The following is a 191388-nucleotide window of genomic DNA, read 5'->3' as shown; positions in this document are numbered from 1 at the left end:
GGCCCCCTGCCGGCCCGGCCCCCTGCCGGCCCGGCCCCCTGCCGGCCCGGCCCCCTGCCGGCCCGGCCCCCTGCCGGCCCGGCCCCCTGCCGGCCTCCACCCTCACCTGCCCGTGCAGGCCTTCCAGCCCGCCCCGTCGCGCGTGGGCGGTGGTGGTGTTCGGTGATCAAGAGATTTAGGTCAGGAACGGGCGCTGGGATGACGCGAACCTCTTGATCACCGGGGCGAGGGCGAGGGCGAGGGCGAGGGCGGGGTGGGGCGAGGGAGGGGAGGGGGAGGGCGGGACGGGGCGAGGGTGGGGGTGGGGTGGGTGGGTAGGGTTGGTGGGGGAGAAGGGGTGTGGCTGGTGAGGGTTCTGGCGGCGATGTCGGGCGGGGTGGACTCCGCTGTGGCGGCGGCGCGGGCGGTGGACGCCGGGCACGACGTGACCGGGGTGCACCTGGCGTTGTCCCGTAACCCGCAGACCTTCCGGACCGGGGCCCGGGGGTGCTGCACGCTGGAGGACTCCCGGGACGCGCGGCGGGCTGCCGACGTGATCGGCATCCCCTTCTACGTGTGGGACATGGCCGAGCGGTTCCACGCCGACGTGGTGGACGACTTCGTCGCGGAGTACGCGGCCGGGCGTACCCCGAATCCGTGTCTGCGCTGCAACGAGAAGATCAAGTTCGCGGCGGTGCTGGACCGGGCGGTGGCGCTGGGCTTCGACGCGGTGGTCACCGGTCACCATGCCCGGCTCGGCCCGGACGGGCTGCTGCGCCGCAGTGTCGACCTCGCCAAGGACCAGTCGTACGTGCTGGCGGTGTTGACCCGCGCGCAGCTCGACCGGTCGGTGTTCCCGCTCGGTGACGCCACCAAGGCGGAGGTCCGCGCCGAGGCGGCCCGGCGTGACCTGGCGGTCGCCGAGAAGCCCGACTCGCACGACATCTGCTTCATCGCCGACGGCGACACCCGGGGTTTCCTCGCCGGGCGGCTCGGCGAGGCGCCCGGCGAGGTGGTCGACGCGTCCACCGGCGAGGTGGTCGGCAGTCACACCGGCGCGTACGCCTACACGGTGGGCCAGCGGCGCGGCCTGCACCTGGACCGGCCCGCCCCGGACGGGCGGCCGCGTTACGTGCTCTCCATCACCCCCAAGACCAACACGGTCACCGTCGGACCCGCCGAGGCGCTGGAGGTTTCCGTGGTCCGCGCCAGCCGTCCGGTCTGGACCGGTGGTGCGCGGCCGACCGCGCCGATCGAGTGTGAGGTGCAGTTGCGGGCGCACGGCGACGTCGTACCGGCCACGGTGAGCGTGGACGGCGACACGCTCGTCGCCGAGCTGCGCCGTCCCGTGCGCGGGGTGGCCGCCGGGCAGGCCGTCGTGGCGTACCGGCCGGATCCGGCCGGTGACGTGGTGCTCGGCTCCGCCACCATCACCGGCTGATCCGCCCACGACGGGGTGCCGTCGGGCTGACCGTCGGTCGGGTGGGTCGCTGCTGAACTGACCGTCGGTCGGGTGGGTCGGCGGGGGCCGGTTACCCTTCGGCGGTGACTCGACAGCAGCTCTGGCCCTGGCCGGCGGGCGCGGCGACCGGCATCGGTTCGCTGCCCGGCACCGACATCGCCGAGGCGCAACGGATCGTCATCGGTGAACTGCCCGCCCTACCGCACCTGCCCGAGTTGCCCGCCCGGGGGCCGGGCGCCGACCTGATCGGGCGTACCGGCGGGTTGCTCGTGGAATTGCCGGTGGAGCTGTACGCCGCCCGTTGGCGGATCGCCCCCCGCCCCGGTCGGGACCTGCGCCGATCCCGGGACCTGCTGGAACGTGACCTCGACCAGCTCGCCGAGCAGGCCGAGGCGTACGCCGGGCCGGTGAAGGTGCAGGCGGCGGGACCGTTCACCCTGGCCACGGCGGTGGAGTTGCCGATCGGCGGGCGGCTGCTGCGCGACCCGGGTGCGGTGCGGGAGCTGACCGCGTCCCTGGCGGAGGGGCTGCGGCTGCACGTCGAGGCGGTGGCCCGCCGGCTGCCCCGGGCCTCGGTGCTGCTCCAACTCGACGAGCCGTCGCTGCCGGCGGCGCTCGCCGGCCGGGTCCGCACCGAGAGCGGTCTGGGCACCTACCGGCCGGTCGACACCACCGTCGCCCGTTCCCTGCTGAGCGAGGTGATCAAGGCGGCCGGGGTGCCGACGGTGGTGCACTGCTGCGCCCCGGACGTGCCGTTGGAGCTGCTGCGCACCGCCGGGGCGGTCGGGGTGGCGCTGGACCTCGCCCTGCTCACCGACCTGGACCCGTTGGGCGAGGCGATCGACGCCGGTCTCGGCCTGCTGGCCGGGGTGGCGCCGACGCAGCCGCCGTCGGCCGGCCGCGCGCCGACGTCGGCCCAGCTCGCCGATCGGGTACGCGGACTCTGGGACCGCCTCGGCTTTCCGCGCCGTCAGCTCGCCGAGCAGGTGGTGGTCACCCCGGCCTGCGGTCTCGCCGGAGCCGGCCCGGAGTACGCCCGCGCGGTGCTCACCGCCTGCCGGGACGCCGCCCGCCGGCTGCACGAGGAGTGAGGGTTTTCCGTCGTACCGGGTGGGCAGGATGACGGTCATGATTGGAAAACTGCGTACCGTCGCCATCGACTGTCCCGATCCGCGGGCCCTGGCCGGTTTCTACGCCGAGCTGCTCGGTCTGCCCCTGGTCGAGGCGGACTCCGACGGCAACGAGTGGGTCGTGCTGGGCGGTCCGCTCGGGCAGCAGCCCCGGCTCGCCTTCCAACAGGCAACCGACCTGATTCCCCCGGCCTGGCCTGATCCGGCGCGTCCGCAGCAGGTCCACCTCGACGTCACGGTCGACGACATCGAGGTGGCCGAGAAGGCGGCGCTCGCCCTGGGCGCCCGGCGGCTGCCCGGCGAGGGGGAGGGTTTCCGGGTGTACGCCGACCCGGTGGGCCACCCGTTCTGCCTCTGCTGGGACTGATGCCTTCCGCCGCCGGACGGGCAGCGGCGGGTGCCGCCGTGGCGCTGCCCGGCCGGCGGCGTCCGGGGTGCCGGGGTGGCCTGGGCGGGGCATGATCGGGTCGTGATCGACTCCTCGCTCCGTCGCGCCTCCGGTTCGCTGTTCGGGCTCGCCTACGGCGATGCGCTCGGCAAGCCGACCGAGTTCCTGTCCGTGCCCGAGATCCACCGCCGGTACGGCCCGGCGGGGCCACGGGAACTGGTCGGCGATCCGGTGCTGGTCACCGACGACACCCAGATGGCGCTCGCGGTGGCGTGGGCCCTGCACGACGCACCCGGGTACACCCCGGAGGCCGTCGAACCGTTGCTGCGTCGGCGCTTCCTGGACTGGGCCGCCAGCCCGGAGAACAACCGGGCACCGGGGATGACCTGCCTGCGGGCCTGCGGCGAGCTGGGTCGGGGGCTGCCCTGGCAGCAGGCGACGGTGGTCGACTCCAAGGGGTGCGGCGCGAACATGCGGGTCACCCCGGTCGGCCTGCTCGACATCGACCTGGACACCCTCGCCGGGCTGTCCCAGCTCCAGGCCGGCCTCACCCACGGCCACCCCACCGGCCTGGCCGCCAGTGAGCTGACCGCGTACGCGGTGCGGGTGCTGTGCGACGGCGCGGCGCTGACGGAGCTGCCCGGCCTGCTGACCGACCGGGCCCGCGACCAGCGCCACACGTACCGCGACGACTGGTTGGGTGACCTGTGGCGGCGGTGCGGGGCGGACTCCCCGGCGGAGTTCATCGCCACCGGCTGGGACGAGTGCCGGTCGGCGCTGGAGCGGCTCGACGCCGCGCTGCGCCGACCGGACGACGGGGGAGACCCGTGCCGGTACACGGGCGAGGGCTGGATCGCCGAGGAGGCGCTCGCCACCGCGCTGCTCTGCGTCCGGCGGCACCCCGACGACCCGGTGGCCGCGCTCGGCCGGGGCGCGACCACCGCGGGTGACTCGGATTCGATCGCCGCGTTGGCCGGCGCGTTCCTCGGCGCGGCCTACGGGCTGTCCGGCTGGCCGCCTGCCTGGTCCACCCGCATCGAGTACGCCGACCAGCTCGCCACCCTCGGCGCGGCCTGGGACTGACCCGCCCGCCCGGCCAGATGCCGCCAACCCGCCCGCCCGACCGCCGGGCCGGATGCCCGCCCGACCGCCGGGCCGGGATGCCGACCGCCGGGCCGGATGCCCGCCCGACCGCCGGGCCGGGATGCCGACCGCCGGGCCGGATGCCCGCCCGACCGCCGGGCCGGATGCCCGACCGCCCACCTGCCCGGCCGACCGCCCACCTGCCCGGCCGGCTGGATGCCGCGCCGTCGCGGTGTCGGTCACCACGACGGGAGCGCCGGGGGTGGTGCGGTGCTCAGGCCGGGCTGCGTCGCCCGTGCAGTCGCTTCACCCGCCGCCACAGGGCCGGGTCGCAGCTACCGGCCCGGCGGGAGAAGGCGTCGGCGGGGATACGCATCGGCTCGGCCAGATCCAGCCAGCTGTCGTGTTCGGCGTCCGGGTCCCAGTCCCGGGTCGGGATCGACACGTGGTCGTCCCGGTCGCTCTTGTCCTGACTGGTGATCTTGAGGACCTCGATGCCCCGGTCGTCGGCGCGTACCACCAGGCAGGGGCGTACCTTCGAGCCGGTGCCGTCGTGGAACGGTACGTCCGCCCACCAGATGTCACCCGGGCGGGGCGTGCCGGTGGGGGTGCGGGGACGCGGTGGCGCGGTCGGTCGGGCCCGGTCCCGGGGCGGGGTGCCCCGCTCCGGTCGGGTGCGCCCGTCGCCACTCGACGGTCGCCCGCCCCGGCGTCGCCACTCGTTCCAGGCCCAGCCGGCGGCGACCGCCAGGACGATCAGCAGCCCCCACAGCAACCACTCCGGCATCGGTACCCCGCCTTCCTCCGGGCGGCCACCGCGCCGCCGACGTGCGGCGATCGTCGCACGCCCCGGGGCCGGCCGCCCGTCGGGCGGGGTGGGGCAGGCAGGGGGAATGTCCCACCGGCCGGTTACCGTGCTCCAGTAGCGTGATCACGGGGGAGGTTCGCACGGTGTCCGGAGGCGACAGGGTGTCGGAAGAAGAGATTCCCCAGCAGGTCAGCGCGGCCCAGGAGGCGGCGGCCGGCGGTGAGCCCACCCCCGAGGCCCGGGAGCGGCACGCCACGTTGGGTCAGGAGCTGACCGAACACCAGTACCGCTACTACGTCCTCGATGCGCCGACCATCACCGACGCCGAGTTCGACAGGCAGTTGCGCGAGCTGGAGGCGTTGGAGGCGGAGTACCCGGCACTGCGTACCCCCGACTCGCCGACACAGCGGGTCGGCGGCACCTTCTCCACCGATTTCACCCCGGTCACCCACGCCGAGCGGATGCTGTCGCTGGACAACGCCTTCGCCGACGAGGAGCTGGCCGCCTGGGCCGAGCGGGTCGAGCGGGACGCCGGTGGCCCGGTGCCCTACCTGTGCGAGCTGAAGGTCGACGGCCTGGCCATCAACCTGACCTACGAGAAGGGTCGGCTGGTCCGCGCCGCCACCCGGGGCGACGGGCGCACCGGTGAGGACGTCACCGCCAACGTGCGCAGCATCCGCAGCGTGCCGGCCCGGCTCACCCCGTCCGACGAGTTCCCCGACGTTCCGGAGCTGCTGGAGGTGCGGGGCGAGATCTACTTCCCGGTCGCCGGGTTCGCCGACCTCAACGCCAGCCTGGTCGAGCAGGGCAAGGCGCCGTTCGCCAACCCGCGAAACGCCGCCGCCGGCAGCCTGCGCCAGAAGGATCCCCGGATCACCGCGTCCCGGCCGCTGCGGCTGGTGGTGCACGGCACCGGCGCCCGCACCGGCTTCCGGCCGGCCACCCAGTCCGAGTCGTATGCGGCGCTGAAGGCGTGGGGGCTGCCGACCAGTGACCGCTGGCGGGTGGTGCCCGACCTGGCCGGCGTGGCGGAATACATCGCCCACTACGCCGAGCACCGGCACGACGTCGAGCACGAGATCGACGGGGTGGTCGTCAAGGTCGACCCGGTGCCCATCCAGGGTCGGCTCGGCTCGACCAGCCGGGCGCCCCGGTGGGCGATCGCCTTCAAGTATCCGCCGGAGGAGGTCAACACCACGCTGCTCGACATCGAGGTCGGCGTCGGGCGGACCGGCCGGATCACCCCGTACGCGGTGCTGGAGCCGGTGCACGTGGCCGGTTCGACGGTCGCCCAGGCCACCCTGCACAACGCCCGCGAGGTCGAACGCAAGGGGGTGCTGATCGGCGACACGGTGGTGCTGCGCAAGGCCGGCGACGTGATTCCCGAGGTGCTCGGCCCGGTCATCGAGCTGCGACCCGCCGACGCCCGCCCGTTCGTCATGCCCACCCACTGTCCGTCCTGCAACACGCCGCTCGCCCCGGCCAAGGAGAGCGACGTCGACATCCGCTGCCCCAACACCCGCAGCTGCCCGGCGCAGCTGCGGGAACGGGTCTTCCACCTCGCCGGGCGGGGCGGCTTCGACATCGAGGTGCTCGGCTACAAGGGCGCCGCCGCGCTGCTCGACGCCGAGATCATCGGCGACGAGGGTGACCTGTTCGCCCTCGACGCCGCGCAGCTCGCCCGCTCGCCGTTCTTCGTCAACAAGGACGGCAGCCTCGGCACCAACGCGACCAAGCTGCTCGACAACCTCGCCGTGGCCCGGGAACGCGACCTGTGGCGGGTGCTGGTGGCGCTCTCCATCCGGCACGTCGGGCCCACCGCCGCGCAGGCCCTGGCCCGGCACTTCCGTTCGGTGGCGGCGATCGAGGCGGCTGCCGAGGAGGAACTGTCCTCGGTCGACGGGGTCGGTCCGACCATCGCCGCCAGCATCAAGGAGTGGTTCGCCGTCGACTGGCACCGCGACGTGGTCCGCAAGTGGGCCGAGGCCGGGGTCCGGATGGCCGAGGAGGCGGTCGACGAGGGGCCGCGCCCGCTGGAGGGGATCACCGTGGTGGTGACCGGCACGCTCGCCGGGTTCAGCCGGGACCAGGCGGCCGAGGCGATCCAGAGCCGGGGCGGCAAGGTCACCGGTTCGGTCTCCAAGAAGACCGGCTTCGTGGTGGTCGGCGACAACCCCGGGTCCAAGGCCGACAAGGCGGCCGGGTTGAAGGTGCCGGTGCTCGACGAGGACGGCTTCCGGGTGCTGCTCGACGCCGGCCCGGAGGCGGCCCGCGAGGTGGCCCGGGTCGAGGAGAGCTGAGCGTCCGGCCGCTGACCTGACCGTCCGCCCGTCCTGCTCCGCCCATAGGTGAATCTTGGGGTCGTATACCAACTTAGTCACGACTACGACCGATTCGTGGCTGTCGTACGGGTCCACCGGCACCCAGGGCGTTTCATGGTGGCAGGTGTGCGACCGGCGTACACCCTGATGGGGCGTGCCCGGGAGGTGCGATGGAGACCGCCGACCCCCGCAACTCGTTCCCGGGCGGGCAGGAGGGGCCGTTCCTGGGCCTCGTCGTCGGGGTGATCGGCCTGGCCGTGCTGGCCTGCGTCGGGCCGCTGATCGACCTCGTCGGCCGGCTGGACCAGCTCCCGGTGGCGTTCTGGACGATGGCGGTGCTCGCGGTCGGCTGCGACGCCCGACCCTTCATCCCCTCGGGACGCCGGCAGACCTCAGCGGTCTTCCCGTCCACCTGTTTCACCTTCGCCATCCTGCTCGGCTGGGGGCTCGGGCCGGCGGTGCTGGTGCAGGCCGTCGCGGTCGCCGTCTCCGGCGTACGGCTGGGCCACGCCCCATGGCGGACCACCTTCAACGCCGCCCAGTACGCCTGCGCGCTCACCGCCGCCCACCTGGTGCTCCGGCTCGGACCGGGCGGGCTGTTCGACGACGACCGGGTGGGCTGGACCGACGTCCTCACCGCCGGGGGTGCGACCGTCACCTGGTTCGTCGTCAACTACGGGCTGGTCAGCACCGCGTTGCGGCTGCGCTTCGGTGGCCGGTGGTGGCCGGCCGCCCGGCAGGGGCTGCCCTTCGAACTGCTCTCCACCGGTTCGCTGCTGCTGCTCGCCCCGGTCCTGGTCACCGCAGCGCGGGCCAACGCCGCGCTGATCCCGCTGGTGCTGGTGCCCCTGTTCGCGGTCTACCGGATGGCGCACCTCTCCGACGAACAGGTCCAGCTCGCCGCCCTCGACCCGCTCACCGGCCTGCCCAACCGCAAGGCGCTGCTCGCCGAGGTGGCCGAGCAGGTGCACCGGCATGCCGAGCGGGTCGCCCGGGGGGACCGCGGCGCACAGGTGGCGCTCCTGCTCATCGACCTGGACCGGTTCAAGAACGTCAACGACGCGCTCGGCCACGCGGTCGGTGACCGGCTGCTGGTCGAGGTGGGTGCCCGGCTCGCCGAGGTGATCGGGGAGCGCGACCTGCTGGCCCGGCTGGGCGGGGACGAGTTCGCGATCGTGGCCGGTGGGCTCGACGGGGTGGCCGAGGCCCGGGAGTTGGCGGACCGGGTGGTCGCCGCGTTGGCCGAACCGGTGTCGCTGGACGGGCTGCCACTGGACGTCGGCGGTTCGATCGGCATCGCGCTCTTCCCCGACCACGGCGAGGACTACGCCACCCTGATGCGCCACGCCGACGTCGCCATGTACGACGCGAAGCACCGCAACGACACCGTCGCCATGTACGCGGCCGAGTCCGACCACAACTCCGCCGAGCGGTTGGCGCTCCTGGCCGACCTGCGGCGCGTACTGGAGGCGGGGCCGACGGGCGGGCGGGCCGTGCGCGGCGGTGACGGCGCGACACTGCCGTCCCGGCTGGCCCCCGTCGACGGACCCGCCGGTGGCCCGGCCCCCCGCGTCGGCGGACCGGGCCGGTGGTGGCTGCCGCGCCGACGGCAGCGGCCCACACCGGTGCACCCCGACGAGTTGTTGAACCGGATCCTCACCGGTGCCGACCCGGTCCGCCGTCACGGTGGGGTCCCGGAGCACCGGCCGGCCGTGCCGACCCCGGCGGCGCAGGACGTCGCGCCTCCGGCCGGCCCGGCGGAGGTCGGCGAGATCACCATGTACTACCAACCGCAGGTCGCCATCGCCACCGGCGAGGTGGTCGGGGTGGAGGCGTTGCTGCGTTGGCGGCACCCGCGCCGGGGGATGGTCGACCCGGAGGAGCTGATCCGGGTCGCCGAGCAGAGCGCCGTGATGCGCCTGCTCACCTACCGGGTGATCGACGACGTGGTGGCGCAGCTCGCGACGTGGTCGGCGGCCGGGATCACCCTGCGGGCGGCGGTCAACGTCAGCGTGCGGGACCTGCACACCGGGGAGATCGTCGACCGGATCGCCGACCGGCTCGCCGGTGCCGGGGTACGCCCGGAACGGCTGCAGCTGGAGATCACCGAGGGGGCGCTGATGGCCGACCCCCGACGGGTGCTGGCCACCATCACCCGGCTGCACCAGCTGGGGGTCGCCATCTCGCTGGACGACTTCGGCACCGGCTACTCGTCGTTGCAGCACCTGCGCCGGCTGCCGCTGTCCGAGGTGAAGGTGGACCGGTCGTTCGTGCTGGGGATGGCCGAGGACGCCGACGACGCGGCGATCGTCAAGTCGACGATCGAGCTGGCCGGTGCGCTCGGCCTGCGGGTGGTCGCCGAGGGGGTCGAGGACGAACGGACCTGGCGGCTGCTGCACGCGGCCGGTTGCGACGCCGCGCAGGGCTGGTTCTACGCCCGCCCGATGCCCGCCGACGAGTTGACCGCCTGGCTGGCCCGCTACCGCCCGCTGAGCCCCGTCCCCAGCCCGGACGCCGAGATCCCCCGCCGGCACGCCCGCTGACGGTCGCCGGCACATCCACGGGGGTGGGCGGGCGGCCCCCGGACCGGCCGGCGGCCCGGACGCAGGGGGAGTCGGAGGTGTCGGGGTGAGCGCAGGACAATAGACTCGCTCCGGTCACCGCGCGTCAATCCCGTCGACGGCGCGGCCGGCACACCGAGACGCAGCAGCACAGCCACGAAGGGGGCACCGATGGCCGCCATCTCCCGCGAGGAGGTCGCGCACCTCGCGCGACTGTCGCGGCTCGCCGTCACCGAGGAGGAGCTGGACACCTTCGCCGGCCAACTGGACGTGATCCTCCAGTCGGTCGCGCAGGTCGGCGAGGTCACGGCGGCGGACATCCCGCCGACCTCCCACTCGGTGCCGCTGACCAACGTGCTCCGCGACGACGTGGTGGTGCCCGGGTTGACCCCGCAGGAGGCGCTGTCGGGTGCCCCCGACGTCGCCGAGCAGCGGTTCCGCGTCCCGCGCATCCTGGACGAGGACGTGGCGTCGTGAGCGGGTGTGAACGTGACACCGGGTGTGATCCGGTGAGCGGGCGGGGCGAGCGAACCATCGAGCACAGTGCGCCGGGTGTCCGGGGCGCCGGTGAGCGGAGCGAGGCGACGGCATGACCGACCTGACCAGAATGACCGCGACCGACCTGGCCGGCCTGGTGGCCTCGGGGGAGACCTCCGCGGTCGAGGTGACCCGGGCCCACCTGGACCGGATCGCCGCCGTCGACGACCGGGTGCACGCGTTCCTGCACGTCGACACCGAGGGGGCGCTGGCCGCCGCCCGCGCGGTCGACGAGCGGCGGGCCGCCGGTGAGCAGCTCGGACCGCTGGCCGGGGTGCCGGTGGCGGTGAAGGACGTGCTCACCACGAAGGGCGTACCGACCACCGTCGGCTCCAAGATCCTGGAAGGCTGGCGTCCGCCGTACGACGCGACGATCGTGCAGCGGCTGCGCGCGGCCGGCACGGTGATGCTCGGCAAGACCAACATGGACGAGTTCGCGATGGGTTCCTCCACCGAATACTCGGCGTACGGCCCGACGCACAACCCGTGGGACACCGACCGGATCCCGGGCGGCTCCGGCGGGGGCAGCGCCGCCGCGCTGGCCGCGTACGAGGCCCCGCTGGCCATCGGCTCCGACACGGGTGGCTCGATCCGCCAGCCCGGCGCGGTCACCGGCACCGTCGGCGCGAAGCCCACCTACGGCGGCACCTCCCGGTACGGCCTCGTCGCGTTCTCCTCCTCGCTGGACACCCCGGGCCCGTGTGCCCGTACGGTGCTCGACGCGGCGCTGCTGCACCAGGTCATCGGCGGGCACGACCCGCGCGACTCCACCTCCATCCCGCAGCCGGTGCCGGACGTGGTCGCCGCCGCGAAGCTCGGTGCGACGGGCGACCTGACCGGGGTGAAGCTCGGCATCGTCAAGGAGTTCACCGGTGAGGGCGCGGAGCCGGGCGTGATGGCCGCGTTCCGCGAGTCGGTGGACACCCTGGCCAAGCTGGGCGCCGAGATCGTCGAGGTGTCCTGCCCGCACTTCCGGTACGCGCTGCCGGCGTACTACCTGATCGCGCCGAGCGAGTGCTCCTCCAACCTGGCCCGGTTCGACGGGGTCCGGTTCGGGTTGCGGGTCGGTGACGACGGCAACCGGTCGCTGGAGGAGGTCATGTCGCTGACCCGGGAGGCCGGGTTCGGCGCCGAGGTCAAGCGGCGGATCATGGTCGGCACGTACGCGCTGTCGTCGGGCTACTACGACGCCTACTACGGGCAGGCGCAGAAGGTCCGTACCCTGATCACCCGGGACTTCACCTCGGCGTTCGAGCAGGTCGACGCGCTGATCTCGCCCACCACGCCGTTCGTGGCGTTCCCGATCGGGGCGCGCACCGCCGACCCGTACCAGATGTACCTGGCGGACCTGTTCACCATCCCGACGAACCTGTACGGCGGGCCGGGCATCTCGGTGCCGTGCGGCCTGTCCGAGGGGCTGCCCGTCGGTCTGCAGGTGATGGCCCCGACGATGGCCGACGACCGGATGTACCGGGTCGCCGCCGCGCTGGAGTCCGTGGTCGGCACGTTCACCCCACCGGCACTGTGAGGCTGGAGTTCAGATGACGACGACACTGCCCGCGTACGACGAGGTCGTTGCGCGTTACGAGCCGGTGATCGGCCTGGAGACCCACGTCGAGCTGGGCACGAACACCAAGATGTTCTGCGGTTGCCCGACCGACTTCGGTGGGGAGCCCAACACCCGGGTCTGCCCGGTGTGCCTGGGCCTGCCCGGTTCGTTGCCGGTGGCCAACAAGGCGGCCATCGAGGCGACCATCCGGATCGGCCTGGCGCTGAACTGCTCCATCGCCGATTGGTGCCGGTTCGCCCGGAAGAACTACTTCTACCCGGACATGCCGAAGGACTTCCAGATCAGCCAGTACGACGAGCCGCTGTGCTCCGACGGCTACCTGGACGTCGAGGTGAACGGCGAGCTGGTGCGGATCGGCATCGAGCGGGTGCACCTGGAGGAGGACACCGGCAAGACGCTGCACGTCGGTGGGGCCACCGGCCGCATCCACGGGGCGACCGAGTCGCTCGTCGACTACAACCGGGCCGGCATCCCGCTGGTGGAGATCGTCACCAAGCCGGTCCCCGGCACCGGTGCGCTCGCCCCCGAGGTCGCCAAGGCGTACGTGACGGAGCTGCGCGACGTGCTGCGTTCGCTGGGGGTCTCCGACGTGCGGATGGAGGAGGGGTCGCTGCGCTGCGACGTCAACACCTCCCTCAACCTGCCGGGCGAGGAGTGGGGCACCCGCACCGAGACCAAGAACGTCAACTCGTTGCGGTCGGTGGAGCGGGCGGTCCGTTCGGAGATCCTGCGGCAGGCGTCCGTGCTGGACGCGGGCGGCCGGATCACCCAGGAGACCCGGCACTTCCACGAGGACACCGGGGACACCACGCCGGGCCGGTCCAAGGAGACCGCCACCGACTACCGCTACTTCCCGGAGCCGGATCTGGTGCCGCTCGCCCCGGACACCGCCTGGGTGGCCGAGCTGAAGGCGGCCCTGCCGGAGCTGCCCCGGCTGCACCGTCGCCGGCTCCAGGAGCAGTGGGGCCTGTCCGACCTCGACATGCAGTCGGTGCTCAACGCCGGTGCGGTCGAGCTGATCGAGGCGACCGTGGCGGCCGGCACCACCCCGGCGGCGGCCCGCAAGTGGTGGCTGGGTGAGCTGTCCCGCCGGGCCAACGAGACGGGTGTGGAGCTGGCCGACATCGGGGCCACCCCGGCGCAGGTCGCCGAGCTGCAGGGCCTGGTCGACGCGGGCAAGCTCAACGACAAGCTGGCCCGGACGGTGCTGGAGGGCGTGGTCGACGGCGAGGGTTCGCCCACCGAGATCATGACCAACCGGGGTCTGGAGGTGGTCTCCGACACCGGCGCGCTCACCGCCGCCGTGGACGAGGCGATCGCCGCCAACCCGGCCATCGCCGACAAGATCCGCAGCGGCAAGGTCGCCGCCGCCGGTGCGCTGGTCGGCGCGGTGATGAAGGCCACCCGTGGCCAGGCCGACGCCAAGACCCTCCGTGACCTGATCCTGGAGCGCCTCGGCGTCCAGGGCTGACCCGAGCGGGCCGGAGCCGAGGCTTCCCGCCCGCGACCGGCGAGGGCCGCCGTCGTGACCCGACGGTGGCCCTCACCCCTTCCCCCGGGGTACGCGCGCGACCCGCGCGACCCCCCACCGAGGGCGTCAACGGCGACGCCCGGATGGAGTTGCCGTGAACGAGCACGACCTCGACGTCCTCGACGAGATCCAGCGGCGGGTGCTGTGGCTCGCCACCCGGATCGTGGACGCGGCCAACCACGACCGGGACACCGGCGACGGGGTGAAGGTCGGTGGGCACCAGGCGTCGAGCGCCTCCCTGGTCACCGCGATGACCGCGCTGTGGTTCGCCCACCTGGACGCCGAGGACCGGGTGGCGGTCAAGCCGCACGCCTCCCCGGTGTTCCACGCGATTCAATACCTGCTCGGCAACCTGGACCGGTCGTACCTGACGCAGCTGCGGGCGCGGGGCGGGTTGCAGTCGTACCCGTCGCGGACGAAGGACCCGGACGAGGTGGACTTCTCCACCGGTTCGGTCGGGTTGGGCGCGGCGGCCCCACTGTTCGCTGCGGTGACCCGCCGCTACGTCGACGCCCACTTCGGGGCCCGCCCGCACTCCCGGTTCGTCGCGTTGATCGGCGACGCCGAGCTGGACGAGGGCAACATCTGGGAGGCGGTCGCCGACCCGGCCACCACCGGCCTCGGCAACGTGATGTGGCTTGTCGACTTCAACCGGCAGTCGCTGGACCGGGTGGTGCCCGGCATCCGGATCGACCAGTGGCGGGGGCAGTTCGAGGCCGCCGGTTGGCACGTCGTCGAGGTCAAGTACGGCCGCCGGCTGGCGCAGGCGTACGCCCGGCCGGGTGGGGCGGCGCTGCGCGACTGGATCGACCGGATGCCCAACGAGCAGTACCAGTCGCTGTTCGGGTTGGCCGGGCCGGCGCTGCGGCAGCAGTTCCTGGACGGGGCGCCCGACGGTATCGCCGGGTTCATCGCCGATCTGACCGACGAGGAGCTGGCCCCGCTCGTCACCGACCTGGGCGGGCACGACCTGGCGGCGATGCTCGACGCGTACGCGCAGTGCGACGCGGTCACCGACCGGCCCAGCGTCGTCTTCGCGTACACCGTCAAGGGGTGGGGGTTGCCGCTCGCCGGTAATCCGCGCAACCATTCGGCGTTGCTGTCCACCGGGCAGGTCGACGTGTTGCGGGCGGCGCACGGCCTGACCACCGCGACCGAGTGGGACCGGCTCGACCCGGCGAGTCCGGCCGGCATCCGGGCCGGCGCGCGCCGTGAGGCGCTGGCCCGCGCGCCCCGCCACCGCTCGCTGGGGGTCACCGTCCCGGAGTCCACCGGGGTACGCACGCAGAAGCCGATCTCCACCCAGGAGGCGTTCGGGCGGGTGCTGGTGGAGCTGGCCCGGGACCCCCAGGTCGCGCCCTACCTGGTCACCACCGCGCCGGACGTGGCGACCTCCACCAACCTGGCCGGGTTCATCAACCGGACCGGGGTGTTCGCCCCGACCGAGCGGCGGTCCTGGTCGCAGGACCGGATGCTGCGCTGGACGGAGAGCCCCGCCGGGCAGCACATCGAACTGGGCATCTCCGAGATGAACCTGTTCCTGCTGCTGGGTCAGCTCGGCCTGTCCTGGGACCTGTCCGGGCAGCCGCTGCTGCCGGTCGGCACCGTCTACGACCCGTTCGTGCTGCGCGGGCTGGACGCGTTCCTCTACGGCACCTACTCGGGTTCCCGGTTCGTGGTGGCCGGCACCCCGTCGGGCGTCACGCTGGCCCCGGAGGGTGGCGCCCACCAGTCGACCATCACCGCCTCCGTCGGCCTGGAACTGCCCGGGGTCACCTTCTGCGAACCGGCGTACGCGACCAGCCTCGACTGGTTGCTCTGTGACGCGTTCGGGCAGATCGCGCAGGGCGCTGCGCCGGCCGCTACCGCCGCGCCGGCCGAGGACGGGGCGTACTACTTCCGGTTGAGCACCCGCCCGCTGGACCAGACACCGTTCGAGGCGGCCCGGGTCCGCCTCGGCGACGCGGTGCTGCGCCGGCAGGTGGTCGCCGGGGCGTACCGGCTGGTGGACGCGCACCAGGCGTACCCGCAGCTGGCCGACGCGCCGGTGGTGACCCTGGCCGCCTCGGGGGCGGTGCTGCCGGAGGTGCTGGCCGCCGCCGCCGAACTGGCCGACGAGGGCATCGCCGCGCACGTGGTCGACGTGACGAGCCTGGACCGCCTCTACCGGGCGTGGCAGCGCACCCTGCGCCAGGGCGTGCGTACGGCGACCGTGCCGAGCGTGCCGGGCGCGTTGCGGGCCGCCTTCGGGGACCGTACCCCCCTGGTGACCGTGCACGACGCCGCCTCGCACGCGATGGCCTGGCTCGGCTCGGCGCTGGGTGTGCCGGCGGTGCCGCTCGGGGTGGACGAGTTCGGCCAGTCCGGCAGCGTCCGCGAGCTGTACGAGCTGCACGACCTGCTCCCCGGCAGCATCGTCAACGCCGCCCTGGCCGCCCTGTCCCTACGCTGACGGGTCGCGATGGTGCCTCGCGTGGTCCGGGCCATCTCCGGTTCGGGAAACCCACCCCTCAGCGCGGCAGGCCACCTGTCTGATTACCCTCTGTGATTGTTGTGGCTGGTGCCGCTCTGGGTCACTCTGAGTGTTCTTCCTGGCGATCCTCGTGATGTGGGTCTGCATCCTTTGCTCTGCTGCCATAGAGGCGACACGGCTTTGAACAGGGAGAATGTAGAACGCTGCGACTGGGGACGATTGGCAGCTTCCTGACGGAAGGTAACTGTCGCGGTGAGGGCAGCAGAGCAAAGGATGCGGGTGTGCATAGGTGGGTGCGGCCTGGAGGTGACGCTTGGTGACATTGGTGGAGGTGGTGGGTGGGGCGTTCGCGCATCAGAGGCCCTGGCAGTGGGCGTGCAGCCATCGGCAATGCGCCGGCAGCGGCGGTGGCGTGGCGGCGGTCCACCCGCTGACGTCGGCTGTGCGCCGGTCGCCTGGCGGACGTCGGCTGTGCGCCGCCGCCTGCCCCGGCCGCCGGCCCGTGCCCCGGCTGCCGGCTCCTGCCCCAGCCGCCTGCCCCAGCCGCCTGCCTGACCACGGTGTGTCGGCGGTCTGCCTGTCGGGGGTCAGCTGGTCGGGGTGGGGGCCGGCGAGGTGGGGGTCGGGGCGCTCCCGGAGGGGGACGCCGACTCCGACGCGCCCCGGGTCGGGGTCGGGGTGACCGGGACGTCGGCGCCCTTCGCCGGATCGCGGATCACGTGACGTTCCAGGTTCACCTGGGCCTGCCCGGTGCCGCCGACCGTGATGTCGTCGTAGGCCTGGAGCAGCTTCTGCTGGTCGAAGTAGAGCACCGACATCGACAGCGGGGTCGGCTTCTCGCCCTCCAGCCCGCGTAGGCCGGCACCGCCGGTGGAGCCCTCCACCATCAGCTGGGTCGGCTGCTGGCCGTCCACCTGCGGCAACTTCGACATCTGGCGGGCGTGGGTGTGCCCGGCCAGCACCAGGGGGCAGGTGCCGGAGAGCGGCCCGGCCGACGCCGGATCGTGCACCAGGGCGATGTTCACCGGTCGCGGCGAGCTGCGGATCGTGCCGGCGAGCGTCTCGCCGGCCCCGATGACCTGGTCGGCGACCTGGGCGGTGAGGCCGCTGCCGGCCGGCGAGGTCTCCTTGTCCGGGGTGAACCGGGGGTCCCCGATGCCGGCGATGGTCAGCCCGGCGACGGTGGTGGTCGAGTTGTTCAACACCACCGCGTTGGGTTGCCGGGCCACCGCCGCCGCCGTCCTGGGTGAGTCGTGGTTGCCCCGGATGTAGACGTACGGCTTCTTGAGCAGGCCGATCGACCCGACGTACGACGCCTCGGGTTCGCTGCCCCAGTCGGTCAGGTCACCGGTATCGATCACCACGTCGATGCCGAACTGCTCGACCACGGTGCGGATCAACTGCCAGCCGGTCGGGTTGAGGTGCATGTCGGAGACGTGCAGCACCCGGGTGGTGCCCGGTGCCGGCTCGTACACCGGCAGGGCCGAGACCGTGGTGTAGAGCTGGCTGACGTTGCCGACCAACCGTTGCAACTGCTCGGCGTAACGGCTGTAGTCGTTGGCGATCCGCCGGGCGTCACCGACGATCGCCGGGGCGTTGACCAGCAGCCCCTCGTACCGTGGCTCCTCGATGGCCTGCGGGCGCAGGGTGCCCGCCGCGAGCCCGAGGCTGCCGACGGTGACCACCAGGGCCACCCCACCGGCCCAGGCGGTCCGCCGGGTGTCCCGGAAGACCAGAGCCGCCAGGATCAGGGTGACCAGCACCGCCGCGCCGAGGGTACGCAGACCGAGCCGCAGCACCCCGTTACGGACGTCCGTCACCGCCGACTGGCTGGCCCGGCTGATGCTGGCCGGGTCGTCGATCAACGCCTCGGTCTTACGCTGGTCCAGCGCCCCCAGGCCCACCGTCAGGTGGGTCGGACCCTGGTGGCTGTCGAGCTGTAGCGCCCCCAGCGGGGGGATGTCGACGGTGGTGCCGCCCCGCACGGCCGGCGCGAGGGTCAGGTCGGCGCGGAACGGGCCGATGTCGGTGCTGACCCGACCACCGGCGAACACCCCGATGACCGTTCCGGTCAGCGCGACCAGCAGCACCGCCAGCACCACGCCGGCCCGGCGCGTCCCCCTTGACCGGCCGGTGGGCCACCGGGGCGACCAGCGCCGCTCACGCCGGGCGGGGGTGTCGTCGTCCCCGGGCCCGCGCTGCTCGTTCTCCTGACCGTCCATGCTGAGATTCTGACCTGCCCACTGAAAGATCTTGGCAAACCTGGCGGACGGGCAGCCGATCCGCCCGGTACCTGCCCTGCTGTCCGACCGTCGGCGTGTCGTCAGCTCCGGCCGGCACCACCGTCGGCGAAGACCAACCGCAGCAGCCGGTCGTCCTCCGGCACCGGCTGGCCCCGCCCGTCGTGGTTGGAGGTGGAGACCCAGAGCGAACCGTCCGGGGCGGCGGCGACCGCCCGCAGCCGACCGTACTTCCCGGTGAGCAGTTCCCGGGGTGCGCCCAGCACGGTGCCCGTGTCGGTCAACTCCACCAGCCAGAGCCGCTCGCCGCGCAGGCAGGCGGCGGCCAACAGCCGGCCCGTCGCGGCCAGCCCCGAGCAGGACGCCTCGTCGGTGCCCCACTGCACGATCGGGTCGACGAACCTGCCGTCACCCGCCTGACCCTCCACCGTCGGCCAGCCGTAGTTGGCGCCCTTGTCGATCCGGTTGATCTCGTCCCAGGTGTTCTGTCCGAACTCGGTGGCGTACATCCGCTTGCCCGCGTCCCAGGCCAGTCCCTGCACGTTGCGGTGCCCCAGCGACCAGACCGGCGAGCCGGGGAACGGGTTGCCCGGGGCCGGCTTGCCGTCCGGGGTGATCCGCAGGATCTTGCCGGCCAGGGTGGCCCGGTCCTGCGCGGCGGCCCGGTCACCGGCGTCGCCGGTGCTGACGTAGAGCTGCCCGTCCGGGCCGAAGGCGAGCCCACCGCCGTTGTGGTTGCCGGCCTTCGGGATGCCGGTCAGGATCGGCGTGGGTGCGCCACCCAGCGTCAACCGCGCCACCCGGTTGTCCTGCTCGGTGGTGTAGTAGACGAACACCGACCGGTCCTGCGCGTACGCCGGGGAGACGGCGATGCCGAGCAGCCCCGCCTCGCCGGACGCGGCCACCCCCGGCACGGTCTGCGCCGGGGTGACGGTCAACCCCTGCGGCCCCGACTCCGGCCCGACCTTGAGGATCCGGCCGCTGTCCCGTTCGGTGACCAGCGCCGCCCCGTCGGGCAGGAACGCCATCCCCCACGGCACCCGCAACCCCTTGGCCAGCACCGTGGCCACCACCTGCTGCTCGGGGGTGTTCGCCGACGCCGACGGGGTCGGCAGGTTGGGTGGTTCACCGGCCGGATCGGGATCCGGCGGGCCTAGACTGCACCCGGTCAGCAGCAGCGCGACACCGGACGTCGCCAGGGCCGCGCGGACCCGGGCGGTGCGGGGGTACGGGAGACGGGCGCTCACCCGGCCCAGCCTAGCCCGCGAATCGGGGCCCGCCGGGCCACCGGGAACGGCCCACCGGTCGGCGACCGCCTCAGCGGGCCCGTACGGCCAGCAACGCCACGTCGTCCTCACGCCGCTCCTCCGAACCGAGCAGCAGGTCGCACAGGTCGGCGGCGGGTCGGACCCCGGCGGCGGTGACCCGTTCGCACAACTGCGCCATGCCCTCGTCGATCGGCTGGTCCCGCCGCTCCACCAGCCCGTCGGTGTAGAGCAGCAGGGTGTCCCCGGGGGCGAGGAGCACCCGTGCCCCGGTGCGGGGGACCGGCCGGGTCAACCCCAGCAGCGGTTCCCGCCGACCGTCGAGCAGCCGTACCGTGCCGTCGGCGGTGACCAGCAGCGGCGCGGGATGGCCGGCGTTGCACCAGGTGACCGCCACCCCGTCGGGGACCGGCCGCAGTCGGGCCAGCACCGCCGTGGCGGCGGTCGGGATGCGCAGCCCGGAGATGGTGGCGTCCAACCGCCGCATCAGCTCGTCGACCGGATCGGTGCGCCCGTACGCGTTGCCCCGGACGAGGTTGCGCAGCTGACCCATGGTCGCGGCGGCCTCGATGTCGTGGCCGGCGACGTCCCCGATCGCCGCGACCAGATCGCCGTCGGGCTGCACGAAGGCGTCGTACCAGTCGCCGCCCACCTCCACCCGGTCGGCGGCCGGCTGGTAGCGGGCCACCAGCTCGACCCACGGGCTCTGCGGCAACTGCGGGAGCATGCTGTGCTGCAGCACCTCGGCGACGTGCCGTTGCTCGCCGTAGATCCAGCCGTTGCCGACCGCCTGCCCCGCACGCCGGCCGATCTCCAGCGCGGTGCCGAGGTCGTCGTCGTCGAAGGCCCGCCGGTCGGGCCCGGCGACCAGGGTGACCGCGCCCATCGCCGTACCCCGGCCGGGGGCCGGCACCGGCACGGTCAGGTGTGAGGCGAAGCCCAGCCGCTCGGCGAGGGTCACCAGCTCCGGCTCGTCGCTCGCCTGCCGGACGTCGTCCAGGTCGGCGACGTGGCGCAGCACCGGCTGGCCGGTCCGCAGCACCGTCCGGGTGATCGAGGCCGGGCCGAGCCGGCGCAGCGCCAGCTCGCCGAACCGGGCGGCCTCGGCGGCGCGGGCCGGATCGCGGTGCACGGTGTTCACCCACCGGGGGGTGCCAGCCTGGTCGACCAGGGTCACCATGGCCCAGTCGGCCAGCAGCGGCACCACCGCGTCGGCCAGCCGCGCCACGGCCGTCTCGACGTCGAGCGTGCCGGCCAGGGTTTCGCTCAGCGAGGCGAGCAGGTTGAGCCGGTCGTGCGCGTGTTCGACCAGCCGGCGGGCCTGCTGGGCGGCGTCCAGGGCGATCCGCAGCCGCAGCTCCGAGGAGCAGGCCGCCGCCAGGTCGGCAAGCGTCCGCAGCTGCGCCTTCGTCCACGCCCGGGGTTTGCTGTCGATCGCGCACAGCGAGCCGAGCACCCTGCCGTCCAGGTCGGTCAACGGCATCCCGGCGTACGCGACGACACCCAGTTCCGGCACGGCCAGGTTGTCCCGGACCCGGGGGTAGAGCCGGGCGTCCGGCAGCACCAGTGGGATCTCGGTGTCGATCACGTGTTGGCAGAACGAGTGGCTCAACGGGGTCTGCCGGCGGGCGGCCCACGGGTCGGGCAGCCCGACCGCGCCGGGAAAGAACTGCCGGGTCTCGGTGACCAGGGAGACCAGCGCCACCGGCACGTCGAGCAGGTCGCTGACCAGCCGGGCGAACCGGTCGAACGCCTCGTCCGGCGCGGCGTCCAGCCCGGTGTCGGTCAGTGACCGCAGTCGGGCCGGGTCGGCCAGCGCGGCGATCCCGACGGCTGGCCGTTCGCTGCGCTCGGTCATCGACCACCTGTCTGCCTGGATGGGGGACGCCGATCGACGTCCGACCCCCGGTTATACCCGCCCCGACCGTCGCGCGCCCGGGGAGGTGGGCGACATCGCCCGGTGCGGCGTCGGTGGGCCGGCCCCTCGGAACAGCCTGCCGACGGAGGGCTATCGTCGGCACGCGTGAAGGTATGGATTCCGCATCCTGTCGGTGTCGAGCTGCTCGGGGCGGTGCCGGCCGGTGTCACCGTACAGCCGTGGACCGATCCGGAGAATCCGCCCGGCGACCCGACCGGCGTCCGGTTCTGGGTGCCGCCGTTCCTGGCCGGGGTGGACACCACGGCGATGCTGGGCCGGCTGCCGGAGCTGGCGGTGGTGCAGCTGCTCTCCGCCGGGGCGGACGCCTGGTCCGGCCGGGTGCCCCCCGGGGTGACCCTGTGCGACGCCCGGGGGGTGCACGACGCCGGTACCGCCGAGTGGGTGGTCACGGCGATCCTGGCCCAGCTGCGGGGCTTCCCGGAGCTGGCCCGCGCCCAGTCGCGGCGGGAGTGGGCGTACGACCGGGTCGCGCCGACCGACGAGCTGACCGGCAAGCGGGTGCTGATCGTGGGGGCCGGTTCGATCGGTGCGGCGGTCCGGGCCCGGCTGGCCCCGTTCGACGTCACCTTCACCCTGGTCGCCCGGACCGCACGGCCGGCGGAGGGGGTGCACCCGGTGACCGAACTGCCCCGGCTGCTGCCCGAGGCCGACGTGGTGGTGCTGCTGGTGCCGTTGACCGAGGCCACCCGGGGGCTGGTCGACGCGGGTTTCCTGGCCGCCATGCCGGACGGGGCGCTGCTGGTCAACGCCGCCAGGGGCCCGGTGGCGGACACGTCGGCGCTGGTCGCGGAGCTGACCTCCGGCCGGTTGCGGGCGGCGTTGGACGTGACCGACCCGGAGCCGCTGCCCGCTGACCATCCGCTCTGGGAGTTGCCGAACGTGCTGCTCACCCCGCACGTCGCCGGCTCGGTACGGGGGCTGCTGCCCCGGGCGTACCGGCTGGTGGGGGAGCAGTTGCGGCGGTTCGTCGCCGGGGAACCGCTGGTCAACACGGTGGTCGACGGCTACTGACGCCGTCGGTCGCGACGGACCGGTGGTGGTCGCGGACCGGTGGTGGTCGCGGCGGACCGGTGGTGGTCGCGGGCCGGTGGTGGTCGCGGCCCGGTGGTGGTCGCGGCCCGGTGGTGGTCGCGGCCCGGTCGGGACCGGCCGGCCCGGCGTGGACCCCGGGGTCAGTGGGCCTCGGGCAGGGACTGGCCGGTGATCGAGATCAGGCGGGGCAGGTCGACGCCCCGGACCGCAGGCAGGGGCAGGTGCTGCCCGTCGGCGAGCCGGACGACGGCCCGGCCGCGCGGGTCGGCGGCCAGCTCGACGACCTGCTCCCAGGGGATGCGTCGCCCCCCGGCCAGCGCCCGCAGGCGCAGCTCACGCGGGTCGGCGTCGGTGCCGGAACGCCAGGCCCAGATCGCGACGGTCAACGGGATCAGCAGCACCGGCAGCAGGTACCACCGGGCGGCGGCCAGGGGCAGCGCGCCGATGGTGGCGATGACGGCCGCGACCAGGATGGCCTGGTTGTGCCGGAAACGGATGGTGTCGGCGCGACTCACCCCCCGATGATCCCACCCCTGACCGGGCTGGTTCCGGCCGGGCGGTCGACCAGCCGGGGACGACCGCGGCTGGTGACGCGGATCATGGTCGGCGGGCATAACCCGTGTGGTGGCGAATCGTTGAACCGCTAACCCCCGTCATACCGCCCCGTGTTTCCCCCTCACGAAGGCGACCGCCGTGACCGTCGCTCACCTCCTCCGTCGCTTCCCGTCCGCGCCGACCACGCTGTCGGTGCTGGTCGCGCTCCTGGCCGGTGCCAGCCTGGCCGGTCTCCTCCGGCCACTGGCGGCGACCACCATGGCCGGCGCGGTCGGTTGTGCCCTGGCCACCGTCCGGCTGTTCCGGTCGGCCGCCACCTCCCGGCGGTCCCGCCGGGCCGCCGCCCCGCTCAACGTCGCGGTGACGGTGGCCGGGCTGACCGTGGCGGTGTTGCCACTGGTGCCGACGTCCTGGCGGGCCGGGGTCGTGGCGACCGGGTTCGGCGCGGTCGCCCTGGCCGGTGCGATCGGGCTGCTCCTGCTGCCCGGCCATGTCCGGTTGAGCTCCCGGGCCCGGCTGCGCCGTGGGGTGGACGTGCTCGGGTCCGGCACCGCCCTGCTCTTCGCCGGCTGGGTGCTGGTCCCGCCCGGCCCGGTGCCACCGGTGGTCCGGGTGGTCACCGTGGTCGGCGCGGTCGGACTGGCCGGGCTGCTGGTGAGCGCGCTGGCCGACCGCCGTCGTCGCCCGGGGGCGGCCCGCTGCCGGGTCGGGGTGGCGGCCGTCCTGCTCGGGCTGGCCGTCCTGGTGGGGCTGTTCGCCTACCGGGCGTCGGAGGTGTCGCTGCTGACGGTGGTGCCGCTGCTGGTCGGTGGGGCGTTGCTGACCGCGGCGGGGATGGCCCGGGTCGCGGCGGGCGACCCGGCCGACCCGGCGGGTGCGCCGCCGGCCTGGCCCCGGGTGACGGCACCGGCGGTGGTGGCCACCGTGGCGGCGGGCGGGCATCTGGCGTTCGCCGACGGGTTCACCCCGACCGCTGTCCTGCTGGGGCTGGCGGTGATCCCGTCGCTGGTGGCCCGGGAGTTGATCTCCGTGACCGACAACCGCCGGTGGGCCGGGCGGCTGGCCGCCCGGGAGGCGTACTTCCGGACGTTGGTCTCCGGGGGCCGTGACCTGGTGGTGGTCCTCGACGACGGGCTGCGGGTGCAGTGGCTCTCGGCGGCCGGTGAGCGCTGGTTCGGGCTGCGCCAGGACGACGTGTGCGGGCTGCCGCTGGCCGGGTTGCTGCACCCCGACGACGCGCCGGGGGTCCTGGCCCGACTGGCCGCCCGGTCCGACGGCGGTGCGCCGCCGCTGCTGGTGGCCCGGATGCGTACCGGCGACGGCGGCTGGCGGGAGATCGAGTCGACGGTGAGCGACCAGCGTGCGGTGCCGGAGGGGGCCGCGGTGGTGCTGCACGTCCGCGACGTCGGGGACCGTCGCCGACTGGAGCGGGAGCTGCGGCGGGTCGCGGCCACCGACCCGCTCACCGGGTTGGCCGACCGGCAGGAGCTGCTGCGTGTGCTCGGCGCGCGGGGTGGCCCACCCGGTGCCCTGCTGCTGGTCGACGTGCACGTGCCCGTCCCGACGCAGGGTGGTCCGGCGCCGGTGGGCAGCGACGCCCTCCTGGTCACCACCGCCCGCCGGCTGCGCGACGTGGTCGGCCCCCGGGACCTGGTCGCCCGGTTGTCCGCGGAGGAGTTCGCGGTGGTCACCGACGCCGGGTCGGTGCCGGCGTACGCGTTGGGCGAACGGCTGCTGGCCGCATTGACCGAACCGTGCCTGGCACCGACCGGGATGGCCCGGTTGCGGGTCGGCGTGGGCCTGACCGAGCTGACCGGGGCGGCACCGCAGGACGTGCTGCGCCAGGCCGACCTGGCCCGTCGCCGGGCCGTGCAGCTGGGGCGCAACCGGATCGAGTGGTACGACGCCTGCCTGGAGGAACAGCTGGTCCGTCGGCTGGACCTGGAGCGGGAACTGCCCGGTGCGGCGGCCCGGGGTGAGCTGGACCTGGTCTACCAGCCGGTGTTGGCGTTGGCTGATCGGCGGCCGGCCGGCATCGAGGCGTTGCTGCGGTGGCGCAGCCCGGTGCTCGGCACGGTGCTGCCGGCCGAGTTGCTGCCGGTCGCCGAGGATCTGGGTCTGCTCGGTGAGTTGGGGCGGTGGGTGCTGGACCGGGCCTGTCGGCAGCTCGCCGACTGGTCGACCGGGGGGCGGGAGCTGTGGTTGGCGGTCAACCTGACGTTGGCCGAGCTGTTGGCCCCGGATCTGGTGCCCCGGGTGGAGGCGGTCCTGGCCGGGCACGGCTTGCCGGCGGAACGGCTGGTGCTGGAGATCGCCGAGTCGAGGCTGGGCGCGGACCTGCCGACGGTGGTGGCCCGGTTGGCCGGGCTCCGGTCGATGGGGGTGCGTGTCGCGTTGGACAGTTTCCGGGCGGAGCACGCCTCCCTGGCGCAGCTGCGTCGGCTGCCGATCGACCTGCTCAAGGTGCAGCCCCGGCCGGCCGGGCCGGATGCGGAGACCCGCCCGCTGATCGACGTGGTGGTGGGCCTGGGGGAGCGGTTGGGGGTGACCGTGGTGATGGCGGACCTGGAGTCGGAGCCGGAGGTCGACCGGGCGACCCGGGCCGGCTGCCGGTACGGCCAGGGCTTCGCGTTGGCCCGTCCGGCCACCGCCGAGCGGGTCGAGGCGTACTTCGAGGAGTTCCCCACGTCCTCCCGGTGACCTGCGCCGGTACGAGTTGACTTAACCGGTTCACCTGACCTGGGGCGGTGCGGTGCTGCCGCGCGGGGTCAGGTGCGCCGTCTCGTCCTGGAGCCCGCCCACCGACTCCCCGGCGATGACGGCGAGCAGTTGGCGGGCCGCGTGCGCGCCGTAGGCGGGAATGTCCCGGCCGAGCGCGGTCAGCGGCGGGTGCACCAGTTGGCACAGGGGCGAGTCGTCCCAGGCCACGATGGACAGATCGGCGGGTACGCCGAGGCCCATCTCCTGCGCCACGGAGAGCCCGGCGATCGCCATCACGTCGTTGTCGTAGATCACCGCGGTCGGGCGTCGGGCGGAGCTGAGTAGCCGCCGGGTGGCGCGGGCGCCCTCCTCGCCGGTGTAGTCGGACCACACGGTCGCCGCGTCGGTGAGGCCGAGCCGGCCGCACACCTCGGCGAAGGCGTCGGTGCGGATCTCGGTGTGCAGCAGCGAGGGCAGCCCACCGACCCGGGCGATCCGTCGGTGGCCGAGGGCGACCAGGTATTCCACCGCCTCGGCCAGCGCCGCCGCGTCGTCGGCCCAGACGTGGGCCAGGGTGCCGGTGTGCCCCGGCCCGCCGATCACCACGGCGGGTAGTTGCAACTCCTCCAGGGCGGGCACCCGGATGTCGTTGGTCCGCAGGTCGCAGACGAGGACGCCGTCGACGCGCCGCTCGGCCCACCAGCGTCGGTAGACCGCGATCTCCGCCTCCTGGTCGGCGACCACCTGGAGGGTCAGGGCGTACGACCGGGCGGAGAGTTCGGCCTCGACACCGCTGATCAGCTCCATGAAGAACGGTTCGATGCCGAGTATCCGGGCCGGTCGGCACAGGGCCAGGCCGACCGCGTCGGCGGTGGCGCCGGAGAGTGCGCGGGCGGCGCTGCTGGGGCTGAAGCCGATCTCGGCGGCGATCGCCAGGATGCGTTGCCGGGTGGCCTCCGAGACCCCCGGTTGCCCGTTGAGCGCGTACGACACCGCGCCCTTGGACACTCCGGCGCGTCGGGCGACGTCGGCGATGGTCGGCCGCTTCACCGGTGTGTCTCCTCCACTTCTCACGGCCTGGGTGGGCCGTCGACGGGGGCCGGAATCACCGGCGGTGCCCACGCTACCGGTGCCTGGTCCGGTCGACGCTCCCGGCCGGGGTGCTCCGCCATTACCGCTGAGCGGGATTCGCTTGCCCGGTTAAGTGTACGCGGCGGGAGGTGCGTGGTGGCGGTATACCAGCGCGCCGAGCAGGGCGGGGAGGCACTCCGGCCCTGCCCTCGCGGTTCGATGGGCACGCCCAGGTTGCCGGTTCGAGGCGCTGTTGACCGGCCGTTGACACCGTGTGGGGTGGCCCGTACGGTGGCCTCACTTATCCGGTTCAGTCAACGCCTGTCGATGTCATGGGCGTCCCCGATGTGTGCGCGGAGGATGAGATGAGACGGTCCTGGACCCACTGGGCGCGCGCGGCGGCGGTCGGCGTCGTCAGCCTGACGATGATCGCCGCGTGCAGCGGCCGGAGCGCCACCGACTCGGGCGGCGGAGGCGGCCAGGTCACCCTGAAGATCAATTTCTGGGGCGACTTCGGTCTCCAGGACCTCAAGACCCGCTACGAGGCCGACCACCCCAACGTCAAGATCCAACTCAACTCGGGCGAGTACAACGCCCAGCACGAGGATCTCCAGAAGAAGCTCGTCGCCGGTTCCGGCGCGGCCGACATCGCCGCCATCGACGAAGGCTTCATGGTCCAGTTCCGTAGCCAGTCCGACAAGTTCGTCAACCTGCTCGACAAGGGCGCCGGCTCCTACGAGAGCAAGTACCTGCCGTGGAAGTGGAAGCAGTCGTTGTCGGCAGACGGCAAGACCCAGATCGGCCTCGGCACCGACGTCGGCGGCCTGGCCATGTGCTACCGCACCGACCTGTTCGCCGCCGCCGGGCTGCCCACCGGGCGGGACCAGGTCTCCGCCCTCTGGCCCACCTGGGACAGGTTCATCCAGGTCGGCCAGGACTACACCGGCCGGACGAAGAAGAAGTTCCTCGACTCCGGCACCAACCTGTTCAACCCGATCCTGGGGCAGCAGCCCGTCGGCTTCTACGACGAACAGGAACAGCTCCGGATGGAGCAGGGTCCCAAGGTCGCCTTCGACTACACGATCACGGCGGTCCAGGCCGGACTGTCGGCCAACCTGGCCAGCTTCCAGGCCGACTGGGACAAGGGCTTCACCGCCGGCTCGTTCGCCGTCCTCGCCTGCCCGGCGTGGATGCTCGGCCACATCAAGGACACCGCGCCCGGCACCCAGGGCAAGTGGGACATCGCCGCAGTGCCCGGTGGCGGCGGCAACTGGGGTGGCTCGTTCCTCACCATCCCCAAGCAGGGCAGGCACGTCGACGAGGCGTACCAGCTGCTGGAGTGGCTGGTCCAGCCGGAGCAGCAGATCGAGATCTTCAAGAAGGTCGGCAACCTGCCCTCGCAACCCGCGCTCTACGCCGACCCGGCGATCGCCGAGTTCAAGAACCCGTTCTTCAACGACGCGCCGGTCGGGCAGATCTTCCCCAGGATGGCGCAGGGGCTGACCCCGCAGTACCTGGGCAGGAAGAACGGCCCGACCCGGGTGGCCGTGGAGAACGTCATCAACCGCGTGCAGAACAAGACCCTGAAGCCGGATGCCGCCTGGGCCGAGGCGGTCAAGGAGGCCGAGAAGGCCGGCAGGTCCTGACCGTCCGCAGCCCCGTCCCGTCCCGGCCCCGGAGGTGTCCCGTGCCCACCACCCGAGCCGCGCCGCCGTCGAGTCACCGCCCCGGGTCGGCATCCGCCGCCGGGACGGGTCGCCCGTCCGGCTGGCGCGACCGGCTGTACCGCTTCGACATGCGCTACCTGCCGTACCTGATGATCGCGCCGTTCTTCCTGCTCTTCGGGGTGTTCGGGCTGTTCCCGTTGCTGTTCAACGGGGTCGTCGCGCTGCGCAACTACCGGCTCGACGACCCGACCCTGCCCTACTGGGCCGGCGTCGCGAACTTCACCCGGCTGCTCGGCGACGAGGACTTCTGGAACGCGCTCTACAACACCTTCGGCATCTTCCTGCTCTCCTCGGTGCCCCAGTTGCTGCTGGCGCTGGTGGTCGCGTCGCTGCTCAACCGCAAACTGCGGGCGCAGACCTGGTGGCGGGTCGGGGTGCTGCTGCCGTACGTCACCCCGATCGTCGCCTCGACGATGGTGTTCAGCGCGTTCTTCTCCCGCAGTTTCGGGATGGCGAACTGGCTGCTCGCCGAGGTGGGCATCGGCGCCACGGGGGACGCGGCGATCGACTGGCGGGCCGACAAGCCGCACGCCTGGATCGCCATCGCCACCATGGTCAACTGGAAGTGGATCGGCTACAACGCCCTGCTCTACCTGGCCGCCATGCAGTCCATCCCGCGTGACGTCTACGAGGCGTCGGCGATCGACGGGGCCGGCCCGTGGCGGCAGCTGTGGCGGATCACCGTACCGATGATCCAACCGGTGATCGTCTTCACGGTGGTGTTGTCCACCATCGGCGGGCTGCAACTGTTCACCGAGCCGATGCTGTTCGACCTGAACGCGCAGGCCGCCACCGGCGGACCGAACGGCGAGTGGCAGACCATCGCCCAGCTCATCTACAAGGTCGGCTGGAAGGACCTCAACCTCGGCTACGCCGCCGCGATGTCCTGGGCGCTGTTCCTGATCATCCTGCTGGTGACCGGCCTCAACACCCTGCTGACCAACCGCCTGTCGGGCGGTCGCCGGTGAGCGCGAGGAACGCAGCGCAGCGGAGTCCCGCAGTCGCGAGCGGAAGGGGACACCGGTGAGCGCGAGGAACGCAGCGCAGCGGAGTCCCGCAGTCGCGAGCGGAAGGGGATCGGTGAGCGCGAGGAACGCAGTGCGCCGGCCCGCGCTGTCGGGGCGCGCGCCGCAGGACACCCCGGCCGGTCTCGGCACGTACCTGCTGCTGTCGTTGACCTTTCTGTTCGCCGCGTTCCCGCTGTACTGGATGTTCGTGATCGCCACCAGCGACGACGAGGCGCTGGCGAAGCTGCCCCCGGCGGTCGTCCCCGGCAACCGGTTTTTGGCCAACCTGGAGGAGGTCTTCTCGCTCCAGGACGTCTACTTCGCCGCCTCCCTGGTCAACAGCGTCATCGTGTCGACCGTGGTGACCGCCTCGGTGCTGTTCTTCTGCTCGCTGGCCGGGTTCGCCTTCGCCAAGCTGCGGTTCCGGGGCAGCGACACGCTGATGCTCCTGGTGGTGCTCACCCTCACCGTCCCCAACCAGCTCGGCATCGTCGCGCTCTACATCGTGATGGGCCGGCTCGGCTGGAACGGCACCCTGCTGGCGGTGATCGCGCCCGGTCTGGTCACCGCGTTCGGGGTGTTCTACATGCGGCAGTTCATCGTCAACGGCGTCCCGGACGAGCTGGTCGAGTCGGCCCGGGTCGACGGGGCTACCACCATGCGGATCTACCGCAGCATCGTGCTGCCGGCGATCCGCCCGGCCCTGGCCGTGCTGGGCCTGCTCACCTTCGTGGCGACCTGGAACGACTTCCAGTGGCCACTGATCACGCTCAGCGGCACCGACTACCCGACCTCGATGGTGGCCGTCTCCGATCTGGCGAGTGGCAACTACGTCATCTACCGTCGGGTGCTCGCGGGGGCGTTCATCGCCACGGTGCCGCTGCTGGTGATGCTCTTCGTCGGCGGCCGGCAGATCGTCCGGGGAATCATGGAAGGCGCGGTGAAATCGTGAACCGTCTGGCGTTGCACGAGGGTTGGCAGTTGCGCGCGGTGTCCGGGCCGCAGGTGCCCGACGCCGTCGCCGGGCGGTCGATACCCGCCACCGTGCCGGGGTGTGTGCACACCGACCTGCTCGCCGCCGGCCTGATCGACGACCCCTACCTCGACGACAACGAGACGGCGTCGGCCTGGATCGGCCGCACCGACTGGGAGTACGCGGCCACGTTCGTGCACCGGCCCGGCGACGACGACCGGGTCGATCTGGTCTGCGCCGGGTTGGACACGGTCGCCACGATCACCCTCAACGGCGTCGAGGTCGGCCGCACCGCGAACATGCACCGGTCGTACCGGTTCGACGTGGCCTCGGCGTTGCGGCCGGGGGAGAACACCCTCGCTGTCCGGTTCGACTCGGCGTACCGCTATGCCGGGGAGCAGCAGGAACGGCTCGGTGACCGGCCCAACGCCTACCCGGAGCCGTTCGCGTTCATCCGCAAGATGGCCTGCAACTTCGGCTGGGACTGGGGGCCGACGCTGGTGACCGCCGGGATCTGGCAGGAGATCGGGTTGCACGCCTGGTCCACCGCCCGGCTCGGCACCGTCCGTCCACTGGTGACGGTCGTCGACGGCTGGGGCCGGGTCGAGCTGCACGTCGAGGTCGAGCGGGTGGCCGACGTGCCACTGACCGTCCGCGCCGAGGTCGCCGGGGTGACCGGCGAGGCGACCGTCGCGGCCGGGCGGCGTACGGCCGCGCTGACCCTCACCGTCGCCGACCCCGAACTGTGGTGGCCCCGGGGGTACGGCGCACAGCCGCTGCACCCGCTGGTGGTGACCCTGGCGTCGCCCGACGGCACCCCGTTGGACACCTGGTCACAGCGGATCGGGTTCCGTTCGGTACGCCTGGACACCACCCCCGACGCCCACGGCACCCCGTTCACCCTGCACGTCAACGACGTGCCGGTGCTGGTGCGGGGGGTCAACTGGATCCCCGACGACGCGTTTCCCACCCGAGTCACCCGGGACCGGCTGGCGCACCGGTTCACCCAGGCCGCCGACGCCAACGTCAACCTGCTGCGGGTCTGGGGCGGCGGACGTTACGAGTCGGGCGACTTCTATTCCCTCGCCGACGAGCGGGGCCTGCTGGTGCAGCAGGACTTCCTGTTCGCCTGCGCGGCCTACCCGGAGGAGGAGCCGTTCGGCACGGAGGTCGAGGCGGAGGCGCGGGAGCAGGTGACCCGGCTGGCCGGGCACCCGTCGCTGGTGCTGTGGACCGGCAACAACGAGAACATCTGGGGCTGGCACGACTGGGATTGGCAGGAGCCGCTGGCCGGGCGCACCTGGGGGCGGGGCTTCTATCTGGACCTGCTGCCCCGGGTGGTGGGCGAGCTGGACCCGACCCGCCCGTACTGGCCGGGCAGCCCGTGGTCGGGTGTCGAGGACATCCACCCCAACGACCCGGCGCACGGCACCACCCACATCTGGGACGTCTGGAACACCGACGACTACACGAAGTACCGCGAGTACGTCCCCCGGTTCGTCGCCGAGTTCGGCTACCAGGCGCCCCCGGCGTACGCGACGCTGCGCCGGGCGTTGTCCGACGAGCCGCTGGCGCACGACTCGCCGGGGATGGCCCACCACCAGAAGGCGGCCGACGGGGACGCCAAGCTGCGACGGGGTCTCGACGCGCACCTGCCCGCCCCGGCCGACTTCGACGACTGGCACTACCTGACCCAGCTCAACCAGGCGCGGGCCATCCAGCTGGGGGTGGAGCACTTCCGGTCGCACCGGGACGTCTGCTCCGGCACCATCGTCTGGCAGCTCAACGACTGCTGGCCGGTCACCTCGTGGTCGGCGGTCGACGGTGACGGTCGCCGCAAACCCCTGTGGTACGCGCTGCGCCGGGCGTACGCCGACCGGTTGCTCACCGTCCAGCCCCGCGACGGTGGGCTGGCCCTGATCGCGGTGAACGAGACCGGCACCCCGTGGCGGGCCCCGGTGACGGTGACCCGGTCGACGTTGACCGGCGAGCCGAGGGCGAAGACGTCGTACCCGCTCGACGTGCCGGCGTACGCGGCGGTGGCGGTGCCGTTGCCGGCGGACCTGGCGGTGGCGGAGGAGGAGCGCCGGGAACTGCTGGTCGCCGAGGCCGGTGCCAGCGCCGAGCGGGCGTTGTGGTTCTTCGCCGAGGACCGGGACGCGCAGTGGCCGGCGGCCCGTTTCGACGCGACGGTGGAGCCGGTCGTCGGCGGGCAGCGGGTCCGGGTCACCGCGCGGACCGTGCTGCGTGACCTGACGCTCTTCCCGGACCGGCTCGACCCGGCCGCCGAGGTCGACGCGGCGCTGGTCACCCTGCTGCCGGGGGAGTCGGTGACGTTCACGGTGACCTGCGGTGCGCCGCTGGACCCGGCGGCGTTGACCGCCCGGCCGGTGCTGCGCTGCGTCAACGACCTGCTCGACGACGCGGCCCCGGCCCCGGGGGGCTGACGGGACGGCCCGGGGTGCCCGTGCCACGGGTCCGGCCCGGCCGCCCCGACCCACGCCGGTCGGCAGCCCGAGCCCTCCTTCCCGTCGGGTGTGGGGCAGGAGGGGCCCTTGACAGCTCTGACCTGATCAGCGAGGGTCGATGCGTTCCGGGTGCGGCGGCGCGCTCCTCCCCTCGTCTGCGAAGGGCAGCCGTGATGTCGCCTGCGTTCACCCGCCGTCAGCTGATCCGCCTCGGCGGGGCCACCCTCGTCGTCGTCGCCGGCACCGGTAACGGGCTTCCCGCCCTGGCCGCCGGCACTGGCTTCGGCCTGCCGGCCCTGGCCGCCGGCACCGTCACCGCCGACCTGGTGGTCTACGGGGCCACCTCGGCCGGCATCGTCGCCGCCGTGCAGGCACACCGGTTGGGGCGCACCGCCGTGATCGTCGAACCGGGCAGCCACGTCGGCGGGCTCACCACCGGTGGGCTCGGCTACACCGACAGCGGCACCAGCGCCGCCATCGGTGGTCTCGCCGGGGAGTTCTACCGCCGGGTGTACGCCAGGTACCAGGGTGTCCCGGTCACCCCCGATTCGCCGATGCGGCTGGTCTTCGAGCCGCACGTGGCCGCCGGGGTCTTCGACGAGCTGCTCACCGAGCACGGGGTGCCGGTCTACCTGAACGCGCGGCTGACCACCGTGCAGCGCAGTGGGGACCGGATCACCGGCCTGGTCACCGACAACGGGCAGCTCTTCACCGGCCCGATGTTCGTCGACGCGACCTACGAGGGTGACCTGATGGCCGCCGCCGGGGTGGCGTACACGGTCGGGCGGGAGGCCAACACCGCGTACGGCGAGACGATCAACGGGGTGCAGCTGCGCGGGGCACACCAGTTCACCCTGCCGGTCGACCCGTACGTGGTGCCGGGCAGCCCGGCCAGCGGGCTGCTCCCCGGCATCTCCGCCGCCCCGGTCGCGGGCAACGGCACCGGTGACGACCGGATCCAGGCGTACAACTTCCGGATGTGCCTGACCCAGGCCGCCGGTCGGGTCCCGTTCCCGCAGCCGGCCGGCTACGACCCGGCCGACTACGAACTGCTGCTGCGGTACGTGCAGGCCGGGTATACCGGGCCGTTCTTCACCACGCAGAGCGTCGGTGGCGGGAAGACCGACTCGAACAACACCGGGGCGTTCTCCACCGACTTCATCGGCGTGAACTACGCCTACCCGACGGCGACCCGGGCGCAGCGGGACAGCATGGTCGCCGACCACCTGACGTACCAGCAGGGGCTGATGTGGTTCCTGGCCAACGACCCCCGGCTGCCGGCGTCGGTCCGGGCGGGGGTGGCCCGCTGGGGCCTGGCCGCCGACGAGTTCACCGCCACCGGCGGGTGGCCCCCGCAGCTCTACGTCCGCGAGGCCCGCCGGATGGTGTCGGCGTACGTGATGACCGAGCGGGACTGCCGGGGCAGCGTGCGGGCCGCCGACTCGGTCGGGTTGGCCAGCTACACCATGGACTCGCACAACTGCCAGCGGGTGGTGGTCGACGGGTTGGTGAAGAACGAGGGCGACGTGCAGGTCGGGGTGCCCGGCCCGTACCCGATCAGCTACCGGTCGATCGTGCCGACCACCGGGCAGTGCGCCAACCTCCTCGTCCCGGTCTGCCTGTCGGCCAGCCACATCGCCTACGGCTCGATCCGGATGGAACCGGTCTTCATGATCCTCGCCCAGTCCGCGGCGACGGCGGCGCTGCTGGCGGTGGATGCCGGGGCGCCGGTGCAGCAGGTCGACGTCGCCGCCCTCCAGGCCCGGTTGCGCCGGGACGGGCAGATCCTGAGCTGGCCGCCCACCGCCGACGGCGAGATCGTGGTGGACAACCGGGCAGCCGGGGTCACCCGGGCCGGGGTCTGGGTGAGCAGCACCGCCATCGGCGGTTACTGGGGGTCGGACTACGAGCACGACGGCAACACCGGCAAGGGTGTCAACCGGCTGCGGTTCACCCCTGCCCTGCCGACGGCCGGGAGTTGGGCGGTCCAGTTGCGCTGGACGGCGGACCCGAACCGGGCCGGCAACGTCCCGGTCGACGTGGTGCACGGCGGTGGGGTGACCACCCGGGTGGTCGACCAGCGCGCGTCGGGCGGGCAGTGGGTGTCGCTGGGGACGTACCAGTTTCCGGCGGGGACGGCCGGCAGCGTGCTGATCCGCACCGAGGGCACCGACGGGTACGTCGTCGCCGACGCGGTCCGCTTCCTGCCGGCCTGACCCGTGCTCACTTCTCGAAGACGGCGAGGACGTTGAGCCCCGGCCCGGACTTCAGGGTGCCGACGATCCGCAGCCCGTGCTGGTTGCCACGGCGGATCATGGAGTACGCGTAGAGTACGTTTTCGCGGCACGCCGTCGAGCCGGAAGGAGGTCAGAACAATGTCCGATGTTCTGCGCCCCCTCCGCGTCCCGGCGTCCACGCGGATCTGACCGGGGCGTTCGCTTTCCGGAGGATTCCCCATGACCGACCTGGTCATCCGCCCGCTCGTCGCGGGCGAGGAAGATCTGTTCGAGTCCATGCCCGACCCGCTGCCCCAACTGCGCAAGGTCGGTTACGCCGACGGTGTCGCCGGGGGTGGCTACCGGCCCGAGCGCACCTGGATCGCCCTGCGGGGTGGCCGGGTGGTGGGCCGGGCCGCGTGGCTCCTGCCACCCGGAGCTGTCGGTGCGCCCTGGCTGGACCGCTTCGACCTGGCCGCCGGGCCGGAGGTGGGTGCGGCACTGCTGCGCGCGGCCCACGAGGCGCTCGGTGGTCCGCACCGGTACTACGCCGGCTTGCCGGCGCACTGGCGGCGTCGGCCGGAGGTGCTGGCCGTGGTCCGGGCACCGCTGGCGGCGGCCCGGCTCGCCGGGCTGGTCGAGCGGGGTGAGCGACTCCGGTGCTCGTGGGCGGGCACCCCACTGCCGGCGGCCTCGGGCCGTTACGCCTTTCGGCCGGCCACCGACAGCACGGAGATCGACTCCCTCGTCGGCCGGATCGCCGAGCCGGACGTGCTGACCGGCCGCGAGATCGCCCAGGCGGTGGCCGGGGTGGACCTGGCCAGGGATCCACGGGCCTGGCTGGCCGGCCCGGCCACGACCTGGCGGGTCGCCCTGGCCGCCGGGGAGCCGGTGGGGTTGGCCGGGGCGGCCGGGGATGCCTGTTTCCCGATGCTCGGCTACGTCGGCGTGCTCGACCCGTCGGCGCGCGGCGACCTGCTGGCCGACTCGGTCGCGGCGTTGGCGGCCGACGGCGCCCGGGAGGTGGTGGCCGACGTGGACGCCCACCGGGTGGCGGTGGTCGCCGAGCTGGAACGCACCGGTTTCCGGCAGTTGCGCTCCCGGTTGATCTTCGCGCCGGCCGACGGTGCGCTCTCGGCGTCGACCAGCGATCCGGGGCGGCCACGCTGACCACTGCGGCCGTGCTTGGTCGGCAGGGCGTCGACTGACCCTTGCGGTGTGCCCCCGGCAGGTTCGCCGGGGGCACACCGCGCGATCCGCCCCGAAGCGGGAGTCACGAACCACGCGACAGGTGAATTGAAGAATTGTGCAAGTGCTAAAGTCTTCACGTCGTCGAACGGGAAGAAGGTCGCCGGTGTCGGTGCCGCTGTACCAGGCCAAGGCGGAGCTGTTCCGCACCCTCGGTCACCCCGTACGCATCCGGGTGCTCGAACTCCTCCAGGACGGGCCGAAGCCGGTCCGCGACCTGCTCGCCGTCATCGAGGTCGAGCCGTCCAACCTGTCCCAGCAGCTCGCCGTGCTGCGCCGGGCCGGCATGGTCACCTCCTACCGGGACGGCCCGCTGGTCATGTACTCGCTGAGCACCCCCGACGTGGCCGACCTGCTGGCCGCCGGCCGACGCATCCTCGGCACCGTCCTCACCGACCGCGACGCCCTCCTCGACGAACTCCGCGCCGGCACCGCCGACCCGGTCGCCGGCAGCACCGCAGCCGTACCCGCCGCCGGACCGTCCGGTCCCGTCGTGGCCGGCGACGGGCCCCGTACCCCCGTCACGAACGGCCCACCGACCCGGCCCGGCCGGTGAGCGTCGCCGCCGTCGCCGACCGGGTCCTCGGCCTGCTGCCCGACCGCGCCGACTGGCAGGCGGTACGCCGGGCACCCCGCCGGGACCTGGTCGCCGGGCTGACCGTGGCCGTGGTGGCCCTGCCGCTCGCCCTCGCCTTCGGCGTCACCTCCGGGCTGGGGGCGCAGGCCGGGTTGGTCACCGCCGTCGTCGCCGGGGCGGTGGCGGCCGTGTTCGGCGGCTCCCACCTCCAGGTCTCCGGCCCCACCGGGGCGATGACCGTGGTGCTGGTGCCGGTGGTGCAGCAGTTCGGCCCGACCGGGGTGCTGATGGTCGGCGCACTGGCCGGGCTGCTGCTGATCGCCCTCGCCCTGGCCCGCCTCGGGCGGTACGTCCGCTACCTGCCTACCCCCGTCATCGAGGGCTTCACCGCCGGCATCGCCGTGGTCATCGCCCTGCAACAACTCCCCGCCGCGCTCGGGGTGACCGACGCGCACGGCGACCGGGTCTGGGCCGTCGCCGCCGACGCGGTCGCCCGGTTCGTCGTGCACCCCCGGCCGGTGGCGTTGGCCGTCGCGCTCGGGGTGGCGGCGCTGATGCTGCTCGGCGCACGCTTCCGGCCCGGCGTACCCTTCTCGCTGCTCGGGGTGGCCGCCGCCACGGTGTTCGCCGAGACCGCCCCGGTCGAGCTGGTCCGGATCGGTGCGCTGCCGCAGGGGTTGCCCACGCCGTCGCTGGGCTTCCTCGACCCCGGCGCGGTCGGCGTGCTGCTGCCGTCGGCGCTGGCGGTGGCCGCGCTCGCCGCGCTGGAGAGCCTGCTGTCGGCCACCGTCGCCGACGGGATGACCGTCGGGCAACGGCACGACCCGGACCGGGAACTGTTCGGTCAGGGCCTGGCCAACCTCGCCTCGCCGCTGTTCGGCGGCATCCCGGCCACCGCCGCGATCGCCCGCACGGCGGTCAACGTCCGCGCCGGGGCGTCGTCGAAACTGGCCGCGCTCACCCACGCGGTGGCGCTCGCCGCGATCGTCCTCGCCGCCGCCCCGCTGGTCGGCCGGATTCCGCTCGCCGCGCTGGCCGGGGTGCTGCTCGCCACCACGGTACGCATGGTCGAGGCCGGGTCGCTGTGGGCGTTGGCCCGCGCCACCCGGGGCGACGCCCTGGTGCTGGTGCTCACCTTCGTCGTCACGGTCGCCTGGGACCTGGTCACCGCCGTCGCCGTCGGGGTGGCCGTGGCGGTGGTGATCGCGCTGCGCGCGGTGGCCCGCAGCGCCCGGCTGGAACAGGTCCCGCTCGACCGGGGGGAGCACAGCGCCGAGGAGCACGCCCTGCTGGCCGAGCACATCGTGGCCTACCGGCTGGACGGGCCGCTGTTCTTCGCCGCCGCGCACACCTTCCTGCTGGAGCTGTCCGAGGTCGCCGACGTCCGGGTGGTCATCCTGCGGATGTCGCGGGTGTCGGCGCTGGACGCCACCGGCGCGCACGTGCTCGGCGACGCCGTCCGGCGACTGCGGGGCCGGGGGATCACTGTGCTGCTCTCCGGCATCACCCCCGACCACGACCAGGTGTTGGCGACCCTCGGGGTGGCCGACGAGCTGCGCCGCGACGGGCTGGTCTTCGCCGACACCCCGGCGGCCATCGCCCACGCCCGGGACCTGCTGCGGGGCACCGTCACCACCTGACGGTGGTCGGCCGGCTCACGCGGCGGTGGGCGACCACCGTCACCCACCGCCGCCCGGTGGGCGGCGCGCACCTCGCCGCCCCCTCGGCGCCCCGGCCGGCCCGCAGCCTCCCCGGTCAGGCCGGAGCCGTAGCGGTCAGGCGCAGAGCGGCGTGCTGGTGTACGTGGTGCCGTTGTAGACGACCTCGCCGACCGCGCAGATCGTCGAGTTCTGGCCGTCAAGCTGGTCGCCGTAGTACTGGGCACCGGTGCCGCCGTACCACGGCGTCGACTTGCGCGGGCTGTCCCGGTAGGCGGTGACCTGGACCCGGTTCGGGGTCACCCGGTTACTGATCTTGCCCCAGTTGGTGCCGCAGGTGGCGCTGTACCGCAGCTCCACCACGGCCAGCGTGGTCGCGCCCTTCATGATGTACGCCGGCTGGCTGGTCGCGTTGCGGGCGTCGGCCGAGCACTGGGTGTTGATCGGGTCGGTGCCGTCGCAGCCGGTGGTGGGGCAGCCGGCGCTCGCCGGGCTCGCCACGAGCAGGCTCGCGGCGACCAGGGCGCTGGCGGCCAGGGTGGCCAACGTCCGGTGGACAGCCCTCGACGTTCGGGGTGCGGTGGTCATCGTTCCTCCGATGTGGATGGTCGACTTTCGGACCGGGTTGGGTCGACTCCCATCTCTACCTTCCGTCGACAGTCGTCTCTACGCTGTGTGGCGTTGGACAATCAATAGCCGGCGCTGGTCAATCAACCCGAGGAGTCACGGTGGCCCGGACGGAGCGCCCGCTCGATCCCGACGCCGACCCGGTGCAGGCGTTCGCCGCCGAGCTGCGCAGCCTGCGCGACCGGGCCGGCCGGCCGACGTACCAGGCGATGGCCCGCCGGGCCCACCGGTCGTCCAGCTCGCTGTCCGAGGCGGCCGGCGGCCGGAAGCTACCCACCCTGGACACCACCCTGGCGTACGTCCGGGCGCTCGGCGGCGACGAGACGGCCTGGGCCCGGCGCTGGCACCGGGTCGCCGCGAGCACCCCCGATCCGGCGGCCGACGACCGCGCACCCGGCACCGCCGAGTCCCCGCCCGCTGCCGATTCCCTGCCCGCCGTCGAGCCCTCGCCCGTCGCTGGTTCCCCGCCTACCGTCGAGCCTCGGCCCGCCGTCGGGTCCTCGCCTGCTACTGAGCCCCCGCCTGCTGCCGAGTCCTCGCCCGGCGGCCGACCGGCGCTTGCGGCGCCGGCCGGTCGGTCCGATCGTCGGCTGCTGCTCCCCGCTGCCGGGGCGGGCCTGCTCATGGTGCTCGCCGTCGGCCTGGCCTCGATCGGCTGGCGCTCCGTCGACCAACCGCCGGTCACCTCGGCCACGTCCGGCCCACCCGCCGGGGTGCCCGACCCGACACCCACCGGGTCCGCTTCCGCCCTGCGGGTGCACGACGGGGCGGACCCCAAGGACGCCGGGTGTGCCGCCGACCCCGCCGTCACCACCGTCGACAGCGCTGCGGTGCTGATCGACGAGCGGGTGATCGGCCTGGTGGAGCTGAGATACTCACCGGTCTGCGGGGCGAGCTGGCCCCGGTTCATGCCGGCCCCGGCGGGCACCCCGACCGTGCCCCGGCCGGCCCGGGTGGTGCTCGCCGTCACCGACGGGGACACCCCGGCCCGCAGCCACGACTTCACCATCGACTACGCCGGCATCTCCGCCTACGGCAACCTGCTCACCAGCACCCGGACCTGCGTCTGGGCCGAAGTGCGGATCACCGGCGCGGGCTGGACGTCACCGCCGGCCCGGACCGGCTGCTACCGGGGCGCCACCCAGGTCCGCCCGATCCCCTGAACCCGCCCCGGCAGCCGTCCCGGTCATTCCCCCGGCTGGCCGATGATGGGAACGCGGGAGCCGCCTGACAGAACGCAGAACTCGCTCGGGCGGGAACTCTCGCTGTGCATAGTTGCGACTACGGTGGGACCGGCGCGAGCGCCAGCACGCGGCCCGTGAGGAGACACCACCGAGTATGACCGTGAACGGGTACCTGTCATGATCGACCGATTCGCGCGACCCCCCGCGTCCGCCCGGGACACACTGGCCGTCCCGTTGAGCCTGTCTGAGCTGGAGCAATATCTGGCCAGGGCTGCTGATCTGCTGCGCGGCAGCATCGACCAGGCGGACTTCAAGGCGTACATCTTCCCGCTGGTGTTCTTCAAGCGGATCAGCGACGCCTACACCGAGGAGTATGAGCGGGCGCTCGCGGAGTCGGACGGTGACCACGAGTACGCGTCGTTCGCCGAGAACCACCGTTTCGGCATTCCGGAGGGCAGCCTGTGGGAGGACGTGCGTGCCCGCACCCAGAATGTGGGGCAGGCCCTGGTGACCGCCTTCCGGGCGATCGAGAAGGCCAACCCGGACGTGCTGTACGGCATCTTCGGCAGCGCTGCCTGGACGAACAAGGACAAGCTGCCCGACGCCAAGCTGCGTGACCTCATCGAGCACTTCTCGACCAGGACGTTGAGCAATGCGGTCGTCGCACCGGATGTGTTCGGGCAGGCGTACGAATATCTCATCAAGCGGTTCGCGGACCAGTCCAACAAGAAGGCCGGTGAGTACTACACCCCGCGCCCGGTGGTGAAGCTGCTCGTCGACATCCTGGATCCGCAGGAGGGTGAGACGGTCTACGACCCGGCGTGCGGCACGGGCGGCATGCTCATCGAGGTCATCGAGCACGTGAAGCGCCAGGGCGGTCGGCCGCAGACCCTCTGGGGCAGGCTGTTCGGCCAGGAGAAGGTGCTCGCCACCTCCGGCCTCGCCAAGATGAACCTGCTCCTGCACGGCGTCGAGGACTTCAAGATCGCCCAGGAGGACACCCTCCGGTCGCCGGCCTTCTACGACGGCTCGCGCCTCGCCCAGTTCGACTGTGTCATCGCCAACCCGCCGTTCTCCCTCAAGAACTGGGGCGACGTGGCCTGGGGCACCGACCCGTGGGGCCGCAACCGCCTGGGGGGAGTACCGCCCAAGGGTTATGCCGACTGGGCCTGGGTCCAGCACATGATCGACTCGGCATCGCCCGGGACCGGTCGGGTCGCCGTCGTGCTGCCGCAGGGCGCGTTGTTCCGCCAGGGTGCCGAGGGGCGCATCCGTGAGTTCGTCTTGAAGGCGGACCTGGTCGAGGCCGTGATCGGTCTCGCACCGAATCTCTTCTATGGCACCGGCCTCGCCGCCTGCGTGCTCATCCTGCGCCGCCGCAAGGCCGACGAGCGCAAAGGCAGGGTGCTGTTCGTCAACGGCGAGACGCTGTTCAAGCGCGGCCGTAACCAGAACACCCTCGAACCCGAGCACGCCGACGCCCTGCTGCGCGCCTGCCGGGAGTTCGCCGAGGCGCCCGGCCTGGCGGCGGTCGCCACGCTCGACGACATCCGGGGGCACGGCTTCAACCTCAACATCCCGCTGTACGTCGCCCCGGCCGACGGGGGCGACCAGCCGACCCTGGAGCAGGCCCTGACCGACCTCGAAGCGGCCCACGCCGCTGCCCGGGAGACCCGCGCCGCGTTGGAAGCCGAACTCGCCCGGTGGGGCCTCGCCCCGGCGGAGGTGACGGCGTGAACGCCCGCATCACCCAGCGCGAACTGGAGTCGTACCTGTGGGGCGCAGCCGTCGTGCTGCGCGGCCTCATCGATGCCGGCGACTACAAGCAGTACATCTTCCCGCTGGTCTTCCTCAAGCGGCTCTCCGACGTCTACGACGAGGAGCATGCAGCCGCGCTGAAGGTCTACGGTGACGACGAGTTGGCCGACCTGCCGGAGAACCACCGTTTCGCCATCCCCGACGGTGCCCACTGGCAGGACGTCCGCAAGGTCGCGAGCGACGTGGGCACGGCGATCCTCACCGCCATGCGGGCGATCGAGTCGGCCAACCCGGACACCCTGGCCGGTGTCTTCGGCGACGGCGACTGGGGCAACAAGAATCTGCTCCCCGACGCGACCATCAAGCAGCTCGTCGAGCACTTCTCCACCAAGACGCTCACGGTGGCCAACCTGCCCGAGGACGAACTCGGTCAGGGGTACGAGTACCTCATCAAGAAGTTCGCCGACGACTCCGGCCACACCGCGCAGGAGTTCTACACCAACCGCACCCTCGTCCACCTGATGACGATGATGCTCAGGCCCGAGCCGGGGGAGTCGGTCTACGACCCGACCTGCGGCACCGGTGGCATGCTCATCTCCACCGCCGCCGAGCTGCGCCGCCAGGGCAAGGAGTGGCGCAACCTGCGCCTGTACGGGCAGGAACTCAACTACGGCACGTCGGCCATCGCCCGGATGAACCTGTTCCTGCACGGCATCGCCGACGGCCACGTCGCGCACGGCGACACGCTCACCAGGCCCGCCTTCCTCGATCGCGGCGGTCAACTGAGAACCTTCGACGTGGTGCTGGCCAACCCCCCGTACTCCATCAAGGCGTGGAACCGCACCGCGTTCACCAACGACCCGTACGGCCGAAACATGTGGGGCGTTCCGCCGCAGGGCCGCGCCGACTATGCCTTCTTCCAGCACATCGCCGCCAGCCTCGACCAGAGGACCGGCCGCGCCGCGATCCTCTTCCCGCACGGCGTGCTGTTCCGCCGGGAAGAGGCGGCTCTGCGCGAGAAGTTGGTGCGCTCCGACCTGCTGGAAGCCGTCATCGGACTCGGAGCCGGGCTGTTCTACAACTCGCCCATGGAGGCCGTGGTGGTCACGCTGCGCGCCAGTAAGTCCGCCGAGCAACGCGGCAAAGTTCTCTTCATCAACGCGGTCAACGAGGTCGCCCGCGAACGGGCGCAGTCGTTTCTGCGCGTGCAGCATCAGGATAGAATCCTTGCCGCATACGAGGCATTCGTTGGCGACGGAGGCTTTGCGGCTGTCGCGAGTCTCGACCAGATTGCCGACAAGCAGTACAGTCTGGCGATCCCGCTCTACGTTGTTCCCAACGCTACGGCTCATGAGGACGGGCGGACGAGCGTCACTGAGGGAATGACCGTATGGCGAGCCGCTGCCACGGAGGCCGATGTCGCGCTTGACGGCGTACTCGCACTGCTGCGACAGGAGGTAGCCCCGTGACCCTCAACCTCGACAGGAGCAGCTGGAAGCGTGTGGCCTTCGGTGACGTGGTCAGGAACCTGAACGTCACTGTGCGAGACGCCGAAGCTGCTGGGATCGACCGCGTGATTGCCATGGAGCACCTCGACCCCGGTGAGTTGAGGATCAGCCGTTGGGGCACTGTCGAGGACGGCAGCACCTTCACCCGTCGTGTCCGGCCCGGGCAGACCCTGTTCGGCAAGCGCCGTGCCTACCAGCGTAAAGCTGCCTTTGCCGAGTTCGACGCCATCACCTCTGGGGATATTCTCGTCTTTGAGGCGGACGATACCCAGCTCCTGCCCGAACTTCTGCCCTTTCTTGTGCAGAGTGAAGGATTCTATGATCATGCCCTGGGTACGTCGGCCGGCTCGCTGTCGCCGCGCACGAACTGGCGGGACCTGGCCAACTACGAGTTCGAGTTGCCTTCGGTTGACGAGCAGCAGCGCCTTGTGAGGCTTCTCTGGGCCGTTGAACGCCATCTTGGCGCCGTTCGACAGGTCCGGGGGGTCCTCAAGGAGGCATATCTACAGGCGCGTATGGCATTGCTGACTGTTGGGCCGAATGGACCGTGGCGTACGGCTGCCGTTCCCCTCGACGCTGCTGATTTTTGGACTCGGAACGTGCCGAAGGGTTGGACGGCGGCAACGGTCAGCGACGTGAGTACCGTCCGATCCGGTGCTACTCCTAGTCGCTCACAGCAGGCCAGATATTTTGACGGCGGAACTATACCGTGGGTGAAGACCCTCGACCTGAACGAGTCGGTAATATTGGTTACCGACGAGCGGATCACTGATTCGGCGGTGTCGGAAACGTCTGCCATGGTCCTGCCGGAGGGTACCGTTCTCGTTGCAATGTACGGCGGATTCGGTCAGATCGGGCGCACTGCTCGACTGGGTGTCGACGCGGCTACCAATCAGGCAGTGAGCGCCTTGCTTGATCTGCGGAAGGAGGTGCTTCCTCAGTTCATGCACGAGGTCCTCAAGGCTGGCAGATCCAAGTGGCGAAAAGTTGCAGCCAGCTCTCGAAAGGACCCAAATATTACTAAACGGGATGTCGAGAGGTTTGATTTTCCCCTCCCTTCGGTCGGCGAGCAGAAGCAGATACTAGATTTGCTGGCGCTGATTCAGGGAGCAATTCATAAAATCGAAAAAAATAGCGCTTCTCTGACGGTCTTCCGTAGGGCGCTTCTCGCTGACATCTTCCGAGGTGGGCGGTGACGTTCACCGAGGCAAACGCGGTCCGGGACTTTGTGCGGGATCTTGTCGCGTCTACCGACACTCAGTTCGTGGCCGGCAGGGAGTTGCCGCGTCGAGCGGACGAGGTGTTGCTGGAGGGGCCGGTCACGGAGGCGCTGCGGCGGTTGAACCCGGCGATCGAGGCCGACCCCCGACGGGCGGACGAGGTCATCCATCACCTGCGGGCGATCATCCTGGCTGCCCGGCGTACGCCGAATCCGGTGGTGGCGAACGAGGAGTTCGCCGCGTGGCTGACCGGGCAGAAGTCGATGCCGTTCGGCCCGGCCGGGGAGCATGTCACGGTCCGGCTCGTCGACTTCGACAACCCGGAGCCGAGCGCCAACCAGTGGATGATCTCCACGGAGGTGACGTACAAGGTCGGGCGGGTGGAGCGCCGTTTCGACCTGGTGCTGTGGTGCAACGGCTTCCCGTTGGTCGTGGGTGAGGCGAAGTCCCCGGTCCGGCCGGCGTACACGTGGATCGACGCGGCGGCGCAGATCAACGAGGACTACGAGGTCAACGTCCCAGCCTTCTTCGTGCCGAACGTGTTCAACTTCGCCACCGAGGGCAAGGGCTTCCGCTACGGCTCGGTCGGCATGACGGTCGACCTGTGGGGCCCGTGGCGCGAGGAGACCGCCGATGACGCCCCGACGCCGAGCGGCCTGGCGGCGGTGCGCGCGGCCGTCGCGGGCGTGCTGTCACCAGCGGCGGTGCTGGACTTCCTGCGCTTCTTCACGGTCTTTGCCACGGACAAGAAGCATCGCAAGATCAAGATCATTGCCCGCTTCCAGCAGTTCCAGGCGACGAACCTCATCGTGGCGCGGGTGCTGACCGGCGAGATCAAGCAGGGCCTGATCTGGCACTTCCAGGGTTCGGGCAAGTCGCTGCTCATGGTGTTCACCGCGCAGAAGCTGCGTGCCACGGCCGGGCTGACGAACCCCACGGTGATCATCGTGGTCGACCGGATCGACCTGGACACCCAGATCACCGGCACGTTCAACGCCTCGGACGTGCCGAACCTGGTCTCCACCGACAGTCGCCGTGAGCTGCAAGCCCTCCTCGGTACGGGCGCGCGCAAGGTCATCATCACCACGGTGCACAAGTTCGGCGAGGCACCCGGGGTGCTGGACGACCGCGACAACATCATCGTCATGGTCGACGAGGCCCACCGTTCCCAGGAGGGCGACTATGGCCGCAAGATGCGCGAGGCCCTGCCGAACGCGTTCCTGTTCGGTCTGACCGGCACTCCCATCAACAGGCGCGACCGCAACACTTTCATGTGGTTTGGGTCCACTTTGGACGACGGTGGCTACCTGTCGCGGTACTCGTTCCAGGATTCGATCCGGGACGGGGCGACGCTGCCGCTGCACTTCGAGCCGCGCCTGTCGGAGATCCACCTCGACGCGGCGGCGATCGACGCCGCGTTCGCCGAGCTGGCCGAGCAGCATGGGCTGACCGAGGCCGACAAGAGCACGCTGTCACGGCGGGCCGCCTCGTTGGAGTCGCTGATCAAGGCCGACGGGCGGGTTCGCCGGATTGCCGCCGACATCGCCGGGCACTTCCGGGCGAAGGTCGAGCCGCAGGGCTTCAAGGCTCAGGTGGTGGTCTACGACAAGCCGACCTGCGTCGCCTACAAGGCGGAACTCGACAAGCTCCTCGGCCCCGACGCCTGCACCGTCGTCATGAGCCACAGCGCGCGGGACCCGAAGGGATGGAAGGAATACACCCCCGACCGGGTCGAGTTGGAGCGGATCACCGCCCGGTTCAACGACCCGGCCGACCCGCTGAAGATCAGCATCGTGACTGCCAAGCTGCTCACCGGGTTCGACGCGCCGATCCTCTACGCGCAGTACGTCGACAAGCCGCTCAAGGAGCACAACCTGCTCCAGGCGATCACCCGCACCAACCGGGTCTACCCGCCGGCCAAGACACACGGTCTGATCGTCGACTACCTGGGCATCTTCGACGACGTCGCCAAGGCGTTCGCCTTCGACGAGAAGAGCGTCCAGCAGGTCATCAGCAACATCGACGTGCTGCGCGGTCAGCTCGGCCCGGCCATCCAGGCCGCGCTGGCCTTCTTTCCCGGCGTCGACCGGACCGTGGGCGGCTACGAGGGGCTCATCGCCGCGCAGACCGCGATCAGCGGCGACGCGGCCCGCGACGCCTTCGGCCAGGCATTCAGCGTCGTCGCCCAACTCTGGGAGACCCTCAGCCCCGACCCGGTCCTCTCGACCCACCAGGCCGACTACCGGTGGCTCACCGACGTCTACGAGTCGGTGCGGCCGGCGGACGTCGCCGGCCGGCTGGTATGGCACACCCTCGGCGCGAAAACCCTGGAACTCATCAACGCGCACGTCACCGTGGAGGTGCCCCGCACCGACCTCGACACGATCGTCCTGGACGCCCAGGTGATCGAGGACCTGATGTCGGGCCGGCCAACGGACGTCGACCCCATCGAGGTCGAAAAGTGGATTACCGCCCGCATCGCCAGGCACCTGGGTAATCCTGTCTTCATCGAACTCGGCAAGCGGCTCACGGCACTGCGGGAGAAGTACGCGCACTCCCAGCAGGCCAGCCTGGAGTTTCTCAAGGAGCTGTTCCTCCTGGCCAAGGACACCGTGGCCGCAGAGAAGGAAGCCGCCGAGGTCCCCCGCGAGGAGCAGGGCAAGGCGGCCCTGACGGAGCTGTTCCAGTCCCTCAGGGGCAACGGAACCCCGATCATCGCCGAACGGATCGTCGCCGAGGTCGACGAGGTCGTGCGGGCGGTGCGCTTCACGGGCTGGCAGGACACCCGCGACGGCGACCGCCTGGTCCAGCAGGCCCTCCGCAAGACGCTCTACATCAAATTCAAGATCCGTGACCCCGACGTGTACGAGCGGGCCCTCGGCTACATCCGCGAGTACTACTGACGGCGGCCTGCCGGGTGCGGCGGCTCCGGTGCCCGCCGCACCCGGCAGGCCGTCAACGGGTGCGCCCGACCCGGCCGGTGAAGGTGGCCCAGGCGGCCGGGGTGAAGGTGAGGGCAGGGCCGGTCGGGTCCTTGCTGTCCCGCACGGCGACGATGCCGGGCAAATTGTCGGCGACCTCGACGCACTCGCCGCCGTTGCCGCCGCTGCGGGTGCTCTTGCGCCAGCGCGCACCGCTCAGATCAGCCATGATGGACCTCCCCAAGAACCTTGTTGATCTGTTGCCTCGATTGTTCCTCGTCGAGGGCATGTGTGAGCAGGCTCGACCAGACCTTCTCGTAGGCGGCGAACTCGCCCGGCCGGTCGAGGTATAGCGCCCCGGTCCACGACTCGCTGTAGACCACCGATGGATCTGGGGTGCTCCGGTTACCGAGCGGAAAGTCGAGCAGGACGAACTCGCCACCGACCGCGCCCCGGTGGGGGCCGGCGATCAGGGGCATGACGCGGATCGAGACGTTGGGTTGCTCGCTGAGCTGAAGCAGCCGCCGGAGTTGGTCCGCCATCGTGGCCGAGCTGTCGACCGGGCGGAGCAGGACCGACTCGCAGAGCACGACCTCGACCTGCGGGGCCTTCGGCAGACGGCGGGTGAGCAGCGATTGCCGCTGCGACCGCAGCTCGACCGCCAGCTCCCGATCTTCCTGGCTCATCTCCGGCTGGTCGATCCGATAGATGCCCAGCGCATAGTCCCGGCTTTGCAGAATGCCCGGCACGAGACTGTTCTTGTAGAAGCGTAGCCTCGACGCGGCGGATTCGAGGCCGACGTACAGCTCGAACCAGTCGGGAATGGCGTCGCCGTACGCGTGCCACCAGCCTTTCGCCCTCGTCTCGCCGGCCAGTGCGATCAGCGCCCGGGTCAGCTCGTTCTTCGCCCGGTACAGCTCGCACATGGCCCGGACGTCGACGCTGCGTGCCGAGCCGAGCCCGCTCTCGATGCGCCACACCTTCTGCCGGCTGCACTCCAGCGCCTCGGCGGCGGCGTCCAGCGTGATCCCGGCCTCGGTGCGCAGGTCACGCAGGGCCCTGCCGAGTCGGCGACGGGGCACCGTCGATCCCATGTCCTCGGCCATCCGGCCTCCTTGTCCGTTGCATTTTGCAACATCCCGACGCTCCATACTGAAACACCGAATGTTGCCGGAGATTAGCGGAACAGTGCGCGGGGGCATTCATTGAGATAGCGCTTCCGACCCTACAAGATGACGATGTCAAAGGCGATGGTCGTGGAATTTCCACGGTTTGCTAATTGCCGTATCGAATGGTCGTCGAGGAGGTGCGCCGTGTGCGCGATTCCCCATCAGGTCCGCCCCGCCGGCACCCACCCGGCGACCCGCCGGTGAGCGGGCGCTGGGTGGCGCACCTGCCGTTCACCGCCGCAGACCTGCCCGCCGCCCACCGGTTCGCGGCAGCGCTGGCCCGTTCGGTGACGTTCCTGTCCCAGGTGGACGCCGGTGAGGCGACCGTCTCCGCCGAGGACGAGCAGTGCGTACGCCATCGGGTCTTCTGTGACCTGCCGCTGCCCGGCGGGCCACGCTGCGTGCGCCGCGTCGACCACGACGGGCCCTGCACGGCCCGGCCGCCCCGGTGACCGGCGCACCCACCGTCGCCTGCCCGGACTGCGACGGCACCATCCCGGCCGGCTGCCACCGGTGCGCGCGGCGGGGCCTACGGCGGGCCCAACTCGTGCTGACCGTGGCCAACCTCGACACCGGCGCGGTCGCATCCCGCGAGGTGCTGCCGGGCACCCTCGAACCCCGTCCGCAGCCGGCGGGTGGCTGGGTGGTCGACCTGACTCCCCGGGTACGCGAACTGGCCGCCGAAGCCGGCGTCGCCGTCACCGTGGACCCGGTGGTCGTACCGGTGCCGACGGGCTGGCGGCCCGACCTGCCGGCGGCCGAGCGGCAGGAGTGGGCGGCGCGGGCCCTCGCCGGGGCGGCCCGGCCGGCGTGGCGGGTGTGGGTGGGCCGGTCGACCGCCCCGCCCCCGGTCGACCCGGCACAGCGGCTGGTCCGGCTCTGCGCGCTGGCCGACCTGCTCCTGCTCGACCTGGTCGTGGAGGCCCGCCGGCACGGCGACACCCTGCGCTGGGCCGTCCGCTACGAGATGCCCGGCTCCCCGGTGCGCGGCCTGCCGTCGGAGCCGGGCTACGCCGACCTGGCGGCAGCCCTGGTCGGCACCGACGTGGCCGACGCGCTGACCGGGCTCGGCGAGCGCGGCCGGCACGCCCCCGCGCGGCTGCTCCGCCCCGACCCGCTGCGGGCGTCGGCCCCGGCGGCGACCATCAGCGTGGCGCGGGTCGCCCGACGGGTGCGCGCCGACTGCGCCGGCCGGGTGGGCGGCGGCCGGCCGCCCGGCGCGCAGGCCGTGTGGCGGGACGGCCGCTGGTGGCACACCGCCCTGCGCCCCGACGCCCCGGCGCACGACGACCCGGTCGGCAGGCCCACCGGCCTGCGCCGCGACCGGCCGCAGCAGCCCGACGGCCCGGGCCGTGGCACGACGCCCCGGCCCGACGGCGTGAGCAGCGACCGGCCGCGTCGGCCCGACGGCGCGCACCGTGGTGGGACGCCGCTGCACCGGGCCGCCGAACCACCGGACCCGCCGTGGCTCGGCGAGCCGGTGCCGTCGCGGCCCTGCCCGACCTGCCGCCCCGCCCGCCGCCCGGTGGCATCGGTGCTGCCCTGCGCCACCTGCGCCGGCACCGGCCGGGTGCACCGGGCCGCCCTGATCACCCTGACCGACCTACGGTGCCGGGTGGTCCACCTCGCGTGGCGGGCCGGCACACCGGAACCCGTGTCGACGGCCAGCGTGAGACCGGGCGGCCGGTCGGTGGTCCGGCTCCCCGACCGCTACCGGCTGGGTGCCTGGGCGACCGTGTTCGGCGTACGCCCGGAGGATCTCGCCGAGGCCGACGGAGGCCACGCCCTCCCGCCGGACGTGCGCGACGGCTACGTCGCCCTGCCCTGGGCCGGCGCGGACCCGGTGGGGGAGCAGGTGGCCGCCGTCGGCCCGGCGCTGCCCGCCGCGCGACTGCTGGTCACCGCCGTACGCCCCGAAGCGCCGCCGCTGGCCGAACTGCTCCGGCTCGCCTACGGTCTGGACCTGGCCCTGCTCGTGAACGTGCTGGACCTGCGACGGCACCCGGTCGCGCCGCTGCGGACGCACGGGGTGCTCTGGTCGGTCGACCTGCGCCCACCGGCCACCCCGGTACGCCCCGACGACCTGCCCGACCGCCCCAGCCTCGCGGCGGCCGTGGCGCACTGTGTGGAGTGTCTCGACGTCACCCTCCCGCAGACCGTGCCGGCCGACCCCCGGACGCCGGTCCCGGTGCCCCGGTCAACGTCCCGCCCACTGCCGCCCGACCCGGTGCCGGGGCTGCGGCGGCTGGCCGCCCGGCATCACGGCCGCCCGCTCAGCGTCCGCTTCACCCGGGCCGGCCGCACCGTCCATGGTCATGACGACGACGGCCCCTGCCTGATCGCCGAGGACGACGACCTGCGCGTTCCCCGATTGACGTGACCTGCCGGGGAACATATGTTCGACGCGTGCCGGAGGGAGTCGGAGCCGACCGGGCCGCCGCCGCGCCGCTGCCTGCCCAGCAGGCCGCCGGCCCGGTGAAGGCCCCTAGGATCAGGCCCATGGACCGGGCGACGGTGGAGCGGGCGGCGCTGGTCGCGCTGCTGCGTCAGCCCGACCTGAGCTGGGCGGACGCCGCCCACGAGGTCCAGGAAACCGGAACCGCGCTCGGCGTGCTCGCGCGGGTGGTGGGCAGGGCGGACACGCTGTTTCCCGACACCCGCACGGTCGACTCGCTCATCGAGTCGGCGGCGGGAGACCTGATGTCCTGGCAGGCTGAGGGCAGCACCGTCCGCGCCTTCTTCGACGAGGACTACCCCGCTCAGCTCCGCGACATCCGGGAGATGCCGCCGCTGTTGTTCGCCCGGGGAGCACTGCGGCCCGACCCACGTGCGATCGCGGTGGTCGGCAGCCGGGAAGCCAGTCGCCGGGGCCTGGAGGTCGCCGAATCGGTGGCCACCTCGCTGGCCCGGCGGGGCGTCACCGTGGTCAGCGGCCTGGCGAAGGGGATCGACACGGCGGCGCACGAGGCGGCGCTCGCAGCGGGCGGGCGCACGGTCGCGGTCATCGGCACCGGCATCCGCCGCCACTATCCCGCCGCGAACCGGTCGCTCCAGGAGCACATCGCCGAGGTGGGCCTGGTGATCAGCCAGTTCTGGCCAGACGCCGCCCCGACGAGGCAGAGCTTCCCGATGCGCAACGCCGTGATGAGCGGCTACGCCGCCGCGACCGTCGTTGTCGAGGCGGGCGAGCACAGCGGAGCCCGCATCCAGGCGCGGCTGGCTCTCCAGCACGGCCGTCCGGTGGTGCTCACCGGTCAGGTGCTGCGACACGACTGGGCGCGCTCGTTCGCCGCCCGGCCCGGGGTCCACGTCGCACACGGCACGGTGGAGCTGATAGAGGCGGTGGACGCCATCCTCGACCGGGTGCCGACCGCCCCCGAGCTGGAGGGCTTTCCTGAGCTCGCCAGCCTCTGACCCCTGGGCCAGGATCCGGGGGTACGTCGAGACCCAGCGGAACTTTCTGCGCAACCCACTGGCCGCCGGGGAACTGATCTGCCCGACCTGCCGAGGGGTTCGCAGCGCCGGCTACGCGTACTGCTACCCATGCCAGGAGCAGCAGACGGAGTCCGGCGGGCTGCTCGCAGATGTGGTCGTGCCGATTTCGTACTCCCCGCGCAGCGGCCAACACCATCACCACCTACGGTCGTACAAGTCCACCCCGGCCTCCGCACAGGCCAGGTGGAACCTGCTGGCACTGCTGCTGCTGTTCCTGAGGGATCATCTCGACTGTGCGTCCGCCGGGATGGGCGGTGCGCCGACCCACGTCGTCGCCGTGCCCAGCACCCGGGGAAAGTCGGGTCCACACCCTCTTCAGCAGCTGGTCGGCGATCGGCTGGGACTGCCCTGGCTGGCCGCCGTGCCGAATCCCCGCTACGGCCCCGACGTCCGGCGGTTCCAGCGCGACTGGTTCACGGTCCGTCTTCCCCACCTCGTAGGTCCCGTTCGACCCCTGGTCCTCGACGACACCTGGACGACTGGTTCCCGGGCGCAGTCGCTCGCACATGCGCTGAAGATTGCCGGTGCCTCGTCGGTGGGTGTCGTGGTGCTCGGCCGGCACGTCAATCCCGAACACGCAGCGTCCCGGCCCCTGCTCAGGGCCATCGAGGAGCCGGTCTTCGACCTAACGGTGTGCGCGATCGGCGGTTGATCGACTCTTTGAGAGCGGTGTAGCGGTGTTCCCGGGTGGGGATACCGCTACACCGCCGACGTGCAGTCAATCAACTCAGCCCGACGATCATCCCGCCCGGCCGGTCACTCCGGGACGCGGCGGTACGCGCCGTCGCTGGCCGAGGTCGCCATCGAGGCGTACGCGCGCAGGGCGGCGGACACCGGGCGTTGCCGGTCGAGCGTGGTGTAGGGCCGGTCCCGCTTCTCCTGCGCCACCCGGCGGGCCTCCAGCACGTCGTCAGGCACGTTCAGCGCGATCGACCGGGCCGGGATGTCGATGACGATCTCGTCGCCGGGCTCGACAAGCGCGATCAGCCCACCGGAGGCCGCCTCGGGGGAGGCGTGCCCGATGGACAGCCCGGAGGTGCCGCCGGAGAACCGGCCGTCGGTGAGCAGCGCACACGACCGGCCCAGCCCGCGCCCCTTGAGGAACGAGGTGGGGTAGAGCATCTCCTGCATGCCGGGCCCGCCCTTGGGGCCCTCGTAGCGGATCACCACGACGTCCCCGGCGACGATCTCCTTGGCGAGGATCGCCGCGACCGCGTCGTCCTGCGACTCGTAGACCTTGGCCGGGCCCCGGAAGGTCAGGCACTCGTCGGGCACCCCGGCGGTCTTGACCACGCAGCCGTCGGGCGCGAGGTTGCCGTGCAGGATGGCCAGCCCACCGTCGGCGCTGTAGGCGTGCGCCCGGTCCCGCACGCACCCCTGCGCGGCGTCGGTGTCCAGGGTGGACCAGCGGTTGGTGGTGGAGAACGGCTCGACGGTGCGCACCCCGCCGGGCGCGGCGTGGAACAGCTCGACCGCCTCCGGGGTGGGGGAGCCGCTCCGGACGTCCCAGTCGGTGAGCCACTGGGCCAGCGAGGGGGAGTGCACGGCGTGCACGTCGCGGTGCAGCAGGCCGGCGCGGTCCAGCTCACCGAGGATGGCCGGGATGCCGCCCGCCCGGTGCACGTCCTCCATGTGGTAGTTCGGCGAGTTCGGGGCGACCTTGGCCAGGCAGGGCACCCGGCGGGAGACGGCGTCGATGTCGGCGACGGTGAAGTCGAGTTCGGCCTCACGGGCGGCGGCGAGCAGGTGCAGGATCGTGTTGGTCGATCCGCCCATCGCCACGTCGAGGGCGACCGCGTTGTCGAACGCCTTGCGGTTGGCGACGTTGCGGGGCAGCACGGAGGCGTCGTCGTGGTCGTACCACCGCTTGGCGATGTCGACGACGGTGCGGCCGGCCTCGACGAAGAGCGACCGGCGTGCGGCGTGGGTGGCCAGCGTCGAGCCGTTGCCGGGCAGGGCCAGGCCGATCGCCTCGGTGAGGCAGTTCATCGAGTTGGCGGTGAACATGCCGGAGCAGGAGCCGCAGGTCGGGCAGGCGGAGCGCTCGATCTCGCCGAGCTGGTCGTCGGTGACGGCCTCGTTGGAGGAGGCGATCATGGCGTCGATCAGGTCGATCTTGGAGTGCACCACGCCCTCGATCGCGACCGTCTTGCCGGCTTCCATCGGGCCGCCGGAGACGAAGACCGTCGGGATGTTGAGCCGCAGCGCGGCCAGCAGCATCCCCGGGGTGATCTTGTCGCAGTTGGAGATGCAGACCAGGGCGTCGGCGCAGTGCGCGTTGACCATGTATTCGACCGCGTCGGCGATCAGCTCCCGGCTGGGCAGCGAGTAGAGCATCCCGCCGTGGCCCATGGCGATGCCGTCGTCCACGGCGATGGTGTTGAACTCGCGCCCCACCCCGCCGGCCTCGGCCACCGCGTCCGCGACCAGGCCACCCATGTCCTTGAGGTGTACGTGGCCGGGGACGAACTGGGTGAAACTGTTCGCGATGGCGACGATCGGCTTACCGAAGTCGTCGTCGGTCATCCCGGTGGCCCGCCAGAGGGCCCGGGCGCCGGCCATCGTCCGACCGTGGGTGGAGGTCCTCGACCGCAGCTCAGGCATGGGTACCAGTCTTGCACCGTCCGGCGGGCGGCAACCACCGCGCGCGCCGTGTCCCAACAGTTGCACACCCGGTACCCCGTGGCCGACGCCGATCCGGCACAGTTGTGGTCGTGCGTTTACCCCCGGGCATGGTCGCCGTGGCGGTGTTGAGTGGCCTGCTGGCCGCCGCCGCCACCGCACTGCTGGCCGATTCGGCCCGGCGTCGCGGCGGGCCGCACCGCCAGGCCCACCTGCTGTTCGCCCTGGCCGCCGCCGTCGCCCTGGCCACCCTGGTCGCCGGCGGCGTCGCGCTGCTCGGCGCGACCGAGCACGGGGCGCACCAGCGCGGGCGGCACCCGGGCTGGGCGTCGGTGATCGCCGGCGGCACCGCGCTGACCGGGCTGGCGTTCTGCGCCGGGCTGCTCCGGCTGCCCGGCGCGATGGTGGCCCGGGCCGCCGCCGCCCGGCTGCTGCTCGACGGGCTGGTCGTGGCCACCTCGATCTGGTTCGTCGGCTGGGTGCTCCTGTCGGAGCCGACCCGCCTGCTCGGGCCGGCAACGCCGAGCGCCTGCCCGGCGATCCTGCTCGCCTCGGTGACCGCGGCGATCACCGCCGGCCTCACCGGCATGGTGGTGGCCCGCGCCGACGGCCCCCGGACCCGCCTGGCCGTGCTCGGCACCGGCATCACCGCGACCGCCACCGGTGGTCTCGTGGTGGCCGCCGGGGTCTGCCAGGGCGGCTCGGCGATGGCGGTGACCGGGATGGCGCTGCTCGCCGTGGGCCTGCTCGCCGGGGCGTTCGCCGTGCACCGGGTCGACGCCCCCGGCCAGGTCGACATCGACCTGATCCGCCGCGACGGGGAGTACGCCTTCATCCCGATGGTCGCGATGGCCGGCTCGGCGATGTACCACCTGATGCAGGGGGGCCGGTTCGACGCGCTGGGCATCGTCGCCGGCAGCCTGGAGGGGTTCGCGCTGGTCACCCGGCAGTACCTCACCCTCAACGACGTGCGCCGCTATGCCGGCCGGCTGGCCGAACGGGAGGCGCATTTTCGTGAACTGGCCCACACCGACCCACTGACCACCCTCGCCAACCGGCGTGGCCTGCTGCGGGAGATGCAGCGCTGCGCCGCCGAGGGGGGCGACTGCGTGCTGCTCGGGCTCGACCTGGACGGTTTCAAGAACGTCAACGACATGCGCGGCCACGACGTCGGCGACATGGTGCTCGCCGAGGTGGGGCGGCGGCTGCGGAGCAACCTGCGCCCCGGTGACCTGGCCGCCCGGCTCGGTGGGGACGAGTTCGCGGTGCTGATGCGGGGCCGCCCGGCCGACGCGGACGTGGTGGCCGAGCGGTTGCTGGGGGTCCTCGGCCGGCCGTACGACCAGGCGGGCGGGGCGGTCTTCCTCTCGGTCAGCATCGGGGTGGCCGGCCAGGGCGGCGACCCGGACGTGGTCGGCCTGCTGCGCCACGCCGACCTGGCCCTGCGCTACGCCAAGCAACGCGGCAAGAACCGCATCGAGCGCTACGACGGCAGCTACGACCGGCTGCTGACCCGGCGAACCCGGCTGGAGCACGAGATGCGCGGCGCGATCGAGCGCGACGAGTTGCGGCTGGCCTTCCAGCCGGTGGCCTCGCTGCCCTCGGTCCGGCCGGTGGGCGCCGAGGCCCTGCTGCGCTGGCACCACCCCGAGCTGGGCAACATCCGGCCGGACGAGTTCATCCCGCTGGCCGAGGAGTGCGGGATGATCGCCAAGCTGGGAGCCTGGGTGCTGCACCAGGCGTGCTGGCAGCTGTCCCGGTGGCTCGCCGACGGCCACGACGTCTGGGTCTCGGTCAACGTCTCCCCGCGCGAGCTGCACGCCCCGGAGTACGTGGTGCAGGTCGCCGAGGCGCTGCGCGCCCACCACGTACCGCCGCAGCGACTGGTGCTGGAGGTCACCGAGCACGCCGTCGCCACCGACCTCGACGAGCTGATCCGTCGGCTGACCGCGCTGCGGCTGACCGGGGTACGCATCGCGCTGGACGACTTCGGGGCGGGCTACTCGTCGCTGGGGCAGCTACGCCGGTTGCCGATCGACATCCTCAAGATCGACCACAGTCTGGTCGCCGAACACGAGCCGGTCCGTCCGGTGGGGCGGGACGGGCCGGCCTTCGCCCCGATGGTCGACATCGTCATGCGGCTGGGGCACCAGCTGGGCATGGAGGTGATCGCCGAGGGGGTCACCACCCCGACGGAGCTGGCCGCAGTGGTCGCCGCCGGGTGCCGGTTCGGCCAGGGGGCGCTCTTCGGCTGGGGGGTGCCGGCCGAGCACCTGGAGGCGATGCTGGAGGCGGCCACCTCGCCGGGGGCCCGCCCCGCGTCGGCCCCGCCGGCCCCGCCGCCCGCCCCGCGTCGACCCACCCCCTCGCCGCTGCTGCCCCGGCTGCGATCCCACCCACCGGCGACGCCGCCGGTGCCCGCACCACGCCCCGCGTACGAGGAGTCCGCGCAGGCCGGGCCGGTTGACGAGACCCCCACCGGGGACGGCGTCCCCCGTTCGTGAACCAACATGTGGGATCAGTTGACTCATCGCGTGAGATGCGTCAGGCTTGGCCCATGTCGTCGAACCGGTCGCTGCGAGTACTTACCTGAGCGCACTCTCCTGCTGTCGAGAGTGCGCTGGCCCCGTGCATCTGCACGAGGGCCGTTTTTATTGCCGTCGGAACCACCGGGGCGCGTAGTCGCCCCTGTCGCACCTGCCGTAGCAGCTCCACCCAACTCCAGCCGAAGGCCTGAACCGCCATGACGAGACCCACGCCAGAGACCCTCGCCCACTCCGCCCGGCGGGCCCGCACCGTCACCGAGCCGGCCGGCGACGCCGACCCCACCACCACGCCGCGAGGCACCGCCGCCGCGGCCACCCCGGCCGTACGGCCGTCCGGGCCGGTCCCGGTCTCCGGCGCCGGTTCACTGGTGCGGTCGCTGGAGGCCCTCGGCGTCGACGTCGTCTTCGGCATCCCCGGCGGCGCGATCCTGCCCGCCTACGACCCGCTCTACGACTCGTCGGTGCGGCACATCCTGGTCCGGCACGAGCAGGGCGCCGGGCACGCCGCCACCGGCTACGCGCAGGCCACCGGCCGGGTCGGCGTCTGCATCGCCACCTCCGGGCCGGGCGCGACGAACCTGGTCACCCCGATCGCCGACGCCTACATGGACTCCGTCCCGATCGTCGCGATCACCGGCCAGGTGGCCCGGCCGTCGATCGGCACCGACGCCTTCCAGGAGGCGGACATCCAGGGCATCACCCTGCCGATCACCAAGCACAACTTCCTGGTGCAGACCGCCGAGGAGATCCCGCAGGTCCTCGCCGAGGCGTTCCACCTGGCCGCCACCGGGCGTCCGGGGCCGGTGCTGGTGGACATCCCCAAGGACGTCCTCCAGGCGGCGACGACCTTCTCCTGGCCGCCGACGCTGGACCTGCCCGGTTACCGGCCGACCCTGCACCCGCACGGCAAGCAGATCCGCGAGGCGGCCCGGCTGATGAGCGGCGCCCGCCGGCCGGTGCTCTACGTCGGCGGCGGGGTGCTCAAGGCCGGCGCGACCGAGGCGCTGCGCCAGCTCGCCGAGCTGACCGGCATCCCGGTGGTGACCACGCTGATGGCGTTGGGCGCGTTCCCCGACTCGCACCGCCAGCACCTGGGGATGCCCGGCATGCACGGCACCGTCGCCGCGGTCTACGGCCTGCAGAAGGCCGACCTGATCGTGGCGCTGGGGGCCCGGTTCGACGACCGGGTGACCGGCCAGCTCGACTCGTTCGCCCCGGACGCGACGGTGGTGCACGCCGACATCGACCCGGCCGAGATCGGCAAGAACCGGCACGCCGACGTCCCGATCGTGGGCGACGCCAAGCACGTCATCGAGGAGCTGATCGCGGCGGTGACGACCGACCAGAAGGCCGGCCGCCGCACCGACCTCGGCGACTGGTGGCACCAGCTCGACGACCTGCGCGAGCGTTACCCGCTGGGCTACGACGAGCCCGCCGACGGCACCCTGTCCCCGCAGTACGTGATCAAGCGGCTGGGCGAGATCGCCGGTCCGGACGCGATCTACGTGGCGGGGGTCGGCCAGCACCAGATGTGGGCCAGCCAGTTCATCTCGTACGAGAAGCCGGGCACCTGGCTCAACTCCGGCGGCCTCGGCACCATGGGGTACGCCGTCCCGGCGGCGATGGGCGCCAAGGTCGGCCGGCCGGACACGGTGGTCTGGGCGGTGGACGGCGACGGCTGCTTCCAGATGACCAACCAGGAGCTGGCCACCTGTGCCCTGGAGGGCATCCCGGTCAAGATCGCCGTGATCAACAACGGCAACCTGGGCATGGTCCGGCAGTGGCAGACCCTGTTCTACGAGGGGCGCTACTCCAACACGGAGCTGGGCACCCACAAGCACCGCATCCCGGATTTCGTCAAGCTGGCCGAGGCGCTCGGCTGCATCGGCCTACGCTGCGAGAACGCCGCCGACGTCGACAAGACGATCGAGGCGGCGATGGCGATCACCGACGCCCCGGTGGTCATCGACTTCACGGTCGGCAAGGACGCGATGGTCTGGCCGATGGTCGCCGCCGGCACCAGCAACGACGAGATCATGTTCGCCCGGGGTGTCCGCCCGGCGTTCGACGAGGACGACATCTGAGATGAGTGCCCGAATCCCCGGGACCGTGCGGTGGCACGGCCCGACCGAGCGAAGCGAGACGGCGGCATGACCCTGCACACCCTGTCCGTGCTGGTGGAGAACAAGCCCGGTGTCCTGGCCCGGGTCTCCGGCCTGTTCTCCCGGCGCGGGTTCAACATCGACAGCCTGGCCGTCGGTGAGACCGAGAACCCCGACGTCTCCCGGATCACCATCGTGGTCAACGCCGACTCGTCGCCGCTGGAGCAGGTCACCAAGCAGCTCAACAAGCTGGTCAACGTACTCAAGATCGTCGAGTTGGACCCGCAGGTCTCGGTGGCCCGGGAACTGCTGCTGGTCAAGGTGCGCGCGGACCGCGCGGCCCGCGCGCAGGTGCTGGAGACGGTTGCCCTGTTCCGGGCCCGGGTGGTCGACGTGGCACCGGACACCCTCACCGTCGAGGCCACCGGCACCCCCGACAAGCTCGACGCGCTGCTGCGCGACCTGGAGCCGTTCGGGATCAAGGAGATGGTCCAGTCGGGCACGGTGGCGATCGGGCGCGGCTCGCGGTCGATCACCGCCGGCCCCTCGTTGCGCGCGGCCTGACCGCGCGCCCACCCGCCACCGCACACAGTCCACGACGGTCCGACGAGACCGCCGTACGAAAGGGAAGTCAATGAGCGTTGAGGTGTACTACGACGACGACGCCGACCTGGGCCTGATCCAGGGCCGCAAGGTCGCCGTGATCGGGTACGGCAGCCAGGGCCACGCCCACGCGTTGTCGCTGCGCGACTCCGGTGTCGACGTGGTGATCGGCCTGCCGGCGGGCTCCAAGAGCCGGCCCAAGGCCGAGGAGCAGGGCCTGCGGGTGCTCACCCCGGCCGAGGCGTCGGCCGAGGCCGACGTGATCATGATTCTGGCGCCGGACACCGCCCAGCGGTCCATCTACGCCGAGTCGATCGCCCCCAACCTCGCCCCCGGCAAGGCCGTCTTCTTCGGTCACGGCTTCAACATCCGCTACGGCCTGATCACCCCGCCGGCCGACGTGGACGTGGCGATGGTCGCCCCGAAGGGCCCCGGCCACCTGGTCCGCCGCCAGTACGTCGACGGCAAGGGCGTGCCCTGCCTGGTCGCCGTCGAGCAGGACGCCAGCGGCAACGCCTTCCCGCTCGCCCTGGCGTACGCCAAGGGCATCGGCGGCACCCGGGCCGGCGCCATCAAGACCACCTTCACCGAGGAGACCGAGACCGACCTCTTCGGCGAGCAGGCGGTCCTCTGCGGCGGCGCGGCGGCCCTGGTGCAGACCGGTTTCGAGGTGCTCACCGAGGCCGGCTACGCCCCCGAGGTGGCCTACTTCGAGTGCCTGCACGAGCTGAAGCTCATCGTCGACCTCATGTACGAGGGCGGCATCGCCCGGATGCGCTACAGCATCTCCGACACCGCCGAGTACGGCGACCTCTCCCGGGGCCCGCGTGTCGTCGACTCCCGGGTCAAGGAGGAGATGCGCAAGATCCTCGGCGAGATCCAGTCCGGCGAGTTCGCCCGCGAGTGGGTGGCCGAGGACGAGGCCGGCCGGCCGAACTTCGCCAAGTGGCGTGCCGAGGGCGCGGCGCACCCGATCGAGGAGACCGGTCAGAAGCTGCGTTCGATGATGAGCTGGGTGGACCGCCCGCTCACCGAGACCGCCTGACCCGCACCCGCCCCGCACCGGGGATCGTCCGGTCTCCGGGTGGTCCCCGGGCGGTCTCCGGGTGGTCCCGGGTGTCGCTGGCCGTCTCTGGCCGTCCCCGGCGGGCCGGCCGGCTGGGGTCGTCCCGGTCGCCGATCCGGCCGGTGCGGCCAGGGCCTCCAGCGGCGCTGAGCGGCCGGTGGGCTGAGGTGCCGTGGCTGAGGCTCCGACGGTGCGGGGTTTCCGGTGGGCTGAGCCTTCGACGGCGTCGAACTTGCGGTGGGGCCGCTGGGGGCCGTCGACTCCGCCGGGTGTGTCGCAGGCTGGCTATGTTGTCGAGTGAAGCGTTATGACTGGGTGGCATATTTATGCCGCCCAGTCATAACGCTTTCTGGGTAAACAGAGTCGAGTGGCCGCCGCCGCCACCACTGTCGTTGCTGCCGCCGCGACCGTCGTTGCCACCCCGCCACCGACGCGTGCTGCCCGGGTGACGTCGCCCGCGCCGCCGTGCGCCGTGTGTAGTGCCGGGTTCACCTGGCGGGATGGGGTGAGCGACGCCTCATCGGGCCGAATCGGGCGGCATTACGCGCTCCGGGCCGGATGAACGGGGGATGACAGGCGTGCGACAACGCTGTGTGAGGGCCCTCACCCCGCAGACCGGGACATGCCGACCGGGGTGCCCCCTACGATCCTTGGTGAGGTGCGTGACCGGCACCTGACGGCCATGGCACGGATCGGCGCAGGGCGCATCGCGGCGCCCGGTCGCCCCGGCCGACCTAAAATACGACGTCTACGAGGACCGATGAATCCTGTCGTACTGATCGCCGAAGAACTCGCCCCCGCCGCCATCGAGGTGCTCGCGCACGACTTCGACGTGCGCCACGTCGACGGCACCGACCGCCCGGCCCTGCTCTCCGCGCTGGCCGAGGCCGACGCGGTGATCGTGCGCAGTGCCACGCAGATCGACGCCGAGGCGATCTCCGCCGCGCCGCGCCTGAAGGTGGTCGCCCGGGCCGGCGTCGGGCTGGACAACGTCGAGGTTCCGGCCGCCACCGCGCGGGGCGTCATGGTCGTCAACGCTCCCACCTCCAACATCGTCTCCGCCGCCGAGCAGGCCGTCGCGTTGCTGCTCGCCGTCGCACGTAACACCGCGAGCGCCAGCGCCGCGCTCAAGGCCGGCGAGTGGAAGCGGTCGAAGTACACCGGCGTCGAGTTGCAGGGCAAGACCGTCGGCGTGGTCGGCCTCGGCCGCATCGGCGTGCTCTTCGCGTCCCGCATCGCCGCCTTCGGCACCCGGCTGATCGCGTACGACCCCTACATCCAGCCGGCCCGCGCCGCCCAGCTCGGCGTCCGCCTGGTGGGGCTGGAGGAGCTGCTGCGGGAGGCCGACTTCATCTCGATCCACCTGCCCAAGACCCCGGAGACGGTCGGCCTGATCGGCGAGAAGGAGCTGGCGATCGTCAAGCCGGGCGTCCGGATCGTCAACGCCGCCCGGGGCGGGCTGGTCGACGAGCAGGCGCTGGCCGACGCGATCGCCGAAGGTCGGGTCGCCGGCGCCGGCGTCGACGTGTACGCCAAGGAGCCGTGCACCTCGTCCCCGCTGTTCGCCTTCGACAACGTGGTGGCCACCCCGCACCTGGGCGCGTCCACCCACGAGGCGCAGGACAAGGCCGGCCTGGCCGTGGCCAAGAGCGTCAAGCTGGCGTTGCAGGGCGAGTTCGTGCCGGACGCGGTGAACGTGCAGGCCGGTGGCGTCGTCGCCGAGGACGTCCGGCCGCTGCTGCCGCTGGCCGAGAAGCTGGGCCGGGCGTTCACCGCCGTGGCCGGCGGGGTGGCCGCCAGCGTCACCGTCGAGGTGCGCGGCGAGATCGTCAACCACGACGTGTCGGTGCTCAAGCTCGCCGCCACCAAGGGGCTGTTCAGCTCGGTGGTCGAGGAGCAGGTCACCTACGTCAACGCGCCGCACCTGGCCGCCGAGCGGGGCGTCGAGGTGGCCCTGGTCACCCAGGCCGAGACGGCGGACCACCCGAACCTGGTCACCATCCGGGGTGCGCTGCCCGACGGCCGTACGGTCAGCGTCTCCGGCACGGTCGCCCACGCCGGTGCCCGGGACGTCCTCAAGCTGACCGAGGTCGACGGGTTCGACGTGGAGATCGGCGCCGAGGGCATCCTGCTCTTCCTGCGCTACGCCGACCGGCCGGGCGTGGTCGGCACCGTCGGCACGCTGCTCGGTGAGGCCGGCATCAACATCGCCGCGATGCAGGTGGCCCGCCGGGAGGCCGGCGGTGAGACCCTGATGACCCTCACCGTCGACCAGGCGCTCGGCGCGGACCTGCTCACCTCCGCGGCCGACTCGATCGGCGCGACCGCCGCCAGCGCGGCGGACCTGCGCGACGAGTAGTCGCACCCGCACGCAGGCGCAGGGCCCGGCCACCCGGCCGGGCCCTGCGCCGTCCACACCCGACGGACTGCCGCGCGGGATCGAGCCGGTGCGGGTGCGCCGGGTCGCGGCAGGAGCGGGCGTCGGGTCAGCGGGTGACGCGGGAGGGTGGCGGGTAGACCGAGCCGTCCTGCGGGTCGAAGAGCATCAGGTCGTACTCGCCGGCCAACCGCTCGATGTCGAGCAGCACCTGGTCGTCGCAGGTCGGGACGAGGTGCAACGCCACATGGTCGGACGCCGCGTGCAACGGCGAGACCTCCCACGGGGTGCCCTGGTGGGCGGGCCGGTCGGGGTAGGACGCGGTGAGGGCCCGGTAGAAGCCCACCACCCGGGGGTCCGGATACCGCTCGCCGTGCTGCCCTTCGCGGCACCGCCGCACCGCCGCCCGGACGTCCTCGGGCGTGGCCCCGTCGTGGAGGGCCCACACGCTCAGATCGAAACTCACGGCGGACAGCGTGCCATCACGCGCTCCTGCGGGCGACACTGACCCGCCGTGATTCCCGCAGGTGGTTCGAGTGTCCGGAGGACACGGTCCGCTGTGGAGACTCTTGCGTCGAGTTGCGTCGATTCGCTAGCGTATCGGAGCGGTCACCGGCAGCGTTGGACGTCGACCCGTCTTCGGGTGACGAGGCCGAACGTCCGGCCGGCCGGCCTGCACCCCTCGAATGCGCGAGCCACGCGCACTCGTCGCTGACCGGCCCCCACGGTCGTTGCCGAGACCGTGGGGGCCGATCGCCGGCCCGTCGACCGCGCCACCCCATGGACCCCCTCCACAGGTCGGCCGACGCGCCGCGGCACCGCTCAGCGGCGCCGGTGGGCGAAGAGAGCCTGATATGCCGAGTCGGTGCGGAACCACGCCAGCCCCACCGGCCCGGCCGCGTACAACGCGGTCGCGTAGGCGTCGGCGACGGCGAGGTCCGGCCCGACGACGGTCGCGGCGACCAACTGCCGGGCCGACTCACCGGTGTGCGGGTCGACGACGTGCCCCTGCCGGCCGGTCACCCCGGAGGTGCCCACCGCGCCGGCCGTCATCTCCAGCACCAGCGGGGCCCGTCGACCGTCGGTCGGGTGGTGCACCGCCACCCGCCACGGGCCGCCGTGCGCGGCGTGGCCGCGTACCGTCAGGTCGGCGCCGGAGAGCACCGCGTAGTCGGTGATGCCGGCGGCGCGTAACCGGGCCGCGGCCCGCTCCACCGCCCAACCGTTGAGCAGGCCGCCGGGGTCGAAGCCGCCGGGCACGGCCCAGGCGTCGAACCAGCCGTCGGTGGCGGCCCGCATGGCCGCACAGCGGTCCACCAGGTCGGTCAGCGGCGGGTACGACTCGGGGCTGATCTCGCCGCGCCGCAGCCGGGAGACCAGGCTCTCCGGCCGGTTCGGCCCGTAGGTGAGGTCGATGGCCCGTAGCTCGGCGACGGCGTCGCGCAGCGCGTCACCGACCACCCGCCGGCCCAGGTCCTCGGGGGCGTTGAGCAGGAGCGAGTATTCGGCGGTGCCGGTCCGGACGGCGTGCTGCACGGCGATCCGGCCGCCGGACGCTTCACCGGCCCGGTCGAGGCGGTGGCTGCGGGTGCCCAGGCGCAGGTCGGGGCGGCGGCGGGAGAATGTCGCCTGGTCCACCCAGCGGGTGCGCGGTTGCTCGTCCAGTCGGCCTGGCCCCCGCTGCTGCTCGGTCCGCATCACACTGCTCCTTCACCGACGGTGCCGCGGCGTCGCGACCGGTCCGTCCCGGGCCCCACGACCCGTCCTGCACCGACCCTAGGCAGTGGAGATGACCGCACCATGAATGCTGGCTGGGAGCCTGCTGAGCATTTCGCCCTCCCAGATAATGGAAGGCTCGTACCGGGAACCGGGACGGGGACGTACCGTTCACCCCAGCGGACGAGGTGAGGAGCGGCAGGTGGCACGGATCGCGGTGGTGGCCGGGGACGGGATCGGACCCGAGGTGGTCGCGCAGGCCCTCAAGGTCCTCGACGCCGTGCTCCCCGGGGTCGAGGCGACGCAGTACGACCTCGGCGCGGCGCGCTACCACCGCACGGGCGAGGTGCTGCCCGACTCGGTGCTGACCGAGTTGGCCGGCCACGACGCCATCCTGCTCGGCGCGGTGGGCGACCCCACCGTGCCGCCGGGCGTGCTGGAGCGCGGCCTGCTGCTGAAGCTCCGCTTCGCCTTCGACCAGTACGTCAACCTGCGCCCGTCCCGGCTCTGGCCCGGCGTGCCCGGCCCGCTGGTCAACGTCAAGCCGGGTGAGGTCGACCTGGTCGTCGTCCGGGAGGGCACCGAGGGCCTCTACGCCGGTGCCGGCGGCAGCCTGCACCGGGACACCCCGGCCGAGGTGGCCACGGAGGAGAGCCTGAACACCCGACACGGGGTGGAACGGGTCATCCGGGACGCCTTCGCCCGCGCCGCCCGCCGGGAGCGGCGCAAGGTCACCCTGGTGCACAAGACCAACGTGCTGACCCACGCCGGCTCGCTGTGGGCGCGGGCGTTCGCGGCCGTCGCCGCCGAGCACCCCGACGTCGCCACCGAGTACCAGCACGTCGACGCGGCCGCCATGTTCCTGGTCACCCAGCCCCAGCGCTACGACGTGGTGGTCACCGACAACCTGTTCGGCGACATCCTCACCGATATCGCCGCCGCGGTCACCGGGGGGATCGGCCTGGCGGCCAGTGGCTGCATCAACCCCACCGGGGCGTACCCGTCGATGTTCGAGCCGGTGCACGGCTCGGCGCCGGACATCGCCGGCAAGGGGGTCGCCGACCCGGTGGCCGCCGTGCTCTCCGCCGCGCTCCTGCTCGACCAGTTGGGTCACGCCGACGCCGCCGCCCGGGTGACCGACGCGGTCGCCGCCGAGCTGGTCGCCCGGACCCCGGGTGTGGCGTTGCGGACCGACGAGGTGGGGGACCGGCTCGCCGCGCACGCGGTGGCCTGATCCCGCCGGTAGCGGCCCTATCCACTGAACGACCGTTCGGGGTAGGTTTCTGGACAGCAGCTCGGTGCGTGGTTCCCGCGTGCCGTCAACCCGCAGGGAGGTCAGCGCGATGAGCGGTGGTGACATGCTCGATTTCGAGATCCGTCCGAATCCCGCGCCGGTATCCGCCGCCGAACGGGCCGCCCTGCTGGTCGACCCCGGCTTCGGCCGGGTCTTCACCGACCACATGGTCACCATCCGGTACGCCGACGGCAAGGGCTGGTACGACCCCCGGGTCGAGGCCCGCGCGCCGATCCCGATGGACCCGGCCACCGCCGTCCTGCACTACGCGCAGGAGATCTTCGAGGGGCTGAAGGCCTACCGGACGGCTGACGGCTCGATCACCATGTTCCGCCCGGAGGCCAACGCGGCCCGGTTCATCGCCTCCGCCCGGCGGCTGGCCATGCCGGAGCTGCCGGCGGAGCTGTTCGTCGAGTCACTGCGCAAGCTGGTCGAGATCGACCGGGACTGGATCCCCGAGGGCGCCGACACCAGCCTCTACCTGCGGCCGTTCATGTTCGCCAGCGAGGCCTTCCTCGGTGTCCGCCCGGCCAACGAATACCTCTACTGCGTCATCGCCTCGCCGGCCGGCGGGTACTTCGCCGGTGGGGTCAAGCCGGTCACTCTGTGGGTCTCCCCGGACTACACCCGGGCGGCCCCCGGCGGCACCGGCGCGGCCAAGTGCGGCGGCAACTACGCCGCGTCGCTGTCCGCCCAGGCGGAGGCGATCGAGGCCGGGTGCGACCAGGTGGTCTTCCTGGACGCGGTGGAGCGCCGCTACGTCGAGGAACTCGGCGGCATGAACGTCTTCTTCGTCTATGACGACAACACCCTGGTCACCCCGCCGTTGACCGGCACGATCCTGCCGGGCATCACCCGGGACGCGCTGCTCGACCTGGCCGCCGCGTCCGGGCACCGGGTCGTCGAACGCCGGGTGAGCTTCGACGAGTGGCAGGCCGACGCCGAGAGCGGCCGGCTGAGTGAGGTCTTCGCCTGCGGCACCGCCGCGGTGATCACCCCGGTCGCCCGGGTGCGGCACCCCGGCGGCGAGTTCGTGATCGGCGGCGGTGAGCCGGGCCGGTCCACCTCGGCGCTGCGGGAGCAGTTGGTGGCGGTCCAGCGCGGCGACGCCCCCGACCCGCACGGCTGGGTGACGCACCTGAGCTGACCGGCGGCCCCCCGAGGGGGTCACTGCGGCGTGGGCGGCTCCAGCAGGTGGTCGCGCAGGGCGGCGAGCTGGGCGTCGGTGACGCCGGCGTGGCGCAGGTAGTCCTCGACCGAGCCGTGCCGTCGGCGCAGCTCGACGAGGAAGAGCGACATCGCTTCGGCGGGGGAGCCCAGGAAGGGCGCGGGCGGTGCTTCGGCCTCCGGCATGGACGCCGCCAGCCAGGCGCTGAACCGCTGGGACGCCTCGCTGCTCAGCGCGTAGTCCTCGGCGATGCGGTCGTCGTCGACGCCGAGCACCGCCAGGGTCAACGCGCAGACGATGCCGGTGCGGTCCTTGCCCGCCACACAGTGCACCAGGACGGGGGCGTTGGCGCTGTCGGCGATCAGGCCGACGGCTTCGGCCAGCCCGGCGGTGCCGGTCTCGGCGAGGTCGGCGTAGCGGTCGGCGAGGTAGCGGGCCAGGCTGGACTCCGGCTCGTGGCGGGTCAGCGCCCAGTCGGCGTGTTCGGGGTGGATGTGCCGGTAGGCCAGGCCGTCCAGGTCGGGCACCCGGCCGTCCCGGTCCACCTCGGTCGGGCGGCGCAGGTCGATCACGGTGCGGATGCCGAGGGCGCTGAACGCCTCCCGGTCGGTGCCGTCGATGCGGTGTGGGGAGTCCGACCGGTAGAGGCGCCCCCAGCGGACGGTCCGGGCGTCGTGGCCGGGATAGCCGCCGACGTCGCGGAAGTTGAACATCGCGGAGAACGGGATACGGCGGCTGTCCTCGGTGGGGTTCACCCGGACACGGTAACGGCCGGCGGGGCGTGGATGCCGCCCCGCCGGCCGTCGTCGTCGATCGACGGGTCTGGTGTCCGGGGTCTGCCGGTGCGTCGGACCGCCCGCCTGTCGCCTACCGGGCGGTGCCCGGGGGGAGGTTGCCGTAGGTGTCGTCGTAGTAGCCGCCCAGCTTGTCCCGGTAGGCCGGGTCGCTGTGGCTGGTCTCGTCGTACTCGGGGGCGGCCTTGATCTGGTCCCTGGTGCGGTCGACGTGGACCTTGCGGTCGTCGTGGTCGACCTGGTTGATGGTGCCGGCGGGGAGCATCACCTTCTTGCCGAAGATCCACGGCCCGGTGTCGACGACCAGGTAGCTGCCGCCGACCTCGTGACTCGCCTCGTCGATCTTGCCGATGCCGCCGTCGGTCGCCTCGACCTTGTAGCCGACCAGGTCGGCGTCGGTGACCCCGGCCTCGTCGCGGTAGCTCCACGGGTTGAACGCCCCACCGGGGGCGCCGCCGGCGATCGCGCCCTGACCGTCGTCGACCATCGGGTCCGTGGTGCCGTGGGCGGTGTGCGGATCGAGCCTGTCCATCGGAACTCCTGCCTCGACTGTGGTAGTCGTTATCGGAGAAAAGCGCTTCGTGTCCGCATCTGGGGTACCCGAGGGGAGACGTCCCACACATCCCGTCCCGGGATGTGGATTCTGTCTCCCAGATTCGGGTGGGAGTGGCAGAGTGGCCACCGTGACCAGCTCCGCCCGCATTATTGGCAGCTAGCGCGCCGGCCTCCCCTCCGCCGAGCGCGCAGACCTCCCGCATCCGCGGGGGGTCTTTTTGTTGCCCCCCGCAAGGTTCGACGGTCCGAAGAAAGGGACTCGCGATGACGTTCCAGGTCTACGACACCACGCTGCGCGACGGCGCCCAGCGCGAGGGGCTCAGCTACTCGGTGATCGACAAGCTGGCGGTGGCCCGGCTGCTCGACGAGTTCGGCGTCGGTTTCATCGAGGGCGGGTGGCCGGGCGCGGTGCCGAAGGACACCGAGTTCTTCCGCCGCGCCCGCACCGAGCTGGACCTGCGGCACGCCCTGCTGGTCGCGTTCGGTGCCACCCGCAAGGCGGGGATCGCCGTCGCCGACGACCCGCAGGTGCGCGCGCTGCTCGACGCGCAGACCCCGGCCGTCGCCCTGGTCGCCAAGGCCGACATCCGGCACGTCGAACGCGCGCTGCGCACCACCGGCGCGGAGAACCTGGCGATGGTCCGGGACACGGTCGCCCACCTGGTCGCGCAGGGGCGGCGGGTCTTCGTCGACGGTGAGCACTTCTTCGACGGGTTCCGGCACGACCCGGCGTACACCGCCTCGGTGGTCGAGACCGCGCTCGCCGCCGGGGCCGAACGGTTCGTGCTCTGCGACACCAACGGCGGGATGCTCCCGTCCCGGGTGACCGCCGCGATCGCCGACCTGACCGCGCGGACCGGGATCGCCCCGGAGCTGTTCGGCATGCACGCCCAGAACGACACCGCCTGCGCGGTGGCCAACACGATCGCGGCCGTCGAGGCCGGGGTCCGGCACGTCCAGGGCACCGCCAACGGGTACGGCGAACGCCCCGGCAACGCCGACCTCTTCGCCGTCGTGGCGAACCTCCAACTCAAGCTCGGGCTGCCCGTCCTACCCGACGGCTGCCTGGAACAGATGGTGCGGGTCTCGCACGCCATCGCCGAGATCGCCAACATCGCCCCCGACACCCACCAGGCGTATGCCGGGGCCGCCGCCTTCGCCCACAAGGCGGGGCTGCACGCGAGCGCGATCAAGGTCGACCCGTTGCTCTACAACCACGTGGACCCGTCGGTGGTGGGCAACGACATGCGGATCCTGGTGACCGAGATGGCCGGCCGGGCCAGCATCGAGCTGAAGAGCCGCGAGCTGGGTCTTGACCTGGCCGGCCATCCGGACGCCGTGTCGAAGGTGACCACCCGGGTCAAGGAGTTGGAGGCGGGCGGCTGGTCGTTCGAGGCCGCCGACGCGTCGTTCGAGCTGCTGGTCCGTTCCGAGCTGCCGGACGCCGCCCCGGTGCGACCGTTCGCGCTGGAGTCGTACCGGGTGCTGGTGGAGCACCGGGAGGACGGTGCGGTGGTCTCCGAGGCGACCGTGAAGATCCGGGTACGCGGTGAGCGGGTGATCGCCACCGCCGAGGGCAACGGACCGGTCAACGCCCTCGACGAGGCGCTGCGGGTCGGGCTGTTGCGGTACTACCCGGAGCTGCGCCACTTCGAGCTGGCCGACTACAAGGTGCGCATCCTGGAGGGCACCCACGGCACCGGGGCGGTGACCCGGGTGCTGGTGGAGACCGCCGACGGGACCGGCCGCGACTGGACCACCGTCGGTGTGCACCCCAACGTGGTCGAAGCCTCCTGGCACGCCCTGGTCGACGCCCTCACCTACGGCCTGGACCGGGCCCGGGTCTGAGCCGCCGCCCCGGCCTCAGCGGGTGGGCAGCCGCAGGGTGGCCAGCACGGCACGGTGGTCGGTGGCGGGCACCCGGTGGACGGTGACCGCGCTGACGGCGATCCGGCGGTCGACCAGGACGTGGTCGATGGTCACCGGCGGGATCGGGGTGCCGTCGTACGGGCCCCAGGTGCCCACCAGGCCGGCCCCGACGGCGTCGGCGGCGTCCACGTAGCCGCTGGCCAGCAGGGCGCGCAGCGGGGCGTGGTCGAGGGTGGCGTTGAAGTCCCCGGCGAGGATGCCGAGCTGCCCGTCGGGGGTGGCGCGCGGCTGGCCGGCCAGGTCGGTGCGCCACTCGCCGACCACCTCGACCGACCAGGGTGCCGCCGGGTGGGCCGACTCCACTCGCAGCGGGGGTGCGTCCGGCACCGCCACCGTCGCGTACGCCTGGGTGAACGCGAAGCCGGCGTTGCGGCGGAAGCCGCCGTCGGAGAGCGGGAAACGGGCGTAGAGCCCGGAGCCGGTGGTGCCCACCTCCGGGTTGAGCTGGCGGTGGGGGAGCAGGCCGGCGAGGCCGGCCCGGTCGAGGGCGTCGCGCGCCGCCGGGGTGAACTCCTGCACGGTGAGCACGTCCACCCGGTGCCGGCGGACCAGCTCGACCAGGGTGGCCGCGTCGGCGCCGCCCTTGAGCAGGTTGGCGGTGAGTAGCCGCAGCTCGGGCCCGTCGACCGTCGGCTGCCCGGTGGGCAGGGCGCGGGGTGCCACCGCCCCGACCAGGGCCAGTGCCGCCACCGCCGCGGCCACCGCCGGCCACCGGCGTCGCAGGGCGAGGGTCAGCGTCAACACCAGCAGGCTCCACCCCGCCACGTACGGGGTGAACGCGAGCGCCTGCACCAGCGGGCCCCGGTCCAGCCCGGCGAGGCGGACCACCGCCCAGGCGAGGCCGGGGGCCACCGCCAGCCAGCAGAGCAGGGTGGCTGCGGGGCGACGGGTGGTGGGCGGCGTCAGGCTCGTGAGCACGGCGGTCAGCCTAGTGACCGACGCCGTCCGCAGCGCCCCGGCACCCATTCGTGAATGGTCGAGAGTTCATCTTTCGCAATTTTCAACATCGTTTTCGAGATGGCAAAACGGGTTGGTCCGCTATTGACGCTCCGCTTTTGTCGGTGTTAGGTTCCTCCTCGTTGAGGTGCCACAACAGAGCGTAGTAATCCCAGCTCAGGCCGGTCGGGAGTGTTGATCGGTCAACATTTCCGACGCGGATGGAGCTCTTCTGTCCGCGTCATTTCCGGCCCGTCCGCACCAGACCCATCCGGCTCTCCGAACGGTGGGCCGGCCGTATCGCCACGGTCACAAGAGGGAGACCTGTCATGGCCACATTCTTCAGGCGTAAGGCGGCGGCGGTGACGCTCGGCGTCCTGGCGCTCACCCTGGCCGGCGGCGGGATCGCCGCCGCCCAGCCCACGACCAAGGCCCCGGCCGAGGTGGCTCAGCCGGGGGCCCGGCTGGCCGGTGCCACCGGTCAGCCGCCGGTGACGGCAGCCGAAGCCAAGCAGGCCCGCGCCGCGCTGAAGGTTTCGCTCGCCCCGCCGGCTGCGGGTTCGGTCGCCTGGGCGGTCGTCACCAGCGGCGGCACCCTGCTCCAGCACTCGGCCAACGTCGTCTCGGCGACCAAGTACGGCACCGGCCAGTACCAGGTGCTGCTCGACTACAGCGTGGTCGGGAAGGCGTTCCAGGCCACCATCGGCACCAACGACCAGTTCAACGTGCCGCCGGCCGGTGAGATCTCGGTCGCGCCCCGCAACCAGACCCCGAACGGCGTCTTCATCCAGACGTACAGCTCCGGCGGATCGGCCTCGAACAAGCCGTTCCACCTGTTCGTCGCCAACTGACGCGCGGCCGCGTCGACGGTGCCGGCCCCCAGCCCGGGGGTCGGCACCGTCCGTTGTGGAGCAGGTTTCCCGCCGCCGGGCGGGGGTCGACGCGCGGCACCTGACGTACCGGTCCTGCCGTCCCACGGTGTTGCCGCCCCTACGGGCGGGTCGTCCCGGTCCGGCCGGGAAAGGGCCTGCCAGGGGCGGAAATTCCGACGTTTGCCTACCCACCGCCCCGGGAAGCAAGCACCGTGACGGACATCTCGGACACCCTGGCCAGCCTGCCCAGCCCGGTCGAAGCCGACGCGGCAGGCGCCGAGTTGGAACAGACCCTCTTCGAGGTCAGACGCGTGATCGTCGGGCAGGACCGGCTCGTCGAACGACTGCTCACCGCGCTGATCGCCGACGGGCACTGCCTCCTGGAAGGGGTGCCCGGGGTGGCGAAGACGCTGGCCGCGCAGACCCTCGCCACCGTCGTCGGCGGCACCTTCACCCGCATCCAGTTCACCCCCGACCTGGTCCCCTCCGACATCGTCGGCACCCGGATCTACCGCGCCTCGACCGAGAAGTTCGACGTCGAGCTGGGCCCGATCATGGCCAACCTGGTGCTCGCCGACGAGATCAACCGGGCCCCGGCCAAGGTGCAGTCCGCGCTGCTGGAGGCGATGGCCGAACGGCAGGTCACCATCGGCGGCCGGAGCTGGCCGGTGCCGGAGCCGTTCCTGGTGCTGGCCACCCAGAACCCGATCGAGTCCGAGGGGGTCTACCAGCTCCCCGAGGCACAACGCGACCGGTTCCTCATGAAGATCGTCGTCGACTACCCGGGCGACGCCGACGAGCTGGCCATCCTCTACCGGATGAGCAGCGACCGGCCCCGCCCCCGTCGGGTGCTCGACCCGGTCCGGTTGCGCGACTACCAGCGCCGGGCCGCCCACGTCTTCGTGCACCACGCGCTCGCCGAGTACGTGGTCCGGCTGATCCTGGCCACCCGCGACCCGGGCCGCTTCGGGCTGCCGGAGATCGCCCCGCTGCTGGCGTACGGGGCGAGCCCTCGGGCCACCCTCGGCCTGGTCGCCGCCGCCCGCGCCCAGGCGCTGCTGCGGGGCCGCGAGTACGTGCTCCCCGAGGACGTCCGCGAACTCGCCGTCGACGTGCTCGCCCACCGGCTGGTGCTCTCGTTCGACGCGGTCGCCGACGGGGTCAGCGCCGAGGCGGTGGTGCACCGGCTGGTCCAGGCGGTGCCGCCCCCGGTGCTCGCCACCGGCCACCCCGAGTACACGCCCGACCTGGCGGCGGCGTGAGACCCCGGACCGCCCCGGCACCCGCCGGCCCGACCCTGGCCGACCTCGCCCCCGAACAGCGGCTGCGCCGCCTCGAACTGACCGTCACCCGCCGACTGGACGGGCTGCTCCAGGGCCAGCTGCGTGGCCTGCTGCCCGGCCCCGGCAGCGAGATCGCCGGCAGCCGCGAGTACCGCCCCGGCGAGGACGAGGTACGCCGGATCGACTGGGCGGTCACCGCCCGCACCACCGTCCCGCACGTCCGCGAGGTCGACGCCGACCGGGAGTTGACCACCTGGCTGCTGGTCGACGCCAGCCCCAGCATGGAGTACGGCACCGCCGAGCTGGACAAACGGGAACTCTCCGTGGCGGCCGTCGCCGCGATCGGGTTCCTCACCGCAGGCACCGGCAACCGGCTCGGCGCACAGGTGCTCGGCACCGACGGGCTGCGCCGGTTCCCCGCCCGCAGTGGGCGTACCCACCTGCTGAGCCTGCTCCGTGCGCTGCTGCACGCCCCCCGGGCGGACGCCGAGCCACCGGCCACCCCGCCGGTCGGCCCCGACCTGGCCGCAGCCCTCGCGGCGGTGCAACGGACCGCCGTACGGCGGGGGCTGGTGGTGGTGGTCTCCGACTTCCTCGACGGGCTCCCCGACGACCACGACACCCCGGCACCCTGGGAACCGGCGCTGCGCCGGCTCGCCGCCCGGCACCAGGTGCTCGCGGTCGAGGTGACCGACCCCCGCGAACTGGAGCTGCCCGACGTCGGCCTGATCACCCTGGTCGACCCGGAGACCGGCCGGCGGCGCGAGGTGTGGACCGGTGACCCGGGGCTACGCCGCCGGTACGCCGACGCCGCCACCGCGCAACGCGCCCAGGTGGCCCGCGCGCTGCGCCGCAGCGGAGCCGGTCACCTGGCGTTGCGTACCGACCGGGACTGGACCGCCGACATCGTGCGGCACGTGCACACCCAGCGTCGGCTGGCGGCCGCGCCCGCCGCCTCCCGGGGAGGTCTCGCGTGAACTGGCAGTCACCCGTCCGGCTCCTGCTGCTGCTGGGGGTGGTCGCGCTGGCCGCCGGCTACCTGCTGGCGCAGCGCCGACGCAGCCGGTACGCCGTCCGCTTCACCAACCTGCGACTGCTCGACCGGGTCGCCCCGCAGCGGCCCGCCTGGCGGCGGCACGTGCCCGCCGGGCTCTTCCTGGCCATGCTGGCGCTGCTGGTGGTCGGCTTCGCCCGGCCCACCGCCGAGGTACGGGTGCCCCGCGAGCGGGCCACCGTGATGGTCGCCGTGGACGTGTCCACGTCGATGCTCGCCACCGACGTCGAACCGGACCGGTTGACCGCCGCCAAGGAGGCCGCCCGGACCTTCGTCGACGGGCTGCCCGACGAATTCAACGTGGGACTTGTCGCCTTCGCCGGCAGCGCGGCGGTGCTGGTGCCGCCGAGCACCGACCGGGGCGCCCTGCACGACGGGATCGACCGGCTCGCCGAGGGGATCACCGGGGTGCAGGGCACCGCCATCGGCGAGGCGATCAGCGCCTGTCTCGGCGCGGTCAAGAGCCTCGACGACAAGGCGGCCAAGCAACCGCCGCCGGCCCGGGTCATCCTGCTCTCCGACGGGGCGAACACCTCCGGCGCGGACCCGATGGAGGCGGCCTCGGCGGCCGTCGAGGCGAAGGTGCCGGTGCACACCATCTCGTTCGGCACCCCGGGCGGGTTCGTCGACCGGGGTGGCCGCCCGATCCAGGTGCCGGTCGACGGGCAGACCCTGCGGGCGGTCGCCGACCAGACCGGGGGCGGATTCCACGAGGCGGGCAGCAGCGCCGAACTGCGCGACGTCTACGAGGACATCGGCTCGTCCGTCGGCTACCGCAAGGAACGTCAGGACATCTCCGCCCGGTTCATCGGGCTCGGGCTGGTCTTCGCCATGGGGGCGGCGGCCGGGTCGATGCGCTGGTTCTCCCGCCTGCCCTGAGGGGGACGACGCGGGCCCACCTGCCCCTGATCCGTCGCAACAGTGAGGAGCGGACGTATGGCAGTACAGACCGGTCTGGGGGAACCCCGGGGTCCCTGGTTCCTCTCACCCGACCTGGGGCCGGACGGCCGGCACCGGTGGGACGTACCGGATCCGGGGGAGGACCCGTCCCGGCGGCGCTGGCGTGGTCGGTTGTGGACCGCCGTGGCGGTGGTCGCCCTGTCCACCGTCTCCGGGGCGGCGGCCGGCGGTTGGGTGGCCGGCCAGGGCGGGGCGGGCCCGACGGCGGCCTCCGCCGCCCCGGTGCCGGCGGAACTGGTCACCGCCGCCCAGAAGACCGTCCCCGGGGTGGTGTCCGTGCTGGTCGGCGGGGGTGCCACCGGGCAGTCGGCGACCGGTTCCGGCTTCGCCATCGACAACGAGCAGCACATCGTCACCAACGACCACATCCTGGCCAAGGGGGGTGGTGGCGCGGTGACCGTGGAGATGCCCGACGGCCGCCGGTACGCCGCCGAGGTGGTCGGCCGGGAACCCGGCAGCGACCTGGCCGTGCTGAAGGTGCCGTCGGCCGCCGGGTTGGCCCCGTTGCCCCTGGCCAAGCCCCGGTCCACCCGCGTCGGTGAGCCGGTGCTCGCGGTCGGCTCGCCGCTCGGCCTGGCCGGCACGGTGACCGCCGGGATCGTCAGCGCCCTCAACCGGCAGGTACGACTGGGCACCAACCGGCGCAGCGCGGTGCAGACCGACGCGTCGATCAACCCGGGCAACTCCGGTGGCCCGTTGGTCAACGCCCGGGGCGAGGTGGTCGGGGTGAACACGGCGATCGCCACCATCGACGGCAGCGGGTCGATCGGCATCGGCTTCGCCATCCCCATCGACCAGGTGCAGCAGACCGCCGACACGATCATCGGCAAGGGCGGCTGAGCCTCCCGTGCGGGTCCGGCGGGCCGCGGCCCCGGTGACCGCGCCGCGCGGCGTCGGGCGGGGGCGTTAGCCTCGCGGGGTGGACGACGGACTGCGGGTGACCGATCGGTGGACCGTGCCCGCCGCCGAGCTGCGGGAACGGTTCTCCCGCTCGTCCGGGCCCGGCGGGCAGGGTGTCAACACCACCGACTCCCGGGTCGAGCTGAGCTTCGACCTGGCCGGCACCACCAGCCTGCCCCCGGTGCTGCGGGAACGGGCGCTGGAGCGGCTCGCCGGCCGGCTGGTCGACGGGGTGCTCACCATCGCCGCGAGCGAGCACCGGGCGCAACTGGCCAACCGGGAGGCGGCCCGGGAACGCCTCGCGGCGCTGCTGCGCGCCGCCGTCGCCCCACCGCCACCGCCCCGCCGTCCCACCCGGCCCTCGCGGGGTGCCAAGGAACGCCGTCTCGCCGACAAGAAGCGGCAGTCGCAGCGCAAGCGGGACCGCCGCGCCGACGGGGACTGAGCCGCCCCCACCGGAACCGGCCGTGCACGGCGAAACCCGGGCCGGTGTGGCCCGGCGCTGCCTAGGCTGGCGGGCATGTCCACCGACACCCTGGTCACCCTCGCCGGCACCACCGCGCTCGCCGGAGCCGCCGACGGGCCGAGGATCTGCGGCGGCGACGACGCCACCGGCGTGATCGGCGCGGCCCTGGGCCACGGGGTCGGCCTGGTGGTGCTGCCGGTACGCCGGCTCGCCGTCGAGTTCTTCACGCTGCGCACCGGGGTGGCGGGCGAGGTGGTGCAGAAGTTCGTCAACTACCGGCTGCGGCTGGCCGTGGTCGGTGACATCTCCGGGCACGTCACACGGAGTACCGCGCTGCGTGACTTCGTCGTCGAAGCCAACCGGGGTGGCCAGCTGTGGTTCGTCGACACCCTGGCCGCGCTGGAGGAGCGGCTGCGCGTCGAAGCGCTTCGCCAGGATGCGGGAGGGCGTTGAGTCGGGGCACCCGGTCTGCTGGGATGTCCGTGGGAGCAAACCGGGCCGTCACCGACCGCACGTCGTCACGTGACAGGAGTCCCCTCACCATGCTCCGAAGGCCGTTCCTCTCCGCCCTGCTCGCCGCGTTCGCGGCGGTCCCCCTCACCCTGCTCGTCGGGCTGGTCGCCGCCACCCCGGCCCGGCCCGCCGCTGCCACCCCGGTCCGTGTCATGCCGCTCGGCGACTCGATCACCGGCTCGCCCGGCTGCTGGCGGTCCATCCTCTGGAACCGTCTCCAGTCCACCGGTCACACCGACGTCGACTTCGTCGGCACCCTCGGCCCGCAGGGCTGCGGCCAGCCGTACGACGGGGACAACGAGGGCCACGGCGGTTACCTGGTGACGAACGTCGCCAACCAGAACCTGCTGCCCGGCTGGCTCGCCGCCACCCGCCCCGACGTCGTGCTGATGCACTTCGGCACCAACGACGTGTGGAGCAACATCGCACCGGCCACCATCCTGGCCGCGTACTCCAAGCTGGTGGACCAGATGCGGGCCAGCAACCCGGCGATGCGGATCATCGTCGCGAAGATCATCCCGATGGCCCCGTCGAGCTGCGCCGAGTGCGGGCAGCGGGCGGTGGCCCTGAACGCCGTGATCGACGGCTGGGCGGCGGGGAAGACCACCGCCGCGTCGCCGATCGTGGTGGTCGACCAGTGGACCGGATTCAGCACCAGCACCGACACCTACGACGGGGTGCACCCCAACGCGGCCGGCGACCAGAAGATGTCCGACCGGTGGTACCCGGCGCTGGTGGCCGCCCTCGGCGGCACCACCCCGACCGCCTCGCCCACCCCGACGGTCAGCCCCACCACCCCGCCCACCCCGACGGCGAGCCCCACGGTCAGCCCCACCGGGTCACCCACGGTGGACCCGCCGACCACCTCGCCGCCGGCGGGCGTCGCCTGCACCGCCAGCTACCGGATCACCAACCAGTGGCAGGGCGGGCACCAGGGTGAGGTGACCGTGCGCAGCACCGGCACCGTGCGGACCACCGGCTGGCGGGTCACCTTCACTCTGCCCGCCGGGCAACAGATCACCCAGACCTGGAACGCCGAGCTGACCCAGACCGGCAGCGCGGTCACCGCCCGCAACGTCAACTGGAACGGCGCGCTGGCCCCGGCAGCCGAGGCCACCTTCGGGTTCCTCGGCACCCACACCGGCACCGCCACCGCCCCCACGGCGACCTGCACCGCCAGTTGACCGGCCCACCCGTTCGCCGAAGAACACCCGCAACATCGTGCTGAATCCACGAAGTAGTGGCCTCCCGGACGACGGAGGCCACTACTTCGTGGTTCGAGCGTGATCACGCAGGAGACGGGCGGGCAGCCGGCAGTCGAGGCACGCGTCGGACGGTCAGCTGTGGACAGCCCCGGCGAGGTCCAGGGCGGCCAGCAGCCGGGCGCGGAGCACGGCGGCCTGCTCGGCGAAACCCCGCTGCGCCGCCGCGTACTCGGCCCGGCCCTCGGGGGTCTCCACCCGGACCGGGGGATAGCCGAGGGCCGCCAGGTCGTAGGGGCTGGCCCGCATGTCCAGCGCCCGGATCTGCCGGGCCAGCGCGAAACAGTCCGCGACCAGCTCCGAGGCGACCAGCGGGGAGAGCTTGTACGCCCACTTGTAGAGATCCATGTTGGCGTGCAGGCAGCCCGGCTGCTCCAGCGCGTGCTGGGTCTCCCGGGTGGGCTGGAGCAGGTTCAGCGGCCGGGCCGGCGCGGTGAAGAACCGGAACGCGTCGAAGTGGCTGCACCGCACGCCCCGCTCGCGTACCACGGCGGCGGTGTCGTCCGGGCTGAGCCGCAACGGCCAGGCGTTGTGCCGTACCTCCTCCTGGGTCTGCCGGTAGACCATCGCCCACTCGTGCATCCCGAAGCAGCCCAGGTGCGCCGGCCGGCCGGCGGTCGCGGCCAGCAGACCCCTGATCCAGGCGATCGAGTCGGCGCGGCGGTCGCGTACCCCGTCGGTGTCGAGGGTGACCCCGGCGGGGCCGGCGCGGTAGTCCCGGCCGAACTCGGCCGGGTCCGCGTCGCGCAGCAGCACCCCCGCACCCGGATGCCAGCGGCGCAGCTGCGCCGGGCGGTGCGAGTAGTAGGTGAACAGGAAGTCCTCCACCGGGTGCCGGCCGCCGGTGCGACGCCGGGCCAGGTGCGGGTCCAGCCAGCCGGCCACCCGCGCCTCGTGGGCCGCCCGCCGGGCCCGCCAGTCGGCCGCGTCGAGAGCGGCGGGTGCGAGGGCGGCGGTCACACCCACCAGGGTACGACCGCCGCCCGCCCCCGGTCAGCGCACGTCGCTGCCGTCCGGCGTGTCCCGCCGGGTCAGGGCACGTCCACCCGGACACCGGCGGAGAACACCCCGCTGCGCAGCTCCAACTGCTCCGGCTTCTGCATCCCGTGCACGGTGAAGACCAGCGGCAGCACCACCCGGCTGCCCGCCGACACGGGTTGGGCGAAGACGTCCCGCCCCAGGTTCGCCAGCCGGGTGGCGTCCTCGTCGGTGCTGACCCAGGTGCCCCCCGGCAGGTACGCCCGCTGGAGCTGACCGTGCCAGCTCTGCTGCTCCGCTGTGACGTTGCGGACCCCGACCGTGGCCTGGCACTGCTGGCTCGCCGCGTTCGCGGTGCCGCAGGCCACCCGGTAGACGGTGAACTCGAACGCCTTCTCCCGCAGCGGGGTCCCCACGGCACCGGACATGGTGGTGCCCGTCCAGGCCCCGGCGGTCGGCTGCTTGGTGGTGTCGATCGCGGCGACCTCCCGGGTGGCCGTCCACGCGGCGGCGAAGACCACCCCGGCCAGCACGGTCGCGGCCACCCCCACCACCAGCCACACCGACGGGTTACGTCGTCGCGCGGGCTGTCCCGGGGCGGCGGGGCGCGGGTACACCGTCCCGCCACCCGGGGCCGCCGGCCCGCCGGCGTACGACGGGTGACCTGCGGCTACCGGCGCGGTGCCGGTCGGCTCGACACCGCTCACCCGTCGTCGGGCCCGCAGCCACCACCACGAACCGCCGGCCAGCAGCGCCAGCACCACCACGGCCGCCCCGAGCAGGATCGGCGGTTGCCGCCAGGCCGGCGTCGCGGGCACCGCCGCCTCCGGGACCGCTGCGCTGCGCCAGGTGGCGGTCGCGCAGTCGTACGGCTGGTCACCGTCGCTGGTGTACGCGCAGGCCGGTGCGGTCAGCGCCTGGCCCGGCGCGGTGGCGGCCAGGGCGGTGTCCAGGGTCCGGGTCGACCCGGCCGGCACGACGAGCCGCCAGGTGACCTCCCCGCCGCCGGTGGCCCCGCCCGGCCGGGTGGCCAGCCCACCCGCGCTGACCGCGGTGATCGAGGCGCCCGCCGGCACCTCCTGCCGGACCATGGTCTGCACCGTCGCGCTGCCGGTGTTGCGCACCATGATCCGGTAGCCCGGCACCGACGTCGCGGCGGGTGCCACGGCCACGGTGACCTGCGGAGCCGGTCGGGGTACGCCCGGGTTGCCGGCGGTGGTCATCCCCGGGGCGGGTGCCGTCGGGGTGACCGGCACGACCGCGCCGCTGGCCGCCACCCCGGGTGCGGCCGGGGCGGCCCGTGGGCGTACCGCCGGTGGTGGTGTCTCCCGGGCCGCCGCCACCGGCGTGGCCCAGGCGGCGAGACGGGCCGGTGCGGCGACCGCCGGGTCGAACTCACGGCCCCGGCGTGCCGCCGGGGCGCGGCCCGGATCCGCCGCGCCGGCCGGGTCTGCTGCCGGTGCCCGGCCCGGTGCCGTGGTACGTCCCGCCCCGGTGGCGGGCTCGGCGGCCGGTGCCCGGACCACGGGCGTGCCGGTCGTCGCCGGGGTGGCCGCGGCCGGGGTGGTCGTCGCCGGCGCGCGGGGCGCGGGGTCCGTGCCGGGCAGCGCCGGTACGGCGGCGAGAATGCCCAGGCAGTTCACGAAAACCGCGAGGGCCCTGTGGTGTCGTCTCGATGCAGGCATACCAACGAACCTCCGGAGCCGACGTTAGGAGCGGGGACCCTCCGGGCGGGTACGAAGCCCCGAACCCCGCCCGCAGCGCCGACCGATGGCCTACGCTGCGCCGACGTTTCCCGGTGGCCGACGGGCGACGCCGCCGTGGGGGATAGATTGGCCGGGTGCGTATCGCTCGTTTCGCTCATGCCAAGGGAATGTCGTTCGGGGTCGTCGAGGGCGAGTCGGAGGCCGGGCCGCAGGGCCTGACCATCGCCGAGATCGACGGCCACCCGTTCGGGCAGATCCAGTTCTCGGGCGCCCGCTGGGCGCTCTCCGACGTTCGGCTGCTCTCGCCGATCCTGCCGAGCAAGGTGGTCTGTGTCGGGCGTAACTACGCCGAGCACGCCGCCGAACACGGCAACGAGGTGCCGAAGGAGCCGTTGCTCTTCCTCAAGCCGTCCACCTCGGTGATCGGCCCCCGGGACGCGATCCGGCTGCCGATCTTCTCCAAGCACGTCGAGCACGAGGCGGAGCTGGCCGTGGTGATCGGTGCGCCGGGTGCCCGCCGGGCCGACCGGGCCGCCGCCGAGCGGGCCATCTTCGGCTACACCTGCGCCAACGACGTCACCGCGCGGGATCTGCAGCGTTCCGACTCGCAGTGGACCCGGGCCAAGGGCTTCGACTCGTTCTGCCCCATCGGCCCCTGGATCACCACCGGCCTGGACGTCTCCGACCTGGAGGTCCGCTGCGAGGTGGGGCGCAACCCCGACGAGATGGAGGTACGCCAGCTCGGTCGGACCAAGGACATGGTGTTCGACGTGCCGGCGCTGGTGTCGTACATCTCGCACGTGATGACGCTGCTGCCCGGGGACGTGGTGCTGACCGGCACCCCGGCCGGGGTTAGTCCGCTGACCGACGGGGATACGGTCACCGTGCGGATCGAGGGGATCGGCGAACTCACCAACTCGGTGGTCCCGGTCGCCTGAGCCGTACGACACCCCCTGTTTCCGCAGTTCAAGGGCGGTTTGGGGGATCGGATTTGGCCTGTTGGCGCGGGGAGGGTAAAGTTCCTTCCCGGCGCCACAAGGGGCCAATGGGGTATGGGGTAATTGGCAGCCCAACTGATTCTGGTTCAGTTAGTCTAGGTTCGAGTCCTGGTACCCCAGCGCAACCACAGGTTCACCCGAATCTGCGGACGCTGGATTCTGACGGTGATCGACACCGCTCCCGCCACGGGAGTCGAGTTGATCTCTGATAGAGTGCAGCTTCCCCGCCCGGCAGGGCAGGGAAGCACAAGCTATGTTCTGGCCCCGTCGTCTAGTGGCCCAGGACGCCGCCCTCTCAAGGCGGTAGCGCCGGTTCGAATCCGGTCGGGGCTACAACGCTGACAGCCCGTCCCACCTCGCTGGGGCGGGCTTCTTCGCATCCGTTCTGCCCGCCCGGCCGTTCTGCGCCGCCTGTCCGCCGGCCGTTCCGCGCCCGCCTGCCCGCCTGTCCGCCCGGGCCGTCCTGTCTGCCCGGCCGGGCAGACCCGCACGTGGGGCGCTGTTGCGCCATCCCAGCCACCAGGCACCGCTACTTTGCCCCGGGGCGCTCACATCCCCGGGGCGCTTGTGCCCCTGGGGTGCCCGCGTCCCCGATGCTGGCCGGCGATGGCCCGATCGGCGCACGACCGTAGGGCCCCGACCCCCGTCTTGGGGGCCGGACGTCGGTGCCGTTAGACTAATCCCGCGCCGCTCCCCGGGGCGGTGAAGCAGGAAAAGTGCCTGGCCCCGTCGTCTAGTGGCCCAGGACGCCGCCCTCTCAAGGCGGTAGCGCCGGTTCGAATCCGGTCGGGGCTACCACACGATCGGCCCGTCTCGCCCCGCGAGGCGGGCCGATCGCCATCTCTACCGCTCCCGCTCCCCGCCCCGGCCCCGCTCCCGGCCATCTCCCCTCCCCTCCCCTCCCCGCTCCCGCCGGTCTCGCCTCGGTGATCAAGAGGTTTGCGTCAGTTGATCAAGAGGTTTGCGTCACTTTGATCTCTAAACATGACGCAAACTTCTTGATCACCGAGGCGGGGCGAGGCGGGGTGGGGGAGGGTGGGGTGGGGGTGGGTGGGGGTTAGAGGCCGGAGAGGCGTTGGCCGGCGCGGACGACGGCCATGGCGTGGCGTTCGCCGGGGCGGCGGCCGAGGCGTTCGATCGGGCCGGAGATGCTGATCGAGGCGATCACCCGGCCGGTGCGGTCCCGGATGGGGGCGGAGACGCTCGCCACACCGGCCTCCCGTTCGGCGACGCTCTGCGCCCAGCCCCGGCGGCGTACCTCGGCGAGGGTGCGGCCGGTGAACTTGGACCGGGGCAGCAGCGGCATGACCGCCTCGGGGGGCTCCCAGGCGAGCAGGATCTGCGCGGCGGAGCCGGCCGTCATGGGCAGCACCGAGCCGACCGGGACGGTGTCCCGTAGGCCGCTGGCCCGTTCGGCGGCGGCCACGCAGACCCGTTCGTCGGCCCGGCGCAGGTAGAGTTGGGCGCTCTCCCCGGTGGCGTCGCGCAGTGCGGCCAGGAGTGGCTCGGCGGCGGTCAGCAGGACGTCCGGGGCGGCGTTGGCCAACTCGCCGAGCCGGGGCCCGGGACGCCATCGTCCCTGGGTGTCCCGGACCAGCATCCGGTGGATCTCCAGTGCCTGGGCCAGCCGGTGTGCGGTGGCTCGGGGCAGCTTGGTGCGTTCGACTAGTTCGGCCAGGCTGGCGCCGTCGACACAGGCGGCCAGGATGACCACCGCCTTGTCGAGCACGCCGACACCGCTCATACTGTGTCCCACAAGCCGAAATTTACCTCCCAGAATTTAGGATGTCCAGATGGTGGGAGTCACTCAACCGAGGACCCTGGCCGAAAAGGTCTGGGACGCACACGTCGTACGGACCGCCCAGGGCGAACCGGACCTGCTCTACATCGACCTGCACCTGCTGCACGAGGTGACCAGCCCGCAGGCGTTCGACGGGCTGCGCCAGGCCGGCCGGCGGGTCCGCCGCCCCGATCTCACGCTCGCGACCGAGGATCACAACACCCCGACCGGGTACGACGATCCCGCGTTCCGCCTGCGCCGGGGCGACCTGTTGACGATCGCGGACCCGACCTCGCGTACCCAGATCGAGACGTTGCGCCGCAACTGCGCCGAGTTCGGCCTGCGGCTGCACCCCCTGGGCGACGAGAACCAGGGCATCGTGCACGTGATCGGCCCCCAGCTGGGCGTGACCCAGCCGGGGATGACGATCGTCTGTGGCGACTCCCACACCGCCACCCACGGCGCGTTCGGCGCGCTGGCCTTCGGCATCGGCACCAGTGAGGTCGAACACGTCCTGGCCACCCAGACCCTGCCGCAGGCCCGCCCGAAGACCATGGCGGTCAACGTCACCGGTCAGCTCGGCCCCGGCGTCACCGCCAAGGACCTGGTCCTCGCGCTGATCGCCCAGGTCGGCACGGGCGGCGGACGCGGTCACATCGTGGAGTACCGGGGCGAGGCGATCCGGGCGCTGTCGATGGAGGGCCGGATGACGGTGGCGAACATGTCCATCGAGTGGGGCGCCAAGGCGGGCCTGATCGCGCCGGACGAGACCACCTTCGCGTACCTCAAGGGCCGGCCGCACGCGCCGGCCGGGGCGGACTGGGACGCGGCGCTTGCCTACTGGCGGACGCTGCCCACCGACGACGACGCGACCTTCGACGCCGAGGTGACCCTCGACGCGAGCCGGATCACCCCGTTCGTCACCTGGGGCACCAACCCCGGTCAGGGCGTCCCGCTCGGCGCGGCCGTGCCGGACCCGGAGGAGTTCACCACCGACGCCGAGCGGACCGCCGCGCGCCGGGCCCTGGAGTACATGGACCTCACCCCGGGCACCCCGCTGCGCGACCTCGCCGTCGACGTGGTCTTCGTGGGTTCCTGCACCAACGGCCGGCTGGAGGACCTGCGGGCCGCCGCCGACGTGCTGCGTGGCCACCGGGTCGCCGACGGGGTACGCATGCTGGTGGTGCCCGGCTCCGCCGCCGTGCGGGAGGCCGCCGAGGCGGAGGGCCTGGACAAGGTCTTCGCCGACGCCGGAGCGGAGTGGCGGTTCGCCGGCTGCTCGATGTGCCTGGGCATGAACCCGGACACCCTGAAGCCGGGCGAGCGTTCGGCCTCGACCTCCAACCGCAACTTCGAGGGCCGGCAGGGCCGGGGCGGGCGTACCCACCTGGTGTCGCCGCCGGTCGCCGCCGCCACCGCCGTGACCGGCCGGCTCGCCGCCCCGGCCGATCTGTAGAAGGGCAGCCGAGAGATGGACAAGTTCACCACCCACACCGGCACCGCCGCGCCTTTGCGGCGTTCCAATGTGGATACCGATCAGATCATCCCGGCCGTGTATCTCAAGCGGGTGACCCGGACGGGCTTCGCCGACGGGCTCTTCCGGGCCTGGCGCGACGATCCCGCATTCGTGCTCAACAACCCGGCGTATTCCGGGGCCAGCATCCTCGTGGCGGGGCCCGAGTTCGGCACCGGGTCGTCCCGGGAGCACGCTGTGTGGGCGCTGCGCGACGGTGGTTTCCAGGCGGTCGTCTCGCCCCGGTTCGGTGACATCTTCCGGGGCAACGCGCTCAAGGAAGGGCTCCTCCCGGTCGAATTGGAACTGGCCGCGGTCGAGCAGATCTGGGACCTCGTGGAGGCCGATCCGACCACGCCGGTGACGGTCGACCTGACCACCCGTGAGGTCCGGGTCGGGGATTCCACCTGGCCGTTCCCGCTCGACGACCACAGCCGCTGGCGGCTGATGGAGGGCCTCGACGACATTGGACTCACCCTGCGGCACGTCGCCGACATTGAGGCGTACGAGGCCGGCCGACCGTCGTTCACCCCCGCCGTGGTCTAGCCGTACGCCGGGCCACGGCACCGTTTTCGCCCCCACCGGTTCATCCGGTGGGGGCGAATCCGTTACGACACAAGGGCTTTTTTCCACCGAATGTTTGTGTCCAGGCAGCACAGGGCATACGGTGCGCGCAGAATGGCTCGCGTCGAGTCAGTTGCACAATCGGGAGGAAGTCGTGAACAAGGCCGAGCTCATCGAGGCGCTCGCCGCTCGCCTGGGGGACCGGAAGTCGGCGACGGCGGCGCTCGACGCGGTCCTCGCCGAGGTCCAGGCGGCGGTCACCAAGGGCGACAAAGTGGCGATCACCGGATTCGGATCGTTCGAAAAGCGTGTCCGGGCGGCGCGAACAGCGCGCAACCCGCGTACCGGTGAGGCGGTGAAGGTCAAGAAGACATCCGTGCCGGCCTTCAAGCCGGGCGCCGGTTTCAAGGAGATGGTGGCCACCGGCAAGGTGCCGAAGACCGCCGCTCCGGCGAAGAAGACCACCACCACGGCGGCCGCCAAGGCCACCGGCACGAAGGCCACCGCCGCCAAGGCGGCCGGCGCCAAGGCCACCGGCGCGAAGGCGACCACGGCCAAGGCGACCACGGCCAAGAAGACGACCGCGGCCAGCAAGGCGACCGGGACGAAGGCGACCGGCGTCAAGGCCACCGCGGCCAAGAAGACGACCGCGGCCAGCAAGGCCACCGGTGCCGCCAAGACCACCGCGGCGAAGGCCACCAAGGCCGCCACCGCGACCAAGGCGGCCACGAAGAAGGCCGCTCCGGCGAAGAAGACCGCCACGGCGACCAAGTCGGCTCCCGCCCGGAGCACGGCGGCCAAGAAGACCGCTGCGGCCAAGAGCACCACCGCCAAGGCCACCACCGCCAAGGCCACCACCGCCAAGGCCACCACCGCGAAGAAGGCGCCGGCGAAGCGGACCGCCGCCAAGCGCTGATTTCCCGGTACGACGAAACGGGCGCCCACCGTCACGGTGGGCGCCCGTTTCCGACCTCCAACCGGGGGCCGGCCGTGACTGTCCGGCGTCGGCCGGGTCGTGAGGGTCCTGCGTCTGGTCGGCCGCGAGGGCGCAGCGGTTTCCGGCCGCGGCTGTCCGGCGTCGGCCGACCGTTAGGGTCCTGCACCCGGTCGGCCGCGAGGGCGCAGCGGCGAGTGTCCGGGGCCGGTCGGGGGTGGGTGTTCAGAGGCGGTCGGCGGCGAGTAGCCGGTCGGCGGTGAAGGCGAGCAGCCACCCGCCCCCCTTGGCGGTGCCGAAGTCGTCGTCGCGCCCGGCGAGCCGGGCCAACGCCCCCGGGATCACCTTGCCCTGGCTGCACACCCCGACCGGCTGCCCACCGGCGGCCAGTTCGGCCAACCGGCCGGCGGCGGCCAACGCGCACTCGTCGACCTGCTGACCCGGCTGCGGCTCGTCGAAGTCCCCGCACACCTCGATCGGCAGATCCAGCAGGTCGGCCACCGGGTCCAGGGTCTGCACGCAGCGGCGGGGCGAGGCCGACAGCAGCCGTACCGGGCGGACCAGGGCGACCAGCGGGGCCAACGCCCGCGCCTGGGTGACCCCCTCGGCGTCCAACGGCCGGCCGGTGTCCGGTCCGGACCAGGTCGCCCGCTTACCGGCGTGGGCGTGCCGGACCAGCGCCACCGTGCCGGTGACCCTGGGCAGGGCGGCGAACGCGGTCAGCACCTGCGCGTCGTGCGGGTAGCTGACCCGCCGGACGGCGGCGTCGACGTCGAGCCAGCACACGTCGTCGACCTCGGTGTCCGGCTGGAACCCGCCGGTGGCCACGGCCCGCATCGACCAGTAGTCGACCACCTTCGGCCGGCCCTCGCTGCGGTACCGCACGGTGGGCAGCCGGACCTGCGGCACCGCCCGCACGTCGGACTCCTCGGCCACCTCGCGGACGGCGGCCAGCAGCGGGTGCTCGCCGCGTTCCAGCTTGCCCTTGGGCAGCGACCAGTCGCCGTAGCGGGGTCGGTGCACCAGGCAGACCTCGACCCCGCCGTCACCGGCTGGCCGCCAGGCCACCCCACCGGCCGCCCGGATCCCGGCCGCCTCCTCGTCCACCATCTGGTCACCCTACGTCCGGAGAATCGGTCGTGCCGGTCGCCCGTCTGGCCCGCCGCCCGCCCGTCTGGCCTGCCGCCCGCCCGGCCCGCCGGACGGGCGATCTGACGGTCAGCCGGCGGAGCTGCCCACCCGGCGCAGCAGCAGCTCCTGCAGGTCGTGCAGGGGCTGCTCGGCGCTGCCGGTACGCCGGGTCCAGTTGCCGTCGGCGGCCAGCTCGAACGCGTCCACGTCCGGGCTCATCGCGGTGGTCATCACCTGGTCCAGTTCGGCTCGGGCGACCGGGTCACTGACCTGCACCAGCGCCTCGACCCGGCGGTCGAGGTTGCGGTGCATCAGGTCGGCGGAACCCATCCAGAACTCGGCGTCGCCGTTGTTGCCGAACCGGAAGATCCGCGAGTGTTCCAGGAACCGGCCGAGGATCGAGCGGACCCGGATGTTCTCCGACAGCCCCGGCACCCCCGGCCGCAGCGTGCACATGCCCCGGATCAGCAGGTCCACGTGCACGCCGGCCCGCGACGCCCGGTAGAGCGCGTCGGTGATCTCCTCGTCGACCAGCGAGTTCACCTTGAACTGCACCAGCCCCGGCATGCCCAGCCGGACGTGCGCGATCTCCCGTTCGATCCGCTCGATCAGGCCGCTGCGGATGCCCTGCGGGGCGACCAGCAACCGCCGGTACGCGGTCTGCCGGCTGTAGCCGGTGAGCACGTTGAACAGGTCGGTCAGGTCGGCGCCGATCTCCGGGTCGGCGGTGAGCACGCCGAAGTCCTCGTACAGTCGGGCGGTCTTGGGGTGGTAGTTGCCGGTGCCGATGTGGCAGTACCGGCGGATCTGGTTGCCCTCCTGGCGTACCACCAGGGCGGTCTTGCAGTGTGTCTTGAGCCCGACCAGTCCGTAGACGACGTGGCAGCCGGCCCGTTCCAGGGTGCGCGCCCAGCCGATGTTGGCCACCTCGTCGAAGCGGGCCTTCAGCTCCACCAGCACCACCACCTGCTTGCCGGCGGCGGCGGCGTCGACCAGCGCGTCGACGATCGGGGAGTCGCCGCTGGTGCGGTAGAGGGTCTGCTTGATGGCCAGCACGTTCGGGTCGGCGGCGGCCTGCTCGACGAAGCGTTGCACGCTGGTGGCGAACGAGTGGTACGGGTGGTGCACCAGCACGTCGCCGTCGCGCAGGGTGGCGAAGACGCTGCGCGGCACCTCGCCCTCGGCCAGCCGGGGGTGGGTGGCCGGCACGAACGGCTTGTCCTTCAGGTCGGGGCGGTCCGCCTCGCCGTAGAGCTGCCACAGCGCCGACAGGTCCAGCAGGCCGGGCACCCGCAGCACGTCGTGCCCGTCCATGTCCAGCTCGCGGACGAGCAGCTCCAGCATGTGGTCGGAGATGGAGGCGGCCACCTCCAGCCGGACCGGGGGGCCGAAGCGTCGCCGGGCCAGTTCCCGTTCCAGGGCCTGGAGCAGGTCCTCGTCGCGGTCCTCGTCGACCTCCACCTCGGCGTTGCGGGTGACCCGGAACAGGTGGCACTCGACCACCTGCATGCCGGAGAAGAGCTGCCCAAGGTGCACCGAGATGAGTTCCTCGACGGGCAGCATCCGCAGCCCCGGCTGGTCGCGGGCCACCCGGACGAAGCGGGGCACGTTGTTGGGTACCTTGACCCGGGCGAACAGCTCCGAGCCGCCGTCCGGATCCCGAACCGCCACGGCCAGGTTCAGCGACCGCCCGGAGATGTACGGGAACGGGTGCGCGGGGTCCACCGCGAGCGGGGTGAGCACCGGGAAGATGTGTTCGCGGAAGTAGGTGCGCAGCCGTTCCCGTTCCGGGTCGTCCAGCTCCGCCCAGCGCAGGATCCGGATGTCCTCCCGGGCCAGTTGCGGCAGCAGCTCGTCGACGAAGCAGGCGGCCTGCCGGGCGACCAGGCCGGCGGCGCACTCGGTGATCCGTTCCAGCTGGGTACGCAGCGGCAGCCGGTCCCCGCCGCGTACCGGCAGACCGGCGGAGAGGCGGCGCTTGAGCCCGGCCACCCGCACCATGTAGAACTCGTCGAGGTTGCTGGCGAAGATGGCCAGGAACTTCGCCCGTTCCAGCAGCGGCGTGCCGGGGTCCTCGGCCAGGGCCAGCACCCGGCCGTTGAAGTCGAGCCAGGACAGCTCCCGGTTGAGGAACCGGTCCGCCGGCAGCGGTTCGACGGCGGGTGCCCCGTCGGCGGTGCTCGACCCCGTGGCGGTGGACGTGCCGTCGGCGGTGGGCCGGTCGCCGGTGTCGAGCACCTCGTCCAGGCCGGCGGAGGCCCCGGCGGCGCTGGCGGCGGGGGAGTCGGGTGCCGTGGCGGCGACGTCGGAGGGGGCGCGGCGGGTGCGGGAACCGCCCCGGCGGCGGGTGCCGTTGCGGGTCGGGTCGGTGGCGGCGGACGGGTTGGTGGGGTGCTCGCGAGGGGTGCTCACCCGCTCATAATCACCCGATTACGGTTAACGCAAAATGAACTTGGGCCGGGTTGTTCAGGCCATCGTCGGCAATGTCACCCGGACGACGCCGCCGTCCGGATCGGTTTCCACCCGGAGCCGCTGGCCGAGGCGGAGCAGGCGCAGCCCGGAGGCGTCGAAGGCGCGGGCCGGGAAGGGCAGCTCGGTGCCGTCGTCGAGGAGCAGCACGCCGGTGCGGGTCTGCGCGTCGAAGGTCGCCACGGTGCCCTGCATGTCAGCACCGTACACCTGTGGTGTCGCCGGGGTGGGTGGTCGGTCCGGGGCCGCCGGCCGGTTCAGCCGGGCCGGCCGGGACGACGCCGGTCAGCGCGCCGGTGGCCGGGCCGAGGCCGAGCCGGGCCGCGTCGGCCAGGTCGGCGGCGGTGTCGACGTCGCGCCGCAGGCTCGGCCAACCGCCCGGCAGCGGCACCGCCCCGGAGGCCAGGTGGGCGGCGGCCGAGTCGACCCCGAACCGGGGGTCCAGCGGCACCCCGGGAGGCGCGGCGAGCAGCGTGGTGCCGGTGCCGGGGGCGTCGGAGACGAACCGGCGTACCCCCGCCGGGCCGGTGCCGACCGCGTGCAGTGCGGCGGCCAGTTCGGCCGGGCGCAACGCCGGCAGGTCCGCGGTGAGCGCCGCCACCCAGGTCCCGCACCCACCTCCGGCCGGGTCGTCACCGTCGGTGACCGCCACTTCGACGCCGTGCCGTAGGGCGGCGTTCAGCCCGGAATCCGGGCGGTCCGGCACCACCCGGGCGCCCGCCGCGCCGACCGCCGCCGCCACCTGCGGGTCGGCGGTGACCACCAGCACCTCGGCGACCGCCGGGCAGGCCAGCGCCGCGCCGACCGTGTCGGCCGTCAACGCCAGCGCCAGCTCCTCGTGGGGTACGACCGGCAGCGCCCCCCGCAGTCGGCTCTTGGCCGCACGGAGCCGCTTCACCGGTACCACCACCACCCACCTCGCCTGGCCCACGTCGACAATCCTGCCAGCGCCGACGGCGGTACCCCTCACTGGCCGTACCGGGGACGAGCAGGCATGATTTCCGCTGCGGGCCGCAACGGTGGGGGTGCGGCGCGCGGGCGGGGTGACGAGGAGGCAGGGGTGACACGGCGCAGGCTGGGTTTCTGGCGACGGTTCGCCGTGGCGCTGGTCAAGCCCGTGATGCTGGCCTGGACCCGGCGCACCTGGCACGGGGCCGAGGAGCTGCGCCGTCCGGGGGGCGTCATCATCGTCCCCAACCACCTCTCGCACACCGATCCGCTGGTCTGCGCGCACTTCATCTACGACGCCGGCCGGTGGCCGCAGTTCCTCGGTAAGGCCAGCGTGTTCCGGGTCCCGGTGGTCGGCTGGATCCTGCACCGCTGCCGGCAGATCCCGGTGGAACGGGAGACGTCCGTCGCGGTCAAGTCGTTGGACCGGCTGGTCGCCGCGCTGGACGCGGGCGGCGCGGTGGTCATCTACCCGGAGGGCACCATCACCCGGGAGCCGCAGCTGTGGCCGATGCGAGGCAAGACCGGCGCGGCCCGGCTGGCCCTGGCCACCGGCGCACCGGTCATCCCGGTCGCGCTGTGGGGCCCGGAACGGCTCTTCGACCCGCGTACCCGCCGGGTGGGGTTGCGGCCCCGGACCCCGGTGACGGTGGTGGCCGGTCCGCCGGTCGACCTGAGCCGGTGGGCGGGGGCCACCCCCGGCCGGGTGGTGCTGGAGGAGATGACCGACCAGATCATGTTGACCCTGCGTGACCTGCTCGCCGGCATCCGGGGCGGGACACCGCCGCCGCTGTGGGAACGTCCCGTCAGTCCGCGTACTCCCGAGGTGACCGAATGAGCGAGTGGATCGACCGGCACGACGCACGGACGGCAGGGGCATGAGCGGACGGACCGGGCGGACCGGCGCGTGGGCGTACGGCGTCACCGACGGTGGGGAGGCGACGGCGTGAGTGGCCACGTGGCGGTGCTGGGGGCCGGTTCCTGGGGGACGGCGTTCGCCAAGATCCTCGCCGACGCCGGCCGGGAGGTGACCATCCTGGCCCGGCGGGAACAGGTCGTCGAGGCGATCCGCACCCACCGGCGCAACCCCGACTACCTGCCGGAGCTGCGGCTGCCCGACCGGGTCACCGCGACCGGCGACGCGGCCAAGGCGATCTCCGGCGCGGAGCTGGTGGTGCTGTCGGTGCCGTCGCAGACGCTGCGCGGCAACCTCGCCGAGTGGGCCGGTCACCTCGCCCCGGACGCCACCCTCGTCTCCCTGATGAAGGGGATCGAGCTGGGCACCACCCGGCGGATGAGCGAGGTGATCGTGGAGACCGCCCGGGTCACCGCCGACCGGGTGGTGGTCGTCTCCGGCCCCAACCTGGCCCCCGAGATCGCCGTCGAGCAGCCGGCCGCGACGGTGGTCGCCGGCACCGACGCCCGCCGCACCGAACTGGTGCAGCAGTCGATCCGCACCCCGTACTTCCGGCCCTACACCAACGACGACGTGATCGGCTGCGAGCTGGGCGGGGCGGTCAAGAACGTGATCGCCCTGTCCTACGGGATCGCCACCGCGATGGGCTTCGGCGACAACACCCGGGCGATGCTGATGACCCGGGGGCTGGCCGAGACCGCCCGCCTGGGCGTGGCGCTCGGCGCCGACCCGATCACCTTCGCCGGCCTGGCCGGCATGGGTGACCTGGTAGCGTCCTGCTCGTCGCCGTTGGCCCGCAACCGCACCTTCGGCGAGCACCTGGGCCGGGGGGAGACCCTGGAGCAGGCGCAGGCGGCCACCCGACAGACCGCCGAGGGCGTGAAGAGCTGCCTGGCCATCCGGGACCTGGCCCGCGCGCACGGGGTGGAGATGCCGATCACCGAGCAGATCGAACGGATCTGCCACGAGGGGATGGACCCGAGGCTGGCAGTGGACACCCTGATGAGCCGTACCGCCAAGCCGGAGTCGTACGAGTGAGCGGCCAGCCGGTCCCACCGGGGGAGCACGGGCACTGGCACGACGGGACCCGGTGCGTGCACGCCGGGCTGCCGGAGCCGGCGCCGGGGCAGCCGTTCCTGCCCGGCCCGGTGTTCGCCGCGCCCTATCACCTCGACCCGTGGCAGGGGCCGGCCGGGGCGCCGAACGGCTACGGCCGCCCGGACAACCCGACCCGCCGGCTGCTGGAGACGGCCATCGGGGAACTGGAAGGGGGCGACTGCCGGGTCTTCGCCTCCGGGCAGGCCGCCATCACCGGAATGCTGCTGGCGGTGCTGCGCCCCGGCGACACCGTGCTGCTGCCCGCCGACGGCTACTTCCCCGTCCGGGCGTTCGCCACCGACACCCTCGCCGGGATGGGGGTACGGGTCAGCTTCGTGCCCACCGCCGGGCCGTACCCGTCGTTCGACGGGGTACGGCTGGTGCTGCTGGAGACCCCGGCGAACCCGGGCCTGGACGTGGCCGACATCGCCGCCGTGGCCGACGCGGCGCACGCGGCCGGCGCGCTGGTCGCGGTGGACAACACCACCGCCACCCCGCTCGGGCAGCGCCCGCTGGACCTGGGAGCCGACCTGGTGGTCGCCTCCGGCACCAAGGCGCTGACCGGCCACTCGGACCTGCTGCTGGGCTACGTGGCCTCCCGGTCGGCGCAACTGCTGGAGACGGTGACCGGGTGGCGGACCACCACCGGTGCGGTGCCCGGGGCGTTCGACGCCTGGCTGGCCCACCGGTCGCTGGCCACCCTCGACCTGCGGTTGGCCCGGCAGTCCGCCAACGCGGCGGCACTGGTCGAGCTGCTCGCCGGCCGGGCCGACGTGACCGGGCTGCGCTGGCCGGGCCGCCCGGAGGACCCGGCGTACCCGGTGGCGTCGCGGCAGCTGCGACGGATGCCCGGGGTGCTCTCGTTCGACCTCGGGGACGCCGACCGGGTGGCCCGGTTCATCGTCGCGTCCCGGCTGGTCACCGCCGCGACCTCGTTCGGTGGCCTGCACACCAGCGCCGACCGGCGGGCGCAGTGGGGCGACGACACGGCCCCCGGCTTCGTCCGGCTCTCCTGCGGGGTGGAGGACACCGCCGATCTGGTCGCCGACGTGGCCGCCGCACTGGACAGCGCGGGGGCGGCCGGTCCGCTATCGTGATGCCGGCCCGTACGGGCCCCGACCGGAGGAGGTGAGTCCGATCCACCAGACATCAGGACCGGCGCTCCCCGTCGAGTCCCCGTCGCTGCGGTAGCGACGGTGGGAGCGCCGACGTGCGCTCCCGAAAGGCATCACCATGGCATCCGACCTGTTTCCCCACGATCACGCCGCCCTCGTCGCCCGGCTGCGCGCCGCCGGCTGCGTCTATGCCGAGGACGAGGCGACGCTGCTCGTCTCCGCCGCCGACTCGCCGCAGGTGTTGACCGCCCTGACCGACCGGCGGGTCGCCGGTGAACCGTTGGAACACCTGCTCGGCTGGGCCGAGTTCTGTGGCCGTCGGGTCGCCGTCGACCCGGGGGTGTTCGTACCCCGGGCCCGGACCGCGCTGCTGGTGGAAGCCGCCGTGTCGGTCGCCGGGCCGGCCCCGGCGCTGGTCGACCTCTGTTGCGGCTCGGGCGCGATCAGCGTCGCGCTGGTCGACCGGCTCGCCCCCCGCTGGCTCGCCGCCGTCGACGTGGACCCGGCCGCCGTGGCCTGCGCCCGCCGTAACCTGGCCGGCCGGGACGTCACCGTCGTGCAGGGCGACCTGTACGACCCGCTGCCGCTTCAGTGGCGGGGCCGGTTGGACGTGGTGGTCGCCAACGCCCCCTACGTGCCCACCCCGGCGGTGGCTCTGATGCCGGCGGAGGCACGGCTGCACGAGGCGTCGGTGGCGTTGGACGGCGGCAGCGACGGGCTGGCCGTGTTGCGCCGGGTGGCGGCCGGTGCGGTCGACTGGCTGCGGCCCGGCGGTCACCTGGTGGTGGAGGTCAGCGCCGGGCAGGCCGGGGCGTTGTGCGAGGCGATGACCGGGCTGGGTCTGCTGCCGACGGTGCTGCGCGCCGAGGAGTGGGAGGCCACCGGGGTCCTCGCCCGCCGCCCGGACTGAGCGGCCCCGCCGCCGACCGGGTGCTCTTCGACGCCGACGACCGCTCCGAGGTCGAACGGCCGGTCGGGTCCGACCGGGGCGACCCGACGGCGGGTTCGCCCCGGTCGGGGGCGTGACGGGCGGCGGGAACGGGAACTAACCTCGCAGCAGACCCAGGTGGAGGTGGCGGATGGTCGGCGTGGACGTGCCGGTGGTGGTCGGCCTCGACAACGGTGGCACCAGCAACAATGCCACCGTGCTCCGCCTGGACGGCCGGTTCCTGGTCGATGGGCTGGTGGAGACCCCCAGCGAGGTGACCGCCGGGCCGCAGGTGGCGATCGAGGCGCTGGCCCACGCGTTCGACGGGGTGCTGGCCCACACCGGTGTGCCCCGCGAGCAGGTCCGGGCGGTGGGGTTGGACACCCCAGGGCCGGCCAGCGCCACCGGCGTCATCTCGTCCCGGGGGTCGACGAACTTCGCCCAGCCCGCCTGGCACGGGTTCGACGTGCGGGGCGCGCTGGAGCGACGTCTCGGCCTGCCGGTGATCTATCACAACGACGGCAACGCCGCCGCGCTCTACGCCCACCACGTCCACTTCGGAGCCGAGGCGGCGACCCGGTCGTCGGTCGCGGCGATCGTCGGCACCGGTCTCGGCGGCGGGCTGGTGATCGACGGCCGGGTGGTCACCGGCGCGGCCGGGATGGCCGGGGAGTTCGGCCACGTGCACATCCCGCTGGCCGGGCTGCTCGCCCCCGGTCAACCCGAACCGCGGTGCGCCTGCGGCTTCGTCGGGGACGCGGAGAGCGTCGCCTCGCTGACCGCGATCGGCCGCAACCTGCTGCCGTACCGGCTGTCCCGGCAGCCGGAGCATCCGTTGGCGCAGGAGCCGCCCGAGCGTGCCGCCAGGCTGCTGCGGGGGTACGCCGAGCGCGGTGATCCGCTGGCCCGGGAGGTCTTCGCCCAGCAGGCGGCGGCACTCGGCCGGTTGTTCACCATCGCCGCGAACTTCGCCGACCCGCATGCGTACTTCGTCGGTGGTGGGGTGGTGGAGGCGACGCCGGAGTTCCGCGACTGGTTCCTCGACACCGTCCGGGCGCACACGGTGCTCCGGGCGGAGCAGGCCGCGCTGGTCACCTTCGCCCTGGTCCCGGACCGGGACATGGCCGGGGCGCGTGGGGTGGCCATCGCCGCGGCCGAGGCGGTCCGCCCTGCCGCCGCCCCGCCTGCCGCCCTGATCGACTGACCCGTCCGCCCCCGCACCGCTTCGGTGCGGGGGCGGTGCCGGGTCAGTGGCGCTGTGGGGCCGGCGGCGGGGCGGTGGCGAAGGCGGCCCAGGCCGTGGGTGGGAAGAGCAGCACCGGGCCGCCCGGGTCCTTGGAGTCGCGGATCGCGACCCGGCCCGGCAGTGACGCCAGCTCGACGCAGGCCCCCTCGTCCCCGCTGTGGCTGCTCTTGCGCCAGGCGGCCCCGGACAGGGCCACGCCGATCGTCGGTGTCATCGGTCTCCTACCGTCCCTTCATCAGTTGCAGCAGTCGGTCGCGGCTGTCCGCCGGGCTGAGCGCGACGGTCCGCAGATGTTCCATGATCTTGGTGCAGGTCCGCAGGTCACCCGGCCGGTCCAGGACCATCTGACCGGCCACGGTCTCCACCGAGGCGATCAGCGGGTCCTCGGGGTCGGCGAACTCCAGGATGTGCAGCGAGCCCCGGGTGCCCCGGTGGTAGCCGGCGGAGAGCGGGATCACCTGGACGGTGACGTTCGGCAGCTCCGCCGTCTTGAGCAGGTGGCTCAGCTGCGCCTCCATCACCGTGCGGTCGCCGACGGGACGCAGCAGCGCGCCCTCGTCGATGATCGCGTCGAAGATTGGGGGTTCGGCGGCGGTGATCCGTTGCTGCCGGTCCAGCCGGAGCTTGACCCGCTGCTCGACCTGGTCGTCGGTGAGGGTGTGCGGCCCGCCCCGCATCACGCCCCGGATGTAGTCGGCGGTCTGGAGCAGGCCGGGCACGATCGAGGGTTCGAAGTTGGCGATCGCGGTGGCTTCGGCCTCCAGCGCGATGAAGTCGATCGTGCGTTTGTCCAGCAGGTGTGAGTAGGGCACCCACCAGCCGGGTTTACGGGTGTCCTTGGCGAGCTGGACCGCTGCGGCGATCTCCTCGGGCCGTACCCCGTAGAGGCTGAGCAGCGCGCGGACGGTGGCCGGGTTGACCAGGGTCTGTGCGTTCTCGTAGCGGCTGAGGGTGCTGCGGGTGCTGTTGATCTCGTCGGCGGCGGCCTCCAGGGTGAGGCCGGCCGCTTCCCGGTGGGCGCGTAGGGCGATGCCCAGGCGGCGAGCCCGAGCGGTCTTGGGAGCCATACGTCGATGGTGGCATATGTCTTTGGGAACTTGTGCATGAGAGAACGTCGATGAGAGTTGCATTCACGCCTGTCCACCTGTCAATCTGTAACGGAGTCCTCACCAACGGTTGTCGTGGCGACGGCGGTGGTGAGTGACCGGAGGGGATGAGGCGCGTGGCGATCGGGTTTACTCCCCCGTTCCCGATCGCCACGTGCCGCCGCCGCCATCCATCGTCTGGAAAGGACTTCGGACTGTGAGGGGCCTGATGACGGCGATGACGCGGTTCCTGGTGGTGCTCAGTGACGTCCGGCCGGTGGAGGCGCAGGTGCGCGACGAACGGGCCTGCCCCGAGCGCCGTCGCCAGGTCGTCGGCGCGAACAGTCGGGAGGCGGCCGACCGGATCGCCGGGGCGTTCATGGCCCTGGGCATGGTCCGGGCCGGGCGGCAGCGGGTGAAGGTGATCGCCGTCGGGCGTCGCCGTCGCGTCCTGCCCGCCGACCCGGGCTGAGCGTCACGTACCGTATCGGGGTGGATGACCGTTTGCGAGGGCGGTTCGCGTCCTGCCGGGTATCACCATCGGGGTGTCGCCACCCACAGTAAGGTCAGTCGGGTGAGCGCAACTGACGGCTCCGCAGGCGCGTACCGAGAGGTGACCCGAGTGACCACCCCAGGCAAGACCCGCGTGGCGATCGTCTTCGGCGGCCGCAGCCCCGAACACGGCATCTCCTGCGTCAGCGCCGGCAGTGTGCTCGGCGCGCTCGACCCCGACGAGTACGACGTGGTGCCGGTCGGCATCACCCGGCAGGGCCAGTGGGTGCTGACCAGCGGGGACCCGGGCGAGTTGGCGATCCGGGCCCGCAAGCTCCCGGAGATCACCGCCGGGGCCGGGGCCGAGGTCGTGCTGCGGGCCGACCCGACCGCAGGGGGCCTGCTGGTGCTCGACCCCACCGAGGGCCCCCGGGCACTCGCCGACGTCGACGTCGTCTTCCCGGTGCTGCACGGCGCATACGGCGAGGACGGCACCATCCAGGGCATGCTGGAGATGGCCGACATCCCGTACGTCGGCGCGAACGTCTTCGCCTCCGCCGCGGCGATGGACAAGGAATTCACCAAGAAGCTCTGCGTCGCCGAGGGCATCCCGGTCGGCCCGTACGCGGTGCTGCGCAACGGGATGACCCTGAGCGAGACCGACAAGCAGCGGCTGGGGCTGCCGGTCTTCGTCAAGCCGTCCCGTGCCGGCTCGTCGTTCGGCATCACCAAGGTCGACGACTGGGCGCAGCTCGACGCCGCCGTGGCCACCGCCCGGGAGATCGACACCAAGGTGCTGGTCGAGGCCGCGATCGTCGGCCGGGAAATCGAGTGCGGCGTGCTGGAGGGCGAGGCCGGCGGGGCGCCCGAGGCGTCCGTGCTGGCCGAGGTGCGGATGGTCGGCGACCGCGAGTGGTACGACTTCGAGGCCAAGTACCTCTTCGCCGACGAGGTCTGCGAGTACGACGTCCCCGCCGGGCTGCCCGACCGGGTCACCCGTCAGGTCCAGGAGTACGCCACCCGTGCCTTCACCGCGCTGGACTGCGCCGGCCTGGCCCGGGTCGACTTCTTCGTCACCCCCGACCTGGACGTCTACCTCAACGAGATCAACACGATGCCCGGGTTCACCCCGACGTCGATGTTCCCCCGGATGTGGGCGGCCAGCGGCCTGGAGTACCCCAAGCTGGTCAACCGGCTGATCCGGACCGCCCTGCACCGGCACTGACCCCTGCGCCGGCACTGACCTCCGTGCCGGCACTGACCTCCGCCGCCGGCCCTCCCGCAGACCGGCGTTCGGGCATCCTCCCGACGTCGGTCGACCATGTTGTCGGTCCCTGATTCGGGCGGTCCTGGCCGGGGCCATTCTGTCAATGAGTGAGAGTAATCCACCGGCATATCCCACGGGCAATAAATCCGATGGTGGTTATGGCAATTTTGGTGGGGTGGCACGGATTCCTGACAACCATTGTTCGGCGTTGTGATCAATAGTGAAAACTCAATATGCTGCCGGAGTTCGGATACCTGCAAGGGGCAAATTGGAGGTCCTCTTGAAATCCGCTCTGCGTTGGTCCGTGAGTGCCGGTGCGGCATTCACCCTGATCCTGACCGGTGCGCCGGCAGCCGAGGCGAATTCGACCACGGTCGACCAGAAGGGAAACATCACGGCAATTGCCCGTACCCTGGACGGCCGGGCGATCGCCAATGAGAAGATCGCGCAGGAGGTCGCCGACTTCTGGACCCCGCAGCGCATGGCGTCCGCCGTCGACCTGGACTTCCCGAAGTCGGGCAGGGCCGCCGCGTCGTCGAGCCACGCGCCGAAGCCCACCGGACCGGCCGGTACGGTCGCGCCGGTGGCACCGAGCGTCGCCAGTGGCCCCAGGACGATGCTGAACGAGGCGGTGACCGTCGGCAAGGTCTACTTCACGGTCCCCGGCGGCGGCACCGCCTCCTGCTCGGCCAGCACCGTCGCCAGCGCCAAGCGGCGGCTCGTGGTGACCGCCGGCCACTGCGTGCACCAGGGCGGCGGTGGTCAGTGGTACACCAACTGGCAGTTCGTCCCCCGGTACCGCAACGGGGTGCGGCCGTTCGGCACCTTCGTGGCCTACAGCCTCTCCACCCGTGGCGCCTGGGCCAGCTCGTCGAGCTATGCCGAGGACATGGGCATCGCGGTGATGTCCAACGGCGGCATCTACAACGCGAAGGTCGTCGACACCGTCGGCGGCAACGGGCTCCGGTGGAACTGGGGCTACAGCGTCTCGGTCACCGCCCTCGGCTATCCGTCCAACCTCGGCGGCGGTGAGAGCCAGCAATACTGCCAGAGCACCACCTGGGACGCGGGCGGCCAGCAGATCCGGATGTACTGCAACATGACCTACGGTTCCAGTGGCGGGCCGTGGTTGCAGGAATACAACGACTCGATCGGTGCCGGCTACATCAACAGCACCGTCAGCCACGGCGACAATCCCGGCAACGGGCAATTCGACGGCCCGTACTACGACGACGACATCAAGAGCCTCTACGACTACGCAGAAGCCGGCTCTCCCGCGTAATTCCCTCCCCGGACAGCGCCCCGGCCACCGGCCGGGGCGCTGTCGTGCCGTGCGGCCCCCGGAATACGAATTGTCAGGGCCCCGGCGTAATCCGGGTGCGGGCCGTCGTGCGGGTGGGCTGACGCGGGGTGGCGCGCTGCGGCGGTTGCCGCCCCTGGTCCGCCGGCCGCACCCCGGCGCGCTGCACGAAGATGCTCCGCCGGGCCACCGCCCGGTCCCGGGCGTCGAGCTGGTAGACGTCCAGCCAGACCCACCCGTCGTACGTCGGCCGGTCGTCGATACGGATCAGCCGGCACCTGATCGGGCGGATGAACTGCACGCTGGCCGCCCGGGTGATCAGCAGCAGGTCACCGGGCTTCACGGCGCGGCCGGCCGCTGCTGCTCACCGGCATCGGGGCCGGCATCGGGGGCGGTGTGGTGGCGAGGTGGGTGGTCGGGCCGGTCGCGCCAGGCGCGGAGGGTCTCGGCGGCTGCGGTGAGGCGGCGGCAGGAGCCGTCGGGCTGGCAGCGGGGGCAGGCGTTGCGGTGGTGGAAGTCGACCACGTAGCCGGCCATCAGGACGCGGAACGGTGGTTCGGGTCGCCCCTCAAGCATGGCGGGTGCCCCGCTGGACGTGTCGTCCCTCGTCCCCGCTCGACCATGTGCGCCGGGGCGACGGCCTCATCGGCGGTGCTCCTCGACCGCGTGCCGGGCCCGCCACCGCGCGGCCAGGGTCATCAGTGGTCGGTCCCGCGCGAAGATCACCGTCGGGCTGTTCCACGCCGGCCGTCCCGTCCCGCCTTTCCTGGGCTCCCCGCACCGTGTGCCGGGCAGGCCGTCCGGCGTGATCGACTCACGTGAGGCGATATTGCGGTTTCCTGGCGCGGCGATACCGCTGTTTCGCAGCAGCGCAGATCGCGGTCGGCCGGCTCCGGCCGAGGCGTCCACTCCGGTCGGTGGATCAGGCGGGTCTGTTCGTCGGGCAAGGGGCGGACGGCCCACGCCATCAATCGGATGATCTTTTCGCTGAAACCACTTCCATCGGGCCACGCGCCACCTCCACTGCTCGTCGACAGGCGCTCTATCAGCCACGATCCGAGAACAGCGGCGACCCGTGCAATGCTCCTGGTGAGACATTCACCCGTGAGGCACACCTTGCGGGTGACGAAGCGAAGGGCGTCGCACGGCGTGCCTGATGACGTGTCGTGGTGAGACGGGAAGGATGGTGTCCGTGACGGAGATCGGCTCGACCGTGCCGAGAAGGGAACTCGGCCGACTGTTACGACAGGCCCGGGAAGTGGCTGGCTTCGGCTTGGAGGCTGCCGCATCCGACCTGGAGTGGTCACGCGCCAAGATGTACCGAATAGAGGCGGGGCAGACGCCGCTGCGCGCACTCGACGTCGACCAGATGTGCCGCCTCTACGGCACCCCGTCCGAGCTGACCGAAGTCCTCGTGAGCCTGGCCAAAGAGTCGAAGAGTAAGGGCTGGTACCACGCCTATGGCGAGGTCATCCCACGCTGGTTCCAGTTGTACGTCGGCTTGGAGGTGGCGGCCAGCCGCCTCCGCACCTACGAACACGCGCTGGTGCCGGGCCTGCTCCAGACCTCGGAGTACGTCGCCGAGGTGGCACGCACCAGACCCGGTATCGCGGATGAGGACGTGGTGAAGCTCGTCGAACTTCGACAGGAACGTCAACGCCTGCTCACCAGGAAGCGGCCGGCGGCTCCCGAGTTCGAGGCGATCATCGAGGAAGCGGTATTGCGCAAGCGGGTGCCCTGCATGGCTGGGCAGTTGGACAGGCTGATCGAAGCTAATCAGGCCCAGAACATCACGGTCAGGATCGTTCCGCTCGCCTCGGGGCTGAGTCGGGCAGCGATCGCAGGGAGCTTTGTCATCCTGGATTTTCCCACCAGGGGAGCCCGGTCCGCCGAACCGACGACGGTCTACAGCGAAGGGCTGTCCGGGGCGCTTTACCTTGATCGCATCGAAGAGGTCAAGGCTTACGCCCATGTGTGGAACACGCTCGATGTCCAGGCGCTGGGCGCGGAGGAGTCAGGCAAGCTGATGCAGGAGATCAAGGAGAAGTTCGGTGACTGAAATCAGCGGGCCGACCTGGCGTAAGAGTAGCCGCAGTAGTGACCAGGGCAACTGCGTGGAGGTCGCCGACAACCTGTCCGCTGCCGTGGGAGTGCGGGACAGCAAGGACGTCGCCGGCCCGGTGCTGGTGTTCTCCCCTCAGGCGTGGCGGAGCTTCCTCGCCACCATCGACCGCCACCACTGACCGACCCACCCGGCTCACCCGTCCGCGCCGGACCGGGCCTCCGGCCCGGTGGCCCGGGGCCCGCCAGAGGGTCCCCGGGCCGGTGGGCGTGGTGCGTTCAGTGGAACTGTCCGGGCTGGTAGGTGCCGGCCGGCTGCCGGGTGATGATGTTCATCCGGTTCGCCAGGTTCATGAACGAGACCAGGAGCACCAGCGCGACCAGTTGCTCGTCGTCGTAGTGCTTCGCGGCGTGCGCCCACACCTCGTCGCTGACCCCGCCGGCCGCGTCCGCCACCCGGGTCCCCTCCTCGGCCAGTGCCAACGCGGCCCGTTCGGCCTCGGTGAACACCGTGGCCTCCCGCCATGCCGCGACCAGGTTCAGCCGCACCGACGTCTCACCTGCCGCAGCGGCGTCCTTGGTGTGCATGTCGACGCAGAAGGCACAGCCGTTGATCTGGCTCACGCGCAGCGCCACCAGTTCCTGGGTGGGGGCCGGCAGCGCTGACTCCTTCAGCGCCCTGCCTGCCGACATCAGGTGCTTGAAGGCCCTGCCGGCGGTCGGGTCGGCGAGGAAGTTCAGTCGGGCGTCCATGGTGTGCTCCTCTGCGGTCGTTCGTGGCTGCACCTCCTCGGACGGGGTGGCCCGCCTCCCCGTGACACAGCTGAACGTGACCCGCGTCTCGCCGCTCGGCGGCTGACGTCGCCCGCTAACGGGGGCGGGACCCCCGGAGGAACTGGTCGACGGCGGTCCGGGTGATCCCGTCGAGCAGTTGCGGTGCGACCATGTTGCCGTTGACCAGCGTGGCGATGCCCTGCAACGTGGCGAACAGCACGATGCCGGCGAGTTCCGGCGGGCCGGGCGCCAACACGCCCTGGGCCTGCCCCTGGCTGATCAGATCGTGCATCAGACCGAACGGGCCAGCGGCGGCGGCGACGAGATGGCCGGCCCCCTCGCGGTGCTTGGCGGCGAACATCAGCTCCAGCAGGGCGGCGTCCTCGGTGGCGAACCGCAGGTAGGCGGCGGCCATGGCGTGCAGGCGCGGCGCGAAGTCGTCCCCGGCGGCGACGAGCGCCGCGTGCAGTTCGGCGTGCAGCCGGGCGAATCCGGCCTCGGCGAGGGCGTCCAGCAGCGCCTGCCGGTCGGCGAAGTGCCGGCGCGGCGCGGCATGACTGACGCCGACCTCCCGGGCCAGTTCGCGCAGCGAGAGCTGGCCGGCGCCGTGCTGGCGCAGGCTGCGCTCGGCTGCGGCGAGCAGCGTCGAGCGCAGGTTTCCATGGTGGTACGCGGGCACGACGGTCATGGTAGTCGAAAAAATGTCGTCGTTGCCGACATTGTTGTCGCCGTATACATTGTTGGCCATGACAACATTCACGAGTGCCCAGGTTCCCACCATGACCGGCCGTACCGTCATTGTCACCGGCGCGAACAGCGGCATCGGCCGGGTCGCCGCCGGGGTGCTCGCCGCCCGGGGTGCCCGCGTCGTCCTCGCCGTCCGCGACCTGGCCAAGGGGCGGTCCGCCGCCGCCGGCATGACCGGCGACGTCGAGGTGCGGCGGCTCGACCTGGCCGACCTAGCCTCGGTGCGGGAGTTCGCCGAGGGTCACACCGGGCCGATCGACCTGCTGATCAACAATGCCGGGCTGATGATCCCGCCGCTCGGCCGTACCGCCGACGGGTTCGAGCTCCAGTTCGGCACCAACCACCTCGGGCACTTCGCGCTCACCAACCTGCTGCTGCCGCAGATCCGGGGCCGGGTGGTCACCGTCGCCTCCTCCGCGCACCGGGGCGGAAAGATCGACTTCGCCGACCTGAACTGGGAGCGCCGGCCCTACCGGGCGTTCCCCGCGTACGCCCAGTCGAAGCTGGCGAACCTGCTGTTCACCGCCGAACTGCACCGCCGCCTCACCGAGGTCGGCTCGCCGGTGCTGGCGACCGCCGCCCACCCCGGCCTGGCCGCCACCAACCTGCTCGGGCACCTCGACGAGGATCGCTCCCTGTGGAACCGGCTCCAGACGACCCTGGTCCACCGCTTCGCGCAGAGCGGCGACGACGGCGCGCTGCCCACCCTCTACGCGGCGGTGGCCGACGTGCCGGGCGGCAGCTACGCCGGGCCGGACGGCCTCTTCGAGGGGCGTGGTGCGCCCAAGCTCGTTGGCCGGTCGAAGGCCGCCCGGGACGCGGCCGTCGCTCGTCGGCTGTGGACGGTCTCCGAGGAACTGACCGGCGTCAGCTTCCCGCTCGCCGCCCAGCCCACCCGGTAGGTGACCGTCGGCGGCACGGGCCGGACCCGCTGGTCGCCGACGGGGCGGTTCACCCTGCGGGGCAGCGGGCGTCGACACCGGGCAGGGTCAGGTCGACGAGGTACCTGTCGACCACGGCGACGGTGCACGCGTTGCGCAGGTAGGTCCCGTGGCCCGAGCCCTCGTAGGTGACCAGGCGTCCGTGCCGGCCCAGTTGCCGCGCGACGTGGGTGGCCCAGGCGTAGCCGGTGCGGGGATCGTGCCGGGCATTGAGCAGCAGCAACGGCGTGCGGGTCTGCACCCGTGGCTCGTGCGGTGGATTCCGGACCGGGGACTGCCAGCCCAGACAGGTGTGCACGGCCAGCAGGCCGGCACCGTAACGGACGTCCGGCGCGACGGCCCCGGCAGCCCGGACCAGGGCCGCGTACTCGCGGTGGTCGCGGACGGTTGCCGGCCAGTCCGCGCAGAAGACCGCCACGGCCACCGGGAGCTTCACCTCGGGCGGCGGCATGCCGGCGGCCATGTCCCGGACGGCCTCGGCCAGCTGCGGGAAGCGGGGGCCGGCGAGCATCCCGAGGGCCACGGCGGTGACGTCGAAGGCGGTGCGCGGGGCGTACCCGTCGTTGTCGGCGCGGGCCAGCACCGCAGCCCACACCGCCCGGACGTCCCGGCCGTGCAGCACGCACCCGGGCGAACTGTCGCACCAGGCCACGAATTCGTCGAAGGCGTCCTGGAGCGCCGCCGCCTGGGTACGGACGAAGGACCGCACGTCCAGGCTGTGGTCGAACACGCCCTCCAGCACCACGGCCCGTACCCGGTCGGGATACCGCTCGGCGTACTGCTGACCCAGCAGCGTGCCGTACGAGCTGCCGTGGAAGGTCAGCCGCCGCTCACCCAGCGCACGCCGCAGCGCCTCCAGGTCGTGCACGGTGCTGAGCGTGTCGGCGTACGCGAACACCGGGCTGGTCGGGCGACACCGGTTCCACAGCGCCCGGTTGTAGGCCACCGCTGCGTCGAAATCGGCCTGGCCGGTCAGCACGACGGGCGGCCTGCGCAGCTCCGGGTCGGGGGTGCAGACCGGGGCGGCGCTGCGGGCCACCGTACGTGGATCGAAGCTGACCAGGTCGAACCGGTCCAGCAGTTCGTCGCTGAACCGGTCCCCCCGGCGGATGCGTTCCACCCCCGAGTCCCCGGGGCCGCCCGGTCCGAACACCAGCGTGCCCACCCGCTGCTGCGCCACCCGGGCGGCCCGGCGGGCCACGACGAGCGTGAACGTGCGCCCGTCCGGCCTGGCCCAGTCCACCGGCAGGCGCAGCGGGGCGCACCGCACGCGCGGGTCGGGTGGGACGTCGGGCAGATCGTCGGGACACTCACCCCAGGTGAGGCCCGGCGGTGGCCCGGGACGCGCCTGGGCCACCGCCGGGAGAGCGGCGAGGACGGTGAGCACGGCGACGACGACGGTCACGGTACGACGGAACACGGCGGACCTCCCGGGCTGTGGCTATCCGTCCACCCTGGCCCCCCGGCCGACCCGAGTCATATGCGGAGGAACCCGGATCTCGTCCCTGAGGTTGCGCTCCGACCACCTCGACGGGGGGATGAGTCCTCTCGTCGTTTGTGGACGGTCCGACCGGGGAACAGGGCCGGTATGGCGAACGGACAGGTGAAGAACGTCGGTGGTCTTCTGCTGCGGGTTCTCGGTGTGCTGCTGGTCGTGGTGGGTGTGCTGGGGGTGCTTGCCTCGCTGACCCAGGGCAACGTCGTCGGGATCGTCCTCGGTGTCGTCCTCGTCGTCGGGGGTGCGGTGCTGGTCAAGCGTTCCGGGCGGGCCGGCCGGTCGGGAGCGGTGGCGTCGACCCGGTGACCGCGCGGCGCGTGGTTAGGGTGGGGCCATGGTGTTCTGGCAACTGACTGTCGACGCGAACGACCCGGCCCGGCTGGCCCGGTTCTGGGCCCGGGCGTTGGGTTACCAGCCGACGCCGCCGGCCGAGCCGTCGACCACCTGGAACGCGCACTTCCGTGGCCGGCTGGGTGGGGCGGCGGCGTTCGAGGACCGGCTGTTCGATCCGGCCGGGCTGCGTCCGCCGCTGTGGTTCCAGCGGGTGCCGCAGGAGCATGCCGGGAAGAACCGGCTCCACCTGGACCTCTACCCCACCGGTCGGGACGATGCCCTGCCCCAGGCGCGGCGGATCGAGATCGTCGAGGCGAAGGTGGCCGAACTGGTCGCCCTGGGCGCGACCGTGCAGCGCCGGACCCGGGGCGACGACCCGGCGGACCTCTACTACTACGTCACTATGCACGACCCGGAGGGCAACGTGTTCTGCGTGAGCTGACCCCGGGCCGGTCGACCGGTGCGCGCGCCGACGCTCAGCGGCGGCGTAGCGCCGGGTCGAGCAGGGCCGGCGGGGTGTCGTGCTTCTCGCCGGGGGCGAGGTCGACGCCGGGGGCGACGATCGCGTCGATGGCGTCGAGCACGTCGGCGGTGAGCACGGTGTCGGCGGCGGCGAGTTGGCTGTGCAGGTGCTCCGGCGTACGGGGGCCGATGATCGCGCTGGTCACGGCGGGGTGTGCGGTGACGAAGCCGAGCGCGAGCTGGATCAGGGTGAGCCCGGCCTCCTCGGCGACCTTGGTCAGCTGCTCGACGGCGTCGAGCCGGGCCCGGTTGCCGGCGATGGTGAGATCGAAGCGCTCGGGCAGGACGTCGGCGCGGTGGGTGGTGATCTCCCGACCCGCCCGGACCGCGCCCGACAGCCACCCGGAGGCCAGTGGGCTCCAGGCGAGCACGCCCATGCCGTACTGCGCGGTGACGGGCAGGACGTGGGCCTCGATGCCGCGTTGCAGGATCGAATAGCTGGGCTGTTCGGTGACGTACCGACCCAGGTGGTGCTCCCGGGCGGCCCACTCGGCCTGCACGAGCCGGTACGCGGGGAACGTCGAGCAGCCGAAGTAGCGGATCTTGCCGGCCCGCTGGAGGTCGGTGAGCGCGGACAGCGTCTCCTCGTCGCTGGTCGTCGGGTCCCACCTGTGGATCTGGTAGAGGTCGATGTGGTCGACGCCGAGCCGACGCAGGCTGTCGTCGAGCGCGGTGACCAGCCAGCGTCGGGAGCTGCCCTGGTGGTTGCGCTCGTCGCCCATCGGCATGGTCGCCTTGGTGGCCAGCACGATGTCGTCGCGGCGGCCGGCGATGGCCAGGCCGACCATTTCCTCCGACTCGCCCTGGCTGTACCGGTCGGCGGTGTCGATCAGGTTGATCCCGCCCTCCAGGGCGGCGTCGATGATCGCGGTGGCCTCGGCCTGGCCGGTGCGGCCGATGGCGCCGAAGTTCATCGCGCCGAGCGCGAGGGTGCTGACCTGGACGCCGGTGCGGCCGAGGGTGCGGTACTGCATGATGGTTTCCTCCACGGGGTGACGGGGTGGCGGCCGGTCGGGTGGGCCGGTGCCGCCGGGAACCACGGCGCGTGCGGACGCGCCGTGGGCTGGTGGCGAGGGACGGGGCTGGTGGCCGGCCGTCCGGCTCTGGCATCATGGGGCAAGCGGAACGGTGTTCCGCTCTGAACTATACGGAACGCTGTTCCGTTTGCCAAGGGTGCCCGGAGGTGATGGCGCGATGGTCGACGGTGAACCGGGGCCGCCCACCCCACCCGGGCGCACCGGCGCACCCCGGAAACGGGCCGACGCCCGGCGCAACGAGGCGACCCTGCTGGAGGCCGCCGCCGCGGCCTTCCTCGCCGCCGGTGTCGACGTGCCGGTACGCGACATCGCCGCCCGGGCCGGCGTCGGCGTCGGCACCATCTACCGCCACTTCCCGACCCGGGCGGACCTGATCGTCGCCGTCTACCGGCACCAGGTGCAGGCGTGCGCCGCGGCCGCGCCGGCCCTGCTCGCCACCAGCGGCACCCCGCACGCCGCCCTGACCGCCTGGATCGACCTCTTCGTCGACTTCCTGGTCACCAAGCACGGCCTGGCCGGAGCGTTGAACTCCGACACCGCCGCCTTCGACACGCTGCACGGCTACTTCCTCGACCACCTGGTGCCCGCGTGCACCCGCCTGCTCGACGCCGCCGTCGCGGCCGACGAGATCCGTCCCGGCGTCGACGCCCGGGAGTTGTTGTTCGCCGTCGGCAACCTCTGCGCCGGCCGTGCCCCCTACTACGACGCCCGCCGCATGGTCGGGCTCCTCGTCGCGGGGCTGCGCCTGCGGTGAGGGGTGGCACGCGCCACCCCTCGGGCGACCGCGTCCGCTCAGCCGTGCCGCTCGGCGGTGGGCCGGCGCGCATGGTGCTCGGCGGCGGTGGGCCGGCGCGCGTAGTGCTCGGCGACGGCGGCGAACGCGGCCTTCGGCTCCCAGGGCAGCCCGGGGTAGGTCTCGCCGGTGCGGCCGTCGAGCACCTTGACGATCCCGGGGCTGGCGAGGTCGAGGTCGTACCGGGGATCGCCGTCGGGCCGGTGCGGCAGGCTGGGCAGCGCGAAGAGGTGGACGAAAGCGCTGTCGACCCCCTCGCTGTCAAAGATGTCGAGCAGTTCGCGCAGGTAGGCGGCCTGCCCCTCCTCGTCGCGCTCGTACCTGCCGTTCAGCCGGTGGGGGGCGCCGCTGGCGTCGTACTCGATGATCTCCATGCTGCGCGGCGCGACGTCCCCCGCGCCGCGCCAGGTCGCGGTGCCGAAGCCGGTGACGGCGACCGGCTTGTCCTGGTCGACCAGCCGGCGTACGCCGGCGCGGAACTGGTCGGCGACCTCGGCGGAGCGGATGAGTTCGAGGGTCACCACGTCGAACAGGTCCCAGTCGACGCCCTCGAACGGGATCGCGGCGTAGGTGACCCGCCCGTGGAAGCGTTCGCGGACCGCCGCCACGGTGGCGCGTAGGAACCGGTCGAGGCGGACGCCTGCCTCGGCGATGCGCTCGGCCCGGCCGTCCGGGTCGGCGAACAGGTGGTCGAGGCGGTCGGCGAGGCGGTCCCCGTCGACGAATCCACGGTTCATGAGGCTCAGCTCGGCGCCGGTGACGAAGACGACCTCCGCCCCGGCCGCGCGGAGCCGTTCGGCCCGCTCGGCGCAGTCGAGGAACAGGGCGCGGATCAGGTCGGGTTCCAGCTCCAGCGGGTACGGCGAGAACCAGACCTCCAGGCCGAGCGCGGCGGCGGTACGGGCGGCGGACTCCAGCCGCCCGGGATCCCCGCCGACCAGGTGGACGGCGGTGCAGTGCAGGTCGTCCCGGATGATCGCCAGCTCCCGCCGGACCACCTCGGGGTCCCAGTGCGGCACCGAGCTGACGCCGTCGGTGACGAAGCCGGTGTCGTAGGCCATGCCTCTGGCACGCATGTCGGTCCCTTTCCGTCGTGGTGCTGCGGAGTTCGGGGGGACCGTAGCATAATTTTGCGTGCGCGCAATTTTGCGTGCACGAACCGTGTGTGCGACAGTGGCACCGTGACCGGTCCACCGACGTTGCGGGAACGGAAGAAACGGGCCACCCGGGAGGCGCTCCAGTCGGCGGCGCTGCGCCTCGCCCTGGAACGCGGACCGGACAACGTCCGCGTCGAGGAGATCGCCCAGGCCGCAGGCGTGTCGCCCCGGACCTACAACAACTACTTCGCCAGCCGGGAGCAGGCGATCGTCGCCGGGGTCGCCGCGGACCGCGCGGCCGCGGTCACGGCCGCCGTGCTCGCCCGGCCCGCCGGGGTCAGCCTCGGCGACACGGTCGTCGACGCCGTCGTGGGTCTCTACACCGACCCCGGCGACCACCCGCCAGCCGCGCTGCTGATGATCGCCGCCAGTCCCGCGCTGCGAGCCTGCTACGTCGACGCCGTCACCACGATCGAGGAGCCGCTCGCCGAGGCGCTGACCGCCCGCTGCCCTGGCCTCGACCGGCTGACCGCCCAGGTGCTCGCCGCCGCCGTCGGCGCGGCGGTCAGAGTGGCGCTCCGGCAGTGGCTGCACGGCACGAACGAGGTGCCGGCGATGGTCGGTTTCGTGGTCCCGTCCCGGCCGCTGCCGGACCTCGTCCGGGCCGCCCTGGCACCGCTCACCCCAGCCCTCGCCGCCGCGACACCCTGACCTGCCGCGACGCCCTGACCTGCCGCGACGCCCTGACCTGCCGCGACGTCGCGCCCCGCCGGGCCGCCGCCGCTGTGCCCTCGGCGGTGGCTGGCAGCCACCCGCCGTGCCGTCGCCGGGGGCGGACCGCCACATCCGCTGTGCCGTGGCGGTGGGCGGGCTGCCGTCACGCGAGCCCGCCCCCACCGGGCGGAGCCGGTCGCGCGTGGTGCCGACGCGCGACCCGCTCCCGGCCCGACGGGGGCGGGTGTTCGAGGTGGGACCGGACCGGCCCCGGACCGGCGGGGCAGACGCCCCCGCCGGATGATCAGGTACGGGACAGGGCGCGGTCGCTGACCGAGGACTGGAGCCCGAACTGGCGGGCCCGGCGCTCCGCGAAATCGGTCAGCCCCTGGCTGTCGGCGTAGTCGAGGCTGTAGAGGTCCAGCTCCAACTGGAGCAGCTGCTCGGCGATCTGGGCGTGGAACTCCAGCACGTCGGGCGGCCACGGCGCGTAGCCCTGGTCGGTCCACCGGGCCGAGAACGACTCGAAGACGATCCCGTCGACGATCTCGGCCAGCCGGGGCAGCATCCCGAAGCCCCGGTTCGCCAGCAGGTACGCCGGTCGGGCCTCCTCCCGGATGGCGGCGACCAGGGTGAGCAGGTGCGGCACGTCCTCCGGGAAGGTCAGCTCGACGTTGAGCGTGTCCAGGAAGAGCCCCGCGAATCCCTGCGCGATCGCCTGCTTCGCCTGCCCGATCACGTGCGCCACCCAGAGCGGGTGGTCGACGTGGACGAACGCGCCACCCCAGTCCGGGTTGCGTTCCCGCCGCTGCCAGGGCGCGGGTGGCCCCTGATCCTCCGACAGCGACAGGTAGCCGAGGGTCTGCACGTCCTGCGCCGCGAGGTAGCGCAGTTCGGCCGGCCGGTAGAAGTCCGGTTGCAGGACCACCCGCACGTACCTGGACAGCTCGGGCAGTCGGCCGTCGCCGTAGTAGAAGCAGATGGGACGTCGGCTCATCACGCCCACCCGTGCTCCCGGTACCAGGCGAACGTGCTGCGGACGCCCTCCTCCAGGCTGACACCCGGCTCGTAACCGGTCAGCTCCCGCAGCCGGGACAGGTCCGGGCAGCGGCGGGCGACCGATCCCGGCGGCGCGCTCTCGGGTGCGATGGCGGGGCTCACCCCGGCCACCCGCAGGACCAGCTTGGCCAGGTCGCCGATGTTGGTCTCCTCCCGGTCGTTGCCGATGTGCACGATCTGACCGGCGGCGGCCGGTGCCCCCATCAGCCGCAGCATCGCCTCGACCGCGTCGTCGACGTGGCAGAACGCCCGGTACTGGTCGGCGCCGGGGACCGGGAACGGGTCGGCCCCCCGCAGGGCGCGCAGGGACATCTCCGGGATGACGTGGTCCGCGCCCATCCGGGGGCCGTACACGTTGTGGAACCGGCCCACCACCGTCTCGAAGCCCTTGGCGCGGGCCGTGTGCAGGAACGCGGCCTCACCGAGCAGCTTGCTGGCCGCGTACGCGAAGCGGGGGGCCGCCACGTCGGAGATCATCGCCGGCACCGTCTCGGCCGTCGGCACCGGCACCACCCCGGCCGTCACGCCCCCGGCGTAGACCTCGCTGGTGGAGGCGAAGAAGACCCGCTCACCCGGGGTCACCCAGTCGAGCAGGTGCAGCGCCGACAGGGTGTTGACCCGGATCACCCGGGCCGGGTCCTGCTCCACGTTGCGCACCCCGACCACGGCGGCGAGCAGGTAGATCTGGTCCCATCCGGTGGGCAGGGCGGCCCAGGTGTCCGGGCTGGTCAGATCGCCGGAGATCACCTGGACGGCCGGATCGGCGCGCAACCGGTCGAGGTCGGCGTCGTCGCGGCCCCGGGAGAAGTCGTCCACGATGGTGACCTGGTGACCGTCGGCGACGAGCCGGCGGGCGAGGTGCAGGCCGATGAAGCCGGCGCCGCCGAGCAGCAGGGCCCTCATGCCGACACCGCCGCGGCGGCCGACGTGCCCGCACCGGCGGCAGTGCCGGCCGCACCGCCGTCGCCCGGACCGGTCGGCGCGGGAGGCAGGTAGCCGAGTCCGGCGTAGCGGACCCCGGCAGCCCTGACCGCTTCGCCGTCGAGTACCCGCCACGAGTCGTAGACGAAGGCCGGCGGCGTCGCCCCGAGCACCTCCGGCACCCGCAGCGCCCGGTAGTCGGGGTGGTCGTTGATGATCAGCACGGCGTCCGCCTCGGTGAACGCCTTGTCCAGGCTGACCGGCTCGCCGCCGTACTGCCTGATCACGTCGTCGGTGACCATCGGGTCGTGCCCCAGGACGGTGACCCCGGCGGCGGAGAAGACCCGCATCATCGGCTCGATCGGGGTGCCGCGCATGTCATCGGTGGCCGGCCAACCCTTGTAGGCCCACCCCAGCACCGCCAGCCGGGCGCCGAGACTGCGCCCCCGCGCCTCGACCAGCATCCGGACCACGGTCTCGCCGACGTGGATCGGCAGGTACTCGTTGAGCTGGCGGGCCTTGCCGACGAGGAACGGCCGGCGGTCACCCGCACTGTCGATCATGATGTACGGGTCCTTGGAGAGGCAGCCACCGCCCACGTACCCGGGCTTGGCGAGATCCGGGCGCGGGTAGTCGACGTTCGTCGCCCGGATCACCTCCAACGGGTCGAGGCCGTGCCGCTCGGCGATCAGCGCGATCTCGTTGCCGAACGCGTAGATCAGGTCGGTGTGGCAGTTGTTGGACAGCTTCACCAGCTCGGCGGTCTCCAACCCGGACACCGGGACGACGGTGCGCGCCAGCCCGTTGAAGAACGCGATCCCGGCGGCGAGGCTCTCCTCGTCCAGGCCACCGACGACCTGCGGCAGCTCGACGAGTTCCCGCAGCGCCTGCCCCTGGATGGTGCGCTCCGGGGCCATCACCAGCTTCACCCGCTCACCCCAGGCGGCCTGCAACTCGGGCAGCACCACCCGGCGGCTGGTGCCGACCGGCACGGTGCTGCGCACCACCACCAGGGTGTCCGGGCGGCAACTGCCGGCCACCACCCGGGCGGCGGCGGCGAGGTTCGCCAGGTTGGGCCGGTGGGTCATGTTGTCCACCGGCGTCGACACGCTGATCACCGCCACGTCGACGGTGTCCTTCGGCAGGTCGGCGGCGACATGGATGTTCTTGCCCAGGTGGGCGGCGAAGACGTCGTCGATGCCGGGTTCGAAGATGTGTGGCCGGCCGTGCGAGAGCGCGTCCAGCACCGCCGGTGAGACGTCCGCGCCGTACACCGTGAAGCCCTTGTCGGCGAGGGCGGCGGTGAGGGTGAGCCCCACGTAGCCCAGGCCCACGACCCCGATCTTCATGCTCATGCGTGTCCTCTCAGTTGTGCGGGTGTGTCGTGACGGGGGAGCGGTCGGCGCGGCTCACCGCGCCGCGCCCGCGGCCCAGATGTCCTTGATCGATGTCTCCAGGTCGCGTACCGGCGACCAGCCCAGCTCGCCGGCCCGGCCGATGCCGGCCTGGATCCAGTCGACCGCCTGCGAGCGCTGCGGTCCGACGCCCACCTCGCGGATGCGGCCGTCGTAGCCCGCCGCGCCGGCCAGCAACCCGACCGCCTCCCGGGCGGTGACCGCCCGGCCGCTGCCGGCGTTGACCACCCGGTGTGGCAGTTCGGGTGCGAGCGTCGCCGCGACGATCAGCGCGGCGAGGTCCCGCACGTCGACGAAGTCCCGGTACGCCGACAGTGGCCCCAGGGTGATCTCGGTGGCCCCGTCGGCCAGCGCGGCCCGCAACCGGTCCGCCGCCCGACCGAGCAGGTTCTCCTGCGACATGCCGGGGCCGATCGGGTTGAACACCCGCAACGAGACCGCGTCGACCTCGCCGGCCTCCCCGGCGAGCTGGAACAACCGGGTTCCGGCCAGGTGACTGACGCCGTACGCGCTGACCGGCCGGGCCGGGGCGTCCTCGGTGACCGGGAGCCGCTGCGGCACCGGCCCGTACTCCCCGGCCGAGCCGAGCCGGACCAGCCGGGCCTGCGGCACCGCGTCGGCGGTCGCCGCCAGCAACTTCGCCGCGACCAGCGTGTTCGCCGTGACCAGTTGGGCGGCGGTGCCGGTGAGGGCGCCCACGCAGTTGACCACCGCGTCCGGGGCGACCTCGCGCAGCAATCCGGTGAGCGCGGCCGGCGTGCCGTCGAGCAGGTCGTGGGCGGCCCGCCCCGGGCAGATCACCTCGGTCACCCGGTGGTCCGCGGCCAACGCGTCGCGGGCGTGCCCGCCGATGAAGCCGGACGCCCCGAACAGCAGCACCCGGGTCACGTCAGCTCCCCGGCCCGCACGACGCCCGGCAGGTCCGCGACGCCCGACAGGTCGCCGACGGCCAGCGGCTCGGTCCCCTCGGCAACGGCCAGCGGTGTCGTCCCCTCGCCGATGGCGACCTCGACCGGCCCCGACCGGCTGGGTAGCAGGATCGGCTTGAGCTGGGGGAACGAGCGGTTCGCCTCGTCGTAGTCCTCCGGCCGGCCGATGTCGAGCCAGAACCCGTCGAACGGGTACGTCATCGGCGGGTCACCGCCCGCGAGCAGGTCCAGCACCAGTTGGTCGAAGCCGAGGGCCAGTCCGGCCTGATAGGGCTCCAGGGTCCGCAGCGACATTCCGTAGACGCCCATGCTGACCGGGTAGCGCAGCGCCGGCTTCTCCCGGAACCCGACCACCCGGCCGGCGTCCACGTCGAGCACGCCGAAGTCGATCCGGTGCACCCGCTCGGAGGTCGCCAGGGTCAGGCCGGCGCCGGAGAGCTGGTGGCTGCGCAGCAGGTCGCCGTAGTCCAGATCGGTGAGGACGTCACCGTTCATCACCAGGAACTCGTCGGGCAACCGGTCCTTCAGGCCGAACAGCGGGCCCACCGTGGACAGCGGCTTGTCCTCCTCGATGTAGTCGATGGTCAGGCCCCACCGGTTGCCGTCACCCACGAAGGCCCGGATCAGCGGGCCGAGATGGTTGATCGCCAGGGTCACCGAGGTGAACCCGCGCGAGGCGAGCTGGTCGAGCACGATCTGCAGGATCGAGTGGCTGTCCCCGATGGGCATCAGGGGTTTCGGCAGCGTCGTGGTGTACGGCTTCAGCCGCACCCCTTTGCCGCCGGCAAGGATCACCGCGTGCAACCGGACCTCCCCATAGGTCTCGAGTGGACTATCGGTAGTGCCGAACCTGCCCGATCACCGGAATCAGACCGAGCGCGAACAGTGCCTGGAGCAGCAGCACGCTGCCCAGGTACAGCGAGGTGTCGGTGACCGGGCTGCCGCCCTGCCCGAGCAGCGGGGCGACGCCGAGCAGCGCGCCGAGGCCGACGTGCAGCGCGACCACGACCGTCATGGACAGGCACAACCAGCCGTACCGGCCCTGCCCGGCCAGCAGGAAGGCCAGGTAGTACGCCCCGGCGAGGGCGACGTGCGCGGCCGTCATCACCACCCCGGCGGTGGAGAGCACGCCCAGCTGGGTCAGCCCGGCGAGCAGCAGCACCCCCAGTGCCGCCGGCACCGCGAGGCACGCCGCGACCTCCCGGCCGATCGCCCGCCAGATCCCCACGACGAAGCTGCGCGGGAGCCGGGCCCGCCGGGACAACGCCACCCCGGCCGCCCAGAACCGGCTGGTCCGCCACTCGACGAACCCCATCGACAGGATCAGCGGCACCGCCGACGCCGCGACGTCCCACTGCCCCAGCAGGTACGGCGCCTGCGCGTGGAAGAGCAACGCCGCCGAGCAGAACCCGTAACCGGCGACGCCGAGCAGGGTGGACACCGGTGGCCAGAGCGGGTCCCGGGGCGCCGGCTCCGTCGACCGGGCGGCGGAGCGGGTGGCCCAGAGCCCGGCGGCGAAGGCGACCAGCACGCCGAGGGCCGCCGCGCCCACCGCCCAGCGCCGCTCGGTCGCACCGCCGGTGCTCAGGAAGACCGCGCTGCCCAGCACGGCCGGGACCATCGCCCCGGCCAGCCAGCCCTCCCGCCGGTAGAAGATCAGCAACGTGCTGGCCAGCTGGTACGTCAGTTGACAGAGCATCATCGCGGCGAGCGGCAGGCCACCGTAGGGCAGCATCACCGCACCGGCGGTCAGGCCGAGCAGGGGAGCGGTCAACGCGGCGATCCGCAGCACCCGGCTGGCCGAGCGGGCCCGACCGAGGCCGAGCAGGCGGAACGCCGCGTAGGCGACCATCCCCGACCAGATCCAGCCGACCGTCCCGGCGAGGATCAGGCCGACCACCAGGCCCGGTCGTCCCACGACCGACAACACGGCGGGGAACGCGGCGCTCGGCAGCACGTACAGCAGGCCGTGCGAGATCGTCCGCAGGTCGGCCCACCGGTCGCGGTCGGTCGCCGACGTGGTGCGCGGCCCGTCCACCATCTCCGGGGTCGGCCCCAGCCGCCGGAACACCTCCAGGGCCAGGACGAAGACGTCCCGGTAGCCGTACTCGACCTGGGCGGCCCGGTCGGTGTGCCCGTCGGCCTCCAGGGCGGCGGCGACCTGGAGCGCGTCCACCGCCCGGGTCAGCTGGGGCCGGACCCGCTCGACCAGGTCGTCGACCGGGTCGGTGGAGATCCGGGGCAGCAGGATCGTGCGCTCGGGGTTGTCCGCCCGCCCGTCGGACGGCCCCGGCTCGGTGGTCATCGTGGCGGCGGGGCGGAACAACGGGTCGGTGACGTCCGGGTCGTTGGCTCCGGTCATCAGCGGCCACCGCGCAGGATGGCGATCGTCTGCTCGTCGTCCGGGCCCGGCGTGGTCGGTTGCGGCAGCTCCGGCCCGGACGAGTTCGGGTCGTGGTGGGTCCGGTATGCGGCCGACGAGTACTGCTCGGGTCCACGCTGGCGGGGCACCCGCCCGGCCACGGGAGACATCTCGGGCCGGACGGTGACCGGGGTCGGCTCGGGCCGGGCGGCGACGGGCGTCGGCTCGGGCCGGGCGACGGGGGCCACCTCGGGTGGGGCGGCGAACCCGGCGGCGGGGCGGGCGGTGACGGACGCCACCCCGGGGCGGGTCGGCCGGTTCGGGACGCGTACCCAGCCCTGGGCCTGACCGCGCAGCCGCTTCGGCGCGGGGGAGGTGGTCCGGGGCGCGGCGAGTCCCTCGTAGATGTCGCGGTACGCCTGCAACGAGCGTTGCAGGGTGAACCGCTCCAGCACCCGGCCCCGGGCGGCCACCCCGAGGCGCAGCCGCAGCTCCCGGTCGTTGAGCATCGTGACGCAGGCGGCGGCGATCGCGGGAACGTCACGCGGCGCGACGACGAACCCGGTGTCACCGACCGCCTCGGCGACCCCGCCGACGTTGGTGCACACCGTCGGCCGGCCGCACGCCATCGCCTCCACCACCGTGTAGGGAAAACCCTCGGAGATGCTGGTCAACGCCACCAGGCTGCCGGCGTGGTACGCCTCGACGGCGCTGCCGACCCGGCCCTCCAGGACCGCGTGCCCGGTGAGCCCGAGTTCGTCGATCAGCGCCTCGCAGCTCTCGTGGTAGACCTTGTTGGCGGCAGGGGTCCCGCCGAAGATGCGCAGCCGGGCCTCGGGGATCTCGGCCCGTACCAGCGCGAACGCCCGGATCAGGGTGTGCAGGTCCTTCAGCGGGTCGATCCGGCCCATGAACGAGATGGTCGGCACGTCCGGCTCGCCGGCCGCGGGTGGGAACTCGTCCGGGTCGACGCCGTTGTACATCGTCCACATCCGCTCGGGGTCGGCGCCGTTGTGTAGCTGCCACCGCCGGTTGTACTGCGAGTGCGGTGCGAGCGCGCCGGTGATCAGGTAGGCCGCGCCGGCCAGCGAGCGGAAGAAGCTCAGCACCAGCACCCGGACCGGGTGCGGTGCGTCGTCGTGCAGGTAGGAGATGTAGCGCTCGCGCAGGTAGATGCCGTGCTCCGAGAGCACCAGCGGGGTGCCGTACGTCCAGGTGGCCGCCATGCCGACGAGCGTGGCGAGACCGTTCATCGACGAGTGCACGATGTCGGCGCGTACCGGTGGCGCGCTCAACGGCCGCAGCATGTGCGAGATGAGCCAGGCCGCCTCCAGCGCGTCGGCGACGGTGGGCGCGGGCCCGGTCTCCTCGACCCGCAGGGTGTGCCAGGCCTCCAGCATCATCCGCAGCGCCTCGTTGGACAGCAGGGCCGCGCCCAGGTCGCCGCCACCGGAGGCGTACTCGAACATGCCGCGCAGGGCGAGCAGGAAGGTGCTGCGGTTGACCGCGCCGGCCTGGGAGCGGGTCGACTCCAGGGGGGTGACCAGCGCCCGCAGGAACACCTCGTAGGACTCGATGAACTCCGCGCCGGGCCGCCCGGAGGGGACCAGCACCCCCCGCCGGGGGCGGCGGCCTGTCGGCCGGCCGCCCCACAACGGGATCGAGTGCACGCGGTCGAGGTTCGCCGGCCGGTCGAACACCGGCTCCTCGGTGCCGTCCACGGTGAGCGCCACGACCTCCCACCGGTAGTCCGGCATTCCTCGGATGAGCTGTTCGCACCAGATGCTCACCCCACCCATCGCGTACGGGTAGGTGCCCTCCGAGACCAGCGCGATCCGCACCGGTTCCCCCCGTTTCTCTGTGCTTGGCTGAGCCGTCCCGCGCTACGCGCGGGGAGCGGCGTTGAACGTCACGGCGGTGTTGGCCGCCAGCGTCACCGGGACGGTGACGTCGGTGCCGTACGAGCCGGCACCGGCGGTGGCCGCGGTCACGCCACCGAGTTGCAGCGAGCCGGCGGCCGGCGAGGTCACCGTGATCTCCCCGGTGGTCCGGTCGTAGATCGCGGACGCCCCGGCGCTCAGCGCCGCGAAGTGGGCCGTCCGGGTCCTGGTGTAGGCGGCGATGTCGGTCCACGCCGAGTTGAGCAGCGGCACCGAGTAGAACGAGTCGTACTTGGTCAGCACGGCGCCGACCCAGTCGGTGAGCAGCGTGTTGCCCGAGCCGTAGTCACGCACGTTGGCGATGTGGAACGTGTGCGAGTAGATCGAGCCGGACGACACGTGCTGCAGGCCCACCGTGGACTCGTAGTCCAGGACCTGGGCGTAGGTGCGGTCGGTGGGCCAGTACGGGAAGACGCCGGTCGGGCCGTAGAAGGAGTTGTAGAAGTGCGCCTCCTCCGCCTGGTTGGTGGTGTGGTAGGCGATGTTCGTCGGCCAGCACGGCACCACCACGATGCTCGGGTCCAGCGGGTGCGCGGTGGAGCCGTTGAAGTTCGCCGGCACGTGGCTGGCGAACGACATGTTGCCGGCCACCGTGGTGACGCCGAGATCCGCCGCCGCCTCGATCAGGTCCGGGTTGGACGCGGTGAGGCCGTGGTCGGTGAGCACGCCGCTGGAGTTGTTGTAGACCCCGAGACCGGAGTACTCGGGGGTCTTGAGCACGGTGGCCGGGGGGTTCAGCCCGATGGCGGTGCCCGCGGTCTGGTTCTCGCTGATCTCTTCGTGGTTGGTGGCGTAGTCCGTGGTGTTCAGCGCCGGGTGGCTCAACGTGTGGTTGATCCACCGGAAGTTGTTCTTCAGGCACTTCGTGGTGGCGGTGAGGGTGTTGGCATCCCCGTTGGGGCTGCACGTGTTGCCGGCGAACGGGTCGATCTGCGCGCCGTTGTAGGGGATGTTGAAGGTGAAGCCCGAGGCCAGCGGGTGCGCGGTGCGCAGCGCGGTCTGCTTCGCGTCGAGGTTGACCGCGTCGTGCCCGGTGACCCGGATCGCGGGGCCGTAGTCGACGGTGCCGTCGTCCATGTAGTGGGCCGAGGCGGCGAACCAGTCGTCGATGTCGACGTTGAGGTGGTGCTTCTGCTCACCGAGGAACAGGCCCTTGGTCGCCCACCGGAACAGGCCGTAGACCAGCAGGTCCGCGTGGAACAGGTACTGGTTGGCGGTGAAGGTCAGCGCGATCCGCTCCCGGCCGTCGGTCGAGGTGGTGCGCACGGCCAGCACGTCGGAGCCGTTGGTCATCAGGGCCTCGGCGTTGCAGCCGGCCCGGATCGAGGTGCGGTAGACGTACGACTGGGTGATCGGGATCTGGGCGGTGCTCTTGAGGTAGTCGAAGACCGCCGCGCCGCTGCTGGTCAGCGAGACGGGCAGCGGGGTCTCGCCGACCGCGCCCTCACTGACGGAGTTGAGGCAGTAGTCCTCCGGCCAGGTGCCGTAGCTGGTGTAGAGGGCGACCTGCCGCACCTCGAAGTTGCGCTCGTAGGACCAGAGGGTGTTCCACTCCGTGCTGGTCAGGCCGCTGAGGTAGTTACCGCCCGACTCGTAGAGCTGCATGCTGTTGGTGAGGATGACCGCGTTGTACTTGCCCACCCCGTTGCCGTCGACGAGCGTGCTCGCCGAGAGCGTCTGGGTGGTCGTGTAGAGGATGTCGTAGCTCGCGCCGACGCGGTTGAGGGTGGTGGTGAGCGTGGCCACGCCGAAGTCCGCCGGGTCGGTGGCCAGGATCAGCGTCCGGAGCGCGACCTTGTCGTTGATCGCCTGGGTGCCGACGCCGCCGCTGCGGGCACCCGACGACGACGGGGCGACCTTGACGGTGCCGGCCCGGGTGGGCAGCGGGCCGGGGCGGGACTCCTTCTTGCTCGCGACCTGGCCGAGGCCGGGTGCGCTCGGCGGCTGGGCCAGCGTGCGCGGCGCGGTCGGCGGCTGGGCGAGGCCCGGGGTCTGGGTGCCGAGCAGGACCGTGAGTGCGGTCAGCCCGGCGAGGGCGAATCGGTTCGCGCGACGACGGGTAGGTCCGGTGTGGACCATGTGGTGACCTCCGATGAGGAGATGTGAACAATGCCGCCGATCCTGTATGGATGACGGGGTTGCCATCGAAGGCTAGCAATTGTTGGTGCGGATTCCGTGCATGATCCTGTCGCATGTGGACCATTGACGCAAGCGGGGTCGGGTGTTAGTGCCGGGCACCCGGGCGTGACTTCCGGTAACGCGTTTTTTGCTGATCTTGACGGTGTTGCCGGTCGGTGCCAGCCATGCTGACGTGCTCTTTTCCAGAGGAGCCGAAACACCTCATTCACGTTCACTTCACACCGCTGTAGCCGGCGGTGGCCAGAATGTGGGCCGTGGTCGGGCGTGGAACCGGGCTTACCTCAGCCATTCGCTCGGGTTGCGGCAATTGAGGTGCGGCAAGAATGGCCGATCAGTCCATGCTGGCCCGCCGATCAGCCGATTACCCGACCATCCCTTCGGTTGACGGTGCACCGTGCGGCCGGTACGCGGCGGGCCGGGACCTGGAGTGATCGACGTTTTCCCAGCTCAAATCCCTGTTTCGGTGGTGCGGGTGGGGTCGGGCGTGCCTTTTGTCGGGCAATCGCTTGATCGGCGGCACATAGTGGAGAATGTTGAGTTTCCTCGACCCTGCGGGTGTGTGAACTCGACCGGAAATGGCGAATACCACGGCGCTGACCGCCGAATCAGCCAGTTTCGGCAGAAGCGGTTCCCAGCGTCAGGAGTTGCCCATTCCCATCCTTTGGAAGTCGTCCACTGTCTCCCCTATCAGCACCGTCCGGGCCAAATCGTTTTACTATCCGATCGGTTTCGTGGAACTTCCACGGGACGCAAATGCAGGAGTAGATGTGCGCGTCCTGAGCCGAAGGTGATGCCGGGACGAAACGGCAGACGCCGGATCGGCGCATCCCCGGCGCGGTCCCACTCGGCGACTCGGTGGACAGGGCCCGACACCATCGGCCGCGCAGTTTCTCCCGGGCCCGGCCGCCCGGCTGCCCGCCGGTGCCACCGCCGACGTGGGCCGACCGGCAGCTCCGGACGGCCCGACGCCTGTGGGTGACACCGGCGTCGACAGGTCAGGGCCGGTGCAGGTCGGGTGTCGTGGCCAGCAGGAGCGTCGAGCCGGCCGCCCAGCCGGCCGCCCCGGCGAGGACCAGGCCCGGCGACGCGTGGGACAGCGACCAGGCGAAGACCGCGCCGGCCAGGACCGGCACCACCGACTCGGCGGCGGCCCCGATCCCGGTCAACGCCCCCTGCACGGTGCCCTGCTCGTCGGCCCGCACGATCCGGGAGAGCCACGCCTGCGCGGCGACGCCGCCGACCGTGGCGAGCACACCCACCGCCTGGAGCACGTGGAGCAGCCAGGGCGTCGAGACGAACGCCGTACCCGCCAGGGTGGCGACGCCGAGCACGCCGCCGAACACCGCGGCCCGCTTGTCCCCGAGCCGGCGCACGATCGGCCCGACGGCCCTGGCCTGGAAGAGCGCGCCGGCCAGGGCCCCCGCCGCCAGCACCACGCCGACCCGCGCGGTGCCCCAGGCGAACTGGTGGGTGAGGAAGAACGTCCAGGTCGACTGGTGGGTCATCCGGGCGACGTCGGCGCAGAACCGGGCGTACGCGAGCCGCCCGAGCACCGGTCGACGCAGCACGACGACGATGGCGCTGACCGGGTTCGCCGTCCGCAGGGTCAACGGGGTGCTGCGGTCGCCGGGCCGCGACTCGGGCAGCACGAGCCAGCCGTACCCGACGTTGGCGAAGGACAGCGCGGCGGCGGCGAGGAACGGCAGGCGTACGTCGACGGTGCCGAGCAGGCCGCCGACGACCGGCCCGGCCACGAAACCCAGCCCGAACGCGGCACCCACCGCCCCGAACGCACCGGCCCGGTCCTCGGGCGCCGTGACGTCCGCCAGGTATGCGTTGACCACGGTGTAGGTGCCCGCGCAGGCGCCGGCGAGGCTGTGGAACACCAGCAGCGTCCACGGGCCGGGGGAGCTGGCGTGGGCCAGCCAGTCGACGCCGAGGCAACCCAGCGAGACGAGCAGGACCGGCCGCCGGCCGTACCGGTCGGAGAGTTGGCCGAGCAGCGGCGAGACGACGAACTGCAACAGGCCGTAGAGCGAGCCGAGCAGGCCGGACCAGCGGACCGCGGCGGCGGCGTCGGCGGTGACGGCGGTCAACAGGGCCGGCACCGTCGGCACGATCAGGCCGAGCCCGAGCATGTCCAGGAAGACGGTGACGAGCAGGAAGGAGAGGGCGGGCGTCCGACGCATGGCGGCTCCTGGGCGGTGAGGGGGCAGGGCCCCCTCGCCACCCACGGTCAGCCGCAGGTACGGAGGATCAGATTATCGGTGCCGTCAAACGATTTTCCGGACCGTCGCGTCGCCCTCACCCCGGTCCGGTCGACCGATGCGGGCACGGGCACACGGCCCGGTGCGGGCAAGGACACGTACCGGTCGGGCGGGCACGCAGGCCGGGACCGGACCTCAGCGTCGGCACCCGGACGGGCCGTCGCCGCCGGACGGCACGGAGGCGACCACCGCGTCGGAGACCGGGGTGAGCCACTGCAACGGCCCCTCGTACGCCCGGGGCACCGTCACCGTGACCGCCGTCTCCCGGTCGAGCGTGGTGAGCACCGTGGCATCCGACCGTTCGTCGGCATACCAGCAGACCCCGTTGACGGTCCACACGTCGGCGGTGGCGTCCACGGTCGGCTCGGGGCCACCGCAGGCGACGGTCAACGCCGGGTCACCGTAGGCGGCGTTCTGCTCGGCACCGGCGGTCACCGGGCGCTGGGCGAGTTCCCGGACGGTGGCCGGCAGCTGCGACACCAGCGCCCGGCACACCACCCCCGGGCGCTCGGCCAACGCCGGGGCGGCCATCTCGACCGGGGCGCTGGACTGGGGGCGCAGGGTGGTCGGCGAAGCGCTCGGCGCGGCGACCGGCGGGTCCGGGGACAGCTTGGCGAAGGTGAACCCCGCCACGGCCACCGTCACCGGCACGGCGACCAGGGTGGCCCACAACGCGGCCCGCCGGGTCGACCGGTCCGCAGCGGGCCGGTCGGCGCTGTCCCGGTCGCTGGTGGGTTGGCCGGTGCTGGGCCGGCCGGTGCTGCCCTGGTCGGTGCTGGGCCGGTCGGTGATGGGTGCGCCGGTGGCGGGCCGGTCGGTGCCGGGCGCGGCGTCGGTCGGGGTCTCGGGGGAGGGAGTCTTCTCGTCCACTTACAGGCGCACCACCGAACACGTGAGGGTGCGGGTGATGCCGGGCACCATCTGCACGTTGCTGACGATCAGTTTGCCGAGCTCGTCGACGGTGTTCGCCTCGGTGAGGACCACCACGTCGTACGGCCCGGTGACGGCGTCGACGCGTACCACGCCGGCAAGGTCCGCGATCAGACCGGCCACGTCCCGCGCCCGGCCCACCTCGGTCTGGATGAGGATGTACGCCTGTACCACGACTCGACCTCCGTCCGTCGCCGCCCAGGGGCGGCCCGAAGGGTGAAAATACCCTACGGAGCAGGCGCGATCCCTATCGGTGGTCGAGGTCAAGCAGCTAGCGAGCGTGTCGGAAGGAAGACATGGGTGTCGCGGACGTGGGCGAGTTCGGTCTCATCGACCGGGTGACCGCCCGGCTGACGTACGGAGCGTCATGCCTGCTCGGGCCGGGTGACGACGCCGCCGTGGTGGCCGCCCCCGACCGGCGGGTGGTCGCCTCCACCGACGTGCTGGTCGAGGGGCGGCACTTCCGGCGGGACTGGTCGAGCGCCCGCGACGTCGGGCACCGGGCGGCGGCGGCCAACCTCGCCGACGTCGCCGCGATGGGCGCGACCCCCACCGCCCTGCTGGTGGCCCTGTGCATCCCCGCCGACCTGGACACCGCCTGGGCGGAGGAGCTGGCCGACGGGCTGGCCGCCGAGGCTGCGCTGGTCGGCGCGGGCGTGGTCGGCGGCGACATGTCCGCCAGCCCCACCCTGACCATCGCGGTGACCGCCCTCGGCGACCTGGCCGGCCGGGCACCGGTGGTCCGCTCCGGTGCCCGGCCGGGTGACGTGGTGGCGCTGGCCGGCCGGACCGGGTGGGCCGCCGCCGGGCTGACCGTGCTCTCCCGGGGGTTCCGGACCCCGCGCCTGCTGGTCGAGGCGTACCGGCGGCCGGAGGTGCCGTACCCGGCCGGACCGGAGGCCGCCCGGCTCGGCGCCACCGCCATGATCGACGTGTCGGACGGGTTGCTGGCCGATCTGGGTCACCTGGCGAAGGCCAGCGGCGTCGGGGTCGACCTGCGCCGGGACGCCTTCGAGGTGCCCCCGCAGATGCGTGACGCCGCCCAGGCGCTCGGCGTCGACCCGTACACCTGGATCCTGGCCGGTGGCGACGATCACGCCCTGGTCGCCACCTTCCCCCCGGCGGTGACCCTGCCGTCGTCGTGGCGGACGGTGGGCCAGGTGGTCGAGGGCGTCGGGGTGACCGTCGACGGTGACGCGTACGACGGACCGGCCGGCTGGGAGCACTTCCGGTAAGGGGCAGTCGTACCCTTCACCCGTGAGTGAGATCGAGATCCGGCCGCTCGGCTTCGACTCGCCGGTGGCGCAGACGCTGATCCGGGCGACCATGGCCGACCTGGGCGTCCGGTACGGCGGCAGCGGCGACGACACCCCCATCGACCCGACCGAGTTCGTCCCACCGCACGGTGAGTTCCTCGTCGCCCACCTCGACGGTGCCCCGGTCGGCTGCGCGGGGTGGCGCAGCCACGGCGACGACGCCGCGGAGCTGAAGCGGATGTACACCGTGCCGGCCGTGCGGGGGCGCGGTGCGGCCCGCGCCCTGCTCGCCGCCGTCGAGGAGTCGGCCCGCCGGCACGGTCGCCGGCGGATCATCCTGGAGTGCGGCGACCGGCAGCCCGAGGCGGTCGCCCTCTACACCTCGGCGGGGTACGAGCGGATCGCCAACTTCGGCTACTACGCCGACGCTCCCGGCTGCCTGTCGTTCGGCCGGCCACTCTGACCCGCCCGCCGCAGGGCCGTGCCACCGGGTGAATCCCCGACCCACCCGGCCGGTGCGGCGGTGTCAGGCGACGGTGAAGCGGAACCGGTCGGCACCGGCGCGGGCCGTGGCGGTCGCCTCCGCCGGGTCGGCGCCCCAGGCCAGCACGTGCCCGCCGCGCCGCACCGACGAGGTGACGTCACCGACCCGGTCGCCGACCGCCACGTCGAGCTGCACGGCCAGCACACCGGGCACCCGCCGGGCGTCGCGCAGCCCGTCGATCGCGGTGAGCGTCCCCGGCGGTGGCAGCAGGAACTCCACCGCCGCCGCCCCGGACGGCCGGGCCGGGAGCCGGGGCCGCTCGCCGCGCAGCGTCCGCAGGTAGGCGTCGATGAAACCGCACTCGTACGCCACCGAGACCAACGCGGAGATCATGTCGCCGGGCAGCCGGGCGGCGCACTCCACAAGCGTCGGCACCCCGTCGGCGACGATCCACTCGCTGTGCAGCACTCCGGTGCGGAAACCGGCCGCCGTCGCCAGCCGGGTGGCTGCCTCGACCAGTTCCGCCCGGCCGGCCGCCGGCAGCGCCGAGGGGACCGTGTGCCCGGTCTCCACCGGGCGACGACCCGGCAGCACCCGCTTGTCGGTGACGTTGCCGAAGCACACCTCGCCGTCGGCGACCAACAGCTCGACGCTGTATTCCGGGCCGACCAGGGTCTGCTCGACCAGCACCTCGGTGGGCAGGTCGCTGGCCGCCTCCACCGGTTCCTCCGGGGCGGCGGTCGCCGACCAGGCCGCCGACACGTCGTCACCGGGGGCGATCAGTTGCACGCCGAGGCTGCCGGAGCGGCGGGTCGGCTTCAACACGCAGCGGCCACCGAACCGGGCCGCGAACGTCGCCGCCCGCTGCGGGGAGTCGACCAGCTCGTACGCCGGATTGGCCAGCCCGGCCCGGTCGGCGAGCAGGCGCATCCGGTGCTTGTCGGAGAAGACGTCGGCGGCCTGTGGGCCGGCCCCGGGCAGGCCCAGCCGGTCGGCGAGCCGGGCGGCGGCACCGACCGCGTACTCCAGGCCGGGCATCACCAGCCGGGCGGTGGTCAGCCCCGGCTCGCGGGCGAGCAACTCCTCGACGTCCAACCCGGTCTGGTAGCGGGCGGACACCACGCGCGAGACCACCGGCAGGCGGGTCACCGTCGTGGTGACGTCCCGCCGGGCGATGATCTCCGGCTCCTCGACGAGTACCACGCTGCCCGGCGGCAGCTCCTCGGCGAACCAGTGCATCATGCCGATCGAGGCGCCCACCACGATCATCTCGTCAGGGCCCAGGTCAAGGTCCAACGGTCGTCCTCCGTACGGGTCGGCCACCGGGTGCGGGGACACGACAGTACCGGCGGGCCAGGACGGCCCGCCGGTACTGTCGGAGCTGGAGCGGTGGTGGTGTTACCTGGTCAGGCGCGGGTGACCTTGCCGGCCTTGATGCACGAGGTGCAGACCTGGAGCTTCTTGGTGTTGCCGCCACCGGCCGGGGTACGCACCGACTGGATGTTCGGGTTCCAGCGGCGGTTGGTCCGCCGGTGCGAGTGGGACACGTTGTGGCCGAAGCCCGGCCCCTTGCCACAGACGTCGCACACGCTAGCCACGGGATACTCCTGAGATTGATACGTTCATGAGGTCGCCGGCAGGCGCTGCCCGGACAACCTGGCCAGGTTACCCGATGCACCCCCGCCCCGCCCAACCGGCCCGTCCCGGCCCCCTGTGGCGGCCAGCCCGCCACCGTCCCGCACGGCGCGCGGACCGGGCCGGCCACCGTCGGAAGGCGTCGCCGCCGGCCGGCCCAGGGACACGGCGGCCGACCCCGGCGGGTGTCGGCCGCCGCCAGTAGGCTTCTGGCCGTGCTGGACACCCTCGACGCCGCCGCGGTACGCCGCTGGTGCGCGAGCGGTCTCGCCGCGCTGCGCCGGCACCAGGGTGAGATCGACGACCTCAACGTCTATCCCGTGCCCGACGGGGACACCGGCACCAACCTCGTGCTCACCCTCACCTCGGCCCAGCAGGCGCTGTCGGTGGGCCTCGGCACCCTGCCGGAGGACGGCGACACCGCGCACGGGCACGCGCTGCGGCTGATGGCCAGGGGTGCGTTGCTCGGTGCCCGGGGCAACTCCGGGGTGATCCTCTCGCAGCTCCTGCGCGGGCTCGCCGAGGCACTCGGCGGTGTGCCCACCGTCGCCGGCCGGGCGTTGGCCGGTGCGCTGCGCGACGCCACCACCGCCGCCTACGCCGCGGTGGCCCAGCCGGTCGAGGGCACGGTGCTCAGCGTGGTCGCCGCCGCCGCGACCGCCGCCGAGCAGGCCGACAGCGACGACCTGCGCACGGTTGTCCGGGCCGCCGCCGGGGAGGCGGCCCGCGCGCTGGCCCGTACCCCCGACCAGTTGCCCGCGCTGGCCCGTGCCGGGGTGGTCGACGCCGGTGGCCGGGGACTCTGCCTGCTGCTCGACGCCCTGGTCGAGGTGGTCACGGGGGAGCCTGCGGCCGGGCCTGCGCCGGTGACCCGTCCGGCCCGTGGGCCGCTGACCGCCGTCCGGGAGACCGGCTCCTCCGACTACGCCTACGAGGTGCAGTTCCTGCTCGACGCGCCGCACGAGGCGGTGACCCGGATGCGCGCCGAGCTGGCCACGCTGGGCGACTCGCTGGTGGTGGTAGGTGACGCCGGTACGCCGGCGGAGTCCGGCACCTGGAACGTCCACGTCCACGTCAACGACGTCGGGGCGGCCGTCGAGGCCGGGGTGGCCGCCGGCCGGCCGTACCGGATATCGGTGACCCGGTTCGCCGACCAGGCCGCGCCGGCCCGGCGACCCGGCCCCGCCGCCGACGGCCGGGCGGCCGTGGTGGTCGCGCCCGGCGTCGGCATCGCCGAGCTGTTCGGCGGGGAGGGCGCGACGGTGGTGCCGGGCAACCCGTCCACCGGCGAGCTGCTGGACGCGATCCGGGCCACCGCCGCCGCCCGGGTGGTGGTGCTCCCCAACGACCCGAACACCCAGGCGGTGGCGAACGCCGCCGCCCGGGAGGCGCACCGGCTCGGGGTGGAGGTGAGCGTGGTGCCGACCCGCTCGCCGGTGCAGGCGCTCGCCGCGCTCGCCGTCCGCGACCCGCAGCGCCGGTTCGCCGACGACGTCATCGCGATGGCCGAGGCCGCCGGTGCCTGCCGGTACGCCGAGGTGTGCCACGCCAGCCGGGAGGCGCTCACCGTGGCCGGCCCGTGCCGCCCCGGTGACGTGCTGGCCCTGGTCGAGGGGGAGGTCCACCTGATCGGCAGCGACCTGGTCGACACCTGCGCCGCCGTGGTCGACCGGATGCTCGGCGGCGGCGGTGAACTGGTCACCCTGCTCACCGGCGCGGACGCCCCCGCCGGCCTCGCCGAGGCGGTCCGGGCGCACGTGACCCGGCGCTGGCCCTTCGTCGAGGTGCAGGCGTATTCGGGTGGGCAACCGCACTATCCGCTCCTGGTGGGGGTCGAATGACGACGTCCGAGCCGGCCACGGTGGACACCGCGCTCACCAAGCTGGTGGGGGAGAAGACCGCCAAGGCGCTCGCCGGTCACCTCGACCTGCACACCGCCGGTGACCTGATCTACCACTTCCCGCGCCGGTACGACGAGCGCGGCGAGCACACCGACATCCGTTCGTTGGACGTCGGTGAGCAGGTCACCGTCCTGGCCCAGGTGCAGCGCACGGCGGTCCGCCCGATGCGGCAGCGGCGGGGCAACCTGCTGGAGGTGACCGTCGGCGACAACTCCGGCGGGACGCTGACGCTCACCTTCTTCGGCAACCAGGCGTGGCGGGAGCGGGAACTGCGCCCCGGCCGGTGGGGGCTGTTCGCCGGCAAGGTCACCGAGTTCCGGGGCAAGCGGCAGCTCAACGGCCCGGAGTACGTCCTGCTCGGTGAGGGGGGCGAGGGTGAGGTGGCGGCCTCCGAGGAGGTCGAGGAGTTCGCCGGGGCGCTGATTCCGGTCTACCCGGCCGCCGCAGCCGTGCCGACCTGGGTGATCGCCCGCTGCGTCCGGGTGGTGCTGGACACCGTCACCCCGCCGGACGACCCGCTGCCCACGCCGATGCGGGTCGGCCGGAAGCTGGTCGGCATCGACACCGCGCTGCGCGAGATCCACCGGCCGTCCAGCAAGGAGGAGCTGTACCGGGCCCGCCGCCGGCTCAAGTGGGACGAGGCGTTCGCCGTGCAGCTGACCCTGGTGCAGCGCAAGCTGCGGTCGGCGTCCTCGCCGGCCACCCCGCGCCCCGCGAAGGCGGATGGCCTGCTCGACGCGTTCGACGCCCGGCTGCCCTACGAGCTGACCCCCGGCCAGCGTGACGTCGGCGTCGAGATCGCCGCCGACCTGGCCACCCCGCACCCGATGCACCGGCTGTTGCAGGGCGAGGTCGGTTCCGGCAAGACGGTGGTGGCGTTGCGGGCGATGCTCCAGGTGGTCGACGCGGGAGGTCAGGCGGCACTGCTCGCCCCGACCGAGGTGCTCGCCGCCCAGCACCACCGGGGCATGCTCGACCTGCTCGGCCCGCTGGCACAGGCCGGTGAGCTGGGGGCGGCCGACGACGCGACCCGAGTGGAGCTGGTCACCGGCTCGCTGGGCGCGGCAGCCCGACGGCGGGCCCTGGCCGAGGTGGCGCAGGGGCGGGCCGGCATCGTGCTCGGCACCCACGCCCTGCTCTACGAGGGGGTCGACTTCGCCGACCTGGGCCTGGTGGTGGTCGACGAGCAGCACCGTTTCGGCGTGGAGCAGCGCGACGCCCTGCGCGCCAAGGCCGACCAGCCACCGCACGTGCTGGTGATGACCGCCACCCCGATCCCCCGCACGGTGGCGATGACCGTCTACGGCGACCTGGAGACCTCCACCCTGTCCCAGTTGCCGCAGGGACGCTCCCCGATCGCCTCGCACGTGGTGCCGGTGGCGGAGAAACCAGCCTTCCTGGACCGGGCCTGGCGGCGGGTGCGCGAGGAGGTCACCGCCGGCCACCAGGCGTACGTGGTGTGCCCGCGCATCGGCGAGGGTCCGGCGGCCGAGGAGGAGCCACCCCGCGAGGACGACAACGGACGACGTCCACCGCTGGCGGTGACCGAGGTGGCGCCGCTGCTCGCCGAGGGGCCGCTGCACGGGCTGCGGATCGGCGTCCTGCACGGGCGGCTGCCCGCCGACGAGAAGGACGCGGTGATGCGGTCCTTCGCCGACGGCGACCTGGACGTGCTGGTCGCGACCACGGTGGTGGAGGTCGGCGTGAACGTGCCCAACGCCACCGTGATGATCGTGCTGGACGCAGACCGGTTCGGTGTCTCCCAGCTGCACCAGCTGCGGGGGCGGGTCGGCCGGGGCGCGGCCCCCGGGCTCTGCCTGCTGGTCAGCGAGGCGGCCGAGGGTTCGTCGGCGCGGGAACGGTTGGACGCGGTCGCCTCCACCACCGACGGGTTCAAGCTGGCCGAGCTGGATCTGGAGCAGCGCCGGGAGGGTGACGTGCTGGGGGCGACCCAGTCCGGTCGTCGCTCGCACCTGCGGCTGCTGTCCCTGCTGCGCGACGCCGACCTGATCCGGGACGCCCGCGCCGAGGCGCTCACCCTGGTCGAGCAGGACCCGCAGTTGGCGCGGCACCCGGCGCTGGCCGCCTCGGTCGCCGCCCTGGTCGACGAGGAACGCGCGGAATACCTGGAGAAGGGCTGACCGCCGCCCCCGGGCGTGGGGGACGGCGGTCGGCCGTCGGGGTGCCGGTCGACCCGTCGGCCGGCGTCCCCGGGACGGGGGCTACCGCCCGGCGGCGTCCCCCGGACGGAGGGCTACCGCCCGGCGGCTCAGGGGCGGCGTTTCTCGACGACGGTCCAGCCGGTCCAGCCCCGGTCGGCGACGAGTCTGCGCAGTCGCCTGACGACGGGATGGGCGGCGTCGGCGAACGAGTCCATCAACCGGACGAACGCGGGGTCCGGGGTGACCTCCTCCTGCATCTCCAGCTCCCCGGCGGCCTCCGCCTGCGCGAACAGGTCGGCCATCAGGTCGGCCGTCTCGCGCAGCAACTCCTCGTCCTGCCAGTTCTCGGCGACCCGGCCGATCAGCCGGTAGAGCTGGATGACCTGGGGGTTGTCCAGCTGGGCCACCTTGTCGGCCATCAGCCCCTTGATGGCGTCCGGCCACCGCGCCGCCATCAGGATCCACCCGTCGCGTTCGGCCTCGACGGCGACCGGTGGCACCCCGGCGGCGCGGAGCCGGTCCAGGTAGTCGACCACCTCCGCGGGGACGGCGAGGGTGTCACCGCCGCTGAGCCGGGCGATCCGCCGTCGGTGCTCCTGCAGCGCCCGGATCTGGGCCCGCAGCTGGCGGTCGATCTCGGCGGTGGCGGCGGTGAACGTCTCCGCGTCGGCGTCGAGCAGTTCGCGGACCCGGGCCAGCGGGACGCCGGCCTCGGCGAGGGTCCGGATCCTCACCAGCCGGACCACCGCAGCCGCGTCGTACGTCCGGTAGCCGGAGGCGTCGCGTTCCGGCTCCGGCAGCAACCCGATCTGGTGGTAGTGCCGTACGGCGCGGATGGTCACCCCGGCGTAGGACGCCAACCGTCCGATCGTCAACATGGCCTCAGCCTGCCCGACCCGGGAGCACCGTCAACCGACCTTGCGGTGGTGGACGACCATCGCGCCGGCGTACGCGAGGACGAGGAGGCCGGCGCACCAGGCGAGCGCGGTCCAGATGTCGCCGCCCACCGGCTGGCCGGCGAACAGGGCGCGGATCGTGTTCACGATGGACGTCACCGGCTGGTGTTCGGCGAACGCGCGCACCGGGCCGGGCATGGTGTCGGTGGGCACGAAGGCCGAGCTGACGAACGGCAGCAGGATGAGCGGGTAGGAGAACGCGCTCGCACCGTCGACGGAGGTGGCGGTGAGGCCCGGGATGACCGCGAGCCAGGTCAGCGCCAGGGTGAACAGCAGCATGATGCCGGCGACCGCCAGCCAGCCCAGCACGCCGGCCCCCGAACGGAAGCCCATGGCCAGCGCCACCAGCACCACCACCACGAGTGAGATCAGGTTGGCCACCAGCGAGGTCAGCACGTGCGCCCAGAGCACGGCCGAGCGGGCGATCGGCATGGACTGGAACCGTTCGAAGATGCCGCCCTTGAGGTCCAGGAAGAGCCGGTAGGCGGTGTAGGAGATGCCGGAGACGACGGTGATGAGCAGGATGCCGGGCAGCAGGTAGTTGACGTACCGGTCGGACCCGGTTTCGATCGCGCCGCCGAACACGTAGACGAAGAGCAGCAGGAACGCGATCGGCATGATCGCGGTGGTGATGATGGTGTCCGGGCTGCGGCTGATGTGTCGCAGTGACCGCCCCAGCAGGGCGGCGGTGTCACCGAGGAAGTGTCTGGTCATCGGGGTTCCTCAACTGCTCGTGCCGTCGGGGCGACGGCGTCCACGGTGTCGTCGGTGCGGGTGCGGGTGCGGGTGCTGGTGCCGTCGTCGCCGCCGTCGCCGACGATGGCGAGGAACACGTCCTCCAGGGTGGGCTGCTTCTCGACGTACTCGACGGTGGCGGGCGGGAGCAGCCGGCGGAGTTCGGCGAGCGTGCCGTCGGCGATGATGCGCCCGTGGTGCAGGACGGCGATCCGGTCGGCGAGCTGCTCTGCCTCGTCGAGGTACTGCGTGGTGAGCAGCACCGTCGTGCCCTGCCGGGCGAGTTCCCGGACGGCCTGCCACACCTCCAGCCGGCCCTGCGGGTCGAGCCCGGTGGTCGGTTCGTCGAGGAAGATCACCGGCGGGTCGCCGATGAGGCTCATCGCGATGTCGAGGCGACGGCGCATCCCACCGGAGTACGTGCCCACCCGCCGGCCTCCCGCCTCGGTGAGCGCGAAGCGGCCGAGCAGGTCGTCGGCGACCCGACCGGGGTCGCGCAGGTGGCGCAGCCGGGCGACCAGCACCAGGTTCTCCCGGCCGGTGAGGATCTCGTCGACGGCGGCGAACTGGCCGGTGAGGCTGACGGACTCCCGTACCCTCGCCGCCCGGGTGGTGACGTCGAGACCGTGCACGTGGGCCGTCCCGCCGTCGGGTTTGAGCAGGGTGGCCAGGATGCGTACCAGGGTGGTCTTCCCCGCCCCGTTGGCGCCGAGCAGGGCGAGGATGCTGCCCGGTGCCACGTCGAGGTCCACCCCGCGCAGCACGCGCAGTTCCCGGTAGGACTTCGTCAGGCTCCGGACCTGGATGGCGGGCCCGCGGGCCGGCGACATTGTCGATTGATCGGCTGACATGGCGTCAGCATCCGGGGTTGACGCTGCGGCAGGGTCAAGCCCGAAACGCGCGGGGCGCGTCGACCGGTCGGTCGACGCGCCCCGGGGGCGTGCTGCGGTCAGACGGTGAAGTGGATCCGTCGGCGTCGGGCGACGAGGAAGAGCACCGCGCCGGCCACCAGCAGGGTGGCCGCGCCGGCGGCGATGGCGCCGGCCGCCGCACCGGTCACCGGGAGGCCGCCGTCCTGGTCGCCGCCGCCACCGCCACCACCGGTGGACGGGCAGTCCTCCGGCTGCTCCCACTTCACCGGGCCGCCGGAGTCGAGGTCACCGGTGACGGTGACGGTGAGCCCCTTGGTGGCGGGGAAGCTGACCGTCCCGGTCCGTCCCGGTTCGACGGTGAGCTTCTTCGGCTCGCCCTTGTTGGGGGTGAAGACCGAGGTCAGCGGGGTGCCGTCCTCCGGGTTGCTGATCCGGAAGACCATCTTGTCGCAGCTGGACTCATAGCTGGCGTCGGGCGTGCCGACCTCGGGCTGCTGGCAGTCCTCGGGCTTCTGCCACCCACCGGTGAAGTCCTTCATGCCGGCGGCGGCCACGGTGATCTCCTGCGCCTCCCCGGCGCTGAGCTTGCGGGTCTCGATCTTGCGCAGGGGGACGGTCACCTTCTCGGTGAAGCCACCGCTGCCGGTGATGGTGAACGTCGCCGCGGCGTTGCCGCTGCGGTTGACCAGGGTCAGTTCGACGTTGCCGTCGCAGTCGGACTCGGCGATCACCTCGGGGGCCGCCGAGCAGGTGCCCGAACCGCCGTTGAACCAGGCACGCGGGCCGGTGGAGCGGGCGCCGATGCCGGACGGGCTGCCGACCTTGCGGTCGCCGTACCGGTCACTGGTGTCGGTCAGCGGGTCGATCAGCTTGCTGCCGAAGACGAAGTCGACCTGGGTGTGGCAGTTCGGCACCTCGACGGCGAAGTCGAGGGTGGCCACCCCCAGCTCGCCCGGGGCGACCCCGGTGAACTTCTTGATCGACTTGTCGAGCACGTACTGCGGCACGGCGAACGTCGCCGACGGCGTCACGTACGACACCAGGGCCAGGTCCTGCTCCTCGCCCCGGCAGAGTGGGCCGTTGGTCAGGGTGATCGAGGCGCGGCCCGCCGGACCGTCGAAGGTGTGCGTGTAACGCGCGTCGGCGGCGGCGACACAGGACGACGTGGACTGCCCGCCCGCCGGGGTGGTGGCGGTCGCGCTCGCCGTCGTGGTGGGCGTGGGGGACGGCGAGGGTGAGCTGGCGCCCGCCGGGGTGGTGCAGGCGAGGACCGTGGCCAGGCCGGCCAGGGCGGCGGCGGTCACGGCGAGCGGTCGCCGGAGCGACAGCTGGGGACGGATCACGCGTACTCCCGGGGTGAGGGTGCGTCAGGGCGCGGCGGGGGTGGCGTTGCCTGGTCACGGCGCGTGTCGGGAGCGCCGTGACGACGCCGTGCGACGCCCTGGCCGGCGGAGCGGCACCGGCACCGGGCCGACCCTAGTGGGCCCGTCGATACGGACATAGTGCACGGCGGGCACCGGGAGTGTTGTTATGTATTTGAGATCATTGATTCACTGGGGGTGATGTTTCGGTCACCCGGACGGGGCGCACCGCGCCGCCGGCCCGCGTCGGTGGTCGCGTAGCGTCACAGGCATGCGCAGGGAAAGACGGTGACCCGGATCGTGGCCGGCACGCTCGGCGGTCGGCGGATCGCCGCACCCCCCGGCGCCGGCACCCGCCCCACCTCCGACCGGGTGCGCGAGGCCCTGTTCAGCGCCGTCGCCGCCGAGGTGGACCTGGTCGGCGCGCGCTTCGCCGACCTGTACGCCGGCTCCGGCGCGGTCGGGCTGGAGGCGCTGTCCCGGGGGGCCGAGCACGTGCTGCTGGTCGAGTCCGATCCCCGGGCCGCCCGGGTGATCCGGGAGAACGTCGCCGCGCTCCGGGCCGCCCCGGCCGCCCGGCTGGTCACCGGCAAGGTGGCCGGCGTGCTCGCGGCCGGCCCCGGCGACGCGTCGTACGACGTGGTCTTCGCCGACCCCCCCTACGCGGTGCCGGACACCGAGATCGCCGCCCTCCTGACCGCGCTGGTGGAGCACGACTGGCTCGCCCCCGACGCGCTGGTGGTGGTCGAGCGGTCCACCCGTACCGGCCCGGTCGACTGGGTGCGGGGCATCACCGCCGAACGCAGCCGGCGTTACGGCGAGACCACTCTTTGGTACGGTCGCCGATCATGAGACGTGCGGTGTGTCCCGGCTCGTTCGACCCGGTCACCAACGGACACCTCGACATCATCGGACGGGCCAGCCGGCTCTTCGACGAGGTGATCGTCGGTGTGCTGGTGAACCAGTCCAAGAGTGGCCTGTTCACCGTCGAGGAGCGGATCGACATGCTCCGCGAGGTGACCTCCTCGTACGGCAACGTGCGGGTGGCGTCCTTCCGTGGGCTGCTCGTCGACTTCTGCCGGGCGCAGGAGGCGAGTGTGCTGATCAAGGGCCTGCGGGCGGTCAGCGACTTCGACTACGAGTTGCAGATGGCCCAGATGAACATCGGCCTGGCCGGCGTGGAGACCCTGTTCATGCCGACCAACCCGCTCTACTCGTTCCTCTCCTCCAGCCTGGTCAAGGACGTGGCCAAGTGGGGCGGCGACATCTCCTCCCACGTCCCCGACACCGTCCGGCAGGCGCTCGCGGCCCGGCTCACCACCCCGCGCCCCTGACCGCCCGCCGCCGGCCCACCGACGCCGGGGCGGCGGATCGGAGGCGGGGCGGCGCGTCGTGGCGGGGTGGTGAGGGCGGTGGTGGCCCGGGCACGACATCATGTGGTGCAGCGCCGAAGTCGGGCGCAGGCCGCATCATGTAGGTCGGCAGACGAACGACAGGGGTGAGGTACCGGTGGACCCGCTCGATCGCATCGACGAACTGATCGGCGTGCTGGAGCAGGCGCGCTCCGTCCCGATGTCGCGCAACAACTGCATGGTCGACCGGGGCGAGATGATCGCGGCGCTCGACGAGATGCGCGCCGACCTCCCCGCCGACCTGCGTCGCGCCGCCGCCCTCCTGGAGGAGCGCGACAAGATCATGGATGCCGGTAAGCGGGAGGCCGACCGGATCATCAGCGAAGGTGAGGCGGAACACGCCCGCCTGGTCTCGGTGAACGAGATCACGGTCTCCGCCGAGCACGAGGGGGCCCGGATCATCGCCGAGGCCCGCGCCGAGGCGCAGCGGCTGCGGGAGGAGGTCGACGACTACGTCGACACCGCGCTGGCGAACTTCGAGCAGTTCCTCACCCGGGCGCTGGCGTCGATCGAGCGTGGGCGGGACAAGATGCACGCGCTGCGGGAGATCGGCACCTTCGGTGGGGACGAGGCGGAGCGCCCGCTACCCTTCTGAGCGGCACCTCATCGCACCGACGGACGGGTCGGGCGTCGCCCCCGGTTCGACGATCCGGCGGTCGCCCAGGTAACCTTTTTTGTCGGCCTCTCACCGGCCGGAGTCTGACTATGCCCAAACACTCGCCTTCATCACTCAACCCCAGGGCGCCGCTGGTCCTCGACACGAGGGACCTGCCGCGTCGCCCTGGTGCGTTGCGTACGCATCGGCGGGTCGTGCCGGCACCGGCGGACCTCGGCGGAGAGTTGATCAGCGTGCCGGAGGGTGCGGACCTCGACCTCGACCTGAGGTTGGAGTCGGTGTCCGAGGGCGTGCTCGTCTCCGGGACCATCACCGGTCCCGTCCAGGGCGAGTGCGGTCGTTGCCTGCGCGCGATCGACTACTCGTTGACCGTGAACGTCCAGGAGCTGTACGCGTACGAGAACAGCACCACGGACATCACGACCGACGAGGACGAGGTGGGCCGGATGCAGGACGATCTGATCGACCTGGAGCCGGCGCTGCGGGACGCGGTGGTGCTCACGCTGCCGACCAACCCGCTCTGCCGGGAGGACTGCCCAGGACTGTGCCCCGAGTGCGGGGTGCACTGGGACGATCTGCCGGCCGATCACAGCCACCAGCAGATCGACCCGCGTTGGGCGAGCCTGTCGCAACTGAACCGTACAGAGGAGTAGGAACCGTGGCCGTCCCGAAGCGCAAGATGTCGCGCAGCAACACCCGGTCCCGCCGGGCGAACTGGAAGGCGGCTGTGGTCGCGACCGTGGCCTGCCCGCAGTGCAAGTCCCCCAAGCTGCCGCACGCGGCGTGCTCCGTCTGCGGCACGTACAACGGCCGCCAGGTTCTCGAGGTCTGACCTGGACGCCGAGTGACACCCCCGACCACAGGTCGGGTGGCGCGCGCACCCCGGCGATCGCCCGGTGCCCCGGCTCCCTCCGACGTCGATCGGCCCGCTCCGGCCGGCGTGGCGATGGAGCCGGGCACCGCGCGGATCGCCGTTGACCTCCTCGGCGGGGACGATGCTCCCGCCGTCGTGGTTGACGGCGCTCTGCGGGCGGTGCGTGCCGACCCGGACCTGCACCTGCTGCTCGTCGGCCCGACCGAGGTCGCGGCCGGGGTGGTCGACGCCCTGACCCCGGAGCAACGGACCCGGATCACCATCCGCGCGACCCGTACCGCCGCCGGGCCGGCCGACCACGCGCCACGGGCCGACAGCACCGTCCGCGCGGCCGTGTCCGCCGTCCGCGACGGCGCCGCCGACGCCCTGGTCTCCGCCGGGTCCACCGGCGCCACCGTCTCCGCCGCCGCCCTCGGCTTCGGCCGTTGGGCCGACGTGCGCCGGCCCGCGCTGGTGGCGAGCCTGCCGGCCGTCTCCGGCCCGGTGATCCTGCTCGACGTCGGCGGCTCGCTGGAGCCCCGCCCCGCCACCCTGGCCCGGCACGCCGTGCTCGGCGCGGCCTACGCCGCCGTCGCGCACGCCATCGTCGCACCCCGGGTCGGCCTGCTCTCGGTGGGCACCGAGACCGGCAAGGGGGACCGCCCCCGCCGCACCGCCGACCCCCTCCTCGCCGCCGCCCCACTGCCCTGCGCCGCCCGCTACGTCGGGCTGGTCGAGGGCTACGACGTGACGCTCGGCCTGCGCGCCGACGTGGTGGTAACCGACGGTTTCACCGGTAACGTCCTGCTCAAGGCCATCGAGGGGGCGTACACGATGACCGGGGGCCCACCCGCCGGCGGTGACGCCCCGCGGGCGGCGGCCCTGCTCGGGGTGGCCGGCACCGTGGTGGTCTGCCACGGCGCGGCGACCCCCGACGACGTCGCCTCCGGCATCGCCCTGGCCGCCCACCTGTGGCGTCGCCGGGCCACCGACCGGGTCCGGGAACAGGTCGCCGGCCTGCCGACCGGCGGCGGCACCGACCAGGAGGACCCGCAGGCATCGGCCGGGTCCGATCCTCCCGGTGCGGATCGCCGCGAGCCGAGGAGACGGCCATGAGCACCAGGTGTGCGCCGGCCAGCCTCGCAGTCCTGAACGAACAGGTCACCGGCGTACGGGCCATGAGTCCGCGTACCCCGCCGGCGGGAACGGAGCAGAGGTAGGAGCATGACCAACGACAAGCGGCGGCGCGCGCCCGTCGCCCACCTGGAGACGGCGTTCGGGGTGACCCTCGACCCCGAGCTGCTGGAGCGGGCGTTGACCCACCGGTCGTACGCCTACGAGAACGGTGGGCTGCCCACCAACGAGCGGCTGGAGTTCCTCGGTGACTCGGTGCTCGGCGTGGTGATCACCACCGCGTTGTTCCGCAACCACCCGGACCTGCCCGAGGGGCAACTGGCGAAGCTGCGGGCCAGCGTGGTCAACATGCGTGCCCTGGCCGACGTCGCCCGGGGGCTCGGCCCCGACGGGCTCGGCGCCTACCTGCTGCTCGGCAAGGGGGAGGAGAGCACCGGCGGCCGGGACAAGGCGAGCATCCTCGCCGACACCCTGGAGGCGTTGCTCGGCGCGATCTACCTCCAGTACGGGCTGGACACCGCGGCGGAGGTCATCCACCGGCTGTTCGATCCGCTGATGGCCGAGTCGGCGGGCCGGGGCGCCGCCCTGGACTGGAAGACCAGCCTCCAGGAGCTGACCGCCGCGCTGGGGCTGGGCGTGCCCGAGTACCGGATCGAGGGCACCGGACCCGACCACCTGAAGACCTTCACCGCCTGGGTGGTGGTGGCCGGCAACCGCTACGGCGGATCCGAGGGGCGCAGTAAGAAGGAGGCCGAACAGCGGGCCGCCGACGCGGCCTGGCGGGAGCTGACCGCGCAGGCCGAGCGGGACCGCGCGGACGCCGCACCACCCGACGCGCAGGAGCCGGCGGCCGACGAGACCGCCGAGGCGGGTCTGGGTCGTGCCTGAACTGCCCGAGGTCGAGACGGTGCGGCAGGGGCTGGCCCAGTGGGTCACCGGTCGACGGATCTCGACGGTGGAGGTGCGCCACCCCCGGGCCGTGCGGCGACACGTCCCCGGCCCGGCGCACTTCGCCGACGTGCTCGCCGGCCGGACGGTGACCGACGTACGCCGGCGCGGCAAGTACCTCTGGCTGCCACTGGACAGCGGTGACGCGCTCGTCGGCCACCTGGGCATGTCGGGGCAGTTGCTGCTCCAGCCGGCCGAGGCGGCCGACGAGCTGCACCTGCGGGTCCGGTTCCGGTTCACCGACGACGGCCCGCAACTGCGCTTCGTCGACCAGCGGACGTTCGGTGGGCTCGCGGTCAGCGAGGGCGGCGCCGTTCTGCCCGCCGAGATCGCGCACATCGCCCGCGACCCGATGGACCCGGAATTCTCCGACACCGGATTCGTCACCGCCCTGCGCCGACGGCGTACGGAGGTCAAGCGGGCCCTGCTGGACCAGACGCTGATCTCCGGGGTGGGCAACATCTACGCCGACGAGGCGCTGTGGCGGGCCCGGCTGCACGGGGCCCGCCCCACCGACGCGGTGACCGCCCCCGCCGCGGGTCGGCTGCTCGGGCACGTACGGGACGTCCTGGCCGAGGCGATCAAGCAGGGCGGCACGAGCTTCGACGACCTGTACGTCAACGTCAACGGGGAGAGCGGCTACTTCGACAGGTCGCTCAACGCCTACGGCCGGGAAGGGGAACCCTGCCGGCGTTGCGGGGCGCCGATCCGCCGGGAGGCGTTCATGAACCGGTCGTCGTACAGCTGCCCGCGCTGTCAGCCCCGCCCCCGGGGTGCCCTCAGGGGGTGACCCCGACCCGGTTCGGGGTTGCACCGGTGTGCCGCGCCGACGGCACTCCGGGCCGGTGCCGGATTTACGCTGATCCACCCGGTCGGTCGTCCCGGGCGGCCCGGCCCGGCCGCCTCCGCGGCGTCCGGGGTGGGCCGGGGCCGATCCCCGATGTGCCCCGGCGTCGCCGTCCCTAGCGTCAGCACGGTCGGCAGGGCGCCGACGGGAAGGGGGCCCGACGGAGATGGGCGGCAGACCGGTGACGGTGCGGTTGGCGCGGTGGAGCGCCGAGCACCCGTGGCGCGCGATCGCGCTCTGGGTGGTCTTCGTGGCGGTGTGTTTCGTCGGTGGCAACGCCGCCGGCCTGAACGAGGCCACCCAGGCGGACCAGGCGATCGGCGAGTCCGGTCACGCCGACGTGATCGTCACCGAGGGGAAGTTCACCGATCCGGCGGTGGAGAACATCCTGATCACCCCGCGTACCGGCACCCTGGACCGGGCCGCCGCGCAGGCCGCGGCGACCGACGCGGCCGACCGGCTGCGGCAGATCACCGGGGTGGCGTCGGTGGGCGAGCCGGTGCCGTCGCGCGACGGTGCCGCGCTGCTGGTGCCGGTCACCATGGCCGGCGATCCGGAGACCGCCGCCGACCGGGTGCAGCCGCTGCGTGACGCCACCGCCGCCGCCCAGGCCGCCCACCCGCAGTTGCGGATCGAGCAGGTCGGCGGCCCGTCGATCAACCAGGCCCTGGACGACACCCTGGGCCGGGACTTCAAGCGGGCCGAGCTGCTCAGCCTGCCGGTCACCCTGGCCATCCTGATCGTCGCGTTCGGCGCGCTGATCGCCGCCGGGGTGCCGGTGCTGCTGGCGCTCTCCTCGGTGGCCGCCGCGATGGGGCTGTCCACCCTCGCCTCCCACCTGGTGCCCGCCACCGACACCACCTCCAGCGTGATCCTGCTGATCGGGATGGCCGTCGGGGTGGACTACTCGCTGTTCTACGTCCGACGGGAACGGGAGGAACGGGCCAAGGGCCGGTCCGGGCTGGACGCGGTGGAGATCGCCGCCGAGACCTCCGGGCACGCCGTGGTCGTCTCCGGCTTCGCGGTGATCATCTCGATGGCCGGCCTGATGCTCGCCGACGACGTGGTCTTCTCGTCCCTCGCCGTCGGCTCGATCCTGGTGGTCGCCGTCGCGGTGACCGGCTCGCTGACCGTGCTGCCGGCACTGCTGGCCAAGCTGGGCCGCTGGGTGGACCGCCCCCGGGTGCCGCTGCTGTGGCGGCTCACCGCGCCCCGCACCGGACGGCACGGGCAGCCGGCCCGGCCCCGGTTCTGGCCGGCGGTGCTGCGGCCCGCGCTGCGCGCGCCCCGGGCCACCCTGATCGTCTCGGTGGGGCTGCTGCTCGCCCTGGCCGCCCCGGCGCTCGGCATGAAGCTGAAGTTCCCCGGCATGGAGGACCTGCCCCGGACCACCCCGGCGATGCAGGCGTACGACCGGCTGACCGCCGCCTTCCCGAGCACCGGCACCAGCCACACGGTCGCCGTCCGGGCCCCCGCCGACCAGGCCGAACAGGTGCGCGCCGCGCTGACCGGGCTGGCCCGCACCGCCGCCGCCGACCCGCTGTTCGCCCCCGTGGAGGCGGACGGCCCGAAGATCGAGGTGTCGGCGGACCGCCGGGTGTCGGTGCTGGAGGTGGCCACCCCGTACGCCAGCCGGGACGACCGGTCGGTGAGCTCCCTGCACGAACTCCGCGACGACCTGCTGCCCGCCGCACTGCGTGGCATCCCCGGCGTCGAGTACGCCGTCGGTGGCGGGGTGGCCGCCAGCGAGGACTACGCCCGGCACATCCGGGAGAAGCTGCCGCTGGTGATGGCGTTCGTGCTGGCGCTGACCTTCCTCGTGATGACCTGGACGTTCCGGTCGGTGGTGGTCGCCCTCACCTCGATCCTGCTCAACCTGCTCTCCGCCGGGGCCGCCTACGGCCTGCTGGTGCTGGTCTTCCAGGGCGACTGGGCGCAGGACCTGCTCGGTTTCACCTCGATGGGGGCGATCGTCTCCTGGCTGCCGCTGTTCCTGTTCGTGGTGCTCTTCGGGCTCTCCATGGACTACCACGTCTTCGTGGTCAGCCGGATCCGGGAGGCGGTACGCGCCGGCCGGTCCAACGCCGACGCGGTCGCCTACGGCATCACCTCCTCGGCGGGGGTGGTGACCAGCGCGGCGATCGTGATGGTCGGGGTGTTCGCGATCTTCGCCTCGCTCAGCACGATCGACATGAAGCAGCTCGGCATCGGGCTGGCCGCGGCGATCCTGCTGGACGCCACGATCATCCGGGCGGTGGTGCTGCCGTCGGTGATGACCCTGCTCGGCGAGGCCAACTGGTGGGCGCCCCGCTTCCTGCGCGGGCGCAGCCGGCCCGCCGCCACCCCACCGGCCGACCCGACGCCGGAGCTGGTCGGGGCACACTGACCGGCCGTTCCACCAGCCCCGGGGCCGCCGCCCTGCCCACTCGCCGCCGGTGACCGCCCTTGCGGGTGGTGCAGCGCCGTGGCCGGCGGCGCGGGTGACCCGGACCGCAGCTCGCGGTCCGGGTCACCCCGGCGTGCCGGGGACCGGCCCGGGGACGGTGGGACAGGGCACGCGCCAGGCGTCCAGGGTGCGGTTCTTGCGGATCGAGGCGAAGCCGTAGCCGACGGTCGTCACGCAGAAACCCGCCGGGTCCCCGGCGTACTCGACCTGGAAGACCGGCTTGTCCGCGTCGGCGAAGGGGAGCAGCTTGGCGCAGCGGCGCAGCCGGACGCACTCCTCGTCGACCGCGAAGTCGAATTCCGGGGCCAGCGCGGCCACCTGCGCGACGTCGCCGACCAGGCCGGGGGAGAGACCCAGGGCCCGGGCCAGCGCGGCGGACCGCCGGTTGAAAGCCAACTGGTCGTCGAAGTCGAGCGGGAAACCCGACCGGTGGGCGTACCCGTCGGCGTCGACGAGGGCCACCGCGCCGAAACCCTTGCCCCGGCAGAGCCGGAACCGGTCGGCCAGGACGGGACGCAGCAGGTCCCACCGCCGGATGTCGACCCACCGGCTCCCGGGCCGCCCGGCCGCACCGCCGCCGACCGCCGCCGGGTAGCGCGCGGCGTCCGGATCCGTCCCGGCGTACGTCCCGACCGGCACGTGACAGATCAGCCGCCGGTCGCGCCGACGCAACGCCCCGGTCTCGGCGGTGCTCACCCGGACCGGGTCGAGGAGGAAGACGTCGGCGTCGACGGTGGTGTCGACCGGGCCGGTGAGCTGCCACTGCCACCGCCACTGCCGGGCCGTGCCGGGCGGCCACGGGGTCGGTGCGCCGGGCGGACCGAGGTCGGGACGGCAGGCGTACACCGGGGTCAGCAGGGTGAGTGCCAGCGTGGCCGACAGCACCCGGCGGGCCGGGTGGCGCAGCGGTGGCCGGGTGGGCAGCGGCGACCCGCCGCGCGTCGCGGACGCTGACGGCCGGATGCGCATCGGCGGCTCCCGGGTCCCGTGCGGTACGTCGCACGCCTCACCCGGTCAAACGAGAAGCCCCCGGCGACGACGCGGTCACGTCGTCGCCGGGGGCCGGCCGTCCCCGGTCAGCGCGGGGCGGCGAAGTCCTGCGTCCAGTACGGCCCGTTGCTGTCGGCCACACCCACGCCGATCTCGGTGAACGCGCAGTTGAGGATGTTGGCCCGGTGGCCGGAGCTGTTCATCCAGGCGTCCATCACCGCAGCCGGGGTCTGCTGGTTCCAGGCGACGTTCTCGCCGTAGGTGCGCCAGGTGTAACCGGCCCGGTCCAGCCGCTGGCCGGCGTCGCTGCCGTCGCTGCCGGTGTGCGTCATGTTCTTGTGGTCGGCCTGGTCCTGGCTGTGCTGCTGGGCGGCGAGGGTCAGCTTGGCGTCCACCGTGACGGCGGCGCAGCCGGCCTTGGCCCGTTCGGCGTTGACCAGGTCGACGACCTGCTGGACCTGGCTGCCCCCGCCGCCGCTGACCGCGGCCCGGGTGGTGGTCGCCGCGGTGGGGATGTTGCCGCCCCGGGTGGTCTGCCGGGACGCCGGCTGGGTCCGGCTCGGGGCGGGCGTCGGCGTGACGCTCCGGCTCGGCGACGGGCTCGGCGACGCCGCCGACGGGCTCGGCGACGGGCTGGGGGAGGTCGGGGCGGTGGTGCTCGGTGCGGTGTCCGGGATGACCGGCGCGGTGGCCACCGGTTCGTCGAGGGCGGCCGGGTCGGTGCGCTCGTCGTCGGGCAGCATCAGCGCGCCGATGCCCAGGCTCACCACCAGGGTCGCCGCTGCGGCGGCCCCGCCGATGAGCAGTGGACGCTTCAGCCGGCGACGCGGCCGGCCGGGGCCGGTGGGTGTCGGCCGGACGTTGCCGGTGGGTGTCGTCGGTCCGCCGGCCGGCACGACCGCCGAGGCGAGCGCGGTGGCGTTCCGGTCGGCGGGCCCGCAACCGGCTCCGCTCAGGTACGCCTGCCGCCCGTCCGGTTCGCCCACCCAGGGCCCGTCCTGCCCGGTGGCCGGGTGCGTGTCCCCGCCCCACGTCCCGGCCGGTTCGCCCTGCCACCGCCCGGTCTGCTCGTCCTGCCACCGGTCGGCCGGCTCGCCGTGCGTGTCCTGCCAGCGGTCGGCGGCATCGCCGTGCCACGGCCCGGCCTGCTCGCCACCCCGCGGCCCGGCCTGCTCGCCGTGCCACTGGTCGGTCTGCCCGCCCTGCGTGTCCGGCCACCGGTCGGCGTGCCCGCCCTGCCAGCCACCGGCCGGTTCGCCCTGCCACTGCCCGTCGGTTTCGCCCTGCCACTGCCCGTCGGTTTCGCCGTGCCACGGCCCGGTCGGCGTGTCCTGCCACGAACCGGCGGGCCCGCCCTGCGTGGGACCGGTCTGGTCAGCCTGCCAGCGGTCGGTCCGGTCGTCCTGCCAGGTCCCGGTCGGTCCGTCCTGCCAGGTCCCGGTCGGTTCGTCCTGCCGACGGTCGGTCCGGTCGGCGGTCGGCCACTGCCCGGCGGCCGCTGCGGTCCACCGGCCGGTCGGCTCGTCGCGCCACCGGTCCGCCGGCTCGTTCCGCCACGTTCCGGTCGGTTCCGCCGGGTGCTGGCCGGGTGCCGCGTCGGGCCGGTGGTCACCGGCGGGTGGCGGTCCGGCGGCCCAGCGGTCGGGTCCACCCGCGAAGCGCCCGGCGGAGGTGCCGGCCGGGTCGGGGCCGGTCCGATCCGGGCCGTCCGGCGTCGGGTCGTCACCGAAGAGGTACGCCGAGCGGGGCTCGGGACGGTCGGTCAGCCAGGCCGGGTCGTCCGCCGACGGCTGCGGCCGTCGGTATGCGGCGTCCGGGTCGTTCGGATCGGTCGAGCCGTACACGCCTGTCGCCTCCACGGGTCGGTTGCGGGCCGGGGTGACGCTACGGCGGCAACGGGAACAGCGGCAACGCGGCTAAGGAAGAGTTAAGGCCGGGCAGACATCCAGGGTCACCGTAGCCGCCGGGGAAGGCGTAGAGTCAAGAAGTCCGGACAGAGAGTGTCCGAGCCTTACGGCCCCCGGCGCAGTCGTCAGGGTAGGCGTGTAGATGATCTACGGCCTGCGAGAACTTGACGAACGGCGGATTATCGCTCAATATGTAGGTGTCGCCAGTCGCGCCCAGCCACGCCCGGAACTCAGTGGCCCGGTAGTAGTCGCGAACACGAAATGGGCGCGCGTTGGCCGGCTTTTCCGGCAGCGCATATCAAGGAGTTAGCATGGCGAAGGCCCTGTACGGCCACGTAGGTGCAGCGCCCGACCGGCGTCTGCTCGACGAGGTCACCCGACTGCGTTCCAGGGTGCAGGCCCTGGAGTTCGAGATCACGCGCCTGCGCGCCGACAATGATCGGCTCGCGGCGGCTGCGGCGGAGGTGGACGACCTCCTCCGGCTGGCCGAGCCGGCGCTCACCTGATCTTCGGCACCGCAGAAAACTGAACAGCACCACCGCGAAATAGCGCGCCGACACTTTTTTGTGCCGGCGCGCAGTGCTGTCGCCGGCAATTCTCCCGGGCGTCAATTCGTGATCTTGTCACTCGATGTGGCGTAGCACACCCGATCATTTTCCGAACCGTACGGGGTGCGGCACCGGGGGCCGGGGCGGGTCGCGTGCCGGTCACCGCGTACCGACGGGTTAGTCTGCGGGTTCACCAGGTCCGCGCAGCCCGCGACGCCTGCGGTGGCCACCGGACGAGGATCGGACAGGTGCATCTCAAGAGTCTGACGGTGAAGGGGTTCAAGTCCTTCGCCTCCGCCACGACGTTGAAGCTGGAGCCCGGGATCACCTGCGTGGTCGGCCCGAACGGCTCCGGCAAGTCCAACGTCGTCGACGCGATCGCCTGGGTGCTGGGCGAGCAGGGCGCCAAGGCGCTGCGCGGCGGCAAGATGGAGGACGTCATCTTCGCCGGCACCGCCGGGCGGGCGCCGCTGGGCCGGGCCGAGGTCACCCTCACCATCGACAACACCGACGGCGCGCTGCCGATCGAGTACACCGAGGTCTCCATCACCCGCCGGATGTTCCGCTCCGGCGAGAGCGAGTACGAGATCAACGGCGACTCGTGCCGGCTGCTCGACATCCAGGAGCTGCTCAGCGACTCCGGCATCGGCCGGGAGATGCACATCATCGTCGGTCAGGGCCGGCTCGACGGCATGTTGCACGCCAAACCGGAGGACCGCCGCTCGTTCATCGAGGAGGCGGCCGGCGTGCTCAAGCACCGCAAGCGCAAGGAGAAAGCGCTGCGGAAGCTCGACGCGATGCAGGTCAACCTCAACCGGCTGACCGACCTCACCGCCGAGCTGCGCCGCCAGCTCAAGCCACTGGGCCGGCAGGCCGAGGTGGCCCGCCGGGCCGCCGCCATCCAGGCCAACCTGCGCGACGCCCGGCTCCGGCTGCTCGCCGACGACCTGCACACCCTGCGGGTCACCCTGGACAAGGAGATCGCCGACGAGACGGCGCTGCGGGAGCGGCGCGAACAGATCGAGGGCGAGCACACCGAGGTGCAGGGCCGTCTCGGTGAGCTGGAGGCGGCGCTCGCCGAGGACGCGCCGCTGCTCGCCGCCGCCCAGGACACCTGGTACAAGCTCTCCGCCCTCGCCGAACGGTTCCGCTCGGTGGAGCAGGTGGCCCGGGAACGGCTGCGCCACCTCAGCGCCACCGGCGACGACGAGCGACCCGGCCGGGACCCCGACCAGCTGGAGGCCGAGTCGCAGCGGGTCCGCGAGCAGGAGGAGGAGCTGCGCGCGGCGCTCACCGACGACCAGATCCGGCTCGCCGAGGCCGTCGAGCACCGGCAGGAGCTGGAACGCCAGCTCGCCGCCGCCGAACGGGAACTCGTCGCCGCCGCCAAGGCGATCGCCGACCGGCGGGAGGGCCTGGCCCGGCTGACCGGGCAGGTGAACTCGGCGCGGGCCCGCACCACCAGCGCCGGCGAGGAGATCGACCGGCTCGCCGCCGCGCATGCCGATGCCCTGGCCCGCGCCGACCAGGCCCAGGCCGAGCTGGACGCGGTCGCCGAACAGTCCACCGAGGCCGACCGGGACAACGCCGAACTCGACGACCGGCACGCCGAGGCGGTGGCCGCCCACGAACGGGCCCAGGCCATCGTCCGGGCGTTGACCGACACCGAGCGGGCCGCCGAGAAGGACGCCGCGACGTGGAAGGCCCGCGAGGAGGCGCTCGCCCTGGGCCTGCGCCGCAAGGACGGTGCCGGGGCGCTGCTGGCCCGCGCCGACGAGGTGCCCGGCCTGCTGGGCAGCCTGGCCGGGCTGCTCACCGTCGCCGCCGGCCATGAGGCGGCGCTCGCCGCCGCGCTCGGTGGGCTCGCCGACGCGGTGGCGGTCACCGGGGTGGACGAGGCCGTCGAGGCGATGCGGCTGCTGAAGATCTCCGACGCCGGCCGGGCCGGCCTGCTGGTCGGCGGCCCCGCCGGACCCGGCATGACCGGCTCCGCCGACGCGCTGCGCCCCCGGCTTCCGGAGTCCGCCCGGTGGGCGCCGGACCTGGTGGAGTGCGCCCCCGAGCTGCGTCCCGCCGTACACCGGGCGCTGCGTGACGTGGCGCTGGTCGACGACCTCGCCGCCGCCGCCGAGCTGGTCGCGGACAACCCGGAGCTGCGCGCGGTCACCCCGGACGGCGACGTGGTCGGGGCGTACGCGGCGGCCGGCGGGTCGGCCAAGGCGGCCAGCTTCATCGAGGTGCAGGCCGCCGTGGAGGAGGCCCGCACCAACCGGCTCACCGCTGAACGGACCGGTGCGGAGCTGCGCGACCAGCTCGTCGACGCCCGGGCCGAGGTGGCCGCCGCGAAGGAGGCGGTGCAGCACGCCGCCGCCGCGAAACGGGAGGCGGAGAGCCACCGCAACGCCGCCGCCCGCCGGCTGGCCGAGCTGGGTGCGGCGGCCCGTTCGGCCAGGGCGGAGACCGACCGGCTCGGTGAGAGCCGGTCCCGCGCCGAGGCGGCCCGGGAACGTGACCTGACCGCCCTCGCCGAGCTGGCGGAGCGGCTGCGGCTCGCCGAGGACACCCCGATCGACGCGGAACCCTCCACCGAGGACCGGGACCAGCTCGCCGCGATGGTGCCCCGGGCCCGGCAGAACGAGATGGAGGTCCGGCTCGCGGTGCGTACCGCCGAGGAGCGCGTCGCCTCGATCGCCGGCCGGGCCGACTCGCTGGCCCGGCAGGCCACCGCCGAGCGGGCGGCCCGGGAGCGGGCGGCGGCCCGGCGGGCGGCCCGGACCCGGGGTGCGGCGATCGCCCGAGCCGTGGTCGGCGGGGCCCGCGAGGCACTCACCCGGCTGGGCACCTCCGTCGCGCGCGCCGAGGAGCACCGCGACGCGGTCGCCCGCGAACGCGCCGCCCGGGAAGCCGAACTCCAGGAGGTACGCGGGGCGGCGAAGCGGCTCGGCGCGGAGCTGGAGCGGTTGACCAGCCAGGTGCACCGCGACGAGGTGGCCCGCGCCGAGCAGCGGCTGCGCATCGAGCAGTTGGAAGCCAAGGCCGCCGAGGATTTCGGCCTGGACCTGGAGACCCTGCTCGCCGAGTACGGCCCGGCGCAGCCCGTCCCGCCGACCCCGGTGGACGTCGCGACCGCCGAACGCGACGGCCTGCCGGTGCCCGAGCCGGTCCGCTACGAGCGGCCGGTGCAGGAGAAGCGGGCCGCCAAGGCGGAACGGGAACTGGCCCTGCTCGGCAAGGTCAACCCGCTCGCGCTGGAGGAGTTCGCCGCCCTGGAGGAGCGCTTCAAGTTCCTCTCCGAGCAGCTGGAGGACCTCAAGGCCACCCGGCGTGACCTGCTCACCGTGGTCAAGGACGTCGACGAGCGGATCCTGGAGGTCTTCGCCAGCGCGTTCGCCGACACCGCCCGCGAGTTCGAGCAGGTCTTCACCGTGCTCTTCCCCGGCGGCGAGGGCCGGTTGATCCTCACCGAACCCGACGACCTGCTCACCACCGGCGTGGAGGTGGAGGCCCGGCCACCCGGCAAGAAGATCAAACGGTTGTCGCTGCTCTCCGGTGGTGAGCGGTCGCTGACGGCGGTGGCGATGCTGGTGGCGATCTTCCGGGCCCGGCCCAGCCCGTTCTACATCATGGACGAGGTGGAGGCGGCCCTCGACGACGTGAACCTGGGTCGGTTGATCACGCTGCTGGCCCAGTTGCGGGAGAAGAGCCAGCTGATCGTCATCACCCACCAGAAGCGGACCATGGAGATCGCCGACGCGCTCTACGGCGTGACCATGCGCAGCGGCGTCACCCAGGTGATCAGCCAACGGCTCAACCGGACCGACGACGAGCGGTCCGACCGAACTGAGGAGAATCAGTAGTGGCACGGGAACGGCCGACGGCGCTCCTGCTCGACTTCGACGGCGTGCTGCGCCACTGGGACCCGGCGGTGGCCGCCGGCATCGAGCGGGAGTACGGCCTCTCCGCCGGGGTGCTCGGCGAGATCGCCATGCACTGGGGGAGGCTGCAACCGGTGCTGACCGGTCAGGTCAGCCACGCCGACTGGGTGTCCAGCGTGGCTGACGCGCTGACCGAGTCGGTCGGCCCGGACCGGGCGCGGGCGGCGGTGCAGCAGTGGCAGCGCTACCGGGGTGAGCTCGACGCCGACGTGCTGGCGTTCGTCCGCGAGGTGCGGGCCGCCGGGGTCCGGGTGGGTCTCGGCACCAACGCCACCGACCTGCTCGACACCGACCTCGCCGAGCTGGGCCTGGTCGGCGAGCTGGACGTGGTGGTCAACTCCTCGGTCGTCGGGGTGCACAAGCCGGCGAAGGAGTACTTCCAGGCGGCCTGTGCGGCGCTGGAGACCCCGCCCGCGCGGGTGCTCTTCGTCGACGACGAGGACTGGGCGGTCCGGGGAGCGCGGGCGGCCGGGCTGTCGGCGTACCGGTGGAGTGGGCCGGAGGGGCTGCGCTACCTGCGGGCGGCGCTGGCCCACTGACCCCGGGCGGCGGGGGTCATCCGTCGCTGACGTCGTGGGGCTGGCTCTGCTGTCGCCAGTACGTCAGGGCCTCGGCGGCTTCGGCGGTGAGCGGATGGTCCGGGCCGACCACCCGCAGACAGGTGGCCAGCAACTGCTCCAGGGCGTCGGCGGCACCCGCCGGATTCCCTGCGCGCCCCCGCCACGAGGCCAGGTTCCGTTGCGCGTACAGGGTCTGCGGATGCTCGGCGCCGAGCACCCGGATGTAGTCCGCGACCAGTGCCCGCGTCTCGCTCACCGCGGCGGCGTGCTCACCGGTGACGCCGAGCTGGAAGGCCAGGCCGTTGCGGGCTTTCAGGGTCACGTCGTGCTCGGGGCCCAGCAGCCGATGGCAGTCGGCGAGCAGCTCACGGAGCGCGACGACCGCACCGGCCGGATCACCGGCCTGTCCCCGTAGCCAGGCCAGGCTTCCCCGGGAGTTCAGTGTCTCGGGGTGGTCCGGGCCGTTCACCCGTAGGCGGTCGGCGAAGACCTCGGCGGTGGCTTCGGCGGCCCCGGCGGGATCGCCCGCCTCGCCCCGCCAGAAGGCGATGTTGTGCCGGGTGGTCAATGTGAGCGGGGCGTCCGGGCCCAGCACCCGGATGCAGTCGGCGGCGAGCGTGACGAATTCGTCCGCCGCCCCGGCGGCATCTCCGCCCCAACCCCGGTGGAAGGCGTGCAGAAAACGGAAGTTGAGTGTTCCGGCGTGGTCCGGCCCGTACAGCCGCAGCGAGTCGGCGATGGTCCGATCCAGGCCGTCGCTGGCAGCCCTGACCAGCCCGGCGTCACCCAGGCTGCTGTAGAGGCTGATCAACACGTCCCGAGACTCGTCGCGGAGCAGCAGGTCACCGACATGATCACGGAGCGCGACGGTGTTCGCCCGGAACGCCTGACTGAGGGCCGGGCGGGTCTCGCTCTCGGGCCACTGGTCCAGCAGCGCGGCGGCGGCGGTCCGGGTGGCCCGGCTGAGCTGGTCGCCGGTGAGCTGATCCCGTGCGGCGCGCTGCACCAGCGCGTGCACCCGCAGGCTGCCACCGTGCGGGTCGTGCGTGATCAGGTTGAGGCGGTGCAGGTTGTGCAGGGCGCGACCCACCTCGTCCACCCCGACGACGTCGTCGGTGCCGCGTGCCTCGGTCAGATAGGCCAGTACGGCCGTGGTGGTGAGCAGGGTGGTGGGGACGCCGTTGGGGTCCAGCAGCGCGACCAGATTCAGCACCGGCCGGGCCAGGCCGGCGGGGGTCGCCGCGTCGGCGGCGTCGATGGACAGCGCCCAGGTCGCCGCCACCGTGGCCCGGTGGTCGTCGGGGAGGGCGTCCGGCTGGGGCACCAACTCGTCGAGCCGCCGTCGGCGGTCGGTGAGCAGCCGGCGGTAACCGGCGCAGTCGAGCCCCCGGTCCCGGATGAAGGCGGCGGCCTGGGCGACGGCCAGCGGCAGATGGCCGAGGTCGGCGGCGAGTTGACCGGCCTCGGCCAGCCGACCCGGGTCGGCGATGGCCCGGTGCAGGTAGCCTTCGGCCTCGGCCTCGCTGAAGAGCCCCACCTCGACCAGGACGCGACCCTCGGCGGCGAGGACGGCGTCACGTCGGCGGGTGGTGACGATCGTGCGCCCGTGGCGGTTGGCGGGCGGCCACCAGCCGGCCGCGTGGGCCGGCGTGTCGAGGTTGTCCAGCACCACCAGCCAGCGGCGGTCGGTGCGTTCGCACCAGTTCAGCAGTGTCGCGGCGGCCTGCTCCAGGTCCACCGTCGGATCGACCAGACGTAGTTGCCAGGCAGCCTGGGCGTAACCGGCGAGGATGGCGTCCCGGCTGATGGCGGTGATCCAGACCAGCAGGTCGAGTTCGCCGGTGTGGGCCAGGCGTCGGGCGAACTGGGCCGCGAGTTGGGTCTTGCCGACACCGCCCATCCCGGAGAGCACCTGGGTGAGCACCGCGGTGCGGCCGGTCCGGGCGACGCGGGTCAGGTCCAGCTGCGCACGTCGGTCCTGGAACCAGGACGCGGACTGCGGCAGCCGTCCGACCTGCACCAGACGGCCGGTCGCCGGGGCACGGTCGGCTCGGCCGACCCGCAGCGCCTGCACGGCGGCGATGGTGCCGACCAGGGAGAACACCGCGCTGACGATGCCGGCGATCCAACCGGCCTGCTCGGTGCCGGCCCAGCCGGGGCGCAGCGCTGCGCCATCGACGGGACGACGCAGCAGCACGATGGCCACGGCGGCAGCCAGCAACGCCGCCAGCAGCAACATCACCGCCCGCCGGCCGGGCGGGCGACGGCGGAAGACCTCACCCATGTCTCCATCATCCCGTGTGGACGCACGCCGCTCATCGGTGCTCCGGAGCGCTCCTGCGGCCTCACGGATGGTGATGTCCGGTCATCTGGTCACGACGGGTGCCCGCAACACCCCAGGCCGGGGTCGGGCCGGCCGGCGGACGGGTGGGCCGCGCCGACCGGCGACGGGGTCACTCGCCGGTGACCCCGTCGAGGCGTTCCCGGAGCAGGTCGGCGTGACCGTTGTGCCGGGCGTACTCCTCGATCAGGTGCAGGTAGACCCAGCGCAGGCTGAAGGTCCGCCCCTTGGTGCCGACCTCGGTGAACGTCTCGTCGAGCGAGCGGCCCACGGCGGCGGCCCGGGCCAGCTCGACCTGCTCGTGGTAGGTGGCGAAGTCGGCCTCGGCGTCGGCGTGGCTCACGTCGAGGTCGGCGTCCGGGTCGTCCACGGAACCGTACGGGTAGTCGACCTGCTGCCGGGCGAAGTTCTCCCGGAACCACCAGGCCTCCACCTCGCCCAGGTGCCGGACCAGGCCGAGCAGGGTGAGCTCGGACGGCGGCACGCTCGGGGTGCGCAACTGCTCGCCGGTGAGCCCGGCACACTTGAGCAGCAGGGTCTGCCGGTGGTAGTCGAGCCAGCTCTCCAGCATGGCCCGCTCGTCGCCGACGGGGAGTTCAGGGGTCCGGGTGATGTCCGGTGCTCGCCAGGTCATGCCCGGCATCCTCGTCGCCCGGTCCGACATTCCGCGACCGTTATTCGTCGCGTCGTCGGCGGCACCACCCGGCCCGGATGCCCGGCGACGACCCGGCGCAGGCGGCGGTCGCCGACCCTGCCCCGGTCAGGGGACGACGAGGACCGGCCAGCGGCCGGTGCGGACCAGGCGGGTGGCGACGGAACCGACCAGCCGGTGCCCGGCCTGCTCGGAGGAGCCGACCACCACCAGGTCCGCCCGGGACTCGTCGGCTGCCGCCCGCAACTCGGTGTACGCGTCGCCGCGCCGGCACAGGAACGTCACCGGCAGCCCCAGTTCCTCCGCGCCCCGGCGGCACTCCTGTCGCAGGTCGTCGGCGAGTTCGTCGTGGGTCTGCTGGACCGCCCCGGCCACCACCCCGGGCATCAGGCTGGTGTAGCCGGCCGGTGCGCTGACGAAGACCACCACCAGTCCGGCGCCCTGTCGACGGGCCAGCCCTGCCGCGTAGGAGGCGGCCCGTAGCGAGGTGCGGCTGCCGTCGACCCCGACCAGCACGACCCGGGGTCCGTCGGTGCCCCGCTCGAACTCCTGCGGGCGGGCCTGCGGGCCGTACTGCTCACGCTCGACGGGGACGCTCACCGGTCGGTCCCGGTGCGGACCACCGCCGCCCCGGCAGCCGCCGCGACGGTGGACTCCTGCGCGACGGTGTCGGTCCGGGCGTCCCCGGTGTGCTGGCGTAGCGGGATCTCCTTGATGAAGATCACCGCGATCAGGGAGATCAGCCCGAACGGGGCGGCAACCAGGAAGATGTCACCCGCGCCGTGGCCGTAGGCGCTCTCCACCACGGTCCGGATCGGCCCCGGCAGGGTGTGCACGTTGGGCAGCACGCCGCCGCTGCCCGAGCCGGTGGCCGGGATGCCCAGCGCGGTGAGTCCGTCGGCGATGTAGTCCTTGACCCGGTGGCTGAGGACCGCGCCGAGCACGGACACGCCGACCGCGCCGCCGAGGCTGCGGAAGAACGCCACCACCGAGCTGGCCGCGCCGAGTTCGTGGGCGTCGACGGTGTTCTGCACGGCGAGGACGAGGTTCTGCATGGTCATGCCGAGCCCGAGCCCGATCAGCGCCATGTAGATGGACAGGTGCCAGTAGGGGGTGTCGTAGCGGATCGTGCCCATCAGCGCGAAGCCGGCGGTGAGCAGCGCCGATCCGGCGACCAGGTAGCGCTTCCAGCGGCCGGTCCGGGTGATGATCCGGCCGACGACGACGGAGGAGATCAGCAGGCCGAGGATCATCGGCATGGTCATCAGACCGGACATGGTCGGGCTCTCGCCCCGGCTGATCTGGAAGTACTGGCCGAGGAAGACCGATGCGCCGAACATCCCGACGCCGACGGCGATGCTGGCGACGACGGCGAGGGTGATGGTCCGGTTGCGGAACAGCCTCGGCGGGATCATCGGCTCGCTGGCCCGGTTCTCGACGCGGACGGCGAGCACGCCGAGGGCGATCGCGCCGATCACCATGGCGGCGCTCTGCCCGGAGATCCAGTCGTACTTGTCGCCGGCCAGGGTGACCCAGATCAGCAGCAGCGACACGGCGGCGGTGATCAGGGTCGCGCCCCACCAGTCGATCTTCACCTGGCGCCTGACGACCGGCAGGTGCAGGGTCTTCTGGAGCACCACCAGGGCGGCGATGGCGAACGGCACGCCGACGTAGAAGCACCAGCGCCAGCCGAGCCAGGAGGTGTCGACGATGACGCCGCCGATCAGCGGGCCGCCGATGGTGCCGACGGCCAGCACCGCGCCGAGGTAGCCGCTGTACCGGCCGCGCTCGCGGGGCGCGATCATCGTCGCCATGATCACCTGGGCCAGGGCGGTGAGGCCGCCCGCGCCGACGCCCTGGAGCACCCGGCAGGCGATGAGCTGCTCGGTGGACTGGGACAGGCCGGCCAGCACGGAGCCCAGCACGAAGATGGCCAGGGAGAGCTGGACCAGCAGCTTCTTGCTGGTCAGGTCGGCGAGCTTGCCCCAGATCGGGGTGGTCGCGGTGGTCGCCAGCAGGGTCGAGGTGACCACCCACGTGTAGGCGGACTGGCCGCCCTTGAGTTCGGTGATGATCCGCGGCAGCGCGTTGGAGACGACCGTGGAGGAGAGGATCGCGACGAACATGCCCAGCAGCAGTCCGGAGAGGGCCTCCAGGATCTGCCGGTGGGTCATCTCGACGCCGGTCGCCCGGGTGGGCGCTGTCGCCTGGGTCATCGTCGTTGCCTCCGCTGGTGGTGAAAAGGGTGCCTCGGGCAACCGTAAGCGTTCGTTGCCCCAAGCAACAACCGGAGGTGACCTGGCTCTATTCCCTTGACCCCAGGCCGGGCCGGGCGGGGTCGGGCCGGGGCGCGGCGGGGCCGGGGTGCGGCGGGGTCGGGCCGGGCCGGGGTGCGGCGGGGTTGGCGCGTCGCACCGCCGGGCCGCAACGGGGTCAGCAGGTGACGCCCGCCGGAGCCGGGGAGTGGCGCGACAGGGTCAGAAGGTCTCGTTGAACCGGTGCATCAGGCGGGCGAACTCCTCGACGTCCCGCTTCGGCCAGGTCTCCATCGACCGGTTGATCTGGTCCATCCGGGCGGACCGGGCGGCGTCGAACCGCCGGGTGCCCTCCTCGGTCAGCCGCAGCTGCGCCGCCCGCCGGTCGACCGGGTCCGGATCGCGGCGCACCAGGCCCAGCGCCTCCAGCCCCTGGATCTGCCGGCTCAGCGTGCCCTTGCCGATGCCCAGCTCAGCGGCCAGGTCGGTCAGTCGGGTCGACCCGGACCGGCGCAACCACAGCAGCAGGCCGTACGCGTTCGGCTCCAGGTTGGGGTGCACCTCCCGGGCGATCTCCCAGGACAGTGCCCGGCCCCGGCGGAGCAGCGCCGTGAGTTCGTGCTCCAACACGCGCAGCGTCTCGGGCAGATGATCGTCCACGGCACGAGGGTACGTGGCGGAGGTCACTTCGCCGAGGAGAGCCGCTGCCGGGCCACCTCACGCAGGTGCCCGTCGCTGGTGGTGCCCTCGATCAGCACCACCGCCTCCCGCCCGGTGTGCCGCAGCGTGCTCACCGCGTTGCCGAAGTACGGGCCGGCCAGCTTCTTCCAGCGCACCGTCGGGCGGCGTACCCCGGCGGAGCGGGCCAGCGCCCGGGTGGCCGCCGCCGGTCCGGCGCTCCAGCCCAGCTTCATCAGCGGGCGCATCGCCGCCGGCACCTGGTTGTGGATCGGGGAACAGGTGAGCTGGTGCACCGGGGTACGCACCGCCGGGTCGTCGAACCGGGCGCGGGCCACGTACGAGTGGTGCACGTCGCCGGAGAGCACGCTGATCGACGCCGGCGCCGGGTACGCGGGCCCCGCGCCGATCCGGTCCCCGGTGCTGGCCGGGGTGCCGCTGCCCAGCCGCACGAACAGCGCGCCGAGGGCGTCGAACGAACGGCGGAACGCGGCCCAGTGCTCCAGGTCGAGCGCCCGGCGCAGCTTCTCGGCCAGCCCGGCGACCCACGGCCGGCCGGAGTCGGCCAGTTTCTCGTTCCACGCCTCCACGTGGTGGATGCCCGGCGGCAGCAGCCAGGGCAGCGACGCGCCGATCACCAGGTGGTCGTAGACCCCGTGGGCCCGGTCCAGGAACCAGGACCACTCACCGGCGGGCAGCATCGACCGGACGCCCGGTTCGAGCACCCGGCTGCACCGGTTGTCCAGCATGACCAGCCGGGTCCGGCCCAGGTCCAGCGCGTAGCTCCACTGGTACTGCACGGCCCGCCAGCGTTCGGTGTCGTGCGCCTCGTCGGCCTCGGAGTCCACCCGCTCGCCGAACTCGCGCAGCACCGCGGTGGCGTCCTCGGCGGCGACCACCTTGGCATAGAGCGGGTCGGCGGCGATCTCGTCCGGGGCGAGGTTGCCCAGGTGCTGGTAGACCCAGTAGGAGGCCAGGCCGCTGCGGATCCGCTCGGCCCACCAGGCCTGCTCGCGCATGTCGGCCCGCCACGACTTCGAGGTGTTCCAGTCGTCGATCACCTCGTGGTCGTCGAAGATCATCACGCTCGGCACCGTGGACAGCAGCCAGCGGATCTCCGGGTCGCGCCACGACTCCAGATAGAGCTTGGTGTACTCGTCGAAGCTGACCACCTGGTCGGCCGGGGCGTCCTTCGGCCGCCGCCGACGCCGCTTGAGCAACCGTTTGACCGTGGGCGAGGTGACGTCGGCATAGACCTGGTCGCCGAGCAGCACCAGCAGGTCGGGCAGGTCGTCCGGGTCGGGCGCGGCCATCAACCGCCGGGCGTACGCGTCAAGCGCGTCCGGGGGCAGCTTGCGGGTGGTGTTGTGCTGGGTGGTCTCCCGGCACGACCCGAAGATCAGGCTGACCGGCTGGTCCTGGTCGTCGGCCGCCCTGGTCCGGATCACGCTGGGCGGGAAGCCGTCCCGGGCCACCGGCCAGACCAGCTCGTCGTCGACAAGCACCTCGTAGCTGGTGGTGTGGTCCGGGGTGAGCCCCTCCACCACCACCAGCGCGTAGTGGTGCTCGTACGCGGAGAAGGTCGGCGCGGAGCCGGTGGCGCCGTCGGCCGTGCGGACGGTGACCACCGCGGGCCCGCTGGTCTCCACCCACACCGTCGCCCGGGTGCCGACGACCCGGCGCAGCAACGGGCCGATGAGCAGACGGGGCTCAGGCATTGGTGGCACCTCCGAGGAGAGGACGTTTCATCTTTTCTACCCCGTGGGCGGGTGGGTCACCCCCGGCAGCGGCGAGCGTACCCGCAGCTCGCTCAGCTCCGGAGGCGGTGAGTGGGACGCCGTCGCCGGCATCTGACAGGATTTCGGCATGACGGACTACCTCCTCGTCGCACTGGCCCTGCTCGGCGTGCTGATCCTCGGCGGCCTCGGCCTGGTCGTGCCCCGGCTGCGTCGGCGTGCCGCACCCCCGCTGCCGCAGACCGAGGTCGACACCCGGGCCGAGGAGGACCTCGCCGGGCCACCCGTCGAGGCGGCGGAGTCCGACCTGTCCACCGGTGTCCTGATCGAGCCGCCGGTGGTCACGGCCCCACCGCTGGAGGTCCCCGAGCCGACCGCGGGCCGGCTGGTCCGGCTGCGGTCGCGGCTGGCCCGCTCGCAGAACGCCTTCGGCAAGGGCCTGCTCGGCCTGCTCGCCCGCGACCACCTCGACGAGGACGCCTGGGAGGAGATCGAGGACAGCCTGATCACCGCCGACGTCGGCATCGACGCCACCCGGGACATCGTCGACCGGCTCCGCGAGCGGACCCGGGTGCTCGGCACCCGCTCCGCCGGTGAGCTGCGCGACCTGCTCGCCACCGAGCTGGTCACCGCCCTCGACCCGGGACTGGACCGCTCGTTGCGCACCACCGGCCGCGACGGCATGCCGGCGGTGCTGCTGGTGGTCGGGGTCAACGGCGCCGGCAAGACCACCACCTGCGGCAAGATCGCCCGGGTGCTGGTCGCCGACGGCCGCTCGGTCACCCTCGGCGCGGCCGACACCTTCCGCGCCGCCGCCGCCGACCAACTGGAGACCTGGGGCGGCCGGGTGGGCGCCGAGACGGTCCGGGGCGCCGAGGGCGCCGACCCGGCCAGCGTGGCCTTCGACGCGGTCCGCCGGGGCATCGACGCCGGCACCGACACCGTGCTCATCGACACCGCCGGCCGGTTGCAGAACAAGATCGGCCTGATGGACGAGCTGGGCAAGGTCAAGCGGGTGGTGGAGAAGCACGGCCCGATCGACGAGACGCTGCTGATCCTGGACGCCACCACCGGGCAGAACGGGCTGGAACAGGCCCGGGTCTTCACCGAGGTGGTGAACGTGACGGGCGTGGTGCTGACCAAGCTCGACGGGACGGCCAAGGGCGGCATCGTGATCGCCGTCCAGCGCAAGCTCGGCATCCCGGTCAAGCTGGTCGGTCTCGGCGAGGGCGCGGACGATCTGGCCCCGTTCGACCCGGCGCAGTTCGTCGACGCGCTGCTCGGCACCGAGCCGCTCGCCCGGGACGCGTAACCTCGCGGTGAGCAACGACGATCGCGCGTACGCCGGGTGGCGTGACCCCCGCCATGCGGCGCCGGGCCTGGGGAGACCGTACGTGACCTCGCAGGAGATCCCGCTGCACGGCGGGAACGTGAGCACCGTGGTCCGGGTCGGCGACACCGTCCGGCGCAACGCCGGCCCGTGGACGCCCTCGGTGCACGCCCTCCTGCGCCACCTGGAGTACGTCGGGTTCACCGGCGCTCCCCGGGCGCTGGGGATGGACGAGCGCAACCGGGAGGTGCTGTCCTACCTCGAAGGGGAGTGCGGGGAGTACCCGCTGGCCCCGCACTGGGTCACCGACGAGGCGCTGGTGACGGTGGCCACCATGCTGCGGATGTTCCACGACGCCCAGTACGGTTTCGCCCCGCCGCCCGGCGCGGTCTGGCGCTCGTTCGGGCCGCCGCCACCGGACACCGAGGTGATCTGCCACCACGACGCCGCCCCGCACAACGTGATCTGGCGGCCCGACGGCACCCTCGGCCTGATCGACTTCGACCTCGCCTCGCCCGGGGCCCGGATCTACGACGTGGCGTACGCGGCGTGGACCTGGGTGCCGATCTTCGCCGACCGGGACTCGATCACGCTCGGCTGGAAGCACCCGGACCGCCCCCGCCGGCTGCGGCTGTTCGCCGACGCGTACGGGCTGATCCCCCGGGACCGGCACCGGCTGATCCGGACCATCCGCAAGCGGATCGTCGACCACGTGGAGGGCATCCGGCGGATGGCCGCGGCGGGGGAGCCGGCGTTCGTCCGGATCGTGCACAAGGGTCACCTTCGGCGCCCGATGCGCGACCTGCGCCTGCTCGACTACGAACGGCACGCCCTGGAGCACGCCCTCCGCTGACCCGCTCGGGGCCGGTGCGCGCCCGGCGCGTCCCGCGCGCCCGGCCCGGCGGCCCCACGCGAGCCGGGCCCGGTCACCCCACGCGCCCACCACCCGGACCACCCCGGCGATCAGCCGCCATCGGGGAAAGAGCGGCCGTTCGTCACCGGACGGCCACTCTTTCGTTTCCCGGTTTTCATGATCGAGGTTCTTCACACGCCGGAAACAACCCGTCACGTGTCGGAAATCGAGGGGTGTCGGTCCAGGAAACAGCCGCCGACCAAGCTTCCGCCCAACCGGCGTACGGGCGACGCTGCCCCGGAAGCCGCGAAGGAGGGAACTTCACCTTTAGGAGGCCAGCGTGCCTGAAGCACCGACGATCGACGGCGGCAACACCGTTTGGCTGCTGGTTTCGACCGCTCTCGTGCTGCTCATGACCCCGGGACTGGCGCTGTTCTACGGCGGCCTCAACCGGGCCAAGGGCGTGCTCAACATGATGATGATGAGCTTCTCCGCCATCGGGCTCATCTCTGTTCTGTGGTGGTTCTACGGTTTCAGCATCGCCTTCGGGACCGACGTCAACGGTTTCTGGGGCGACCCCGGTGCCTACCTGGGCACCAAGACCTTCCTCGCCGAGACCGACCTGTGGGGCGCCACGGCGGAGAACCCCAGCGGCATCGGCGTCCCGCTGTACGTGTTCATGGCGTTCCAGATGGTCTTCGCGGTGATCACCGTCGCGCTGATCAGCGGCGCGATCTCCGACCGGGCCAAGTTCGGCGGCTGGCTGCTGTTCGCCTTCGGCTGGGCCACCCTGGTCTACTTCCCGGTCGCCCACTGGGTGTGGGGCGGCGGCATCATCGGTGCCAAGATCCACGCGTTGGACTTCGCCGGTGGTACCGCGGTGCACATCAACGCCGGTGCGGCGGCTCTCGCCGTCGCCCTGGTGCTCGGCAAGCGGCTGGGCTGGCCGCGTGAGGGCATGAAGCCGCACAACATCCCGCTGGTCGCGCTCGGCGCCGGCCTGCTGTGGTTCGGCTGGTTCGGCTTCAACGCCGGGTCGGAGCTCACCGTCGACTCGGTCGCCGGGCTGGCCTTCATCAACACCCAGCTCGCCACCGCCGCTGCGGTGCTCGGCTGGATCGCGGTGGAGTGGATCAAGGACAAGAAGCCGACCATGGTCGGTGCCTCGTCCGGTGCCGTCGCCGGTCTGGTCGCCATCACCCCGGCCTGTGGGTTCATCGCCCCCTGGGCGGCGGTCCTGCTCGGCATCGTCGCCGGTGTGGTCTGCGCCCTGGCCATCAGCCTGAAGTACAAGCTCGGCTACGACGACTCGCTCGACGTGGTCGGCGTGCACTTCGTCGGTGGCTGGATCGGGTCGCTCTGGCTCGGCCTGTTCGCCACCAACTCGGTCAACGCCGCGATCAGCGACGTGGTCGGCGCCTCCGACGGCCTGTTCTACGGCGGCGGCGTCACCCAGTTCGGCCGCCAGGCCCTCGCCGGCCTGATCGTGACCGCCTGGTCGTTCGGTGTCGCCTGGGTGCTCGCCTTCGTCATCGACAAGACCCTCGGTTTCCGGGTCAAGGCCGACGACGAGGTCGAGGGCATCGACATCAGCGAGCACGCGGAGAGCGGTTACGACCTGTCCCCGAGCACCGGCGGTGCCGGTGGCGGTGCGTTCGCGATGGCCGGGATCACCCCCGGCGGCGCGAAGCCGGCCTCCCCGGGGGCCCCCGAACCGGCCACCGCGCCCGTGGACGAGAAGGTCGCCGGTTAACGTTCGGAGAATGGAGGGCTTGGACATGAAGCTGGTGACCGCGGTCATCAAGCCGTACCAACTGGACGCGGTGAAGGAGGCCCTGCACGCCCTCGGCGTGGCCGGCCTGACCGTCAGCGAGGTCCAGGGGTACGGACGTCAGAAGGGGCACACCGAGGTCTACCGGGGTGCCGAGTACACGGTCGAGTTCCTGCCCAAGATCCGGGTCGAGGTGCTCACCGACGAGATGGACGTCGACAAGGTCGTCGACGCGATCGTGGCCGCCGCCCGGACCGGCAAGATCGGTGACGGCAAGGTCTGGGTGACCGGCGTGGAAGAGGTCGTCCGGGTCCGTACCGGCGAACGCGGCCTCGACGCCCTGTAGGAGGACCCCCCAGATGACCCCGTCGATCAAGAGGAACACGTCGGATGACACCGGAAACGGAGACGGGAACCTCTTGGTCGACGGGGTCGTCGGGGTCCCGGCGGGGATCGGGGAACCGGCCCGGGTGGGCCGGGCGGAGGCCTTCGACACCTGGCTGCGCGGGCTGCTGCCGAAGCGGGAGGGCATCGCGCTGATCGCCGTCGGTGGACTCGGCCGTCGACAGTGCGCCCCGTACGGCGACCTCGACCTGGTGCTGCTGCACGCCGGGGTGGCCGGGGTGGACGAGCTGGCCGCCTCGCTGTGGTACCCGATCTGGGACGCCGGGGTCCGGCTCGACCACTCGGTGCGTACCCTCGCCGAGGCGCTGTCGGTGGCCCAGGACGACGTCAAGGTCGCCCTGGCCCTGCTCGACGCCCGCTTCGTCGCCGGTGACCCGGCGCTGGCCGACACCCTCACCCGCACCGCCACCGACCACTGGCGGCGGACTGCCGTACGTCAGCTGCCCGCCCTGCGGGAGATCACCGAGGTGCGCTGGCGTACCCACGGTGAACTGGCCTTCTTGCTCGAAGGCGACCTGAAGGAGGCCGCCGGCGGGCTGCGCGACGTGGGCATCCTGCGGGCCATCGCCACCGCCGGGATCACCGACGCGCTGCGTCCCGCCGTCCGCGCCGCCCACCTGCGGCTGCTGGACACTCGCGACGCCCTGCACCGGCAGGTGGGCCGCCGGGTCGACCGGCTGGTCGCCCAGGAACGCGCCGGGGTGGCCGCGCTGCTCGGCCTGCGCCAGCCGACCCCGGAGGCCACCGACGCCGGGACGCGGGCGGAGACCGGCGACGGCGACGCCCTGCTGCGCCGGGTCGCCGGTGACGCCCGCACCGTCAGCCACGCCCTCGACGACGCCTGGCGGGCCGCCGACCGGCTCCGCTCCGGCCGCCGCCGGGGCGCCGACGGCCGGCCGCTGCGCCGCCCGGTGGCCCGGGACGTCGTCGAGCACGACGGGGAGCTGGTGCTCGCCCGGACCGCCATCGGGGCCCGCCCCGACCCGAGCCTGTCGCTGCGGATCGCCGCCGCCGCCGCCACCACCCGGCTGCCGATCGCGCGGGCCACCTGCGAGTGGCTGGCCGCGTACTGCCCGCCGCTGCCCGCGCCCTGGCCACCGGCCGCCCGGTCCGCGTTCGTCACCCTGCTCGGTGCCGGCCCCGGCCTGGTGCCCGCCTGGGAGACCTGCGACCGGTACGGCCTGATCGACGGCTGGCTGCCCGAGTGGACCCGGCTGCGCAGCCTGCCGCAGCACAACCCGGTGCACCGGTTCACCCTCGACCGGCACCTGGTGCAGGCCGCGTACGAGGCGAGCCGGCACACCCGTGACGTCGAGCGCCCCGACCTGCTGCTGATCGGCGCGTTCCTGCACGACATCGGCAAGGGGCTGGACGGCGACCACTCGACCGTCGGTGCCCCGCTCGCCCAGGCGGTGGCCACCCGGATCGGCCTGCCCGCCGGGGAGGCGGCGTTGATCGGCACGCTGGTCCGGCTGCACCTGCTGCTGCCCGACGTGGCCACCCGCCGCGACCTGTCCGACCCGAAGACGATCGCCGGGGTGGCCGAGCGGGTCGGTGACACCACCACCCTGGAGCTGCTGCACGCCCTGGTGCTGGCCGACGCCGCCGCCACCGGCCCGGCCGCCTGGTCCGGCTGGAAGGGGCGGCTGATCGCCGAGCTGGTCGCCCGGGTACGGACCACCCTGGACACCGGCGTGGTGCCCGCCCCGCCGGACCCCGACCCGGCGCTGGTCGCCGGGCCGCTGCCGGTCGTGCACCTGACCGACGACCGGGTGGCGGTGGCCGCAGCCGACCGGCGGGGACTGCTCGCCACGGTGGCCGGCTGCCTGGCCCTGCACCGGCTGGACGTGATCTCGGCGGACGCCGCCACGGTCGACGACCGGGCCCTGGTCGAGTGCCGGGTGCAGCCGCGCTACGGGATGGCCCCGGACCCGATCGCGCTCAGTGCCGACCTGCGCCGCGCGGTCACCGGCGACGTCTCGGTCACCCAGCGGCTGCGGGGCCGGGCGCTCGCCGCGCGCAGCCAGGGTGCCGCGCCGAGGGTGGTCTGGCACCGGGAGGCGGCCACCGACGCGGTCCTGCTGGAGCTGCGCGCCGCCGACGCGGCGGGCCTGCTCTACCGGGTCACCTGCGCGTTGGACGAGGCCGGGGCGCAGGTGCGCGCCGCCCGGATCTCCACCCTCGGCGGTGACGTGGTCGACGCGTTCTACCTGGTCGGTGGTTGGCCGTCGGACGAGCAGCGGGCCCACATCGAGGCCGCCGTCCTCGCCGCCGTGTAGGACCGCGCCGCCGTCTCTCCCGGCCTTGCCGGGCAACTTCCGGGCAGTGCGGTACGCCCGTCGACGTATGCCGGGAGCCGCCGCCGGGCCGACGCGCCGAAGGCCCGGCGACGCGATCCTCGGGGCATGAACCTGCCAGTGCAGACCGAAGCGCTCACCAAGCGGTACGGCGGACTGACCGCCGTGCGGGATCTCGACCTGACCGTCCGGGCCGGCGAGGTGTACGGCTTCCTCGGCCCCAACGGCGCCGGTAAGACCACCACCCTGCGCATGCTGCTGGGCCTGGTCCGTCCCAGCACCGGGGCGGTGCGGCTGTTCGGCCGTACGCCTGGTGCGGGGTGGCTCGCCGGTGTCGGCGCGCTGATCGAGGGGCCGGCCTTCTACCCGTACCTGTCCGGGCGGGAGAACCTGCGGGTGCTGGCCCGCCTCGCCGGGGTCGGGGCGGACCGGGTCGACGCGGTCCTCGGCCTGGTCGACCTCGCCCACCGGGCGGGCGACCGGTACGCCGGCTACTCGTTGGGCATGAAACAGCGGCTCGGGGTAGCCGCCGCCCTGCTCAAGGACCCGCCGCTGCTGATCCTGGACGAGCCGACGAACGGCCTGGACCCGGCCGGCATGGCGGACATGCGGACGTTGATCCGGCGGCTCGGCGCGGCCGGTCGCACCGTGCTGGTCTCCAGCCACCTGCTCGGCGAGGTCGAGCAGGTCTGCGACCGGGTCGGTGTGCTCGCCCGGGGTGCACTGGTGGCCGAGGGCAGCGTCGCGGAGTTGCGTGGCGCGGCCGGGCTGCGACTGCTCGCCGACCCGTTGGACGAGGCGGCGGCCCGGGCCCGGGAACTCGTCGGCGTCGACCGGGTCCGGATCGTCGACGGTGGACTGGAGCTTTCGGTCGAGCCGGAGCGGGCGGCGTGGCTGAACACCGAACTGGTCGGTGCCGGCCTGGCCGTACGCGAACTGCGGCCCCGGGAACGGGATCTGGAGGAGGTCTTCTTCGACCTGGTGGGAAAGGGGACGGCCGATGTCGCGTAGTTTCCGCGCCGAACTGGTCAAGCTGGTCCGACGCCCGGCCGGCTGGCTGCTGCTGGCCGTCGCGCTGGCGCTCTCGCTGATCTTCACCTACCTCTTCCCGTACGCCGGGGTGGCCGGCGACGCCGACGGACCGAACACCGACCGGGCGCTGCCCGCGATGCTCCCCGACCACCTGGTCGGCAACTCCCTCGGCGGGTTGCCGATCTTCCTCGGCGCGATCCTGCTGATCCTCGGCGTGCTCACGGTCGGCGGGGAGTACGGCTGGGGGACCTGGAAGACCCTGCTCACCCAGGGACCCACCCGGCTCCAGGTGTACGGCGGCAAGCTGCTCACCCTCGCCGTCGCCGCGCTGGCGGTGGTGCTGGCGGTGTTCGTGCTCGGCGCGGTGGCCGCCGCGCTCATCGCGTCCGTCGAGGGACAGCCGGTGCGTTGGCCGTCGACCGGTGACCTGGTGACCGGTATCGGCGCGGGCTGGCTCATCGCCACCATGTGGGCCATGCTCGGTGCCGTACTGGCGGTCGCGCTGCGTGCGGTGGCGCTGCCGGTCGGCCTGGGACTGGTATGGATGCTCGTCGTGCAGAATCTGCTCGCCGCGATCGCCGCGCCGCTTGTCGACTGGGTGGCGACGGCTCAACTGGGGCTGCCCGGCCCGAACGCCGGGGCGCTGGTGGCCGCGTTGGGTGCGCCCGGCGACACCCCCGGCGTCGCGGCCACGGTCGGTGGTGGGCAGGCGGCGCTGGTGGTCACCGCGTACCTGGTGGGTTTCGCGGCGGTCGGCGCGGTGCTGCTGCGCCGGCGGGACATCGGCTGAGCCGGGACGGGGGAGGGACGTGGCGCGTGAGAGCGGGGACCGGGGACGGTGGCTCCTCGACGGCCTGCTCGCCCTGGTCCTGCTGGCGATCGGGTTGGTCGGCACCGCGCCGGCCGGCCTGAACCAGGGCGTGCCCGCAGGCCCGGGCGCCTACCCGCTGGTCGTGGTGGCGGCGCTCGTGGTGGCGGTGCGCCGGCGCTGGCCGGCGGCCACGCTGGCGGTGGCCGCCGCCGCGACCACCGGCTACCTGGTGCTCGGGCAGCCGTACGGGCCGATCCTGCTGTCGTTCCTGGTGGCGGTCTACACGGTGGCTGCGCACCGGCCGGTCCGCGTCGCGGCGACGGCCGGCGCGGTCGTGCTGGCGGCGCTGCTGGTCCAGGTGTTCGTCGGCGTGCGTCCACCCGGCCCGGTCGCGTTGATGCCGGTCGCCGCGTGGGTGGTGGTGCCGTTCGCGGTGGGGGCGGCGGTGCGGCTGAGCCGGGAGGGCGCCGCCCGGGGGCGGGCGGACGAGGCCCGCCGGCTGGCCGACGCGGAGCGGCTGCGGGTGGCCCGCGAGGTGCACGACGTGGTGGGCCACGGCCTCGCCGCGATCCACCTCCAGGCCGAGATCGCGCTGCACCTGCTCGCGCGCCGGCCGGAGCAGGCCGAGACGGCGCTCACCGCGATCAGCCGGACCAGCAAGGCGGCCCTGGACGAGCTGCGGGTCACCCTCACCGTGGTGCGCCGCGAGGAGGCGGTCGGCGGGCGCGGGCCGACACCCGGGCTGGCCCAGCTCACGCAGTTGCGCGAGCGGCTGGCCGGCACCGGCGTGTCGGTGGCCGTGGCGACGACCGGGACGCCGCGGCCACTGCCGGTGGCGGTGGACCTCGCCGTGTACCGGGTGGCGCAGGAGGCGCTGACCAATGTGCTGCGGCACGCCGGGCCGGCCACCGCCGAGGTCCGCATCGGCTATGCCGAGGACGAGGTCACGGTGGAGGTCACCGACACCGGCCGGGGCCGGCCCGCCGTGCCCGAGCCGTCCACCGGTTTCGGTCTGGCCGGCATGCGGGAGCGGGTCACCGCGCTGGGCGGTACCTTCAGCGCCGGGCCGGCCGCGTCCGGCGGTTTCCGGGTGTACGCCACGCTGCCGACGCGGGAGGTCGCATGATCCGGGTGCTACTCGCCGACGACCAGGACCTGGTCCGGATCGGGTTGCGGACGCTGGTGGAGAGCGAGGACGACCTGACCGTCGTCGGGGAGGCCGCCGACGGGCTCGCCGCCGTGGAGGTGGCCCGTCGGGAACGCCCCGACGTGGTGTTGATGGACGTGCGGATGCCCGGCGTCGACGGCATCGAGGCCACCCGGCGCATCGTCGGGGATCCGACGCTGGCCGGTACCCGGGTGGTGGTGCTGACCACGTTCGAGCTGGACGAGTACGTCTTTGACGCCCTCCGGCACGGGGCCAGCGGTTTTCTCACCAAGGACACCCGCCCGGTCGAGCTGCTGCGGGCGATCCGCCTGGTCGCCGAGGGTGAGGCGCTGCTGTCGCCGTCGGTGACCAGGCGGGTGGTGCGGGAGTTCGCCACCCGCCCGGCCCGGGTCCCGCGTCCGCATCCCCGGCTGGGGTCGCTCACCCACCGGGAGCGCGAGGTGGTGGCCCTGGTCGGCGAGGGGTTGAGCAACGCCGAGATCGCCGACCGGCTGTGGGTCAGCCCGGCCACCGCGCGTACCCATGTCAGCCGGGCCATGGTCAAGCTGGGTACCCGGGACCGGGCCCAACTGGTGGTCTTCGCCTACCAGTCGGGACTGGTGGTGTCCTGACCCGGGTGGTGCCGGCGGGGGGTGGGGAAACGCGCGTCCGCTGCCTTCGGCGTGGCGCGGGGCGTGGCGTGCGGGGCCGGAGCGGGCGTGCGGCCGGCGGGCTACCCTAACGGTGGGCTGGACAGCCGGCCCGGCCGCACCTGTGCCCGCCGCTGACGACAAACGGGATGTTCGCGTGTTTGACACCTTGAGTGACCGCCTGTCCGGAATCTTCACCAAGCTCCGGGGCAAGGGCCGGCTCACCGATGCCGACATCGACGCCACCGCCCGTGAGATCCGGCTGGCGCTGCTGGAGGCGGACGTCGCGCTGCCGGTGGTCAAGGGCTTCATCACCAACGTCAAGGAGCGGGCCCGTAGCGCGGAGGTCTCCCAGGCGCTCAACCCGGCCCAGCAGATCGTCAAGATCGTCAACGAAGAGCTGATCAACGTGCTCGGCGGCGAGGGCCGCCGGCTCCAGTTCGCCAAGCAGCCGCCGACCGTGATCATGCTGGCCGGCCTCCAGGGTTCCGGTAAGACCACCCTCGCCGGCAAGCTGGCCCGCTGGCTCAAGGCCCAGGGGCACCAGCCGCTGCTGGTCGCCGCCGACCTCCAGCGTCCCAACGCCGTCGGGCAGCTCCAGGTGCTCGGTGGCCGCGCCGGCGTCGAGGTGTACGCCCCGGAGCCCGGCAACGGCACCGGTGACCCGGTGCAGGTCGCCCGCGCCTCGATCGAGCACGCCAAGCGGGCCGCCCGGGACATCGTCATCGTCGACACCGCCGGCCGGCTCGGCATCGACGCCGAGATGATGCAGCAGGCCGCCGACATCCGCGACGCGGTCGACCCCGACGAGGTCATCTTCGTCATCGACGCGATGGTCGGTCAGGACGCGGTCCGCACCGCCGAGGCGTTCCGCGACGGCGTCGGCATCACCGGCGTGGTGCTGTCCAAGCTCGACGGCGACGCCCGGGGTGGCGCCGCACTGTCGGTACGCGAGGTCACCGGCCAGCCGATCCTGTTCGCCTCCACCGGTGAAAAGCTGGAGGACTTCGACGTCTTCCACCCCGACCGGATGGCCAGCCGGATCCTCGGCATGGGCGACGTCCTCACTCTGATCGAGCAGGCCGAACAGGCCTTCGACACCGATCAGAAGGAGAAGATGACCGCCAAGCTGATGGGCGGTGAGCAGTTCACCCTGGAGGACTTCCTCGACCAGCTCATCGCGGTGCGGCGGATGGGCCCGATCGCCAACGTGCTGGCCATGATGCCCGGCATGGGGCAGATGAAGGACCAGCTCGCCGAGCTGGACGACAAGCACTTCGACCGGGTCACCGCGATCATCCGGTCGATGACCCCGGCCGAGCGGACCAACCCGAAGATCATCAACGGGTCCCGGCGGGCCCGTATCGCCGGTGGTTCCGGGGTGACCGTCATGGACGTCAACCAGCTGCTCAACCGCTTCGCCGACGCGCAGAAGATGATGAAGCAGATGGGCGGCATGATGGGCCTGCCCGGCGGGGGCCGGCGCAAGGCCACCAAGTCGCCGAAGAACAAGCGCAAGGGCACCAAGGGCGGCAACCGGCCGCGTAGCGGCGCGGGCGCCGGGCTGCCGGGCGGCTTCCCGGGTGGCATGCCGCAGCTCCCGCCGGGGATGGACCCGAACGACCTGGCGGGCGGCCAGGGCCTGCCGCCGGGCTTCAAGCTTCCGAAGATCGACTTCAACAAGCTCGGCAGGGGCGACAACCGGCCCCGCTGACGCGTGTCGGTTACGGTGGGCGACGGGGCGGGCGCTTAGGGTGGTTCCGCCCCCTGGAAGGAGATGTCATGACCGCAGCCCCGATCCTGCCCGAACGGCACGAGTGGACGGTCGACGACCTCGGCGACCTGCCGAAGGACCTTCCGTACGAACTGATCAACGGAAGGTTGATCGTGCCGTCGCCGACTCTGCTGCACCAAGACATGTGCGTCGAGCTGCTGCTCGCTCTTCGAGTGAACTGCCCGAGGGAATACCAGGTCGGAATCGATCTCTCGATGCGGGTGGACCGACGCAACGAGCCCCGGCCGGACGTCGTCGTGGTCCGGCGGGGGAACGCTACTCGTAGCCCGCTGCCCGTCGAGGACGCTCTGCTCGCCGTGGAGATGGTGTCACCCACCTCCACCTTCCGCGACATGTACGACAAGGCGAAGGTCTACGCGCACGCCGGAGTGCGTTCGTACTGGGTGGTCGACCCGCTCCAGGACCGGATCACGCTGACCGAGTACGCGCTCGGTCCCGGCGGCCGCGACTACGAGCAGCTCACCCACACCGAGGACCTGTTCGTCACCGAGCAGCCGTGGAAGGTCTCGGTCGACCTGCCGGCGTTGACCGCCCGGAAGAACGACCTGCTCGCCCCCGAGGGGCCGTGATCGGGTAGGACTGTGCGCATGGCTCTGCATGTGCGCGGTGTGCTCCTGCCCGACGACGAGGTCCGGGACGTCTGGCTCGACGGCGACCGGGTCACCTTCGACCCGGTGCCCGATGCCGAGACGGTCGCCGACTCCGGGTTCGTGCTGCCCGGACTGGTCGACGCCCACTGCCACCTCGGCATCGCCCGGGGTGCCACCCCGGTCACCTCCCTCGACCAGGCCCGTACGTTGGCCCGTACCGACCGGGACGCCGGGGTGCTCGCGCTGCGCGACGCCGGCTCGCCGTACCCGTACCCCGAACTCGACGACGAACCGGACCTGCCGCGACTGGCCCGCGCCGGGCGGCACGTCGCCCCACCGAGGCGCTACCTGCGCGACATCGGCCTGGAGGTCGACGCGGCGGAGGTGGCCGCGACGGTCACCGCGCAGGCCGCCGCCGGCAACGGCTGGGTCAAGCTGGTCGGCGACTGGATCGACCGGGGCGTCGGCGACCTCGCCCCGGCCTGGGACGCCGACACGATGGCCGCCGCCGTGGCCGCCGCACACGCCGCCGGGGTACGCGCCGCGGTGCACACGTTCAGCGAGTCGGCCGTGGAGATCATGGTGCGCGCCGGGGTGGACTCGGTGGAGCACGGCACCGGGCTGAGCCTCGACCTGATCGACCTGATGGCCCGGCAGGGCACCGCGCTGGTCCCCACGATGATCAACATTCGGACCTTCGGAGGCATCGCCGCCGCGGCCCGCCCCAAGTTCCCCGGCTACGCCGACCACATGCTCGCCCTGCGCGACCGCTTCCCCGAGGTGGTGCGCGCCGCCCACGAGGCCGGGGTGCCGATCTACGTGGGCACCGACGCGGGCGGCGGCATCGACCACGGGCTGGCCGCAGAGGAGATGATGCTGCTGCACGAGCAGGCCCGCATGCCCGCCGTGGACGTCCTCGCCGCCGCCTCCTGGCGGGCCCGACAGTGGCTCGGCTTCCCCGGCCTGGTCGAGGGCGGCCTGGCGGACCTGGTCGTCTACCCCGAGGATCCGCGCCGCGACCTGCGGGTGGTCCGGGCGCCCAGCCGGATCGTCCTGCGCGGCCGGGTGGTCCGCTGACCGGCCGGGTGGTCCGCTGACCGGCCGGGTCGCCCGCGGCCGGCCCGCCCGCCGACGACGGTGGTCGACGGCCACGGATGCTGCTCAGCGCACGTCGAGTTCGTACTCGGCCTCGACCCAGAACCGCGCGCCGTCGTGCCCGGCGAAGGTCAGCCGGTGCGTGCCCGGCGTCGGCGGCGGCACCAGCCCCCACAGGCCCCAGCAGGAGACCTGCACCGGCCACGGCCAGGTGGTGACGACGTTGTTGAAGAACCCCCGGACCGGGAACGAGGCGGCGGAGCCGGCCGGCCGTACCGGCACCGCGGCCCCGTCCAGTTCGGCGTGCCCGCTGGCGTCGGGCATCGGCTCGGCCGGCTCGTCGCGGCGGCCGGGCTGCCAGTAGCTGAACGCCGGGAAGAACAGGGGACGGCCCGCCGGCACCACGCAGCGCCGGCTGACCCCACCGCCGAACGTGCCCGCGAGGAACCACACGTCGTCCGGCTGGTGACGTCCGCCGTGCCGGCCGGTGTCGTCCTTGACCGGGTTGACCGGCTGACGGTGCGCGGCCACCCAGGCCACCCAGCGGGCGGCGAGCGGGGCCAGGGCAGGTGCCGGGTCGCAGAGCATGACGGCAGATGGTAGTGCGGGCACGCCCGGCTGCGCCGACCCGTCGGGGGGCGCATAGGATGTGCGGTCATGGCTCGCGTGCTCACTCCCCGTGCGGAGGACTTTCCCCGCTGGTACCAGGACCTGATCGCCAAGGCGAAGCTGGCCGACAACGGCCCGGTCCGGGGGACCATGGTCATCCGACCGGCCGGCTACGCCATCTGGGAGCGGATGCAGGCCGAGATGGACGCCCGGATCAAGGCGGCCGGCGCGGAGAACGCGTACTTCCCGCTGTTCATCCCGGAGAGCTACCTCAAGCGGGAGGCCGAGCACGTCGAGGGCTTCTCACCGGAGCTGGCGGTGGTCACCCACGGTGGCGGCAAGCAGCTCGCCGAGCCGGTGGTGGTGCGCCCCACCAGCGAGACGGTGATCGGCGAGTTCATGGCCAAGTGGATCGACTCGTACCGGGACCTGCCGCTGCTGCTCAACCAGTGGGCCAACGTGGTCCGCTGGGAGTTGCGCCCCCGGATCTTCCTGCGCACCAGCGAGTTCCTCTGGCAGGAGGGGCACACCGCGCACGCCACCCGTGCCGACGCCCGCGCCTACGCCCGCAAGATCCTGCACGAGGCGTACGAGGACCTGATGGTCAACGTGCTGGGCATCCCGGTGGTGGTCGGGCTGAAGACCGCCCGGGAGCGCTTCGCCGGGGCGACCGCCACCTACACCTGCGAAGGCATGATGGGCGACGGCAAGGCGCTCCAGCTCGGCACCAGTCACGAGCTGGGGCAGAACTTCGCCAAGGCGTTCGACATCAGCTACTCCTCGGCCGAGGGTGGCCGGGAGCACGCCTGGACCACCTCCTGGGGCACCTCGACCCGGATGCTCGGCGGGCTGATCATGGCGCACGGTGACGACAACGGGCTGCGGGTGCCGCCGAGGCTGGCCCCGATCCAGGCGTACGTCATGATCGTCAAGGCGGGCGACGGCGTGGGCGAGGCGGCGGCCAAGCTGCGCGACGCGCTGCGCGACGCCGGGGTCCGGGTCGCGCTCGACGACCGCACCGACACCGCGTTCGGCCGTCGGGCCGTCGACGCCGAGCTGCGCGGCTATCCGGTACGCGTCGAGGTCGGCCCCCGCGACCTGGCCGCCGGCAACGCGGTCGTGGTCCGGCGGACGGACGGCTCGAAGGCCCCCACCCCGGTCGCGGACGTCGTCGGCGCGGTCCTGGCCGCTCTGGAGGCCGACCAGCAGGCGTTGCACGACGAGGCGCTGGCCCACCGGCGGTCTCGCACCGTCGAGGTGTCCACCCTCGCCGAGGCGATCGAGGCGGCTGCCACCGGCTGGGCCATGGTGCCGTGGTCGGCCGTCGGCGTGCCGGGCGAGGCCGAGGCCAACGGCCAGGGCGTCACCGTCCGGTGCCTGCTGCGCGCCGACGGTTCCGTCCCGGACAGCGAGGACGAGCCGGACCTGACCGCCATCCTGGCCCGCGCCTACTGAGGCGGCCCACCGCGACCCGGGGCCCGCAGGTCCGGCTCCCGGGTCGCCGACCGGCCGTGGGCGCGGCGACCGCGTCGCCGCGCAACCGGCCCACCGGACCCGGCTGCCCCGTTCGTCGCGGGTACGCCGAAAGCCGGCCCGCACTGTTCGTCCCGGGTGCGGCGGTGGGCCGGGGCGCAGGAAGCCCGTCCAGACCTGTGGAGGTGTGATGCGTTTCGCGCCAGGTCAGTTGATCATGCACCGCAACGTGCGGCGGGGCCGGATCGGGTGGGTCCGGCCGGCCCGGGTGGTCGGCGACGACGACCGGGGTCTGCTGCTCTGGGTGGCCCGGGACACGCCGGTGGCGCACGAGGTGTCCGAGGCGGGCCTGGGCATGCGGGCGATGCCGTTCACCGAGTGGATCGCCTCGTCCTACCGGCTGGCCCGGGGCCGGTGGGACGGCCCTGCGCTGCTGGAGTTCCTGCCCACGGGGGCGGCGCACTCGGTCTGGTTCTTCCGCGACGAGCAGGACCGCTTCGTCGCCTGGTACGTCAACCTGGAGGAGCCCGGTGTCCGGTGGGACGACGGGTCGGTGGCCGGGGTGGACGTGGTCGACCAGGACCTGGACGTGGTGGTCCGTCCCGATCTCAGTTGGCAGTGGAAGGACGAGGGCGAGTTCACCGAGCGGCTGGCCTTTCCCGACCACTACTGGGTGACCGACGAGCAGGCGGTCCGTGCCGAGGGGGAGCGGGTGATCGCCCTCGCCGAGGCGGGGAAGTTCCCGTTCGACGGCACCTGGTGCGACTTCGTCCCGCCGGCCGACTGGACGTCCCCGACGGAGCTGCCGCCGGGTTGGGACCGACCGCCCGCGCGGTGAATGTGTCGTAGCTCACCTGGCCGGGCCGTCGTCGGGGCGCGTGGCGGCGGTGGTCGGATGGCCCCGCCGGGACCGACGCCTGCCGTCGGGCCGGCCCGATGTGAGCATCCGGTGCGCGATCTGGCAGAATGGGTCGCTGGTATCCGGCGCGCGTCCGGCGCCCTCTAACCCGGGCGCGTCGCCAGTCCACCGAGCAGTCTCCGGCCCAACCCCACTGTGCCGGTCGACGCTCACCCGTGCACCGCCCGTAGCCGGGTCGGTGAAATCGCAACAGGAGCGAAACAACTGTGGCCGTAAAGATCCGGCTCCTGCGGATGGGCAAGATCCGCAACCCGCAGTACCGCATCGTCATCGCGGACTCGCGCACCAAGCGCGACGGTCGCGCGATCGAGTTCGTGGGCATCTACCAGCCGAAGGAAGACCCCTCGATCATCGAGGTCAAGTCGGAGCGGGTCCAGTACTGGCTCTCGGTCGGCGCGCAGCCGAGCGAGGCCGTCCAGCGGCTGCTGGAGCTGACCGGCGACTGGCAGAAGTTCAAGGGCCTGCCGGCCCCGCCGCCGCTCAAGGTCGCCGCCGAGCGCGCCGACCGCAAGGCGGCGTACGAGGCCGAGGCGAAGGCCGCTGCCGGCCTGGCTCCGGAGACCCCGGCCAAGCCGGCCCGCAAGGCCGCCAAGGCGGAGTCCCCGGCCGAGCCCGAGGCGCCGAAGACCGAAGCGCCGAAGACCGAGGCTCCGGCCGAGGCCCCGGCCGCTGCTGCCGACTCCGGTGAGCAGGCCTGACATGCCGCTGCGTCCCGCCCTGGAGCACCTGGTCAAGGGGATCGTCGACCACCCGGACGACGTGCGCGTCCGCATGGTCGACTCCCGTCGGGGCAAGCGGCTGGAAGTCCGCGTGCACCCGGAGGATCTCGGCACGGTGATCGGGCGGTCCGGTCGGACCGCCAAGGCGCTGCGTCAGGTGATCGGCTCCATCGGAGGACGCGGGGTACGCGTCGACATCGTCGACTCGTACTGATGCTGCTCATCGTCGGCAGGATCGGCAAGCCGCACGGCATCCGCGGTGAGGTCACCGTGGAGGTGCGGACCGACGAGCCCGAGGCGCGGTTCGCCCCCGGCGCGGTGCTGAGCACCGAGCCGGGGGTGCCGCCCCGGGTGGAGACCCCCCGTCGGGGCGGGGCCGAGCCGGCCGCGACCGCCGACCCGGGGGTGGCGTACCTGGTCCCCGACGAGCTGACCATCGAGGCGGCCCGTTGGCACCAGGGCCGGATGCTGGTGGCCTTCGAGGGGGTCCTCGACCGGGAGACCGCCGAGGCGCTGCGCGGCACCCTGCTCGGGGTGGACAGCGCCTCCGTCGCCCCACCGGAGGACCCGGAGGAGTTCCACGACCACCAGTTGGTCGGCCTGGCCGTGGTGACCCCGGCCGGTGAGCACCTCGGCGAGGTGGTCAAGATCGACCATGCGCCCGCCTCCGACCTGCTCGTCCTGCGCCGCCCGCAGGGGGGCAGCGCGCTGATCCCGTTCGTCAAGGCGATCGTCCCGGAGGTCGATCTCGCCGGCGGACGCGTCGTCGTCGACCCGCCGGCCGGTCTGCTCGACCTCTAGACCGGAAGCCACCCTCATGCGCGTCGACATCGTGTCGATCTTCCCGGACTACTTCGCCCCACTGGATCTGTCCCTGATCGGGCGGGCCCGGGAACAGGGCCTGCTCCGGTTGGCCGTGCACGACCTGCGGACCTGGACCCGCGACGTGCACCGCACGGTCGACGACACGCCCTACGGTGGCGGGCCGGGCATGGTGATGCGGCCGGAGCCGTGGGGCGAGGCGCTTGACGCGTTGGCCCCCGACGAGTTGGCTCCGGACGGCCTGACCCTGCCCCGGCTGCTGGTGCCCTCCCCGGCCGGCGTGCCGTTCACCCAGGCGATGGCGCACGAGTTGGCCACCGAGTCGCACCTGCTCTTCGCCTGCGGCCGGTACGAGGGCATCGACCAGCGGGTGCTCGACCACGCCTCGACCCGGCTGCGGGTCACCGAGGTGTCACTCGGCGACTACGTGCTCTTCGGTGGCGAGGTGGCGGTGCTGGTGATCCTGGAGGCGGTCACCCGGCTGTTGCCCGGGGTGCTCGGCAACGCCGGTTCGCTGGACGACGAGTCGCACGCGCACGGCCTGCTGGAAGCCCCGATGTACACCAAACCGGCGAGTTGGCGGGGGCACGAGGTGCCCGAGGTGCTCCGCTCGGGCGACCACGGCCGGATCGCCCGCTGGCGACGGGACGAGGCGTTGACCCGTACCGGCACCCGGCGACCGGACATGATCGCCGCGTTGCCCCCGGAGATCCTGGACAAACGGGACGTGGCGACGCTGGAGCGGGGTGGGTTTCCGCTGCCCCCGGGGGATGTGGCAAAGTAGGGGGGGTTGCCGCATCCGTCCGCGCCCGTGGGCGGCTGCGAGGATCCCCGGACAGGGTCGGCCCGCCGACCGGCACCGGGGATCAGAATCACCCATCCGCGCACCGACTGACGGTGCGCCGTGAGCATCACGAGGACGCAGCGATGAACATCCTGGACGCCCTTGACGCCCAGTCGAAGCGCACCGACCTCCCCGACTTCCGTGCCGGTGACACCGTCAAGGTGCACGCGCGGGTCGTCGAGGGCAACCGGTCCCGGGTCCAGATCTTCCAGGGCGTCGTCATCCGCCGCCAGGGTGACGGTCTGCGCGAGACCTTCTCGGTCCGCAAAGTCAGCTTCGGGGTGGGCGTGGAGCGGACCTACCCGCTCAACGGCCCGGGCATCGACCGGATCGAGATCGTGACCCGTGGCGACGTCCGCCGGGCCAAGCTCTACTACCTGCGCGAGCTGCGCGGCAAGAAGGCCAAGATCAAGGAGAAGCGGGAGAAGCAGCCCAGCTGACTTCCCGCTCGCCAGGCCGCCTGACCTGCGCGGATGTCGTATCGACCAGAGCGCACTACGCTGATCGGTACGGGCGCAGTCCGGCAGGTGGTGCCGCGACCCAGATCGCGGCACTCCGATCGTCCGCTGCCGCCCGTGGGGCCTCGACGAGGCTCCCGGGCGGTAGTGTCGTTTCTGCGGACCGGGGAGTGGCGTGGTGCAGGTGCTCGACTCGAACGGCACAGCCGACCCGTGGCGTCGGCGGACCCGACCCACCCGTCGGCAGATGCCCCTCTGGCAGGAGCTGCCGCTCCTGCTGATCGTGGCCTTCTGTCTGGCGGTGCTGATCCGCACCTTCCTGCTCCAGGCCTTCTTCATCCCGTCCAGTTCGATGGAGGACACCCTCCTCATCGGCGACCGGGTGCTGGTCAACAAGGTCGTCTACGACGTACGTGACCCGCTGCGCGGTGAGGTGGTGGTGTTCCGGGGCACCGACAAGTGGGTCGCCCTGGAGAGTCCCGTGCCGCCGACCGGTGCCGTCGGCAAGATCGGGCGAACCCTCGGCGACCTGGTCGGCGTGGGTCGCCCCGGCGAGAAGGACTTCATCAAGCGGGTGATCGGGTTGCCCGGCGACCGGGTCAAGTGCTGCGACGACCAGGGTCGGGTGCTGGTCAACGGCATCCCGCTGGACGAGCCGTACGTGGTGCGTGACTCACCGCTGGACGTGCCGCCGAACCCCAAGGAGTGCCGGTCCCGCCGGTTCGACGAGGTGGTCGTACCCCCTGGTCAGATCTTCGTGATGGGCGACCACCGGCTGGTCTCCCAGGACGCCCGCTGCCAGGGGCCGGTGCCGATCGACAACGTGATCGGCCGGGCGTTCATGGTGGTGTGGCCGTCGTCGCGGTGGGCGTCGCTACCCGTGCCGGCCACCTTCGAACGGCTGTCGGACTCCGCTGCCGCGCCCAACGCCCCGGCGCCGGTCCGGCCGACCCCCACCGGTGACGTGGTCCTGCTCCTGCCGGTCGCCGCGCTGCTCGCGGCCGTCGTGCGCTCCGGGCGACGGGTGTGGCCCCCCGGCCCCGGGCGGCCCCCACGCCTGCGCCGGGAACGGCTGCGGCGCTCCGGGTGGCCGGGACGCCTCCGGCGTTCCGGGCGGCCCGGGCGGCTCCGGCGACGTAGGCTCCACCCGTGATTGACGAGCAGACCGACAAGCCGCGCAGCTCCTTCTGGAAGGAGCTGCCCATTCTCCTGGGCGTCGCGATTCTGGTGGCGGTGCTGGTCCGCGCATTCGTGCTGCAGACCTTCTTCATCCCGTCGCCGTCCATGGAGAACACTCTCAAGATCGACGATCGGGTGCTGGTCAACAAGCTGGTCTACGACTTCCGCTCACCGCACCGGGGTGAGGTGGTGGTGTTCAAGGCACCGACCGAGTGGAGTGGCAACCCCGACGGCGAGGACTTCATCAAGCGGGTGATCGGGGTCGGCGGCGACCACGTGGTCTGCTGCGACGCGCAGGACCGGCTGACGATCAACGGCAAGTCCCTCGACGAGCCCTACATCTACTCCGCCAACGGCCAGCAGGACAAGCCCGCCGACCAGGAGTTCGACATCACCGTCCCGGCGGGGCGGCTCTGGGTGATGGGTGACCACCGCTCGGCCTCCGGGGACTCCCTGGAGCACTGGCAGCAGTCCGGTCGCAACATCGACAGCGCCACCATCCCCGAGGGCGAGGTCGTGGGCCGGGCCTTCACCGTGTTCTGGCCGTTCGACCGGGCCACCTGGCTCACCGTGCCCAAGTCGTTCGACGGGATTCCCAACCCCTGACCGGTTCACGACCACCCGGGCGTGGCCGAGCGTCGACACCGTCTGGCAGGCTGATGCGGTGACCGTCTTCCACCCCCGTCGTGCGGCCCGGGTGCTGCTCGTCGACGCGTCCGGCCGGGTGCTCCTCTTCGCGGGCGTCGACCCGGCCCGCCCGGGTCACCGGTACTGGTTCACCCCCGGTGGTGGGCTCACCCCGGGGGAGTCCCCGGCGGCCGGGGCGGCCCGCGAGCTGGCCGAGGAGACCGGGCTGCGGCTGACCCCGGCCGAGCTGGGCGGGTCGGTCCGCTCCGAGACGGTGGAGTTTCCCTTCGACGGCGTGTGGTACCGCCAGGAACAGGAGTTCTTCGTGGTCCGGGTGCCCACCTGGGAGGTCGACACGGCCGGGTTCGACGAGATCGAACGGGCCAGCGTCACCGGACACCGCTGGTGGTCGGCGGCCGAGCTGGCCGACACCACCGAGCGGTGCTACCCGGCCGACCTGGCCGCCCTGCTCACCCAGGTGCTGGCCGCCGCCCCGGCCCCGGAGGCGTCGTGCTGACCCCGCCGCGCACGGTGGTGCGCCGCGACGGAGGGCTCTACGCGCTGGAACGGGCCCTGCAACGGCGCGGCTTCCGGCACGTCGCGGGCGCGGACGAGGCCGGCCGGGGCGCCTGCGCCGGCCCGCTGGTGGCCGCCGCCGCGGTGCTCCCCGAGGGACGACGCGGCGAGATCGAGGGGCTGGCCGACTCCAAACTGCTCACCCCGGCCAGCCGGGAGCGGGTCTACGCCGAGGTCGTCGCCCGTGCCCTGGCGTACGCGGTGGTGGTCATCCCGGCCGAGGAGGTCGACGCCCGGGGGCTGCACGTGTGCAACCTCGCCGCGATGCGCCGGGCCCTGGCCTTACTGACCACCCGACCGGAGTACGTGCTCACCGACGGCTTCGGGGTGGACGGGCTGGAGGTGCCGGGGCTGGCGGTCTGGAAGGGTGACCGGGTGGCGGCCTGCGTGGCGGCGGCGAGCGTACTGGCCAAGGTCACCCGGGACCGGATCATGGTGGAGCTGGACGGACACCACCCGGGCTACGGCTTCGCCGAGCACAAGGGGTACATCACGGCCGAGCACACCGAGGCGCTGCGCGAGCGTGGGCCCTGCGTGGAGCACCGGTTCTCGTACGTCAATGTGGCCGCCGTGTCGGGCCGGGAGGGTGCCCCGCCCCGGGCCCGTCGGCCGCTCGGCGCAGCCGCTCCCGAGCCGATGGAGCGCTCGGGCACGGCAGGGGGTACCGTCGGCGTGGCGTTGGGCGAGCAGCCTCGGCCTCCGGCACCGGTGGGGGAAGATGTGGTCATGGAAGGCGGAGTGCGATGAGCGCGGAAGATCTCGAAAAGTACGAGACCGAGATGGAGCTGCAGCTCTACCGGGAGTACCGCGACATTGTCCGTCAGTTCTCCTACGTGGTGGAGACGGAACGCCGCTTCTACCTGGCCAACCAGGTGGACCTGCACGTGCGCAACTCCGACGGCGAGGTCTACTTCGAGGTCGAGATGCACGACGCCTGGGTCTGGGACATGTACCGTCCGGCCCGCTTCGTCAAGAACGTCCGGGTGATGACGTTCAAGGACGTCAACGTCGAGGAGCTGGAGAAGCCCGATATCTCGCTGCCCGCCGACTCGGGTTTCGGTAGCTGACCCCCCGCCCCGCGTCGGCCCCCCACCCGCCGACACCGGGCCAGGGTTGTTCACCCTGCCGCCGACCTCACTCCTCGACGACGAGCACGTCGACCCGTTGGACCAGGTTGTTGGCGAAACCACCCCGGTTCCACGGCTGCTCCACCGGCTGGGTACGCCCCGACGCGTCGGTCGCCCGCGCGGCCAGCGCGTACCGGCCGGGCTGCGGCGTCCACTCGTACCGCCAGCGCCGCCAGGACCACTCGCCACCGCTGGGCGGGTCCAGGACGGCCGGCGTCCAGGTCACCCCGCCGTCCGTGGTCACCTCCACCGCGACCACCGGGGCGTGCCCCGACCAGGCACGTCCGTCCACCGTGCACGGCCCCGGACGCAGCACCCTGCTGCGGGACATGAAGTCCGGGAAGCCCGGCGGCCGGACCAGCGCCCGGGGCTCGATCCGGGTCACCGGCACACCCGGGTCGTCGGCGTCGCGCCGCAGCCGGTAGGCCACCGCGTTCTGGTAGCCGTCGAACTCCCCGGTCAGCACGTTGATCGACCGTAGCCACTTGACGTGCGCCATGCCGTACCAGCCGGGGACGATCAGCCGCAGCGGTGCGCCGTGCTGGGGCAGCAGCGGAGCGCCGTTCATCTCGTACGCCAGCAGCACCTCGTCGCGCAGCGCGTCGGCGACCGGCAGGGCCCGCTGGTAGTCCTGCTCCACCCCGCGTTCCACACCGTGGTCGGCGCCGGTGAACACCACGTCCACCGCGTCGGGCGCGATCCCGGCCTCACGCAGTAACGGCGCCAACGGGGTGCCGGTCCACTCGGCGTTGCCCACCGCCTCCACCAACCACGGCTGGCTGACCGGGCGGGGGTGCAGCAGCGCCCGCCCGTTGCCGGCGCACTCCAGCGTGACCCGCCGCGTCACCCGGGGGCGTTCGCGCAGCTCGGTCAGCCCGAGCCGGAGCGGCTGACGTACCGCGCCGTCCACGGTCAGCGTGTGGGTCACCGCGTCGAGGTCGGGGATGTCGTAGTGGATGAGCAGGTAGTGCAGGCCGGCCGGGGTGACGTCGTAGCGCAACGCTTCGAGTGGGATGCCGTGGTTGCGGGCAGCCAGTTGCAGCTCCTCCGCGCTGATCGCCTCGTCCGGCCCGGCGACCCGCGACGGTCGGCTCACCTCGTTGATGGTGGTCATCGGTGGCCTCCCGGTCTGCGCCCGCCTGCGATGCCGCCAGCCTAGCCCCGCTGCGGGGGCGACACCGCCGGACCACGGCCGTCCCCCTGCGCTCTCCCCGACCGCCGCCCGCACGCCGGCACAGGGGCATAGCAGAGCGACAGGCCGGGTGGGCGTTTTCCACAGCCGGTCCCGTCATCCACAGCGGACAGCCGGTCCGTGGCGTCGGTCCGCCGGCCCCGACATGCTGCGGTGATGCGCACAACACTGCGGCAGGTGGTGGCCCTCGGGGCCGCCGTGCTCATGTTCGGCCCCCACTGGGTTCCCGGGCGGTCCACCCCACCCCGGTCCACCCCGCCCCCGTCCGCCCCGGTCCGGGCCGGGCCGGCCCCGGTGTTCCGGTGGCCACTCGACGGGCCACCCCGGCCGGTGCGCCGGTTCGACCCGCCTCCGCTGCCCTGGCTGGCGGGTCACCGGGGCGTGGACCTCGCCGCCGTACCCGGGGCCGCCGTCCGGGCCGCCGCAGCCGGCACCGTGCTGTTCGCCGGCATGGTCGCCGGCCGCCCGGTGGTCACCGTCGGCCACTCCGGGGGGCTGCGGACCACCTACGAACCGGTCCGCCCCGAGGTGCTCCCCGGCGACGTCGTGGCGGGCGGCGCACCGCTGGGTGTGCTGCTGGGCGGGCATCCGGGCTGCCCCGTGGCGGGGGTGTCCACCCCGACCGGCGGGTGCCTGCACTGGGGGGTCCGGCGGGGCCAGGAATACCTCGACCCGCTGGCCCTGCTGGGGCTCGGCCCGGTCCGGCTGCTCCCGGTGGCGACACCCGCCGAGGTGGGTCTCCTCCGGGTCGACGGGCCCGGCGACTCCGCCGACCGGTTCACCCGGGATGCCGCCCCCGGCGCTGACCATCTGCTGGTCCGGCGCGGCGGCCCCCTGCTGGTCCGGATTGGCGCCCTCGACACCGGTCAGCGGTGGGACCAGGGGCCGGACGGGATCGCCCGGCGGGACGAACGGCCACCCTGCCGGTGCGGTCAGCGCCCGGCAGGAGCCCCGTCACCCCTGGACCAGCAACGCCGGCAGCCGGGAGGCCAACCGCTCGTACTCGTCGGGGGTGTTGTAGACCTGACCGCAGAGCCGGAGCCACCCCCGCCCGTTCCAGGCCATCACCGACACCTCGGCGGCGAGCCGGTCGGCGATCCGGGCCCGCAACGCACCGGCGGCCTCCAACGTGCCGGCGACGCCCGGTGGCAACGGCACGATCCGCATCGCCACCCCCGGCCCGCCCGGGTCGGGCAGGTCGGTCGGCGGCACCCCGAGCGCGTCGGCGACCACCCGCTGCCCGTACGCCGCCAGTGCCGCGTTGTGCGCGCGGACCCGCTCCAGCCCGAGGCTACGCAATGTGTAGAGCCCGGCCGGGGCGCTCAGCCAACCCGTGTAGTCGAGTGTGGCCTGCCACTCGACGTTGCCCGGGAAACCGCTCGCCTGCTGCCAGGACACCACCAGCGGCTCGATCCGGTCCCGCCACCGTGGGGCGACCACCAGGACGGCCGTGCCACGGGGCGCGAACCCCCACTTGTGCAGGTTGCCCACCCAGAAGTCGGCCCCGATCGCGTCGACCTGGACGGGCAGCATCCCGGGCACGTGCGCGGCGTCCACCAGCACGGCGACGCCGTGCTCGCGGGCCACGGCCACCAGCGCGGCGACCGGCAGCAACCGGGCGGTGGCCGAGGTGAGCTGGTCGACCAGCAGCAACCGGGTCCGTCCCGGGCGCAGCCCGGCCCGCACGATCTCCACGAGCTGCGCGTCGCTGGCCGACAGGGGCAGGTGCAGGCTACGGGCGGTCGCACCCGTCCGGCGGCATTCCCGGGCGACGGAGAGGTGCACCGCGCCGTACCCGTGGTCGGTGCTGAGTACCTCGTCGTCGGGGCGCAGACCGAGTGACTGGAGGGCGACGGCCACCCCCGTGGTGGTGTTGCCGACCAGGGCGGTGCCCTCCGGATCGGCACCGAGGAAAGCGGCCAGGTGCCGCCGGGTGTGGGCGAGCCGGTCGGTCAGTGACTGGCCGAAGAACCGCTGCGGGTTGGCTTCCATCTCGTCGCGTAACCGCTGCTGGGTCCGCTGCACCCCGACCGGCACCGCGCCGAACGCCCCGTGGTTGAGATAACTGACCGAGGGGTCGAGGGTGAAGAGCAGTCGGGCCCCGGGAATCGACTCGGGCGGCGGCGGGACGCTCATCCGGTGATCGTAGCCCGCACGCCGGGGCCCGCAGGACCGATCGTCGCCGGCCACTGTGGTCCGACGCCCCCTCGGTGCGGCGGTCGGTCCTGCGGGCCGGCCAGTTACCCGCGGTGGTCTACGCCGACCTGACGCGCCGGGGCGGGCGGGATTGGCCGGGCCGGGCTGGTCGGCTGGCAGGTCAGGCCCGGGGGTGGGCCTGGCGGTAGGCGGCACGCAACCGCTCCACCGACACGTGGGTGTAGATCTGGGTGCTCGCCAGGGACGAGTGCCCCAGCAGCTCCTGCACCGCCCGCAGGTCCGCGCCGCCGTCGAGCAGGTGGGTTGCCGCCGAGTGGCGCAGCCCGTGGGGGCTGGTCGGAGGCAGCCCGGCGGCTCTGGCCCAGCCGGCGACGATCCGCCGGGCCATCGTCGGGTGCAGCCGGCCGCCCCGGGCACCGAGGAACAGTGCCCGGTCGGAGTCCGGGCCGGCCAGTGCGGGCCGGCCGACCGCCAGCCACCTGTCGACGGCCCGCTGGGCCGGCAGCCCGTACGGGACCGTGCGCTCCCGGTTGCCCTTGCCGAGGACCCGGACCACCCGACGGTCGTGGTCGACGTCCGTGCTGTCCAACCCGCACACCTCGCTGATCCGCGCGCCGGTCGCGTAGAGCAGTTCCAGCAACGCCCGGTCGCGCAACAGCAGCGGCTCGTCCGCCCCGGCCACCGACCCGACGGCTCCGCCCCCGCCCCCGCCCGGGGACGTAGGTCCGCCCTCGCCCGAAGCGGTAGGTCCGCTACCGCCCGAAGCGGGAGAGGTGCTGTCGTCCGAGGCGGGAGAGGTGCTGTCGCCCGGGGTGGGAGGCCCCTCGTCGGGGGTGTCGCCGCGGCCCGGGACGGCGGGCCCGCCGCTGCCCGGGGTGGGAGGCCGACCCCGACCCGGAGCCTCGACCAGGGTGGCGGCCTGGTCGGCCCGGAGCACCACCGGCAACTCCCGACGCGTCTTCGGGGTGGCCAACGGGGCGGCCACATCCGTGACCAGCAGACCGCAGCGGTGGGCCCACCCGCTGAAGGTCCGCACCGCAGCGGCTCGACGGGCCGCCGAACTGGCGGCCGTGCCGGTCGTCCGCTGCTTCGCCAGCCAACTGCGTAGCACGCCCAGGTCCAGGTCGCCGGGTGCGGCACAGCCCATCCGGACGGCATGGTCGAGCAGTGACACCAGGTCGGCGACGTACGCCCGGACGGTGTGCGGGGACCGGTTGCGCACCTGGGCCAGGTGCGCGGCGAACTCGTCCACGGCGTCCCGCATGGCCGGTGGCAGGGCCTGGTGGGTGACCCGGGTGCCCGGAGCTCGCCGGCTCATCGCCACGCCCGTGCCGAGACCGGCCGGTGGACGCTGCCGGGGTGCGGCGGTCGCCGACCTGCCATCGGGTCCGGATCCACCGGCCCAGCTTACGGGCACCGACGCCAGCGGCAGGAGCGAGCGCGACGGCGGCAGGGATGGGCCGGCGGCAGGGCTGGCGGGGGGAGCGCGCTGGTGGGGGAGAGGGCCGGCGGGAGCAGCATGCCGGCGGGCGGAGGGCGACTGGCAGCCCCGACGGGCCCGGCGAAGCTGACCGCAGGGATGACCGGCGGGTGGGGAGGTGGGTGGTCCCCCGGGGTCAGGCGAACGTGTCGGCCACGGCGACCCGGGCCGGGTCCGGGTCGGCCCAGCTCCAGTTCGGATGGGCACGGTTGGTGAGCAGCACCAGCACCCGGCGGCGGTCGGGTTGGACCAGGAACGAGGTGCCGGTGAACCCGGTGTGTCCGAAGGTGGTGGGTCGGGCGAGCCTGCCCATGAACCAGGGCTGGTTGAGCACCACACCGAGGCCGTGGTCGGAGGTGCGGCCCGGCCGGTCCGGGTCGACGGCCGGCAGCCCGGTGTTGGCGTTGCGCAGCATCCGGGCGACGGTGCTCTCGGCGAGGATCCGTTTCCCGCCGTAGCTGCCGCCGTCGAGCAGCAGTTGCCCGATGACCGCCACCTCCTCGGCGGGGGCGAAGATGCCGGCGTGGCCGGCGATGCCGCCGAGATGGTTGGCGACGTCGTCGTGCACCACGCCCCGCAACAACCCCCGGGAGGAGCGGGCGTCGGTGGCGACCAGCCGGTTGGCCCGGTCGGCCGTGCCGAGCCAGGTGTTGGGGTTGAACCCGGTGTGGCGCAGCCCCAACGGGGTGGTCAGGTTGGTTTTCAGGGCCCGGTCGAGGCTGAGCCCGGTGACCTTCTCGACGATCTTCCCGGCCACCATCAGGCCGACGCTGGAGTAGCGGAACTTGGTGCCCGGGATGGCGCCGCTGACCAGTGGCGTGGCCAGCACCGCACGCCACCGCTGCGCCATCGTCGCGTAACCGGTGACCTTCGCACCGACCGGCAGGCCGCTGGTGTGGGCCAGCAGCATCGCCACGGTGACGGTGGACTTGCCGGTGCCGGTGAACTCGGGCAGGTAGCGGACCACGGGCGCGTCCAGGTCGATCCGGCCGCTGTCGACCTGTTGCAGGGTGAGGATCGCGGTGTAGACCTTGGTGAGCGAGGCCAGGTCGAAGATCGAGTCGGGACGCATGGCGACCCGCTTCGCCGCGGGCAGCAGCACCGGGCCGGCCCCGTAACGCAGCGCCTCACCGACCGCCAGGTGGTCGGTCGGCTCACCGTCGGTCACCGCCAGCACCACCGCCCCGGCGTACGTCGGGTGCTTGGGGTTCTCCGGGGTCGGCTGGAGGTGCCGCTGGAGTGCCGCGGCGAGCGTGCGCGGCTTCGCGGCTGCGGTCGGGGCGGAACGCCGGGCTGTGGCTCCCGGTCGGCCGGTCGCCGCCGCGCCCTGGCCGCCCTGTGCCCCGTCGCCCGGTGCGGGAGTGGCCCAGGCTCCCGCAGTCCGGGCAGGTGGGTTCGGTGCGCAACCGGCCAACCCGAGGGCGGCGGCGAATCCTAGACCGAGCGCGGAACGGCGGGGTATCGACACGGCAGCGATCATCGCATTCGTACTGCTCTCGGGCCAGCGCGATCGACGGCCGGAGCGCCCGGTGGTCGTCTGCGCGGTCCTGGCCTGACCGGTGCGTGCGCAGCGGCGTGGCCGGAGAGCCGCCGTGTCGACCGCCTACCGTCGGACCAGGGTGTAGCCGTCGTCGTGCCGGCTCACCAGGCCCAGCTCCGTCAGCAGGGCGAGCTTGCGCAACGCCGTGCGGATCGGCACGCCGGCCCGGGCGGCGAGCGCGTCCGCGCCGATCGCACCGCGCCGGGGCATCGACTCGCGCAGCATGGCCGCCTCGTCGTCGAGGACGTCCGTCGGACGGTCCGCGCCCCGGGCGGGTGGTGCCAGGTCCGCTCCGATCCGGCCC

The 191388-nt window shown here is 72.9% G+C and carries 165 protein-coding genes, 3 tRNA genes and 2 pseudogenes (1 of these 170 cut by a window edge); 108 read left to right on the top strand and 62 right to left on the bottom strand.

Annotated features, from left to right (window positions below; all coding sequences use genetic code 11):
* Nucleotides 1–346: 346 nt before the first annotated feature.
* From mnmA to AB0K25_RS14445, 4 genes are all read left to right on the top strand, one after another.
* A complete protein-coding gene (gene mnmA / locus AB0K25_RS14460) occupies nt 347–1420 on the top strand; it encodes a tRNA 2-thiouridine(34) synthase MnmA (RefSeq protein WP_219468006.1) in 1074 nt (357 codons plus the stop codon).
* A gap of 104 nt (nt 1421–1524) precedes the next feature.
* The gene (locus AB0K25_RS14455; RefSeq protein WP_219468009.1) at nt 1525–2532 is read left to right on the top strand and encodes a methionine synthase; all 1008 of its coding nucleotides are present in this window, start codon (nt 1525–1527) and stop codon (nt 2530–2532) included.
* A 37-nt stretch (nt 2533–2569) separates the two neighbouring features.
* Nucleotides 2570–2938 (top strand): VOC family protein, encoded by a 369-nt coding sequence (locus AB0K25_RS14450; RefSeq protein ID WP_208567309.1) that lies wholly within the window; start codon nt 2570–2572, stop codon nt 2936–2938.
* Between the two features lie 102 nt (nt 2939–3040).
* Nucleotides 3041–4042, top strand: coding sequence for an ADP-ribosylglycohydrolase family protein (locus AB0K25_RS14445; RefSeq protein WP_363820468.1), 1002 nt, complete (start codon nt 3041–3043; stop codon nt 4040–4042).
* A gap of 274 nt (nt 4043–4316) precedes the next feature.
* On the opposite strand, the gene AB0K25_RS14440 is transcribed toward AB0K25_RS14445, so the two are convergent.
* Nucleotides 4317–4829 (bottom strand): type II toxin-antitoxin system PemK/MazF family toxin, encoded by a 513-nt coding sequence (locus tag AB0K25_RS14440; RefSeq protein WP_219468016.1) that lies wholly within the window; start codon nt 4827–4829, stop codon nt 4317–4319.
* A gap of 182 nt (nt 4830–5011) precedes the next feature.
* Here AB0K25_RS14440 and ligA point away from each other — a divergent pair, with 182 nt between their 5' ends.
* The 6 genes from ligA (at nt 5012) to AB0K25_RS14410 (ending at nt 15822) form a co-directional block, all read left to right on the top strand.
* Complete coding sequence (gene ligA, locus AB0K25_RS14435) at nt 5012–7150, top strand: NAD-dependent DNA ligase LigA (protein WP_219468020.1); 2139 nt, start codon at nt 5012–5014, stop codon at nt 7148–7150.
* 191 nt (nt 7151–7341) lie between these two features.
* Nucleotides 7342–9714 (top strand): EAL domain-containing protein, encoded by a 2373-nt coding sequence (locus tag AB0K25_RS14430; protein WP_219468024.1) that lies wholly within the window; start codon nt 7342–7344, stop codon nt 9712–9714.
* Nucleotides 9715–9903: 189 nt separating this feature from the next.
* Nucleotides 9904–10209, top strand: a complete 306-nt coding sequence (gene gatC / locus AB0K25_RS14425) for an Asp-tRNA(Asn)/Glu-tRNA(Gln) amidotransferase subunit GatC (protein WP_088641698.1) — start codon at nt 9904–9906, stop codon at nt 10207–10209.
* A 112-nt stretch (nt 10210–10321) separates the two neighbouring features.
* Nucleotides 10322–11797, top strand: a complete 1476-nt coding sequence (gene gatA / locus AB0K25_RS14420; RefSeq protein WP_357534682.1) for an Asp-tRNA(Asn)/Glu-tRNA(Gln) amidotransferase subunit GatA — start codon at nt 10322–10324, stop codon at nt 11795–11797.
* 13 nt (nt 11798–11810) lie between these two features.
* A complete protein-coding gene (gene gatB / locus AB0K25_RS14415; protein ID WP_363820464.1) occupies nt 11811–13310 on the top strand; it encodes an Asp-tRNA(Asn)/Glu-tRNA(Gln) amidotransferase subunit GatB in 1500 nt (499 codons plus the stop codon).
* Nucleotides 13311–13464: 154 nt separating this feature from the next.
* Nucleotides 13465–15822: a transketolase C-terminal domain-containing protein gene (locus tag AB0K25_RS14410; protein WP_219468029.1), complete on the top strand. Its 2358-nt coding sequence runs from the start codon at nt 13465–13467 to the stop codon at nt 15820–15822.
* Between the two features lie 608 nt (nt 15823–16430).
* On the opposite strand, the gene AB0K25_RS14405 is transcribed toward AB0K25_RS14410, so the two are convergent.
* The 3 genes from AB0K25_RS14405 to AB0K25_RS14395 form a co-directional block, all read right to left on the bottom strand.
* The gene (locus tag AB0K25_RS14405; RefSeq protein WP_357534680.1) at nt 16431–18065 is read right to left on the bottom strand and encodes a metallophosphoesterase; all 1635 of its coding nucleotides are present in this window, start codon (nt 18063–18065) and stop codon (nt 16431–16433) included.
* Nucleotides 18066–18166: 101 nt separating this feature from the next.
* The gene (locus tag AB0K25_RS14400) at nt 18167–19330 is read right to left on the bottom strand and encodes a PQQ-dependent sugar dehydrogenase (RefSeq protein ID WP_357534678.1); all 1164 of its coding nucleotides are present in this window, start codon (nt 19328–19330) and stop codon (nt 18167–18169) included.
* 70 nt (nt 19331–19400) lie between these two features.
* On the bottom strand, nt 19401–21206 hold the full coding sequence (locus AB0K25_RS14395) for a SpoIIE family protein phosphatase (RefSeq protein ID WP_219468038.1): 1806 nt from the start codon (nt 21204–21206) through the stop codon (nt 19401–19403).
* A gap of 165 nt (nt 21207–21371) precedes the next feature.
* Here AB0K25_RS14395 and AB0K25_RS14390 point away from each other — a divergent pair, with 165 nt between their 5' ends.
* Nucleotides 21372–22298 (top strand): 2-hydroxyacid dehydrogenase, encoded by a 927-nt coding sequence (locus tag AB0K25_RS14390; RefSeq protein WP_219468040.1) that lies wholly within the window; start codon nt 21372–21374, stop codon nt 22296–22298.
* 161 nt (nt 22299–22459) lie between these two features.
* Here AB0K25_RS14390 and AB0K25_RS14385 read toward each other — a convergent pair whose 3' ends face one another.
* The gene (locus tag AB0K25_RS14385; protein WP_357534675.1) at nt 22460–22834 is read right to left on the bottom strand and encodes a PH domain-containing protein; all 375 of its coding nucleotides are present in this window, start codon (nt 22832–22834) and stop codon (nt 22460–22462) included.
* Between the two features lie 178 nt (nt 22835–23012).
* Between AB0K25_RS14385 and AB0K25_RS14380 the strand changes: the two genes are divergently transcribed.
* Nucleotides 23013–25574 carry an EAL domain-containing protein gene (locus AB0K25_RS14380; protein WP_357534673.1) on the top strand — a complete coding sequence of 854 codons (2562 nt, stop codon included), beginning with the start codon at nt 23013–23015 and terminating at the stop codon, nt 25572–25574.
* A 30-nt stretch (nt 25575–25604) separates the two neighbouring features.
* Here AB0K25_RS14380 and AB0K25_RS14375 read toward each other — a convergent pair whose 3' ends face one another.
* Entirely contained in the window at nt 25605–26624 is a 1020-nt protein-coding gene (locus AB0K25_RS14375; RefSeq protein ID WP_219468045.1) for a LacI family DNA-binding transcriptional regulator, read from the bottom strand.
* 386 nt (nt 26625–27010) lie between these two features.
* On the opposite strand from AB0K25_RS14375, the gene AB0K25_RS14370 reads away from it, so the two are divergent.
* From AB0K25_RS14370 to AB0K25_RS14335, 8 genes and pseudogenes are all read left to right on the top strand, one after another.
* Entirely contained in the window at nt 27011–28291 is a 1281-nt protein-coding gene (locus AB0K25_RS14370; protein ID WP_219468048.1) for an extracellular solute-binding protein, read from the top strand.
* A gap of 149 nt (nt 28292–28440) precedes the next feature.
* The gene (locus AB0K25_RS14365; RefSeq protein ID WP_219470741.1) at nt 28441–29340 is read left to right on the top strand and encodes a sugar ABC transporter permease; all 900 of its coding nucleotides are present in this window, start codon (nt 28441–28443) and stop codon (nt 29338–29340) included.
* A 112-nt stretch (nt 29341–29452) separates the two neighbouring features.
* The gene (locus tag AB0K25_RS14360; RefSeq protein WP_308291043.1) at nt 29453–30331 is read left to right on the top strand and encodes a carbohydrate ABC transporter permease; all 879 of its coding nucleotides are present in this window, start codon (nt 29453–29455) and stop codon (nt 30329–30331) included.
* On the top strand, nt 30328–32799 hold the full coding sequence (locus tag AB0K25_RS14355) for a glycoside hydrolase family 2 protein (RefSeq protein WP_357534668.1): 2472 nt from the start codon (nt 30328–30330) through the stop codon (nt 32797–32799). Before AB0K25_RS14360 ends, AB0K25_RS14355 begins: the two co-directional genes overlap by 4 nt.
* A 194-nt stretch (nt 32800–32993) precedes the next feature.
* Complete coding sequence (locus tag AB0K25_RS14350; RefSeq protein WP_357534666.1) at nt 32994–35036, top strand: FAD-dependent oxidoreductase; 2043 nt, start codon at nt 32994–32996, stop codon at nt 35034–35036.
* Between the two features lie 240 nt (nt 35037–35276).
* Nucleotides 35277–36206: an acetyltransferase gene (locus AB0K25_RS14345; RefSeq protein ID WP_357534664.1), complete on the top strand. Its 930-nt coding sequence runs from the start codon at nt 35277–35279 to the stop codon at nt 36204–36206.
* A gap of 184 nt (nt 36207–36390) precedes the next feature.
* Nucleotides 36391–36711: pseudogene (locus tag AB0K25_RS14340) on the top strand (metalloregulator ArsR/SmtB family transcription factor); the annotation flags it as partial.
* A gap of 125 nt (nt 36712–36836) precedes the next feature.
* A complete protein-coding gene (locus tag AB0K25_RS14335) occupies nt 36837–38501 on the top strand; it encodes a SulP family inorganic anion transporter (RefSeq protein ID WP_357534662.1) in 1665 nt (554 codons plus the stop codon).
* Between the two features lie 135 nt (nt 38502–38636).
* Here AB0K25_RS14335 and AB0K25_RS14330 read toward each other — a convergent pair whose 3' ends face one another.
* Entirely contained in the window at nt 38637–39107 is a 471-nt protein-coding gene (locus AB0K25_RS14330) for a DUF2690 domain-containing protein (RefSeq protein WP_219468063.1), read from the bottom strand.
* Nucleotides 39108–39247: 140 nt separating this feature from the next.
* Here AB0K25_RS14330 and AB0K25_RS14325 point away from each other — a divergent pair, with 140 nt between their 5' ends.
* The 5 genes from AB0K25_RS14325 to AB0K25_RS14305 all read left to right on the top strand — a co-directional run bounded on the left by AB0K25_RS14325 (nt 39248) and on the right by AB0K25_RS14305 (nt 47719).
* Entirely contained in the window at nt 39248–40309 is a 1062-nt protein-coding gene (locus AB0K25_RS14325) for a helix-turn-helix domain-containing protein (protein ID WP_219468068.1), read from the top strand.
* 255 nt (nt 40310–40564) lie between these two features.
* Nucleotides 40565–42067: a class I SAM-dependent DNA methyltransferase gene (locus tag AB0K25_RS14320; protein ID WP_357534659.1), complete on the top strand. Its 1503-nt coding sequence runs from the start codon at nt 40565–40567 to the stop codon at nt 42065–42067.
* On the top strand, nt 42064–43557 hold the full coding sequence (locus tag AB0K25_RS14315) for a class I SAM-dependent DNA methyltransferase (RefSeq protein ID WP_363820454.1): 1494 nt from the start codon (nt 42064–42066) through the stop codon (nt 43555–43557). Before AB0K25_RS14320 ends, AB0K25_RS14315 begins: the two co-directional genes overlap by 4 nt.
* Nucleotides 43554–44792, top strand: a complete 1239-nt coding sequence (locus AB0K25_RS14310) for a restriction endonuclease subunit S (RefSeq protein WP_363820451.1) — start codon at nt 43554–43556, stop codon at nt 44790–44792. The genes AB0K25_RS14315 and AB0K25_RS14310 overlap by 4 nt, the downstream gene beginning before the upstream one ends.
* Nucleotides 44789–47719: a type I restriction endonuclease subunit R gene (locus AB0K25_RS14305; RefSeq protein WP_363820448.1), complete on the top strand. Its 2931-nt coding sequence runs from the start codon at nt 44789–44791 to the stop codon at nt 47717–47719. The genes AB0K25_RS14310 and AB0K25_RS14305 overlap by 4 nt, the downstream gene beginning before the upstream one ends.
* Before the next feature lie 52 nt (nt 47720–47771).
* Here the strand turns inward: AB0K25_RS14305 and AB0K25_RS14300 are convergent, their stop codons facing one another.
* Both AB0K25_RS14300 and AB0K25_RS14295 read right to left on the bottom strand, forming a co-directional pair.
* The gene (locus AB0K25_RS14300; protein ID WP_363820446.1) at nt 47772–47966 is read right to left on the bottom strand and encodes a DUF397 domain-containing protein; all 195 of its coding nucleotides are present in this window, start codon (nt 47964–47966) and stop codon (nt 47772–47774) included.
* Nucleotides 47959–48843 carry a helix-turn-helix transcriptional regulator gene (locus AB0K25_RS14295; RefSeq protein WP_363820444.1) on the bottom strand — a complete coding sequence of 295 codons (885 nt, stop codon included), beginning with the start codon at nt 48841–48843 and terminating at the stop codon, nt 47959–47961. The genes AB0K25_RS14300 and AB0K25_RS14295 overlap by 8 nt, the downstream gene beginning before the upstream one ends.
* 263 nt (nt 48844–49106) lie before the next feature.
* On the opposite strand from AB0K25_RS14295, the gene AB0K25_RS14290 reads away from it, so the two are divergent.
* The 4 genes from AB0K25_RS14290 to AB0K25_RS14275 all read left to right on the top strand — a co-directional run bounded on the left by AB0K25_RS14290 (nt 49107) and on the right by AB0K25_RS14275 (nt 53053).
* Nucleotides 49107–49358: a hypothetical protein gene (locus AB0K25_RS14290; RefSeq protein ID WP_363820442.1), complete on the top strand. Its 252-nt coding sequence runs from the start codon at nt 49107–49109 to the stop codon at nt 49356–49358.
* Nucleotides 49355–51286 (top strand): hypothetical protein, encoded by a 1932-nt coding sequence (locus tag AB0K25_RS14285; RefSeq protein ID WP_363820440.1) that lies wholly within the window; start codon nt 49355–49357, stop codon nt 51284–51286. Before AB0K25_RS14290 ends, AB0K25_RS14285 begins: the two co-directional genes overlap by 4 nt.
* A 119-nt stretch (nt 51287–51405) precedes the next feature.
* A complete protein-coding gene (locus AB0K25_RS14280) occupies nt 51406–52320 on the top strand; it encodes a DNA-processing protein DprA (RefSeq protein WP_363820437.1) in 915 nt (304 codons plus the stop codon).
* A 178-nt stretch (nt 52321–52498) separates the two neighbouring features.
* Entirely contained in the window at nt 52499–53053 is a 555-nt protein-coding gene (locus AB0K25_RS14275) for a phosphoribosyltransferase (RefSeq protein WP_363820435.1), read from the top strand.
* A gap of 104 nt (nt 53054–53157) precedes the next feature.
* Here the strand turns inward: AB0K25_RS14275 and ilvD are convergent, their stop codons facing one another.
* Nucleotides 53158–55005: a dihydroxy-acid dehydratase gene (gene ilvD, locus AB0K25_RS14270; RefSeq protein ID WP_219468095.1), complete on the bottom strand. Its 1848-nt coding sequence runs from the start codon at nt 55003–55005 to the stop codon at nt 53158–53160.
* 110 nt (nt 55006–55115) lie between these two features.
* Here ilvD and AB0K25_RS14265 point away from each other — a divergent pair, with 110 nt between their 5' ends.
* The 5 genes from AB0K25_RS14265 (at nt 55116) to serA (ending at nt 63699) form a co-directional block, all read left to right on the top strand.
* Nucleotides 55116–57527 carry a bifunctional diguanylate cyclase/phosphodiesterase gene (locus AB0K25_RS14265; RefSeq protein WP_357534646.1) on the top strand — a complete coding sequence of 804 codons (2412 nt, stop codon included), beginning with the start codon at nt 55116–55118 and terminating at the stop codon, nt 57525–57527.
* Nucleotides 57528–57766: 239 nt separating this feature from the next.
* Nucleotides 57767–59653, top strand: a complete 1887-nt coding sequence (locus AB0K25_RS14260; RefSeq protein ID WP_219468102.1) for an acetolactate synthase large subunit — start codon at nt 57767–57769, stop codon at nt 59651–59653.
* Nucleotides 59654–59719: 66 nt separating this feature from the next.
* Nucleotides 59720–60235 (top strand): acetolactate synthase small subunit, encoded by a 516-nt coding sequence (ilvN, locus tag AB0K25_RS14255; protein WP_208567278.1) that lies wholly within the window; start codon nt 59720–59722, stop codon nt 60233–60235.
* A 70-nt stretch (nt 60236–60305) separates the two neighbouring features.
* Complete coding sequence (gene ilvC, locus AB0K25_RS14250) at nt 60306–61319, top strand: ketol-acid reductoisomerase (protein WP_219468105.1); 1014 nt, start codon at nt 60306–60308, stop codon at nt 61317–61319.
* 781 nt (nt 61320–62100) lie between these two features.
* Nucleotides 62101–63699, top strand: coding sequence for a phosphoglycerate dehydrogenase (serA, locus tag AB0K25_RS14245; protein WP_208567276.1), 1599 nt, complete (start codon nt 62101–62103; stop codon nt 63697–63699).
* A gap of 127 nt (nt 63700–63826) precedes the next feature.
* Here serA and AB0K25_RS14240 read toward each other — a convergent pair whose 3' ends face one another.
* Both AB0K25_RS14240 and AB0K25_RS14235 read right to left on the bottom strand, forming a co-directional pair.
* Nucleotides 63827–64183 carry a hypothetical protein gene (locus tag AB0K25_RS14240; RefSeq protein ID WP_219468109.1) on the bottom strand — a complete coding sequence of 119 codons (357 nt, stop codon included), beginning with the start codon at nt 64181–64183 and terminating at the stop codon, nt 63827–63829.
* 356 nt (nt 64184–64539) lie between these two features.
* Nucleotides 64540–65415 (bottom strand): FAD:protein FMN transferase, encoded by an 876-nt coding sequence (locus AB0K25_RS14235; protein ID WP_219468113.1) that lies wholly within the window; start codon nt 65413–65415, stop codon nt 64540–64542.
* 220 nt (nt 65416–65635) lie between these two features.
* Between AB0K25_RS14235 and AB0K25_RS14230 the strand changes: the two genes are divergently transcribed.
* Nucleotides 65636–66667, top strand: coding sequence for a 3-isopropylmalate dehydrogenase (locus tag AB0K25_RS14230; protein WP_219468116.1), 1032 nt, complete (start codon nt 65636–65638; stop codon nt 66665–66667).
* A 109-nt stretch (nt 66668–66776) separates the two neighbouring features.
* A complete protein-coding gene (locus AB0K25_RS14225; protein WP_219468119.1) occupies nt 66777–67874 on the top strand; it encodes a branched-chain amino acid aminotransferase in 1098 nt (365 codons plus the stop codon).
* A gap of 20 nt (nt 67875–67894) precedes the next feature.
* Here AB0K25_RS14225 and AB0K25_RS14220 read toward each other — a convergent pair whose 3' ends face one another.
* Together AB0K25_RS14220 and AB0K25_RS14215 are read right to left on the bottom strand one after the other, a co-directional pair.
* A complete protein-coding gene (locus tag AB0K25_RS14220; RefSeq protein ID WP_357534642.1) occupies nt 67895–68650 on the bottom strand; it encodes a tyrosine-protein phosphatase in 756 nt (251 codons plus the stop codon).
* A 112-nt stretch (nt 68651–68762) separates the two neighbouring features.
* Nucleotides 68763–69221, bottom strand: a complete 459-nt coding sequence (locus AB0K25_RS14215) for a PRC-barrel domain-containing protein (protein WP_219468125.1) — start codon at nt 69219–69221, stop codon at nt 68763–68765.
* Between the two features lie 287 nt (nt 69222–69508).
* Between AB0K25_RS14215 and cimA the strand changes: the two genes are divergently transcribed.
* Entirely contained in the window at nt 69509–71092 is a 1584-nt protein-coding gene (cimA, locus tag AB0K25_RS14210) for a citramalate synthase (RefSeq protein WP_208567269.1), read from the top strand.
* Between the two features lie 15 nt (nt 71093–71107).
* On the opposite strand, the gene AB0K25_RS14205 is transcribed toward cimA, so the two are convergent.
* Complete coding sequence (locus AB0K25_RS14205) at nt 71108–72043, bottom strand: endonuclease/exonuclease/phosphatase family protein (RefSeq protein ID WP_255599088.1); 936 nt, start codon at nt 72041–72043, stop codon at nt 71108–71110.
* Nucleotides 72044–72438: 395 nt separating this feature from the next.
* Here AB0K25_RS14205 and AB0K25_RS14200 point away from each other — a divergent pair, with 395 nt between their 5' ends.
* The 8 genes from AB0K25_RS14200 (at nt 72439) to AB0K25_RS14165 (ending at nt 79341) form a co-directional block, all read left to right on the top strand.
* Entirely contained in the window at nt 72439–72960 is a 522-nt protein-coding gene (locus tag AB0K25_RS14200; protein WP_219468129.1) for a hypothetical protein, read from the top strand.
* A gap of 233 nt (nt 72961–73193) precedes the next feature.
* Entirely contained in the window at nt 73194–74243 is a 1050-nt protein-coding gene (locus AB0K25_RS14195; RefSeq protein WP_219468131.1) for an AAA family ATPase, read from the top strand.
* A complete protein-coding gene (locus AB0K25_RS14190) occupies nt 74240–75241 on the top strand; it encodes a DUF58 domain-containing protein (protein ID WP_363820426.1) in 1002 nt (333 codons plus the stop codon). Before AB0K25_RS14195 ends, AB0K25_RS14190 begins: the two co-directional genes overlap by 4 nt.
* Complete coding sequence (locus AB0K25_RS14185) at nt 75238–76197, top strand: VWA domain-containing protein (protein ID WP_219468135.1); 960 nt, start codon at nt 75238–75240, stop codon at nt 76195–76197. Before AB0K25_RS14190 ends, AB0K25_RS14185 begins: the two co-directional genes overlap by 4 nt.
* A gap of 57 nt (nt 76198–76254) precedes the next feature.
* On the top strand, nt 76255–77118 hold the full coding sequence (locus AB0K25_RS14180) for a trypsin-like peptidase domain-containing protein (protein WP_219468138.1): 864 nt from the start codon (nt 76255–76257) through the stop codon (nt 77116–77118).
* A gap of 79 nt (nt 77119–77197) precedes the next feature.
* Complete coding sequence (arfB, locus tag AB0K25_RS14175) at nt 77198–77623, top strand: alternative ribosome rescue aminoacyl-tRNA hydrolase ArfB (RefSeq protein WP_219468141.1); 426 nt, start codon at nt 77198–77200, stop codon at nt 77621–77623.
* A gap of 75 nt (nt 77624–77698) precedes the next feature.
* Nucleotides 77699–78097, top strand: coding sequence for a DUF4180 domain-containing protein (locus AB0K25_RS14170; RefSeq protein WP_219468144.1), 399 nt, complete (start codon nt 77699–77701; stop codon nt 78095–78097).
* An 89-nt stretch (nt 78098–78186) separates the two neighbouring features.
* Nucleotides 78187–79341, top strand: a complete 1155-nt coding sequence (locus AB0K25_RS14165) for a cellulose binding domain-containing protein (protein WP_357534637.1) — start codon at nt 78187–78189, stop codon at nt 79339–79341.
* Nucleotides 79342–79494: 153 nt separating this feature from the next.
* Here the strand turns inward: AB0K25_RS14165 and AB0K25_RS14160 are convergent, their stop codons facing one another.
* Nucleotides 79495–80379 carry a 3-methyladenine DNA glycosylase gene (locus AB0K25_RS14160; RefSeq protein ID WP_363820421.1) on the bottom strand — a complete coding sequence of 295 codons (885 nt, stop codon included), beginning with the start codon at nt 80377–80379 and terminating at the stop codon, nt 79495–79497.
* Nucleotides 80380–80450: 71 nt separating this feature from the next.
* Complete coding sequence (locus AB0K25_RS14155; RefSeq protein WP_255597916.1) at nt 80451–82082, bottom strand: hypothetical protein; 1632 nt, start codon at nt 82080–82082, stop codon at nt 80451–80453.
* Between the two features lie 155 nt (nt 82083–82237).
* Here AB0K25_RS14155 and AB0K25_RS14150 point away from each other — a divergent pair, with 155 nt between their 5' ends.
* The 4 genes from AB0K25_RS14150 (at nt 82238) to AB0K25_RS14135 (ending at nt 83899) form a co-directional block, all read left to right on the top strand.
* A complete protein-coding gene (locus AB0K25_RS14150; protein WP_208567257.1) occupies nt 82238–83041 on the top strand; it encodes a fumarylacetoacetate hydrolase family protein in 804 nt (267 codons plus the stop codon).
* A 108-nt stretch (nt 83042–83149) separates the two neighbouring features.
* Nucleotides 83150–83221 (top strand) — tRNA-Gln (locus AB0K25_RS14145).
* Between the two features lie 140 nt (nt 83222–83361).
* A tRNA-Glu gene (locus tag AB0K25_RS14140) sits at nt 83362–83434 on the top strand.
* A 389-nt stretch (nt 83435–83823) separates the two neighbouring features.
* Nucleotides 83824–83899 (top strand) — tRNA-Glu (locus AB0K25_RS14135).
* Nucleotides 83900–84158: 259 nt separating this feature from the next.
* Here AB0K25_RS14135 and AB0K25_RS14130 read toward each other — a convergent pair.
* Nucleotides 84159–84845, bottom strand: a complete 687-nt coding sequence (locus AB0K25_RS14130; RefSeq protein WP_088646078.1) for an IclR family transcriptional regulator — start codon at nt 84843–84845, stop codon at nt 84159–84161.
* A gap of 49 nt (nt 84846–84894) precedes the next feature.
* On the opposite strand from AB0K25_RS14130, the gene leuC reads away from it, so the two are divergent.
* From leuC to AB0K25_RS14115, 3 genes are all read left to right on the top strand, one after another.
* On the top strand, nt 84895–86337 hold the full coding sequence (leuC, locus tag AB0K25_RS14125) for a 3-isopropylmalate dehydratase large subunit (protein ID WP_219468153.1): 1443 nt from the start codon (nt 84895–84897) through the stop codon (nt 86335–86337).
* 15 nt (nt 86338–86352) lie between these two features.
* Nucleotides 86353–86940, top strand: a complete 588-nt coding sequence (gene leuD / locus AB0K25_RS14120) for a 3-isopropylmalate dehydratase small subunit (protein WP_219468156.1) — start codon at nt 86353–86355, stop codon at nt 86938–86940.
* A 172-nt stretch (nt 86941–87112) separates the two neighbouring features.
* A complete protein-coding gene (locus tag AB0K25_RS14115; protein ID WP_363820418.1) occupies nt 87113–87874 on the top strand; it encodes an HU family DNA-binding protein in 762 nt (253 codons plus the stop codon).
* Between the two features lie 243 nt (nt 87875–88117).
* Here AB0K25_RS14115 and AB0K25_RS14110 read toward each other — a convergent pair whose 3' ends face one another.
* From AB0K25_RS14110 to cofC, 4 genes are all read right to left on the bottom strand, one after another.
* Complete coding sequence (locus AB0K25_RS14110) at nt 88118–89002, bottom strand: NUDIX hydrolase (protein WP_363820415.1); 885 nt, start codon at nt 89000–89002, stop codon at nt 88118–88120.
* 108 nt (nt 89003–89110) lie between these two features.
* Nucleotides 89111–91435: an RNA degradosome polyphosphate kinase gene (locus AB0K25_RS14105; protein ID WP_363820413.1), complete on the bottom strand. Its 2325-nt coding sequence runs from the start codon at nt 91433–91435 to the stop codon at nt 89111–89113.
* Nucleotides 91436–91489: 54 nt separating this feature from the next.
* Nucleotides 91490–91687, bottom strand: a complete 198-nt coding sequence (locus tag AB0K25_RS14100) for a cold-shock protein (protein ID WP_219468168.1) — start codon at nt 91685–91687, stop codon at nt 91490–91492.
* A 1-nt stretch (nt 91688) separates the two neighbouring features.
* Nucleotides 91689–92423 (bottom strand): 2-phospho-L-lactate guanylyltransferase, encoded by a 735-nt coding sequence (gene cofC / locus AB0K25_RS14095; protein WP_357534626.1) that lies wholly within the window; start codon nt 92421–92423, stop codon nt 91689–91691.
* A 129-nt stretch (nt 92424–92552) separates the two neighbouring features.
* Here cofC and AB0K25_RS14090 point away from each other — a divergent pair, with 129 nt between their 5' ends.
* The 5 genes from AB0K25_RS14090 to AB0K25_RS14070 all read left to right on the top strand — a co-directional run bounded on the left by AB0K25_RS14090 (nt 92553) and on the right by AB0K25_RS14070 (nt 97701).
* A complete protein-coding gene (locus AB0K25_RS14090) occupies nt 92553–93278 on the top strand; it encodes a lysophospholipid acyltransferase family protein (RefSeq protein ID WP_208567250.1) in 726 nt (241 codons plus the stop codon).
* 108 nt (nt 93279–93386) lie between these two features.
* The gene (locus tag AB0K25_RS14085; RefSeq protein WP_208567249.1) at nt 93387–94394 is read left to right on the top strand and encodes an NAD(P)H-dependent glycerol-3-phosphate dehydrogenase; all 1008 of its coding nucleotides are present in this window, start codon (nt 93387–93389) and stop codon (nt 94392–94394) included.
* Nucleotides 94391–95551 carry a cystathionine gamma-lyase gene (locus AB0K25_RS14080; protein ID WP_219468171.1) on the top strand — a complete coding sequence of 387 codons (1161 nt, stop codon included), beginning with the start codon at nt 94391–94393 and terminating at the stop codon, nt 95549–95551. The genes AB0K25_RS14085 and AB0K25_RS14080 overlap by 4 nt, the downstream gene beginning before the upstream one ends.
* A gap of 136 nt (nt 95552–95687) precedes the next feature.
* Nucleotides 95688–96479, top strand: a complete 792-nt coding sequence (locus tag AB0K25_RS14075; RefSeq protein ID WP_208567247.1) for a putative protein N(5)-glutamine methyltransferase — start codon at nt 95688–95690, stop codon at nt 96477–96479.
* Between the two features lie 169 nt (nt 96480–96648).
* Nucleotides 96649–97701, top strand: a complete 1053-nt coding sequence (locus AB0K25_RS14070; protein ID WP_208567246.1) for an ROK family protein — start codon at nt 96649–96651, stop codon at nt 97699–97701.
* Nucleotides 97702–97744: 43 nt separating this feature from the next.
* On the opposite strand, the gene AB0K25_RS14065 is transcribed toward AB0K25_RS14070, so the two are convergent.
* Together AB0K25_RS14065 and AB0K25_RS14060 are read right to left on the bottom strand one after the other, a co-directional pair.
* Nucleotides 97745–97957 carry a DUF397 domain-containing protein gene (locus AB0K25_RS14065; protein ID WP_219468173.1) on the bottom strand — a complete coding sequence of 71 codons (213 nt, stop codon included), beginning with the start codon at nt 97955–97957 and terminating at the stop codon, nt 97745–97747.
* A gap of 7 nt (nt 97958–97964) precedes the next feature.
* Nucleotides 97965–98810, bottom strand: coding sequence for a helix-turn-helix transcriptional regulator (locus AB0K25_RS14060; RefSeq protein ID WP_208567244.1), 846 nt, complete (start codon nt 98808–98810; stop codon nt 97965–97967).
* A gap of 256 nt (nt 98811–99066) precedes the next feature.
* On the opposite strand from AB0K25_RS14060, the gene AB0K25_RS14055 reads away from it, so the two are divergent.
* The 3 genes from AB0K25_RS14055 to AB0K25_RS14045 all read left to right on the top strand — a co-directional run bounded on the left by AB0K25_RS14055 (nt 99067) and on the right by AB0K25_RS14045 (nt 101869).
* Nucleotides 99067–99300, top strand: coding sequence for a hypothetical protein (locus tag AB0K25_RS14055; protein ID WP_208567451.1), 234 nt, complete (start codon nt 99067–99069; stop codon nt 99298–99300).
* A 150-nt stretch (nt 99301–99450) separates the two neighbouring features.
* A complete protein-coding gene (locus tag AB0K25_RS14050; RefSeq protein ID WP_357534623.1) occupies nt 99451–100545 on the top strand; it encodes a D-alanine--D-alanine ligase family protein in 1095 nt (364 codons plus the stop codon).
* Between the two features lie 346 nt (nt 100546–100891).
* Nucleotides 100892–101869 (top strand): hypothetical protein, encoded by a 978-nt coding sequence (locus AB0K25_RS14045; protein WP_363820407.1) that lies wholly within the window; start codon nt 100892–100894, stop codon nt 101867–101869.
* Nucleotides 101870–101942: 73 nt separating this feature from the next.
* Here AB0K25_RS14045 and AB0K25_RS14040 read toward each other — a convergent pair whose 3' ends face one another.
* Nucleotides 101943–102230 carry a hypothetical protein gene (locus AB0K25_RS14040; protein WP_363820404.1) on the bottom strand — a complete coding sequence of 96 codons (288 nt, stop codon included), beginning with the start codon at nt 102228–102230 and terminating at the stop codon, nt 101943–101945.
* A complete protein-coding gene (locus tag AB0K25_RS14035) occupies nt 102227–102463 on the bottom strand; it encodes a hypothetical protein (protein ID WP_219468182.1) in 237 nt (78 codons plus the stop codon). The genes AB0K25_RS14040 and AB0K25_RS14035 overlap by 4 nt, the downstream gene beginning before the upstream one ends.
* 616 nt (nt 102464–103079) lie before the next feature.
* On the opposite strand from AB0K25_RS14035, the gene AB0K25_RS14030 reads away from it, so the two are divergent.
* Both AB0K25_RS14030 and AB0K25_RS14025 read left to right on the top strand, forming a co-directional pair.
* On the top strand, nt 103080–103946 hold the full coding sequence (locus AB0K25_RS14030) for a helix-turn-helix transcriptional regulator (protein ID WP_363820401.1): 867 nt from the start codon (nt 103080–103082) through the stop codon (nt 103944–103946).
* The gene (locus AB0K25_RS14025) at nt 103939–104130 is read left to right on the top strand and encodes a DUF397 domain-containing protein (protein WP_219468188.1); all 192 of its coding nucleotides are present in this window, start codon (nt 103939–103941) and stop codon (nt 104128–104130) included. Before AB0K25_RS14030 ends, AB0K25_RS14025 begins: the two co-directional genes overlap by 8 nt.
* Nucleotides 104131–104227: 97 nt before the next feature.
* Here AB0K25_RS14025 and AB0K25_RS14020 read toward each other — a convergent pair whose 3' ends face one another.
* Complete coding sequence (locus tag AB0K25_RS14020) at nt 104228–104701, bottom strand: carboxymuconolactone decarboxylase family protein (RefSeq protein ID WP_363820398.1); 474 nt, start codon at nt 104699–104701, stop codon at nt 104228–104230.
* Between the two features lie 115 nt (nt 104702–104816).
* Complete coding sequence (locus AB0K25_RS14015; protein ID WP_363820396.1) at nt 104817–105401, bottom strand: TetR/AcrR family transcriptional regulator; 585 nt, start codon at nt 105399–105401, stop codon at nt 104817–104819.
* A 67-nt stretch (nt 105402–105468) separates the two neighbouring features.
* On the opposite strand from AB0K25_RS14015, the gene AB0K25_RS14010 reads away from it, so the two are divergent.
* Nucleotides 105469–106371: an oxidoreductase gene (locus tag AB0K25_RS14010; RefSeq protein WP_363820393.1), complete on the top strand. Its 903-nt coding sequence runs from the start codon at nt 105469–105471 to the stop codon at nt 106369–106371.
* A gap of 49 nt (nt 106372–106420) precedes the next feature.
* On the opposite strand, the gene AB0K25_RS14005 is transcribed toward AB0K25_RS14010, so the two are convergent.
* The gene (locus tag AB0K25_RS14005; RefSeq protein ID WP_219468196.1) at nt 106421–107830 is read right to left on the bottom strand and encodes an alpha/beta fold hydrolase; all 1410 of its coding nucleotides are present in this window, start codon (nt 107828–107830) and stop codon (nt 106421–106423) included.
* 168 nt (nt 107831–107998) lie between these two features.
* On the opposite strand from AB0K25_RS14005, the gene AB0K25_RS14000 reads away from it, so the two are divergent.
* Complete coding sequence (locus AB0K25_RS14000; protein WP_363820390.1) at nt 107999–108214, top strand: hypothetical protein; 216 nt, start codon at nt 107999–108001, stop codon at nt 108212–108214.
* Nucleotides 108215–108242: 28 nt separating this feature from the next.
* A complete protein-coding gene (locus tag AB0K25_RS13995; RefSeq protein WP_219468202.1) occupies nt 108243–108683 on the top strand; it encodes a VOC family protein in 441 nt (146 codons plus the stop codon).
* A 34-nt stretch (nt 108684–108717) separates the two neighbouring features.
* On the opposite strand, the gene AB0K25_RS13990 is transcribed toward AB0K25_RS13995, so the two are convergent.
* Nucleotides 108718–109737, bottom strand: a complete 1020-nt coding sequence (locus AB0K25_RS13990; RefSeq protein WP_219468204.1) for an aldo/keto reductase — start codon at nt 109735–109737, stop codon at nt 108718–108720.
* Nucleotides 109738–109957: 220 nt separating this feature from the next.
* Between AB0K25_RS13990 and AB0K25_RS13985 the strand changes: the two genes are divergently transcribed.
* Entirely contained in the window at nt 109958–110554 is a 597-nt protein-coding gene (locus AB0K25_RS13985; RefSeq protein WP_219468208.1) for a TetR/AcrR family transcriptional regulator, read from the top strand.
* Nucleotides 110555–110592: 38 nt separating this feature from the next.
* On the opposite strand, the gene AB0K25_RS13980 is transcribed toward AB0K25_RS13985, so the two are convergent.
* Complete coding sequence (locus AB0K25_RS13980; protein WP_363820386.1) at nt 110593–111669, bottom strand: hypothetical protein; 1077 nt, start codon at nt 111667–111669, stop codon at nt 110593–110595.
* A 105-nt stretch (nt 111670–111774) separates the two neighbouring features.
* Here AB0K25_RS13980 and AB0K25_RS13975 point away from each other — a divergent pair, with 105 nt between their 5' ends.
* Entirely contained in the window at nt 111775–112401 is a 627-nt protein-coding gene (locus tag AB0K25_RS13975) for a TetR/AcrR family transcriptional regulator (protein ID WP_363820383.1), read from the top strand.
* A 307-nt stretch (nt 112402–112708) separates the two neighbouring features.
* On the opposite strand, the gene AB0K25_RS13970 is transcribed toward AB0K25_RS13975, so the two are convergent.
* From AB0K25_RS13970 to AB0K25_RS13920, 11 genes are all read right to left on the bottom strand, one after another.
* Nucleotides 112709–113401 carry a hypothetical protein gene (locus tag AB0K25_RS13970; RefSeq protein WP_244252298.1) on the bottom strand — a complete coding sequence of 231 codons (693 nt, stop codon included), beginning with the start codon at nt 113399–113401 and terminating at the stop codon, nt 112709–112711.
* Entirely contained in the window at nt 113401–114366 is a 966-nt protein-coding gene (locus AB0K25_RS13965; protein ID WP_219468215.1) for an NAD-dependent epimerase/dehydratase family protein, read from the bottom strand. The genes AB0K25_RS13970 and AB0K25_RS13965 overlap by 1 nt, the downstream gene beginning before the upstream one ends.
* Nucleotides 114363–115739 carry a nucleotide sugar dehydrogenase gene (locus AB0K25_RS13960; protein WP_363820380.1) on the bottom strand — a complete coding sequence of 459 codons (1377 nt, stop codon included), beginning with the start codon at nt 115737–115739 and terminating at the stop codon, nt 114363–114365. Before AB0K25_RS13960 ends, AB0K25_RS13965 begins: the two co-directional genes overlap by 4 nt.
* Nucleotides 115740–115793: 54 nt before the next feature.
* Nucleotides 115794–116687, bottom strand: a complete 894-nt coding sequence (locus tag AB0K25_RS13955; protein ID WP_219468218.1) for an NAD(P)-dependent oxidoreductase — start codon at nt 116685–116687, stop codon at nt 115794–115796.
* Nucleotides 116684–117523 (bottom strand): nucleotidyltransferase family protein, encoded by an 840-nt coding sequence (locus tag AB0K25_RS13950; RefSeq protein ID WP_357534874.1) that lies wholly within the window; start codon nt 117521–117523, stop codon nt 116684–116686. The genes AB0K25_RS13955 and AB0K25_RS13950 overlap by 4 nt, the downstream gene beginning before the upstream one ends.
* Before the next feature lie 37 nt (nt 117524–117560).
* Nucleotides 117561–119090: a hypothetical protein gene (locus tag AB0K25_RS13945; protein ID WP_219468223.1), complete on the bottom strand. Its 1530-nt coding sequence runs from the start codon at nt 119088–119090 to the stop codon at nt 117561–117563.
* Nucleotides 119090–120931: a GT4 family glycosyltransferase PelF gene (pelF, locus tag AB0K25_RS13940; protein ID WP_363820376.1), complete on the bottom strand. Its 1842-nt coding sequence runs from the start codon at nt 120929–120931 to the stop codon at nt 119090–119092. The genes AB0K25_RS13945 and pelF overlap by 1 nt, the downstream gene beginning before the upstream one ends.
* Nucleotides 120932–120973: 42 nt before the next feature.
* Complete coding sequence (locus AB0K25_RS13935) at nt 120974–123109, bottom strand: hypothetical protein (RefSeq protein WP_219468228.1); 2136 nt, start codon at nt 123107–123109, stop codon at nt 120974–120976.
* 1055 nt (nt 123110–124164) lie between these two features.
* Nucleotides 124165–125358 (bottom strand): MFS transporter, encoded by a 1194-nt coding sequence (locus AB0K25_RS13930; protein WP_219468231.1) that lies wholly within the window; start codon nt 125356–125358, stop codon nt 124165–124167.
* Between the two features lie 213 nt (nt 125359–125571).
* Nucleotides 125572–126108: a DUF3515 family protein gene (locus AB0K25_RS13925; RefSeq protein WP_208567446.1), complete on the bottom strand. Its 537-nt coding sequence runs from the start codon at nt 126106–126108 to the stop codon at nt 125572–125574.
* Between the two features lie 198 nt (nt 126109–126306).
* Nucleotides 126307–126540 (bottom strand): Lrp/AsnC ligand binding domain-containing protein, encoded by a 234-nt coding sequence (locus AB0K25_RS13920; RefSeq protein ID WP_088646044.1) that lies wholly within the window; start codon nt 126538–126540, stop codon nt 126307–126309.
* A 122-nt stretch (nt 126541–126662) separates the two neighbouring features.
* Between AB0K25_RS13920 and AB0K25_RS13915 the strand changes: the two genes are divergently transcribed.
* Both AB0K25_RS13915 and AB0K25_RS13910 read left to right on the top strand, forming a co-directional pair.
* Nucleotides 126663–127601, top strand: a complete 939-nt coding sequence (locus AB0K25_RS13915) for a thiamine-phosphate kinase (RefSeq protein ID WP_219468234.1) — start codon at nt 126663–126665, stop codon at nt 127599–127601.
* Between the two features lie 22 nt (nt 127602–127623).
* Nucleotides 127624–128085 (top strand): GNAT family N-acetyltransferase, encoded by a 462-nt coding sequence (locus AB0K25_RS13910; protein ID WP_219468236.1) that lies wholly within the window; start codon nt 127624–127626, stop codon nt 128083–128085.
* 63 nt (nt 128086–128148) lie between these two features.
* On the opposite strand, the gene AB0K25_RS13905 is transcribed toward AB0K25_RS13910, so the two are convergent.
* A complete protein-coding gene (locus AB0K25_RS13905) occupies nt 128149–129402 on the bottom strand; it encodes an ATP-grasp domain-containing protein (RefSeq protein WP_363820371.1) in 1254 nt (417 codons plus the stop codon).
* Between the two features lie 110 nt (nt 129403–129512).
* The gene (rpmB, locus tag AB0K25_RS13900; protein ID WP_007456456.1) at nt 129513–129704 is read right to left on the bottom strand and encodes a 50S ribosomal protein L28; all 192 of its coding nucleotides are present in this window, start codon (nt 129702–129704) and stop codon (nt 129513–129515) included.
* 252 nt (nt 129705–129956) lie between these two features.
* On the opposite strand from rpmB, the gene AB0K25_RS13895 reads away from it, so the two are divergent.
* On the top strand, nt 129957–131582 hold the full coding sequence (locus tag AB0K25_RS13895; RefSeq protein WP_219468241.1) for a DAK2 domain-containing protein: 1626 nt from the start codon (nt 129957–129959) through the stop codon (nt 131580–131582).
* Nucleotides 131579–133783 carry an ATP-dependent DNA helicase RecG gene (gene recG, locus AB0K25_RS13890; RefSeq protein WP_363820368.1) on the top strand — a complete coding sequence of 735 codons (2205 nt, stop codon included), beginning with the start codon at nt 131579–131581 and terminating at the stop codon, nt 133781–133783. The genes AB0K25_RS13895 and recG overlap by 4 nt, the downstream gene beginning before the upstream one ends.
* Before the next feature lie 128 nt (nt 133784–133911).
* Here the strand turns inward: recG and AB0K25_RS13885 are convergent, their stop codons facing one another.
* The 4 genes from AB0K25_RS13885 to AB0K25_RS13870 all read right to left on the bottom strand — a co-directional run bounded on the left by AB0K25_RS13885 (nt 133912) and on the right by AB0K25_RS13870 (nt 137710).
* Complete coding sequence (locus AB0K25_RS13885; protein ID WP_219468248.1) at nt 133912–134682, bottom strand: MerR family transcriptional regulator; 771 nt, start codon at nt 134680–134682, stop codon at nt 133912–133914.
* 30 nt (nt 134683–134712) lie between these two features.
* Complete coding sequence (locus tag AB0K25_RS13880) at nt 134713–135474, bottom strand: ABC transporter permease (RefSeq protein WP_357534589.1); 762 nt, start codon at nt 135472–135474, stop codon at nt 134713–134715.
* Nucleotides 135471–136346: an ABC transporter ATP-binding protein gene (locus tag AB0K25_RS13875; RefSeq protein ID WP_255597919.1), complete on the bottom strand. Its 876-nt coding sequence runs from the start codon at nt 136344–136346 to the stop codon at nt 135471–135473. Before AB0K25_RS13875 ends, AB0K25_RS13880 begins: the two co-directional genes overlap by 4 nt.
* Before the next feature lie 98 nt (nt 136347–136444).
* Nucleotides 136445–137710 carry a cell wall anchor protein gene (locus AB0K25_RS13870; RefSeq protein ID WP_219468250.1) on the bottom strand — a complete coding sequence of 422 codons (1266 nt, stop codon included), beginning with the start codon at nt 137708–137710 and terminating at the stop codon, nt 136445–136447.
* Between the two features lie 306 nt (nt 137711–138016).
* Here AB0K25_RS13870 and rsmD point away from each other — a divergent pair, with 306 nt between their 5' ends.
* The 9 genes from rsmD (at nt 138017) to AB0K25_RS13825 (ending at nt 145924) form a co-directional block, all read left to right on the top strand.
* Nucleotides 138017–138580, top strand: coding sequence for a 16S rRNA (guanine(966)-N(2))-methyltransferase RsmD (gene rsmD, locus AB0K25_RS13865; RefSeq protein ID WP_219468253.1), 564 nt, complete (start codon nt 138017–138019; stop codon nt 138578–138580).
* A complete protein-coding gene (gene coaD / locus AB0K25_RS13860; protein WP_219468256.1) occupies nt 138577–139062 on the top strand; it encodes a pantetheine-phosphate adenylyltransferase in 486 nt (161 codons plus the stop codon). Before rsmD ends, coaD begins: the two co-directional genes overlap by 4 nt.
* A 175-nt stretch (nt 139063–139237) precedes the next feature.
* Nucleotides 139238–139735 (top strand): hypothetical protein, encoded by a 498-nt coding sequence (locus AB0K25_RS13855; RefSeq protein WP_208567212.1) that lies wholly within the window; start codon nt 139238–139240, stop codon nt 139733–139735.
* 110 nt (nt 139736–139845) lie between these two features.
* The gene (locus tag AB0K25_RS13850; RefSeq protein ID WP_208567211.1) at nt 139846–140409 is read left to right on the top strand and encodes a YceD family protein; all 564 of its coding nucleotides are present in this window, start codon (nt 139846–139848) and stop codon (nt 140407–140409) included.
* A gap of 5 nt (nt 140410–140414) precedes the next feature.
* On the top strand, nt 140415–140588 hold the full coding sequence (gene rpmF / locus AB0K25_RS13845) for a 50S ribosomal protein L32 (RefSeq protein WP_088646032.1): 174 nt from the start codon (nt 140415–140417) through the stop codon (nt 140586–140588).
* A gap of 114 nt (nt 140589–140702) precedes the next feature.
* Nucleotides 140703–141725, top strand: coding sequence for a phosphate acyltransferase PlsX (locus AB0K25_RS13840; RefSeq protein WP_219470756.1), 1023 nt, complete (start codon nt 140703–140705; stop codon nt 141723–141725).
* 108 nt (nt 141726–141833) lie between these two features.
* Nucleotides 141834–142631, top strand: a complete 798-nt coding sequence (gene rnc / locus AB0K25_RS13835) for a ribonuclease III (RefSeq protein ID WP_244252296.1) — start codon at nt 141834–141836, stop codon at nt 142629–142631.
* A complete protein-coding gene (mutM, locus tag AB0K25_RS13830) occupies nt 142624–143481 on the top strand; it encodes a bifunctional DNA-formamidopyrimidine glycosylase/DNA-(apurinic or apyrimidinic site) lyase (RefSeq protein WP_219468259.1) in 858 nt (285 codons plus the stop codon). The genes rnc and mutM overlap by 8 nt, the downstream gene beginning before the upstream one ends.
* Nucleotides 143482–143704: 223 nt before the next feature.
* Nucleotides 143705–145924: an MMPL family transporter gene (locus tag AB0K25_RS13825; RefSeq protein ID WP_363820360.1), complete on the top strand. Its 2220-nt coding sequence runs from the start codon at nt 143705–143707 to the stop codon at nt 145922–145924.
* A gap of 123 nt (nt 145925–146047) precedes the next feature.
* Here AB0K25_RS13825 and AB0K25_RS13820 read toward each other — a convergent pair whose 3' ends face one another.
* Both AB0K25_RS13820 and AB0K25_RS13815 read right to left on the bottom strand, forming a co-directional pair.
* Nucleotides 146048–146953 carry an endo alpha-1,4 polygalactosaminidase gene (locus AB0K25_RS13820; RefSeq protein WP_357534581.1) on the bottom strand — a complete coding sequence of 302 codons (906 nt, stop codon included), beginning with the start codon at nt 146951–146953 and terminating at the stop codon, nt 146048–146050.
* Between the two features lie 107 nt (nt 146954–147060).
* Complete coding sequence (locus tag AB0K25_RS13815; RefSeq protein WP_363820357.1) at nt 147061–148818, bottom strand: CAP domain-containing protein; 1758 nt, start codon at nt 148816–148818, stop codon at nt 147061–147063.
* A gap of 374 nt (nt 148819–149192) precedes the next feature.
* On the opposite strand from AB0K25_RS13815, the gene AB0K25_RS13810 reads away from it, so the two are divergent.
* The 3 genes from AB0K25_RS13810 (at nt 149193) to AB0K25_RS13800 (ending at nt 153903) form a co-directional block, all read left to right on the top strand.
* A complete protein-coding gene (locus tag AB0K25_RS13810; protein ID WP_067305353.1) occupies nt 149193–149387 on the top strand; it encodes a hypothetical protein in 195 nt (64 codons plus the stop codon).
* A gap of 290 nt (nt 149388–149677) precedes the next feature.
* Nucleotides 149678–153286, top strand: a complete 3609-nt coding sequence (gene smc / locus AB0K25_RS13805; RefSeq protein ID WP_357534576.1) for a chromosome segregation protein SMC — start codon at nt 149678–149680, stop codon at nt 153284–153286.
* Nucleotides 153286–153903: an HAD-IA family hydrolase gene (locus tag AB0K25_RS13800; protein ID WP_219468269.1), complete on the top strand. Its 618-nt coding sequence runs from the start codon at nt 153286–153288 to the stop codon at nt 153901–153903. The genes smc and AB0K25_RS13800 overlap by 1 nt, the downstream gene beginning before the upstream one ends.
* Before the next feature lie 16 nt (nt 153904–153919).
* On the opposite strand, the gene AB0K25_RS13795 is transcribed toward AB0K25_RS13800, so the two are convergent.
* The 6 genes from AB0K25_RS13795 to AB0K25_RS13770 form a co-directional block, all read right to left on the bottom strand.
* Complete coding sequence (locus AB0K25_RS13795; RefSeq protein ID WP_363820354.1) at nt 153920–156208, bottom strand: tetratricopeptide repeat protein; 2289 nt, start codon at nt 156206–156208, stop codon at nt 153920–153922.
* Between the two features lie 169 nt (nt 156209–156377).
* On the bottom strand, nt 156378–156899 hold the full coding sequence (locus AB0K25_RS13790) for a DinB family protein (RefSeq protein ID WP_219468274.1): 522 nt from the start codon (nt 156897–156899) through the stop codon (nt 156378–156380).
* 126 nt (nt 156900–157025) lie between these two features.
* Nucleotides 157026–157517, bottom strand: coding sequence for a universal stress protein (locus AB0K25_RS13785; RefSeq protein WP_219468277.1), 492 nt, complete (start codon nt 157515–157517; stop codon nt 157026–157028).
* Complete coding sequence (locus tag AB0K25_RS13780) at nt 157514–159133, bottom strand: MDR family MFS transporter (RefSeq protein ID WP_219468280.1); 1620 nt, start codon at nt 159131–159133, stop codon at nt 157514–157516. The genes AB0K25_RS13785 and AB0K25_RS13780 overlap by 4 nt, the downstream gene beginning before the upstream one ends.
* Before the next feature lie 261 nt (nt 159134–159394).
* Entirely contained in the window at nt 159395–159832 is a 438-nt protein-coding gene (locus tag AB0K25_RS13775; RefSeq protein WP_307826066.1) for a MarR family transcriptional regulator, read from the bottom strand.
* Between the two features lie 23 nt (nt 159833–159855).
* Entirely contained in the window at nt 159856–161568 is a 1713-nt protein-coding gene (locus tag AB0K25_RS13770) for an alkaline phosphatase D family protein (RefSeq protein ID WP_363820350.1), read from the bottom strand.
* A gap of 148 nt (nt 161569–161716) precedes the next feature.
* Between AB0K25_RS13770 and ftsY the strand changes: the two genes are divergently transcribed.
* The 12 genes from ftsY (at nt 161717) to AB0K25_RS13710 (ending at nt 175344) form a co-directional block, all read left to right on the top strand.
* Entirely contained in the window at nt 161717–162898 is a 1182-nt protein-coding gene (ftsY, locus tag AB0K25_RS13765) for a signal recognition particle-docking protein FtsY (RefSeq protein WP_219468288.1), read from the top strand.
* A gap of 7 nt (nt 162899–162905) precedes the next feature.
* Complete coding sequence (locus AB0K25_RS13760) at nt 162906–163769, top strand: aminoglycoside phosphotransferase family protein (protein WP_172898393.1); 864 nt, start codon at nt 162906–162908, stop codon at nt 163767–163769.
* A 340-nt stretch (nt 163770–164109) separates the two neighbouring features.
* Complete coding sequence (locus AB0K25_RS13755) at nt 164110–165522, top strand: ammonium transporter (protein ID WP_208567198.1); 1413 nt, start codon at nt 164110–164112, stop codon at nt 165520–165522.
* A 25-nt stretch (nt 165523–165547) separates the two neighbouring features.
* On the top strand, nt 165548–165886 hold the full coding sequence (locus tag AB0K25_RS13750; protein WP_067307311.1) for a P-II family nitrogen regulator: 339 nt from the start codon (nt 165548–165550) through the stop codon (nt 165884–165886).
* Nucleotides 165887–165899: 13 nt separating this feature from the next.
* On the top strand, nt 165900–168224 hold the full coding sequence (locus tag AB0K25_RS13745) for a [protein-PII] uridylyltransferase (RefSeq protein WP_219468292.1): 2325 nt from the start codon (nt 165900–165902) through the stop codon (nt 168222–168224).
* 126 nt (nt 168225–168350) lie between these two features.
* Nucleotides 168351–169253 (top strand): ABC transporter ATP-binding protein, encoded by a 903-nt coding sequence (locus tag AB0K25_RS13740; RefSeq protein ID WP_363820344.1) that lies wholly within the window; start codon nt 168351–168353, stop codon nt 169251–169253.
* Nucleotides 169243–170064, top strand: coding sequence for an ABC transporter permease (locus AB0K25_RS13735; protein ID WP_363820341.1), 822 nt, complete (start codon nt 169243–169245; stop codon nt 170062–170064). Before AB0K25_RS13740 ends, AB0K25_RS13735 begins: the two co-directional genes overlap by 11 nt.
* 19 nt (nt 170065–170083) lie before the next feature.
* Nucleotides 170084–171211: a sensor histidine kinase gene (locus AB0K25_RS13730; protein WP_363820338.1), complete on the top strand. Its 1128-nt coding sequence runs from the start codon at nt 170084–170086 to the stop codon at nt 171209–171211.
* Nucleotides 171208–171864, top strand: a complete 657-nt coding sequence (locus tag AB0K25_RS13725; RefSeq protein WP_219468303.1) for a response regulator transcription factor — start codon at nt 171208–171210, stop codon at nt 171862–171864. The genes AB0K25_RS13730 and AB0K25_RS13725 overlap by 4 nt, the downstream gene beginning before the upstream one ends.
* A gap of 175 nt (nt 171865–172039) precedes the next feature.
* Nucleotides 172040–173596 (top strand): signal recognition particle protein, encoded by a 1557-nt coding sequence (ffh, locus tag AB0K25_RS13720; protein WP_208567196.1) that lies wholly within the window; start codon nt 172040–172042, stop codon nt 173594–173596.
* Nucleotides 173597–173664: 68 nt separating this feature from the next.
* Nucleotides 173665–174246 (top strand): Uma2 family endonuclease, encoded by a 582-nt coding sequence (locus AB0K25_RS13715; RefSeq protein ID WP_219468306.1) that lies wholly within the window; start codon nt 173665–173667, stop codon nt 174244–174246.
* Nucleotides 174247–174264: 18 nt separating this feature from the next.
* A complete protein-coding gene (locus AB0K25_RS13710; protein WP_363820333.1) occupies nt 174265–175344 on the top strand; it encodes an amidohydrolase family protein in 1080 nt (359 codons plus the stop codon).
* A gap of 84 nt (nt 175345–175428) precedes the next feature.
* Here the strand turns inward: AB0K25_RS13710 and AB0K25_RS13705 are convergent, their stop codons facing one another.
* Nucleotides 175429–175950, bottom strand: a complete 522-nt coding sequence (locus AB0K25_RS13705; RefSeq protein ID WP_219468316.1) for a hypothetical protein — start codon at nt 175948–175950, stop codon at nt 175429–175431.
* 69 nt (nt 175951–176019) lie between these two features.
* Here AB0K25_RS13705 and proS point away from each other — a divergent pair, with 69 nt between their 5' ends.
* The 12 genes from proS (at nt 176020) to AB0K25_RS13645 (ending at nt 184655) form a co-directional block, all read left to right on the top strand.
* A complete protein-coding gene (proS, locus tag AB0K25_RS13700; RefSeq protein WP_219468320.1) occupies nt 176020–177426 on the top strand; it encodes a proline--tRNA ligase in 1407 nt (468 codons plus the stop codon).
* Between the two features lie 208 nt (nt 177427–177634).
* Entirely contained in the window at nt 177635–178282 is a 648-nt protein-coding gene (locus tag AB0K25_RS13695; protein WP_219468322.1) for a DUF402 domain-containing protein, read from the top strand.
* 287 nt (nt 178283–178569) lie between these two features.
* Nucleotides 178570–179061, top strand: coding sequence for a 30S ribosomal protein S16 (gene rpsP / locus AB0K25_RS13690; protein WP_208567192.1), 492 nt, complete (start codon nt 178570–178572; stop codon nt 179059–179061).
* Nucleotides 179036–179296 (top strand): RNA-binding protein, encoded by a 261-nt coding sequence (locus tag AB0K25_RS13685; protein ID WP_172862164.1) that lies wholly within the window; start codon nt 179036–179038, stop codon nt 179294–179296. The genes rpsP and AB0K25_RS13685 overlap by 26 nt, the downstream gene beginning before the upstream one ends.
* 2 nt (nt 179297–179298) lie before the next feature.
* Entirely contained in the window at nt 179299–179883 is a 585-nt protein-coding gene (gene rimM / locus AB0K25_RS13680) for a ribosome maturation factor RimM (protein ID WP_219470760.1), read from the top strand.
* A 16-nt stretch (nt 179884–179899) separates the two neighbouring features.
* Nucleotides 179900–180688 carry a tRNA (guanosine(37)-N1)-methyltransferase TrmD gene (gene trmD, locus AB0K25_RS13675; RefSeq protein WP_363820328.1) on the top strand — a complete coding sequence of 263 codons (789 nt, stop codon included), beginning with the start codon at nt 179900–179902 and terminating at the stop codon, nt 180686–180688.
* 143 nt (nt 180689–180831) lie between these two features.
* Entirely contained in the window at nt 180832–181188 is a 357-nt protein-coding gene (rplS, locus tag AB0K25_RS13670; RefSeq protein ID WP_007456548.1) for a 50S ribosomal protein L19, read from the top strand.
* A 193-nt stretch (nt 181189–181381) separates the two neighbouring features.
* Nucleotides 181382–182359, top strand: coding sequence for a signal peptidase I (gene lepB / locus AB0K25_RS13665; RefSeq protein WP_357534552.1), 978 nt, complete (start codon nt 181382–181384; stop codon nt 182357–182359).
* Nucleotides 182356–182991, top strand: a complete 636-nt coding sequence (lepB, locus tag AB0K25_RS13660; protein WP_208567189.1) for a signal peptidase I — start codon at nt 182356–182358, stop codon at nt 182989–182991. The genes lepB (AB0K25_RS13665) and lepB (AB0K25_RS13660) overlap by 4 nt, the downstream gene beginning before the upstream one ends.
* A 58-nt stretch (nt 182992–183049) precedes the next feature.
* Complete coding sequence (locus tag AB0K25_RS13655; protein ID WP_363820324.1) at nt 183050–183529, top strand: NUDIX domain-containing protein; 480 nt, start codon at nt 183050–183052, stop codon at nt 183527–183529.
* Nucleotides 183523–184335 (top strand): ribonuclease HII, encoded by an 813-nt coding sequence (locus tag AB0K25_RS13650; protein WP_363820321.1) that lies wholly within the window; start codon nt 183523–183525, stop codon nt 184333–184335. The genes AB0K25_RS13655 and AB0K25_RS13650 overlap by 7 nt, the downstream gene beginning before the upstream one ends.
* Nucleotides 184332–184655, top strand: coding sequence for a DUF2469 domain-containing protein (locus AB0K25_RS13645; protein ID WP_011905215.1), 324 nt, complete (start codon nt 184332–184334; stop codon nt 184653–184655). Before AB0K25_RS13650 ends, AB0K25_RS13645 begins: the two co-directional genes overlap by 4 nt.
* Nucleotides 184656–184722: 67 nt before the next feature.
* On the opposite strand, the gene AB0K25_RS13640 is transcribed toward AB0K25_RS13645, so the two are convergent.
* A complete protein-coding gene (locus tag AB0K25_RS13640) occupies nt 184723–185829 on the bottom strand; it encodes a sulfite oxidase (RefSeq protein ID WP_219468336.1) in 1107 nt (368 codons plus the stop codon).
* A 282-nt stretch (nt 185830–186111) separates the two neighbouring features.
* Between AB0K25_RS13640 and AB0K25_RS13635 the strand changes: the two are divergent.
* Nucleotides 186112–186624, top strand: a pseudogene (locus tag AB0K25_RS13635) (peptidoglycan DD-metalloendopeptidase family protein); the annotation flags it as partial.
* Between the two features lie 237 nt (nt 186625–186861).
* Here AB0K25_RS13635 and AB0K25_RS13630 read toward each other — a convergent pair.
* From AB0K25_RS13630 to AB0K25_RS13615, 4 genes are all read right to left on the bottom strand, one after another.
* Nucleotides 186862–188043, bottom strand: coding sequence for an aminotransferase class V-fold PLP-dependent enzyme (locus AB0K25_RS13630; protein WP_357534547.1), 1182 nt, complete (start codon nt 188041–188043; stop codon nt 186862–186864).
* A gap of 181 nt (nt 188044–188224) precedes the next feature.
* On the bottom strand, nt 188225–189382 hold the full coding sequence (locus AB0K25_RS13625) for a tyrosine recombinase XerC (RefSeq protein ID WP_363820317.1): 1158 nt from the start codon (nt 189380–189382) through the stop codon (nt 188225–188227).
* A 298-nt stretch (nt 189383–189680) separates the two neighbouring features.
* Nucleotides 189681–190724 (bottom strand): serine hydrolase domain-containing protein, encoded by a 1044-nt coding sequence (locus tag AB0K25_RS13620; RefSeq protein WP_363820314.1) that lies wholly within the window; start codon nt 190722–190724, stop codon nt 189681–189683.
* A 423-nt stretch (nt 190725–191147) separates the two neighbouring features.
* Nucleotides 191148–191388 carry the end of a DNA-processing protein DprA gene (locus AB0K25_RS13615; RefSeq protein WP_357534542.1) on the bottom strand. Its footprint extends 923 nt past the window's final position, so only the last 241 of its 1164 coding nucleotides appear in the window; the start codon falls outside the window, past its right edge — the gene reads right to left on this strand; its stop codon occupies nt 191148–191150.

The sequence above is a fragment of the Micromonospora sp. NPDC049257 genome, from assembly GCF_040678915.1.
GTDB classification, from domain to species: Bacteria; Actinomycetota; Actinomycetes; order Mycobacteriales; family Micromonosporaceae; genus Micromonospora; species Micromonospora antibiotica.
Note: the sequence above shows the minus strand (reverse complement) of the source record. Positions and strands in the feature narration are given on the sequence as shown.

Excerpts from the sequence above, each read along its gene's own strand:
- AB0K25_RS14450 (WP_208567309.1), top strand. The coding sequence starts at position 2,570 with ATGATTGGAAAACTGCGTACCGTCGCCATCGACTGTCCCGATCCGCGG.
- AB0K25_RS14440 (WP_219468016.1), bottom strand. The coding sequence starts at position 4,829 with ATGCCGGAGTGGTTGCTGTGGGGGCTGCTGATCGTCCTGGCGGTCGCC.
- AB0K25_RS14430 (WP_219468024.1), top strand. The coding sequence starts at position 7,342 with ATGGAGACCGCCGACCCCCGCAACTCGTTCCCGGGCGGGCAGGAGGGG.
- gatC (WP_088641698.1), top strand. The coding sequence starts at position 9,904 with ATGGCCGCCATCTCCCGCGAGGAGGTCGCGCACCTCGCGCGACTGTCG.
- gatA (WP_357534682.1), top strand. The coding sequence starts at position 10,322 with ATGACCGACCTGACCAGAATGACCGCGACCGACCTGGCCGGCCTGGTG.
- gatB (WP_363820464.1), top strand. The coding sequence starts at position 11,811 with ATGACGACGACACTGCCCGCGTACGACGAGGTCGTTGCGCGTTACGAG.
- AB0K25_RS14405 (WP_357534680.1), bottom strand. The coding sequence starts at position 18,065 with ATGGACGGTCAGGAGAACGAGCAGCGCGGGCCCGGGGACGACGACACC.
- AB0K25_RS14395 (WP_219468038.1), bottom strand. The coding sequence starts at position 21,206 with ATGACCGAGCGCAGCGAACGGCCAGCCGTCGGGATCGCCGCGCTGGCC.
- AB0K25_RS14370 (WP_219468048.1), top strand. The coding sequence starts at position 27,011 with ATGAGACGGTCCTGGACCCACTGGGCGCGCGCGGCGGCGGTCGGCGTC.
- AB0K25_RS14365 (WP_219470741.1), top strand. The coding sequence starts at position 28,441 with ATGCGCTACCTGCCGTACCTGATGATCGCGCCGTTCTTCCTGCTCTTC.
- AB0K25_RS14350 (WP_357534666.1), top strand. The coding sequence starts at position 32,994 with ATGTCGCCTGCGTTCACCCGCCGTCAGCTGATCCGCCTCGGCGGGGCC.
- AB0K25_RS14345 (WP_357534664.1), top strand. The coding sequence starts at position 35,277 with ATGACCGACCTGGTCATCCGCCCGCTCGTCGCGGGCGAGGAAGATCTG.
- AB0K25_RS14330 (WP_219468063.1), bottom strand. The coding sequence starts at position 39,107 with ATGACCACCGCACCCCGAACGTCGAGGGCTGTCCACCGGACGTTGGCC.
- AB0K25_RS14300 (WP_363820446.1), bottom strand. The coding sequence starts at position 47,966 with ATGGCTGATCTGAGCGGTGCGCGCTGGCGCAAGAGCACCCGCAGCGGC.
- AB0K25_RS14295 (WP_363820444.1), bottom strand. The coding sequence starts at position 48,843 with ATGGCCGAGGACATGGGATCGACGGTGCCCCGTCGCCGACTCGGCAGG.
- AB0K25_RS14280 (WP_363820437.1), top strand. The coding sequence starts at position 51,406 with ATGGACCGGGCGACGGTGGAGCGGGCGGCGCTGGTCGCGCTGCTGCGT.
- ilvD (WP_219468095.1), bottom strand. The coding sequence starts at position 55,005 with ATGCCTGAGCTGCGGTCGAGGACCTCCACCCACGGTCGGACGATGGCC.
- AB0K25_RS14260 (WP_219468102.1), top strand. The coding sequence starts at position 57,767 with ATGACGAGACCCACGCCAGAGACCCTCGCCCACTCCGCCCGGCGGGCC.
- ilvN (WP_208567278.1), top strand. The coding sequence starts at position 59,720 with ATGACCCTGCACACCCTGTCCGTGCTGGTGGAGAACAAGCCCGGTGTC.
- ilvC (WP_219468105.1), top strand. The coding sequence starts at position 60,306 with ATGAGCGTTGAGGTGTACTACGACGACGACGCCGACCTGGGCCTGATC.
- serA (WP_208567276.1), top strand. The coding sequence starts at position 62,101 with ATGAATCCTGTCGTACTGATCGCCGAAGAACTCGCCCCCGCCGCCATC.
- AB0K25_RS14235 (WP_219468113.1), bottom strand. The coding sequence starts at position 65,415 with ATGCGGACCGAGCAGCAGCGGGGGCCAGGCCGACTGGACGAGCAACCG.
- AB0K25_RS14225 (WP_219468119.1), top strand. The coding sequence starts at position 66,777 with ATGAGCGGTGGTGACATGCTCGATTTCGAGATCCGTCCGAATCCCGCG.
- AB0K25_RS14215 (WP_219468125.1), bottom strand. The coding sequence starts at position 69,221 with ATGGACAGGCTCGATCCGCACACCGCCCACGGCACCACGGACCCGATG.
- cimA (WP_208567269.1), top strand. The coding sequence starts at position 69,509 with ATGACGTTCCAGGTCTACGACACCACGCTGCGCGACGGCGCCCAGCGC.
- AB0K25_RS14200 (WP_219468129.1), top strand. The coding sequence starts at position 72,439 with ATGGCCACATTCTTCAGGCGTAAGGCGGCGGCGGTGACGCTCGGCGTC.
- AB0K25_RS14180 (WP_219468138.1), top strand. The coding sequence starts at position 76,255 with ATGGCAGTACAGACCGGTCTGGGGGAACCCCGGGGTCCCTGGTTCCTC.
- AB0K25_RS14170 (WP_219468144.1), top strand. The coding sequence starts at position 77,699 with ATGTCCACCGACACCCTGGTCACCCTCGCCGGCACCACCGCGCTCGCC.
- AB0K25_RS14165 (WP_357534637.1), top strand. The coding sequence starts at position 78,187 with ATGCTCCGAAGGCCGTTCCTCTCCGCCCTGCTCGCCGCGTTCGCGGCG.
- AB0K25_RS14155 (WP_255597916.1), bottom strand. The coding sequence starts at position 82,082 with ATGCCTGCATCGAGACGACACCACAGGGCCCTCGCGGTTTTCGTGAAC.
- AB0K25_RS14130 (WP_088646078.1), bottom strand. The coding sequence starts at position 84,845 with ATGAGCGGTGTCGGCGTGCTCGACAAGGCGGTGGTCATCCTGGCCGCC.
- leuC (WP_219468153.1), top strand. The coding sequence starts at position 84,895 with ATGGTGGGAGTCACTCAACCGAGGACCCTGGCCGAAAAGGTCTGGGAC.
- leuD (WP_219468156.1), top strand. The coding sequence starts at position 86,353 with ATGGACAAGTTCACCACCCACACCGGCACCGCCGCGCCTTTGCGGCGT.
- AB0K25_RS14110 (WP_363820415.1), bottom strand. The coding sequence starts at position 89,002 with ATGGTGGACGAGGAGGCGGCCGGGATCCGGGCGGCCGGTGGGGTGGCC.
- AB0K25_RS14100 (WP_219468168.1), bottom strand. The coding sequence starts at position 91,687 with ATGCAGGGCACCGTGGCGACCTTCGACGCGCAGACCCGCACCGGCGTG.
- AB0K25_RS14075 (WP_208567247.1), top strand. The coding sequence starts at position 95,688 with ATGGCATCCGACCTGTTTCCCCACGATCACGCCGCCCTCGTCGCCCGG.
- AB0K25_RS14070 (WP_208567246.1), top strand. The coding sequence starts at position 96,649 with ATGGTCGGCGTGGACGTGCCGGTGGTGGTCGGCCTCGACAACGGTGGC.
- AB0K25_RS14065 (WP_219468173.1), bottom strand. The coding sequence starts at position 97,957 with ATGACACCGACGATCGGCGTGGCCCTGTCCGGGGCCGCCTGGCGCAAG.
- AB0K25_RS14060 (WP_208567244.1), bottom strand. The coding sequence starts at position 98,810 with ATGGCTCCCAAGACCGCTCGGGCTCGCCGCCTGGGCATCGCCCTACGC.
- AB0K25_RS14055 (WP_208567451.1), top strand. The coding sequence starts at position 99,067 with ATGACGCGGTTCCTGGTGGTGCTCAGTGACGTCCGGCCGGTGGAGGCG.
- AB0K25_RS14035 (WP_219468182.1), bottom strand. The coding sequence starts at position 102,463 with ATGCTTGAGGGGCGACCCGAACCACCGTTCCGCGTCCTGATGGCCGGC.
- AB0K25_RS14020 (WP_363820398.1), bottom strand. The coding sequence starts at position 104,701 with ATGGACGCCCGACTGAACTTCCTCGCCGACCCGACCGCCGGCAGGGCC.
- AB0K25_RS14010 (WP_363820393.1), top strand. The coding sequence starts at position 105,469 with ATGACAACATTCACGAGTGCCCAGGTTCCCACCATGACCGGCCGTACC.
- AB0K25_RS14000 (WP_363820390.1), top strand. The coding sequence starts at position 107,999 with ATGGCGAACGGACAGGTGAAGAACGTCGGTGGTCTTCTGCTGCGGGTT.
- AB0K25_RS13995 (WP_219468202.1), top strand. The coding sequence starts at position 108,243 with ATGGTGTTCTGGCAACTGACTGTCGACGCGAACGACCCGGCCCGGCTG.
- AB0K25_RS13990 (WP_219468204.1), bottom strand. The coding sequence starts at position 109,737 with ATGCAGTACCGCACCCTCGGCCGCACCGGCGTCCAGGTCAGCACCCTC.
- AB0K25_RS13985 (WP_219468208.1), top strand. The coding sequence starts at position 109,958 with ATGGTCGACGGTGAACCGGGGCCGCCCACCCCACCCGGGCGCACCGGC.
- AB0K25_RS13980 (WP_363820386.1), bottom strand. The coding sequence starts at position 111,669 with ATGCGTGCCAGAGGCATGGCCTACGACACCGGCTTCGTCACCGACGGC.
- AB0K25_RS13970 (WP_244252298.1), bottom strand. The coding sequence starts at position 113,401 with ATGAGCCGACGTCCCATCTGCTTCTACTACGGCGACGGCCGACTGCCC.
- AB0K25_RS13965 (WP_219468215.1), bottom strand. The coding sequence starts at position 114,366 with ATGAGGGCCCTGCTGCTCGGCGGCGCCGGCTTCATCGGCCTGCACCTC.
- AB0K25_RS13960 (WP_363820380.1), bottom strand. The coding sequence starts at position 115,739 with ATGAGCATGAAGATCGGGGTCGTGGGCCTGGGCTACGTGGGGCTCACC.
- AB0K25_RS13945 (WP_219468223.1), bottom strand. The coding sequence starts at position 119,090 with ATGACCGGAGCCAACGACCCGGACGTCACCGACCCGTTGTTCCGCCCC.
- AB0K25_RS13935 (WP_219468228.1), bottom strand. The coding sequence starts at position 123,109 with ATGGTCCACACCGGACCTACCCGTCGTCGCGCGAACCGATTCGCCCTC.
- AB0K25_RS13930 (WP_219468231.1), bottom strand. The coding sequence starts at position 125,358 with ATGCGTCGGACGCCCGCCCTCTCCTTCCTGCTCGTCACCGTCTTCCTG.
- AB0K25_RS13915 (WP_219468234.1), top strand. The coding sequence starts at position 126,663 with ATGGGTGTCGCGGACGTGGGCGAGTTCGGTCTCATCGACCGGGTGACC.
- recG (WP_363820368.1), top strand. The coding sequence starts at position 131,579 with ATGACGACGTCCGAGCCGGCCACGGTGGACACCGCGCTCACCAAGCTG.
- AB0K25_RS13885 (WP_219468248.1), bottom strand. The coding sequence starts at position 134,682 with ATGTTGACGATCGGACGGTTGGCGTCCTACGCCGGGGTGACCATCCGC.
- AB0K25_RS13880 (WP_357534589.1), bottom strand. The coding sequence starts at position 135,474 with ATGACCAGACACTTCCTCGGTGACACCGCCGCCCTGCTGGGGCGGTCA.
- AB0K25_RS13875 (WP_255597919.1), bottom strand. The coding sequence starts at position 136,346 with ATGTCAGCCGATCAATCGACAATGTCGCCGGCCCGCGGGCCCGCCATC.
- coaD (WP_219468256.1), top strand. The coding sequence starts at position 138,577 with ATGAGACGTGCGGTGTGTCCCGGCTCGTTCGACCCGGTCACCAACGGA.
- AB0K25_RS13850 (WP_208567211.1), top strand. The coding sequence starts at position 139,846 with ATGCCCAAACACTCGCCTTCATCACTCAACCCCAGGGCGCCGCTGGTC.
- AB0K25_RS13840 (WP_219470756.1), top strand. The coding sequence starts at position 140,703 with ATGGAGCCGGGCACCGCGCGGATCGCCGTTGACCTCCTCGGCGGGGAC.
- rnc (WP_244252296.1), top strand. The coding sequence starts at position 141,834 with ATGACCAACGACAAGCGGCGGCGCGCGCCCGTCGCCCACCTGGAGACG.
- AB0K25_RS13825 (WP_363820360.1), top strand. The coding sequence starts at position 143,705 with ATGGGCGGCAGACCGGTGACGGTGCGGTTGGCGCGGTGGAGCGCCGAG.
- AB0K25_RS13820 (WP_357534581.1), bottom strand. The coding sequence starts at position 146,953 with ATGCGCATCCGGCCGTCAGCGTCCGCGACGCGCGGCGGGTCGCCGCTG.
- AB0K25_RS13810 (WP_067305353.1), top strand. The coding sequence starts at position 149,193 with ATGGCGAAGGCCCTGTACGGCCACGTAGGTGCAGCGCCCGACCGGCGT.
- AB0K25_RS13795 (WP_363820354.1), bottom strand. The coding sequence starts at position 156,208 with ATGGGTGAGGTCTTCCGCCGTCGCCCGCCCGGCCGGCGGGCGGTGATG.
- AB0K25_RS13790 (WP_219468274.1), bottom strand. The coding sequence starts at position 156,899 with ATGACCTGGCGAGCACCGGACATCACCCGGACCCCTGAACTCCCCGTC.
- AB0K25_RS13780 (WP_219468280.1), bottom strand. The coding sequence starts at position 159,133 with ATGACCCAGGCGACAGCGCCCACCCGGGCGACCGGCGTCGAGATGACC.
- AB0K25_RS13770 (WP_363820350.1), bottom strand. The coding sequence starts at position 161,568 with ATGCCTGAGCCCCGTCTGCTCATCGGCCCGTTGCTGCGCCGGGTCGTC.
- ftsY (WP_219468288.1), top strand. The coding sequence starts at position 161,717 with ATGACGGACTACCTCCTCGTCGCACTGGCCCTGCTCGGCGTGCTGATC.
- AB0K25_RS13750 (WP_067307311.1), top strand. The coding sequence starts at position 165,548 with ATGAAGCTGGTGACCGCGGTCATCAAGCCGTACCAACTGGACGCGGTG.
- AB0K25_RS13745 (WP_219468292.1), top strand. The coding sequence starts at position 165,900 with ATGACCCCGTCGATCAAGAGGAACACGTCGGATGACACCGGAAACGGA.
- AB0K25_RS13740 (WP_363820344.1), top strand. The coding sequence starts at position 168,351 with ATGAACCTGCCAGTGCAGACCGAAGCGCTCACCAAGCGGTACGGCGGA.
- AB0K25_RS13735 (WP_363820341.1), top strand. The coding sequence starts at position 169,243 with ATGTCGCGTAGTTTCCGCGCCGAACTGGTCAAGCTGGTCCGACGCCCG.
- AB0K25_RS13725 (WP_219468303.1), top strand. The coding sequence starts at position 171,208 with ATGATCCGGGTGCTACTCGCCGACGACCAGGACCTGGTCCGGATCGGG.
- AB0K25_RS13715 (WP_219468306.1), top strand. The coding sequence starts at position 173,665 with ATGACCGCAGCCCCGATCCTGCCCGAACGGCACGAGTGGACGGTCGAC.
- AB0K25_RS13710 (WP_363820333.1), top strand. The coding sequence starts at position 174,265 with ATGGCTCTGCATGTGCGCGGTGTGCTCCTGCCCGACGACGAGGTCCGG.
- AB0K25_RS13705 (WP_219468316.1), bottom strand. The coding sequence starts at position 175,950 with ATGCTCTGCGACCCGGCACCTGCCCTGGCCCCGCTCGCCGCCCGCTGG.
- proS (WP_219468320.1), top strand. The coding sequence starts at position 176,020 with ATGGCTCGCGTGCTCACTCCCCGTGCGGAGGACTTTCCCCGCTGGTAC.
- AB0K25_RS13695 (WP_219468322.1), top strand. The coding sequence starts at position 177,635 with ATGCGTTTCGCGCCAGGTCAGTTGATCATGCACCGCAACGTGCGGCGG.
- trmD (WP_363820328.1), top strand. The coding sequence starts at position 179,900 with ATGCGCGTCGACATCGTGTCGATCTTCCCGGACTACTTCGCCCCACTG.
- rplS (WP_007456548.1), top strand. The coding sequence starts at position 180,832 with ATGAACATCCTGGACGCCCTTGACGCCCAGTCGAAGCGCACCGACCTC.
- AB0K25_RS13645 (WP_011905215.1), top strand. The coding sequence starts at position 184,332 with ATGAGCGCGGAAGATCTCGAAAAGTACGAGACCGAGATGGAGCTGCAG.
- AB0K25_RS13640 (WP_219468336.1), bottom strand. The coding sequence starts at position 185,829 with ATGACCACCATCAACGAGGTGAGCCGACCGTCGCGGGTCGCCGGGCCG.
- AB0K25_RS13630 (WP_357534547.1), bottom strand. The coding sequence starts at position 188,043 with ATGAGCGTCCCGCCGCCGCCCGAGTCGATTCCCGGGGCCCGACTGCTC.
- AB0K25_RS13625 (WP_363820317.1), bottom strand. The coding sequence starts at position 189,382 with ATGAGCCGGCGAGCTCCGGGCACCCGGGTCACCCACCAGGCCCTGCCA.